This is a genomic window from Streptomyces sp. CB00316 (genome assembly GCF_001905595.1).
In the GTDB taxonomy this organism is placed as follows: domain Bacteria; phylum Actinomycetota; class Actinomycetes; order Streptomycetales; family Streptomycetaceae; genus Streptomyces.
This window is the reverse complement of the sequence record NZ_LIXI01000004.1, coordinates 1-223,760: the sequence shown is the minus strand read 5'-3', so window position 1 is coordinate 223,760 and position 223,760 is coordinate 1. Positions and strand designations below refer to the sequence as shown.

Annotated in this window: 211 protein-coding genes, 1 tRNA gene, 19 pseudogenes and 1 riboswitch (1 of these 232 running past the window's edge); of the genes and pseudogenes, 113 read left to right on the top strand and 118 right to left on the bottom strand. The window is 71.7% G+C overall.

Annotated features, from left to right (window positions below):
* From AMK21_RS12415 to AMK21_RS12405, 3 genes are all read left to right on the top strand, one after another.
* A protein-coding gene (locus tag AMK21_RS12415) for an AMP-binding protein (protein WP_073877171.1) crosses the window boundary here: on the top strand, positions 1-769 show its final stretch. 902 nt of this gene lie to the left of the window's left edge; 769 of the gene's 1,671 nt are visible here — the last part of the coding sequence; its start codon lies off the left edge, out of view; its stop codon occupies positions 767-769.
* Between the two features lie 136 nt (positions 770-905).
* Entirely contained in the window at positions 906-2,117 is a 1,212-nt protein-coding gene (locus AMK21_RS12410) for an acyltransferase family protein (RefSeq protein ID WP_079181145.1), read from the top strand.
* A 445-nt stretch (positions 2,118-2,562) separates the two neighbouring features.
* Positions 2,563-2,874 carry an NUDIX hydrolase gene (locus AMK21_RS12405; protein WP_079181144.1) on the top strand — a complete coding sequence of 104 codons (312 nt, stop codon included), beginning with the start codon at positions 2,563-2,565 and terminating at the stop codon, positions 2,872-2,874.
* An 80-nt stretch (positions 2,875-2,954) separates the two neighbouring features.
* Here the strand turns inward: AMK21_RS12405 and AMK21_RS12400 are convergent.
* Together AMK21_RS12400 and AMK21_RS12395 are read right to left on the bottom strand one after the other, a co-directional pair.
* Positions 2,955-3,125 (bottom strand): annotated as a pseudogene (locus AMK21_RS12400) (hypothetical protein); the annotation flags it as partial.
* Entirely contained in the window at positions 3,119-3,919 is an 801-nt protein-coding gene (locus AMK21_RS12395) for a dienelactone hydrolase family protein (RefSeq protein WP_073877169.1), read from the bottom strand. The pseudogene AMK21_RS12400 and the gene AMK21_RS12395, both read right to left, overlap by 7 nt.
* Before the next feature lie 204 nt (positions 3,920-4,123).
* Between AMK21_RS12395 and AMK21_RS12390 the strand changes: the two genes are divergently transcribed.
* Positions 4,124-4,657 (top strand): GNAT family N-acetyltransferase, encoded by a 534-nt coding sequence (locus tag AMK21_RS12390; protein WP_073877167.1) that lies wholly within the window; start codon positions 4,124-4,126, stop codon positions 4,655-4,657.
* Between the two features lie 327 nt (positions 4,658-4,984).
* Here the strand turns inward: AMK21_RS12390 and AMK21_RS12385 are convergent, their stop codons facing one another.
* Positions 4,985-5,311: a nuclear transport factor 2 family protein gene (locus tag AMK21_RS12385; protein WP_073877165.1), complete on the bottom strand. Its 327-nt coding sequence runs from the start codon at positions 5,309-5,311 to the stop codon at positions 4,985-4,987.
* 206 nt (positions 5,312-5,517) lie between these two features.
* On the opposite strand from AMK21_RS12385, the gene AMK21_RS12380 reads away from it, so the two are divergent.
* Positions 5,518-5,991 (top strand): hypothetical protein, encoded by a 474-nt coding sequence (locus tag AMK21_RS12380; RefSeq protein WP_143194860.1) that lies wholly within the window; start codon positions 5,518-5,520, stop codon positions 5,989-5,991.
* Here the strand turns inward: AMK21_RS12380 and AMK21_RS35995 are convergent.
* Positions 5,991-6,074, bottom strand: a pseudogene (locus AMK21_RS35995) (short-chain dehydrogenase); the annotation flags it as partial. The gene AMK21_RS12380 and the pseudogene AMK21_RS35995 sit on opposite strands and share 1 nt — an antisense overlap.
* Before the next feature lie 68 nt (positions 6,075-6,142).
* On the opposite strand from AMK21_RS35995, the gene AMK21_RS12375 reads away from it, so the two are divergent.
* Positions 6,143-6,964, top strand: a complete 822-nt coding sequence (locus tag AMK21_RS12375) for an SDR family oxidoreductase (protein WP_073877161.1) — start codon at positions 6,143-6,145, stop codon at positions 6,962-6,964.
* A gap of 90 nt (positions 6,965-7,054) precedes the next feature.
* Positions 7,055-9,103, top strand: coding sequence for a serine/threonine-protein kinase (locus AMK21_RS12370; protein ID WP_073877159.1), 2,049 nt, complete (start codon positions 7,055-7,057; stop codon positions 9,101-9,103).
* A gap of 30 nt (positions 9,104-9,133) precedes the next feature.
* Here AMK21_RS12370 and AMK21_RS12365 read toward each other — a convergent pair whose 3' ends face one another.
* Positions 9,134-9,622, bottom strand: a complete 489-nt coding sequence (locus tag AMK21_RS12365) for a hypothetical protein (protein WP_073877157.1) — start codon at positions 9,620-9,622, stop codon at positions 9,134-9,136.
* Positions 9,623-9,661: 39 nt separating this feature from the next.
* Between AMK21_RS12365 and AMK21_RS12360 the strand changes: the two are divergent.
* A pseudogene (locus AMK21_RS12360) lies at positions 9,662-10,231 on the top strand (prolyl aminopeptidase); the annotation flags it as partial.
* A 97-nt stretch (positions 10,232-10,328) separates the two neighbouring features.
* Here the strand turns inward: AMK21_RS12360 and AMK21_RS12355 are convergent.
* Entirely contained in the window at positions 10,329-11,318 is a 990-nt protein-coding gene (locus AMK21_RS12355; protein ID WP_073877154.1) for an aldo/keto reductase, read from the bottom strand.
* A gap of 94 nt (positions 11,319-11,412) precedes the next feature.
* Positions 11,413-11,901, bottom strand: coding sequence for a MarR family winged helix-turn-helix transcriptional regulator (locus AMK21_RS12350; RefSeq protein WP_073877152.1), 489 nt, complete (start codon positions 11,899-11,901; stop codon positions 11,413-11,415).
* A gap of 155 nt (positions 11,902-12,056) precedes the next feature.
* Between AMK21_RS12350 and AMK21_RS12345 the strand changes: the two genes are divergently transcribed.
* Entirely contained in the window at positions 12,057-13,130 is a 1,074-nt protein-coding gene (locus AMK21_RS12345; protein ID WP_073877150.1) for an EamA family transporter, read from the top strand.
* Positions 13,131-13,414: 284 nt separating this feature from the next.
* On the opposite strand, the gene AMK21_RS12340 is transcribed toward AMK21_RS12345, so the two are convergent.
* Both AMK21_RS12340 and AMK21_RS12335 read right to left on the bottom strand, forming a co-directional pair.
* On the bottom strand, positions 13,415-14,749 hold the full coding sequence (locus tag AMK21_RS12340) for an MFS transporter (protein ID WP_073877148.1): 1,335 nt from the start codon (positions 14,747-14,749) through the stop codon (positions 13,415-13,417).
* Positions 14,750-14,921: 172 nt separating this feature from the next.
* Positions 14,922-15,362: a MarR family winged helix-turn-helix transcriptional regulator gene (locus tag AMK21_RS12335; protein ID WP_030566996.1), complete on the bottom strand. Its 441-nt coding sequence runs from the start codon at positions 15,360-15,362 to the stop codon at positions 14,922-14,924.
* Between the two features lie 132 nt (positions 15,363-15,494).
* Between AMK21_RS12335 and AMK21_RS12330 the strand changes: the two genes are divergently transcribed.
* On the top strand, positions 15,495-15,764 hold the full coding sequence (locus AMK21_RS12330) for a hypothetical protein (RefSeq protein ID WP_073877146.1): 270 nt from the start codon (positions 15,495-15,497) through the stop codon (positions 15,762-15,764).
* Here AMK21_RS12330 and AMK21_RS12325 read toward each other — a convergent pair.
* Complete coding sequence (locus tag AMK21_RS12325) at positions 15,757-17,211, bottom strand: NCS2 family permease (protein ID WP_073877143.1); 1,455 nt, start codon at positions 17,209-17,211, stop codon at positions 15,757-15,759. The two genes, AMK21_RS12330 and AMK21_RS12325, sit on opposite strands and share 8 nt — an antisense overlap.
* Positions 17,212-17,421: 210 nt before the next feature.
* On the opposite strand from AMK21_RS12325, the gene AMK21_RS12320 reads away from it, so the two are divergent.
* Both AMK21_RS12320 and AMK21_RS12315 read left to right on the top strand, forming a co-directional pair.
* The gene (locus AMK21_RS12320) at positions 17,422-17,739 is read left to right on the top strand and encodes a DUF2530 domain-containing protein (protein ID WP_073877141.1); all 318 of its coding nucleotides are present in this window, start codon (positions 17,422-17,424) and stop codon (positions 17,737-17,739) included.
* Between the two features lie 151 nt (positions 17,740-17,890).
* Positions 17,891-20,359, top strand: coding sequence for an HAD-IC family P-type ATPase (locus tag AMK21_RS12315; RefSeq protein ID WP_073877139.1), 2,469 nt, complete (start codon positions 17,891-17,893; stop codon positions 20,357-20,359).
* Positions 20,360-20,551: 192 nt separating this feature from the next.
* Here AMK21_RS12315 and AMK21_RS12310 read toward each other — a convergent pair whose 3' ends face one another.
* Positions 20,552-23,776, bottom strand: a complete 3,225-nt coding sequence (locus tag AMK21_RS12310) for a sacsin N-terminal ATP-binding-like domain-containing protein (protein ID WP_073877137.1) — start codon at positions 23,774-23,776, stop codon at positions 20,552-20,554.
* 256 nt (positions 23,777-24,032) lie between these two features.
* Positions 24,033-24,959 carry a DUF3027 domain-containing protein gene (locus AMK21_RS12305; protein ID WP_199863183.1) on the bottom strand — a complete coding sequence of 309 codons (927 nt, stop codon included), beginning with the start codon at positions 24,957-24,959 and terminating at the stop codon, positions 24,033-24,035.
* Positions 24,960-25,387: 428 nt separating this feature from the next.
* Here AMK21_RS12305 and AMK21_RS12295 point away from each other — a divergent pair, with 428 nt between their 5' ends.
* The 4 genes from AMK21_RS12295 to AMK21_RS12280 are packed head-to-tail and all read left to right on the top strand — an operon-like array spanning position 25,388 to position 28,958.
* Positions 25,388-26,839, top strand: a complete 1,452-nt coding sequence (locus AMK21_RS12295; RefSeq protein WP_073877133.1) for an MFS transporter — start codon at positions 25,388-25,390, stop codon at positions 26,837-26,839.
* 27 nt (positions 26,840-26,866) lie between these two features.
* Positions 26,867-27,346, top strand: coding sequence for a DUF2771 domain-containing protein (locus AMK21_RS12290; RefSeq protein WP_073877131.1), 480 nt, complete (start codon positions 26,867-26,869; stop codon positions 27,344-27,346).
* A 42-nt stretch (positions 27,347-27,388) separates the two neighbouring features.
* Entirely contained in the window at positions 27,389-28,090 is a 702-nt protein-coding gene (locus AMK21_RS12285; RefSeq protein ID WP_073877129.1) for a futalosine hydrolase, read from the top strand.
* The gene (locus tag AMK21_RS12280) at positions 28,080-28,958 is read left to right on the top strand and encodes a 1,4-dihydroxy-6-naphthoate synthase (RefSeq protein WP_073877126.1); all 879 of its coding nucleotides are present in this window, start codon (positions 28,080-28,082) and stop codon (positions 28,956-28,958) included. The genes AMK21_RS12285 and AMK21_RS12280 overlap by 11 nt, the downstream gene beginning before the upstream one ends.
* A 24-nt stretch (positions 28,959-28,982) precedes the next feature.
* Here AMK21_RS12280 and AMK21_RS36865 read toward each other — a convergent pair whose 3' ends face one another.
* Positions 28,983-29,366 (bottom strand): cold-shock protein, encoded by a 384-nt coding sequence (locus AMK21_RS36865; protein WP_006126557.1) that lies wholly within the window; start codon positions 29,364-29,366, stop codon positions 28,983-28,985.
* 180 nt (positions 29,367-29,546) lie between these two features.
* Here AMK21_RS36865 and AMK21_RS12270 point away from each other — a divergent pair, with 180 nt between their 5' ends.
* On the top strand, positions 29,547-29,786 hold the full coding sequence (locus tag AMK21_RS12270) for a hypothetical protein (protein WP_073877124.1): 240 nt from the start codon (positions 29,547-29,549) through the stop codon (positions 29,784-29,786).
* Between the two features lie 59 nt (positions 29,787-29,845).
* Positions 29,846-30,160, top strand: coding sequence for a hypothetical protein (locus AMK21_RS12265; RefSeq protein ID WP_073877121.1), 315 nt, complete (start codon positions 29,846-29,848; stop codon positions 30,158-30,160).
* A 9-nt stretch (positions 30,161-30,169) separates the two neighbouring features.
* Here the strand turns inward: AMK21_RS12265 and AMK21_RS12260 are convergent, their stop codons facing one another.
* The gene (locus AMK21_RS12260; protein ID WP_073877910.1) at positions 30,170-30,838 is read right to left on the bottom strand and encodes an HAD family hydrolase; all 669 of its coding nucleotides are present in this window, start codon (positions 30,836-30,838) and stop codon (positions 30,170-30,172) included.
* Between the two features lie 136 nt (positions 30,839-30,974).
* Between AMK21_RS12260 and AMK21_RS34290 the strand changes: the two are divergent.
* Positions 30,975-31,139, top strand: a pseudogene (locus AMK21_RS34290) (iron-siderophore ABC transporter substrate-binding protein); the annotation flags it as partial.
* Between the two features lie 13 nt (positions 31,140-31,152).
* On the opposite strand, the gene AMK21_RS12255 reads toward AMK21_RS34290, so the two are convergent.
* On the bottom strand, positions 31,153-32,364 hold the full coding sequence (locus AMK21_RS12255; RefSeq protein ID WP_079181143.1) for a hypothetical protein: 1,212 nt from the start codon (positions 32,362-32,364) through the stop codon (positions 31,153-31,155).
* Positions 32,365-32,418: 54 nt separating this feature from the next.
* Between AMK21_RS12255 and AMK21_RS12250 the strand changes: the two genes are divergently transcribed.
* From AMK21_RS12250 to AMK21_RS12240, 4 genes are all read left to right on the top strand, one after another.
* Positions 32,419-34,881: a helicase C-terminal domain-containing protein gene (locus tag AMK21_RS12250; protein ID WP_073877119.1), complete on the top strand. Its 2,463-nt coding sequence runs from the start codon at positions 32,419-32,421 to the stop codon at positions 34,879-34,881.
* 161 nt (positions 34,882-35,042) lie between these two features.
* Positions 35,043-35,168, top strand: a complete 126-nt coding sequence (locus tag AMK21_RS36655) for a hypothetical protein (protein ID WP_267893912.1) — start codon at positions 35,043-35,045, stop codon at positions 35,166-35,168.
* A 17-nt stretch (positions 35,169-35,185) separates the two neighbouring features.
* Positions 35,186-35,971 carry a YqjF family protein gene (locus AMK21_RS12245; protein WP_234421912.1) on the top strand — a complete coding sequence of 262 codons (786 nt, stop codon included), beginning with the start codon at positions 35,186-35,188 and terminating at the stop codon, positions 35,969-35,971.
* Positions 35,972-36,085: 114 nt separating this feature from the next.
* On the top strand, positions 36,086-37,729 hold the full coding sequence (locus tag AMK21_RS12240; RefSeq protein ID WP_073877117.1) for a DNA repair helicase XPB: 1,644 nt from the start codon (positions 36,086-36,088) through the stop codon (positions 37,727-37,729).
* A 30-nt stretch (positions 37,730-37,759) separates the two neighbouring features.
* Here the strand turns inward: AMK21_RS12240 and AMK21_RS12235 are convergent, their stop codons facing one another.
* The gene (locus tag AMK21_RS12235; RefSeq protein WP_073877115.1) at positions 37,760-37,948 is read right to left on the bottom strand and encodes a hypothetical protein; all 189 of its coding nucleotides are present in this window, start codon (positions 37,946-37,948) and stop codon (positions 37,760-37,762) included.
* A gap of 352 nt (positions 37,949-38,300) precedes the next feature.
* Between AMK21_RS12235 and AMK21_RS12230 the strand changes: the two genes are divergently transcribed.
* The gene (locus AMK21_RS12230) at positions 38,301-40,382 is read left to right on the top strand and encodes a HelD family protein (protein ID WP_073877113.1); all 2,082 of its coding nucleotides are present in this window, start codon (positions 38,301-38,303) and stop codon (positions 40,380-40,382) included.
* 57 nt (positions 40,383-40,439) lie between these two features.
* On the opposite strand, the gene AMK21_RS12225 is transcribed toward AMK21_RS12230, so the two are convergent.
* Positions 40,440-41,129 (bottom strand): copper homeostasis protein CutC, encoded by a 690-nt coding sequence (locus AMK21_RS12225; RefSeq protein WP_073877111.1) that lies wholly within the window; start codon positions 41,127-41,129, stop codon positions 40,440-40,442.
* 228 nt (positions 41,130-41,357) lie between these two features.
* Between AMK21_RS12225 and AMK21_RS12220 the strand changes: the two genes are divergently transcribed.
* Positions 41,358-43,661: a heavy metal translocating P-type ATPase gene (locus AMK21_RS12220; RefSeq protein ID WP_420712491.1), complete on the top strand. Its 2,304-nt coding sequence runs from the start codon at positions 41,358-41,360 to the stop codon at positions 43,659-43,661.
* Positions 43,662-43,707: 46 nt separating this feature from the next.
* Here AMK21_RS12220 and AMK21_RS12215 read toward each other — a convergent pair whose 3' ends face one another.
* From AMK21_RS12215 to AMK21_RS12200, 4 genes are all read right to left on the bottom strand, one after another.
* Entirely contained in the window at positions 43,708-44,580 is an 873-nt protein-coding gene (locus AMK21_RS12215; protein WP_107429924.1) for a biotin-dependent carboxyltransferase family protein, read from the bottom strand.
* Positions 44,577-45,305, bottom strand: coding sequence for a 5-oxoprolinase subunit B family protein (locus tag AMK21_RS12210; RefSeq protein WP_234421911.1), 729 nt, complete (start codon positions 45,303-45,305; stop codon positions 44,577-44,579). The genes AMK21_RS12215 and AMK21_RS12210 overlap by 4 nt, the downstream gene beginning before the upstream one ends.
* Positions 45,302-46,051, bottom strand: a complete 750-nt coding sequence (locus AMK21_RS12205; protein WP_073877902.1) for a LamB/YcsF family protein — start codon at positions 46,049-46,051, stop codon at positions 45,302-45,304. The genes AMK21_RS12210 and AMK21_RS12205 overlap by 4 nt, the downstream gene beginning before the upstream one ends.
* Before the next feature lie 87 nt (positions 46,052-46,138).
* Complete coding sequence (locus tag AMK21_RS12200; protein WP_073877107.1) at positions 46,139-46,849, bottom strand: maleylpyruvate isomerase family mycothiol-dependent enzyme; 711 nt, start codon at positions 46,847-46,849, stop codon at positions 46,139-46,141.
* Positions 46,850-46,978: 129 nt separating this feature from the next.
* Between AMK21_RS12200 and AMK21_RS12195 the strand changes: the two genes are divergently transcribed.
* The 3 genes from AMK21_RS12195 (at position 46,979) to AMK21_RS12185 (ending at position 50,426) form a co-directional block, all read left to right on the top strand.
* Positions 46,979-47,656, top strand: coding sequence for a hypothetical protein (locus AMK21_RS12195; protein WP_073877105.1), 678 nt, complete (start codon positions 46,979-46,981; stop codon positions 47,654-47,656).
* Positions 47,657-47,786: 130 nt separating this feature from the next.
* Positions 47,787-49,046, top strand: coding sequence for a PQQ-binding-like beta-propeller repeat protein (locus AMK21_RS12190; RefSeq protein WP_073877103.1), 1,260 nt, complete (start codon positions 47,787-47,789; stop codon positions 49,044-49,046).
* A gap of 93 nt (positions 49,047-49,139) precedes the next feature.
* Positions 49,140-50,426 carry a Cmx/CmrA family chloramphenicol efflux MFS transporter gene (locus AMK21_RS12185; protein WP_199863195.1) on the top strand — a complete coding sequence of 429 codons (1,287 nt, stop codon included), beginning with the start codon at positions 49,140-49,142 and terminating at the stop codon, positions 50,424-50,426.
* Positions 50,427-50,442: 16 nt separating this feature from the next.
* Here AMK21_RS12185 and AMK21_RS12180 read toward each other — a convergent pair whose 3' ends face one another.
* Together AMK21_RS12180 and AMK21_RS12175 are read right to left on the bottom strand one after the other, a co-directional pair.
* Positions 50,443-50,712, bottom strand: a complete 270-nt coding sequence (locus AMK21_RS12180; protein ID WP_073877099.1) for a DUF4031 domain-containing protein — start codon at positions 50,710-50,712, stop codon at positions 50,443-50,445.
* Entirely contained in the window at positions 50,709-51,077 is a 369-nt protein-coding gene (locus tag AMK21_RS12175; protein ID WP_073877097.1) for a hypothetical protein, read from the bottom strand. The genes AMK21_RS12180 and AMK21_RS12175 overlap by 4 nt, the downstream gene beginning before the upstream one ends.
* Before the next feature lie 94 nt (positions 51,078-51,171).
* Here AMK21_RS12175 and AMK21_RS12170 point away from each other — a divergent pair, with 94 nt between their 5' ends.
* The 5 genes from AMK21_RS12170 to AMK21_RS12150 all read left to right on the top strand — a co-directional run bounded on the left by AMK21_RS12170 (position 51,172) and on the right by AMK21_RS12150 (position 57,361).
* Positions 51,172-52,089 (top strand): MurR/RpiR family transcriptional regulator, encoded by a 918-nt coding sequence (locus tag AMK21_RS12170; protein WP_073877095.1) that lies wholly within the window; start codon positions 51,172-51,174, stop codon positions 52,087-52,089.
* A gap of 83 nt (positions 52,090-52,172) precedes the next feature.
* The gene (gene murQ, locus AMK21_RS12165; RefSeq protein ID WP_073877093.1) at positions 52,173-53,132 is read left to right on the top strand and encodes an N-acetylmuramic acid 6-phosphate etherase; all 960 of its coding nucleotides are present in this window, start codon (positions 52,173-52,175) and stop codon (positions 53,130-53,132) included.
* A 47-nt stretch (positions 53,133-53,179) separates the two neighbouring features.
* The gene (locus AMK21_RS12160) at positions 53,180-54,742 is read left to right on the top strand and encodes a PTS transporter subunit EIIC (protein WP_073877091.1); all 1,563 of its coding nucleotides are present in this window, start codon (positions 53,180-53,182) and stop codon (positions 54,740-54,742) included.
* 341 nt (positions 54,743-55,083) lie between these two features.
* A complete protein-coding gene (locus AMK21_RS12155; RefSeq protein WP_073877089.1) occupies positions 55,084-56,922 on the top strand; it encodes a PP2C family protein-serine/threonine phosphatase in 1,839 nt (612 codons plus the stop codon).
* Positions 56,923-56,953: 31 nt separating this feature from the next.
* Positions 56,954-57,361 (top strand): response regulator, encoded by a 408-nt coding sequence (locus AMK21_RS12150; RefSeq protein WP_073877087.1) that lies wholly within the window; start codon positions 56,954-56,956, stop codon positions 57,359-57,361.
* A 44-nt stretch (positions 57,362-57,405) separates the two neighbouring features.
* Here the strand turns inward: AMK21_RS12150 and AMK21_RS12145 are convergent, their stop codons facing one another.
* Positions 57,406-59,844: an ATP-binding protein gene (locus tag AMK21_RS12145; protein ID WP_234421910.1), complete on the bottom strand. Its 2,439-nt coding sequence runs from the start codon at positions 59,842-59,844 to the stop codon at positions 57,406-57,408.
* A gap of 339 nt (positions 59,845-60,183) precedes the next feature.
* Here AMK21_RS12145 and AMK21_RS12140 point away from each other — a divergent pair, with 339 nt between their 5' ends.
* Together AMK21_RS12140 and AMK21_RS12135 are read left to right on the top strand one after the other, a co-directional pair.
* Positions 60,184-60,354 (top strand): hydrophobic protein, encoded by a 171-nt coding sequence (locus AMK21_RS12140; protein ID WP_073877085.1) that lies wholly within the window; start codon positions 60,184-60,186, stop codon positions 60,352-60,354.
* 181 nt (positions 60,355-60,535) lie between these two features.
* A complete protein-coding gene (locus tag AMK21_RS12135; protein ID WP_073877084.1) occupies positions 60,536-60,889 on the top strand; it encodes a PRC-barrel domain containing protein in 354 nt (117 codons plus the stop codon).
* A 176-nt stretch (positions 60,890-61,065) separates the two neighbouring features.
* On the opposite strand, the gene AMK21_RS12130 is transcribed toward AMK21_RS12135, so the two are convergent.
* Together AMK21_RS12130 and AMK21_RS12125 are read right to left on the bottom strand one after the other, a co-directional pair.
* Positions 61,066-61,332 (bottom strand): hypothetical protein, encoded by a 267-nt coding sequence (locus AMK21_RS12130; protein WP_073877083.1) that lies wholly within the window; start codon positions 61,330-61,332, stop codon positions 61,066-61,068.
* On the bottom strand, positions 61,322-61,564 hold the full coding sequence (locus AMK21_RS12125) for a hypothetical protein (RefSeq protein ID WP_073877081.1): 243 nt from the start codon (positions 61,562-61,564) through the stop codon (positions 61,322-61,324). The genes AMK21_RS12130 and AMK21_RS12125 overlap by 11 nt, the downstream gene beginning before the upstream one ends.
* 229 nt (positions 61,565-61,793) lie before the next feature.
* On the opposite strand from AMK21_RS12125, the gene AMK21_RS12120 reads away from it, so the two are divergent.
* Positions 61,794-62,837 carry a LacI family DNA-binding transcriptional regulator gene (locus AMK21_RS12120; RefSeq protein ID WP_073877079.1) on the top strand — a complete coding sequence of 348 codons (1,044 nt, stop codon included), beginning with the start codon at positions 61,794-61,796 and terminating at the stop codon, positions 62,835-62,837.
* A 158-nt stretch (positions 62,838-62,995) separates the two neighbouring features.
* Here AMK21_RS12120 and AMK21_RS12115 read toward each other — a convergent pair whose 3' ends face one another.
* Positions 62,996-65,827, bottom strand: a complete 2,832-nt coding sequence (locus AMK21_RS12115) for a glycosyl hydrolase (RefSeq protein WP_073877896.1) — start codon at positions 65,825-65,827, stop codon at positions 62,996-62,998.
* A 246-nt stretch (positions 65,828-66,073) separates the two neighbouring features.
* Between AMK21_RS12115 and AMK21_RS12110 the strand changes: the two genes are divergently transcribed.
* The 4 genes from AMK21_RS12110 to AMK21_RS12095 all read left to right on the top strand — a co-directional run bounded on the left by AMK21_RS12110 (position 66,074) and on the right by AMK21_RS12095 (position 70,905).
* The gene (locus AMK21_RS12110; protein ID WP_073877077.1) at positions 66,074-67,384 is read left to right on the top strand and encodes an ABC transporter substrate-binding protein; all 1,311 of its coding nucleotides are present in this window, start codon (positions 66,074-66,076) and stop codon (positions 67,382-67,384) included.
* Positions 67,385-67,528: 144 nt separating this feature from the next.
* Positions 67,529-68,509 (top strand): carbohydrate ABC transporter permease, encoded by a 981-nt coding sequence (locus tag AMK21_RS12105; RefSeq protein WP_073877075.1) that lies wholly within the window; start codon positions 67,529-67,531, stop codon positions 68,507-68,509.
* The gene (locus AMK21_RS12100; RefSeq protein ID WP_073877073.1) at positions 68,506-69,417 is read left to right on the top strand and encodes a carbohydrate ABC transporter permease; all 912 of its coding nucleotides are present in this window, start codon (positions 68,506-68,508) and stop codon (positions 69,415-69,417) included. Before AMK21_RS12105 ends, AMK21_RS12100 begins: the two co-directional genes overlap by 4 nt.
* A 63-nt stretch (positions 69,418-69,480) precedes the next feature.
* Complete coding sequence (locus AMK21_RS12095; RefSeq protein WP_073877070.1) at positions 69,481-70,905, top strand: GH1 family beta-glucosidase; 1,425 nt, start codon at positions 69,481-69,483, stop codon at positions 70,903-70,905.
* A gap of 661 nt (positions 70,906-71,566) precedes the next feature.
* Here the strand turns inward: AMK21_RS12095 and AMK21_RS35985 are convergent.
* Positions 71,567-71,971 carry a hypothetical protein gene (locus AMK21_RS35985; protein ID WP_234421909.1) on the bottom strand — a complete coding sequence of 135 codons (405 nt, stop codon included), beginning with the start codon at positions 71,969-71,971 and terminating at the stop codon, positions 71,567-71,569.
* A gap of 170 nt (positions 71,972-72,141) precedes the next feature.
* On the opposite strand from AMK21_RS35985, the gene coaD reads away from it, so the two are divergent.
* Complete coding sequence (gene coaD / locus AMK21_RS12085) at positions 72,142-72,567, top strand: pantetheine-phosphate adenylyltransferase (RefSeq protein ID WP_073877894.1); 426 nt, start codon at positions 72,142-72,144, stop codon at positions 72,565-72,567.
* An 83-nt stretch (positions 72,568-72,650) separates the two neighbouring features.
* Here coaD and AMK21_RS12080 read toward each other — a convergent pair whose 3' ends face one another.
* The 3 genes from AMK21_RS12080 to AMK21_RS12070 all read right to left on the bottom strand — a co-directional run bounded on the left by AMK21_RS12080 (position 72,651) and on the right by AMK21_RS12070 (position 75,004).
* The gene (locus tag AMK21_RS12080; protein ID WP_199863182.1) at positions 72,651-73,943 is read right to left on the bottom strand and encodes a mannosyltransferase family protein; all 1,293 of its coding nucleotides are present in this window, start codon (positions 73,941-73,943) and stop codon (positions 72,651-72,653) included.
* 103 nt (positions 73,944-74,046) lie between these two features.
* Positions 74,047-74,511 (bottom strand): hypothetical protein, encoded by a 465-nt coding sequence (locus tag AMK21_RS35095; RefSeq protein ID WP_158070716.1) that lies wholly within the window; start codon positions 74,509-74,511, stop codon positions 74,047-74,049.
* On the bottom strand, positions 74,504-75,004 hold the full coding sequence (locus AMK21_RS12070) for a SigE family RNA polymerase sigma factor (protein ID WP_073877892.1): 501 nt from the start codon (positions 75,002-75,004) through the stop codon (positions 74,504-74,506). The genes AMK21_RS35095 and AMK21_RS12070 overlap by 8 nt, the downstream gene beginning before the upstream one ends.
* Before the next feature lie 710 nt (positions 75,005-75,714).
* Between AMK21_RS12070 and AMK21_RS12065 the strand changes: the two genes are divergently transcribed.
* The gene (locus tag AMK21_RS12065; protein ID WP_199863181.1) at positions 75,715-76,545 is read left to right on the top strand and encodes a hypothetical protein; all 831 of its coding nucleotides are present in this window, start codon (positions 75,715-75,717) and stop codon (positions 76,543-76,545) included.
* Positions 76,546-76,701: 156 nt separating this feature from the next.
* On the opposite strand, the gene AMK21_RS12060 is transcribed toward AMK21_RS12065, so the two are convergent.
* The 11 genes from AMK21_RS12060 to thrC form a co-directional block, all read right to left on the bottom strand.
* The gene (locus AMK21_RS12060) at positions 76,702-78,531 is read right to left on the bottom strand and encodes an ABC transporter ATP-binding protein (RefSeq protein ID WP_374194636.1); all 1,830 of its coding nucleotides are present in this window, start codon (positions 78,529-78,531) and stop codon (positions 76,702-76,704) included.
* Complete coding sequence (locus AMK21_RS12055; protein ID WP_073877061.1) at positions 78,485-78,955, bottom strand: lasso peptide biosynthesis B2 protein; 471 nt, start codon at positions 78,953-78,955, stop codon at positions 78,485-78,487. The genes AMK21_RS12060 and AMK21_RS12055 overlap by 47 nt, the downstream gene beginning before the upstream one ends.
* Complete coding sequence (locus AMK21_RS12050) at positions 78,952-79,203, bottom strand: lasso peptide biosynthesis PqqD family chaperone (protein WP_073877059.1); 252 nt, start codon at positions 79,201-79,203, stop codon at positions 78,952-78,954. Before AMK21_RS12050 ends, AMK21_RS12055 begins: the two co-directional genes overlap by 4 nt.
* Entirely contained in the window at positions 79,200-81,158 is a 1,959-nt protein-coding gene (locus tag AMK21_RS12045) for an asparagine synthase-related protein (RefSeq protein ID WP_073877057.1), read from the bottom strand. The genes AMK21_RS12050 and AMK21_RS12045 overlap by 4 nt, the downstream gene beginning before the upstream one ends.
* Before the next feature lie 50 nt (positions 81,159-81,208).
* Complete coding sequence (locus tag AMK21_RS34285) at positions 81,209-81,331, bottom strand: keywimysin-related RiPP (protein WP_018511015.1); 123 nt, start codon at positions 81,329-81,331, stop codon at positions 81,209-81,211.
* Between the two features lie 592 nt (positions 81,332-81,923).
* On the bottom strand, positions 81,924-83,399 hold the full coding sequence (locus AMK21_RS12040; protein ID WP_234421908.1) for a stealth family protein: 1,476 nt from the start codon (positions 83,397-83,399) through the stop codon (positions 81,924-81,926).
* Between the two features lie 242 nt (positions 83,400-83,641).
* Positions 83,642-85,285, bottom strand: coding sequence for a stealth family protein (locus AMK21_RS12035; protein WP_234421907.1), 1,644 nt, complete (start codon positions 85,283-85,285; stop codon positions 83,642-83,644).
* Positions 85,286-86,065: 780 nt separating this feature from the next.
* Entirely contained in the window at positions 86,066-87,688 is a 1,623-nt protein-coding gene (gene groL, locus AMK21_RS12030) for a chaperonin GroEL (protein ID WP_030566847.1), read from the bottom strand.
* 303 nt (positions 87,689-87,991) lie between these two features.
* Complete coding sequence (locus AMK21_RS12025; protein WP_003967346.1) at positions 87,992-88,198, bottom strand: cold-shock protein; 207 nt, start codon at positions 88,196-88,198, stop codon at positions 87,992-87,994.
* A 419-nt stretch (positions 88,199-88,617) separates the two neighbouring features.
* Positions 88,618-88,896 (bottom strand): MoaD/ThiS family protein, encoded by a 279-nt coding sequence (locus AMK21_RS12020; protein ID WP_073877051.1) that lies wholly within the window; start codon positions 88,894-88,896, stop codon positions 88,618-88,620.
* Positions 88,897-88,931: 35 nt separating this feature from the next.
* Positions 88,932-90,227 carry a threonine synthase gene (thrC, locus tag AMK21_RS12015; protein WP_073877049.1) on the bottom strand — a complete coding sequence of 432 codons (1,296 nt, stop codon included), beginning with the start codon at positions 90,225-90,227 and terminating at the stop codon, positions 88,932-88,934.
* An 18-nt stretch (positions 90,228-90,245) separates the two neighbouring features.
* Positions 90,246-90,373, bottom strand: a riboswitch (SAM riboswitch).
* 153 nt (positions 90,374-90,526) lie between these two features.
* Here thrC and AMK21_RS12010 point away from each other — a divergent pair.
* Both AMK21_RS12010 and AMK21_RS12005 read left to right on the top strand, forming a co-directional pair.
* A complete protein-coding gene (locus tag AMK21_RS12010) occupies positions 90,527-91,477 on the top strand; it encodes a glucosyl-3-phosphoglycerate synthase (RefSeq protein WP_073877047.1) in 951 nt (316 codons plus the stop codon).
* A 102-nt stretch (positions 91,478-91,579) separates the two neighbouring features.
* Positions 91,580-92,983, top strand: coding sequence for an alpha,alpha-trehalose-phosphate synthase (UDP-forming) (locus AMK21_RS12005; RefSeq protein ID WP_073877045.1), 1,404 nt, complete (start codon positions 91,580-91,582; stop codon positions 92,981-92,983).
* Between the two features lie 7 nt (positions 92,984-92,990).
* Here AMK21_RS12005 and otsB read toward each other — a convergent pair whose 3' ends face one another.
* The 3 genes from otsB to AMK21_RS11990 all read right to left on the bottom strand — a co-directional run bounded on the left by otsB (position 92,991) and on the right by AMK21_RS11990 (position 95,478).
* Complete coding sequence (otsB, locus tag AMK21_RS12000) at positions 92,991-93,848, bottom strand: trehalose-phosphatase (protein WP_073877043.1); 858 nt, start codon at positions 93,846-93,848, stop codon at positions 92,991-92,993.
* Positions 93,849-93,916: 68 nt separating this feature from the next.
* Positions 93,917-94,177 carry a DUF3263 domain-containing protein gene (locus AMK21_RS11995; RefSeq protein ID WP_073877041.1) on the bottom strand — a complete coding sequence of 87 codons (261 nt, stop codon included), beginning with the start codon at positions 94,175-94,177 and terminating at the stop codon, positions 93,917-93,919.
* Positions 94,178-94,200: 23 nt separating this feature from the next.
* Positions 94,201-95,478, bottom strand: a complete 1,278-nt coding sequence (locus tag AMK21_RS11990; RefSeq protein WP_073877039.1) for an ABC transporter substrate-binding protein — start codon at positions 95,476-95,478, stop codon at positions 94,201-94,203.
* A gap of 434 nt (positions 95,479-95,912) precedes the next feature.
* Here AMK21_RS11990 and AMK21_RS11985 point away from each other — a divergent pair, with 434 nt between their 5' ends.
* From AMK21_RS11985 to AMK21_RS11975, 3 genes are all read left to right on the top strand, one after another.
* Positions 95,913-96,806: an ROK family protein gene (locus AMK21_RS11985; RefSeq protein ID WP_234421939.1), complete on the top strand. Its 894-nt coding sequence runs from the start codon at positions 95,913-95,915 to the stop codon at positions 96,804-96,806.
* The gene (nagA, locus tag AMK21_RS11980; RefSeq protein WP_073877035.1) at positions 96,806-97,963 is read left to right on the top strand and encodes an N-acetylglucosamine-6-phosphate deacetylase; all 1,158 of its coding nucleotides are present in this window, start codon (positions 96,806-96,808) and stop codon (positions 97,961-97,963) included. The genes AMK21_RS11985 and nagA overlap by 1 nt, the downstream gene beginning before the upstream one ends.
* Positions 97,964-98,146: 183 nt before the next feature.
* Positions 98,147-99,073, top strand: a complete 927-nt coding sequence (locus AMK21_RS11975) for a 1-phosphofructokinase family hexose kinase (protein WP_073877890.1) — start codon at positions 98,147-98,149, stop codon at positions 99,071-99,073.
* A gap of 86 nt (positions 99,074-99,159) precedes the next feature.
* On the opposite strand, the gene AMK21_RS11970 is transcribed toward AMK21_RS11975, so the two are convergent.
* Both AMK21_RS11970 and cdgB read right to left on the bottom strand, forming a co-directional pair.
* Positions 99,160-100,164, bottom strand: a complete 1,005-nt coding sequence (locus AMK21_RS11970) for a carbohydrate-binding protein (protein ID WP_073877033.1) — start codon at positions 100,162-100,164, stop codon at positions 99,160-99,162.
* A gap of 142 nt (positions 100,165-100,306) precedes the next feature.
* Positions 100,307-101,962, bottom strand: a complete 1,656-nt coding sequence (gene cdgB / locus AMK21_RS11965) for a diguanylate cyclase CdgB (RefSeq protein ID WP_073877031.1) — start codon at positions 101,960-101,962, stop codon at positions 100,307-100,309.
* Positions 101,963-102,361: 399 nt separating this feature from the next.
* On the opposite strand from cdgB, the gene AMK21_RS11960 reads away from it, so the two are divergent.
* The gene (locus AMK21_RS11960) at positions 102,362-102,868 is read left to right on the top strand and encodes a flavin reductase family protein (RefSeq protein ID WP_073877029.1); all 507 of its coding nucleotides are present in this window, start codon (positions 102,362-102,364) and stop codon (positions 102,866-102,868) included.
* Between the two features lie 90 nt (positions 102,869-102,958).
* On the opposite strand, the gene arfB is transcribed toward AMK21_RS11960, so the two are convergent.
* Positions 102,959-103,393, bottom strand: a complete 435-nt coding sequence (arfB, locus tag AMK21_RS11955) for an alternative ribosome rescue aminoacyl-tRNA hydrolase ArfB (protein ID WP_073877027.1) — start codon at positions 103,391-103,393, stop codon at positions 102,959-102,961.
* A 182-nt stretch (positions 103,394-103,575) separates the two neighbouring features.
* Between arfB and AMK21_RS11950 the strand changes: the two genes are divergently transcribed.
* The gene (locus AMK21_RS11950) at positions 103,576-104,151 is read left to right on the top strand and encodes a TerD family protein (protein WP_073877025.1); all 576 of its coding nucleotides are present in this window, start codon (positions 103,576-103,578) and stop codon (positions 104,149-104,151) included.
* A 74-nt stretch (positions 104,152-104,225) separates the two neighbouring features.
* Complete coding sequence (locus tag AMK21_RS36650; protein WP_267893911.1) at positions 104,226-104,354, top strand: hypothetical protein; 129 nt, start codon at positions 104,226-104,228, stop codon at positions 104,352-104,354.
* Positions 104,355-104,381: 27 nt separating this feature from the next.
* On the opposite strand, the gene AMK21_RS11945 is transcribed toward AMK21_RS36650, so the two are convergent.
* Positions 104,382-105,779: a M1 family metallopeptidase gene (locus AMK21_RS11945; protein ID WP_073877023.1), complete on the bottom strand. Its 1,398-nt coding sequence runs from the start codon at positions 105,777-105,779 to the stop codon at positions 104,382-104,384.
* A gap of 216 nt (positions 105,780-105,995) precedes the next feature.
* A complete protein-coding gene (locus tag AMK21_RS11940; protein ID WP_073877021.1) occupies positions 105,996-106,544 on the bottom strand; it encodes a GlcG/HbpS family heme-binding protein in 549 nt (182 codons plus the stop codon).
* A gap of 255 nt (positions 106,545-106,799) precedes the next feature.
* On the opposite strand from AMK21_RS11940, the gene AMK21_RS11935 reads away from it, so the two are divergent.
* The 3 genes from AMK21_RS11935 to AMK21_RS11925 all read left to right on the top strand — a co-directional run bounded on the left by AMK21_RS11935 (position 106,800) and on the right by AMK21_RS11925 (position 109,383).
* A complete protein-coding gene (locus AMK21_RS11935; protein WP_073877019.1) occupies positions 106,800-108,077 on the top strand; it encodes a sensor histidine kinase in 1,278 nt (425 codons plus the stop codon).
* Positions 108,074-108,730 carry a response regulator gene (locus AMK21_RS11930; protein WP_073877017.1) on the top strand — a complete coding sequence of 219 codons (657 nt, stop codon included), beginning with the start codon at positions 108,074-108,076 and terminating at the stop codon, positions 108,728-108,730. The genes AMK21_RS11935 and AMK21_RS11930 overlap by 4 nt, the downstream gene beginning before the upstream one ends.
* Positions 108,731-108,885: 155 nt before the next feature.
* On the top strand, positions 108,886-109,383 hold the full coding sequence (locus AMK21_RS11925; protein WP_073877015.1) for a hypothetical protein: 498 nt from the start codon (positions 108,886-108,888) through the stop codon (positions 109,381-109,383).
* Between the two features lie 32 nt (positions 109,384-109,415).
* Here the strand turns inward: AMK21_RS11925 and AMK21_RS11920 are convergent, their stop codons facing one another.
* Entirely contained in the window at positions 109,416-110,117 is a 702-nt protein-coding gene (locus tag AMK21_RS11920; RefSeq protein ID WP_199863180.1) for a pentapeptide repeat-containing protein, read from the bottom strand.
* Between the two features lie 190 nt (positions 110,118-110,307).
* Here AMK21_RS11920 and AMK21_RS37085 point away from each other — a divergent pair.
* Positions 110,308-110,430: pseudogene (locus tag AMK21_RS37085) on the top strand (oxidoreductase); the annotation flags it as partial.
* A pseudogene (locus tag AMK21_RS36860) lies at positions 110,429-110,706 on the top strand (oxidoreductase); the annotation flags it as partial. The pseudogenes AMK21_RS37085 and AMK21_RS36860, both read left to right, overlap by 2 nt.
* 40 nt (positions 110,707-110,746) lie before the next feature.
* Here the strand turns inward: AMK21_RS36860 and AMK21_RS35970 are convergent.
* Together AMK21_RS35970 and AMK21_RS11905 are read right to left on the bottom strand one after the other, a co-directional pair.
* Positions 110,747-110,895: pseudogene (locus tag AMK21_RS35970) on the bottom strand (GNAT family N-acetyltransferase); the annotation flags it as partial.
* Between the two features lie 80 nt (positions 110,896-110,975).
* Positions 110,976-111,941, bottom strand: coding sequence for an aminoglycoside phosphotransferase family protein (locus tag AMK21_RS11905; RefSeq protein ID WP_079181142.1), 966 nt, complete (start codon positions 111,939-111,941; stop codon positions 110,976-110,978).
* A 147-nt stretch (positions 111,942-112,088) separates the two neighbouring features.
* Here AMK21_RS11905 and AMK21_RS11900 point away from each other — a divergent pair, with 147 nt between their 5' ends.
* Positions 112,089-113,489, top strand: coding sequence for an NAD(P)/FAD-dependent oxidoreductase (locus AMK21_RS11900; RefSeq protein ID WP_073877011.1), 1,401 nt, complete (start codon positions 112,089-112,091; stop codon positions 113,487-113,489).
* Between the two features lie 7 nt (positions 113,490-113,496).
* Here the strand turns inward: AMK21_RS11900 and AMK21_RS11895 are convergent, their stop codons facing one another.
* Positions 113,497-114,129: a class E sortase gene (locus AMK21_RS11895; protein ID WP_107429911.1), complete on the bottom strand. Its 633-nt coding sequence runs from the start codon at positions 114,127-114,129 to the stop codon at positions 113,497-113,499.
* 93 nt (positions 114,130-114,222) lie between these two features.
* On the opposite strand from AMK21_RS11895, the pseudogene AMK21_RS11890 reads away from it, so the two are divergent.
* Positions 114,223-114,660: pseudogene (locus AMK21_RS11890) on the top strand (MFS transporter); the annotation flags it as partial.
* A gap of 140 nt (positions 114,661-114,800) precedes the next feature.
* Here the strand turns inward: AMK21_RS11890 and AMK21_RS11885 are convergent.
* Positions 114,801-114,876, bottom strand: a tRNA-Thr gene (locus AMK21_RS11885).
* Positions 114,877-115,029: 153 nt separating this feature from the next.
* Between AMK21_RS11885 and AMK21_RS11880 the strand changes: the two genes are divergently transcribed.
* The 4 genes from AMK21_RS11880 to AMK21_RS11865 all read left to right on the top strand — a co-directional run bounded on the left by AMK21_RS11880 (position 115,030) and on the right by AMK21_RS11865 (position 119,383).
* A complete protein-coding gene (locus tag AMK21_RS11880) occupies positions 115,030-116,436 on the top strand; it encodes an RNA-guided endonuclease InsQ/TnpB family protein (RefSeq protein WP_073877009.1) in 1,407 nt (468 codons plus the stop codon).
* Between the two features lie 337 nt (positions 116,437-116,773).
* On the top strand, positions 116,774-117,910 hold the full coding sequence (locus AMK21_RS11875; protein WP_073877007.1) for an ABC transporter ATP-binding protein: 1,137 nt from the start codon (positions 116,774-116,776) through the stop codon (positions 117,908-117,910).
* A gap of 242 nt (positions 117,911-118,152) precedes the next feature.
* Positions 118,153-118,566, top strand: coding sequence for a hypothetical protein (locus tag AMK21_RS11870; protein WP_018511057.1), 414 nt, complete (start codon positions 118,153-118,155; stop codon positions 118,564-118,566).
* A gap of 97 nt (positions 118,567-118,663) precedes the next feature.
* Positions 118,664-119,383, top strand: coding sequence for a nucleotidyltransferase family protein (locus AMK21_RS11865; protein WP_073877005.1), 720 nt, complete (start codon positions 118,664-118,666; stop codon positions 119,381-119,383).
* Positions 119,384-119,469: 86 nt separating this feature from the next.
* On the opposite strand, the gene AMK21_RS11860 is transcribed toward AMK21_RS11865, so the two are convergent.
* The 11 genes from AMK21_RS11860 to AMK21_RS11810 form a co-directional block, all read right to left on the bottom strand.
* Positions 119,470-121,113, bottom strand: a complete 1,644-nt coding sequence (locus AMK21_RS11860) for a DoxX family membrane protein (protein WP_234421906.1) — start codon at positions 121,111-121,113, stop codon at positions 119,470-119,472.
* 187 nt (positions 121,114-121,300) lie between these two features.
* A complete protein-coding gene (rlmB, locus tag AMK21_RS11855) occupies positions 121,301-122,257 on the bottom strand; it encodes a 23S rRNA (guanosine(2251)-2'-O)-methyltransferase RlmB (protein WP_073877001.1) in 957 nt (318 codons plus the stop codon).
* 111 nt (positions 122,258-122,368) lie between these two features.
* Positions 122,369-123,769: a cysteine--tRNA ligase gene (gene cysS, locus AMK21_RS11850; protein WP_073876999.1), complete on the bottom strand. Its 1,401-nt coding sequence runs from the start codon at positions 123,767-123,769 to the stop codon at positions 122,369-122,371.
* 145 nt (positions 123,770-123,914) lie between these two features.
* Positions 123,915-124,319: a PPOX class F420-dependent oxidoreductase gene (locus AMK21_RS11845; protein ID WP_073876997.1), complete on the bottom strand. Its 405-nt coding sequence runs from the start codon at positions 124,317-124,319 to the stop codon at positions 123,915-123,917.
* A gap of 80 nt (positions 124,320-124,399) precedes the next feature.
* Entirely contained in the window at positions 124,400-125,692 is a 1,293-nt protein-coding gene (locus AMK21_RS11840; RefSeq protein WP_079181141.1) for an MFS transporter, read from the bottom strand.
* A gap of 8 nt (positions 125,693-125,700) precedes the next feature.
* Complete coding sequence (locus AMK21_RS11835; RefSeq protein WP_073876993.1) at positions 125,701-127,422, bottom strand: ABC transporter permease subunit; 1,722 nt, start codon at positions 127,420-127,422, stop codon at positions 125,701-125,703.
* A gap of 4 nt (positions 127,423-127,426) precedes the next feature.
* On the bottom strand, positions 127,427-128,953 hold the full coding sequence (locus AMK21_RS11830; RefSeq protein ID WP_073876991.1) for an ABC transporter substrate-binding protein: 1,527 nt from the start codon (positions 128,951-128,953) through the stop codon (positions 127,427-127,429).
* 31 nt (positions 128,954-128,984) lie between these two features.
* Positions 128,985-129,593, bottom strand: a complete 609-nt coding sequence (locus AMK21_RS11825) for a GNAT family N-acetyltransferase (protein WP_073876989.1) — start codon at positions 129,591-129,593, stop codon at positions 128,985-128,987.
* Positions 129,594-129,788: 195 nt separating this feature from the next.
* Positions 129,789-130,304 carry a 2-C-methyl-D-erythritol 2,4-cyclodiphosphate synthase gene (gene ispF, locus AMK21_RS11820; RefSeq protein WP_073876987.1) on the bottom strand — a complete coding sequence of 172 codons (516 nt, stop codon included), beginning with the start codon at positions 130,302-130,304 and terminating at the stop codon, positions 129,789-129,791.
* Positions 130,294-131,061, bottom strand: coding sequence for a 2-C-methyl-D-erythritol 4-phosphate cytidylyltransferase (ispD, locus tag AMK21_RS11815; protein ID WP_073876985.1), 768 nt, complete (start codon positions 131,059-131,061; stop codon positions 130,294-130,296). Before ispD ends, ispF begins: the two co-directional genes overlap by 11 nt.
* Before the next feature lie 360 nt (positions 131,062-131,421).
* Entirely contained in the window at positions 131,422-131,904 is a 483-nt protein-coding gene (locus tag AMK21_RS11810) for a CarD family transcriptional regulator (RefSeq protein ID WP_006380568.1), read from the bottom strand.
* Positions 131,905-132,606: 702 nt separating this feature from the next.
* Here AMK21_RS11810 and AMK21_RS11800 point away from each other — a divergent pair.
* Complete coding sequence (locus AMK21_RS11800) at positions 132,607-133,278, top strand: DUF461 domain-containing protein (RefSeq protein ID WP_073876983.1); 672 nt, start codon at positions 132,607-132,609, stop codon at positions 133,276-133,278.
* Between the two features lie 95 nt (positions 133,279-133,373).
* Here AMK21_RS11800 and AMK21_RS11795 read toward each other — a convergent pair whose 3' ends face one another.
* Together AMK21_RS11795 and AMK21_RS11790 are read right to left on the bottom strand one after the other, a co-directional pair.
* Positions 133,374-134,054: a response regulator transcription factor gene (locus AMK21_RS11795; RefSeq protein ID WP_003968183.1), complete on the bottom strand. Its 681-nt coding sequence runs from the start codon at positions 134,052-134,054 to the stop codon at positions 133,374-133,376.
* Positions 134,051-135,313 (bottom strand): sensor histidine kinase, encoded by a 1,263-nt coding sequence (locus AMK21_RS11790; RefSeq protein WP_073876981.1) that lies wholly within the window; start codon positions 135,311-135,313, stop codon positions 134,051-134,053. The genes AMK21_RS11795 and AMK21_RS11790 overlap by 4 nt, the downstream gene beginning before the upstream one ends.
* Before the next feature lie 198 nt (positions 135,314-135,511).
* On the opposite strand from AMK21_RS11790, the gene phoU reads away from it, so the two are divergent.
* Positions 135,512-136,195, top strand: coding sequence for a phosphate signaling complex protein PhoU (phoU, locus tag AMK21_RS11785; RefSeq protein ID WP_073876979.1), 684 nt, complete (start codon positions 135,512-135,514; stop codon positions 136,193-136,195).
* 220 nt (positions 136,196-136,415) lie between these two features.
* Positions 136,416-136,565: a hypothetical protein gene (locus tag AMK21_RS35390; RefSeq protein ID WP_199863179.1), complete on the top strand. Its 150-nt coding sequence runs from the start codon at positions 136,416-136,418 to the stop codon at positions 136,563-136,565.
* A gap of 115 nt (positions 136,566-136,680) precedes the next feature.
* Here the strand turns inward: AMK21_RS35390 and AMK21_RS11780 are convergent, their stop codons facing one another.
* The gene (locus tag AMK21_RS11780) at positions 136,681-138,006 is read right to left on the bottom strand and encodes an MDR family MFS transporter (RefSeq protein ID WP_073876977.1); all 1,326 of its coding nucleotides are present in this window, start codon (positions 138,004-138,006) and stop codon (positions 136,681-136,683) included.
* Positions 138,007-138,211: 205 nt separating this feature from the next.
* Between AMK21_RS11780 and AMK21_RS11775 the strand changes: the two genes are divergently transcribed.
* On the top strand, positions 138,212-138,973 hold the full coding sequence (locus tag AMK21_RS11775) for a phosphoglyceromutase (protein WP_073876975.1): 762 nt from the start codon (positions 138,212-138,214) through the stop codon (positions 138,971-138,973).
* 211 nt (positions 138,974-139,184) lie between these two features.
* Positions 139,185-139,265 (top strand): annotated as a pseudogene (locus AMK21_RS35965) (cold shock domain-containing protein); the annotation flags it as partial.
* 44 nt (positions 139,266-139,309) lie between these two features.
* Here the strand turns inward: AMK21_RS35965 and AMK21_RS11770 are convergent.
* Positions 139,310-139,741 (bottom strand): hypothetical protein, encoded by a 432-nt coding sequence (locus tag AMK21_RS11770; RefSeq protein ID WP_073876973.1) that lies wholly within the window; start codon positions 139,739-139,741, stop codon positions 139,310-139,312.
* A gap of 429 nt (positions 139,742-140,170) precedes the next feature.
* Between AMK21_RS11770 and AMK21_RS11760 the strand changes: the two genes are divergently transcribed.
* Together AMK21_RS11760 and AMK21_RS11755 are read left to right on the top strand one after the other, a co-directional pair.
* The gene (locus AMK21_RS11760; RefSeq protein WP_073876971.1) at positions 140,171-140,419 is read left to right on the top strand and encodes a hypothetical protein; all 249 of its coding nucleotides are present in this window, start codon (positions 140,171-140,173) and stop codon (positions 140,417-140,419) included.
* Positions 140,416-140,658 (top strand): hypothetical protein, encoded by a 243-nt coding sequence (locus AMK21_RS11755; protein WP_073876968.1) that lies wholly within the window; start codon positions 140,416-140,418, stop codon positions 140,656-140,658. The genes AMK21_RS11760 and AMK21_RS11755 overlap by 4 nt, the downstream gene beginning before the upstream one ends.
* A 78-nt stretch (positions 140,659-140,736) precedes the next feature.
* On the opposite strand, the gene AMK21_RS11750 is transcribed toward AMK21_RS11755, so the two are convergent.
* The 3 genes from AMK21_RS11750 to mshA form a co-directional block, all read right to left on the bottom strand.
* On the bottom strand, positions 140,737-141,570 hold the full coding sequence (locus tag AMK21_RS11750; protein ID WP_073876966.1) for a hypothetical protein: 834 nt from the start codon (positions 141,568-141,570) through the stop codon (positions 140,737-140,739).
* A 208-nt stretch (positions 141,571-141,778) separates the two neighbouring features.
* Positions 141,779-142,291, bottom strand: a complete 513-nt coding sequence (locus AMK21_RS11745) for a YbjN domain-containing protein (RefSeq protein ID WP_073876964.1) — start codon at positions 142,289-142,291, stop codon at positions 141,779-141,781.
* A gap of 43 nt (positions 142,292-142,334) precedes the next feature.
* Complete coding sequence (gene mshA, locus AMK21_RS11740; RefSeq protein ID WP_073876962.1) at positions 142,335-143,726, bottom strand: D-inositol-3-phosphate glycosyltransferase; 1,392 nt, start codon at positions 143,724-143,726, stop codon at positions 142,335-142,337.
* 211 nt (positions 143,727-143,937) lie between these two features.
* Between mshA and AMK21_RS11735 the strand changes: the two genes are divergently transcribed.
* From AMK21_RS11735 to AMK21_RS11725, 3 genes are all read left to right on the top strand, one after another.
* On the top strand, positions 143,938-144,723 hold the full coding sequence (locus AMK21_RS11735; protein ID WP_073876960.1) for an SAM-dependent methyltransferase: 786 nt from the start codon (positions 143,938-143,940) through the stop codon (positions 144,721-144,723).
* A 278-nt stretch (positions 144,724-145,001) separates the two neighbouring features.
* Positions 145,002-146,087 carry a C40 family peptidase gene (locus AMK21_RS11730; RefSeq protein ID WP_073877883.1) on the top strand — a complete coding sequence of 362 codons (1,086 nt, stop codon included), beginning with the start codon at positions 145,002-145,004 and terminating at the stop codon, positions 146,085-146,087.
* Positions 146,088-146,352: 265 nt separating this feature from the next.
* The gene (locus AMK21_RS11725; protein ID WP_073876958.1) at positions 146,353-147,741 is read left to right on the top strand and encodes a PP2C family protein-serine/threonine phosphatase; all 1,389 of its coding nucleotides are present in this window, start codon (positions 146,353-146,355) and stop codon (positions 147,739-147,741) included.
* Here AMK21_RS11725 and AMK21_RS11720 read toward each other — a convergent pair.
* The 3 genes from AMK21_RS11720 to AMK21_RS11710 all read right to left on the bottom strand — a co-directional run bounded on the left by AMK21_RS11720 (position 147,714) and on the right by AMK21_RS11710 (position 149,333).
* Positions 147,714-148,055, bottom strand: a complete 342-nt coding sequence (locus AMK21_RS11720; RefSeq protein ID WP_073876956.1) for a DUF2516 family protein — start codon at positions 148,053-148,055, stop codon at positions 147,714-147,716. The genes AMK21_RS11725 and AMK21_RS11720 overlap by 28 nt on opposite strands.
* Positions 148,056-148,185: 130 nt before the next feature.
* Positions 148,186-148,836 (bottom strand): hypothetical protein, encoded by a 651-nt coding sequence (locus AMK21_RS11715; protein WP_073876954.1) that lies wholly within the window; start codon positions 148,834-148,836, stop codon positions 148,186-148,188.
* Between the two features lie 44 nt (positions 148,837-148,880).
* A complete protein-coding gene (locus AMK21_RS11710) occupies positions 148,881-149,333 on the bottom strand; it encodes a helix-turn-helix domain-containing protein (RefSeq protein ID WP_073876952.1) in 453 nt (150 codons plus the stop codon).
* A 288-nt stretch (positions 149,334-149,621) separates the two neighbouring features.
* Between AMK21_RS11710 and AMK21_RS11705 the strand changes: the two genes are divergently transcribed.
* Positions 149,622-150,476, top strand: a complete 855-nt coding sequence (locus AMK21_RS11705; RefSeq protein WP_073876950.1) for an alpha/beta fold hydrolase — start codon at positions 149,622-149,624, stop codon at positions 150,474-150,476.
* Positions 150,477-150,529: 53 nt separating this feature from the next.
* On the opposite strand, the pseudogene AMK21_RS35960 reads toward AMK21_RS11705, so the two are convergent.
* Positions 150,530-151,050 (bottom strand): annotated as a pseudogene (locus AMK21_RS35960) (HAD domain-containing protein).
* A gap of 154 nt (positions 151,051-151,204) precedes the next feature.
* A complete protein-coding gene (locus AMK21_RS11695) occupies positions 151,205-151,555 on the bottom strand; it encodes a winged helix-turn-helix transcriptional regulator (protein ID WP_073876948.1) in 351 nt (116 codons plus the stop codon).
* A gap of 51 nt (positions 151,556-151,606) precedes the next feature.
* On the opposite strand from AMK21_RS11695, the gene AMK21_RS11690 reads away from it, so the two are divergent.
* On the top strand, positions 151,607-152,506 hold the full coding sequence (locus tag AMK21_RS11690) for an NAD(P)-dependent oxidoreductase (RefSeq protein WP_073876946.1): 900 nt from the start codon (positions 151,607-151,609) through the stop codon (positions 152,504-152,506).
* Between the two features lie 73 nt (positions 152,507-152,579).
* Positions 152,580-152,947 (top strand): annotated as a pseudogene (locus tag AMK21_RS11685) (LLM class F420-dependent oxidoreductase); the annotation flags it as partial.
* Positions 152,948-152,975: 28 nt separating this feature from the next.
* On the opposite strand, the gene AMK21_RS11680 reads toward AMK21_RS11685, so the two are convergent.
* Entirely contained in the window at positions 152,976-154,034 is a 1,059-nt protein-coding gene (locus AMK21_RS11680; RefSeq protein WP_073877882.1) for a helix-turn-helix transcriptional regulator, read from the bottom strand.
* A 113-nt stretch (positions 154,035-154,147) separates the two neighbouring features.
* On the opposite strand from AMK21_RS11680, the gene AMK21_RS11675 reads away from it, so the two are divergent.
* Entirely contained in the window at positions 154,148-154,738 is a 591-nt protein-coding gene (locus tag AMK21_RS11675; RefSeq protein WP_073876944.1) for a DinB family protein, read from the top strand.
* A gap of 48 nt (positions 154,739-154,786) precedes the next feature.
* Positions 154,787-155,436: pseudogene (locus AMK21_RS11670) on the top strand (DNA glycosylase AlkZ-like family protein); the annotation flags it as partial.
* 75 nt (positions 155,437-155,511) lie between these two features.
* On the opposite strand, the gene AMK21_RS11665 reads toward AMK21_RS11670, so the two are convergent.
* On the bottom strand, positions 155,512-155,991 hold the full coding sequence (locus tag AMK21_RS11665; protein WP_073876942.1) for a DUF6194 family protein: 480 nt from the start codon (positions 155,989-155,991) through the stop codon (positions 155,512-155,514).
* A 151-nt stretch (positions 155,992-156,142) separates the two neighbouring features.
* Between AMK21_RS11665 and AMK21_RS35955 the strand changes: the two are divergent.
* A pseudogene (locus tag AMK21_RS35955) lies at positions 156,143-156,389 on the top strand (winged helix DNA-binding domain-containing protein); the annotation flags it as partial.
* A 47-nt stretch (positions 156,390-156,436) separates the two neighbouring features.
* On the opposite strand, the gene AMK21_RS11660 reads toward AMK21_RS35955, so the two are convergent.
* On the bottom strand, positions 156,437-157,438 hold the full coding sequence (locus tag AMK21_RS11660; RefSeq protein ID WP_073876940.1) for a MarR family winged helix-turn-helix transcriptional regulator: 1,002 nt from the start codon (positions 157,436-157,438) through the stop codon (positions 156,437-156,439).
* Between the two features lie 107 nt (positions 157,439-157,545).
* Positions 157,546-158,007, bottom strand: coding sequence for a MarR family transcriptional regulator (locus AMK21_RS11655; RefSeq protein ID WP_073876938.1), 462 nt, complete (start codon positions 158,005-158,007; stop codon positions 157,546-157,548).
* Between the two features lie 71 nt (positions 158,008-158,078).
* Between AMK21_RS11655 and AMK21_RS11650 the strand changes: the two genes are divergently transcribed.
* Positions 158,079-158,771: an HAD-IA family hydrolase gene (locus AMK21_RS11650; RefSeq protein WP_073876936.1), complete on the top strand. Its 693-nt coding sequence runs from the start codon at positions 158,079-158,081 to the stop codon at positions 158,769-158,771.
* A gap of 65 nt (positions 158,772-158,836) precedes the next feature.
* On the opposite strand, the gene AMK21_RS11645 is transcribed toward AMK21_RS11650, so the two are convergent.
* Both AMK21_RS11645 and AMK21_RS11640 read right to left on the bottom strand, forming a co-directional pair.
* The gene (locus AMK21_RS11645; RefSeq protein WP_251073900.1) at positions 158,837-159,553 is read right to left on the bottom strand and encodes a TetR family transcriptional regulator; all 717 of its coding nucleotides are present in this window, start codon (positions 159,551-159,553) and stop codon (positions 158,837-158,839) included.
* 60 nt (positions 159,554-159,613) lie between these two features.
* On the bottom strand, positions 159,614-160,387 hold the full coding sequence (locus AMK21_RS11640; RefSeq protein WP_073877878.1) for a TetR/AcrR family transcriptional regulator: 774 nt from the start codon (positions 160,385-160,387) through the stop codon (positions 159,614-159,616).
* 130 nt (positions 160,388-160,517) lie between these two features.
* On the opposite strand from AMK21_RS11640, the gene AMK21_RS11635 reads away from it, so the two are divergent.
* Positions 160,518-161,492 (top strand): ATP-binding cassette domain-containing protein, encoded by a 975-nt coding sequence (locus AMK21_RS11635; protein ID WP_073876934.1) that lies wholly within the window; start codon positions 160,518-160,520, stop codon positions 161,490-161,492.
* A gap of 52 nt (positions 161,493-161,544) precedes the next feature.
* Complete coding sequence (locus tag AMK21_RS11630; protein WP_234421937.1) at positions 161,545-162,279, top strand: ABC transporter permease; 735 nt, start codon at positions 161,545-161,547, stop codon at positions 162,277-162,279.
* A 19-nt stretch (positions 162,280-162,298) separates the two neighbouring features.
* Here the strand turns inward: AMK21_RS11630 and AMK21_RS11625 are convergent, their stop codons facing one another.
* The 3 genes from AMK21_RS11625 to AMK21_RS11615 all read right to left on the bottom strand — a co-directional run bounded on the left by AMK21_RS11625 (position 162,299) and on the right by AMK21_RS11615 (position 165,155).
* Positions 162,299-163,549 (bottom strand): GNAT family N-acetyltransferase, encoded by a 1,251-nt coding sequence (locus AMK21_RS11625; protein WP_073876930.1) that lies wholly within the window; start codon positions 163,547-163,549, stop codon positions 162,299-162,301.
* Between the two features lie 24 nt (positions 163,550-163,573).
* The gene (locus tag AMK21_RS11620) at positions 163,574-164,548 is read right to left on the bottom strand and encodes an asparaginase (RefSeq protein WP_073876928.1); all 975 of its coding nucleotides are present in this window, start codon (positions 164,546-164,548) and stop codon (positions 163,574-163,576) included.
* Positions 164,549-164,642: 94 nt separating this feature from the next.
* Entirely contained in the window at positions 164,643-165,155 is a 513-nt protein-coding gene (locus AMK21_RS11615) for an ABC transporter substrate-binding protein (RefSeq protein ID WP_073876926.1), read from the bottom strand.
* A gap of 220 nt (positions 165,156-165,375) precedes the next feature.
* Between AMK21_RS11615 and dtd the strand changes: the two genes are divergently transcribed.
* On the top strand, positions 165,376-165,825 hold the full coding sequence (gene dtd, locus AMK21_RS11610) for a D-aminoacyl-tRNA deacylase (RefSeq protein WP_073876924.1): 450 nt from the start codon (positions 165,376-165,378) through the stop codon (positions 165,823-165,825).
* Between the two features lie 13 nt (positions 165,826-165,838).
* Here the strand turns inward: dtd and AMK21_RS11605 are convergent, their stop codons facing one another.
* The 6 genes from AMK21_RS11605 to AMK21_RS11580 form a co-directional block, all read right to left on the bottom strand.
* The gene (locus tag AMK21_RS11605) at positions 165,839-166,804 is read right to left on the bottom strand and encodes a YgfZ/GcvT domain-containing protein (RefSeq protein WP_073876922.1); all 966 of its coding nucleotides are present in this window, start codon (positions 166,802-166,804) and stop codon (positions 165,839-165,841) included.
* Positions 166,805-166,814: 10 nt separating this feature from the next.
* Positions 166,815-167,267: a Fur family transcriptional regulator gene (locus tag AMK21_RS11600; protein ID WP_073876920.1), complete on the bottom strand. Its 453-nt coding sequence runs from the start codon at positions 167,265-167,267 to the stop codon at positions 166,815-166,817.
* A gap of 68 nt (positions 167,268-167,335) precedes the next feature.
* Positions 167,336-167,908 carry an FABP family protein gene (locus tag AMK21_RS11595; protein WP_073876918.1) on the bottom strand — a complete coding sequence of 191 codons (573 nt, stop codon included), beginning with the start codon at positions 167,906-167,908 and terminating at the stop codon, positions 167,336-167,338.
* A 297-nt stretch (positions 167,909-168,205) separates the two neighbouring features.
* Positions 168,206-169,075 carry a hypothetical protein gene (locus AMK21_RS11590; RefSeq protein ID WP_073876916.1) on the bottom strand — a complete coding sequence of 290 codons (870 nt, stop codon included), beginning with the start codon at positions 169,073-169,075 and terminating at the stop codon, positions 168,206-168,208.
* Positions 169,072-169,902 carry a hypothetical protein gene (locus tag AMK21_RS11585; RefSeq protein WP_079181140.1) on the bottom strand — a complete coding sequence of 277 codons (831 nt, stop codon included), beginning with the start codon at positions 169,900-169,902 and terminating at the stop codon, positions 169,072-169,074. Before AMK21_RS11585 ends, AMK21_RS11590 begins: the two co-directional genes overlap by 4 nt.
* Positions 169,899-170,636 carry a hypothetical protein gene (locus tag AMK21_RS11580; protein ID WP_324613890.1) on the bottom strand — a complete coding sequence of 246 codons (738 nt, stop codon included), beginning with the start codon at positions 170,634-170,636 and terminating at the stop codon, positions 169,899-169,901. The genes AMK21_RS11585 and AMK21_RS11580 overlap by 4 nt, the downstream gene beginning before the upstream one ends.
* A gap of 141 nt (positions 170,637-170,777) precedes the next feature.
* Between AMK21_RS11580 and AMK21_RS11575 the strand changes: the two genes are divergently transcribed.
* A complete protein-coding gene (locus AMK21_RS11575) occupies positions 170,778-171,140 on the top strand; it encodes a DsrE family protein (RefSeq protein WP_073876912.1) in 363 nt (120 codons plus the stop codon).
* A gap of 13 nt (positions 171,141-171,153) precedes the next feature.
* On the opposite strand, the gene AMK21_RS11570 is transcribed toward AMK21_RS11575, so the two are convergent.
* The 8 genes from AMK21_RS11570 to AMK21_RS11540 all read right to left on the bottom strand — a co-directional run bounded on the left by AMK21_RS11570 (position 171,154) and on the right by AMK21_RS11540 (position 176,538).
* Positions 171,154-171,411 (bottom strand): DUF3099 domain-containing protein, encoded by a 258-nt coding sequence (locus tag AMK21_RS11570; RefSeq protein WP_073876910.1) that lies wholly within the window; start codon positions 171,409-171,411, stop codon positions 171,154-171,156.
* Between the two features lie 154 nt (positions 171,412-171,565).
* Positions 171,566-171,853: a DUF1416 domain-containing protein gene (locus AMK21_RS11565; protein ID WP_003968135.1), complete on the bottom strand. Its 288-nt coding sequence runs from the start codon at positions 171,851-171,853 to the stop codon at positions 171,566-171,568.
* A gap of 42 nt (positions 171,854-171,895) precedes the next feature.
* Positions 171,896-172,735, bottom strand: coding sequence for a sulfurtransferase (locus AMK21_RS11560; protein WP_073876908.1), 840 nt, complete (start codon positions 172,733-172,735; stop codon positions 171,896-171,898).
* Between the two features lie 168 nt (positions 172,736-172,903).
* On the bottom strand, positions 172,904-172,984 hold the full coding sequence (locus AMK21_RS37080) for a putative leader peptide (RefSeq protein ID WP_350240574.1): 81 nt from the start codon (positions 172,982-172,984) through the stop codon (positions 172,904-172,906).
* A 207-nt stretch (positions 172,985-173,191) separates the two neighbouring features.
* Positions 173,192-173,881, bottom strand: a complete 690-nt coding sequence (locus tag AMK21_RS11555; RefSeq protein ID WP_073876906.1) for a DUF2993 domain-containing protein — start codon at positions 173,879-173,881, stop codon at positions 173,192-173,194.
* Positions 173,882-174,052: 171 nt separating this feature from the next.
* Positions 174,053-175,348: a hypothetical protein gene (locus AMK21_RS11550; protein WP_073876904.1), complete on the bottom strand. Its 1,296-nt coding sequence runs from the start codon at positions 175,346-175,348 to the stop codon at positions 174,053-174,055.
* Between the two features lie 10 nt (positions 175,349-175,358).
* Positions 175,359-175,613: a MoaD/ThiS family protein gene (locus AMK21_RS11545; RefSeq protein WP_073876902.1), complete on the bottom strand. Its 255-nt coding sequence runs from the start codon at positions 175,611-175,613 to the stop codon at positions 175,359-175,361.
* Between the two features lie 67 nt (positions 175,614-175,680).
* Positions 175,681-176,538, bottom strand: a complete 858-nt coding sequence (locus AMK21_RS11540; RefSeq protein ID WP_073876900.1) for an alpha/beta hydrolase — start codon at positions 176,536-176,538, stop codon at positions 175,681-175,683.
* Between the two features lie 344 nt (positions 176,539-176,882).
* Between AMK21_RS11540 and AMK21_RS11535 the strand changes: the two genes are divergently transcribed.
* The 5 genes from AMK21_RS11535 (at position 176,883) to AMK21_RS11515 (ending at position 182,300) form a co-directional block, all read left to right on the top strand.
* Positions 176,883-177,689, top strand: coding sequence for a response regulator transcription factor (locus tag AMK21_RS11535; protein ID WP_073876898.1), 807 nt, complete (start codon positions 176,883-176,885; stop codon positions 177,687-177,689).
* Between the two features lie 24 nt (positions 177,690-177,713).
* Positions 177,714-178,754 carry a LacI family DNA-binding transcriptional regulator gene (locus AMK21_RS11530; RefSeq protein WP_073876896.1) on the top strand — a complete coding sequence of 347 codons (1,041 nt, stop codon included), beginning with the start codon at positions 177,714-177,716 and terminating at the stop codon, positions 178,752-178,754.
* A gap of 184 nt (positions 178,755-178,938) precedes the next feature.
* Complete coding sequence (locus AMK21_RS11525; protein WP_073876894.1) at positions 178,939-180,027, top strand: S1C family serine protease; 1,089 nt, start codon at positions 178,939-178,941, stop codon at positions 180,025-180,027.
* A 69-nt stretch (positions 180,028-180,096) separates the two neighbouring features.
* Positions 180,097-180,831, top strand: coding sequence for a response regulator transcription factor (locus tag AMK21_RS11520; protein ID WP_073876892.1), 735 nt, complete (start codon positions 180,097-180,099; stop codon positions 180,829-180,831).
* A complete protein-coding gene (locus AMK21_RS11515; protein ID WP_073876890.1) occupies positions 180,828-182,300 on the top strand; it encodes a HAMP domain-containing sensor histidine kinase in 1,473 nt (490 codons plus the stop codon). The genes AMK21_RS11520 and AMK21_RS11515 overlap by 4 nt, the downstream gene beginning before the upstream one ends.
* Before the next feature lie 24 nt (positions 182,301-182,324).
* Here the strand turns inward: AMK21_RS11515 and AMK21_RS11510 are convergent, their stop codons facing one another.
* The 3 genes and pseudogenes from AMK21_RS11510 to AMK21_RS11500 form a co-directional block, all read right to left on the bottom strand.
* On the bottom strand, positions 182,325-183,014 hold the full coding sequence (locus AMK21_RS11510; protein WP_234421936.1) for an endonuclease/exonuclease/phosphatase family protein: 690 nt from the start codon (positions 183,012-183,014) through the stop codon (positions 182,325-182,327).
* Between the two features lie 280 nt (positions 183,015-183,294).
* Positions 183,295-184,224 (bottom strand): phosphatidylinositol-specific phospholipase C, encoded by a 930-nt coding sequence (locus AMK21_RS11505; RefSeq protein WP_073876888.1) that lies wholly within the window; start codon positions 184,222-184,224, stop codon positions 183,295-183,297.
* A gap of 183 nt (positions 184,225-184,407) precedes the next feature.
* Positions 184,408-184,743, bottom strand: a pseudogene (locus AMK21_RS11500) (alkene reductase); the annotation flags it as partial.
* On the opposite strand from AMK21_RS11500, the pseudogene AMK21_RS37075 reads away from it, so the two are divergent.
* Together AMK21_RS37075 and AMK21_RS34270 are read left to right on the top strand one after the other, a co-directional pair.
* Positions 184,640-184,885: pseudogene (locus AMK21_RS37075) on the top strand (MerR family transcriptional regulator); the annotation flags it as partial. The pseudogenes AMK21_RS11500 and AMK21_RS37075 overlap by 104 nt on opposite strands.
* A 28-nt stretch (positions 184,886-184,913) precedes the next feature.
* A pseudogene (locus tag AMK21_RS34270) lies at positions 184,914-184,985 on the top strand (MerR family DNA-binding transcriptional regulator); the annotation flags it as partial.
* Here the strand turns inward: AMK21_RS34270 and AMK21_RS35950 are convergent.
* Positions 184,976-185,275, bottom strand: a complete 300-nt coding sequence (locus AMK21_RS35950) for a hypothetical protein (protein ID WP_234421935.1) — start codon at positions 185,273-185,275, stop codon at positions 184,976-184,978. The pseudogene AMK21_RS34270 and the gene AMK21_RS35950 sit on opposite strands and share 10 nt — an antisense overlap.
* Before the next feature lie 263 nt (positions 185,276-185,538).
* Between AMK21_RS35950 and AMK21_RS34260 the strand changes: the two are divergent.
* A pseudogene (locus tag AMK21_RS34260) lies at positions 185,539-185,802 on the top strand (winged helix-turn-helix transcriptional regulator); the annotation flags it as partial.
* A gap of 89 nt (positions 185,803-185,891) precedes the next feature.
* Here AMK21_RS34260 and AMK21_RS11475 read toward each other — a convergent pair.
* Positions 185,892-187,709 (bottom strand): bifunctional metallophosphatase/5'-nucleotidase, encoded by a 1,818-nt coding sequence (locus AMK21_RS11475; protein ID WP_073876883.1) that lies wholly within the window; start codon positions 187,707-187,709, stop codon positions 185,892-185,894.
* 437 nt (positions 187,710-188,146) lie between these two features.
* Here AMK21_RS11475 and mshD point away from each other — a divergent pair, with 437 nt between their 5' ends.
* From mshD to pstB, 12 genes are all read left to right on the top strand, one after another.
* Positions 188,147-189,070 carry a mycothiol synthase gene (mshD, locus tag AMK21_RS11470; RefSeq protein WP_073876881.1) on the top strand — a complete coding sequence of 308 codons (924 nt, stop codon included), beginning with the start codon at positions 188,147-188,149 and terminating at the stop codon, positions 189,068-189,070.
* Positions 189,071-189,559: 489 nt separating this feature from the next.
* Positions 189,560-189,883 (top strand): MerR family transcriptional regulator, encoded by a 324-nt coding sequence (locus AMK21_RS11465; protein ID WP_073876879.1) that lies wholly within the window; start codon positions 189,560-189,562, stop codon positions 189,881-189,883.
* A 96-nt stretch (positions 189,884-189,979) separates the two neighbouring features.
* Positions 189,980-190,432: a GntR family transcriptional regulator gene (locus AMK21_RS11460; RefSeq protein ID WP_073877874.1), complete on the top strand. Its 453-nt coding sequence runs from the start codon at positions 189,980-189,982 to the stop codon at positions 190,430-190,432.
* Positions 190,429-191,352, top strand: coding sequence for an ABC transporter ATP-binding protein (locus AMK21_RS11455; RefSeq protein WP_073876877.1), 924 nt, complete (start codon positions 190,429-190,431; stop codon positions 191,350-191,352). Before AMK21_RS11460 ends, AMK21_RS11455 begins: the two co-directional genes overlap by 4 nt.
* On the top strand, positions 191,349-192,356 hold the full coding sequence (locus tag AMK21_RS11450) for a hypothetical protein (protein ID WP_073876875.1): 1,008 nt from the start codon (positions 191,349-191,351) through the stop codon (positions 192,354-192,356). The genes AMK21_RS11455 and AMK21_RS11450 overlap by 4 nt, the downstream gene beginning before the upstream one ends.
* 334 nt (positions 192,357-192,690) lie before the next feature.
* Positions 192,691-194,943 carry an RNA degradosome polyphosphate kinase gene (locus tag AMK21_RS11445; protein ID WP_073876873.1) on the top strand — a complete coding sequence of 751 codons (2,253 nt, stop codon included), beginning with the start codon at positions 192,691-192,693 and terminating at the stop codon, positions 194,941-194,943.
* The gene (locus AMK21_RS11440) at positions 194,912-196,162 is read left to right on the top strand and encodes a CHAD domain-containing protein (protein WP_073876871.1); all 1,251 of its coding nucleotides are present in this window, start codon (positions 194,912-194,914) and stop codon (positions 196,160-196,162) included. The genes AMK21_RS11445 and AMK21_RS11440 overlap by 32 nt, the downstream gene beginning before the upstream one ends.
* Positions 196,159-196,587 (top strand): NUDIX hydrolase, encoded by a 429-nt coding sequence (locus AMK21_RS11435; protein ID WP_073876869.1) that lies wholly within the window; start codon positions 196,159-196,161, stop codon positions 196,585-196,587. The genes AMK21_RS11440 and AMK21_RS11435 overlap by 4 nt, the downstream gene beginning before the upstream one ends.
* A 203-nt stretch (positions 196,588-196,790) precedes the next feature.
* Positions 196,791-197,933 carry a phosphate ABC transporter substrate-binding protein PstS gene (pstS, locus tag AMK21_RS11430; RefSeq protein ID WP_073876867.1) on the top strand — a complete coding sequence of 381 codons (1,143 nt, stop codon included), beginning with the start codon at positions 196,791-196,793 and terminating at the stop codon, positions 197,931-197,933.
* A 95-nt stretch (positions 197,934-198,028) separates the two neighbouring features.
* A complete protein-coding gene (gene pstC / locus AMK21_RS11425) occupies positions 198,029-199,021 on the top strand; it encodes a phosphate ABC transporter permease subunit PstC (protein ID WP_073876865.1) in 993 nt (330 codons plus the stop codon).
* Entirely contained in the window at positions 199,018-200,091 is a 1,074-nt protein-coding gene (pstA, locus tag AMK21_RS11420) for a phosphate ABC transporter permease PstA (protein ID WP_073876863.1), read from the top strand. Before pstC ends, pstA begins: the two co-directional genes overlap by 4 nt.
* Before the next feature lie 25 nt (positions 200,092-200,116).
* Positions 200,117-200,893 carry a phosphate ABC transporter ATP-binding protein PstB gene (gene pstB / locus AMK21_RS11415; protein WP_073877872.1) on the top strand — a complete coding sequence of 259 codons (777 nt, stop codon included), beginning with the start codon at positions 200,117-200,119 and terminating at the stop codon, positions 200,891-200,893.
* Between the two features lie 143 nt (positions 200,894-201,036).
* Here the strand turns inward: pstB and AMK21_RS11410 are convergent, their stop codons facing one another.
* Both AMK21_RS11410 and AMK21_RS11405 read right to left on the bottom strand, forming a co-directional pair.
* Complete coding sequence (locus AMK21_RS11410) at positions 201,037-202,035, bottom strand: inorganic phosphate transporter (RefSeq protein WP_073876861.1); 999 nt, start codon at positions 202,033-202,035, stop codon at positions 201,037-201,039.
* A gap of 5 nt (positions 202,036-202,040) precedes the next feature.
* The gene (locus AMK21_RS11405; RefSeq protein ID WP_015610166.1) at positions 202,041-202,661 is read right to left on the bottom strand and encodes a DUF47 domain-containing protein; all 621 of its coding nucleotides are present in this window, start codon (positions 202,659-202,661) and stop codon (positions 202,041-202,043) included.
* A 290-nt stretch (positions 202,662-202,951) separates the two neighbouring features.
* Here AMK21_RS11405 and AMK21_RS11400 point away from each other — a divergent pair, with 290 nt between their 5' ends.
* Complete coding sequence (locus tag AMK21_RS11400; RefSeq protein ID WP_073876859.1) at positions 202,952-203,368, top strand: metal-sensitive transcriptional regulator; 417 nt, start codon at positions 202,952-202,954, stop codon at positions 203,366-203,368.
* Between the two features lie 75 nt (positions 203,369-203,443).
* On the opposite strand, the gene AMK21_RS11395 is transcribed toward AMK21_RS11400, so the two are convergent.
* Both AMK21_RS11395 and AMK21_RS11390 read right to left on the bottom strand, forming a co-directional pair.
* Positions 203,444-203,719, bottom strand: a complete 276-nt coding sequence (locus AMK21_RS11395; protein WP_199863176.1) for a hypothetical protein — start codon at positions 203,717-203,719, stop codon at positions 203,444-203,446.
* Positions 203,720-203,893: 174 nt separating this feature from the next.
* Positions 203,894-204,757: a hypothetical protein gene (locus tag AMK21_RS11390; RefSeq protein WP_073876857.1), complete on the bottom strand. Its 864-nt coding sequence runs from the start codon at positions 204,755-204,757 to the stop codon at positions 203,894-203,896.
* Positions 204,758-204,924: 167 nt separating this feature from the next.
* Here AMK21_RS11390 and AMK21_RS11385 point away from each other — a divergent pair, with 167 nt between their 5' ends.
* Positions 204,925-205,131 carry a hypothetical protein gene (locus AMK21_RS11385; protein ID WP_073876855.1) on the top strand — a complete coding sequence of 69 codons (207 nt, stop codon included), beginning with the start codon at positions 204,925-204,927 and terminating at the stop codon, positions 205,129-205,131.
* Between the two features lie 127 nt (positions 205,132-205,258).
* On the opposite strand, the gene AMK21_RS11380 is transcribed toward AMK21_RS11385, so the two are convergent.
* The 7 genes from AMK21_RS11380 to AMK21_RS11350 all read right to left on the bottom strand — a co-directional run bounded on the left by AMK21_RS11380 (position 205,259) and on the right by AMK21_RS11350 (position 213,447).
* On the bottom strand, positions 205,259-205,990 hold the full coding sequence (locus AMK21_RS11380; RefSeq protein ID WP_073876852.1) for a phosphatase PAP2 family protein: 732 nt from the start codon (positions 205,988-205,990) through the stop codon (positions 205,259-205,261).
* Positions 205,991-206,293: 303 nt separating this feature from the next.
* Positions 206,294-207,265 (bottom strand): bifunctional lytic transglycosylase/C40 family peptidase, encoded by a 972-nt coding sequence (locus AMK21_RS11375; protein WP_073877869.1) that lies wholly within the window; start codon positions 207,263-207,265, stop codon positions 206,294-206,296.
* Positions 207,266-207,440: 175 nt separating this feature from the next.
* Positions 207,441-208,040 (bottom strand): hypothetical protein, encoded by a 600-nt coding sequence (locus tag AMK21_RS11370; RefSeq protein ID WP_073876850.1) that lies wholly within the window; start codon positions 208,038-208,040, stop codon positions 207,441-207,443.
* Between the two features lie 11 nt (positions 208,041-208,051).
* Positions 208,052-210,370: an alpha/beta hydrolase gene (locus tag AMK21_RS11365; RefSeq protein ID WP_073876848.1), complete on the bottom strand. Its 2,319-nt coding sequence runs from the start codon at positions 210,368-210,370 to the stop codon at positions 208,052-208,054.
* 232 nt (positions 210,371-210,602) lie between these two features.
* Positions 210,603-210,947 carry a hypothetical protein gene (locus AMK21_RS11360; protein ID WP_324613889.1) on the bottom strand — a complete coding sequence of 115 codons (345 nt, stop codon included), beginning with the start codon at positions 210,945-210,947 and terminating at the stop codon, positions 210,603-210,605.
* A gap of 215 nt (positions 210,948-211,162) precedes the next feature.
* Positions 211,163-212,998 (bottom strand): alpha/beta hydrolase, encoded by a 1,836-nt coding sequence (locus AMK21_RS11355; RefSeq protein ID WP_420712487.1) that lies wholly within the window; start codon positions 212,996-212,998, stop codon positions 211,163-211,165.
* The gene (locus tag AMK21_RS11350; RefSeq protein ID WP_073876846.1) at positions 212,995-213,447 is read right to left on the bottom strand and encodes a hypothetical protein; all 453 of its coding nucleotides are present in this window, start codon (positions 213,445-213,447) and stop codon (positions 212,995-212,997) included. The genes AMK21_RS11355 and AMK21_RS11350 overlap by 4 nt, the downstream gene beginning before the upstream one ends.
* Before the next feature lie 527 nt (positions 213,448-213,974).
* On the opposite strand from AMK21_RS11350, the gene AMK21_RS11345 reads away from it, so the two are divergent.
* The 6 genes from AMK21_RS11345 to AMK21_RS11320 all read left to right on the top strand — a co-directional run bounded on the left by AMK21_RS11345 (position 213,975) and on the right by AMK21_RS11320 (position 221,298).
* Positions 213,975-214,283: a hypothetical protein gene (locus AMK21_RS11345; protein WP_015610155.1), complete on the top strand. Its 309-nt coding sequence runs from the start codon at positions 213,975-213,977 to the stop codon at positions 214,281-214,283.
* Positions 214,284-214,466: 183 nt separating this feature from the next.
* A complete protein-coding gene (locus tag AMK21_RS11340; RefSeq protein WP_073876844.1) occupies positions 214,467-215,339 on the top strand; it encodes a hypothetical protein in 873 nt (290 codons plus the stop codon).
* Positions 215,329-216,702: a hypothetical protein gene (locus AMK21_RS11335; protein WP_073876842.1), complete on the top strand. Its 1,374-nt coding sequence runs from the start codon at positions 215,329-215,331 to the stop codon at positions 216,700-216,702. The genes AMK21_RS11340 and AMK21_RS11335 overlap by 11 nt, the downstream gene beginning before the upstream one ends.
* On the top strand, positions 216,699-218,249 hold the full coding sequence (locus tag AMK21_RS11330; protein WP_073876840.1) for an SCO6880 family protein: 1,551 nt from the start codon (positions 216,699-216,701) through the stop codon (positions 218,247-218,249). The genes AMK21_RS11335 and AMK21_RS11330 overlap by 4 nt, the downstream gene beginning before the upstream one ends.
* A gap of 60 nt (positions 218,250-218,309) precedes the next feature.
* Positions 218,310-219,728 carry an ATP-binding protein gene (locus AMK21_RS11325; RefSeq protein ID WP_073876839.1) on the top strand — a complete coding sequence of 473 codons (1,419 nt, stop codon included), beginning with the start codon at positions 218,310-218,312 and terminating at the stop codon, positions 219,726-219,728.
* A gap of 1 nt (position 219,729) precedes the next feature.
* Positions 219,730-221,298: a type IV secretory system conjugative DNA transfer family protein gene (locus AMK21_RS11320; protein ID WP_199863174.1), complete on the top strand. Its 1,569-nt coding sequence runs from the start codon at positions 219,730-219,732 to the stop codon at positions 221,296-221,298.
* Positions 221,299-221,333: 35 nt separating this feature from the next.
* Here the strand turns inward: AMK21_RS11320 and AMK21_RS11315 are convergent, their stop codons facing one another.
* Positions 221,334-221,891, bottom strand: a complete 558-nt coding sequence (locus AMK21_RS11315; protein ID WP_073876838.1) for a GNAT family N-acetyltransferase — start codon at positions 221,889-221,891, stop codon at positions 221,334-221,336.
* 188 nt (positions 221,892-222,079) lie between these two features.
* Here AMK21_RS11315 and AMK21_RS36645 point away from each other — a divergent pair, with 188 nt between their 5' ends.
* From AMK21_RS36645 to AMK21_RS34250, 3 genes and pseudogenes are all read left to right on the top strand, one after another.
* Positions 222,080-222,205, top strand: coding sequence for a hypothetical protein (locus AMK21_RS36645; protein ID WP_267893910.1), 126 nt, complete (start codon positions 222,080-222,082; stop codon positions 222,203-222,205).
* A 99-nt stretch (positions 222,206-222,304) separates the two neighbouring features.
* Positions 222,305-223,248: pseudogene (locus tag AMK21_RS36855) on the top strand (histidine kinase).
* A gap of 20 nt (positions 223,249-223,268) precedes the next feature.
* Positions 223,269-223,678 (top strand): annotated as a pseudogene (locus AMK21_RS34250) (LuxR C-terminal-related transcriptional regulator); the annotation flags it as partial.
* Between the last annotated feature and the right edge of the window lie 82 nt (positions 223,679-223,760).

Sequence of the window (223,760 nt, the reverse complement as noted above, 5' to 3'; positions counted from 1 at the left end):
GGCCTTCGACTCCTTCGACCTGTCCTCCCTGCGCACCGGGATCATGGCGGGCGCGCCGTGCCCCGTCGAGGTGATGATGCGGGTGATCGACGAGATGGGCATGGCGGAGGTGACCATCTGCTACGGCATGACGGAGACCTCCCCGGTGTCCACCCAGACCCGTGCGCGCGACTCCCTGGAGCGCCGGGTGTCCACGGTGGGGCGCGTCGGCCCGCATCTGGAGGTCAAGGTCGTCGACCGGGAGACGGGCGCCCTGCTGCCCTGCGGCGAGCAGGGCGAGGTCTGCACCCGGGGCTACTCGGTGATGCAGGGCTATTGGGAGCAGCCGGACAAGACCGCCGAGGCCATCGACGCGGAGGGCTGGATGCACACCGGCGACCTCGGAGTCATGGACACCGACGGCTATCTGAGCATCACCGGACGGCTGAAGGACGTGGTCATCCGCGGCGGCGAGAACCTCTACCCCCGGGAGATCGAGGAGTTCCTCCACACCCACCCCGACGTCCTGGACGCACAGGTCATCGGCGTACCGGACCAGCACTACGGCGAGGAGTTGATGGCCTGGATACGGATGCGGGAGGGCACCGAGCCGCTCACCGCCGCGTCACTGCGGACGTTCTGCACCGGCAAGCTGGCGCACCACAAGATCCCCCGTTACCTACGTGTCATCGACGAGTACCCGATGACCGCCAGCGGCAAGGTGCGCAAGGTGGAGCTGCGCGAGCTCGCCGCCGAACTGCTGCGCGTCGGCCGGCTGGAGAGTGCCTGAGCGGCCGGGCAGTGGCCGCACACCGCTGAGGCCGGGCATCGCCGCCTGAGCGGACGGTAGTTCAGTCTCCCCCCCCCGCGTGCCGTTCCCCAGCGGCGCGCACCGCCCACACGCGCCACCACAGGAGGGTTTCGTCATGACCGCCGAACTCGCACCACAACCAAGCACACCGGACCTTCCGCCGACCGCCTCGGACACGCACACGGGACGGCGGGCGGTGGGAGGACGCCTGCAGTCCCTGACCGGTCTGCGGTTCATCGCCGCGTTCCTTGTGCTGATCGGCCACGCCGCCTACGTGCCCGTGTTCGCGGATGCCGCGGCGTACGAGTACTTCCACGCCCACGGGCTCAACCTGGGGTACCTCGGCGTCTCAGTGTTCTTCGTCCTCAGCGGGTTCGTGCTGACCTGGGTGGCCAGGGCGGGCGACCCCGCGAAGTCCTTCTGGCGACGACGAGCGGTCAAGATCCTCCCCACCCATGTCGTCGTCTTCGGATTCGGCGTCGTCTTCCTGCTCGCGCAGGGCCTGCCGGTCAAGCCGATCGAGGCGACCGCGACGCTGCTTCTGGTGCAGGCATGGCTGCCCGACAGCTCCTTCGTCATCCACTCCGTCAACGGCATCACCTGGTCGATCTCCGTCGAGCTGGCCTTCTACGCGGTCTTCCCCCTGCTCATCGTCTGGGTACGGCGCATCAGGCCCGAGCGCCTTGTTCACTGGTTCACGGCCGTCGCCGTCGCCGTGCTCGCCGTTCCCGTGTTCTCGTCCCTCTTCCTGGCGGGCCCGGACAGCCCCGTGCTGCCGGGCCTTTCCTGGGCGCAGCTGTGGGTCGGCTACTTCAGCCCGCCCGTCCGCGGCCTCGAGCTGGTCGCGGGCATGCTGACCGCCCGGCTGATCAGCGAAGGCAGGTGGACGCTGGGTGTGGGCGTGCTGCCGGCGTCTCTCGCCGTGGCCGGGGCGTATGTGCTCACCCTGTTCCTGCCGGTGGTGTACGGCTTCGGCGCGTTCTTCACCGTGCCGGTCGCCGTGCTGGTCGCCGCTTTGGTCACCCGCGACATACAGGGCCGCGGCAGCTGGCTCGGGCGAAGGCCGATGGTGTGGCTCGGCGAGGCCGCGTACGGGTTCTGCCTGATCAACCTGATCGTCCTGTTCACGATTCACATGGTGCTCGGGAGGCCGGTCATGGGCACCGCGGCCGCGGTCCTGTACCACCTGGGGACGGGCCTGGTCTGCGTCGTCGTCGCGCGGTTGTTGTACGTGCTCATCGAGATGCCGGCGACGCGCCGATGGGGGCGGAAGTCGGACGCCGGACAGCGCAAACCGAAAGATCCGGCGGTCTCCGGTCGGGTGTGACCTCCTAGACTCCAGCAGGACTTCGCTGGAGTCTAGGGAGTACCCACCTCCGTATCCGTATCCGGTACGGCTCCGTCCGCCGCAACGGCCGCGAACCGCTCCCGCCAAGGCGGAGGCTCGGGGGCCGCGTCGGCCCGGGCCTGCGCGTCGGCCCAGAAGGCGCGTTGCTCCTCCCGGTGACAGGGACCACAGGTGGTGGCCCACGGGACATGGGGCCGGAACATGTGCTCCTCGCCCGGCCCGGTGATTGACCACCGACCACCCGGTCACTCGGAGCGCCGACCGTCGGAAAGTGCGCACTCGGAGCGGGAGCAGTACCCACCAGCTCGTACCCGTCGGCCGGAACCCCGGCCCGCAGCCGCGCGGCCTGGTCGTCCGTCAGCGGGGCGTTGGAGAACACCTGCACGGTCCGCCACCGCCCGCCGGCGACGGACTCCCGCTTCTCATGGACGTGCCCGCTCGCCACCAACTCGGCGAGCTGCCCAGTGGCGGAGTGGAGCCCGGCGAGCGGCTCGTGGACGCCCTGTGCCGGGAGATTCTGGAGGAGACCGGCCTCACCGTCACCCGGGTCGCCGGGCATGTCGGCAGCTTCGACTACGCCTCCCGAAGTGGGCGCAGAACGCGGCAGTTCACCTTCGCGGTCACCGTACGGGCCATCGGGCCCATCACCCTCACCGAGCACGACGACGCCGCCTGGGCCGACCCGGGTGACCTGCCGGCCGTCAGCGACGAGACGCACGCCCTCCTGGTCGGCTGACCAGGCCGACAGGCCGTCGTTCGGGCCCGGGTGCAGCCGCCGTCGGCGAAGAGTTCTGCGCCGGTGACGAACGACGAGGCGTCCGCAGCCAGGAAGAGGGCGGCCTCGGCGAGCTCCTCGGGGTCGGCCAGCCGCTCAGGGGCACGCGGCCTCGGCGAACCGGTCGGCGTCCGCCCCCGCGACGCGCAGCAGGACAGGGGCCCGCGTGGGTCCCGGGCTGAGGACGTCGACCCGGAATCGGCGCTCAGCATCCGTCCGAATGCGGTTCCGCTGTGGGCAGGCACTCGGCGAGCAGGTCGACGACGTCGCGCCAGGCTCGCTGCGCGTGCTCTGGGTGGTAGCCGACGCCGGGGACCGTGGGGTGGTCGACCGGCGGGTGGTGGAAGGCGTGCAAGGCGCCGCCGTAGACCGTGAGGCGCCAGTCGACGCCCGCGGCCTGCATCTCGGCGGTGAACGCGTCCCGTCGCGCGGGCGGCAAGATCGGGTCCTCCGACCCGACCCCGGCCCACACCGGGCAGCGGATGCGCGCCGCCTCGCCCGGTCGGCCCGTGATCAGTCCGTTGACCGTCCCGATCGCGCGCAGGCTGACGCCGGCGCGCCCGAGTTCCAGCCCGACGGCGCCCCCGGTGCCGTAGCCGACGGCGGCGATCCGGTCGGGGTCGGTCCGCGGTTCGGCGCGCAGCACTTCGAGCGCCGCGTGGCCGACACCCCGCATCCGGTCGCAGTCGGCGAGCAGCGGCAGGCAACGGGCCAGCATCTTCTCGGGGTCGCCCAGATAGCGCCCGCCGTGAAGATCGAAGGCCAGTGCTACGTATCCCAGTTCAGCGAGAGCGTCGGCCCGGCGGCGCTCGACGTCGCTGAGCCCCGTGCCCTCCGGTCCGAGCAGCACCGCAGGCCGGCGGTCCACACCGGCGGGGAGCGCGAGGTACCCGACCATCGTCAAACCGTCGGCCGGATACTCGACCGTACGCGTCGCAATCGTCGTCGTGCTCGTCGTGCTCGTCGTGCTCGTCGTCTTCGTTGTCTTCGTCGTCTTCGTTGTCATAAGACTGGACCGTAGTGATCGTCCAGCCCGATCCGGCTGCTGTTCTGCCGCTGGCAGAGCCCCGCAACCGGGCACAGCCCGGCCGGCGACGACCGACCTGGTGCCATCACGGCCCCATGATGTGCCGGACAGTGCCTAGGCTGGGTGGCCACGGGGCGCTCTGCCCCGCGCCCCTGCCGCCGCGTCCCGCTGGAGGGTTTCCCGATGATCACCTGGCGTCGGCTCACCGAGGACGACTTCCCGTTGCTGATGTCCTGGCTGGAGCGTCCGCACGTGGCCCGGTGGTGGAACCACGAGACCTCGGCCGAGGCCGTGCGACGGGACTTCGGGCCCGCCGTCAGGGGTGATGAGCCCTCTGAGGAACTGCTCGCCCACCTCGACGGCACTCCGTTCGGCCTGATGCAGCGGTGCCGGCTGGCCGACTACCCCGAGTATCTGGTGGAGGTCGCCACGTTGATCGACGTCCCTTCCGGGGCCATGACCATCGACTATCTGATCGGCGAGCCGCAGCTCGTCGGCCGGGGGCTCGGGCCGCGGATGATCCGGTCGGCCGTCCAGGCGATCTGGGACGAGCATCCCGAGGCCTCGTGTGTCCTGGTGCCCGTGTCGGCCGCCAACCGTGCCTCCTGGCGGGCGCTGGAGAAGGCCGGGATGCGGCGGGTCGCCGAGGGCGAACTCGAGCCGGACAACCCCGTCGACGGGCGGGCCCACTACCTCTACCGGGTGGATCGGCCCTGACCCTGATGTCCGACGGAGCCTGCCGCGCCAGGGCCGGCACGCTCAGGCCGAACACCATCACCCCCAGGGGGACATGGACCGACGCCATGTGCGCGAGGCCCACCGCTACCGGGGCCGGGGCGAGGGCCGGGAAGCCGGTCGCGTACCAGATGTGCCGGGGTGAGCCGCCTCCCGGCTCCCAGGGCCCCCGCCAAGGGGAGCAGTAGATCGACAAGGTCTCACCAGCCCGACGCCATGGCGTGCGAAAGGTAAGGCGGGGGCGGTCGGGGCATGAAGGAGGGAGCAAGGACGTCGCGGTTCTCGTCGGCCTCCTCGACCCGGCCGCTGTCAGGCCGGTGCCTGGCCCGTCTCGAAGCGGCTGATGCGGTCGCCGCTGACCGTGAAGGACCAGCGCGTCCGCATCGTGCCCCACGTGTCGTTCGTGTAGTCGACGACGAGGGTGCGGCCGTCGTCCGAGGCCTGCACGACGTCCATGCGGCCGTTCGCCTTCGGGGAGAAGATCTCCTTCTCCGTCCAGGCGGCCAGGTCCCGTTCGCTGCCGTCGTCGGACATCGTGGCGTCCTCGGTGAGGACGGCGGTGAAGGCGCTCTCGTCACCCGCGTTGACGGCGGCGACGAACTTCTTGACCACCGGGTCGCTGATCGATGTGGTCATGGTTCCTCCTCGGTACGGAAAACGGCCGGGCCACAGGGCTCACGGGGGGGTGCTGTCGAGGCCGAGTCTCTGTCGGCGGGCCCTTCACCGCATGTCGAGCCGGGCTGTCTCGCGCAACGCCTGCCGTCCACTACTCCGTTCGGGGAGGATGAAGGGGCGCGAGTACGTACGACAAAATCGGGGTGGAACGCGGTGGTACGGGCCGGATGAACCAATGGTTGGCCGCACGCGGCGTTCACTACCTGTTCCTGCTCTTCTCGGCAGTGCTCGGCGTGTCCGTGGCCGTGGTCTCGGTGTGGGCGGACGGTTCGGAGGGAACCGAGAAACTCGGCCTGGCGTTCTTCGCCGACGCCTCGGCCTTCGGGGTGGTCGTGATCACTCACCTGGAGAAGGGGCTCGTCGAGAAGAGCCGGAAGCGGGCCGAGGAGCGGGCCATTCGCGCGGAGGCGGACATGGCCCAGCTGTATTCGACGACGCTGCTCCCGCTGAGCAGGGCGGTCAAGGAACTGACCACCCTCTACACAGCGGCGGCCCCGCTGCCCGCGTCCCCGCCCGCCCAGACCGTTGCCGACCTCGATCTGCGGCGCGAGGATGTGCTCACGCGCGTACTCACAAGCGCGGTCGACCTCACTGCTCCCCCCACCGGCCCGGCGTTCATCCCGCGCGCTCGGTGCACCTAGTACGCCGCCTTGGAGTTGATCGCGAACATGCGGTCGTACTCCTCCTCGGTCGTCTCGCCGATCGGCTTACGGAGGGCCATGCCGCGACGGGGTCGTAGCCCTGGCCGGGGAAGTCGTTGACGTACGCGTACGGTTCACGAAGGATCGGCCCGTGACGCTCAACGAACAGCCCTCGACGTCGCCGGCACAGGCCTCGGAACCGGCCACCGCACCGGCCCGCCCCGTCGCCCTCATCACCGGGGTCGGGCGCTCCATCGGGATCGGCGCGGGCATCGCCCGGCAGCTCGCGGCCTCCGGCTGGGACATCGCCTTCACCTACTGGACGCCGTACGACCGGCGCATGGAGTGGGGTGCCGAGGAGGGGGCCGCCGCGTCCATCGCGCGGGAGCTGGAGAACGCCGGAGCCCGCACGGCGGCGATCGAGGCGGACCTGACCGGCCCCGACGCCCCCACCCGCATCTTCGACGAGGCGGAGCAGCGCCTCGGCCCGGTCACCGCGCTCGTCCTCTCGCACGCGGAGTCGGTGGACTCGGGGATCCTGGACACCACCGTGGAGGCCTTCGACCGGCACTTCGCCGTGAACACGCGGGCCAGTTGGCTGCTGATCCGCGAGTACGGGCTGCGCTTCCGCGGCGAGCCGGGCACGGGCGCCGGCCGCATCGTCGCGCTCACCAGCGACCACACCGTGGGCAACCTGCCCTACGGCGCGAGCAAGGGCGCCCTGGACCGCATCACCCTGGCCGCCGCCCACGAACTGGCCCACCTCGGGGTGACCGCCAACGTCGTCAACCCCGGCCCGGTGGACACCGGTTGGATGAACGACGAGCTGCGGGACGCCCTGGTCCAGGGCACCCCGCTCGGCCGCCTCGGCACCCCGCGGGACACCGCACACCTGGTGGACTTCCTGTGCTCGCCACAAGGCCAGTGGGTCAACGGGCAGTTGCTGAAGAGCAACGGCGGCGCCGCCCCCTGAGGCCTCCGCGAAATCCCTTCCCTTCGCGCCCTGTCGAGAGCTGACGGAACGTCTACTGTTGGCTGGTCCATGTAGTGCACAGGGGGTCGCATGCAAGGCGAAGACAGGTCCGGAGCCGGGGGCGGGGACGGGTTCGGAGGCGGGGGCGGGCTCGGAGGCGGGTCCGGGGGCGGCGCGGCGGACGACGGGGCCTTCCCGGGACGCGGCCACGGCCGCCCGCAGGTGGTGATCGAGGGCCGCTACGAGCTGCTGGAACCGATCGGCAGCGGCGGCATGGGCGAGGTGTGGAAGGCCCATGACCGGCGGCTGCGCCGCTTCGTCGCCGTAAAGGGTCTGCTCGACCGGAGCGCGATGACCGCCGGAACCCAGGCCGCCGCGATGCAGCGCGCCCGCCGGGAGGCGGAGGCGATCGCCAAGATCGAGCACCCGAACGTGGTGACCGTCCACGACCAGGTCGAGACCGACAACCAGGTCTGGATCGTGATGAAGCTCCTCGAAGCCAGGTCCCTGGCGGACCTGCTGCGCGCCGAGCGGGTGCTCGCCGTACCGAGGGCGGCGGACATCGGCCTCCAGATCCTCCAGGGCCTGCGGGCGGTGCACGCGGCGTCGGTCGTCCACCGCGACGTGAAGCCGGGCAACGTGCTGGTGCGGGACGACGGGCTGGCGATCCTCGTGGACTTCGGGATCGCCACGTTCGAGGGCGCCACCCAGGTGACCCGGTCCGGCAGTGTCATCGGCACGCCTCCGTACCTGGCACCCGAACTCTTCGCGCCCGGCTCCCCCGGCCCCGCCCCCGCCTCCGACCTGTGGGCCCTGGGCATCACGCTGTACGAGATGGTCGAAGGCAGGGCCCCCTTCGCCGGCGGCGAGGTGTGGGAGGTCCAGGAGAACATCCGGCAGACCCCCGACCCGGCCCTCCGGTACGCCGGACCGCTCGCCCCGGTGATCCAGGGCCTCCTCTTCCCGGACCCGCACGAGCGCCTGGACGCGGCCACGGCGGAGGCGATGCTGCGGGAGGTGCTGGGCGCCCCGCTCGCACGGAACGCCACCGCGGCCGGAGCGGCGACGCACCCGCTGACGGCGGATGCGGAACCCGCGCCCGGCCCCGTACGCGGCGCTGCGCCCGGTCCCGCTCCGCAACCTCCCGGGCCGCCCGTCCCCGCACCTCGGCCACCGCACGGCCGCCGGAGACGGCCGTGGCTGAAGGCGGCGACGGCAACACTGTGCGTGGCCCTGCTGGGCACGGCGGGCTGGCTGGTCGCGAAGGGCATCGGGGACGGCCAGGGGGGTACGAGCGGCAGCACCACGGCCGGGGCGGGGGGCCGGGGCGGTGGCAGCTCCGTCACGGAGAAGTGGAGGGCCACGAACCGCACCCTCAAGATCGGCGTCAAGGACGATCAGCCGGGCCTGAGCAAGTACGACCGGAAGACGAAGACGTACGCCGGTTACGACATCGACCTGGCCTACGCGATCGCCGGCCACATGGGGTACAGCCGGGACGAGGTCGCCTTCACCACGGTCCCGACCGACTACCGCAGCACCGCGCTCAAGAGGAAGGGGGTGGATCTCGTCATCGCCTCGTACAGCATCACGCCCGAACGCAAGAGCGCGTCGCCCGGCGGGTACAGCGTCGACTTCGCGGGCCCGTACTACGAGGCGAGCCGGGGGTTCCTGGTCCGCGAGAAGTCCAGCAAGTACACGATCAACGACTCCAGCGACCTGCGCCGGCTGCGCGTCGAGGTGTGCACGGCACGGGATTCGACGTACGAGACGGAGCTGCCCAAACGCGGCTTCACGATGACGGAGTCCCAGCCCAACACCTACCAGGACTGCCTGGACCAGCTGCTGGACGTGACGTCGGACGTCTACGCGGTGGCCTCGGACGACATCATCCTCGCGGGCTATGAGAAGGCGAACCCGGGCAAGGTGCGGCGGCTGGAGAACATCCAGGGCGCGGAGGGGTACGGCGTCGCGATGCGCCCCGGGTCACCGGGCCTGAAAGGCGAGGTGTGCTCGGCGCTGCGGAAGATCCTGAAGGGCAAGGTCTGGGACGAGATGTACGCGAGGAACCTGTCCGCCCTGATGGACGGCGAGAACCCCCCGGGCCGACCGGACCTGACGGAGTGCGAGGGGTACTGAGCACCCGGTCCTCACCGCTCCCGGCGCGGCTCACCGCTCCGGAAACCGCTCCCCGCACCGGCTGCAGAAGACCGGCGCGGGGTCCTCGGACAGCCGCCCGCACTGCGGGCAGACCCGGTCCAGCATGCAGGGCCCTTCGCCACCCTCGTACGTCCCGCCGCTCGGCGCCTTGATGGCGAGCCCGGGGCGGCGGCGGTGGACGGTGAGATAGGTGAGCCCGTCCGGACCGGCGACCAGGGCACGGCGCGAAGTCCGGGGCAGCCAGACGACGGTGGAGGGCCCCAGCTCCAGGCCCCCGCCCCCCGTACGGACCCGACCCCCGCCCTCCAGCACGACCAGGAGCACATCGAGCACGTCCTCCTGATGCTCCCCGACCTCCGCACCGCCCGGCAGCCGCACGAGGTTGGCGTCCAACTCCCGCCCCACCTCGGCCAGGTGCCACAACGCGCCGCGCCCGTCGGGGGCGGCGGAGGCGAGGATGTCGTCCAGTACGGCAAGGACCCGGGGAGTCGCGTTCACGGCGCCCAGGCTACGCCCGGCCTGACGCCGGAACGGCCGCGGGTCACGGAGGCCGTCATCGCCTCGGTCACCACGACCCGGCGCAGCGAGATCGACTGGCTCTACCGGGGCGCGGGCCAGATCTTCCCCGAGGCCTGGCACACCTTCCGCGAGGCCGTCCCCGAAGCCACGGACCCGACCGAGGTGGTCGCCGCCTACGCCCGCCGCATGGAGAGCCAGGACCCTGCCGTACGGGAGCGGGCCACGGCCGCCTGGTGCGCATGGGAGGACGCGGTCCTGTCCCTGGAGGCGAACCCGGGCCCGGCCCCCTACAGCAGCCGCCCGGACCGTGCCCAGCAGGCGCTCGTCCGGATCTGCTCCCACTACTTCTCCCACGCCGCCTGGCTGCGGGAGAACCAGCTCATCGACGAGGCCCACCGACTGGCCGGCATCCCCGCCGCCCTGATCCACGGCCGCTTCGACCTGGGCGCCCCTCTGGCCACCGCCTGGGAACTCGACCGCTCCTGGCCGGAGGCCGAGCTGACGGTCATCGACGACGCGGGCCACCTGGGCGGGCCCGCGACCCGGCGGGCGGTGCTGGCGGCGCTGGACCGGTCCGCGGGGGCGTGAGTTCACAAGGGCGTGAACCCCTCGCCTCCCGTGCCGCCGCAGCCGTGCGGCCGCCACCCCGTCCAGGGCGGCGGCCGCAGGGTCAGCTCCGGTCAGATCACCAGGCGAAGGCCTCCGGCGAGGGGCCCGGGCCCGGGAAGATCTCGTCCAGGCCGGTGAGCACGGCCTCCGGGAGTTCCAGTTCCAGGGCGCGCAGGGCTCCCTCCAGCTGCTCGGCGGTGCGCGGGCCGACGATCGGGCCCGTGACGCCGGGGCGGGTCAGCAGCCAGGCCAGAGCCGCTTCACCGGGCTCCAGACCGTGCTTCTCCAGCAGGTCCTCGTACGCCTCGATCTGGGCGCGGACCGTGCTGTTGGCCAGGGCGTCCGCCGAGCGGCCCGAGGCGCGGCGGCCGTCCTCGGCCTCCCTCTTGATGACGCCGCCCAGCAGGCCGCCCTGCAGCGGCGACCACGGGATGACCCCGACGCCGTACTCCTGCGCGGCCGGGATGACCTCCATCTCGGCGCGGCGCTCGGCGAGGTTGTAGAGGCACTGCTCGCTGACCAGGCCGAGCGAACCGCGCCGGGCCGCCTGCTCGTTGGCCTGGGCGATCTTGTAGCCGGGGAAGTTCGAGGAGCCCGCGTACAGGATCTTGCCCTGCTGGACCAGGACGTCGATCGCCTGCCAGATCTCCTCGAACGGGGTGCTCCGGTCGACGTGGTGGAACTGGTAGACGTCGATGTGGTCCGTCTGGAGCCGCTTGAGCGAGGCGTCGACCGCCCGCCGGATGTTCACGGCGGAGAGCTTGTCGTGGTTGGGCCAGGCATCGCCCTCGGGGGCCATGTTCCCGTACATCTTGGTGGCCAGGACCACCTTGTCGCGCCGTCCGCCGCCCTGGGCGAACCAGGTGCCGAGGATCTCCTCGGTGCGCCCCTTGTTCTCACCCCAGCCGTAGACGTTGGCGGTGTCGAAGAAGTTCAGACCCGCGCCGAGCGCGGCGTCCATGATCGCGTGGCTGTCCGACTCGTTGGTCTGCGGGCCGAAGTTCATCGTCCCGAGCACGAGTCGGCTGACCTTGAGTCCGGTGCGTCCGAGCTGTGTGTACTTCATGACGCCCCAGCCAACTCCTTCGAGTCCACTCCAGGCAAGCAACCGTCCCGGACGGCACGTCGGCCGAGCGCGCCGGGAGGGACCGCCTCCGCCGTCAGCGGCCACCCTCCAGCGTGACCACCAGCGTGCGCAGCAGCCGGTTCAGCTCCTGGCAGTCCTGCGCGTCCAGATCGGCGAGCATCCTGCGCTCGTTGCGCACATGGCCCTCCACGGTGCTGTCGACGAGCGTCCGTCCGGCACCGGTGAGCGTGACGTGCAGGCTGCGCCGGTCGCCGGGCACGGCTTCCCGGGCCACCAGGCCGCGGGCGGCCAGCCGGTCGATCCGGTTGGTCAGCGCGGCCGAGCTGACCATGACGTTCGCGGCGAGCTCCTTGGGGGTGAGCGGGCGGTCGCTGCGGCGGAGGGTGGCGAGGACGTCGAACTCCCAGCGCTCCATGCCGTGTTCGGCGAAGTAGCGGCTGACCTCCTTCTCCGCCAGCCGGGTCAGCCGCAGGAGCCTGCCCACCGCGCCCATGGCCTCCAGATCCAGATCGGACCGCAGGGCGGCCCACTGGTCCAGGAAGTCGTCGACCGAGTCGCGCATACGCGCCCCACCTTGTCCATCGCCCGGCCACGCCCGCACCGGTCACTTCCACGTCGAACTGTTTGACGTAAGCCTACTCCCTGCCCTATTTTTCCGTTCCACGGGAGATATTTCGACGTCGAATGATTCTCCGCCCCGCGCCCCAGGAGCCCACCGTGACCGACCGACGCCTGGTCAGGATCTCCCTCCTCACCGCCCTCGCCCCCGCCGTCTGGGGCTCCACCTACCTGGTCACCACCGAGTTCCTGCCGCCCGACCGGCCCCTGCTCGCCTCCACCCTGCGCGCCCTGCCCGCCGGGCTGATCCTGCTCCTGCTGACCCGCGTCCTGCCCCGGGGCATCTGGTGGGTGCGGGCGACCGTGCTCGGCGTCCTGAACATCGGCGCCTTCTTCTACTTCCTCTTCCTCGCCGCCTACCACCTGCCGGGCGGGGTCGCCGCCCTCGTGATGACCGTCCAGCCGATGATCGTGCTGCTCCTCGGCTCTCTTCTGCTCGGCGCCCGCATACGCCTCCTGCACATCGGCGCCTGCGCACTCGCCGCCGCCGGGGTCGCGCTGCTGGTCCTCCAGCCGCAGGCAGACCTGGACGGCGTCGGCGTGCTCGCGGGGCTCCTGGGGGCCGCGTGCATGGCGACGGGCATCGTGCTGACCAAGCGCTGGGGACGCCCCGAAGGGGTCTCGCTGCTGGCCTTCACCGGCTGGCAGCTCACCGTCGGCGGCCTGGTCCTGCTTCCCGTCACCCTGCTCGGCGAACCGCTCCCGGAACGCCTGACCTGGACCAACGTCGGCGGCTTCGCCTACCTGGGCATCATCGGGGCGCTGCTCGCGTACGTCGTGTGGTTCAACGGCATAGCGCGGCTGCCGGCCCTCGCCGCCTCGTTCCTGTCGTTCGCCTCGCCCCTGTGCGCCACGGTCCTGGGCTACCTCTTCATGGGGCAGACCCTGGGGCCGCTCCAGCTCCTGGGCGCGGCGGGGGTGGTCGGCGCGGTGGTGCTGGCTCAGCGCGGCGAGGGGGCGCCGCCCACCACGCCGGGCACGCCCACGGCACCCGGCGCGCCGCCCGCCTCAGCCGCCGAAGGCGGCCGCCACGGCGACGACGAGGAACATGAGCACGAGCACGGCCGCCATGATGCGGTTTCGGGTCTTGGGATCCACCCTTCGAGCCTAACCGCACCACCCACCGGGCCCGCGCCCAGGCCCGTACCACCTCCCGGGCCCGGGCCGGCGTAGGCAAGTCCGGGCGTGTCCGGATGGCCGGGCCTATCGTTGTCCTAAGCGGCTGCCCGCACAGGACCGGTTGCTCTCGGACGTACGCGTCGACTTCGGCGAAGGCAACGGCTGGACGGCGGTTACCACAAGAAGCTGGTCGTCGACTTCGGCCTCGACGTCGATCTCACCGACGCCTCCATCGACCTGGTCCTGAAGACCGACGCCTTCCCCCGCGACTGACCCCGCACAACGCGAGAACCGCCCTCCTCCCGATCTCTCCGGGAGGAGGGCGGTTCCGCGTGCCTCTACGCCGCCGTCGCCAGCTGCTCGCGCGGTACGAAGCGGACGTGCGGGCGGCCCGGGCGGAGGTCGACCTTCAGGCGGAGGCCGCCGACGCGGGCGAGGGCGAAGCCGACGGCCAGGGCGGCGATCACCGAGATCGCGCCGCCGGACGCGAAGCCGACGCGGGCGCCGTACGTGTCGCTGATCCAGCCGACGATCGGGGCGCCCACCGGCGTACCCCCGGCGAAGACCATCATGTACAGGCTCATCACGCGGCCCCGCATCTCGGGGTCGGCGGCCATCTGGACGCTCGTGTTCGCGGTGATGTTCGTCGTCAGGCCGAGCATGCCGATCGGGACCAGCAGGATCGAGAACAGCCAGACGTTCGGGGAGAGCGAGGCGGCGATCTCCAGCAGCCCGAACGCCGTGCCCGCCGCCACCAGCATCCGCAGCCGCGTGGAGCGGCGGCGGGCCGAGAGCAGCGCGCCGGCCAGCGAACCGGCGGCCATCAGGATGTTGAAGAACGAGTACATCCCCGCGCCGCCGTCGAAGACGCCGTCGGCGAAGGCGGTGAGCCAGATCGGGAAGTTGAAGCCGAACGTGCCGACGAAGCCGACCAGGACGATCGGCCAGATCAGCTCGGGGCGGCCACGGACGTACGTCAGTCCCTCGCGCAGCTGGCCCTTGGCGCGGCGGACCCGCACCGAGGCGTGGAGTTCGCTCGTCCGCATCATCAGCAGGCCGATGAGCGGGGCCAGGAAGGAGAGGCCGTTGAGCAGGAACGCCCAGCCGCTGCCGACCGTGGTGATCAGGACACCCGCGACGGCGGGGCCGATGAGCCGGGCGGACTGGAAGTTCGCCGAGTTCAGGCTGACGGCGTTGCGCAGCTGCGCGGGGCCGACCATCTCGGAGACGAACGACTGGCGGGCCGGGTTGTCGACGACGGTCACCATGCCGAGGAGGAAGGCGACCAGATAGACGTGCCAGACCTCGACGACGCCGGAGAGGGTCAGGACGGCCAGCGCGATACCGCACAGGCCGAGCATGGCCTGACTGACGAGCAGGATCTGGCGCTTCGGGAGGCGGTCGGCGATGACGCCGCCGTACAGGCCGAAGAGCAGCATGGGAAGGAACTGGAGGGCCGTGGTGATGCCTACGGCCGTCGCGGAACCCGTCAGGCTCAGGACGAGCCAGTCCTGCGTGATGCGGGACATCCAGGTACCGGTGTTGGAGATCACGGCGCCCGTGGCGAACAGGCGGTAGTTACGGATCTTCAGCGACGAGAAGGTCCCGCCGGTCTTGCTCTCGTGGGTGGAAGTCGGTGCGGGGGCGGAGTCTGCTCCGGATCCCGTACTCAAAAGGGTTCATCTCCTCATACGTCTGCGGCGTGCGGTCCGACGAGGACGTGACGACGGGCGCTCCGGCGTTGATCGTCCGGGCCGGCGGAGTGCCGGGCCCGGCTGATCGTCTGCCCCGGACCGGTTGTCCCATCCGGTACGGGGCAGGCGTCACGCCGTGGCGCCCGCGGGGTCACAGGTGGGCGAGCTTCTCCAGCACGGGCGCGGCGGCCCGCAGCGTCTCCCACTCGTCCTCGTCCAGACCCTCGGCGAGCTGGGCCAGCCAGGCGTTCCGCTTGGTGCGGCTCTCCGCGAGCATGGCCTCGGCCTGCTCGGTCTGGCTGACCATCTTCTGCCGACGGTCATCGGGGTGCGGTTCCAGCCTGACGAGTCCCTTCGCTTCCAGCAGCGCGACGATGCGGGTCATCGACGGGGGCTGCACGTGCTCCTTGCGGGCCAGCTCGCCGGGGGTGGCCGAGCCGCAGCGGGCAAGGGTGCCGAGCACCGACATCTCGGTCGGGCTCAGCGATTCGTCGACGCGCTGGTGCTTCAGGCGCCGGCCCAGCAGCATCACGGCTGAGCGGAGGGAGCTCACGGCGGCGGCACTGTCGCCGTCGTGGATCAGGTCAGGCATGTTTGTTAGCGTAACTCATTACCCAGACTAAATACCACTCGATGGTACGCGCGAGAAACGGATCACCCGAACGAGTGAGGCGGAAGCGGAAAGTGACGCGAAAAGCGCCCCCGGGCGGCGACCCTGCTCGGTATGGGATCGACAGTGCTCAGCCTGCGGATAGACGGTGAGCTGCTCGACCGGCTCCGGCAGCACGCCGCCAAACGCGGAATGAGCGTCCAGGACTATGTGGTCCGGACGCTCATTCGCGACGACTTCGACGAGCGCTTCAAGGCGGCCGTCGACGAGACGGAGAAGTTCTACGGCGACTCCGGGGAAGGCGTGACGCCCCCGATCGACGTCAGGGGAGGCGTGACGCCTCCGGTCGACCCCAGGAGGAGCGTGACGCCTCCGGTCACGTGAGGCCGAGCGCCGGCATCGCGTAGTAGAAGACGAAGACCGCCGACACGACGTACATCGCGATCGGGACCTCACGGCCCCGGCCCGCCGCCAGACGCAGCACGGAGAAGGCGATGAAGCCGATGCCGATGCCGTTGGTGATCGAGTACGTGAAGGGCATCATCACCATCGCCAGGAACGCCGGGACCGCGAGCGTGTAGTCGCTCCAGTCGATGTCCTGTACGGACCCCGCGATGATCAGGAAGCCGACCGCCAGCAGGGCGGGCGTGGCCGCCTGCGACGGGACCATGGTCGCCAGCGGTGTGAGGAACAGCGCCACCGAGAAGAGCAGACCGGTCACCACGCTCGCCAGTCCGGTGCGGGCGCCCTCTCCGACGCCCGCGGTGGACTCCACGAAGCAGGTCGTGGCGGAGGAGGAGCTCGCACCGCCCGCGGCGACCGCGATGCCGTCCACGAACAGCACCTTGTTGATGCCGGGGAAGTTGCCGTTCTCGTCCATCAGCTCGGCCTCGTCGCCGACGCCCAGGATGGTGCCCATCGCGTCGAAGAAGCAGGACAGCAGCACGGTGAAGACGAAGAGGACGCCGGTCAGATAACCGACCTTGCCGAAGCCGCCGAAGAGGCTGACCTCACCCAGCAGCCCGAAGTCCGGCGCCGAGACCGGATTGCCCGGCCACGACGGCGTCGTCAGGCCCCAGGCACCCTCGGGCAGGCCGGCCACCGCGTCGATGACCAGGGCCAGGGCCGTCATGGCGATGATCGAGATCAGGATCGCGCCGGGCACCTTGCGCACGATCAGCGCGAGCGTGAGCAACGCGCCGAGCGCGAAGACGAGGATCGGCCAGCCGGTGAGGTGGCCGTCGCCGCCGAGCTGGAGCGGGACGGTGGTGAGGGCGGCGTCCGGTATGCGCGAGACGAAGCCGGAGTCGACCAGGCCGATCAGCAGGATGAAGAGGCCGATGCCGATCGCGATGCCCTTGCGGAGCGAGCGCGGTACGGCGCTCATCACGCGTTCCCGCAGCCCGGTCGCGACCAGCAGCATGACCACGATGCCCGCGAGGACGACCATGCCCATCGCGTCCGGCCAGCTCATCCGGGGGGCGAGCTGGAGGGCCACGACCGTGTTGACGCCCAGCCCGGCGGCGAGCGCGATCGGCACGTTGCCGATGACGCCCATCAGGAGCGTGGAGAAGGCGGCGGAGAGCACGGTGGCGGTCACCAGCTGACCGTTGTCGAGCTGGTTGCCGTACATGTCCTTCGCGCTGCCCAGGATGATCGGGTTGAGCACGATGATGTACGCCATCGCGAAGAACGTGGCGAACCCGCCGCGGAGTTCGCGCCCGACGGTCGATCCCCGCTCGGAGATCTTGAAGAACCGGTCCACGCCGCCGGTGGGCTGCGGTGCCGAGGGCTGCGGGGAGTCGACCGGAGCGGTGGCCGAGGGGGGCATGGGTGACCTCAGTCGTACGTAGAGGAGTGGGGGCAAAAGGGCGAGAGGCGATCGAAACTGGATGTTCAGACGAACAAATCGAGCCAGCCCAAAGCAGATTCAGTATGAATACATAAGGCGAAGATCGCTATCTCCGCGCGTAGACCCGCGCGGCGCCTCGGCTCCACCGGCCGGCGCACCCCCGTTCGGGTGGGCCCATACACTGAACTCATGGAGAAGTGGACACCGAAGCACGAGGCGCCCGAGGCCCTGGAGGGCCCCGTCGTCTCCACCGTCGTCGGCGGCACGATCCTCTGGTTCGTCCTCTTCCTCGCCCAGCTCCCCTTCTACGGCTGGTTCGCCGACCGCGGGCACACCTGGTGGGTGTGGACCCCGCTGGCCGGAGCCGGACTCGGGCTGATCGGCATCTGGTACGTCCGCGGGCGTGACGCCGCCCTCAAACGGCATGCGGCCCAGGCGGAGGCCGAGGACGCCGCCGCGGCCGGGGCGGCGGACGTCAGTCCGCACGTACGGGGACGAGAGAGCTGACGTCCTCCCGTACCGGCGCCAGATACCCGAGCCCTTCCGTACGGGGACCTCGCCGCCCCGGTACGACCACGGGGCCGACTTGCTCCTCCCCAGGTCGGATCTTCGACCCCCCGGCGGGTGATCCGTACCTCACGCCCGTACCGTCTAACCCATGACGCAGCGGGCACTCGATTCCTCCGGGGAGCAGACCCCCGGACCCTCCCGGCCGGCCATGATCGACGCGGGGGCGGAACTCGACCCCGTGCATCCCGTGGACCTGCCACCCTCGGCTCACGACGCCACCGGCCTCACCACCGCCGAGGTCGCCGAGCGGGTGGCGCGGGGCGAGGTCAACGACGTGCCCGTGCGGTCCTCGCGCTCGGTCACCGAGATCGTCCGCGCCAACGTCTTCACCCGGTTCAACCTGATCATCGGCGTGCTCTGGGTGATCATGCTGTTCGTGGCGCCGATCCAGGACAGCCTCTTCGGCTTCGTGATCGTCGCCAACACGGGGATCGGCATCATCCAGGAGTGGCGGGCCAAGAAGACCCTGGACAGCCTCGCGGTGATCGGCGAGGCGAAGCCGACCGTACGGCGTGACGGGGTCGCCGCCGAGATCTCCACCCACGAGATCGTCCTCGGGGACGTGGTGGAGCTGGGCCCGGGCGACAAGGTGGTCGTGGACGGCACGGTCGCCGAGACCGACGGCCTGGAGGTCGACGAGTCCCTGCTGACCGGCGAGGCCGACCCGGTCCTCAAGAAGCCGGGCGACCCGGTGATGTCCGGCAGCTTCGTCGTCGCGGGTGGCGGGGCGTTCACCGCGACCAAGGTGGGGCGTGAGGCGTACGCCGCCCAGCTCGCCGAGGAGGCGTCGCGCTTCACGCTCGTCCACTCGGAGCTGCGCAGCGGCATCAGCACGATCCTGAAGTACGTCACCTGGATGATGGTCCCGACGGCGATCGGGCTGATCATCAGCCAGCTCGTCGTGAAGGACAACAACTTCAAGGACTCCGTCGCCCGGACCGTCGGCGGCATCGTCCCGATGATCCCCGAGGGCCTGGTCCTGCTGACCTCGGTGGCCTTCGCCATCGGCGTCGTACGCCTGGGCCGCAAGCAGTGCCTGGTCCAGGAGCTGCCCGCCATCGAGGGGCTCGCCCGGGTCGACGTGGTCTGCCTGGACAAGACCGGCACCCTCACCGAGGGCGGCATGGACATCACGGAGGTCCGGCCGCTCAACGGGAGCGACGAGGCCTACGTCCACCAGGTGCTGCGCTCCCTCGGCTCCTCCGACCCCCGCCCCAACGCCAGCCTCCAGGCCATCATCGACGCGTACCCGGCGGGCGACGAGGACGGCTGGGCGGTCACCGACGCGATGCCGTTCTCCTCGGCCCGCAAGTACAGCGGCGCGGCGTTCACCGAGACCGACGGGACCCGCTCCGCCTGGCTGCTCGGCGCCCCCGACGTCCTGCTCCCCGACGGCGACGCGACCCTCACCGAGATCGAGCACCTCAACGAGCAGGGCCTGCGGGTGCTGCTGCTGGCCCGCGTACGGGGCGGACTCGAAGCCCCGGACGCGGCCGAGGGTGCCACACCCACCGCCCTGGTCGTCCTGGAGCAGCGGCTGCGACCGGACGCGGCGGAGACCCTGAAGTACTTCGCCCAGCAGAACGTGGCCACCAAGGTCATCTCCGGCGACAACGCGGTCTCCGTCGGCGCGGTCGCCGGGAAGCTGGGCCTCGCGGGCGCCGAGAACACCCTCGACGCCCGCAAGATGCCCGCCGACCCGGACGACATGGCCACGGCCATGGAACAGAACGCGGTCTTCGGCCGGGTCACCCCGCAGCAGAAGCGGGACATGGTGGCGGCCCTCCAGTCGCGCGGCCACACGGTCGCGATGACGGGCGACGGCGTCAACGACGTCCTGGCGCTCAAGGACGCCGACATCGGGGTCTCGATGGGCTCCGGCTCCGAGGCGACGCGGGCCGTGGCGCAGATCGTGCTGCTGAACAACAGCTTCGCGACGCTGCCGTCGGTCGTCGCCGAGGGCCGCCGGGTGATCGGCAACATCACCCGCGTCGCGACCCTCTTCCTCACCAAGACGGTCTACTCGGTGCTGCTGGCGATCCTGGTGGTCTGCACCCAGGTGGAGTACCCGTTCCTGCCGAGGCACCTGACGCTGCTGTCCACGCTGACCATCGGCGTCCCCGCGTTCTTCCTGGCCCTCGCGCCGAACAAGGAGCGCGCCCAGCCCCACTTCGTACGCCGGGTCATGCGGTACGCGATCCCCTCGGGCGTCATCGCGGCCACGGCCACCTTCACCACCTACCTGGTGGCCCGCCACCACTACTCCGGGCCGGGCGCCCTGGAGGCCGAGACGAGCGCGGCGACGCTGACGCTGTTCCTGACCTCGATGTGGGTCCTGGCGATCATCGCCCGCCCGTACACCTGGTGGCGCATCGGCCTGGTGGCGGCGATGGGGCTCGGCTTCCTCATCGTGCTCGTGGTGCCGTGGCTCCAGGACTTCTTCGCCCTGAAGCTGGTGGGCACGACGATGCCGTGGACGGCGGTCGGCATCGCGGCGGCGGCGGCCGCGCTACTGGAGTGCAGCTGGCGTCTGGTGGGCCGGCGCTTCGGAGCCTGAGGGCCGGACGGACGGAGAAGCCCCGGGAGGCCGAGACCTCCCGGGGCTTCTCCTGTGCCGGTCGCTACCTCCGCGTACCCACGAGGCGGTCCGGTCTGTCAGTTGATCACTCGACAGAACAGACCCCCGCCTCAGGTGAAGGGTCGTACACCATCACGAAGATTCCATGAAGGCGTTCTCCGTCGATGCCCCTCAGTCGAACCAGCGGTCCCGCGCCAGCTCCTCCGTGCGCGACGGGTCCTCCAGCAGGGCCGCGACCTCGAAGCGGCGGGGCCACTGGCCCGCCGCCCAGGCCAGCCCGGCCGCGACGCCCTCCAGGGTGGACGCGTGGACGACCCCGTCCCGGGTGCGGCGCCAGTCCAGCTCCACGCCGCCCGCGCGGAGTTCGGGGTGCTCGATGTACGTGTCCGGAGTGACGGGGCCGAGCAGGGCCCGGACGGACCCCGGTACGCGGTGCTCCTCGCCCTCACTCGTCACGCCCGCCTCGATCGTCTCGCCGAGCCGCCGCACCTGGAGCAGCTCGGCCAACTCGGCGGCCCGGGAAGGGGCTACGGGGAGCAGCGGCAGCCCCTCCGTCAGCGGCAGCACGTCCGGGGCGTCCGCGATCACGGCGTCCGCCGCGTCGACCACCGCCACGTCCCCGTCGACCACCGCCCGCAGCTCGTCCGGCAGCGTCACCTGGTCCGGGTCGAGTTCGGCGAGCGCCGTGTAGAGGGCGTGCAGCTGTACGGGGGTGACGGGCCGGTCCTCGTCGGCGAGCCGGCCCAGCAGCTCGGCCGCACCGCCCGGCTCGTCCAGGAGGGCGGCGACCGAGGTGCGCACCCCGAGGGCCCGCAGCACCTGGGCGTCGTCGAAGCCGGTGGCGTCCACCGCGTCGTACAGCCCGGCCAGGACCGGGTCGCCGCCGGCCGAGCGCAGTCCGGCGGGGCGGCGGCCGTCCAGTACGGGGTGGTCGCGCAGCCACCACGCGGTGTACGGGCGCACGGACCGCGTCGTCCCGTCCGGGAGCAGCACCCGCACCGGCTGCGTCAGCGCGTCGCGCAGCGGCGGCTGCGCCAGCATCGCGAGCGCCTGCGGCCAGGCGTCGTCGTCCACCAGGTCCAGATCCCGTACGGCGACGATCTCGGTGGCGACAGGCGGCACCGGGGTCTGAGGCAGCTGGTCGAGGAGGTCCTCGCACCACACGTCGACGGCGTCCAGCAGCCCGGCGTCGTCGGGTTCGGCGAAGTCACTGTCGCGGGGCTCCAGTTCGTCCGGGTCCAGGACGACGTCGGTGGCCCGGACGAGGGCGAAGGTGGCGAGCACCCCGCAGGCGGTGAGGGGCGCCTCACCCCAGCGGTCGGCCAGCTCCTCGTCCACGAGAGCCAGTTCCCCCTCGCGCATGATCTGGGCGAACGGGCTTCCGGGGAGGACGAGTTCACCCGCGGGGGCGGGCTCACCCTCTTCGTCGGGGAGGGACAGCACGCCGAGCCAGGGCTCGTCGCCGGGGGCCAGTTCGGCGTCGCGCACGAGGGTGAGGACGGTCTCGGCCAGCTCGTCGCCGTCGAGCGCGTCCTCGTCCCAGATCTCGCCCGCCTCCAGCGATCCGGCGACCGCCGCCCGCACTTGAGGGGTCGTCAGCACAGCGCGGGGCGTGGCGGGCAGGGCGCCGAGCTTCTCCAGCAGCGGGTGGACGGCGTCCGGGTGGGCGACCTTGAGGCCGAGCCGGGCCAGACGGGCCAGCACGGGGCCGGTGAGGGCGTCCGGGAGGGGCAGCAGGACCTGGCGGGGGCCGATGGTGGTGCGCGGCGGGCGGCCCGCCTGCTCGTCCTCCGGGCCGCCGGCGAGCGGGACGGGGAGGCCGGTGAGGCGGTCGGGATCGATGCCCGCGAGGCTGTCGTAGAGGCGGTGCCACCAGGCGGGGTCGCGCTCAAGCCCGGCGAGGCGATCGACGGCCTCGGTCAGGGGGACGCGGGCGACGCCGAGGGAACGGAGCTCGGGGCGGCGCTCCAGGCCTGCGGGCAGCAGACAGGGCAGCACCTCGGCGAGGACCCGTACGGTCTCGGCTCCGACGCCTTCGACGACCTCGGCCTCGACGGGGCGGAGGGCGGTGGTGCCGGGGGCGGTGGTGCCGGCCGTACGGTCCTGGCCCTGGTCCCGGTCCCAGTCGTCGGCCCAGCTCTGATCGGCCTCGGGGTCCCGGGGCGCGGCGGGCTCCAGGAACGCGACCCGGGGCAGCCGGGCCAGGATCGCGCCGCGCAGGGCGCCGTCGAGGCCGCCCTTGCCGAGCGGCCCGGGGACCAGGTCGATGGTGCCGGTCGACACGGGCCGCCAGGCGCCCAGCAGCTCCGCGTACGCGTCGGCCGCCCGCTCCACCAGGAAGTCCGTGAGCGGCCCGGGCGCGGGATGCCTGCGGGCGGTGTCCAGGGGGAGGGAGGCGATGAGCAGGGCGGGGATGCCGAGGGGCTCGTCGGTGGGGGTCGGGGCGTGGACGACCGGGGCCGTACGGGGGCGGAGCGGTGCGCCCACCTCGTCGACGGGGACCGCCCAGGTGACCGACCAGTGCGGGCGCAGCCGCTCCTCGACCGGGCGGTCGGCGAGGAGGGCGGGCTCCACCGGGCCGTGGTGGAGGACGGTGCGCCAGCGGTTCAGGCCGTGCGCGGAGTCGTCGATGTGCGTGTACGGGCCGTCAGCCGAGCGGCTCAGGGTCCGCACCCCGTCCGGGGTCTCGATGACGACCTCGGCCAGGCCGGGCAGCGTGAGGAGCAGCGCGTCGTCCACGGCGGCCAGCAGCCGGGCGGCCAGGTCCTCGGCGGTGCCGTCGCGGAGCGGCAGCACGACGACGGTGTCGTACCCCTCGGGGGCGGTGCCCTCGGCGGGCAGCGGGAGGCGCAGGAGGGGTACGTGGCCGTCGCGGCGGCGCAGCTCTTCGCCGAGGCCGGGAGAGCCGACGGCCGCGTTCCGGGCCATCTCGCGCGCCTCGGCCAGGGACCAGCGGACGCCTCCGTGGCGGCCGAGCACGGCGGGCTCGTCGCTGACCGCGAGGACGGCGGCGAACCCGACGCCGAACCGGCCCACGGCGGACTCGTGGCCCTCACGCTTGGCGGAGGCCCGGAGGGTGGAGAGGGACTCGACGCCGGTGGCGTCCAGGGGGGCGCCGGTGTTGGCGGCGGCGAGAACGCAGCGTCCGTCGGGGTCGCCGGGGGCGGCGGGGTGCAGGGTGAGGCGGAGCTTGCCGGGGACGTTCGCCCGGGCGGCGGCGTCGGCGGCGTTCTGGGCTAGCTCGACGACGAGGCGGTCGCGGTAGCCGCCGAGGGCGAGGTCCTCCTCGGCGTTGGCGTCCTCCCGGAAGCGGGCGGGGCCCGCGCCCCAGGCGTCGAGCACGCCGCGCCGCAGCCGCGCCGTCCCGAACGGATCGGCCCCCTCGGTCGCATTCATGCTCACGCTGTCGACTCCGTCCGCCGTGGTGTGGGTGGCGTCCCTGTGCCGCCCAGTGTGCGCCCGAAGGTACCGTGCACGCGGACCCGGCCCCCAGCCAACCCGAGCCCGTCCGGCGTATGAGGACGGAACCCTCGGCCGGGTGGGCGCTCGCGAGACAAGGAACCTCGGGCACAGCACCCCGCGTGGGCGACCCGCATCCACGTCGCCACGTCGACGGGTCCGTCCTCGAACCGGACGGGCTTGAACGCGGCCCCTACGAGTGGCCCAGGTCCTCCGACGCGCCGTCGGGCTCCGGCGGGACCGAGCCGCCGTCGCGCTCGGAGCGGAACGCGTACTCGTCCACCCGCATCGTGTCCAGCGCATGCGCCGCCGGCTTCGGCGGCGTCGGCATCACCGCCGCCTCCGAGTGCCCCCCGCACCCGTACGCCAGCGACACCACATGCCCGTCGGCAGGGCTGATCTCGTTCGCACACACCCCGAAGGCCTGCTTCAGCGAACCCGCCATCGGGATCAGGAACGCGCAGCTCACACACGTCGCCGGCGCCGCCTGCGCCATCGGCGTCTTCGGGCCGAACGCCTCGTCCCAGCGGTCGGCCGCCTCGTACAGCCCGTACCTCGACAGCACCCGCGCCCGCCGCGTACCCAGCTCGTCGGCGACCGCGGCGATGGAGCCGCGGCTGATCGCCACCGGCCGGTCCGTCAGCTCGGCGTCCTCCGCGTCGACGAGCTCGGCCAGCTCCTCGGAGACGATCGAGTTCGGCGGCGGCTCGTCCTCGCCCGTCCAGCCGGGCTCCAGGCGCGGGTCCTCCGCCTCCGTGGGCAGCAGGTCGCCGGGGCCCAGGTCTCCGGGGCGCAGCCGCTCGCTCCACGGCACCCACTGCGGCGCCAGGAGCGCGTCGGCCCCCGGCAGCAGCACCGTTTCGTCCAGGGTGACGTTCTTCGCGCGGGAGGCCCGCGCGACGGTCACGGCCCAGCGCCAGCCCCGGTAGCCGGGCTCCTTGGACTCGAAGTAATGCGTGACGACGCGGTCCCCCTCGGAGACCACACCGGCATGCTCACCGACCACGCCGGGGGCGGCGGCTTCCTCCGCCGCCGCGCGCGCGAGGTCTACCGCCTCGGCGCACAGGCGGTCGGGGACGGGGGTACGGGCCGTACGGCTTCGCGTCGTCGCAGCACTCACAGGTCTCGCTTCTCTCCATACGCCAGTCTCACGAGCGCGCCAGCTGCTGCACGATTGCCGTTTTCGGCCAGACAGTTGCGGGCGGAGCGGACCTGGGGGCCGCGTCGACGTCCACACCCGTTGTGCCTGCCTCGGGCGCGCCTTCTGCCACCCATTCTGCGGGATCGCGGAGAGGCGCGCGGCCAAGAACAACCGCCGGTGGCGCGTTACGCACGCTACCCTCTCCGCCGCTCCGCGCCCACCTGCCCGTCCCAAACGTGCCGTATCCGTCTCTCCGAATCCGGCCACCGCCGCCCCCGGGAGCCTTGCGCGGCCCCGTCCCGCCCCGGCGTTCCGGCCGCCCGGCCCCACTGGTCCGACAGGGCGTCACGCGCGCGTCCGCAGCCGATCACCGTTCATACCGGCCAGGGTTGGGGCACTATGACGGGGTGACTGCCGCCAGGTCGCACGACGGTCCCGGCCCGCTCCGCAGGGCGGGACGGGCGACGGGTCGTGCCCTGCGCACCCCGTTCACCGGCACGGCGCGCGGTATCCGCAAGGCGACGCACGCCCATGGAGCCGGGGAATCCGGCCTCGGCAGACTCATCGAGCTGCACGCGGTGAACGGCGCGGGTGACGTCATGATCACCGTCGCCCTCGCCTCCACGGTCTTCTTCTCCGTCCCGACCGACGAGGCGCGCGGGCGGGTCGCGCTCTACCTCGCCATCACCATGGCCCCCTTCACCCTGCTCGCCCCGGTGATCGGCCCGCTGCTGGACCGGCTGCCGCACGGCCGCCGGGCCGCGATGGCGGGCGCGATGCTGGCCCGCGCCCTGCTGGCGCTCACCATGTCGGGGGCGGTCGCCACCGGCGGCCTGGAGCTGTACCCGGCGGCGCTGGGGGTGCTGGTCTCCTCGAAGGCGTACGGGGTGGTGCGCAGCGCCGTCGTGCCCCGGCTGCTGCCACCGAAGTTCTCCCTGGTCAAAGCCAACTCCCGGGTCACCCTGGCGGGGCTCCTGGCCACGGGGGTGGCGGCCCCGATCGGGGCCGGCCTCCAGACCATCGGCTCCGCCTGGCCGCTCTACGGCGCCTGCGCGATCTTCATCGTGGGCACCTTCCTCGCCTTCACGATGCCGCCCAAGGTGGACTCCGCCAAGGGAGAGCGCCGGGCCCGCCTGATCGACCCGCAGGACCACCCCCACCTCCCCCACCGTGCGGAGCCCGAACGGCGCCCCGAACCTAAGCCGAAGCGCGGCAGGAACGGCGGCAGCGGCAACGGGGAGAAGCCCGCCAAGGAGCGGCCGCCCGGCCTCCGGTCCGTCGGCGGGTCGGTGTTCCACGGCCTCCAGGCCAACGCGGCGCACCGGGCCCTCTCGGGCTTCCTGATCTTCTTCCTGGCGTTCCTGCTGCGCGATCACCCGATGGCCGGCCAGAGCGCGGCCGTCTCGCTCGCCATCGTCGGCGTGTCGGCGGGGGTCGGCAACGCCTGCGGTACGGCGGTGGGCGCCTGGCTCCGGGCGCGCGGGCCCGAGGTGATCATCGCGACGGTGCTGGGGCTCGCCCTGGGCACGGCGGTCCTCGCCGCGATCTTCTTCTCCACCGCGGCGGTCGCCGCGCTCGGCGCGGTCGCCGGGTTCGCCCAGGCCCTCTCCAAGCTGTCGCTGGACGCGATGATCCAGCGGGACGTCCCCGAGGAGGTCCGCACCTCCGCCTTCGCCCGGTCCGAGACCCTGCTCCAGATGGCGTGGGTGGTCGGCGGCGGCATCGGGATCGCGCTGCCGCTCAACGCGGCGCTCGGCATGTCCGTCGCCGCGGGCATCCTCGCCCTCGGCGCGGCCACGTCCGTACGGGGCCTCCTGGGGTCCGAGCGGCGCGGCTCGCCGCACCCCCGCGTGGCGTGAGCGGACGGGACCGATAGCCTTCGGCCCATGACCGTTGCGTTCTTCTCCGGTAAGGGCCGTCGAATCGGCGTCGCTCTTGGTGCCGTGTCCGCGGGACTCCTTGTCCTGTCCGCCTGCGACAAGCCGACGCCGCTCGCCACCGTGACGGTCGGCACGACGTCGGTGAACTCCGAGGCGGCCTGCTACAACGACGGTGAGGCGATCAAGGAATCGCTGATCCAGGGCTGCCTCAACAAGAAGGCTGAGAAGACCATCGAGGTCGCGATGGACGACAAGGTCCGTTTCGGCGTCGACCCCGAGATCGCCGAGCGGGGCTGGACCCTCTTCATCAACGGCCAGCAGGCCGAGCAGGAGCCGTTCGAGAAGACCTACCGGACGATCCCCGGCAGCGCCTTCTTCGCCAGCCAGACGGGCGAGCCCGCCAGCAAGACGAACGTCTCCATCGTGGAGACCAACGGCAAGAAGCTCACCGGCATCTGGCAGTTCGAGCTCAAGAAGACGTCCTGACCTTCCCCGCCCCCTGTTCTCCGAGGCCCTGAGGCTCTCCCTGTGCGTGTGCTCGTCGTGACCGCTGTCCCGGTGGAACGGGACGCGGTCACGCGTGCGTTCGGGGGCACGCCGGATGCCCTCGCCGTCCCGGGGGCCGAGCTGCACCGCAGCGGTGCGTTCGACGTCCTGGCGGGCGGTGCGGGGCCGTCGGCGGCCGCTGCGGCGGCGGCCTTCGCCCTGGCTTCGGCGTCGGCTTCGCAGCCGTACGGGCTCGTCGTCTCCGCCGGGATCGGTGGCGGGTTCGCCCCCGCCGCCCCCCTCGGCTCGCTCGTCGTGGCGAGCGACATCGTCGCGGCCGACCTGGGTGCGGAGACTCCGGACGGGTTCCTGCCCGTCACCTCGCTCGGCTTCGGCCGGGACCGCTTCGTGCCCCCGCCCGCACTCGTACGGGAGGTCGCGACGGCCACCGGCGCCGCCGCCGGCCCCGTCCTCACCGTCTCCACCGTGACCGGCACCGCCGCCCGCACCGCCGCCCTGCTCGCCGCGCACCCGGGTGCGCTGGCCGAGGCGATGGAGGGGTTCGGGGTCGGCGAGGCGGCCGAGCGGGCCGGGGTGCCCGTCCTGGAGCTGCGGGCCGTCTCGAACGCCGTCGGCCCCCGCGACCGGGACGCCTGGCGCATCGGCGACGCGCTGGCCGCGCTCACGGAGGCGTTCGGGAAGAGCGGACCCGTACTGGAAGGTTGGAACCGGCATGACCACTGACGCGAACACGGCCCCCGCCACGGCCGGGGCCCCGATCGAGATCGCCTTCTCGCCCTGCCCCAACGACACCTTCGTCTTCGACGCCTGGGCCCACGGCCGCGTCCCCGGCGCGCCCGCGCTGGACGTGACCTTCGCGGACATCGACATCACCAACGGCATGGCCGAGCGCGGCGAGCTGGACGTCCTGAAGGTGTCGTACGCGGTCCTGCCCTGGGTCCTGGACGAGTACGCGCTCCTGCCGTGCGGCGGGGCGCTGGGCCGGGGCTGCGGCCCGCTCGTCCTCACCAAGGAGCTGGGCCTCGACCTGACGGGCCGGACGATCGCGGTGCCGAGCGAGCGCTCGACGGCTTACCTGCTGTTCCGGCTCTGGGCGGCGGAGATGGTCCCGGGCGGGGTCGGCGAGGTCGTCGTCATGCCGTTCGACGAGATCATGCCGGCGGTGCGGGACGGCAAGGTGGACGCCGGTCTCGTCATCCACGAGGCCCGTTTCACGTACCGGAACTTCGGGCTCCACAACCTGGCCGACATGGGACGCCACTGGGAGGACACCACCGGCCTGCCGATCCCGCTCGGCGCGATCATCGCCAAGCGCTCCCTCGGCGAGGAGACCCTGCGCCGCCTGGCCGACTCGGTCCGCAGCTCGGTCCGGCTGGCCTGGGACAACCCGGAGGTCTCCCGGCCGTACGTCCAGGAGCACGCCCAGGAGATGGACCCGGCCGTCGCGGACCAGCACATCGGGCTGTACGTGAACGAGTTCACAGCCGACCTCGGCGAGGACGGCTACGCGGCGATCCGGGGGCTGCTCACCCGCGCCGCGGCCGAGGGGCTCGTACCGCCCCTCGGCCCGGACGCGCTGGCGTTCCCCTGACCCTGTCCCTGTTCCGGTCTCCGGCTACACGTCCAGCTGGTCCGCGACCGCCCGCAGCAGGCCCGCGATCTTCGCGCCGGCGGCCTTGTCCGGGTAGCGGCCGCGCTCCAGCTGCGGCGTGATGTTCTCCAGGACCGTCGTCAGGTCCTGCACGATCGACGCCAGCTCGTCCGGCTTGCGGCGCTGGGCGGCCGCGACGGACGGGGTGGGGTCGAGGACCACCACGGACAGGGCCTGGTCACCGCGCTGGCCCGCGACCACGCCGAACTCCACACGCTGGCCGGGCTTGAGTGCGTCGACCCCGGCAGGGAGTACCGACGAGTGCACGAAGACGTCGCCGCCGTCGTCGCGGGAGAGAAAGCCGAAGCCCTTCTCGCTGTTGAACCACTTCACCTTGCCGGTGGGCACGTCTGTCCCCGTCCTCGTACTCGTCAATGTGCGGAAAGAGCCGTGCTCGCCAACGGGCAACGGCTCCGGATAGCAGTACAGCGGGTCACCGTGACCCGCCTGGTCCAAGGCTAATGGCCCTGCGTCCGGTGACAAGACGTCGCCGGAGTGATCCTCCGGGCAGGGAACTACCCTGGTGGGGTGACCACTACTCCTTCAGGCGCCGGCGACCGGCTCGTTCAGGTCGGCGCGATCGTCTTCTTCGTCGGCGCACTGGCCACTCTGGTGACGGTCGCCCCGCTCTTCCTCGGCACGGAGCCGTTCCCTCCGATCGCGTACGGGGTCTGCATGTTCATGGGCGTCGGCTTCCTGATCGCCGGAGCGGGCGTCGTGCGCTCGGTCTGGCTGAGCTCGCCCGAGCGGGCCGCCGGCCGCGGCTAGCCCCGTTCGATCTTTCGTCCGGATCACGCCGGTCGCGCGGGATGGCTAAGCTCGGTCGGGTGAAGCACGCAGGGCACGCCCTTCCGGTCCATCCCGCGGCCTGTGACGTTCCGGGCCGGGCGACGGCGCACGTCGACGACCTCCTCGTACAGATCGCCCATGGCGGCCGGGACGCGCTCGGTCAGCTCTACGATCTGCTCGCCCCGCTCCTGCTGGAGCTGCTGCGGTCCCGGCTGCCGGAGGGTGCGGACGCCCGGTCCGCCCTCGTCGCGGGGTTCAGCGAGGTCTGGCGGCAGGCACCCTCGTACGCGCCGGGGCCGCACGGCCTCGACTGGGTGATCGACCGGGTGACCCAGGCCGGGCAGGAGCGGTAGCGGGGGTTCTCAGGCCGCCTGCCGGTCCGCCTCGAACGCCCGCAGCCAGGCCGGGAACCGTGTCAGGTCCGCCAGCACCACGTCCGCGCCCGCCGCCCGCAACTCCCGCTCGTCGCACGGGCCCGTCGTCACGGCGACCGACAGCGCCCCGGCGACGCGCGCCCCGCGGACGTCCCCCACGTGGTCGCCCACGTACACCTGCGCCCCGTGCTCCAGCAGTGCCTCGCCCTTGGCCTCCGCCCAGAGCCAGCCGATCACCGAGTCCGGCTCGATGCCGAGGTGGGCCAGGTGCAGCTTGGCGTTCGGCTCGTACTTCGCCGTCACGACGATCGCCCGGCCGCCGAGCGCCCGTACCTCGGCGATCGACTCCCGCGCCCCGGCGAGGGCCGTGCTCGGCGCTATCGCGTGGTCGGGGTAGAGCTCCCGGTAGCGGTCACCGGCGGCGGCCACCTCGCCGGCCGGGAACCAGTGCGCCAGCTCCTCCTCCAGCGGCGGGCCGATCCGGCTCACCACCAGGGCGTCGTCGATGGGGACCCCCGTCTCGGCGGAGAGGGCCCGGTAGGTGGCGGCGATACCGGCCCGGGAGTCGATGAGGGTCATGTCGAGGTCGAAGCCGACCGTGAGGGGGCCGGAGGCCGGGACGGGGACCGGGTGAGGGCTCGAAGCCGTGGAAGCCATGGGGACCATTGTGCCGACGGGCCCGGCGGACCGGCCCACCGCCGTCCTCGGTGAAACCCCCGCCGCCTGGACTGAGCCGGTACTTAGCCAGCCTTAGTAATCCTCCCGAAGTCCGTTCCGAAGTCCGTTCCGAACGAAGTCCAAGGAGACGCAGACCACCGGCCGCGGCCGGTGGAAGAACATGGACGCCGTGAAGAACGGCAAGGTCTTCGCGGTCGACGACCAGCTGTGGGTCCAGGGCATCGGCTACACGGCGGCCGACAAGATCCTCGAAGAGCTCAAGGCCGACCTGACGAGGTAGCTCCCGGGGCTTCTCACCCCCGCCTCCGCGCCCGCCACACCAGGTAGAGCGCGGAGGCGACGGCCGCGATGCGGACGACCACGGGCCAGGCGCCGGCCAGCACCTCGCGGAGCGCCCCGTCCTCGATGGGCTCGCCCCAGCGCCCGTCCAGCCGCCCCCACACCCAGACGAGCGCCCCGGCGACGACCACGCCCGGGAGCCCCAGGGCCGCCCACTTCGCCTCCGTACGGGAGAGGGTCCGGGAGCCGTACGCGATGAGCCAGCCGCCCGCGAGCGGGATCCAGGACCCGGTGACAACCCCGGCGATCAGCAGCACGGCGGCCAGGAGCAGCAGGGGGTGGGCGAACCCGCCACGGGGGGCCGGGGCCGCGACGACGGGTTCGGCCACGACGACGGGCTTGCGGCGGCGCGGCCTCGGGATGCGGAGGGCGCGGCGGCGGGGGCCCGCTGCGGTGTCGGCCTCGCCGTCCTCCGTGGCCTCTTCCTCTTCCTCTTCTTGCTCCTCCGCCTCCTTGTCCGCGGCGGTGGGCTTCGCCGGCCGCCTGCCGAGGAGCTCCGGGGCCTCGATGCCGCCGTGGAACCCGGGGATGGCGGTCCCCGCGTCGAAGGGCCCGGGCTCCAGGCGCCACCAGTCCTCCTCGCCGGTGCCCTGCTGGTCGGGGCCGAGGATGTGCGGCGCGGAGGGGTGGGGCCAGGGGGTGGTGGGGGCGCTGTCGGCGTCCGGGGCCGGGGCAGGGGCGTCAGGGGCGTCGTCGGGGCCGGGGGGCTTCGTGAGATCCGTTCGGGGACGGTCGGCGGCGGGCCGCGACGCGCCCCGCCAGGAACCGGCTTTCGGGGCGGGATCGGAGGCGGGATCAGGCGCGGGGCCGGAGGCCGCCCCCGGCTCGTCCGCCTCCTTCGGGCCCTTGCGGAGGAACCCGCTCCGGGGCTTGGGGACCGCCGCGCCGCCGCCCGTACGCGCCGACGGCAGCGGCACCGTCCCGTCGCCCGACTCCGCCGCCGCGCCGACCAGTTCGGCCGGGCTCCCGAGCCTGCCGATGATCCGCCGCACGGCCGCCGGGGAGTCCGCGCCCTCGCTCGCGCGGCGGCGGTCGATCTCGCCCCGCAGCGTCGAGACGAGCCGCATCCGGGCGCCCGACGACAGCTGTTGCTGCTGGGCCAGGTCGCCGACCCGGCTCAGGTAGTCGTAGACGAGCTGGTCGCTCTCGATCCCCACGCGGTGCATCCCCTCTTGCCGCCCTGCCCCGACGGTAGCGTTTCAGCGGCTAACGTGGGACGGATGGGGACGACCACACCACCGCGCACGCTCGCCGAAGCCCTGCGCGCCCGGGGCGACGAATCGCTGGCCGGGCTGCTGCGTGCCCGCCCCGACCTCCTCAACCCGGTGCCGAACGACATCACCCAGCTCGCCACCAGGGCCAGCACCCGGGCCTCGGTGGTCCGCGCCGTGGAACACCTGGACCGGTTCGCGCTGCAGACCGCCGAGGCGCTGGCGGTGGCCCCGGACCCGGCCCCTTACGACACGCTGCTCTCGCTGCTCACCGGCGACGGGCTCGACGACGGCGAGCAGTGCGACGACGTGGGGGCAGCGGTCACCGCCGCGCTGCCGGGCGCGCTGGCCACGCTGCGCGAACAGGCCCTGGTCTGGGGCGAGGACGAACGGCTGCGGCTCGTGCGTACGGCCCGCGAGCTGCTCGCCCCGTCCCCGCAGCACCCCTCCCCCACCGGCCTCGGCCCGACGGTCGCCGAGGCGACGGCCGGGATGTCGCCGGGCCGGCTCCAGGAGATCCTGGTGGCGTCCGGGCTTCCCGCCACACACGACCCGGTCTCGGCGGTGGCCGCGCTGTCCGCCCTGTTCACGGACCGGACGCGGATGGCGCAGCTGCTGGACACGGCCCCGGTGGAGGCGCTGTCGGTCCTGGACCGGCTGGTATGGGGGCCGCCGTACGGTGAGGTCACCCCGAACCCGACCCCGCCGGTGAAGTGGCTGCGCGACCGGGGCCTGCTGCTGCCGGTCTCGACGCGCACGGTGGTCCTGCCGCGCGAGGCGGCCCTCCATCTGCGCGCCGGACGCGCACACCGCGTACCGGAACCGGTCCCCCCGGTCGTCGCGGCGGCAGCCGAACGCGATCCACAGGCTGTGGACAGGGCGGCGGCCGGCCAGGCGTTCACCGCGCTGTCCACGGTCGAGGAGCTGCTGAAGCTCTGGAACGGCGGCGGCCCGGCGATCCTGCGCGCGGGCGGCCTGAGCGTGCGGGAGCTGAAACGGGCGGCGGCCGCGCTGGAGGTGGCGGAGCCGATCGCCGCGTTCTGGGTCGAACTCGCCTACGCGGCGGGGCTGCTGGCCACCGACGGCGAGAGCGACGAGCGGTACGCGCCGACGCCCGCGTACGACGAGTGGCTCGACCTCTCCGCCCAGGACCGCTGGACCCACCTCGCCACCGCCTGGCTCCCGGCCACCCGGGTCCCCGGCCTGGTCGGCGGCCAGGACGCGAAGGGGCGGGCCCTGTCCGCGCTCGGCCCCGAGCTGGACCGCTCGGCCGCCCCCGAGGTACGCCGCCGGGTGCTGGCCCTCTTCGCCGAACTGCCGCCGGGCACCGCGCCGGACCCGGAGACGCTGCTGCGACGGCTGCGCTGGGAACGCCCGCTGCGTGGTTCCTCGCCCTCCGGAGAGAGCACCGACCTCCGCTCCCGGCTCGCCCTGTGGACGCTCAACGAGGCGGAGTTGCTGGGCATCACGGGCCGCGGCGCGCTCTCCTCGCAGGCCCGCGCCCTGCTGGACGAGGGCGAGGACGCGGCCGCCGCCCTCCTGGCCCCGCTCCTGCCCGAACCCCTGGACCACGTCCTGCTCCAGGCGGACCTGACGGCGGTGGCGCCGGGGCCCCTGGAACGCCCGCTGGCGGAGGCCCTGTCGGTCCTCGCGGACGTCGAGTCGAAGGGCGGGGCGACGGTCTACCGCTTCACGCCCGGCTCCGTGCGCCGCGCGCTGGACGCCGGGCAGGCGGCGGCCGACCTGCACGCGTTCCTGGCCGCGCACAGCCGTACGCCGGTGCCGCAGCCGCTGAGCTACCTGATCGACGACGTGGCCCGCCGCCACGGCCACCTGCGGATCGGGGCGGCCTCCGCGTACGTACGCTGCGACGACGAGGCAGTCCTCAACGAGATCCTGGCCGACCGCCGCTCCACCGGACTCCGGCTCCGCCGCCTGGCCCCCACGGTCCTGGCCTCCCAGGCCGACCCCGGCTACCTCCTCGAAGCGCTGCGCGAGATGGGGTACGCCCCCGCCGCCGAATCGGCCGAGGGCGATGTCCTGATCACCCGCGCCGGCGCCCGCCGCACCCCGCCCCGTACCCCTCCCACCCCGGTCCCCGAAGGCCCCCCGGTCCCGGACACCACCCTGCTCGGCGCGGCGGTACGGGCCATCCGCGCCGGCGACACGGCCGCCACGGTGGTCCGCAAAAAATCCCCCGAGGGCGCTGCGGGGGCGCGCACCTCCGACGCCCTCCCCCGCACCACCTCGGCGGAGACCCTGGCCACGGTCCAGGCGGCCGCGATGACGGGCTCCGCGGTCTGGATCGGCTACGTCAACGCGGAGGGTGCGGCCAGCCAGCGCGTGATCGCCCCGGTCCGCGTGGAGGGCGGCTTCGTCACGGCGTACGACCACACGGCCGACGAGGTCCGCACGTTCGCGCTGCACCGGATCACGGGGGTGGCGGAGCTGGCGGAGGACGAGCAGGGGTAGGGGCGGCCGCCTTGGCGCTCGATTCCGGTGTGCTCAAGGGAGGCTCAGAAGATCACCTTCATGGTTGTCGCGGGTCGCGCCGCATGACATGTTCGCCGTACGCACTCGGCCGATGCACGACCACCGATCCACCGATCCACCGATCCACCGAGGAGACGACGATGATCGGAACCCTGACCGCCGGTGAGCAGATCATGATGGCGATCGTCGTGGCGGCCGTCCTCTGTCTCGCCGTGCCCGGCGTCGGGCGGAGCAAGCGCTCCGGGCAGCCCGGCGAAGCCGAGTAGCGGGGCCGCGTACGGAGATGGCCTCCGCCGACCGGGTCCCCGAGCCGAAGCGCGTGCCGCCCCGCCCTGTGACGCCCGAACCGGTGTCGCCCGGACCGCCCGCCGCGCCGATGCCTCCGCTGCTCACGCAGTCCTGGCTGGATCTGGCGTTCCTGCACTGGGCGGTCGATCCGGCTCACGTGGCGCCGCTGTTGCCGGCGGGGACCGTGCCGGACACCTTCGACGGGACGGCCCACGTGGGGCTCGTGGCGTTCCGGATGCACCGGGTGGGGTGGCTCGGGCTGCCGGGCATCCCCTACCTGGGGACCTTTCCCGAGACCAATGTGCGGCTGTACTCGGTCGACGAGCGCGGGCGGCGCGGTGTCGTCTTCCGGTCCCTCGACGCCTCGCGGCTGATCCCCGTCCTCGTGGCGCGGGCCGCGGTGCGGCTGCCGTACGTGTGGTCCCGGATGGACATCGAACGGTCCGGCGACACCCTCACGTACACGAGCACCCGGCGCTGGCCCGGCCCACGCGGCGCGCGGAGCCGGATCGTGCTGCGGGCGGGGGATCCGATCGACGAACCCACGCCCCTGGAGCACTTCCTCACGGCCCGTTGGGCCCTGCACAGCTCGTTCTTCGGGCGGACCGCGTACCTGCCCAACGTCCATCCCCGCTGGCCCCTGCACCGGGCGGAGCTCCTCGCGTGCGACGAGGACCTGGTGGCGGCCGGAGGGCTGCCCGCACCGGCCGGCGATCCGGTGAGCGTGCTGTACTCCCCCGGCGTCCCCGTGCGCTTCGGGCCGCAGCGGCGCGGGGCCTGAGGCCGGGGCCGCCGCCCGGGCTCCGCACGCACTCACCCCGCCCCGCCCCACGATGCGGCACACTGGACGTTTGGCCGCATCCGCGGCCGCACCCCGCAGAAAGGGCCGAAGCGCGTGACCGGACCCCTCATCGTCCAGAGCGACAAGACGCTGCTCCTCGAGGTCGACCACGAGCTGGCGGACGCCTGCCGCCGGGTCATCGCGCCCTTCGCGGAGCTGGAGCGTGCGCCCGAGCACATCCACACGTACCGGGTCACCCCGCTCGGGCTGTGGAACGCCCGCGCCGCCGGGCACGACGCCGAGCAGGTCGTCGACGCCCTGGTGGAGTACTCCCGCTACCCCGTGCCGCACGCGCTCCTGGTCGACATCGCCGAGACGATGGCGCGGTACGGGCGGCTCACCCTCTCCAAGCACCCGGTGCACGGGCTCGTGCTCACCAGCACCGACCGGCCCGTGCTGGAGGAGATCCTGCGGTCGAAGAAGGTGCAGCCGCTCGTCGGCGCCCGGCTCGACCCGGACACCGTGGCCGTGCACCCCTCCGAGCGCGGGCAGATCAAGCAGACCCTGCTGAAGCTGGGCTGGCCCGCCGAGGACCTCGCGGGTTACGTCGACGGCGAGGCGCACCCCATCGAGCTGGCCGAGGACGGCTGGGCCCTGCGGCCGTACCAGAAGCAGGCGGTGGAAGGGTTCTGGCACGGCGGGTCCGGGGTGGTCGTCCTGCCCTGCGGGGCCGGGAAGACCCTCGTGGGCGCCGGTGCCATGGCCCAGGCCAAGGCGACCACGCTGATCCTCGTCACCAACACCGTCTCCGCCCGCCAGTGGAAGCACGAGCTGGTGAAGCGGACGTCGCTGACCGAGGAGGAGATCGGCGAGTACAGCGGTACGAAGAAGGAGATCCGGCCGGTCACCATCGCCACCTACCAGGTGCTGACGACCCGCCGTAAGGGCGTCTACCCGCACCTGGAGCTCTTCGACTCCCGCGACTGGGGCCTGGTCGTCTACGACGAGGTGCACCTGCTGCCCGCGCCCGTCTTCAAGTTCACCGCCGACCTCCAGGCCCGGCGGCGGCTGGGTCTCACGGCGACGCTCGTCCGGGAGGACGGCCGCGAGTCGGACGTGTTCTCGCTGATCGGGCCCAAGCGGTTCGACGCCCCGTGGAAGGAGATCGAGGCGCAGGGCTACATCGCGCCCGCCGACTGCGTGGAGGTACGGGTCAACCTCACCGACTCCGAGCGGCTCGCGTACGCGACGGCCGAGGCGGAGGAGAAGTACCGGTTCTGCGCGACCACCGCCACCAAGCGGAAGGTCACCGAGGCGCTCGTACGCAAGCACCAGGGCGAGCAGACCCTCGTCATCGGGCAGTACATCGACCAGCTCGACGAGCTCGGCGAGCACCTGGACGCCCCCGTCATCAAGGGCGAGACCAGCAACGCCCAGCGGGAGAAGCTCTTCGGCGCGTTCCGGAACGGGGAGATCAGCGTCCTCGTCGTCTCCAAGGTCGCCAACTTCTCCATCGACCTGCCCGAGGCCACCGTCGCCATCCAGGTCTCCGGGACCTTCGGGTCGCGCCAGGAGGAGGCGCAGCGGCTGGGGCGCGTCCTGCGGCCGAAGGCCGACGGGCACGAGGCGCGGTTCTACTCGGTCGTCGCCCGCGACACCATCGACCAGGACTTCGCGGCGCACCGCCAGCGGTTCCTGGCCGAGCAGGGGTACGCGTACCGGATCGTCGACGCGGACGAGCTGCTCGCCGGTGACTGAGACGGGGAGAGCGGGAGTGCGGCGGGTGCCTCAGCGGGCCCGCCGGACCCCTGCCTCCTCGGCGAACTCCCCCAGGAGGACGACCCCGAAGGCGGTCGTCACGAAGACCTTGACGGCACGAACGGCGTCTCCGACGCGGTGGGGGCGGTGGTGACCGGTGACCGGGGTCGCGCCGTGCGCGGACCGGGTCCTGCGTGGGTTCAGGGTGGCTGTGCTCATGTATCCATGGTGCTCCCGTCACCCGTATGGGCGCGTCGGCCCGCAGAGGGAACCCGCGCGCCGGGCGCGTAGCTCTCCGGTACCGCCCGGGCCGTACGCATCCCCTACGGGTACCCCTGGTCCCTCCGCCTCCGGGAGAGGCGTATTCCGTTTCGCTCGGGCCCCGCCCGGTGGCTACAATCGCCGGTCTGCCCGCCTCCCGCGCCGTATCGACGGCCCCGGGAGCGCCGCCGACCGGACGGAAACCGGCCGACACACGCGAACGAACCTTCCGAGCGGACCGTCCTGCTCCGGCTCCGCCGGTACCGACGAGCGGTCCGCCGTCCTGCGTTGAAGAGCCGGAGGCAACACCGTGCCCGCGCACGTAGCAGAAAGCGATTCCACCACCGACCCCGCCGACCCCCTGGCGCACGAACGCGCCCATCTCGCCGCGTCCCGCGCCGCCCTGCGCGCGATGCGCGAGGACGTCCAGGCCCTCGACATCCGCGATGTCACCGCGAACTGGGTCAACGCCGCCGTGCTCCAGTCCCAGATCGACGACCGCGTCAAGGCGCTCGCCGACCTCTCCCACACCCCCCTGTTCTTCGGCCGCCTCGACTACCTCCACGCCGTCGGCGGCGACCTGGCCGAGGGCGCGGAGGGCGAGCGGTTCTACATCGGGCGCCGCCACGTCCACGACGCCGCCGGGGACCCGATGGTCATCGACTGGCGGGCCCCGGTCTCCCAGCCGTACTACCAGGCGTCCCCCAGGAACCCCCAGGACGTGGGGCTCCGCCGCCGCTTCGGGTACACGGCCGGCGAGCTCACCGCGTACGAGGACGAGCACCTCACCGACCCCGCCGAGATCGCGCACACCAGCCGCCTCCTCCAGGCGGAGATCGAGCGGCCGCGCGTCGGCCCGATGCGCGACATCGTCGCCACCATCCAGCCCGAGCAGGACGAGATCGTGCGGAGCGGCCTCGGCGGCACCGTCTGCGTCCAGGGCGGTCCCGGCACCGGGAAGACCGCCGTCGGCCTCCACCGGGTGGCGTTCCTGCTGTACGCGCACCGGGACCGCCTCGCCCGCACCGGCACCCTCGTCATCGGGCCCAACCGGTCCTTCCTCCACTACATCGAGCAGGTCCTGCCCGCCCTCGGTGAGCTGGAGGTCAGGCAGGCCACCGTCGACGACCTGGTGACGGCTGACGTGGAGGTGCGGGGCACGGACGACGCGGCCGCCGCCGTCATCAAGGGTGACGCCCGGATGGCCGAGGTGCTGCGCCGGGCCATCCGCTCGCACGTGACCACCCCCACCGAGCCCGTCGTCGTGGTGCGCGGGTCGCGGCGCTGGCGGGTGCCCGCGTACGAGATCGAGGAGATGGTCGACGAGCTGCTCGCCCGGGACATGCGGTACGGCTCCGCCCACGAGGCCCTGCCGCAGCGGATCGCGCACGCCGTCCTCGTACGGATGGAGGAGGCGGGCGAGGCCCCCGACGACCGGGTGCAGAACACGGTGGCCCGCAACCCCGCGGTGAAGGCGGCCGTGAAGGCGGTCTGGCCCGCCGTCGACCCGGCGAAGCTCGTGCTGCGGCTGCTGGCCGACCCGGAGTTCCTGGCCGTCCACGCGGAGGGGCTGCTCAGCGAGGACGAGCAGAAGCTGATCCTCTGGGCGAAGCCCGCCCGCGGCGTGAAGTCGGCCAGGTGGTCGGCGGCGGACGCGGTGCTCATCGACGAGGCCCGTGACCTGGTGGCCCGTACGCACTCGCTCGGCCATGTCGTGCTCGACGAGGCGCAGGACCTCTCCCCCATGCAGTACCGGGCGGTGGGGCGGCGCTGCTCCACGGGTTCGGCGACCGTGCTCGGGGACCTCGCGCAGGGGACGACGCCGTGGTCCACGGAGAGCTGGGACGAGGCGCTGTTCCACCTGGGCAAGTCGGACGCGGTGGTGGAGGAGCTGACGGCCGGCTTCCGCGTGCCGCGCGAGGTGATCGCGTACGCCTCCCGGCTGCTGCCCGCGATCTCGCCGGGGCTGACGGCGGTGGAGTCGGTGCGTGAGTCGCCGGGTTCGCTGGTCGTACAAGCCGTTCCCGGCACGGAGCTGCTGGACTCCGCCGTCGTCTCCGCCTGCGAGGAGTCGCTGCGCCACGAGGGGTCCATCGGGCTGATCGCCGCCGACGCCCGGATTCCGGCGCTGGGTGCGGCGCTGGAGGCGGCGGGTCACGCGTACCTCTCGCCCGGTGAGGAGACCACCGCCGCGTCGCGGCTGACGCTGGTGCCCGCGTCGCTGGCGAAGGGCCTGGAGTACGACTACGTGGTGCTGGACGAGCCGGCGGCCGTGGTGGACGGCGAGCCGGACGAGCGGACCGGGCTGCGGCGGCTGTACGTCGCGCTGACCCGTGCGGTGTCGGGGCTGACGGTGGTGCACGCGGCGGCGTTGCCGGAGGCGCTGGGGTAAGAGATACGGCGAGGGTGGGACCGTGCCGGTCCCACCCTTTCCGGGAACCCGGCCGCCTCAGGCGTCGAGCGCCTCGCGCCACTCCCGTACCGCCGCCGCGTCCACCGGCGCCGACCAGCCGGCCGGACGGGCCGCGCCGCCGATGTGGAAGGCGTCGATGCCCGCCGACCGCAGCCGCGGCAGGTGGTGGAGCTGGAGGCCGCCGCCCACCAGGATCTGCGGCTCGTACCCCGGCTGCCCGGTGCGGGCGGCCTCGGCGAGGAGCGTCGGAATGCCGTCGTCGACCCCGGTCGGCGAACCCGCCGTGAGGTAGGTGTCCAGGCCGGGCAGGTCCGCGAGCTGCTTGCGCAGGGCGTCGCGGTCGGCGGCCCGGTCGATCGCGCGGTGGAACGTCCACCGGGCGCCGTCCAGCTCGGCGACGATCCGTTCGACGGCCACGAGGTCGGCGTGGCCGTCCTCGTCGAGGAAGCCGAGGACGTACTCGTCGGCGCCGACCCTCCGCATCTCGCGGGCCTTGCCGACCAGCACATCGATGTCACCGGCGGCGAACCCGTCCGCCACTCTGAGCATCACGCGCAGCGGGATGTCCACGGCAGACCGGATCGCCGTGAAGGTCTCCCGTGACGGCGTCAGGCCGTCCGCGGCCATGTCGGTGACCAGTTCGAGGCGGTCTGCACCACCTGCCTGGGCAGCGACCGCGTCCTCCGCGTCGAGAGCGATCACCTCCAGGACTGCACGGTTGCTCATGGGTCCCATTCCTCCGATACGCAGTTATAGGTCTAGTCCAATGACCAGCCTACGGGGCGGCCGAGCGGCCGCGCAGCCCTCCATCTGAACGCATGATCGCGGAGATGTGCGACCCCGCACGGCAGGTGCCCCCCGGCGCGCCTTGCACTTCATAGGGGTGGGGGGTATACATGGGAGGAGAAAGGGATACCCCCTAGGGGTATCTGAGACCGTCGCCAGGAGGACCCCGTGCCCACTCACTCCGCCACCACCGGCACCGGCATGGACACCGCCCCCGCCACCGGCACCGTCGAGCTCACCATCGGCGGGATGACCTGCGCCTCCTGCGCGGCCCGCATCGAGAAGAAGCTCAACCGGATGGACGGCGTGGAGGCGACCGTCAACTACGCCACCGAGAAGGCGAAGGTGACGTACCGGGGCGAGGACGTCTCCGTACAGGACCTGATCTCCACCGTCGAAGCCACCGGCTACACCGCCCAGGAACCGCCACCGCCGGAGACGGGAGGGGGGAAGGGCGGGACGGCGGCGGAGTCCGAACCCGACGACGGGCTCACCGCACTCCGCCAGCGCCTGATCACCTCGCTCGTCCTCGCCGTCCCGGTCATCGCGATGGCGATGATCCCGGCCCTCCAGTTCGACAACTGGCAGTGGCTCTCCCTGACCCTCGCCGCCCCCGTCGTCACCTACGCCGGCTGGCCCTTCCACCGCGCCGCCTGGACCAACCTCCGGCACGGCGCGGCGACCATGGACACGCTGATCTCCGTCGGTACGACGGCGGCGTTCCTGTGGTCGGTGTGGGCGCTGTTCTTCGGTACGGCGGGCATGACCGGGATGACGCACCCGTTCGAGCTGACCATCGCGCGCAGCGACGGCGCCGGGAACATCTACCTCGAAGCCGCCGCCGGGGTGACCGCCTTCATCCTCGCCGGGCGCTGGTTCGAGGCGCGCTCCAAGCGGAAGGCCGGGGCCGCGCTCCGGGCGCTCATGGAGCTGGGCGCGAAGGAGGTCACCGTCCTGCGCGGGGGCCGCGAGGTGACCGTGCCGACCGCCGAACTCCAGGTCGGGGACCGCTTCGTGGTCCGGCCCGGGGAGAAGATCGCCACGGACGGCAGGGTCGTCGAGGGCAGCTCGGCCGTCGACGCCTCCATGCTGACCGGCGAGTCCGTCCCCGTGGAGGTCACCACCGGAGACTCCGTCACCGGAGCCACGATCAACGCCGGCGGCCGCCTCGTCGTCGAAGCCACCCGCATCGGCACCGACACCCAGCTCGCCCGCATGGCCCGCCTCGTCGAGGACGCCCAGAACGGCAAGGCAGCAGCCCAACGCCTCGCCGACCGCGTCTCCGCCGTCTTCGTCCCCATCGTCATCGCCCTGTCACTCGGCACCCTGGGCTTCTGGCTCGGCACCGGCGCCGGGCCCACCGCCGCCTTCACCGCCGCCGTCGCCGTCCTGATCATCGCCTGCCCCTGCGCCCTCGGCCTCGCCACCCCCACCGCCCTCATGGTCGGCACCGGCCGCGGCGCCCAGCTCGGCATCCTCATCAAAGGCCCCGAAGTCCTCGAAACCACCCGCCGCGTCGACACCATCGTCCTCGACAAGACCGGCACCGTCACCACCGGAAAGATGACCCTCCTCGCCCTCCACACCGCCCACGGCACCACCGAGAACGACGTCCTGCGCCTGGCAGGCGCACTGGAACACTCCTCCGAACACCCCATCGCCCAGGCCGTGGCCGCGGGCGCAACCGAACGCCTCGGCGACAGATCCCCCCTCCCCACCCCCCAGGACTTCACCAACATCCCCGGCCTCGGCGTCCAAGGCGTCATCGAGGGCCACGCCGTCCTCGTCGGCCGGGAGCAGCTCCTGGCCGAGTGGGAGATCCGGCTGCCGGACGGTCTGGCCCGTGCCAAGGCCGAGGCCGAGCGCGCCGGGCGCACGGCGATCGCGGTCGCGTGGGACGGGGAGGCGCGGGCGGTCCTGGAGGTCGCGGACGCGGTGAAGGACACCAGCGCCGAGGCCGTCGAGCGGCTCCGCGCCCTGGGGCTCACCCCGATCCTCCTCACCGGCGACAACCGGGCCGTCGCGGAGGCGGTGGCGGCCGAGGTCGGCATCGACGCCGGGCAGGTGTACGCGGAGGTCATGCCCGAGGACAAGGTGGGCGTCGTCAAGCGCCTCCAGTCGGAGGGCCGGAGCGTCGCGATGGTCGGCGACGGGGTCAACGACGCCGCCGCCCTCGCCCAGGCCGACCTGGGGCTGGCCATGGGTACGGGGACGGATGCCGCGATCGAGGCCGGTGACCTCACCCTCGTACGGGGAGACCTGCGGGTCGCCGCGGACGCCATCCGGCTCTCGCGCCGCACGCTCTCCACGATCCGGACGAACCTGTTCTGGGCCTTCGCCTACAACGTCGGCGCACTGCCGCTGGCCGCGGCTGGGCTGCTCAGCCCGATGATCGCCGGGGCCGCGATGGCGTTCTCGTCGGTGTTCGTGGTCGGCAACTCGCTGCGGCTGCGCGGCTTCAAGGGCGCCTGAGCCGCTGGGAGTCGCTTCCGGGTGCCGTACGGGCCCTTTCCACGCCCTACGCCCGTACGAACCGGACCCGCGTTCCCGGAACCGCCTGCGCCGCCCCGGCGAGGGCGGTTTCCGGTACGACGCCGACGACCGGGTAGCCGCCGGTCGTCGGGTGGTCGTTGAGGAAGACGACGGGTCGGCCGTCCGGGGGCACCTGGACCGCACCCAGCACCATGCCCTCGCTGGGCAGTTCGCCGTCACGGGCCCGCGCCAGGGCGGGGCCTTCGGTGCGGAGGCCGATGCGGTTGCTGTGCGGGGAGACCCGGTAGGCGGCGGTGGTGAGCGTGCGCAGGGCTGCGGCCGTGAACCACGCGTGGCGCGGGCCGAGGTGGAGGGGCAGCACCAGCTCGGCGGGGGCGCCGGGCCAGGGGGTGGGGCCTTCGCCTTCCGGTGGCTCCCCGGCCGGTTCGCCCAGCGGCAGCGTGTCGCCCTCCGCCAGGGGGGCCGGGCCCAGCCCCGAGAGGAGGTCGGCGGAGCGGCTGCCCAGCACCGGTTCCGGCTCCAGGCCGCCCGCGAACGCCAGGTAGCCGCGTACACCGTTGAGCGCGGGACCCACGTCCAGCACCGCGCCCGCCGGGACCCGCACGGCCGCGCCCCACGCCACGGGCCGCCCGTCGACGGTCACCCGGCTCCCCGCACCGCCGACGACGGCGACCACGGTCCGGCCGGGGCGGACGGCGCACCCGGTGACGGTGGTCTCCAGGACGGCGGCGCCCGGCGGGTTGCCCAGGAGCCGGTTGGCCAGCCGGGCGGCGGGCGCGTCCAGGGCCCCGGCCCGCCCGACGCCGAGGTGCGCCCAGCCGGGCCGGCCGGCGTCCTGGACGGTGGTGAGGGCGCCGGCCCGGACGATGTGGAGGAGCCCGTCCCGTACGGCGGTCACCGGCACGACTCCGTACGAGGAAGGGATACGGGTACGGGCTCCGCAGCCACGAACCGCACCCGGGTCCCGGGCCCCAGCAGCGCCGCCGGTTCCCTGCCCGGGTCCCACAGCGCCGCCGGGTCCACCATCCGCCCGATGAGCTGCCAGCCGCCGGGCGAGGGGCGCGGGTAGACCCCGGTGTACGGCCCGGCTAGGGCCAGCGCCCCGGCCGGAACCCTCGTACGCGGGCTCGCGCGCCGGGGCACATGCAGCCGCTCGGGCAGCCCGGTGAGGTACCCGAACCCGGGCGCGAACCCGCAGAAGGCCACCCGGAACGCGGTACGGGAATGGAGTGCGGGCACCTCGTCGACGCCGACGCCCCAGAGCGCGGCGACCTCGGCCAGATCGGGGCCGTCGTACACGACGGGGATCTCGACCGCGTCGCGCACCTCACGGCGCAGCGGCGGCAGGGTCCAGGAGACGAGTTCGCGCGCAAGCCGGTCGCGGGCGGTGGGCACCCGGCCACCACGGCACCGATGGTCCTCGATCCCGTCGAGCAGAACGGTCCGGGCGCCGGGGACGATCTCGCGTACGCCGGGGAGCGCGCCCCGGTCGCGCCGGCGGAGGAGCTCGGCGTGGAAGGCCTCGGCATGCTGACCGTCGGCCAGTTCGACGAGGAGGGCGTGCGCCCCGGCAGGCAGGACGCGCACCTCGCGCACCTCCGTACCGTCGTCCCCCCGGCTCACGTGAACGCCTCCACGAGCACGCCCGCGTCCTCCAGCGCCGCCCGCACCCGGCGCGCGAGGGCGGCAGCGCCCGGGGTGTCGCCGTGGACGCAGAGCGAGCGCGCCTCGACGGATATCCGGCCGCCGTCCGCCGCGGTGACCGCCCGGTCGAGCGCCATGCCGACACCGCGGCGTACGACGTCGTCGGCGTCGTGCACGACCGCCCCCGGTTCGCCGCGGGGGACCAGGGTGCCCCGCGCCGTGTAGGCCCGGTCGGCGAAGGCCTCCGCCACGGCGGGCAGCCCGACGGCGGAGGCGTTGGCGAGCAGATGGGAGCCGGGCAGCCCGAGGACGGCGAGGCCCCCGCCCGCGAGCCGGACGCCCGCGACGACGGCCGCGGCCTGCTCCTCGTCGTGGACGGTCCGGTTGTAGAGGGCGCCGTGCGGTTTGACGTAGGAGACGGTGGAGCCGGCCGCTTCGGCGAACACCCGCAGGGCGCCTATCTGGTAGGCGACCTCGGCGGCCAGCTCGTCGGGCGGCACGTCCATCGACCGCCGCCCGAACCCGGCCAGATCCCGGTAGGAGACCTGGGCCCCGATCCGTACACCGTTCACCGCCGCCGCATCGCAGACCCGCCGCATGACGGAGGCGTCACCCGCGTGGAAGCCGCAGGCCACGTTGGCGCTGGTGACACAGGCGAGGAGCGCCTCGTCATCGGTCAGGGTCCAGCGGCCGAAGCCCTCGCCGAGATCCGCGTTCAGGTCCATCTTCACGAGCGCACGCTATTGACTGCGCTCCGGGGCGACAAGGGCCGGTCCGAGGGGCGGAAGGGCCGGACCTTTCCCCTCGGCCCCTCAGCCGTCCAGCTTCGGCGGCCGGTCGAAGAGGTGCAGGTCGCCCTCCTGTACGCCGTGCAGCTCGTACCGCGTGCCGACCAGCGGCCGGTTCGCGTAGAGGCGGATCAGCGTGGGCCCGTCGCCGCGGTACCGGCCCACGGGTCGGCCGTCGGACGACGGGAGCCCGATCGGGCGCGGCCCTCCCCAGCCCTGCGACTCCACGTCCGCAACGATCTGCGGCATCTCCTTCCGGTACGCCACGCCCTCCAGCAGGCCCAGGGCGTACGCCAGTCCGCGCCCCGCGTACGCCCCGTCGAGGCCCCACGCCTCGCGTACGTCCCCCGCGTGCACCCACTCGCCGAGCGCGACCCCGTCCAGCTTCCCGCCCGCGGCGGCGATCACCGGACCGGCCTCGGTCATCCCGCGCTCCAGCTCGTCGAGGAGTGCGGGCAGGGGCAGCTCGGCCCGCTCGTCGATGTCCCGCTCGTTGGACTCGGGCGAGAACACCCCTTTCTCCAGCCGGCCTTCGACCACCCTGGTCAGGGCGGCGGCGCAGTGCGCGAGGACATGGCGGACGGTCCAACCGGGGCACGCGGTGCGCAGGGCGAAGGCGGACTCGGGGGTGGCGCGCAGGAGAGGGAGGAGGACATCGCGCTCGGTCCGCAGGAGGAGGCCGGGGAGTTCGGGATCGCGTACGGGAGCGGCGGGGGTGGAGGCCGTGGTCGTCATGGATCCCAGCCAACCCCAGGGACGCCGGTGGCCGGGGCGGGATGCCTGAATCCGTGCGGGGGCTCAGGCTCTCATCCGTGCGGGGCTCGGCCTCGCATCCGTACGGGACCCAGCCTCTAGGGTCGTCCCATGACGGACAGCCCACGCCCCCGCGACACCCGTGCCCTGCCCGACCGCTGGCGGGACACGCTCCTCGCCGCCCGCTCGGGAGCGCCCGGCCCCGATCCGCTGCCGTACGCCGAGAACCTCCTGGCCCGCTGGGCCGAGCCGCAGCGGCGCTACCACACCACCGCCCACCTGACGGCGGTCCTGGACCGGATCGACACCCTCGCCGGGTACGCCACCGATGTGCACGCGGTGCGGCTGGCCGCCTGGTTCCACGACGCGGTGTACCGGCCCGACCGTACGGAGAACGAGGAGCGCAGCGCCGCCCTCGCCGAACGGGCGCTGCCCGAGGCGGGGGTGGGGGAGGCGGTGACGGCGGAGGTCGCGCGGTTGGTCCGGCTCACCGTGACGCACGACCCGGCCGACGGGGACCGTAACGGCGAGGTGCTGTGCGACGCGGACCTGGCGATCCTGGCGGGCAGCCCGCAGGAGTACGCGGCCTACGCGGCTCGGGTGCGGGAGGAGTACGGGTTCGTGCCCGACGAGGCGTTCCGGGCCGGGCGGGAGGCGGTGCTGCGGCAACTCCTCGCGCTGCCGAGGCTGTTCCGTACGCCGCACGGGGCGGCCGAGTGGGAGGCGCGGGCCCGGCACAACCTGGCGACGGAGCTGGAGTTGCTGGGGTCGTCGTCCGATCCGCGGTGATCGGCAAATGTTCCGGTTCCTTCACGGAGTTGTTCCGGTCACGCCCTGCCCCGGCCCGGGGCACCTGACGGCAGCTAATGTCTGGCATCGCAGTTGCACACAATCTGACGACTCCACGGGGGGCGGCACCATGTCCAAGGGATTCACGGGATACGGCACGACGGCCGGCAGATCTTCACGGCGGCGAATACTGCGACTGGCAGGGGCCGGGCTCACGACGGCGGCGCTCGGAGCCGGGCTGACCGGCTGTGAGGACGAGCCCGCGACCGGCGGCGCAGGCAGCACGCCGCCGCCGCGCACCGTCTCTCCCGAGTCCGACGGCAAGGCCCCGGAGGGCGGCAGGACCCCCGCCCCCCTGTGGACGAAGTCCACCTCCGCCGAGACCTACGGGGACAACGACGAGCTCGTGGCCGTGGGCGGCGTCGTGATCGCGAGCGGCGACCCGCTGGCCGCCCTCGACGGGGCGACCGGCGCCGAGCGGTGGTCGCTGCCGGGCGGCGCGGTCCCCGGAGCCCCGCTGCTGCTCGGCGACGGCGACAACGACGGGACCCTGTACCTGGCCAGCGGCAAGTACGACGGCAGCGTCATCGGGTACGCCCCGGCCTCCGGCAAGGAGACCTGGCGCAGCCACCTGGGCAAGGAGTACCGGCAGCCGAGGCCGGTCGCGGTGGACGGGTCGCAGGTGTACGTCATCGCCGAGATCCTGGAGGCCGACGGCTCGTCCCGTACCAACGTGATCGCCGCGCTGAACAGCAGCACGGGCAAGCTCGTCTGGAAGGAGCAGCGCGACCTCGGCACCCAGCAGAACGGTGTCCACGCCGCCGTCCGGGGCCGCTACCTCGTCTACACCGACTTCAAGAAGAACCTCACGGTGCGCGACACCGCCACCGGCCGGCAGGTGTGGACGCAGAAGACGACGAAGACGAGCTACGGCCCCTTCGCCGTCCACCAGGACCTGGTGATCGTCCCGCAGGGGCAGAAGCTCCAGGCCTTCGCCCTGTCCGACGGGTCCGAGAAGTGGTCCGTGGAGGCCGAGCAGTTCACCTCCTTCCGGGAGCCGACCGTCCTGGACGACGTGCTGTACATCGCGGACAGCGGCCGGACGCTGTGGGCCCTCGACCCGCGGACCGGCAAGAAGGTCTGGCAGTCCACGTCCCTCAAGGACGCGGGCGCGCAGGTGCCCCGGCAGTTCGTCCGGGTCGGCTCCACCCTCTACGGGGCCACCGACCTCGACGAGCGGGGCGGCATCCACGCCCTCGACGCGAAGACCGGCGCCCTGCGCTGGACGTTCAACGACAAGTCCGGCGACTACCACGCCTGGCTGGTCGCCACCGACGGCAAGCACGTGTTCGCCCTGCACGGCAAGAAGCTGCACGCCCTGCCCGCGTAACGGCTGTCCACCTGCTGAGAGCCGGGAATGCGGATACGTTCTCCGGTGTTGGGACGAGTCATGCCCGACTCCACCTCACGCCGCCGCACACCCATGCCGCCGGCCGTATACATCCTCGGCCTCTCGGTCTTCGCTCTCGGCACCAGTGAGTTCATGCTGTCGGGTCTGCTGCCGCCGATCGCCGACGACATGAACGTCTCGATCCCGCAGGCCGGACTTCTCATATCCGCCTTCGCGATCGGCATGGTGGTCGGCGCCCCGCTGCTCGCCGTGGCCACGCTGCGGCTGCCGCGCCGCACGACCCTGATCGCGCTGATCTCGGTCTTCGGCCTCGGGCAGGTGGCGGGCGCGCTGGCGCCGACGTACGAGGTGCTCTTCGCCTCCCGGGTGGTGAGCGCGCTCGCCTGCGCGGGCTTCTGGGCGGTCGGGGCGGCGGTGGCCATCGCGATGGTCCCGGTGAACCAGCGGGCCCGGGCGATGGCCGTGATGATCGGCGGGCTGTCGATCGCCAACGTGCTGGGCGTGCCGATGGGGGCCTTCCTCGGCGAGCACCTCGGCTGGCGGTCGGCGTTCTGGGCGGTGGGTGTGGCGTCGGCGGTGGCGCTGGTGGGGGTCGTCACCCGCATCCCCTACATCCCGCTGCCGGAGAAGAAGCCGCAGCTCCGGCAGGAGCTGGCGATCTACCGGGACCGGCAGGTCTGGCTGGCGATCGTGATCACCGCACTCGCGGCGGGCGGGGTGTTCTGCGCGTTCAGCTACCTGGCGCCGCTGCTGACCGATGTGGCCGGCCTGGACTCGGGCTGGGTGCCGTGGATCCTGGGCCTGTTCGGGGTCGGCGCGCTGATCGGTACGACGATCGGCGGCCGGGTCGCGGACGCGCACCTCTTCGGGGTGCTGCTCAGCGGGATCACGGCGTCCACGGTGTTCCTGGCGGCGCTGGCCCTGTTCGCCTCCAGCCAGGTCGCGGTCGTCGCGCTGGCGTTCCTGCTGGGTCTGTCGGCGTTCTTCACGGCCCCCGCGCTCAACGCCCGGATGTTCAACGTGGCGGGGGCTGCCCCGACGCTGGCCGGGGCCACCACGACGGCCGCGTTCAACCTGGGCAACACGAGCGGCCCGTGGCTGGGCGGCGCGGTGATCGACGCGGACTTCGGCTTCGCCTCCACGGCGTGGGCGGGCGCGGCGATGACGGTCCTGGCCCTGGCGGCCGTGGCGGTGTCACTGCGGCTCCAGCGCGGCGGGGGCGGCGTCTCGCGCTCGCGCCTGATCGCGAAGAGCGCGGCCCGGGAGGAACGGGCGGCGCGTCCGGGGCGTACGGCACCGGTCGGGACGACGGCTGCATGCTCGGCGGGGACACAGGGCCCCTCCCCCACCCGGCCCTGAGCGCCGCCGGCCGTCCCTAAGCCGTCGCCCGCCCCTTGGGGCGCCGGAGCCCGGCGGCGGTGAGGCGGCGCACCAGCTCCTTCGAGCCGATCTCCCGCGCCCCGGCCCGTACCGCGTCCGCGTAATACGCCTCCGGTACGTCGTAGTGGTCGCGCTCGAAGGCGCGCGGCGGGCAGCCGATCGCGGCGGCGAACGCGTGCAGCTCCTCGAACGACACGTCGCTGACCAGGTGCGACCAGAGGCGGCCGTGTCCGGGCCAGGTGGGCGGGTCGATGTAGAGGGTCACCGCCGCGCTACCTCGCCCAGCGCCCCCACCGGCGCGACGGCCACGGCCGCCTTCGTGCACACCCAGTGCGGGTCGGGCCCGAGCTCCGGTTCGACGTCCAGCGCGTGCGGCTCGTCCTCGGCGCACGCGGGGCACAGCGGCCACCGCCCGTACTTCTCCAGCAGGGCGTCCTGCACGTCCTGGGCGACCAGCCCGGCGACGAACTCCGCGCCCTCGGGCCACTGCTCGACCCACCACCGGCGGTGCGTCACGGCGTCCTCGACGAGGGATACGACGTCGGCCTCGGCGACACCGCCCGCGACGAGATCGGCCATGACCAGCGCGCGGGCGGTGTGCAGTGCCTGCTCCAGGGGGTTCAGCTCCATGCCCCCCATTGTGCGCCGGGCGCGTGCGGGGCGGCGCCAGAGGCGGAGACCACAGGGGGTTGACGGGCCCCCGGGTTGAAAATATCTTTCAGATGTGACCCAAGACGTGAAGGAAATTTTCAGCGGCGACTCCCCGCCCGCCCCCGCGGCCCTCGCCGCCAAGGTGCGGACGCTCGCGCCCTCCATGACCCGCTCCATGCAGCTGGTCGCCGAAGCCGTCGCGGGCGACCCGGCCGGATGTGCCGCCCTCACCGTCACCGGTCTCGCCGAGCTCACCGGCACCAGTGAGGCGACCGTCGTCCGCACCGCCCGCCTTCTCGGCTACCCCGGCTACCGGGACCTGCGCCTCGCCCTGGCCGGGCTCGCCGCGCACCAGGAGTCGGGGCGGTCGCCCGCCGTCACGGCGGACATCGCGGTGGACGACCCGATCGCCGAGGTGGTCGCCAAGCTGGCCTTCGACGAGCAGCAGACCCTCGCGGACACCGCGGCCGGGCTGGACACCGTACAGCTGGGCGCCGCCGTGGCCGCCGCGTCGACCGCCCGCCGCATCGACATCTACGGTGTGGGCGCCTCCTCCCTCGTCGGCCAGGACCTGGCGCAGAAGCTGCTCCGGATCGGCCTGATAGCCCACGCACACACCGACCCGCACCTAGCGGTGACCAACGCCGTGCAGCTGCGCGCCGGCGACGTGGCGATAGCGATCACGCACTCCGGTTCGACCGGTGACGTCATCGAGCCGCTGCGGGTCGCGTTCGACCGGGGGGCGACGACCGTCGCGATCACCGGGCGGCCCGACGGACCCGTCTCGCAGTACGCGGACCACGTGCTCACCACGTCCACCGCACGCGAGAGCGAGCTGCGCCCCGCCGCCATGTCGAGCCGGACGAGCCAGCTGCTCGTCGTGGACTGCCTGTTCATAGGCGTGGCCCAGCGGACGTACGAGACGGCCGCACCCGCCCTCGCCGCCTCCTACGAGGCGCTGGCCCACCGCCACAGCCCGCGCACCCGCTGAGCCGCCCGGCCCAGGAACGGGCCACGAACCACGCGTACGCGTACGAGCACGAGCACGAGCACGAGAAAGCAGAGCCGCCCTCCATGACCTCCACCACCGACACTCCCGCCTCCCCCGAGGGCTACGGCGAGCTCCGCGCCCAGTTGGCCACGCTCACCACCGAGGCCTTCCGCCCCGAGTTCGCCGAGATCGACCGGCTGCCCACGGCGGAGATCGCGCGGATCATGAACGGCGAGGACGCCACCGTCCCCACCGCCGTCGCCGAGCGGCTGCCGCAGATCACCGCCGCGATCGACGCCGCCGCCGAGCGCATGGCCCGCGGCGGCCGGCTGATCTACGCGGGCGCGGGCACGGCGGGCCGCCTCGGGGTGCTGGACGCCAGCGAGTGCCCGCCCACCTTCAACACCGACCCGTCCGAGGTCGTCGGCCTGATCGCGGGTGGCCCGTCCGCGATGGTGAAGGCGGTCGAGGGGGCCGAGGACAGCAAGGAGCTGGCCGCCGCCGACCTGGACGCGCTGAAGCTGACGGCGGACGACACGGTGGTCGGCATCTCCGCCTCCGGCCGTACGCCGTACGCGATCGGCGCTGTCGAGCACGCCCGCGCGCAGGGCGCCCTGACCATCGGCCTCTCCTGCAACGCGGGCTCGGCGCTCGCCGCCGCCGCCGAGCACGGCCTGGAGATCGTCACCGGCCCCGAGCTGCTCACCGGCTCGACCCGGCTGAAGGCGGGCACGGCACAGAAGCTCGTCCTCAACATGATCTCGACGATCACCATGATCCGGCTCGGCAAGACGTACGGGAATCTCATGGTCGACGTCCGCGCTTCCAACGAGAAGCTCCGGGCCCGCTCCCGGCACATCGTCTCCCTCGCCACCGGCGCGTCCGACGCCGAGATCGAGGCCGCGCTCGCCGCCACCGACGGCGAGGTCAAGAACGCGATCCTGGTCGTCCTCGGCCAGGTCGACGGCCCCACCGCCGCCCGGCTCCTGACCGAGTCGGACGGGCACCTCCGCGCCGCCCTCACGGCCGTACGCGCCACCTGACCCACCCCTGGGCCCCCCACGCCCCGCACAGCAAGGCACCTCGCACCATGGCCACAGAAGACAAGAACCGCGCCACCGCCGCCGCCATCCTCCCGCTCGTCGGCGGCGCCGCGAACGTCAGCTCCACCGCCCACTGCATGACCCGGCTCCGCCTCGGGCTGCACGACCGGTCACTCGTCGACGACGAGGCGCTGAAGGCCCTGCCCGCCGTGATGGGCGTGGTCGAGGACGACACGTACCAGATCGTGCTGGGTCCGGGCACGGTCGCCCGGGTCACCCCGGAGTTCGAGCGCCTGGTGGAGGAGGGCCGCGAGGCCGCACCGGCACCGGGTGAGCCGGCCCCGGCCGTATCGGCCGAGGAGCTGGCGGCGCAGGGCGCGGCGATCAAGGCGCAGCAGAAGGCGAGGAACGCGACCCCGTTCAAGCTGTTCCTGCGCAGGATCGCCAACATCTTCGTGCCGCTGATCCCGGCCCTCATCGGCTGCGGCATCATCGCGGGCCTCAACGGGCTGCTGGTCAACCTGGGCTGGCTGCCGGCCGTGACGCCCGCGCTGGCGGCGATGGCGTCCGGTTTCATGGCGCTGATCGCGGTGTTCGTGGGCTACAACACGGCGAAGGAGTTCGGCGGTACGCCGATCCTGGGCGGTGCGGTCGCGGCGATCATCGTCTTCCCGGGCGTCGCGAACATCGACGCCTTCGGCCAGACCCTCTCGCCCGGCCAGGGCGGTGTGCTCGGCGCGCTGGGGGCGGCGGTGCTGGCGGTGTACGTGGAGAAGTGGTGCCGCCGCTGGGTGCCGGAGGCGCTGGACGTCCTGGTCACCCCGACCCTGACGGTGCTGGTCTCCGGCCTGGCGACGATCTTCGGCCTGATGTACGTGGCGGGCGAGGTGTCCTCGGCGATCGGCACGTTCGCGGACTGGCTGCTCTCCAACGGTGGCGCGGGCGCGGGCTTCGTCCTCGGCGGCCTGTTCCTGCCCCTGGTGATGCTCGGCCTGCACCAGGCGCTGATCCCGATCCACACCACGCTGATCGAGCAGCAGGGCTTCACGGTCCTGCTCCCGATCCTGGCGATGGCGGGCGCGGGCCAGGTCGGCGCGGCGATGGCCGTGTACTTCCGCCTCCCCCGCAACGAGTCGATCCGCCGCACCATCAGGTCCGCGCTCCCGGCGGGCCTGCTGGGCGTCGGCGAACCCCTGATCTACGGCGTCTCGCTCCCCCTCGGCCGCCCTTTCATCACGGCGTGCGTGGGCGGCGCGTTCGGCGGCGGCTTCGTCGGCCTGTTCAACCAGCTCGGCGACACGGTCGGCTCGACGGCCATCGGCCCCTCCGGCTGGGCCCTGTTCCCGCTCCTGGACGGCAACCACGGCCTGGGCTCGACGATCGCGATCTACGGGGCCGGCCTGCTGGTCGGCTACGTGGCGGGCTTCCTGGCCACGTACTTCTTCGGCTTCAGCAAGGACCTGCTGACCGAGTTCAACGTCTCCCAGGACCCGGCCCCCTCCACGGTCGCGGCGACGGGCGGCCCGCACCCGGCCCCGGACGCGGACCGGGCGGGCGACCCGGGCTCCCCGGACCCCGGCTCCCCGGAGAAGGCACCGGCGAGGGTCTGACCGCCCGGAGGGAAAACAGGGTCAAGCTGAAAGACGCCGCTCACTCGAACAGCTGGAACGCGTCCCACGGCTCCTATTGATCAGGGTCGTGACACGCCCGGCCGACCCTTGGGGGAGGAGGCGGCCGGGATGCGCGGGTCTTTTCCTCCGGGGCCTTGCCGAGAGGCTGGATCGGAGGTTTCGCGGCTGTACGCCGCTTCTCCCAGCGTCCCACGATCGAGTGCCGCGCCCAGGACAGCTCGCCCGCCCCGTGATCCCTCCCACGACATGAGTTCCGGCCCTCCGGTCATACTGGCCGAAGACGGAGCACAAGGCCTCATACGGAAACCGGAGGGCGGGGCATGGCCGACGACACCTGGTCCAGTGCGCTGCACCGGCTCTGGCAGGCCGCTTCGCGGGCCGAGGAGGTCGCGGCGCTGGCGGACGACGTGTACACGTCGCTCCTCGCCACCCCGGGGGTCCACCTCGTGGTGGGCACGCGGTGGGACGAGAAGCAGGTCCTGCGGTACATGCGTGCCCTGAGCGCCGGGAGCGACACCCCGGTGACCGTCGCGACCACGCGGTCGATGCCCCGGGCGGCCGTACGGGAGCCGGGCGGCGAACCCGTGGTGACCCGGTCCGCCGTGGAAGGTCTCGACGACTCGGTGTGGCCGGAGGCGGAGTTCCTGCGGCAGGCACCCGGGGCCTCCGTCGTGGCCTGCACCTTCCGGCTGGACCAGCGTGGCTGGGCGGCGCTGGCCCTCGCCGTGGACGGCTCGGCTGACCTGGCGGTCGTCGAGAGCCGTCTGACGCAGGCCGTCGACGTCATCGTCGCCTGCCACACCGGCATCCTCCAGCGCGGCCGCGAGACCCGCCGGGCCTCAGACGACGCGCTGCTCGCCGAGGCCTCGCTCCAGATGGACTCGTCCCTGGACGTGGAGGACACCCTGCGCCGGGTGGCCCGGATCGCCGTACCGGCCGTCGCCGACGGCGCTCTCGTCCATCTGCTGCGCAGCGAAGGGCCGGAGTTCGTCGCCGCCACACACGTCGCCGTCCAGCAGCAGCGCGCCCTGGAGGAGGCCGGCCGCCACGACCCGTGGCTGGCGGCGCTGCTCGCGCGCCGGGGCGAGGACGAGGACACGGTGTTCCTGAGCGGCGCCGCACTCGACGGCTCGCCGTTCACCGAGGCCGTCAGCACAGCCGACGCGGATGGCACCGTCGCCGACGCGAGACCGGCCGGGGACGGCCCCCACCCCGCCGTCGTCAGCATCAGCACCCTCCGCGCCCGGGGCCGCGTCGTCGGCAGCATCATCTTCGTCTACGAGCGGCCCGAGGCCCGGCTGCCGGACAGCGCCTTCCTCCGCAGCCTCGCCACCCGGGCCGCGCTCGCCATCGACAACGCACTCCTCTACGAGCTCCGCCGGCACGCCGTCCTCTCGCTCCAGGAGCACCTGCTCCCCTCGCAGCTCCCGGTGACCGACCAGTGGGACCTGTCGGCGAGCTACGCGGTCGGCGACCCCATGCTGGACGTGGGCGGCGACTTCTACGACGCCGTGCCCCGGCCCGACGGGTCCATCGCCCTGCTCATCGGCGACGTCTGCGGTCGCGGCGCGGAGGCGGCGGCCCTCACCGGCCTGGCCCGCCACACCCTGCGCACCCTGCTGGAGGAGGGCACCGACCCGGGCACCGCCCTCAGCCGGCTCAACCGGGCCCTGCTCCAGGAGCGGGCGAGCCGCTTCCTCACCGCGGTCGTCGCCACGCTGGCGCCCCAGGCCGACGGCACCGCCGTGCTCAGCACGTGCAGCGCGGGACACCCCCCGCCCCTGGTGCTCCGCAGCGACGGCACGGTCTCCGAAGTGCTCTCCGGCGGCCTCCTCCTCGGCGTCCTGGACGACGTCTCGTACGAGAGCCACGAGGAACAGATCGCCCCGGACGACACCCTGGTGCTGTTCACCGACGGGCTCACCGAGTCACGTGAGGCGGGCGGTGCCTTCTTCGAGAGCGTCCTGCCCGCGCGGCTCTCCGCCCTGCGCGGTTCCGGCGCCGCACACATCGCGGAGAGCCTGGCGCAGCAGGCCGAGGCGTTCCGCGCCTCCGGGCAGGACGACATCGCCCTGCTCGTGGCCCGCTGGACCGGTGTTCCGCCGGACGCGGGCCTGCTCCCCCGTGACCCCCGGATCGAAGAGGCGGCCGTGCGATGACCATCCGAACCGGCGGACAGGCGGCACCCCGATGAACAGCGACGGGCTGATCCTCGTGGTGGAGGACTCCGAGGAGGACACCGAGGCCATCCAGCGCGCCCTGTCCCGCTCCCACCCCTCCCTGCACGTGGAATTCGCCCCGCGCGGCGATGCCGTGGTACCCCGCCTGCTCGACCCGGCCGCCCCCACGCCGGACCTGGTGCTGCTCGACCTCAACATGCCGGGCACGAACGGTCTGACGCTCCTGTCGAACCTGCGCGCGCAGCCCGCGTGCGCGTCGCTGACCGTGGTGGTCTTCACCTCGTCCACCTCCTCCGCGGAGGAGGACGCGTGCTACGCGGCGGGCGCCGACAGCTACATCTACAAGCCCGTCAACTTCGAGCTGTTCCAGACGGTTCTGCGGGGCGCGGTCGACTTCTGGATGTCGCAGAAGGCCTAGCGGAAGGCCTGGCGGAAGGCCTGAGGGCCCAGGGCTCCAGGGGTCTAAGGGGTGTCCGTGGCGCCCAGCGTGAACCACACCGCCGTCCCCGGCCCGCCACCACCCGGCCCCCGGCCGCTCTCCGGTGCCACGGCCGGGCTCTCCAGCCACAGCCGGCCCCCGTGGCGCTCCACGATCCGCTTGACCACGGCGAGGCCCACGCCCGAGCCGCCGCCCCGCTCCTCGCGCCGGTGCAGCCGACGGAACAGCTGGAGGACGTCCTCGTGCTGACCGGGCGGGATGCCGATGCCGTTGTCCCGTACGACGACGGCCGTCACCTCCCGCCCGCCCTCGCCGTCCGGCTCCGCCACCGGCACCGCCTCCACCCACACGCGCCGCTCCCCGGTCCCCTCGTCCGCCGCGTACTTGGCCGCGTTGACGAACAGGTTCTCCAGCACCTCCCGCAACCGCTCCCGATCCGCCCTCACCCGGGGCAGCGGGGCCGGGCGCACCACCGTCACGCCCTGCTCCGACAGCCGGTCCCCGGCCACGAGCAGCGCGTCGTCGACCACCTCGTCCAGCGACAACTCCTGCCGCTCCAGTCCGACTTGACCCAGGAGCGAGAAGTGCAGCAAGGAGTCCAGCAGCCCGTCCATGCGCTCCGCGAGCCGGCGCACGGTGGTCAGGCGGCGCAGTGAGGTGGTGTCCAGTACGGCACCGGCGTCCTCGACGATGAAGGCGGCGGCGTTCGAGATCCCCCGCAACGGCTCCTTCAGGTCGTGGGCCGCCGCGTGGGCGAAGGAGTCCAGGTCCTCGTTGGTCCGGGCGAGCACGGTGTTCCGTGCCTCCAGCTCCGCCATCTGACGGCTCAGCAGGCCCGCCATCTCCCGCCACAGCTCTCCGGCCACGACGCGCTGCGCGGGGCTCCACGGCGTGCTCCGCCCGCGTACGGTCGCCCGGTGGACGGCGGCGGAACCGCGCGGGGTAAGCCGCTCGCCGCCCGGCCCCGTCCGCACAGGGCGCGCCGGGTCGGCCGCCCACTCCCGGGGCGCGGGCTGTTCACGGCGCCACCACGCCAGCAGGTCGCCGTCCCGGTCGAAGGGGAGGAAGAGCAGGCCCGCGGGCACCCCCTGCGCCTCCGCCTCCGCCGGGTCGAGCCCCAGCACCTCCGGCACCCGGTCGCTGCTCCACACCTCGCCCACAGGCCCCGTACCCGCCAGCCGCTCCAGCAGCCCCGGGAGCGCGGCGGGGACCGGGTCACCCGTCGCCGACACCTCCGCACCCCGTACGAGCAACGCGCCGTCCGCGCCCAGAAGTCCGGCCAGTCCGGAGCCGGGTCCCAGCAATGCGTCCGGCGCCTGCGAGCTGAGCCGGGCCAGCAGCGTGGCGAGCGCCCGCCGGTAGCCGGACAGCTCGTCCGCCTGCTCGCGCTCAGCGATGGCCGCCAGTTGCAGGGACAGCGCGATCCCGAAGAACTCGCAGGCCGCCCGCACTTCGGGGGTCAGCAGCCGCGGCTCGTCGCCATGGCAGGCGATCAGCCCCCACAACTCGCCGTCGTGCAACAGGGATACGGACATGGACGAGGCCACGCCGATGTTGCGCAGGTACTCCAGGTGGTAGCCGGAGACGGTACGGAGTATCGAGCCCGAAAGATCCAGCGGCTCCCCGGTCCCCTCCCGCAGCTCCGGCAGCAGCCCCACCGTCGCGTCGTCCACGTCCCCGATGACCCGGATCCAGTTGCGGGCGTAGAGGCGGCGGGCCTGCGGCGGGATGTCGCTGGCCGGGAACCACAGCCCCAGCCACGGCTCCCGCCCCTCGTTGAGCGCCTCCGCGATGACCTGGCCGGGCCCTTCCGCGCCGTCGAACCGGTACGCCACCACCCGGTCGTACCCGGTGAGCGCCTGGACCTCACGGACTGCGGTCGCACAGCACTCGGTGACACCGGCGGCACCCTGGAGCCGGTGCAGGGCGCGCCGCACCCGGGGATAGAAGTTCTGGAACACGAACGGACCGTCCGCGGCCCGTGGTTCGAACTCCAGCACCAGCAGCTCGGCGACCCGGTGGACGGTCACGTCGAAGGGCCGCGCCCGCCCGTCGCCCGACTCCAGCGAGAGGGACAGCACACCGGAGGCCGCGGACCCGTCCGAAGACCCCGCCGCCCCCTCGCCGGGGCCCGCCACCTCCGTACTCTCCCGCGCCAGCGCCCACTGCTCGTCCCCGATGAGCTCCGTGACCGGCTCCCCCACCAGCTCGTCGGCCGCCCGGCCCAACACCTCGCCCGCGTTCCGGCTCACCGTGTCCATGACGGCGTCGCACAGCCGGACGGCGACCAGGGCCCCGTACGACTGGACGCCGCCGAGCAGGTGGATCGGCTCCCTCACGCACTGGGAGAGGTCGAACTCCTGGCTCACACCGGCCTCGGCCGCCACCGCTTTCGGGGAGAGCCACCCCCGGACGTCGCCGGATCCCCGTACGTCGCCGGGTCCTCGCACCTCGTCGGACACTGCCTTCCCTCCGTCCCGTCGCCCATCCCCCCTCACCCCGCTCGCGTCTTCCCACCACTCGGCGCCTCAGGTCCCGCAGTGGGCGAGCACCGCGCGCGGCATCGGCGCGACACGCGACGACCCGGTCCAGCGGGCACGCGACGGTCAACGAACGCCTGCCGTCGACCACGATGACTCCTCATACAGATCACACGGATCACTCCGTCGGCCCCCTCCCATCCTCACGCACACCCTTCCGCCAGGCACTTTCTGCGTGTGAAGAAAAAATAAGATCCATGGGTGCAGATGGCGTGTAAGGAAAGCAATGCCGGGAACCTGAATTTCCGGAGGTTGATAACCATGGTCCCCCTGATTCTCGTTCTTCTGCTCATCCTGCTTCTCTTCGGTGCCGGATTCGCGCTCAAAGCCCTCTGGTGGATAGCCGTGATCCTCCTGGCCGTGTGGGTCGTGGGCTTCTTCGTCCGGCCCGCCGCAGGAGGCGGGCGCCGGGGTCGGTGGTACCGCTGGTAAGCGGTTCTGAACAGCGATAACGGGGTGGGGGCCGGGCGTCAGCCCGGCCCCCACCCCGTTGCTCCACCCCTTGCCGCCGGCCATGTGTACACCGGCTTCCACCGGGCACACGAACAACCGGCGAACCCATCAATCAATTCATCGACGATGGGCTGCATCGACCTTCGCGAAAGGGGCCACAATGAGCGAATCCCTGTGGGGCTACCAGCCGTCGAGCGGTCACACCGCGGGCGCCGATCTCTCCGGATATGCGGTGGAGGCGACCGACGGCGGTATCGGAAAGGTCGACAAGCACTCCGACGAGGCCGGCTCCGCCTACCTGCTCGTCGACACCGGGGTCTGGATCTTCGGCAGGGACGTCCTGCTCCCGGCGGGCACGGTCCGGCGCATCGACACGGAGGACCGCAAGGTCTACGTGGACCTCACCAAGGAGCAGGTCAAGGACTCGCCGGAGTTCGACCGCCACCGACAGGCCGATGACCCGGGCTACCACGCACAGATCTCCGCGTACTACATGGCCTTCCGCATCATGTGATCCGCACCCGCATGGCTTTCCGCATCATGTGGCGCGCGTTCGCATGGCTTTCCGCATCATGTGACCCACGTCCGCGGACGCCCGGCCCCTGCCGGCTCGGCGTACGCCCCTGAACGGCGGCGGGCCCGACCCCGAGGAGGGGTCGGCTCCGCCGCCTCCATGTGCGTCCACCACCCTCAACGCGGCAGCTGCCCCTCCCGGTTGATCTCCGTCACCCGGGCCCGCAACGCCACACCCGGCGGGGCCGGCCGTAGGGCGTCCGGGGGGCAGGACCACTCCGGCCCGCCGCCCGGCGGCCGCAACCGCACGTCCTCCCCGGCCCGGCCCGTCACCCGGCCGACGCGCCCGTCCCGGCCGTCCACCGCGAGTGTCCCCGTCTCGGGCCGATACGGCTCACGCCCGGCACCCGCCAGCGCCTCCCCCGTCAGCCCCTCACTCGCCATGACCGCTCTCCTTCTCCGCCAGCACCTCGCACAGCCGCAACGCGGTGTCGATGTTGCAGCGGCCCAGGTCGACCAGCGGCGTCGGTTCGTTGCCCGCGCACGAGACGGGGTCGACCCGCAGCGAAGGCAGCGTCACGCCCCGCCCGGCGAGCCCTTCCTTCAGCTGTTCCACCGCGTCCTCCGCCGCCCGCACCCTCTTCGCCGCCACCCTGCGCCGCTCCGTCGCTTCCATGCCGCACACCTTCCACTCCGGGTAAGCGCAATGCCTACCCAGCGTGTCCAACGCGCAGCGGGCCCTGAGGAGTCGCCCAAGAGTGAACCGGAGCCCGTACCACCGCTTGGAAGCGCTCTCAGCCGTCCGTCCGCCCCAGCGCTAGGCTGTAGACGATCCGGCGACGGCACAGGCCCCTGGCCAGCACCACTGCGCGTGCCGCCGCCCCCGCCGACGAGGAGCGACCGTCTTGCCCGAGCAGTCCCCCGGGTCCCGGCCCACCCTGGAAGCCGTCGCGGCGCGTGCGGGGGTCTCCCGGGCCACCGCCTCGCGGGTCGTCAACGGGGGCGACGGGGTGCGCAAACCGCTGGTCGACAAGGTGCTCCAGGCGGTCGACGAGCTCGGCTACATCCCCAACCACGCGGCCCGGACCCTGGTCACCCGGCGGACGGGCGCGGTGGCCGTCGTCATCGCCGAGCCGGAGATACGGATCTTCTCGGACCCCTTCTTCTCCCAGCAGATCCGGGGCATCAGCAAGGAGCTGACCGCCCACGACACCCAGCTCGTCCTGCTGCTGGTGGAGGGCCCCGGCGACTTCGACCGCATCGCGCGCTACCTCTCCGGCGGCCACGTGGACGGCGCGCTCGCCTTCTCCCTCCACACCGACGACCCGCTGCCCGCGATCACCCGGCGGGCGGGGATCCCGACGGTGTACGGAGGCCGGCCCAGCTGGACCGCCGACCCCGGCGACCAGGCCGTTCCGTATGTGGACGCCGACAACCGGGGCGGGGCGCGGGTCGCCGTGCAGTATCTGCGGGACCTGGAGCGGGAGCGGATCGCGCACATCGGCGGGCCGCCCGACCAGACCTCCGCGATGGACCGCCTCGACGGCTACCGGGACGTCCTGATCGACGTGGACCCGACGCTCGTCGCCGAGGGTGGGTTCACCGTGGAGAGCGGGGCCCGGGCGATGGCCGAGCTGCTGGAGCGGCGGCCCGACCTCGACGCGGTGTTCGTCGCCAACGACCTGATGGCCTCGGGCGCGCTGCGGGTCCTGCGGGAGCGCGGGATCGCGGTGCCGGAGCAGGTGGCGATCGTCGGGTTCGACGACATGGACGGGGTGGCCGAGGAGACCGACCCGCCGCTGACCACGGTGAACCAGGACATCGAGGGCCAGGGGCGGCTGATGGCCCGGCTGCTGCTGCGCGGCCTGGACCGGGACCGTACGGGGAGCGGCTCGGCGCCCGACTCGGTGATCACCCCGACGACGCTGGTACGGCGCGCCTCGGCGTAACACCCGGGAGACGGGTGCGAGTACGGCGGGCCTCCGCCCTGAGGAGCCGGAGACCCGCCGCACCGATCGTGCCCGCACATCAACGTCCTACACGTACGGGATCACGCGCCCTGCGCGCCCCACGTACGGGATGCCTGGCCCGTACGTGGTCGCGCGTCCTACACGTACGGGATCCGCAGCACCGCCGCGTCCGTGCCCGTCTGCACCTGCGACGTGCCGTTGCCCAGCGCGTTCCAGATCTCCAGGCGGACCGTGCCGTTCCTCAGCTCGCCCAGGCTGCCGGTGGTCGCCTGCGCGCCGACCGCCTGCGTGTACTCCTCCCACCCGTTGACCGGGTCGGTGGCGAAGTAGCGGAAGGTCTCGGTGCGGTCGAAGGTGCCGTCGCCGGTCAGGTCGTAGCTGACCCGGACCTGCGGGGCGAGCCCGACCTTGGTTCCCGCGTCCACCCGGAGGCGGAACGCGGTGGCGGCCCCGGCGGAGACCTTGCCGTTGACCTTCTTGACCTCGTAGACGGTCGGGCGGTACGGGGTTCCGTCCCGGTTCACACCGTCGGCGGAGGCGATGGTGTCGGCGCCCGCCGGGTCGGTGGTGGCGGTGGTGAGGACGCCGCCGGTCTTCAGGCGGAAGGTGTTGCCGGTGGAGGGGTTGCCGGGCTCCTCCGGGTCGGGGTCGGGGTTCCCGCCGCCGGGTCCCGTGCTGACCGCCGTCGAACGGGCCGGTACGGACAGGGTCTTGCCGTCGGAGAAGGTCACCGTACGGGTGGCGGAGCTGTGGTTGTGGGCGGTGTAGGTGCGGGTGCCGTTCTTGGAGAAGACGGCGGAGGTCGGCAGGTCGCCACTGACCGTCATGTCCGGTGCGCCGAGTGTGTCGAGGGTGTTGATCCAGTGGTAGGTGTGCGCCTTGGACTCACCCTCCTCCGGGGTGTAGTTCCCGTTCACACCATTCCACTTGGCCTTCGCCGACGCCGGGTCGGAGAGGGCCTCGAACTCCCAGAGCAGGTCGCGCCACTCCTGGGCCGGGCCCCCGTTCTCGCGCTCCATCTCGGCGATGTTCCGCTTGATCGCCGCCTTCTCACGGGCCAGGTGAAGCGAACCGCCGGTCACCGGAAGGACGTTGATGCCGTGGATCTCCTCCGGGTTCGCCGTCCACCAGGTGGAGTAGGAGGCGCCGCTGCCCCAGACCATGCCGACCGTGCCGTACCTGTACGAGGCGGGGAAGACCGTGTCGTTGGCGTCGAACCAGTACTGGGTGATCGCCTCGGACTCGGTCGTCAGCAGGTAACTACCGAGGTCGCGGAGGGAGTTGTCCCCGGTGGCCGCACCCCACAGCACCAGTCCGGCGCTGAGGTTGATGGACTCCGAGGAGGACTCCTGGTTGTTGCCCGCCGCGAAGCCCTGGTGGCCGGAGGCCCAGCTGTGGCCCGCGTAGACGTCGAAGCCGCGCAGGAAGGGGTACGCCGAGTCGGTGCGGCTCGGGTTGGCGGTGTCGCGGATGAGGTGCTTGATCATCGTGCCCCAGGCCGAGTCGGCCGCCCAGGCCTGGTCGTACTGGGCGATGATCGCCGCCGCGTACACGTAGTAGCTGTAGTGGAAGTGGTGGTCGTTGAGCTCGGTGTCGCTGCCGTACGAGGCCGGGTACCCGGTGAGGGTCTTCCAGTCCTTGTCGTAGCTGAACTCACTGGCGCCGCCCGCCGTGAACCACTCCTGCATCCGGCCCTTCATCAGGCCGAGGAGCTTGTCGCGGGTGGCGGTCTGGCCGATCTGGTCGGCGACGGGCACCAGCTGGGCGAGCTTGCCGAGCGCCTTGCCGGTCCAGTAGGTGTCCCTGGCCCCGGAGAACGGGTCGGAGGCGCCTGCGACCTCGTTGAGGTAGCCGGTCAGCCGGGCCCGGTCGACACCGCTGGAGACGGGCAGCGCGGGCACCACGCCGTTGTTCCTCTGGCTGGTGGTGAAGGAGGCGGCCTCGCGCACCTTCATCGTGCCGCGCGGCGAGACGTACGTGTACGGGGTCAGCGCGTCGGTCGTATGCAGCCACTGGTGGCGGTAGAGCGCCTGGAGCGTGCCCCGCTCGGTGCCCTCCCGGGCCTCCGTGGTCAGGGAGTAGGTCGCCCGTACGTTGCCGCCGGTGGTCTGCCAGGCCACCTGGGAGCCGGTGACGAAGCTGAAGGCGTACTTGCGGTAGGTCGCGAGCGCGTCCGTGGAAGGCAGGACGGCGAGCGAGAAGTAGTCCTTGGAGCCGAGCCCGGCGGTGATCGTGGTGCCGGAGATGTTCCAGTCGGCGCCGGTCGGGGCGAACAGGGCGTAGTGGTGCCCGGCGACCGTGATGCCGACGACGTTGCCCTGGTCGGAGAAGACCGTGGGCGTGGAGGCGGTCGTGATGCGGGCGTCGCCGCCGGACCCCTTGGCGTACACGAACGGCATGCCGTGGCCGATGGTGGCCCGGAAGGTGCGGGAGCCGTCCGCCCAGTACGGGGTGACCGTCCAGTCGGACCAGGCGTCGGCCTTGGTGTCGGGGGAGTTCAGGCCGGTCAGGCCGACGGTGAGATCGGCTTTGTGGGCGTACTCGTACTGCCGGCCGTCGCCGACGATCGCGGGCGTGGTCGGGTAGCCGACCTCCAGGCCGGAGGCCTTGGCCTGGTAGGTGAGCGGGTGCCCGTACATGGGGGTGGAGTACGGGTTGTCGCCGTAGCGCTGGAAGGCGAGCGAGGACCACCAGTCGTTGGTCGGGACCGGCTTGTCCCGGGCGGCGGTCGTCAGCTTGGGGGTGACGGGTGCGCCGGTGTTGGTGGTCGGGCCCTGGGTGCCGGCGGGGCGGGAGTCGGTGTAGCTGCCGGCGCCTGCGGGGACGGTGGCGGCGGCCGCGGGGGAGGCGGCGGGGCCCAGGGTGACGGCGGCCAGGGCGACGGCGAGGAGCGTGGCCGCGGCGGGTCTGACCCCGGCCCGGGAGGCGAGTCTGGAGAGGGAGGCTTGCACGAGCAGCACCTCGATCATGGTCATCATGGGGGGGGAGAGAGCGCCTTCGAGAGCGCTCTCAAGTGCCAAGGAACGTAAAACTCCTGAAACCTAGGTGTCAAGAGAACGCACACAGAAGGCAGTTGGGCGACGGCCGAACGTAACGCCAAGCTGTTATGCGTTCGAGTCTTGACGGGGTGGAGGTGGTGGGAGACGCTCCAGACGCAGGATTTGAGAGCGCTCTCAGAGGCGCTCGGTTCATCCCGAAGCCAAGGGAGGCTTCCCATGCCCATCGCCCGAGCCGCCAAGAGAGCCACCGTCCGCCTCGGCGCGGTCGTCCTCGCCGGGGCGCTCCTCGCCGCCTGTGGATCCGGATCCGGCGACTCGTCGGACACCTCCGACAGCGCGGGCGGGAAGGTCACGCTCACGGTCGACCTCTTCGGATCGTTCGGCTTCAAGGAGGCCGGGCTCTACGACGAGTACCAGAAGCTCCACCCGAACGTGACGATCAAGCAGAGCGACACCCAGGACGAGGCGGACTACTGGAAGTCGCTCCAGACCCGCCTCGCGGGTGGCGGCGGTCTCGCGGACGTTCAGGGCGTGGAGGTGGGCCGCATCGCGTCGGTCACCCAGCAGCAGTCCGACAAGTTCCAGGACCTGAGGGAGTTCGGGGCCGACAAGCTCAAGGGCGAGTTCGCCGAGGCCAAGTGGTCGGCGGCGACCACGAAGGACGGCAAGGTCCTCGGCCTCGGCACGGACGTCGGCCCCGAGGCGATGTGCTACCGCACCGACCTCTTCAAGAAGGCCGGCCTCCCCACCGACCGCGAGGAGCTCGCGAAGAAGTGGTCCACGTGGGACGGCTACCTGGAGCTCGGCAAGGAGTACAAGAAGAAGGCCCCCGCCAAGAGCGCCTGGCTGGACAGCATCGGCTCGCTCTACGGCATCATGATCGGCCAGGAGGAGGAGCGGTACTACGACACCTCCGGTGAGCTGATCTACGAGAAGAACCCGGCGGTGAAGACCGCCTGGGACACCTCCGTGAAGGCGGCCGAGGCGGACCTGAGCGCCAAGCTCGACCAGTGGTCCCCGCAGTGGAACCAGGCGTTCGCCGCCGGTTCGTTCGCCACGATCCCCTGCCCGGCCTGGATGCTCGGTTACATCAAGGGCCAGGCCGGTGACGGCGGCCAGGGCAAGTGGGACATCGCCAAGCTGCCCGGCGGGGCCGGCAACTGGGGCGGCTCGTACCTCTCCATCCCGCGTGCGGCCAAGCACAAGAAGGAGGCGTACGAGCTGATCGAGTGGCTGACCGCCCCCGAGCAGCAGGCGAAGGTCTTCCAGAAGCAGGGCAACTTCCCGTCCTCGACGGGCGCCATCGAGAAGATCGCGGACGCCGAGGACGACTACTTCTCCGGCGCCCCGATCGGTCAGATCTTCGGTGACGCGGCCAAGGAGTCCCCGGTGCAGGTGCTGGGTGTGCACGACCAGAACGTGATGCAGCAGCTGACGAACGCGCTGAGCGAGGTCGAGCGCAAGGGCGTCTCGTCGGACAAGGCGTGGGAGACGGCGAAGAAGGGCGTGGCCAACGTGATCGGCTGACGCCGGACGCGCCCGTCCTCTCCCCCTCCCTGGGGCCGGTCCACCGGTGCGCACCACGGTGGCCCGGCCCCACCCCCGTAGCCCGTCGCCTTCACCGCACGGCCCCCGTAACTCACCGCTCCCCCGACCCCGAAGGGCCGCATCGTGTCCCTCACCGCCACCGCGAAGGCCGGGCCCCGCAGCCCCGCCGGCACCGGACCCGGGCCCGACGACGGTCGGGCAGCCACGCTCCGGCGTACCTGGCGCAAGGCGTCCCCGTACGCCTACATCGCCCCCTTCTTCACCCTCTTCCTCGCCTTCGGCCTCTTCCCGCTCCTCTACACGGCGTTCGTCTCCCTCTACCGGGTCGAGCTCCAGACGAGCGGCGAGATGGAGTGGCGGGGCATCGCCAACTACACGGCGCTCTTCACCGACGAGTACTTCTGGATCTCGCTGCGCAACACGTTCACGATCGGCGTGTTGTCCACGGTCCCGCAGCTGGCGATGGCCCTCGGCCTCGCCCACCTGCTCAACTACAAGCTTCGCGGCCGGACTTTCATCCGGACGGCGATCCTGCTGCCGTACGCGACGTCCGTCGCCGCCGCCACGCTCGTCTTCGCGCAGCTCTTCGGCCGCGACTTCGGGCTGATCAACTACGTCATCGGACTGGCCGGCTTCGACCCCGTGGACTGGCAGACGGGCACGGTCGCCTCGCAGATCGCGGTGTCGACGATCGTGATCTGGCGGTGGACGGGGTACAACGCGCTGATCTACCTGGCGGGCATGCAGTCGATCCCGCACGAGCTGTACGAGGCGGCGGAGATGGACGGGGCTTCGCGCTGGCGCCAGTTCATCCACGTGACACTGCCCGGCCTGCGCCCGACGATCATCTTCACGGTCATCATCTCGACCATCGGGGCGACCCAACTCTTCGGTGAGCCGCTGCTGTTCGAGGGTTCGATCTCGGGTGGCATCTCGCACCAGTACCAGACCCTCGGCCTGTACATGTACGAGCAGGGCTGGGGCTTCTTCCACCTGGGCCGGGCCGCGGCCATCGCCTGGGTGATGTTCGTCCTGATCGTGGTGCTCGTCGGGGTCAACGCCCTGATCGCGCGCCGCCGTTCACGCAAGGAGGCCGGCCGATGACCGCGCTCGCCGCACCACCGACGGTCCCGGAGACGGGCCGCCCGCCGCAGGACCCGCCGGGAAGGCGGGTACGCAGGGGGGGCGCGGGCCGGACGATGAAGGGCGGCTGGCTCTCGTACGTCATCCTCGGCTTCGCCCTGCTCATCTCGGCGTTCCCCTTCTACTGGACGATCGTCGCGGCCAGCCGGTCCAACGCGGACCTGGCGCAGGTGCCGCCGAGCCTGCTGCCCGGCCCGAACCTGATCGACAACTTCGAGCAGGTCCTCGAAGAGGCTGACATCGGCAAGGCGCTGCTGAACTCGCTGATCGTGTCGTCGTCGATCACGCTCGGCACGGTGCTGTGCTGCACACTCGCCGGATTCGCCTTCGCCAAGCTGAAGTTCCGGGGCCGGGGCGCGCTGCTGACGCTGACGATCGGGACGATGATGATCCCGCCGCAGCTCGGCGTGATCCCGCTCTTCATGCTGATCGCCGAACTCCAGTGGGTGAACCAGCTCCAAGCGGTCATCCTGCCCGGCCTGGTGTCGGCCTTCGGCGTCTTCTTCATGCGCCAGTACCTGGTGCAGTCGCTGCCGGACGAGCTGATCGAGGCGGCCCGCGTGGACGGGGCGTCGACGGCCCGGATCTTCTGGTCGATCGTGATCCCGATCGCGCGGCCGGGGATGGCGGTGCTGGGAATGCTGACGTTCATGACGGCGTGGAACGACTTCTTCTGGCCGATCATCGCGCTGTCCTCGCAGGAGCCGACCGTGCAGGTCGCGCTGCGGCAGCTCGGCGGCGGATACGTCAACGACCAGTCGGTGATCATGGCCGGCACGCTGCTCGGCACGCTGCCGGTGCTGCTGGTCTTCGGCCTGCTGGGCCGGCAGATCGTCGGCGGCATCATGCAGGGCGCGGTGAAGGGCTGACCCGCGCCCCCGCCCCGCCTCCGTCCTCCCCCCTCCTCCCCTCACTTCTGGAGTGTCCGTCTCATGACCGCTGTCGATGCCCGCCCGGCGACCTCCACAGGCGCCCGTCCCGAGACCCGGACGGAACTCCGCTTCCCCGCCGGATTCCGGTGGGGCACGGCCACCGCCGCCTACCAGATCGAGGGGGCCGCCACCGAGGACGGCCGTACGCCCTCCATCTGGGACACCTTCAGCCGCATCCCCGGCAAGGTTCGCAACGGCGACACCGGTGACATCGCCGCCGACCACCTGCACCGGATGCCGGACGACGTGAAGCTGATGCGGGAACTCGGCGTCACGGACTACCGGTTCTCCGTCTCCTGGCCCCGGGTCCAGCCGACGGGCCGGGGCCCGGCGGTGGAGCGCGGCCTGGACTTCTACCGCCGCCTGGTGGACGAGCTGCTGGGCGCCGGCATCAGACCGGTCGCGACGCTCTACCACTGGGACCTGCCGCAGGAGCTGGAGGACGCGGGCGGCTGGCCGGAGCGGGACACCGCGCACCGGTTCGCGGAGTACGCGGGCCTGGTGGCCGGGGCGCTGGGTGACCGGGTGTCCACGTGGACGACGCTCAACGAGCCCTGGTGCGGGGCGTTTCTGGGGTACGGGAACGGGGTCCACGCCCCCGGCCGCACCAGCGACCTCGCCGCACTGCGCGCCGCGCACCACTTCAACCTGGCGCACGGCGGCGCGGCCCGGGTCCTGCGCGACCGCCTCCCGCCCACGGCCGAGGTCTCCCTGACCCTGAACCTGCACGCCCTGCGCCCGCTGACCGACACCCCGGCGGACCGGGACGCGGTGCGCCGGATCGACGCGGTGGCGAACAGGATCTTCCTGGACCCGGTCTTCCACGGGCGGCTGCCACAGGACCTGGTGGCGGACACGGTGGCGGTGACGGACTGGTCGTTCGTGCGGGACGGCGACCTGGAGGTCACGTCCACCCCGATCGACTCGCTGGGCATCAACTACTACTCCCCCAGCGTGGTCTCGGCGGGCCGGTCCGAGTCCCCCGCCCCCTGGGCGGGCGCCGAGCAGCACGTGGCGTTCACCCCGGCGGAGGGCCCGCGCACGGCGATGGACTGGCCGGTGGACGCGAACGGCCTGTACGAACTGCTGACCCGCCTGCGTGACGAACTCCCGGGCCTGCCACTGCTGGTGACCGAGAACGGGGCGGCGTACGACGACTACGCGGACCCGGAGGGCCAGGTGCACGACCCGGAGCGGGTGGCGTACCTGGACGCGCACCTGGGCGCCGTACACCGGGCGATCGAGGAGGGGGTGGACGTGCGCGGGTACTTCCTGTGGTCACTGCTGGACAACTTCGAGTGGGCGTACGGCTACAGCAAGCGCTTCGGCATCGTCCACGTGGACTTCGCGTCCCAGCGCCGCACGGTGAAGGACAGTGCCCGGTGGTACGCGGGCGTGATCGCGCGGGGCGGACTGGAGCGGTGACGGCTTGAGCGGCTGGGGCGGGGAAGCGGGGGCCGGAGGCGACTGACCTCAGGCTGACGACCGTTGCCCACCGTTCCACAGGCTTCAGGGGCTCGGGGCACACGCTCCGGGCCCCGCGGCATGCCTGGGGTCGGGGTCGGGGTCGGGCGCGGCGACGGAGGCACCAGCGGTCGATGGCCGGTCCATCCCGGAATGGACCAGCGTGCTTTCGGCCGTCTGAACCACCGGGGTCGCCCGCCCGACCGGCGGGTGGCGGCCACTGTGGGCGACAGGGCACCCCGGATGGTTGGAAGAAGACGGAGAGTTCGAGCCGGTGCACGGGCCGGCGGTCGCGAGCGGTCCGGCCTCGGCGTAACAGGGCTGCCCAGCGGCGGACCGGCCAGGAGCCCACCGGACCTGCGGGCCGGAGATCGGGCCCCGCACCTTCCCCGTACGAAGACCCCGCCCACCGTACGATCCGCACGCCCGCACCTCCGCCCGCAGCCCCGATGCAACATGGCGCGAATGTGCCGGCTCCCGTGGGCGCTGAGGGACAGGACCCTTGACGACCTCCCGACCCTCGTCCGTATGGTCTAGACCAAGCAGCGAGGCGGGCGGCCGACCACGTCGATCACGTACAGGCCCCGCCTCGTCCCGCATCCGGCCAGGACACCGGGCCCGGTCACCGGCCGACCTCCGACGACCTTCCGGGCCTGGTCCCCGTGCGCGACTCGAAGCGGCCGGTGGGGCCGGTGGGGCCGGAGGGGCCGGAGGGGCCGGAGGGGCCGGAGGGGCCGGAGGGGCCGGTGGGGCCGGTGGGGCCGGAGGGGCCGGAGGGGCCGGAGGGGCCGGAGGGGCCGGAGGGGCCGGAGGGGCCGGAGGGGCCGGAGGGGCCGGAGGGGCCGGCCGTCATCTTCGGGTCCTCCGCCTGGTCGGCGTTCGTCAGCGACGTGCGCTGAGCTCTGGGGCCCCTGAAGGCCTCGGGGAGACCTGAGTTCCGTGATCCCAGCACCGGGTTGTCCCCCGAGGCCGCGAAGTTCAACGCGAAGTTCTCCATCTGCCCTCGCGCGTGCGGGGTTGTTCCCATCCGGTTCCTGCGCAAGATGCTGGAGCTGATGTGGTCCCCGCGCGTGCAGGGATGGCCCCATCGCGTCGATCTCGCCGAGTCGCCGACTGGCTGACTGGCTGGCTGACTGGCTGAGGGACAGCCACCCCGGCACTCACCACCGGGGCAGCCGCTTGCTACTCTTCCTGGCCGTGCGAGCCCTCTTCCCAGGATCTTTCGACCCGGTCACTCAAGGGCACCAGGACATACTCCGCCGCGCCGCCCTCCTGTTCGACGAGGTCGTCGTGTGCGTGATGTTCAATGCGAACAAGGCCGGCCGCTTCCCCGTCCCGGAACGGCTGGACCGGCTCCGCGCGGCAGCGACCGACCTGAGCAACGTCACGGTCGACTCCCACACCGGCGGCCTGCTGGTCGACTACTGCGGCCGAGCCGGAATCGACGTCGTCATCCGCGGAGTCCGTGGCGTTCCCGACCTGGACTACGAAATGCCGATGGCCCGGATGAACCACGAACTGGCCGGAGTCGAAACCTTCTTCATCGCCGCAGACCCCGACCTGGCCCATATCTCCTCCACCCTCGTCACGGCGACGAGTCAACTGGGCCGTGCCCCCGGATGATGAGGCGAGCGAGCCTCTTCAAGCAGCTGGGGCGGCAGCGGCGGACCGGCCGTTTGTAGCGGCGGGTGGCTGCGGCGAGGCCGTCACCCCGCCCACCGCCCGGTCAGAAACGCCAGGGCCACCAGCGCGCTCACCGGCCCCGCCACGCACAAGTACACCGTCCTGAACCGCGGGCGGCGCAGGCTCAGGGCCGCCAGGCCGATCCACAGCGGCCACCACAGCAGCGTGGCGCGCGGGATGGACACGTACCAGTACGACGTCCCCAGCGCCCAGAGGCTCAGCGCGACATACACCGCCTCGGGCCAGCGGCGGTGGCGTGCCAGCAGCGCGACCAGGGCCAGTCCCACCACCATCGCCGCCAACTCCGCCTGGAACATCGCCGCGTAGCCGGTCGTGTGTACGCCGTCGAAGGCCGCGTTCCACGTGTTCGTCCACGCCTCCCACGGCGTGTGGAAGTCCCGGTACCAGCCCCGCTCCTGTGCGTGCTTCCACGCCATCCAGTCGCCTGTGTGCGCGTGCAGGTACCAGCTGTACGCCAACGGCGGCAGTGCGGGCAGTGCCGGCCAGGCCGCTCCGCGCCAGTCGCGCCGGGTCCTCACCGAGAGCACGAACAGCACCACGATCGCGGCCGCCAGGAACAGGCCGCTGACCCGTACCGTCGTCGCCAGCGCGGTCAGCGTGCACGCCAGCGCCCAACGGTGGCGCTGGGCGGCCAGCCAGGCCGGAAGCGCGAACGCCAGGAACAGCGCCTCCGTGTAGCCGACCGCCAGGAAGACCGCGCACGGGGAGAGCAGGAAGAACAGGGCCGTGCGTCGGCCGTCGGCGTCCTCGGGGACGTACGCGCGGGCTATTCGGGACAGCGCCACCACGGCCACGGCTCCCGCGACGAGCGAGATCAGCAGGCCCGCCGCCGTCCAGCTCGGGACGACGACGTGAACGGCCCGCAGGAGCAGCGGGAATCCGGGGAAGAACGCCTCCCTGTTGTCCCAACCATCCATCCATGGGCCCGCGTCGGCCGGGAAGTAGCCGTCGCGCGCTATGCCGAGGTAGTGGTTCGCGTCCCACTGCTGGAACGGCGCGAGGACCGCCCCCGCCTCCCGCACATCGGAGCCCCGGGGGAAGAGCCACCGAGCGCCGTGGGCCGTGATCCACACGGATATGCGGGTCAGCAGGTAGATCCAGAGCACCCTGCGGTCGGCGGGACTCAGCCAGGCGACCGCCCGGTCGAACCCTGCCGCCCGAAGCGCGCGTGACGCGGGCCGGGGCTGGTGCGGTACGGGCTTCCCGGCCGGCCGGAACTCACGTGCTACGGGCCGGGGCTCAGGGCTCCTCGGCCGTAGCGGGGCAGGCCTGAGCTCAGGGGGCAGCGTAGACACTCAAGCACCTTTCGGACACGTCCGGGCGTGTGAGATCGCCCGGTGGAGACGCCGGGGCGTGGGAGGAGGGCGAGGGCGAGGGCGCGGAGTCAGCCGCCCGCCGTCAGGGCGTCGGCGTCGCCCCGAGCGTCGATGCAGACGTTGATGTCGACGAAGCAATCGTCGGCGCCTCCGTCGTCGGCGGGCCCTGCGGAGCGGTCGACCCCGTGGCGGGCCCCTCCGACCCCGGCACCGTGTTGCTGGGCGTGGGCGGTTCCGTCGGCGTCCCCGCGGGCGGCGGCGGTGCCGGGGACGGGTAGCTGGGCGACGGGCTCGTCGCCGGAGGTGCGGGCTTCGGTGTGACCGGGAGCAGGCCGATCGCCGCCGCGCCGCCCCCGCCGATGACCAGGCACACCCCCACCGCGACCGCGGCCATCCGGCGCCGCTGGGCCCGCATACCGCGTTCGGTGATGCTGGCCGCCGGGTCCGCCACGGAGCGGCCCTGCCCGAAGTCCCCGGCCTGCCGGAACAGGGACCGCAACGGATCCTGCGAGCCCTCCGGCCCCAAGGGGTCCCGTGGTTCAGACATCAGGAGCCTCCTCCATGCGGGGGTCCTGCAGACGGTGGGCGAGCGCCGCCCGTCCGCGGACCAGATGCGTCTTGATCGTGCTGGCGGAAAGCCCGGTCTCCCTGGCGATCTGCTCCACCGTGAGATCGCACAGGTAGTGCAGGGTCAACGTCCGCCTCTGCTGGGCGGGCAGCTCCCGGAGCGCGTCGACCAGCATCACGTGGTCCGGGTCAGGCGGCGCGACGTGTTCCGCCGCACCGCTCCCCCGGCCCCACGCGTCCGCCGAACGCCGCCGGAAGCGCCAACGGCTCACCGCCAGACGCCACGCGACTGTACGGATCCACGCCTCGGGCTGCCCGTCCCGCTCCAGCCGGCCGCGCCGGACCCACGCCTTGACGAAGGCCTCCTGCACGACGTCCTGCGCCTCCTGGAGGTCCCCCGTCATCACGTACAGCTGGCCTGTGAGACGCGCGACCGCCTGGGCGTAGAACTCTTCGAACTCCTCGACGGTCAAAAGTTGCTCCCGGATCTTTCGCTTCACCGGCTATACGCCTGCCGCCGGGCATCCGGTCTACAGCGCCGACGAGGCATCGGAGTGATCGTCGTCACGGAACCCGCAAGGGTGCCCGGCTGGGTGGACGTGGGCGACGCAGCGGAAACCCAACTTTCCTAGGCCGCGAAAGCTGGGAGAAGAGGAAACCGTGCATTCGGGCCCTCGCACCCGCCTCTGTCAGCCGCTTGCGACAGCGCCCGGAGGAAATCTGGATCGGCGACTGTTGACGGCCGCCCCTGCCGCCGGGGCGGCCGTCACACCCCCAGCCGCTTCTCCGGCAGCGTGACCCGAGCGAAGGGCGCAAAGGAGCTGTTGTTCGCCATGCCGCGATCCTGCCGCACAGCCGTTCCCACCAGCGTCGGCCCCTGCTCCTCCCGGAGCTCAAGCGGCGAGATCCGAGCGCTCTTAACAGTGATGGGGTGGATGGGTCAGCTTTCCCACCCACCCTCCCTGCGACCGGTGTTGACCGCTTGTGACCGAGTTGCGACGCGCAGTCGCCAGGCTTTAGCGTTCGGGAGGACAAGAGAAGAAAAGGACGACCCCCGCCGGTGATGGAACACCGACAGGGGTCTGACCAACAAAGATCGGAATCAGCGATCCTCATGGCTGACAGCCAGCTTAGTGCTGCCCCCTTCACCCCGCACGCGACCCCGCCCGCAACCCCGCACCCCATGGCCAAGCCCGGGTACGGCAAGCGCTCCGCGCCCGGCGAACGACCGCGTGGTGAGCGCGACTTCGCCCACCTGCTCCCCCGTGACGCGGCCGTCGCCGCGTACATCGACCAGCTGCCCGACGGCTCCGACATCTCCGTGAAGACGCTGGCCAAGCACCTCCCGTACGGGCAGTGCGCCCTGAGCACCACCCTCAACCGGCTCCAGGCCGCCGGGCATCTGCGGCGCGGCAGCGAGTGCGTCATCACCGACGAGGTGATGCTCTGGGTGACCCGCACCTTCTTCTCGCGCACCGCACGCGAGGACGAGTGGTGGAACGCCTACATCCGGGGCGACGTCCCGCCGGACCGGCCCCAACGACCCACCCGCTCACGGGCGTTCATCCTGCTCGCCGCCCTGGGGCGGAAGGCCCCGGCACTGTCCCTGTCCCACACCGCCTGCGTGAACCTGGAACCGCAGGTCAGCGAGTGGTTCGCGCGGGGCGCGACGGAGGCGGAGCTGCTGCACGCGCTCACCGCCGGCCTGCCGCGCGTCGTCCACTGCGCCGCGAGCTTCGTCGAGCGGCGCCTGCTCGACAAGCTCCCGCCGGAACGGGTCCTCCCGGGCCCCCGGACCGTCCTGCGCACCCTGGAGTGCGGCGAGTGCGGAGCCCCCGGCGCCCCGGAGGCGCTCCTCGGGGGCCTCTGCCGCCCGTGCCGGGGGCCGTCCCCGGAGCCGCCGATGGGGCCGCCGGTAGGGCCGCCTGGGGCCGTACAGCCGCCTGGTGTGCGTGAGCGGATGAAGGTGGTCCGAGCGGGGCTGGTTCCCCGGTCGGAGAGGACATACCGATGACTGTGCAGCTCACCCGCGTAAACGGCAGGGCACGATGGAGGGGAGGAGGCGACGCCATGACCCCCAGCACCGCCGATCACGCACCGCACGCCCAGATGTCCGTCGAGGAATTCGAGCAGCTGGCCCCCTCGGCCCCCGAGACCGTGACGCTTGAGCTCATCCCGCCGCCAGCTGCGTGGTCGCCAGTTCGCGGTAGAGGTCGTCCGACGTGATCAGTTCCTCGTGCGTGCCCGCCGTGCGCACGCGGCCCTCCTCCAGGACCACGATGCGGTCGGCGTGGCGGACGGTGGACAGGCGGTGCGCGATGACCAACACCGTCGTCTGCTGAGCCAGTTCGAGGATGACGTCGCGCAGCGCCTGCTCGTTGACCGCGTCCAGTTGCGAGGTCACCTCGTCCAGGAGGAGCAGGCGCGGGCGGCGCAGCAGGGCACGGGCGATGGCGATCCGCTGGCGTTCGCCGCCGGAGAGGGTGACGCCACGGTGGCCGACCGCCGTGTCCAGGCCGTCGGGCAGGCGGGCGACCAGGGTGTCCAGGCGGGTACGGGCGACCGCCTCCGTCAGCCGGTCCGCCGGGGCGTCGGGGGCCGCGAAGAGCAGGTTCTCGCGCAGGGTTCCGGCCAGGACCGGGGCGTCCTGTTCCACGTACGCGAGCGAGGCGCGCAGCTCCGTCAGCGGCCAGCCCCGGATGTCCCGGCCGTCCACGGTGATCGTGCCGCCGTCGTGGTCGTAGAACCGTTCCAGCAGGCTGAACACCGTGGACTTCCCCGCCCCCGACGGGCCCACCAGCGCCACCAGCCCGCCCGCCGGCACGTCGAACGTGACGCCCTTGTGGGCGGGGGCGCGCTCGTCCCCGTACCCGAAGGTCACGTCCTGGAAGGTGACCCGCAGCGGGCCGCCACCCTCCTTCAACTCGCCCAAGCCCTCCGAGGGTTCGCCCGGCAGCGACTCCACCTCGTCGATCCTGCGTACGGCGGCGAGGCCGCTCTGCAGGCCCGTCCAGCCCTCGACCAGGCCGCCGATCGGGCCCATCAGGTAGAAGAGGTAGAGCAGGAACGCGATCAGGGACGAGACCTCCAGGGAGCCAGACGCCACCCTCGCCCCGCCCACTCCCAGCACGGCCAGGAAGGCCAGTTGGATCGACATCATCATCGTGACGTCGGAGACCGAGGACCACTTCGCCACCGAGACGCCCCGGTCGTGCGCATGCCGTGCCGCCTCGGCCACGGCCGCCGTCTCCCGCTCCTCCGCGCCGCTCGCCTTGACCGTCCGGAACGCCTGGAGCACCCGGTCCAGCGCCGCCCCCATCGCGCCCACGGACTCCTGCGCGCGTAGCTGCGCGCGCTGGATTCGCGGCATGAGCAAGGCAGTCACGGCTCCGATACCGACGATCACCACCAGTGTCACGCCCAGCAGCGTGACGTCCATGTACGCCATGAACGCGACTGTTCCCAGCAGCATCAGCACGCTGTTGAACGACTCGACCAGACCGCTGGAGAGGACCGTTCGGAGCAGGGTGGTGTCGCTGGTCACCCTCGATTGCAGGTCGCCAGGGGTCAGACGGTCCACCGCCGGGACCTTCAACCGCATGATGCGGCCCACCAGTTGGTCGCGGGCTCGCAGGACCACGCCTTCCCCCGTCCGGGCCATGAGGTAGCGCCCGTACGCGGAGAGGCAGGCGCCGGCGAGGACGAGTGCGGTGAGCGCTACGAGCGGGGCGACCGGCGAGCGGTCCGCGGCGAACGCGTCGACCGCGTACTTCGCCATCAGCGGCATCGCGAGCCCGGCCGCGGACCCGGTGAGGGAGAGGGAGCCCGCACGGATGAGTACGCCGCGGTGGGGGCGGACCCGGGTCAGGAGGAGGCGGAGGGGGGTGGGGCCGGTCGCGCCCGCTTCGGAGGGTGATGCACTCTCCGCAGGCACCCCATGCCTTTCAGGCTCCTCAGGAAGCCCGTCCGCCCCCGTCGTCGTTCCCGCCACCGCGCTCACCCGGAACCCCCTCGCGTACCGTCACCACCATCAAAGGACGCAGATCGGCCGCTTCCGCCTGCTCGCCGACCGTGCGGCCCCCCGCCTCCACCCAAGCATGCGGCGAGAACGGCGGTGCCGTCCGGACCCCCGCGCACCAGTCCGGCCAGCTCCCCGACATCCGGCACACCAGCGCGATGGCCACCGAACGGGGCAGGCAGCCGTAACGGCCCGCGCAGCGGCGGCTGGTGGCGGTGACCGCCTCGTACGCCTCCAGCGTCTCCTCGTACGTCGCCGGGCTCGCGCCCCGGCTGCAGCGGGCCAGCACCCGGCGCAGGCGGCCCGGCTTGAAGCGGGCCAGGACGAACGCGGCGGCGATCGCGGCGCGCAGCCGCAGGCCGCCCGGGCCCGCGCCTCGGCGGGGCATCGTCATCTCGGTGGTCATGGGCGCAGGATCTTCGCCTCGACGAGCTGACGGGTCAGCTGGGCGACGTCCGACTCCGCCTCCGCGCGTTCGACGTCGAACTCGGCGACGATCCGCTCCACGGCCACCTCCGGGGCCTGGCCGGCGGCAAGAGTCTCCACGACGATGATGCTGGTGTCGTTCAACTGCCAGTAACTGCCGTCCTTTTCGTCGAGCAGGACGCCTCCGTACTCGGTCGTCGTGACGGCTATGCCTTTTCTGAGCTTCACAGTCTTGCCTCGCTGGTCGTGGGGGTCGACGGAGAGGTGGGCCAAGCGTTCTCGGCCGTGCGCAGCCAGGTCTCCCCGGCCACCGTGGAGCTGATGGAGTGCTCCACCAAAACCGGCGAGAAGGGTTCGGCCGCCAGTCGGAGCAGGTGGCGGGCGTCCACCAGGCCGTGGTCGGCGAGGCGCGATCCCGTCCACAAGTCAGCCAGTTCCGGGGCGTGTTCGCGTAGGCCCTGGTGTTCGTCGGAGGACATGTGGTCCTTCGTCGTACGGGCCGGCAGCTCGTCCGGCACCACCCCGCGCATCGCCTCGACGAGCAGCGGCTTGTAGCGCCAGGGGCTGATGCGCTCCGCCAGGCGGACGGCGAGGGTCGCCTCCAGGACCCGGTCGTCGTAGAAAGGCGCGGCGACCGGCAGCCCGATCGTCATGCCGATGTCCTCCATCGCCTGGAAGTGGCGCGCCCCCATCCGTACCGCGTCGATGTCCACATGCCGCCCCCGCCACGGGTCGATCGGTTCGGCCTGCTCGGCGGCGGCCGCCCGGAACTCCTCGGTGATCAGGGCGTTCGCGTGGTCCGTGAACCACGGGCGCAGGGATTGCCGTACGCCCCAGGAGAGCAGCGGGGTACGGGTGACGGGCTGGGGTTCGGTGGTGACCGCGCCCGCGAGCCAGCGGGGGAAGGTGGAGCGGTTCAGCAGGGCCTTCAGCGTCGGGAGGAGGGGCCAGCCGAGCTGGTGACGCAGGCCGCTGAGGTGGGTCCAGGCGGTGAGCGGGTTGCCGTGGAAGAGGTCCTGGTAGGCGTGGGGCAGGCCCAGGAAGAGCTCGTCGCCGCCGTAGCCGGTGAGGTGGTAGCGGGAGCCCGTGGCGTGGGCGCGGCTGAGGAGCAGATGCGCGCGGGCCCGGCCGGGGGCTACGGGGAGCGGTTCGTCGTTGAGCTCGGCGGCGGTGGAGGCCAGGTCGGCGTAGAAGTAGGGGGCGTGGTCGGCGGGGATGATGTGGTGGGCCAGGGTGGGGGCGTCCGTATGGCCGTGTGCCGCCTCCACCGCCCGCCGCGCCCACGTCTCGTCCTCGCTGTAGCGGTCGCGGGCCGCCACGGTGAGCAGGGAGAGCTCCGCCGGGCCGGTCGCGCGGGCGGCGAAGGTGAGGGCCGTGGAGTCCATGCCGCCGGAGAGCTCGCAGCTGATCCGGTCCAGGCCGCCGACATGGGCCCGTACGGAGGCGGCGACGGCGTCCCCGAGCCTTCGGGCGCCGTCCGCCAGGGAGAGTTCCGGCGGCGGGGGCTCCCACCAGCGGTACTCACGAGGGCCGGGGGCGGCGGCCGTGCCCGGTGCTGCGACGGGCAGGGCCAGTCCGTACCCGGCCCCGGTCTCGTGCACGCCCTGCCACAGGACGCGCCGGCTCAAGGGGTGCGGCAGGAAGTCGAGCATGCGCAGGGCGAGCGCGCCGTCGTCCAGGGTCGCACCGGTCAGGCGGGCGAGGACGGCCGGGCGGTCGGAGGCGATGGTGCCGGCCTCGGCGTGCCGGGCGTGGTAGATCCGGCGCAGCCCGGAGGCCGTACCGCGGATCCACGTCTCGCCGGAGAGACGGGCGATCACATGGTGGAGGCCGGGCAGCCGGGCGAGGCGGCGTTCCAGGGCGGCCCGGTCGCGGGCGCCCTCCAGGAGGCCGGCCAACACGGCCTCGGGGACCCGGTCGGGGCCGATGAGCACGAGGGCGTCGTCGCCCCGGTGGAGGTGGCTGACCTTGCGGACCAGGGCGCGGGCGACGACCCAGGGGCGGCCCGAGGGGTGGGCGACGGTCAGGACGTCACCCACCACCGCCGTCGTCACCGGTGCGGTCGCGTCCGCCGCAGTCCCGTTCGGCGCTGTCGCTTCCGGGGCGGGAAGCTGCCCGGCCACCGCGTGGCCCGCCACGCTGTCCGGCAGGACGACGAAGTAGTCACGCAGCAGGCCGGGCATCTTCACCTTTCGGACGTTCTCACACCGTGCACAGGGAACCGGTCGGCGGATCAGATGATGCGCCGGACCCAGTACTCCTTGTACGAGCCGTAGAAGTAACCGGCGGTCTTCTTCGAGAAGTCGCCCTGCTTGAACAGCGACGGCTTCACGTAAGCCTTCTTCTGCTGCTTCATGACACCTTCCCTCCTGTGCGGTTGACGACCGTTATGCCCGACTGGCGGCTGCATAACTGGAGTTATTCATGCGACTGGTGTTCACCGGGTGAACACCAGGGCCATCATGTCCCGCTGCCGGGCCGGTACGCGTGATTCCGACTTACCGTGCGAAGTTGGCTGGATAGCGCGAGTGGGAAGGGCGCGTCCGCGACCGCCGGCCGCCCTATGGAGGTACCGGTCGGTCAGCATGGGTAGTCGCGCACCGACGCCGCAGCCCGGCTCAGTGCACTGGACCAATGCCTGCCCGTGTCCCTCGTACAAGGCAGTGAGCTGCCAGGAAATCGAACCGGCGGCGACAGGACGAAGGAACCAGGGCCGCACGCCCTCCCACGGCTCCCGCAGCGGCCGTATCCCACCGGGCCCGTGCGCTCCACCGGAAACCGGCATGCACGCGAGAGAGCACTGCCGTACAGGAATGAACGTTATAAGTAATCATTCGGCCAAGCCCTACTGCCGATCGACGGCAGCCGGGCTTGCTAACCGAGGCCGGACGCCCTGAGGCGTCGGGCGTGCTCAAGGCGTAAGGCGTTCTCAAGCGTCGGCGGAGACGTCACGATCGCTCGAAGCGGCTCGGGAAGGGGAACTTCCACTCCAGGAAGCCGTCCACGGCCCGCCGGATCGAGTCCCGGGCTGCGACAGCCGTGTCTACATCGTTGAGGCAGAAGAAGTCGACATCGTTGCGCTTCCTCAGTCGCGCGAGCCTCTCGTGCAGGTCCGGCCTGCCGACGTCGACGTACCGGAAGGAGTAGTCGCCGGGAACGGCCCGCCCGGTGAGGATCGCCCAGTGGTGGTGGAATGTCGCGGCCACCGCGACGTCCGCCGTCGAGCGGAACCGCGAGTGCATCGTGCGTTCGAGCTCAGGGAAGCCCGCTTCCACCATCTCCCGCATGACCGCGCGCGACTGAGGGTGCGGAGTGTGCAGGAACTTGTTCGTGATGAACCTGTCGTGTTGTTTCTGGATGACCCGACGCACGTTCTTGCCCGCGGAGTTCGGGGCCGGCTCAGTACTGTGCGGGAGGCCGAGACCCAGCTTGTACGGGGAGAACGGAATACGGGCGATGCCGTTGCCGTGGAAGAAGTGCTCGGCGCGCACGGGCCGGCCGAAGAACACGTCGTCGTTGAGATACAGATAGTCCTCGGAGAGCCCGTCTATCCGGTACAAACAGGTCTCGATGGCATGCGAGTTGAACACCGGGAGCGCCGACGCCGGGAGTATGTCCCGGTGGTCGACGACCGTGAGACCGGGGGCGTTCACATCGAGCCAGGACGGCGTCTGACCGTCCGTCACCAGATACACGTGACGAATGAAGCTGGCGTTCATCTCGAGCGACCGAAGGGAGTACCGCAACTCGTCGCTGTCGGTGTAGCGGGACATCCCGACTTCGCGGCCGGCGATGGCGGACGAGCCTTCCCGGTAGGCCTCCCGCTTGGCGGCCAGCTCCGGCTCGTTGCCGTCGACCCAGGTGTAGACCGCGTCTACGGCGAAGGAGACCTCTTCCACGGTCCGCTGGGCGAACGGCTGGAACGTCGGTATCTGCAAGCCGCCCACGGTGGCCGTCGCCGGCTTCTGAGCCTCCGACGGGACCACCTCTGATATGCGGTTGAGGCGAGGCGCGACCAACGACTCCGGAAACGTGTCCGTGAGCTCGCTGCCCGGGACGCTGAACCACAGCTTCCCGTCGTCGCCGGGGGAGCCGCCGGCTTCCTCGCCCTGCTGCCAGAACTCGATGTCGCAGCCGTCCGCGAACCCGCCCAGCACCTGGCCTTGCGGGCCGAGGTGGATCACGCCCATACGGAGCACCTCGGCCTCCCGGACAGCCTGGGGCAGCCGGCCGTCCGCACAGTGTCCGGCAACGGACAGGCTGTCACCCTGGTCCACGGCTCCGAGGTAGACAGGCGTCCCGGACAGCTCCCGGGTCGCTGCGTCCAGGAAGGCCGACCGGTACTTCCTCTCCACACCGACCACGTGCCGCAGCCAGTCGCGGCCCGGCACCAGGAAGTAGGGAATGCCGGCTGCCTCCAGCACGTCCGAGACGAGCTTCAGCGACTGAGCCGCAGCATCGGTGGAGACATAGCTTCTCGCCGGCGCGCCGAGAACATGGAGTCGCCCCACGACGACGGGGACCACGTCGGGACGAACCCGTCGCAGCGCGGCTCGCCGCCGGGAGACCCGAATGCGCCAGATCGGCGCGAGCGCCCCCCTCTCAACCTTGCGGGCAGCCCGTGTGCCTACGCGCCAGGCGCGTGAGGCCGTACTGCGTATGAGACTCATTCCCGCGTTCCATCAGGTCGCCTTTCGAATGAACTGGGAAACGGGAAATACTGCTCGAGGAAACTGTCCATGCGCATGCTGACTTCTTCGCGCTGGTCCGGAGAGACATCGACGTCGTTGAGGCAGAAGAAGTTGAACCGACGCGTCGCGAGAAGGCCGGCCAGCCTCTTGTCCGCGTCCTCTCGGCTGATGTTCACGTACCGGAAGCTGAACTTGCCGGGAATGCCCTTCCCGGTGATCAGCGCGTACTGGTACAGGAGGGGCGCGGTGAGCGCCACGTCCTGGGGCGAGCGGAAGCGCGACGCGGTCGTCCGGGCGATGTCCTCGGAGAACATCTCCTCCAGTTCCAGCAGCGTCTTGCGCTGCTGGGGAAGAGGCGTGTGCATGAAGTTGTTCGTGGTGAGCGCTCCGAACTTCTCCATCAGCAGTCGGCGCACGTTCTTGCTCGCGGAGTTCGTCGCCGTCTCTTCGGCGTGCGGCTTGCCGACACCGATCTTCAGCGGCGACACCGGAACCCTCATCACACCACTGGGGTGGAAGAAGGCCTCGGGCGTGACGGGGCGACCCACGAACACGTCGTCGTTGAAGTAGAGATAGTGGTCGGAGATGCCCGGGATGTGGTGCAGCCTGGTCTCGATGGCGTGGGAGTTGAACACCGGGAGGACGTCTTCGGGGAAGATGTCCCGGTGATCGACGACGGTGATGCCATCCGCGTCCGGGTCGAGCCAACTCGGCGTCTGCCCGTCGGTGACGATGTAGACGTTGCGCACGAAGGGCGCGTACATCTGCAACGAGCGCAGTGAGTACTTGAGCTCGTCGTGGCTGGTGTAGCGGGAAGCGTTGACTTCCTTGTCCAGGATCTCGGCGGTGCCTTGGCCCTTGTACCTTGCCCGCTTCTCGCGCATGGTCGGCTCTTCACCGTCCACCCAGGTGTACACGACGTCGACGGGGAACGTCACGTCGCCGATCGTGGGGACGGCGAACGGCGCGAACGTCGGTATGTCCCGGTCGCCGACCCGACGGCTCGCCAGTTCCTGCTCGGAGTTGGGAAGCACCTCCGCGACCCGGTTGCGTCGCGGCGCGACCAGCGACTGGCTGAAGATGTCCGCGGAGGCCTGCGGCTGGATCTTGGCCAGCTCTTGCTCCCCGTTCGGCCCGGCGATGAGGTCGGCCCCGCTCTTCCAGAACTCGACGTCGCACCCGATCTCGGGTCCACCGAGCACCTGGCCCGAAGGCCCGAGGTGGATCTCGCCCACCCGCAGCACCGAGACCGCCCGGAGGACCGACGGCAGCCTGCCGTCGAGATACAGAGCGGGCCGCTTCAGGAGGCGCCCCACCGTCGGCTGCCCGATGAAGACCGCCTTCCCGGCGTACTCCTCCTCCATCGCGTCGTGGAAGCGACCGCGGTCCGCTTCGTTGACGCCGATGGTGTAGCGGACCTTGGAGATGCCGGGGACGAGGAAGTAGGAGACACCCGCCCGCTCAAGCGCGCGGGTGGCGATCGCCAGGTTCTGCGCAGCCGCGTCGGCGGCCGAGAATCCCTGCACGACGCGCCCGTACAGCTCCTGGCCGTTCACCAGGACTCTGCGGACATCGGGCTGGTCGCTGACGGCCCTCCGCCGGTTGCGCGCCGAACGCATCCGCCATGACTGTTCCGCGGCCTTGCGTTGTACTCGCGGGCCCATTCTGCGTGCGAATGAACGAACAGTCACATTCTTTCCTCTCTACCGTCGGGAAGCCAGGGGGAGCCAGTCGTGACCTGAGTGCAATACCTCTGCCCGGTCAGGGACATCCGCCGCTTCCCACCCACCGCCCACTCGCCTGGCCGGCGTGCTTCAGCACGCCGAAGGATAGCCCGAAGCCGTCCTTCTACCGAACGGCAGTTTAACGACCGGCAGACAGTTCCAGTACCGTGCGCCCCGGCCTCCGAGGGGCGTCGCCACCGCGATGCCCCTGCCGCCCCGCGGCTGCCCTGGTCAGTGCACCGGCATCGGAGCGTCGCGGAGCACGCCGCACAGCCCTGACCGCCGTCCGCTTGCACCCGGGACAGTGACCTTTGTCGCACGTCGTTACCGCCGCAGGGCCGCCGGTCCGGCGCCCAGCAGGAACGGGATCATGTCGTAGCCGACGACCGTCCCCGAGTGCGCGTACCAGCGTCCGCCGTAGAACACCTGGGGCGCGGTGATCGCCTCGGGGTCGGTCCTTCCGTCGTGGGCTCAACCGCCGCCCGCGCCCCCGCGCGCCGCCCGGTGTCCGCCCCTGTGCCTGCCCCACCCCATCGCCGCCCCCGTTCGCGTACGCCCTGCCCCCGCACCCGTTGTTCCGGTTTGCTTCAGCGCCGACGCCACAGGGGCGGCACCTCCGGTGAGGGAGGTACCGCCCCTGTGGGACGTACGTGGAGCTTCGATCGGCAGGGCCGGTCAGAAGTCCATGTCACCGCCCGGCATGCCGCCCGGGGCGGCCGCGCCGGCCTTCTCGGGCTTGTCGGCGATGACGGCCTCGGTGGTGAGGAACAGCGCGGCGATGGAGGCGGCGTTCTGCAGAGCGGAGCGCGTGACCTTCGCCGGGTCGATGATGCCCTCGGCGATCATGTCCACGTACTCGCCGGTCGCGGCGTTGAGGCCGTGACCGATCGGCAGGTTGCGGACCTTCTCGACGACGACGCCACCCTCGAGACCACCGTTGACGGCGATCTGCTTGAGCGGGGCCTCCAGGGCGAGCTTCACGGCGTTGGCGCCGGTCGCCTCGTCGCCCGTGAGGTCGAGCTTGTCGAAGACGGCCGAGGCCTGGAGCAGAGCCACGCCACCACCGGCGACGATGCCCTCCTCGACGGCGGCCTTGGCGTTGCGCACCGCGTCCTCGATGCGGTGCTTGCGCTCCTTGAGCTCCACCTCGGTGGCGGCGCCGGCCTTGATGACGGCCACGCCGCCGGCCAGCTTCGCGAGGCGCTCCTGGAGCTTCTCGCGGTCGTAGTCCGAGTCGGAGTTCTCGATCTCGGCGCGGATCTGCTTGACGCGACCCTGCACCTGCTCGCTGTCACCGGCACCGTCGACGATCGTGGTCTCGTCCTTGGTGATGACGACCTTGCGGGCACGGCCGAGCAGGTCCAGGCCGGCGTTCTCCAGCTTGAGACCGACCTCCTCGGAGATCACGGTGCCACCGGTGAGGATGGCGATGTCCGCGAGCATGGCCTTGCGGCGGTCACCGAAGCCCGGAGCCTTGACGGCGACGGACTTGAACGTGCCCTTGATCTTGTTGACGACCAGGGTGGAGAGCGCCTCGCCCTCGACGTCCTCGGCGATGATCAGCAGCGGCTTGCCCGACTGCATGACCTTCTCCAGCAGCGGGATCAGGTCCTTGACGCTGGCGATCTTCGAGTTGACGATCAGGATGTACGGGTCGTCGAGCGACGCCTCCATACGTTCCATGTCGGTCGCGAAGTAGGCCGAGATGTAGCCCTTGTCGAAGCGCATACCCTCCGTGAGCTCGAGCTCCAGACCGAAGGTCTGGGACTCCTCGACGGTGATGACGCCTTCCTTGCCGACCTTGTCCATCGCCTCGGCGATCTTGGCGCCGATCTCGGTGTCGGCGGCGGAGATGGAGGCGGTCGAAGCGATCTGCTCCTTGGTCTCCACGTCCTTGGCCTGCTCCAGCAGAGCGGCGGAGACGGCCTCGACGGCCTTCTCGATGCCCCGCTTGAGGGCCATCGGGTTGGCGCCTGCGGCGACGTTGCGCAGACCCTCGCGGACGAGAGCCTGGGCGAGAACGGTGGCGGTGGTCGTACCGTCACCGGCGACGTCGTCCGTCTTCTTGGCGACCTCCTTGACCAGCTCCGCACCGATCTTCTCGTACGGGTCCTCGAGCTCGATCTCCTTGGCGATGGAAACACCATCGTTGGTGATCGTGGGCGCGCCCCACTTCTTCTCGAGGACGACGTTACGGCCCTTGGGGCCGAGGGTGACCTTGACGGCGTCGGCGAGCTGGTTCATCCCGCGCTCGAGACCGCGCCGTGCCTCCTCGTCGAACGCGATGATCTTGGCCATGTGAAGTGGTCCTCCCGGACAGGGGTGGATTCTCCGGACCGAGAGGCGCCCGCGACGGACGGCCTGCCTGCGTGGTGGTTCCTTGCCCCACCGCGCCTGCGGGCCTCACCGGCCCGGTCCAAGTTTCTGTCACTCTCACCTGGAGAGTGCTAACGCCAATGATTAGCACTCGACCCCCGAGAGTGCAAGCGCCTCAGGCCAGGGCCCGCCATACGGTCCCGGGACGCGCGTAGGGCCCGACCCCCTGATCCGGGGTCGGGCCCTACGCGCGTGAGTAGTGGTGTCGGACGGCAGCGCCGAGCTTCAGCCGACGGCGAGCTTGACCATGTCGGCCTGGGGCCCCTTCTGGCCCTGCGAGATCTCGAATTCAACTCGCTGACCCTCTTCGAGGGTGCGGTACCCGTCCATCTGGATCGCGCTGTAGTGGACGAAAACATCCGCACCACCGTCGACCGCGATGAAGCCGTACCCCTTCTCCGCGTTGAACCACTTGACGGTGCCCTGAGCCATGCCTAACTCCCCTATAACTGGCCCTTGCACGGGACCGCACTTCGCGGACCCGGGTCGGAACTCACCCTCCGACAGGAGAGGGTGCGCGGCGCCGCAGCGCGTCGACCGCGGCCGAATGTATCCGCCCAACTGCCCTCTGCAACAGGTCAATCGGACGAGAATTCTGGGCACAGGTGAACGCCCGAATATGCGGGATTGCTGAAATTTGCGGGCAAGTCGGGCCAGGCAAAGGCCACTTATGCCTCAAGAGGTTCACGCACTTTGGCTGCTTCTCATCGGGGCCGGGCGCATTCTCATATGCGGGCGGCACGCGCAGCGAAGGGGGCTTCCCCAACTCTACCGTGCTCAACCATGCAGAATTGCCCCCTCCGCTTTGTGTCGCGGAGAGGGCAACCGTTGTTCAGCCGAGGGCCGTCGGATCAGCAGCCGCCGGCCACGGCCGGGATGATCGAGATGCCGGCGCCGTCGGGCGTGGCCGCGTCCAGGCCGCCCTCGAAGCGCACGTCGTCGTCGTCGACGTACACGTTGACGAAGCGGCGCAGCTTGCCCTGGTCGTCCAGGACACGGGCGGCGATGCCCGGGTGGTCCTTCTCCAGCGACTCGATGACCTCGGAGAGCTTCGCGCCCTCCGCGGTGACCTCGGCCTGGCCGCCCGTGTACGTGCGGAGGATGGTGGGGATGCGGACCTTGACGCTCATGGCGGACGCCTTTCTGGCTGCTGCGGTCGGGGGGGTCAGTCGGAGGCGAGGCCCGCGGCGCGGAACGCGTCCAGGCTCGGCTTGATGGTGGCCGTCGCCTGCGAGGTCGCGGAGACCGCGTCGAGCGTCTTGAGCCCGTCACCGGTGTTCAGGACGACGGTGGTGAGCGACGGGTCGATGACGCCGGCCTCGATCAGCTTCCTCGTCACGCCGACCGTCACGCCGCCCGCCGTCTCGCCGAAGATGCCCTCGGTGCGGGCCAGCAGCTTGATCGCGTCGACGACCTGCTCGTCGTTCACGTCCTCCACCGCACCGCCCGTGCGGCGGGCGATGTCGAGGACGTACGGGCCGTCCGCCGGGTTGCCGATGGCCAGGGACTTGGCGATGGTGTTCGGCTTCTGGGGGCGGACCACGTCGTGCCCGGCCTTGAAGGCGGCGGAGACCGGGGAGCAGCCCTCGGCCTGGGCGCCGAAGATCCTGTACGGCCGGTCCTCGACCAGGCCGAGCTTGATCAGCTCCTGGAACCCCTTGTCGATCTTCGTCAGCTGGGAACCGGACGCGATCGGGATGACGATCTGGTCGGGCAGCCGCCAGCCGAGCTGCTCGCAGATCTCGTACGCCAGGGTCTTGGAGCCCTCGCCGTAGTACGGGCGCAGGTTGACGTTGACGAAGCCCCAGCCCTCGCCGAGCGGGTCGCCGATGAGCTCGGAGCAGAAGCGGTTGACGTCGTCGTAGTTGCCCTCGATGCCGACCAGCTCACCGCCGTACACAGCGGCCATGACGACCTTGCCCTGCTCCAGGTCGTGCGGGATGAAGACGCAGGAGCGCAGTCCGGCGCGGGCGGCGGCGGCGCCGACGGCACCGGCCAGGTTGCCCGTGGAGGAGCAGGAGAGGGTGGTGAAACCGAAGGCGCGGGCGGCCTCGACGGCGATCGCGACGACGCGGTCCTTGAAGGAGTGCGTCGGATTGCCGGAGTCGTCCTTCACGTACAGACCGCCGGTGACGCCCAGCTCACGGGCGAGGTTGTCGGCCTTGACCAGCTTGGTGAAACCGGGGTTGATATTGGGCTTCTCCGCGACATCGGCGGGAACCGGCAGCAGCGGGGCATAGCGCCAGATGTTGTCCGGTCCGGCCTCGATGCGCTTGCGCAGTTCCTCGGGGGAGCCGGTGGGCAGGTCGTACGCGACTTCCAGGGGTCCGAAACAGGACGCGCAGGCGAAAAGGGGGCCGAGCTCGAAACGCTCACCGCATTCGCGGCAGGAAAGCGCCACGGCGGGACCGAGGTCCACGGAAGCGGTGGTGGCATTACCTGCGATGGTCTGAACAGCCATGATGGCGGAGGCCCTCTCTCCTCATCTTCCTTGCAGCGCATTTCGCCACAAGACGGAATTGGCACCTTCCCCACCGTGACCTCGCGGTCGGTAGGAGGGTTGCCGGGACTTCAACGGGCCGTTCCCTCAGTCCCTCTGGATGAGCTCTATGGCACTGGATCTTCGATCCAGGCGTTTGTGTGCGGACGGACCCCGACATGCGACGGTCATCCGCGTTGTTCAAGACTGTAACCGAAGGACCGGACTGCTGAGATAGTCGTCCGAACGGCGAGATGGATCACATGCGAGGAGTGCCGACCGTGCTCGAAGAGGTGGAACGCTGGCTGGCCAGGCGTTCCTGGTCGTCCGCCGACCGCCCGTTGAACCGGCTCACCGACGCACGGGCCGCCGATCCTCACCGTACGTCGGTGAGCGTGGTGCTGCCCGCGCTGAACGAGGAGGCCACGGTCGGGGCGATCGTGGCGACGATCCGGCGCGAGCTGATGGAGAAGGTCCGGCTGGTCGACGAGTTGGTCGTGATCGACTCCGGTTCCACCGACGCCACCGCCGCCGTCGCCCGCGCGGCGGGCGCCCGGGTGGTCCACCGGGACGCGATCCTGCCCCGGATCCCGGCCCTGCCCGGCAAGGGCGAGGTGCTCTGGCGGTCGCTCCTGGTGACCAGCGGCGAGATCGTCTGCTTCGTCGACGCCGACCTCAAGGACTTCTCCGCGGACTTCGTCTCTGGCACGGTCGGGCCGCTGCTCACCGACCCCGCCGTGCAGTTCGTCAAGGCGATGTACGACCGCCCGCTCGGCGACACCGCAGGTCAGGGCGGCCGCGTCACCGAACTGGTGGCACGTCCCCTGCTCAATCTGCACTGGCCGCAGCTGGCCGGATTCGTGCAGCCGCTGGGCGGCGAGTACGCGGTCCGGCGGTCCCTGCTGGAGCGGCTGCCGTTCCCGGTCGGTTACGGGGTGGAGCTGGGGCTCCTCGTCGACGCGCTGCACACCGTGGGCCTGGACGCGCTGGGCCAGGTCGACGTCGGGGTGCGGCGCCACCGCCACCAGGACGGGCAGGCGCTGGGCCGGATGGCGGCGGCGATCTACCGCACGGCGCAGCTGCGGCTCTCCCGGGGCCATCTGGTGCGGCCGGCGCTGACGCAGTTCGAGCGGGGCGAGGAGGGGTTCGTGCCGCGCACCCATGCGGTGGACACGGAGGAGCGGCCGCCGATGCGGGAGGTCGAGGAGTACGCGCAACGGTGGGCGGCGTGAGGCGCGGGGGGGCTCCGGCGGCTCCGAGGCGCACGCGGGCGTCGTGGGCGCGTGAGGCTCCGAGGCGTTTGGGGGCTTCCCGAACGGGCTAGGTTCCGCTACATGGTCTCCGAGCACGCAACACCCTCCCCCGCCCCGTCCACCGCCCAGGTCCTCGTCGCGTCCAACCGCGGCCCGATCACGTACACGCTCGGCGAGGACGGGACGCTCGACGCCAAGCGCGGCGGGGGCGGGCTCGTCTCCGGGCTGAGCGCAGTGGACGACAAGCTGTGGGTCTGCGCGGCCCTCGGCGACGGTGACCGGGAGGCGGTGCGGCGCGGGGTCGGTGAGCCGGGCGTACGGATGCTCGACATCGACGCCGAGGTCCACGCCGACGCGTACAACGGCATCGCGAACTCCGTGCTGTGGTTCGTCCACCACCTGCTCTACCAGACGCCCGTGGAGCCGGTCTTCGACGCGGAGTTCCGGCGCCGGTGGGCCTCGTACGAGACGTACAACCGGGCCTTCGCCCAGGCGCTCGCCGAGGAGGCGGGGACCGGGGCGGCGGTGCTGGTTCAGGACTACCACCTGGCCCTGGTCCCCGGCATGCTCCGCGAGCTGCGCCCGGACCTGAGGATCGGCCACTTCTCGCACACCCCGTGGGCCCCCGTGGACTACTTCCGGCTGCTCCCCGACGACATCGGCGAGCAGCTGCTGCGCGGCATCCTCGGTGCGGACCGGGCCGCGTTCCTGACCCGGCGCTGGGCGGACGCGTTCATCAGCTGCTGTACGGAGATCCTCGGCGGGACGGGCCGGACCAGGATCGGGGTGCACGGGCTCGGGGCGGACGCGGACTTCCTGCGGCGGCGCTCGCAGGAGGCGGACGTCGACGAGCGCATGGAGGCGCTGCGGGAGCAGGTGGGCGAGGGCAGGAAGACGATCGTGCGGGTGGACCGCACCGAGCTGTCCAAGAACATCGTGCGCGGCCTGCACGCGTACCGGGCCCTGCTGGACGCCCACCCCGAGTGGCGCGAGCGCGTGGTCCACGTCGCCTTCGCCTACCCCTCCCGCCAGGACCTCGCGGTCTACCGGGACTACACGGCGGCGGTGCAGTCCCTGGCGACCGAGATCAACGGGGCCTACGGCACGGAGAGTTGGACGCCGGTGGTCCTCCACGTGAAGGACGACTTCGCCCGCTCGCTCGCCGCGTACCGGCTGGCGGACGTGGCGCTGGTCAACCCGATCCGCGACGGCATGAACCTGGTCGCCAAGGAGGTCCCCGTCGTCTCCGACCACGGCTGCGCGCTGGTGCTGTCGCGGGAGGCGGGGGCGTACGAGGAGCTGGGCGAGGACGCGATCGTGGTGAACCCGTACGACGTGGTGGGCACGGCGGAGGCGCTGCACGAGGCCCTGTCGATGAGCGCCGAGGAGCGGACCGGCCGCACGAAGCGGCTGGCGGAGGCGGCGACGGCGCTCCCGCCGCAGCAGTGGTTCCTGGACCAGCTGGAGGCGCTGCGGCAGGAGTGAGGGGCTTTCAGAGACGGTGCGCCAGGGCCGCCAGGAAGTCGACCACGGCGGCCGGACCCGGGACCAACAGGTCGGCGCGCTCGGCCAGTTCGGGCACCTCGGCGCTGCCGCTGCACACCAGCAGCCCCGGGATGCCGTCCGGGCCGGCGCCGCGCAGCTTCTCCACGGTGGCGAAGGCGGCGAGGTCCCCGAGGTCGTCGCCCGCGTACAGGACGGACTCCGCGTCGACCTCGGCGACGTACGTGGCCAGGGCGACGCCCTTGTCCATGCCCGGCGGGCGCAACTCCAGGACCTGGCGGCCTGGTTCGAGGATCAGCCCGTGACGGGCGGCCAGCTCGCCGAGGGGGCCGCGCAGGGTCTCGAAGGCCGCCTGCGGGTCGTCGGCGCGGCGGGTGTGGACGGCGACGGCCTGCCCCTTCTCCTCGATCCAGGTGCCGTGCCCGGAGCCGGACTCGTGCAGTACGCCGGGGAGTTCGGCCCGCGCCGCGGCCACTCCGGGGTGCGGGGCCGGGGCGTTCACGGTGCCGGTGACGGCGTCCCAGCGCTCGGCGCCGTAGTGGCCGAGGACCACGAGGTGGTCGAGGCCGGGGACGCCCGCGAAGCCGCCGTAGCGGACGGCGACGCCTGCGGGGCGCCCGGTGATCACGGCGACCGAGGCGACCTTGGGCGCGAGTGCGGCGAGCGCGTCCACGGCGCCGGGGTGGGCGCGGGCGCGTTCGGGGTCGGGGACGATGTCGGCGAGCGTGCCGTCGAAGTCGAGGGCGATGACCGCGCGGTCGGGGCGGGCGAGGACGGCGTCCAGGCCCTCGCGGCCGGCCGGGGTGGTCGGTGTCGGGATCGGCGGCTGTACGGAGTGGCTGCCCATGGGGTTGAGCCTAGCGGGGTACGGCCGAACACGCGGCCCAGGCCCACCCGGGGCTCCGCCCCGGTAGCTCAGCGCCGCTCACGCCTCGCCGCCCGCAGCCGGCGCAGGCGGTTCACCGTCACCGGGTCCTCCCGCAGCGCCCGCTCGTCCTCGATCAGCGCGTTCAGGAGCTGGAAGTAGCGGACCGGGGAGATGCCCAGCTCCTCCCGGATCGCCCGCTCCTTCGCCCCGGGCCCCGCCCAGGACCTCCGCTCCAGCGCGAGCAGAGCACGGTCACGGTCGGACAGCCCCGGGGCGGCAGGCTCGGGCTCGGCGTCGGAAGCGGTCATACGACCAACCTAACCGCGCCCGCCTACTCCGCGCTCTCCGCCTTCGCCGCCGCCGCGGCTATCGCCCCGAGCACCCGCTCCGGGCTGCCGCCGGGCGCGACCGCCTCGCCGATGTTCGTCTTGATCGACTCGCTCACCGTCGCCCAGGACGTCTTGCCGAAGGGGGGCAGCTGGGAGTTGGGCAGCGCCGCCAGGAACTCGCGGAGCTTGGCGTGCTTGGCGTCGGTCTCCATCTCGGCGGACGCGCTGCCGGTCACCGGGAGCAGGTCGTACTCGTCGGCGAAGGCGAGCACGTTCTCGTCGGAGTAGGCGTAGTCGAAGAACTCGCCGATCGCCTTGCGGTTGCCGTTCTGCTTGAAGCCCATCATCCAGTCGGCGACGCCCATCGAGCCCTTGGTCGGCCCCTCGGCGCCGGGCAGCGGCACCATGCCGACCTTGACGCCCTTGGCCTCGGCCTCCTCCATCAGCGTGGGGTGGCCGTTCAGCATGCCGACCTCGCCCTTGGTGAACGCCTCGAAGGCCTTCGCCCGGTCCAGCTTGCCCGGCTCGACGGGGCCGGTGAGGCCCTTGCCGACGAGGTTGTCCCTCAGCCAGCTGAACGTGGCGATGTTCTGGGCCGAGTCGATGTCGTACAGGCCGACGTCGTCGACGTAACCGCCGCTGTTGCTGAGCAGCCACATCAGGGTCTCCGCCTGGGACTCCTCCTGGCCGAGCGGCAGGGCGAAGGGGTACTTGACGCCCTTCGCCTTGAGCGCGGTGGCGTCCTTCTGGATGTCGTCCCAGGTCTCGGGGGCGTCCAGGCCCGCCTGGCCGAAGAGCTTCTCGTTGTAGAAGAGCAGCCGGGTACTGGCGACGAACGGGAGCCCGTACAGCGTGCCGTCGACCTTGCCCGCGTCGGTGAGGGTGGGCAGGAAGTTCGCCTGGGTACGGATGGAGAGCATCTGGTCGGCGCTGTAGAGCTTGCCGTCCTTGGCGAAGTCGGCGTAGGCGCCGATCTGGGCGATGTCGGGGGCCTTGCCCGCCTTCACCATCTCGGCGACCTTGCGGTCGACGTCCTTCCAGGAGTAGACGTTGACGTCGACCTTGATGCCGGGGTGCTCCTTCTCGAAGCCCGCCGCGACACCGCTCCAGTACTTCTCGGAGCTGTTGGCCGCACTGTTGCCGTAGTCGGCGGCGACCAGCGTGAGGGTGACGTCGCCCGAGCCGCTGTCACCCCCGCAGCCCGACAACGTTGCCGTCATACCCAGCGCGGCCACCACCGCGGTCAGAACCGTAAAGCGCCGCTGCACAGCCTCGCCCATCCTCGTTGATCCACCTGGTCACGGACGGTGGCGCAGCGTCGCTGTGCGGACCTCTCGTCGGTCGGCCACGGCGCCGCCACCCGTCCTGCCACCGTCCGGATGAACTGCGATTTTCCCCCACGACGGAGGGGAGGTCTACACCACCGGCGTATCGCTTCGGCAACGTATACGGACCCCGGGGGCCACAACTGGCTTACGTCGCCTGGCAGTCGGGGCGCCGAACCCGTATCTTGGTCCAGACCATTGGTCGAACAGGCCTCTGTTACGCATGACCATTTCGTCGCTTTCCGGCAGAAAACGTTCCGGCCTCACTCGCCCATCATTTTGTATGGGTGCGCAACAAACCACGCTAGTGGACTAGACCTTTTAGGGGTCGGCGGGCGAAACTGTCTCTCGTGAGACATGTCATCGCCCTCGATGTGGGCGGCACCGGAATGAAGGCCGCGCTGGTCGGAACCGACGGCACGCTGCTCCATGAGGCGCGGCGGGCCACCGGCCGGAAGCGCGGCGCCGACGCGGTCGTCGAGACGATCCTCGCGTTCGCCGCGGATCTGCGCGCCCACGGCGAGGAGCACTTCGGCGAGAGCGCCGTCGCGGCGGGGGTCGCCGTGCCCGGCATCGTCGACGCCGAGAAGGGGATCGCGGTCTACGCCGCCAACCTGGGCTGGCGCGACGTGCCGATGCGCGCCCTGCTCGGCCAACGCCTCGGCGGGATCCCGGTCGCCCTCGGACACGACGTCCGCACCGGAGGGCTCGCCGAGGGCCGCATCGGGGCGGGCCGGGGCGCGGACCGCTTCCTGTTCGTGCCGCTGGGCACCGGGATCGCCGGGGCCATCGGCATCTCGGGCCGGATCGAGGCGGGCGCCCACGGGTGCGCGGGCGAGATCGGCCACATCGTGGTCCGCCCCGACGGGCCGGACTGCGGCTGCGGCCAACGCGGCTGTCTGGAGACCCTGGCCTCCGCCTCCGCGGTGACCCGGGCCTGGGCCGCCGCCTCGGGCGACCCCGAGGCGGACGCCGCGGACTGCGCCAAGGCCGTCGAGTCGGGCGACCCGGCGGCGGTCGCGGTCTGGCAGGACGCGGTCGACGCGCTCGCCGCCGGGCTCGTCACCGCGCTCACCCTGCTGGACCCCAGCACGCTCATCATCGGTGGCGGTCTCGCCGAGGCCGGGGAAACCTTGTTCACACCACTGCGTGCGGCCGTCGAGGAACGCGTCACGTTCCAGAAGCTGCCCCACATCGTCCCGGCGGCCCTCGGGGACACCGCCGGATGCCTGGGCGCGGGGCTGCTCGCCTGGGATCTACTCTCCACGGAGGTTTCCGCCTGATGGCCGGACGCGCAGCAGACAGCACGGTCCTCGCGGGCGCCCGGGTGGTCCTTCCCACCGGGACCGTGGAGGACGGCCGGGTGACCGTCGAGTCCACCCGGATCTCGGACTCCGCCCCGAAGGACGCCCGGGTCATCGACCTGACCGGCCACTGGGTGGTCCCCGGCTTCGTGGACATGCACAACCACGGCGGCGGCGGGGCCTCCTTCACCTCCGGCACCGTGGACGAGGTACTCCACGGCATCCGGACGCACCGCGAGCACGGCACCACGACCCTGGTCGCCTCCACGGTCACCGGCGAGATGGACTTCCTCGCCCGGCGCGCCGGCGTCCTCTCCGAGCTCGTCGAGCAGGGCGATCTGGCCGGCATCCACTTCGAGGGCCCCTTCATCTCGCCCTGCCGCAAGGGCGCCCACAGCGAGGACCTGCTGCGCGACCCGGACCCGGCCGAGGTCCGCAAGCTGATGGACGCGGCCCGCGGCACCGCCCGGATGTTCACCCTCGCCACCGAGCTGCCCGGCGGCATCGACTCCGTACGGCTGCTCGCCGAGCACGGGGTGATCGCCGCGATCGGCCACACGGACGCGACGTACCAGCAGACCGTCGAGGCGATCGACGCGGGCGCCACCGTCGCCACGCACCTGTTCAACGCGATGCCCCCGCTGGCCCACCGCGAGCCCGGTCCGATCGCCGCCCTCCTGGAGGACGACCGGATCACCGTCGAGCTGATCAACGACGGTACGCATCTGCACCCGGCGACCCTGGAGCTGGCCTACCGCCACAAGGGCGCCGGCCGGGTCGCGCTGATCACCGACGCGATGGACGCGGCCGGCTTCGGCGACGGCGAGTACCAGCTCGGCCCGCTCGCCGTCGAGGTCAGGGACGGGGTGGCCCGGCTGGTGGAGGGCGGCTCCATCGCGGGCTCCACCCTCACCCTGGACACCGCGTTCCGCCGGGCCGTCACCATCGACAGGATCCCCGTCGAGGACGTCGTACGGTCCATCTCCGCCAACCCCGCCCGCCTCCTGGGCGTGGACGACCGGGTCGGTTCCTTGGAGCCGGGCAAGGACGCGGACCTGGTGGTGCTCGACGAGGACTTCGTCCTGGCGGGCGTCATGCGCAAGGGCGATTGGATCATCGAGCCCAAGACGGCCTGAGGCCCTGGCCCGGACCGGTGAGCACGTAACGAAGAGATGGCGGCCGGGCCCGAGGACTGGGCCCGACCGCCATCCCTTTGACATGATCACCAGGCCCGCAAGCACGACCGCGGCATGCACCCGCAAGCACGCGCACGGGCCATGGACCGACGGACCGACGGATCGAGGGAGGTGCCGGACCAGGTGATCCTGACCGTCACTCTGAACAGCGCGCTCGACGTGACGTACACCGTCGACGCGCTCGTCCCGCACACCAGCCACCGCGTCTGCGACGTCACCGAACGCCCCGGCGGCAAGGGACTGAACGTCGCCCGGGTGCTGGGCGCGCTGGGCCACGACACCGTGGTCACCGGCTTCGCCGGCGGCGCGACCGGAGACGTCCTGCGCGGCCTCCTCGGCCCGCTCCCGCCCCGCGACGCCCTGGTCCCCGTCGCCGGGAACACCCGCCGCACCCTCGCGATCACCGACCGCTCGACCCGCGACACCACCCAGCTCAACGAGCCGGGACCGCAGGTGAGCGCCGCCGAATGGGCCACCTTCCTGCGGACGTACGAGGAGCTCGTCGGCACCGCCGACGCGGTGGCGCTCTGCGGCTCCCTGCCGCCCGGCGTCCACGTCGGCGCCTACGCGGAGCTGGTCCGGATCGCCCGCGCCGCCTCCGTACCCGTGCTCCTGGACACCAGCGGCGAACCCCTGCGCCGGGGCGTCGCCGCCCGCCCCGACCTGGTCAAGCCGAACGCGGACGAGCTGGCCCAGCTCACCGGCTTCCGCGAACCGCTGCGCGCCGCCCGGGACGCCCGCCGGCGCGGGGCCCACGCGGTGATCGCCTCCCTGGGGCCCGAGGGCGTCCTCGCCGACACCCCGGAGGGCACCTGGCGCGCCGCCCCGCCCGCCGCCCTACGCGGCAACCCGACCGGAGCGGGCGACTCCGCGGTGGCCGGCCTGCTGTCCGCCCTGGTCGAGGGGCTCGACTGGCCGCAGCGGCTGGCACGGGCGGTGGCCCTGTCGACGGCGACGGTCCTGGCCCCGGCGGCCGGCGAGTTCGACGCGGCGGCCTACGCGGAGCTGCTGCCGCGGGTGAAGGTGGAGCCGCACACCACGGCCCCCTGACCTGACCACCCACCCGCACACGCCGACGCCCTGACCACCTTCGAGCGGCGGTCAGGGCGTACGTACGTGCGTGCAGAGGCTCGCGATCAGCCGTTCGGCTTGATGTGACCCGACTTCAGCTCCAGCTGGTCGAGGTTGGCGTCGCACTCGTCGCCCGTCTCGCACGACAGCCTGAGGGTGTTGGAGCCCTTGTCGAGCTGGACGTAGGCGTACGTGTTCGTCCAGCCCTTCTCCAGGTCGCCCTCGGGAGCGCGAGCGAAGTTCTTCATGTTGATGCCACGGGGCTCCTGCGCGTTGACCGTCAGGGTCGTCTTCGCGTCCTTGCCGGGCACGCCGTAGGTCACGTACAGGGTGTACGGACCGGCCGCCGGCACATCGACCGTCCAGGTGGCCGACCGGCCGACCTCGTTCAGGTTGATGTAGTTGCCGTTGGCACCCTTGGCGCCCTTGACCGTGCTGTCCAGGGAGGCCGAGCCGCCCAGCGTCAGCGTCGCCGCGTCCTGCTTCGGGAGCTCGACGGGCTTCGGCGTCTCCTCGGGCTTCTTCTCCGGCTTGCCGGACTCCTCGACCTTGTCGGCGGGGCCCTCCGAGGACACGGCCTCGTTCTTCTTGTCCTTGTCGCCGTCGTTGCCCGAGAGCAGCGCGGCGCCGATGCCGATGAGGACGACCGCGACCACGGCGACCGCCGCGATCAGCAGCGCCTTGGTGTTCGGGCCGCCCCGGCCGCCGGAACCGCCGCCGCCCGGCACCGAGCCGTGCTGCGCGGTGGTCGCGCCGCCCGGGTAGGTCTCGGGGGCCGCGTACTGCGGGTTCGGCGCGTTGTACTGCTGCGCGGGCTGGCCGTAAGCCTGCTGGGGCGGGTAGCCGTACCCCTGCTGCGGCGGGACCTGGTGCTGCCCGTACTGGCGCTCACCGACCGTCCGCACCTGGTTGTACGACGTCCTGGGCACGCCCGGCTGCGCGGCCGGACCCGGGTAGCCGTAGCCGCCCTGACCGGGCGGCTGGGCGCCTGCCGCTTGTCCGTCCGCGTACAGGTAGCCGAACGGATCGTCGTCCTCGGGCTTGCTCGCGCCGTTGTTTCCGGCCGTCATCCCTGGGTCACTCCTCACCATCTCGCCAGCCGTCGCCGACCGGCCGAGCCTACCTCGAACGGAGCACAGCCCGAATTGCGGTCACCGGCCGGGCGGGCTCGCGGGAACGGGTACGGGGTAGGGGGGACACGTGTTCATGACGTCAGCCGGCCCGGCGGTGAACCTTCGCCCGCGACCGCTTCTCGACGTACATCCGCTGGTCGGCGGAGCGCAGGACCTCTTCCACGCTCATCCCGCACTCGGCCCAGCCGATGCCGAAGCTCGCCCCGACCCGGACGGCGCGCCCGTCGACCCTTATGGGCGGAATGATGGCATTGCGCAGACGTACGGCCAGGTCAGCGGCGTCCGCCGCCCCAAGGCCGTCCGCGAGAACGACGAATTCGTCACCTCCGAGCCGCGCGACCGTGTCGCCGTCCCGGACACAGGCGGACAGCCGCCGCGCGACCTCTATGAGCACCGCGTCACCCGTGTGGTGGCCGAAGCGGTCGTTGATGGACTTGAAGCCGTCGAGGTCGCAGAAGAGGACCGCGAGCCCCTTCGTGCCGTCGTCGTGCTCCGCGTCGGGGGCGAGCGTGTGCACATGGTGGTCGTAGAGCCCGCCGCCGGGCGAGACCTCCCCCTCGTACCCGTCGGCCTGGTAGCCGTGGGTGAGGGACGACTCGACGTCCCCGTACGCCGCGTCCAGAGCCTCGATCGCGGTGGCGGCCGGGGAGTTCGGCCGCTCGCAGATACGGGCGCTGAGGCGGGACTTCAGCTCGGCGCTGTTGGGCAGCCCGGTCAGGGCGTCGTGCGAGGCGCGGTGGGCGAGGTTCAGCTCGTGGCGCTTGCGCTCCTCTATGTCCTCGACGTGGGTGAGGAGGAAGCGCGGCCCGTCGGTGGTGTCGGCGACCACCGAGTTGCGCAGGGAGACCCAGAGGTAGGTCCCGTCCCGCCGTGCGAGCCGCAGCTCGGCCCGGCCGCCCTCGGCCGAGGTCCGCAGCAGGGTGCCGATGTCCTCGGGGTGGACCAGGTCGGCGAAGGAGTACCGGCGCAGGACGGAGGCGGGGCGGCCGAGCAGCCGGCAAAGGGCGTCGTTGGTGCGCAGCAGCCGGCCGTGCTGGTCGCCGCCCATCTCGGCGATGGCCATGCCGCTGGGCGCGTACTCGAAGGCCTGGCGGAAGGACTCCTCACTGGCCCGCAGCGCCTGCTGTTCGCGCTCCAGCCGGACCAGTGCGCGTTGCATGTTTGCTCGCAGGCGAGCGTTGCTGATCGCAATGGCGGCCTGGGAGGCGTACATCTGGAGCGCCTCGCGCCCCCATGCGCCGGGGCGGCGCCCGTTGCGCGGCCGGTCGACGGATATGACCCCGAGGAGGTCCCGTCCGCCCCCGGAGGCGTACATCGGGGCGTAGAGCCGGTCCAGCGGGTGCCACTCGTCCTCGAACCGGGGCTCGGGGCCCTCGGTGTGCCACTGCGGTACGTCGTCGTCGAGCAGGACCCAGCCCTCGGTGTGCGGGATGAACCGCAGCTGGTCCCAGGCCTCGCCCATGGTCAGTCGGCGGTCCCAGGAGGCGCGGGAGCCGACGCGACCGGTGATCAGGGCCTCGGCGGCGGCGTTGCCCGCGAAGGCGGCGATGACGAGATCACCGTCGGGCCGGACCAGATTGACGCAGCCCAGCTCGTATCCGAGACCGGTGACGATGCCGTCCGCCACGGTCTGCAGCGTGTCCGCCAGGCTCCGCGCCGTGTTGAGATCAGCGACGGCCTGGTGCAGCTGCCGCATGGTCGCAAGGCGGACGTAGGGTTCCGACTCGGCCTCCATCGCTCGCACTCCCCGAGACCTCGACAGCAACTCCAGGTTTCATATCGACGTACTTGTTGCAGTGTCACGGCCACTGAATCACAGCGAGCTGTGCACCCGGTACACAGGGTCAGCAGAAAATGGACTCTGTGACTCAAGTCACAACAGATGGTCCCGTAATAGAGGGTGACTCTTCGGGCGTTCTGTCGTTTTCCTGGCGCAAATCCGGCCGTGCGTAGCCGTGCGCATCCGGCCATGCTCCGGTGTCCGGACACGCCGGGGGCCCGTCGGGCTCAAGTCCTAGGTCCCGGCTGGTCCCCTGGCCCGATGCCGTGGCCGACCGCGCGCGGCTAGCGTTCCGGTGTGCTGCAGACGACTCCCGCCACCCCGCGCCCCGAGCCCATCCCCCATGCTGAGGGGGTGAGCAACGACGAGTTCCGCGCAGCACTCGCACGGCTGGCCGCCGGAGTGGTGCTGGTCACCGCCCAGGAGCCGCCGCTCGACGAGGAGGGCCGCGGCGAGGACGTCGGGATGACGGCCACCGCCTTCATGTCCGTTTCCCTGGACCCGCCCCTGGTGATGGTGAGCCTGCGCAACGGCTCCCGGATGGACGACCTGCTCGACGAGCAGCCACTGTGGGCCGTCTCCGTCCTGGCGGCGAGCCAGCGGCAGGTCGCGGGACGGTTCGCCATGAAGGGCCGGATCAGCGACCGGCTGCTCTTCCAGGACCTGGCGTACGTACGGGGCGAGGTGAGCCACGCGCCGCTGATCGGCGGGGCGCTGGCGACACTGGAGTGCCGTACGGAACAGCGCGTGGTGGCCGGCGACCACACCCTGGTGATCGGGCGCGTGCTGACGGCGGAACTGCCGAGCCCGGACGGGGCCCCGCTGACGTACTTCAAGGGGCGCTACCGGCAGCTGGGGTGACGTGCTCCAAGGGGCGCCACCCGCAGTCGGGGTGACGGACCGCAAGGGACGCCACCGGCAGCCGGGGCGACGGGACGTGGAGTGGCGCCGTCACCAGTCCCGGCCCGAGCGGCCGCGCTTGGTGTCGCCGCGCTGCTTCTTCTCGCGCAGCCTGCGCTCGTTGATCCCGCGCGGGATCTTGCGCTTGATCCGCGGCTTGGGCGGCGGCGCCGTGGCCTCGGCCAGGAGCGCGGCGAGCCGGACGGCGGCCGTCTCGCGGTTGCGCCACTGGGAGCGGTGCTCGGAAGCCCGTACGGAGATCACCCCGCCCACCAGCCTGCCCGCCAGCCGCTCCAGCGCCCGCGCCTTCCACACCTCGGGGAACGCGTCGGTCGCCGCGAGGTCGAAGCGCAGCTCCACCTGGGAGTCGCTGGTGTTGACGTGCTGGCCGCCGGGCCCGGAGGAGCGCGAGAAACGCCACATGAGCTCGGCCTCCGGCAGGGAGACCGAGCCGCGGATGACATAGGGCCCGGACATGACACCCATGTTCCCTGCCCCGCACCCGGTTCGTCACCTTCTTTCGCGCGCCCGGGGCCTCTTCAGGAGGAAGTTCGGCAAAGAAAGTAAAGAGAACAGGAACCTCATGGTCTGCTGACTGCGTTAGGACGGGTGACGGTAGCTTTCGTGATGGCATGAAGGCCCGCACACGACAAGGAAAGGGACTTCCCATGGCTGTAAGCCTGTCCAAGGGCGGCAACGTCTCGCTCACCAAGGAGGCCCCGGGCCTGACCGCCGTCACGGTCGGCCTCGGCTGGGACGTCCGCACCACCACCGGCACCGACTTCGACCTCGACGCCTCGGCGATCGCGGTCAACGCGGCCGGCAAGGTCGTCTCCGACGGCCACTTCGTCTTCTTCAACAACAAGTCGACGCCGGACCAGACCATCGTGCACACCGGTGACAACGTCACCGGTGAGGGCGAGGGCGACGACGAGCAGATCAACGTCAACCTGGCAGGCCTCCCGGCCGACGTGGACAAGATCGTCTTCCCGGTCTCCATCTACGACGCCGAGACCCGCAGCCAGAACTTCGGCCAGGTCCGCAACGCATACATCCGCATCCTCAACCAGGCAGGCGGCGCCGAGATCGCTCGCTACGACCTGAGCGAGGACGCCGCCACCGAGACCGCCATGGTCTTCGGCGAGCTCTACCGCAACGGTGCCGAGTGGAAGTTCCGCGCGGTCGGCCAGGGTTACGCCTCCGGCCTCAGCGGCATCGCCCGCGACTTCGGCGTCAACCTCTGACCCGACGCACGACACCTCCACGGGAGCCCCCGGCCGCACACGCGGCCGGGGGCTCCCGTGCGTGCGCGTGCGTGATGGTCCGTCAACTCACCTGCACCACCCCGTGTGGAGCACAGCGAGAGAAGGCGGCGACCGACCTGTTGGGCGCGGACAGCGAGGAGCTGAAGGCGGTCTCGGGCTGGACCGGGGTCAACGTCACGTAGCGCTCACGCTCGGGTACGGGAAGCCGGTCAGTCCTCCACGGACGGCCGGCTTTCCCCGTACAGCCAGGCGTCCCACAGCCCGGTGAGATCCTGGCCGGTCTCCTCCTCCACGTGCGCGGTGAAGTCCTCGGTGGAGGCGTTCCGGTGCCGGTGGGCCTTCGTCCACCCCTTGACCAGCGCGAAGAACGCCGCGTCGTCGTCGATCGCCAGCCGGATCCGGTGGACGACCATCGCGCCCCGCGCGTACACCGGCGGTTCGAACAGATCGGCGGCGCCCGGCGGATCCGCGGGCGGGAAAGCCCAGTTGGCGTCGTCCTCGTACGCCTCGTCGAAGCTCTCCTGGACCGGTACGTCGTCGTGGTCGGCGGCCCAGAGCCACTCCGCGTACGTGGCGAACCCCTCGTTGAGCCACAGGTCCCGCCAGGTCGCGGGGGTGACGGAGTTCCCGAACCACTGGTGGGCCAGCTCGTGGACGAGTAGCGCGGTGTCGGGCGGGCCGGGGAAGACGGGCCGGTTCTGGGTCTCCAGTGCGTACGTGGAGTCGCCCTTGCGCTCCACGATCGCCCCGGCCGAGGTGAAGGGGTAGGGGCCGAACTTCTGCGCCGACCACTTCAGTACGGCCGGGATCTCGTCCAGCACGTCCTGGCTCGCGGTCGCCGACTCCGGGTCCACGGCGGTGAACAGCCGGATGCCCTCGGGCGTGACCGACTCCTGCGTGGCGAACCGGCCGACGGCGACGGTCGCCAGATAGCTCGCCATCGGTTCGCGGGCGCGCCAGCGGTAGGCGGTACGGCCGTCCGCCGTGCGCCGGGACACCAGCTCCCCGTTGGAGAGCGCCGCGAGCTCTTCCGGAACGGTGACCTCGATGTCGTACGCGGCCTTGTCGCTCGGGTGGTGGTTGCCGGGGAACCAGGCCATCGAACCGGACGGCTCACCGAGGGCGACCGCGCCGTCCGCCGTCCGCAGCCAGCCCTCCTTCCCGCCGTCCGCGTCGGTGAGGGTCTGCGGGGAGCCGGAGTAGCGCACGACGGTGGTGAACGTGCGCCCCTTGCGCAGCCGGCCCTCCACCGCGGCGCCCGGACGGATCGTCAGCTCCTTGCCCGCCCGGTTCACGGACGCCCGGCGCCCCTCCACGGTGGCGCCCTCGACATCGAGCCCGGCCAGGTCGAGGTGGAAGGCGCTCAGGTCCTGGGTGGCGCGCGCGGTGATCGTGGCCGTGCCGCGCAGCCGGTTCGCGGCCGGGTCGACGTCGAGCTCCAGGCCGTAGTGGGTGACGTCGTAGCCCCCGTTGCCGAGCCCCGGGAAGTACGGGTCGCGCAGCCCGACCGCGCCCGGGGTGCCCTCGACCCCGCCGGTGCAGCCCGCGCCGAGGAGGGCGAGGGCGAGGAGGAGGGGGACGGCGGGGGCCGGGGGGCGGAGGTTCACCGGTTGATCCTAGGGGCCGGGGACGGGGTCGGTGCCGGGGGCCTGGGGAGGAGCCGCCCGCCCCGGGGGACGGGCGGACGGCCCACGCCTCAGAGGATGGCGATACCGAGGGGGCGGTTGCCTGCTTCCAGCCGGACCGGTTCGCGCTTCGCGTCGTGGAGGTCCACGGCGGTGATCCCGTTCATGGGCCTCTCCGTTCCGTGCGTACGTACGTGACTACCGGGCGAGCGAGGCGACGCCCGCCTGGGCGAACTTCTCGTCGAGGTCGCCGCTGGGCGCGCCCGCCACGCCGATGCCCGCCACCGGGGCACCCTTGACCTGCACCGGGGCGCCGCCCGCGAGGAACAGGGTGCCAGGGATGTCCTTCAGGTTCGGGGCCTTCTCCAGGCGCCCCGCCAGCTCGGAGGTGGGGGCGTTCCAGGAGACGGCGGTGAACGCCTTCTTCACGGCGGACTCGGGGGACTGCGGGCCCGCGCCGTCGCCGCGCAGGGTCACGATGGTGTTGCCGTTGCGGTCGACGACGGCGACCGAGACGCGCTGGTTCTCCTTCAGCGCCGCGTCCAGCGTGGCCTGCGCGGCCTTGGTGGCGGCGGCCACGGTGAGGTGGGTGCTCTGCTGGAGGTTGCGGTTGTCCGTGTCGGCCTTGACCGCGGCGGCGGCAGGGGCGGAGGCGCTCGCGGAGACGGCGCCCAAGGTACCGGCCCCGAGGGCGGCGACGGCGACGGTACCGGTGAGGACGCGGGCACGCAGCGACAGCTTCTTCATGGTGGCTCCTGGTGGTTTCCGGGGCGGCCCGACGACTCGGGCAGCCGGCCCGTTCGGTGGTCCGGGCGTTTCGCTCTCCGCCATCGATCCTCCCGGCGGATCCGGCCCCCTACGGTCGACGTACCGGCTGCAACGGGCGCGCGGGACGGCTGACGCCCCTGTCGGCCGATCGGTTGATGCGGGGGTGGCCGGACCGGGCCACCATGGAGGGATCTGCGCAGGTCAGCGAGGAAACGCGAGGACGTGAGGTACAGGGTGGAGCACCGGAACGGTGCACGCGACGCGGAGAGGGACGGTACGGCCACCGGCCCCGACCCCGACGCGCGCTGGCTCGCGCTCCTCATGCACGCCGCGTTCTTCCTGCTGCTGGGCGCCTCGCTGACCCGCTTCCTGATGCGGCACCCCGGCGAGGCCCGTACGCCGTGGATCATCGCCCTGTCGATCACCCTGGCGGTGCTCTACCTCCTGGGCCCCGTCCTCGGCTCGCGCCCCACCCCGCGCCGGCTCACCTGGCTCGGGGGGCTCGTCGCCGTCTGGATGGTGCTGGTCGTGCTCGCGCCTAGCTTCGCGTGGTGTGCGGTGCCGCTGTTCTACACCGGGCTGCGCATCCTGCCGCCGCGCGCGGCGCTCGCCCTGGTCGCACTGCTGACCGCGTTCGTGGTGGCCGCCCAGCTTCGCCTGGCCACCGGGTTCGACCCGAACCTGGTGCTGGCCCCGCCCGCCGTGGCGGCCGTCGCCACCGCCGTATTCGTCCATATGCAACGCCAGGCCGTACGCCAACGGGAACTGGCGGCCCGCCAGCGCGAGCTGATCGACGACCTGCTGCGCACCCGGCGCGAACTGGCCGCCACCGAGCGGCGCGAGGGGACCCTCGCCGAGCGCCAGCGGCTCTCCATGGAGATCCACGACACCCTCGCGCAGGGCCTGTCCAGCCAGCAGATGCTGCTCCAGGCCGCCGACCGCACCTGGACCGCCGACCCCAACGCCGCCCGCCGCCACGTCCGTACGGCCACCGGCATCGCGGAACGCAACCTCGCCGAGGCCCGCCGCTTCGTCCACGACCTGGCCCCGGCCGACCTGGCGGAGGGCGGCGGCCTGGAGGCGGCCCTGCATGCACTGGCGGCCCGCGAGACGGCCCAGGCGCAGGGGGCACTCACCGTCCGCTGCCATGTGGAGGGCACCCCGCACGCCCCCCTGCCGGACCGGGTGCAGTCCGCCCTGCTGCGCATCGCCCAGGGGGCCGTCGCCAACGTACGGGAACACTCGGGAGCCACCGCCGCCGGGCTGACCCTGACCCACCTGGGCGACCGGGTGGTCCTGGACATCGGCGACAACGGCCGCGGCTTCACCGCGGAGCCGACCGGCGCGCGCGACGAACACGCCGTACGCGGCCACGGGCTCCCCGCGATCCGGGCCCGCGTGCACCAGCTCGGCGGCACGCTGACGATCGAGTCGGCCCCGGGCGAGGGGACGGTGCTCTCGGCCGAGATCCCGCTCACCACCATGGAGAACCCCACAGAGGACCCCACATGACCGACGAGGCAACCCCGTCCGCCCCCTCCCCCGCCCCCGTACGCATCCTGCTCTGCGACGACCACGTGGTCGTCCGCGCCGGCCTGCTGGCCCTCCTCGGCAGCGAACCGGACATCGAGGTCGTCGGCGAGGCGGGCAGCGGCGAGGAGGCGGTGGCGCTCGCCGCCCGCCTCACCCCGGACGTCGTCCTCATGGACCTCCAGCTCGGCGAGGGCATCGACGGCGTCGAGGCGACCCGCCGCATCGCCCTCGGCGGCACGGCCCACGTCCTGGTGCTGACCACGTACGACACCGACGCCGACATCACCCGCGCCATCGAGGCGGGCGCCACCGGCTACCTGCTGAAGGCGGAACGCCCCGAGGAACTCTTCGCCGCCATCCGCTCCGCCGCCCATGGCCGCACCACGCTCTCGGCCCCCGTCGCCACCCGGGTCATGGCCCGCATGCGCAGCCCCCGCCCCACCCTCACCGACCGCGAACGCGACATCCTGGCCCAGCTCTCCCAGGGCCTCGGCAACCGCGACATCGCCCGCGCCCTGTTCATCAGCGAGGCCACGGTCAAGACCCACCTGGGCCGCATCTACGACAAGCTCGGCGTCGACACCCGCGCGGGCGCGGTCTCGGTCGCGAAGGAGCAGCGCCTGCTGCCGTGACCGGTGCCCGGGCCTGCCCCTCGCGGTCAGATTTCGTCGAACACCGCGTCGGCGGTGGGCGCGGTGATGGCCCGCTTCGTCGCGGAAGCTCTCGGCGACGAAGCCGCCTCACCCGATCGTGTCAGCCCCACCCCCGGGCATGACACCATCGATCCGTGCTCGACATCGGCTACTCCCTCTCCCGCCGCTTCCCCGACCCCCCGCAGACCGACTACCGCCGCGCGGACGTCCGCGCGCTGCGGCACGATCTGTTCTCCGGGGACGTCTACCTCGCGGACACCAAGGCGGACCGCGAGGTGTCCACAGCCTGGGGATGGGTTCCGGTGCTCGACTTCGCGTGGGCGCTGTGCGACATCGTCGAGCAGATCGACCAGGACCCCCGCGGCAACCGCTCGCACCGGCGGCAGTACGCGGAGCTGGACTTCACCGAGTCCTCGGACGTCATGATCTTCGAGCGGCGCTTCGGCTGGGTCGACGTCGAGGCGGACTGGATGCCCGGCGACGAGCCCCCGCTCACCTTCAGCCACTCCCTGTTGCGCCGCGAGGCCCGTGACTTCCTGCACGACCTGATCGCCGACCTGTCCGACATGCACGACGGTCTCGCCGACAACGCGGTGATCTGGGACCTCCAGGCCCGCTTCCCCCGTCTCTGACCGCGCCCCTCAGACGCGTCTGCCCTCGGACGTCACCCCTCCACCCGCATCCCGATCTGCGCCGCGAACGCCGGGGCCAGCTCCATCAGCTGCGCCGGGCTGATCACCGCACCCGCCAGCCGCTCCACACCCCGCGCGATGTCCAGCTCGGCCACCGTCCGCAGGTCCACGGACTCCATCCGCACCGCGCTGAAGTCGGCCCGCTTCAGCACACAGTCCCGGAACTCCACCCGCACCAGGTGCGCGTCACCGAAATCGGGCTCGGAGAGCACGCAGCCCTCGAAGACCACGTCCTTCAGCCGGGCCTTGCGCAGATTCAGGTAGTCGATCTTCCCGCCGCGCACCACCACCCGCTCCAGCACCGCCCCGTGCAGCCGCACCCCGCCCAGCCGCGCGTCCACCACCTCCACGTCCCGCAGCGACGCCTCCACGAGGTCGGTGCCCACACCCCGTACTCCCGTCAGCACCGAGTCCATGAAGCGGGCCCGCGTCAGCTGCGTACGGTCCAGGGCGCAGCCCTCCAGCGCGCAGTCCATGAACCGCGCGCCGGGCCCCGACGCGTCCGCCAGGTCCGTCCCGTCGAACCGCACCCCGTCGTAGTCGCCGTCCGGCTCCAGACCCTCGCCGTCGTACGGAACGAGCGGCGGGAGCCGCACGTCCGGGCGGCGCGCCGCCGCGATGGTGTCCTTCTTGGTCCTGGTCGGACTGGTCGTCCTGCCCGCGCTCGATGCCATGCCCCCATCGTGACGCACCCCACTGACAACGCCCCCGGGCCGCATGTCACGCGCCACCGCTCCCGGTCCGTCGCATCATCAAAGAGGCGAAGGAGTGCCAGCCATGGAGCGGGGACTGACCTCGACCGAGCCTGCGGTACGAGGCTGAGGGCACAGCCCGCCCCGCGACACCGCCCCGAGGGAGCCCTCCATGCGCACCGTCCGCCTCCACACCTTCGGCCCCGCCGAGAACCTCACGTACGAACGGACCGAGGACCCCCTACCCGGCCCCGGCCAGGTCCGCATCGCCGTCGAGGCGGCCGGCGTACACCTCGACCGGCCGGTGGGCCACCACCGTCTACGACTCCGTCGGCGCGACCACCGCCCGCAGCGCCGTCGGCCTGCTCGGCAAAAGCGGGCAACACGTCGTCTACGGCTGGTCCGGTGAGGGCTCCACGACAAGAAGCCCCTCACCTTCACCCCGGAGGAGCTGGCCGAACGCGCCATCACCTCCGCCTCCGTCCTCGGGCCCCGGATGGTCGAGCGGGGCGGCGGCCCGCGCCCCCTGGAGACACGCGGCACGATCGGCAAGGTGGTGCTGGAGCCGTGACGCCGTACGCCGCCGGACCCCAGGTCCCCACCCGGTCGCCCGCCGCCCCCAGCCGCGCTGGCGCCCCCTCCGCCAGCCGGTACACCGTCCACTCGTCCTGCGTCCGCGCGCCCAGGGACTCGTAGAACGCCATGAACGGGCGCTCCAGCTCAGCAACGACCACTCCAGCCGCTCGTAGCCGCGCTCCACGGCGCATGGCCGAAGTGCCCGGTGACCACGCCCCGGTACTGCCCGGCGGTACCGGTGACAACGCCCCTACCGCCCCGCGGTCACCGCACCGCCAGCAGCCGCCGCGCGATCTCCGCATGGACCGGAACCAGTCCACGCTGCCCGTCCCCGACCACCCACACCGCGTTCTGGAGCACCCGCCCCAGCGTCCAGGCCCGCGCCCGCCCCCGGTCCCGCTCCATGCCCAGCGCCTCCGTCAACGCGTCGAACCGCCACACCACCTCCCCGGCGTCGAACAGGTTGTCCAGCGCCGGGAACAGCTCGAACCCCGGGTCCCCCGACAGCGGCTTGGGGTCCAGCGCCACCCAATCTCCCGCCCGCCCCGCGTCCGCCCGCCCCGCCAGGATGTTGTCGTAGTGCAGGTCCCAGTGGAGCAACCGGTCCCCCGGCTCGCCCGCCACCTCCCGCACCGCCGCCGCGCAGTCCGCGAGCAGCCGCCGCTCCGCCCCGTCGGCCAGCCGCCCCACCGCCTCCGGAGCCGCCGCCAGCATCCGCTCCACCGCATCGCCCAACGTGCGCAGCCCCTCCGGCGCCGGCACCGCCGCCAGCCGGGCCAGCACCCCACCGAGCACCGTCACCGCGCGCCGGGCGTCGGCCACCTCCCCCACGAGACGGCTCCCCCCGGGAACCCCACCGCCCCCGGCCATCCCCGACAACGGCCTCCCCTCGTCCAGCCGCTCCAGCAGCAGCGCCCCCGTCCCCGGGTCGTGGCCGAGCACTTCCACAGACCCGGCCCCCGCCGCACCCCAGACCCGCAGCGCGACCGGCTCGCCCACCGTCTCCTCGTCCACCAACTGGAGCTTCAGCGCGGCCGGCACCCCGTCCGCTTCCCGCACCACCGGCAGGACCAGCGCGCACATGCCGTACATCGCGGCCCCGTCCCGCCGCAGCCCCCACTCCTCCAGGAACCGGCCGGCGAGGCCGGGCAGCGCGGCGACGAAGGCCCGCCCGGCCGCCCCGTTGTATGCGTACTGAGTGGCGATCAGCTCGTCCGGGATGTCCATCACGCCCTGGATCCTAGGGGCGCGCGTCAATCGGACCAGGCCCCGAGAACAGCCGGGCCCCCGCCGCGCAGTAACGTCCCGCCACACATACGCTCGGCATCACACCGGGCACGGGGCACCGGCACACCGGACAGGGACACCAGGGGCATCATGAGCACCGTCAGTACCGTCAACGGCGGCATATCGTTCTGGTACGCGCAGGAGGGCACACCGACCCCCCGCGAACCCCTCCCCGGCGACGCGAGCGCCGACGTCTGCATCGTCGGCGGCGGCTACACCGGGCTCTGGACGGCGTACTACCTCAAGAAGGCCGTCCCCTTCCTCAACATCACCGTGCTGGAGGCCAAGTTCTGCGGTTACGGGGCCTCCGGCCGCAACGGCGGCTGGCTGTACAACGGCATCGCGGGCCGCGAACGGTACGCCAAGCTGCACGGCCACGACGCCGCCGTACGGCTCCAGAAGGCGATGAACGAGACGGTCGGCGAGGTCGTCCGGGTGGCCGCCGAGGAGAAGATCGACGCCGACATCCACCAGGGTGGCGTCCTGGAGATCGCCCACACCCCGGCGCAGCTCGCCCGCCTCAAGGACTTCCACAGCGTCGAGATCGCCTTCGGGGAGACCGACCGGGTCCTGCGCGGCGCCCGCGAGACCGCCGAGCGCGTCCACGTCACCGGGGCCGTCGGCTCCACCTGGACCCCGCACGGCGCCCGCCTCCACCCCGCCAAGCTGGTCAAGGGCCTCGCGGACGCCGTCGAGGCGCTCGGCGTCACCATCCACGAGTCGACCCCGGTCACCGAGATCAAGCCCAAGCACGCCGTCACCCCGTACGGCACGGTCCGCGCCCCCTACATCCTGCGCTGCACCGAGGGCTTCACAGCCGGCCTCAAGGGGCTCAAGCGGACCTGGCTCCCGATGAACTCCTCCATGATCGCCACCGAACCCCTCCCCGCCCGCATCTGGGACACCATCGGCTGGGAGGGCCGCGAGACCCTCGGCGACATGGCCCACGCCTATCTCTACGCCCAGCGCACCGCCGACGACCGCATCGCCATCGGCGGCCGCGGCTACCCCTACCGCTACGGCTCCGCCACCGACAACGACGGCCGCACCCAGCCCGCCACCATCACCGCCCTCCGCGACCTGCTGGTCCGCCTCTTCCCCACCACCGCGGGCGTCCGCATCGACCACGCCTGGTCCGGCGTCCTCGGTGTCCCCCGCGACTGGTGCGCCACCGTCACCCTGGACCGCTCCACCGGGCTCGGCTGGGCGGGCGGGTACGTCGGCTCGGGCGTCGCCACCGCCAACCTCGCCGCCCGCACCCTGCGCGACCTGATCCAGCAGGACTCCGGCCAGGCGGGCACCACCGACCTGACGACGCTCCCCTGGGTCAACCACAAGGTCCGCCGATGGGAACCGGAACCCTTCCGCTGGCTCGGCGTCCACGGCCTGTACGCGGCCTACCGGGGCGCCGACCGCCGCGAGACGACCTCACCGCGCCCCGGCACCGACCCCATCGCGAAGGCGGCGGACCGCATCTCGGGCCGCCACTGAGGCCGGACTACGGCACAGGGCTCTCGGCCACCAGCACACCCACCTTGTCGATCCGGTGCTCGGGGTTGCCGAGACCGTCCCGCCAGAAGTTCCCGGCCGCGTCGTCCTCGGGCGTCGCACAGGTGGAGATCGTGATCATCGCCCGGGTCGGCTCCTCACCGGGCCTGCCCGGCACCTCGGCCCGCTGCTCGGCGAGCGAACGCTCACTGCGGAAGGAGGTCTGCCGGGTCGCGGTGATCTCGTACGTGTACCGGGTGCCCTCCTCCTCCACGTACACGGGATCGCCCTTGCCCAGATCCGGCAGATCCCGCAGCACACCTCCCGCGCTCAGCCGGTGCGCGGTGACGAGGTAGTTGCCGACATCTCCCGGCCCGACCCCGCCCTCCTCCCCGTACGGACTGGAGGCGACGCCCCGGTCCTGGATCCGGCTGCCGGGGACGTCGTCGGTGGTCCCCTCGTACGGCACGACGTCCAGATCCGCGACGCCGATGGCGGGGATCGCGAGGACGGCGGTCCCGGTACGGGGTTCGGTGCGGTCGGCGGGGGCGGCGGAGACGAAGGCGGTCGTCAGCAGGACGGCGGCACCTCCGCAGGCCAGAGCCTTGGGAAGCGTACGAAGACGGCGGCGGCTCATGAACATCCATCCCCATCCCTGTCCGGATCGACCAGGCCCCGTACCTCCAGTACACCAGGACAGGGTCAAGAGCGCCGGGTGGGTCAGTCGCGCGGCCACATCACCGCCACCCTGCTGGCCGCCGCGGTCTCCACGCCCGTCGCCGGACGGCTCGGCGACGTGTACGGCAAGCGGCGGATACCGCTCGCCTCCCTCGTACCGCTGATCCTCGGTTCGGCGGTCTGCGCCCTGTCCTCCTCCGTGATCCCGATGATCGCCGGACGCGGGCTCCAGGGCCTCGGCATGGGCGTGGTGCCGCTCGGCATCAGCCTGCTGCGGGACGTCGTCCCGGCGAAGAAGCTCGGCCCGTCCATCGCGATCATGAGCGCGTCGCTGGGCGTGGGCGGCTCACTCGGCCTGCCCTTAGCCGCCGCCAGCGCGCAGAACACCAGCTGGCGCGTGCTGTTCTGGGTCGTCGCCGTACCCGCCCTCGCGGTCGGCGCACTGATCCTGGCCCTGGTCCCCGCCTCGACGGTCCCGGTCGTCCGGCCCTCCGCACCCCCCGCGATGGCCCGGTCGATATCGGCCAGCGTCCCGGCGAAGTTCCGCATGGAGCAGGAGGGCCGCAGGACCGCCCACTCGTCGAAGAAAGACAAGAAAACCCAGGTCAGAGAGCATCTGACCTGGGTTTCGCACTGAGCCCCCTGTCGGATTCGAACCGACGACCTGTTGTTTACAAGACAACCGCTCTGGGCCGGACTGAGCTAAGGAGGCGACGACGCACGCTGAAGGCAAGCGTCGAGACGTCACAACTCTACACAGCCCCGCCCCCACACGGACAGGCATATCGGAGGACCGTAACCACTCACTCAGCTGTTCGTTGAACGCACTGGAGTGCCATCCGCATATCGGACCAGGGGAGGGGTCGTGGTCAAGGCCACAGAGGAGGACGGGCGGAACCGCGTCACCGGTGCGGAGGCCAAGCGCGTCAAGCGCGAGGCATTGGGCGTTCCCGACCGGGTCAAACACCAGCAGCGGGTGGCCCTGCCGATGCAGCGGCGGACACCGGAAGCCGACACCCGCCAGCGTGTCTACCGGTACCGCTGCTATCCCACCCCCACCCAGGCCGAGCAGCTGGTCAAGACCTTCGGCGCCTGCCGCTGGACCTACAACGAGGGCCTCGCCCTGCGGGACAGGGCCTGGCGCGAGCACCGGGTGTCGCTCGGGTTCGCCGAGTCCTGCCGGGCCCTCACAGGCTGGCGGAACGCCGAGGGGACGCGATGGCTGCAGGATGTGTCGTCGACCGTTCTCCAGCAGGCGCTTCGTCATCTTGATGCCGCGTTCGGGCGGTTCCTCAAAGGGACGACCAAGCACCCGAGGCGTAAGAAGAAGAACCGTTCCCGTGACTCCGCGACCTATGTCCGTACGGGCTTCCGTTGGGCGGAGGACCCGGAACGGCCGGGGACGGGGCTGATCTCGTTGGCCAAGCAGTCCGGGCCGCTGCACATCCGGTGGTCCCGACCGCTACCGGCAAGGACGCGGCCGGTGAAGCTGACCGTGAGTCGTGACCGGGCAGGGCGCTTCTTCGTCTCGGTGCTGGTGGAGGAGCGGATCGAACCGTTGCCGCCGGTGTTCCTGCGGGACGGTGGTGCGCCGACGGCGGTCGGTCTGGATCTCGGGCTGGCCGCGCTGGTCACGCTGGACGACGGGGAGAAGGTCGACCACCCCCGGCTGCTCAAGAAGTACGGGGCGAAGCTCGCACAACTTCAGCGAAGCCTGCACCGCAAGCAGAAGGGATCGAAGAACAGGGAGAAGGCACGGCAGGAGATCGCCCGGCTGTACGCCCTGATCGGTGATGTCCGCAGGGACGCGTTGGACCAACTCACCACCCGCCTCGTGCGCGAGAACCAAGTGCTCGTGGTGGAGGACCTGGCCATCGCCTCTCTCGTACGGTCACCGAAGGGGAAGGGCCGTCGGCGAAAGGCCGGGCTGAACCGGGCCATCCTGGATGCCTCGTGGGGCGCGTTGCTCAAGCAGCTGCTGTACAAGTGCGCGTGGTACGGCCGGACGCTGATCATCGTGGACCGGTTCTTTCCCTCGACCCGGCGGTGCTCGGCGTGCGGGGTGACGGGGCCGAAGCTGGATCTGGCCGTCCGCAGCTGGTCGTGCGGCGGGTGTGGTGCGGTGCACGACCGCGATGTGAACGCGGCGCGGAACCTACGGGAGGAAGGCATGCGCGTGTACGCGCTGGTGGCGTCGACGCTGCCACCGGGGCGGGCCGTGCCATCAATGATCAGGGCATCCGAGATGCCCGACGTGGTACTGACGTCGTAGTCGGCTTAGGAAGACGAAAAGAAGTGCGTGCCGGACCGACGGGCCGTCGGCCGTGATGCCTGTGGAGTCCGCGTGAGACCGGCGAGGCGTCACCTTCAGGGTGGCGTCCGGTCGGCGGCGGACGCTGAAGCAGGAAGGACCCCAGCGGGGGCCGGGTCAAAAGTACGTCGCTCTGGCATCCCCTCCCCGTTCACCCGGCGGGCTTTTCGTGACCCACGAGGTACTGACAGGACACACGAGCGCCAGGTAACGTCACCGCAGGTTCACTCAAGTGGACCAGACCACTCCCTACTCGGATCGTCCGGCACGTTCCTGCCGGTGGAGGAGAAGATTCAGCATGGCCAGTGTCACGTTCGACAAGGCGTCCCGCGTCTACCCCGGCTCCACGAAGCCGGCTGTGGACCAGCTCGAGATCGACATCGCGGACGGTGAGTTCCTCGTCCTCGTCGGTCCTTCCGGTTGTGGCAAGTCGACCTCCCTGCGCATGCTCGCGGGTCTCGAGGACGTCAACGGTGGTGCCATCCGCATCGGTGACCGCGATGTCACGCACCTGCCGCCGAAGGACCGGGACATCGCCATGGTGTTCCAGAACTACGCGCTCTACCCGCACATGTCCGTCGCGGACAACATGGGCTTCGCGCTGAAGATCGCCGGTGTGAACAAGACCGACATCCGGGCGAAGGTCGAAGAGGCCGCCAAGATGCTGGACCTCACCGACTACCTGGACCGTAAGCCGAAGGCGCTCTCCGGTGGTCAGCGTCAGCGTGTGGCGATGGGCCGGGCCATCGTGCGGGAGCCGCAGGTCTTCCTCATGGACGAGCCGCTGTCGAACCTCGACGCCAAGCTCCGTGTCTCCACGCGTACGCAGATCGCCTCGCTGCAGCGCCGCCTCGGCATCACCACCGTGTACGTCACCCACGACCAGGTCGAAGCCCTCACCATGGGCGACCGGGTCGCGGTGCTGAAGGACGGGCTGCTCCAGCAGGTCGACTCGCCGCGCAACATGTACGACCGCCCGGCGAACCTCTTCGTCGCCGGCTTCATCGGCTCCCCCGCGATGAACCTGGTCGAGGTCCCGATCACCGACGGTGGCGTGAAGTTCGGCAACAGCGTCGTCCCGGTCTCGCGTGAGGCGCTGTCCGCCGCCGCGGACCGCGGGGACACGACCGTCACGGTCGGCATCCGCCCCGAGCACTTCGACATCGTCGAGCACGGTGGCGCCGCCGCGAAGGCCCTGAGCAAGGACGCCTCGGACGAGCCGGCCGGTCTCGCGGTCTCCGTGAACGTCGTCGAGGAGCTCGGCGCCGACGGGTTCGTCTACGGTTCCGCGCAGGTCGCCGGTGAGCACAAGGACCTGGTCGTCCGCGTCGGTGGCCGTGCCGTGCCGGAGAAGGGCACCGAGTTGCACGTCGTCCCGCGCCCGGACGAGCTGCACGTCTTCGCGACGTCGACCGGTGAGCGTCTCACCAACTGACGCCGTCACCCGGCTGACACCGTCACCTACGCTTGGCCCCGTGCCCCCTTCGAGGGAGGCACGGGGCCGTTTGCATGGTCCGGGGCGGGTTCGGGTTTCGGTGGCGGGCGACGTCAAATACCCCGGCACACAGGGCATTTCCCCCCGGCTCGTCAACCTGGCATTCGAAAGGGCGCGTCGAACCATCCCCCGGGGGAGTGACGAAAGGTCACCAAGTCGCCACCGAACGCTACGCTCGCTGCGTGACCCACACCGCTCGGCGCATCGGCCGATCCTTCGCCCTCGTCCTGCCCGTCGTCATGGTGCTCTCCGGGACCCTCGCGGTCACCAGCGTTCCGTGGGCGGCAACGGACAAAGACTCCACGCTGCTGGCCGCCTCCTCGGAGACCGTGTCCAAGCCCGCCAAGCCCCGCGCCGCCCAGGACATCCTGCGCGACAAGCTGCTCGTCGAGCTCCAGGAGAAGGACCCGGGCACCGCGCTCACGGGCCTCCAGCGTGCCGTCGAGCAGCGCCCGTCGCTGGCGCGGCACTGCATGTCGATCGCGCGGGCGCTCGGCAAGGCCGCGGTCGAGCAGTACGGCCCGACGCGCGCGCAGCGCTTCTCCCGTCCCGTCTGCGACACCTCGTTCGCCTCGGGGGTGGCTCAGTTCAGCTGAGCCGAGCCGTTCGGAGCCGTGCGGAGCTGCCGTCGCCCTTCAGCTGTCGGGCGACGGCAGCCACTGCTGTGTGCGGGCACGGCATATCGTGCGTGCCATGCATACGTATCCGACGCAGGCCGTGATCCTCGCCGGTGGCCAGGGGTCGCGGCTGCGGCCGTACACCGATGACCGTCCGAAGCCGATGGTCGAGATCCCGGGTACCGGGACCCCGATCATCGGCCATCAGCTTTCCTGGCTGGCCGCCGAGGGCGTGACCGATGCCGTGGTCTCCTGCGGGCATCTCGCCGAGGTGCTCCAGGAGTGGTTGGAGTCCGCCGTGCTGCCGCTGCGGGTCACGACCGTGGTGGAGAGGGAGCCGTTGGGCCGTGGCGGCGGGCTGAAGTACGCGGCGCGGGGGCTGCCCGCTCCGGAGCAGCCCTGGTATGCCACCAACGGGGACATCTGGACGCGTTTCTCGTTGCGGGAGATGGCCGCGTTCCACGCGGAGCGCGACGCCACGGCCACGCTGGCTCTCGCCCGGCCCCGGATTCCGTGGGGTGCGGTGGAGACGGACGCGTTCGGGCACATCACGGACTTCATCGAGTCGCCGCCTTCGCCGTATCTGATCAATGCGGGGGTGTACGTGTTCTCCCCGGCTTTCACGGGGATGCTGCCGGATCAGGGTGACCATGAGCGGACGACGTTCCCGCGGCTGGCGCGGGAGCGGCGGCTGGCGGGGTATCCGCTGCCTCATGGGGCGTACTGGCGGGCGATCGACACGGCGAAGGACCTGACCGAGGCGGCGCGTGAGCTGGGCGCCCAGGGCGGCAGCTGACCCGTACGGCACGCGACAGGGGCACGAGGGGCGGCTCTCACCTGACCGTAGGTGGGGGCCGCCCCTTTGCGTTGCTGTGCCGTGCGTCAGCCGAGGAGGCCGCCGATGGGGTTGCGGCCGCCGCCGGTGGAGCCGCCGCCCGATGTGGTGCCTTCGCCGCCGCCGGTGGTGGTGGCGGGCGGGGCTTCGGGTTCCGAGCCGCCGCCGGTGGAGCCGTCTCCGCTGGTGGAGCCGGAGGAGGTGGGGCCGGCGCTGGTGGCGGCGGGGGGCTGCTGGGGGGTGGTCTGCTGCGGGGGTTCCTGACCGGTGCCCTGCGTCTGGCTGGGCTGGGCGTCGGTTCCGGTGCTCTGGCCGCCGCCGGAGTCGCGGGTGGCGCCGGGGGTGGTGGCCTGGCCGCCGGTGGCGGGGGTGGTGGCCTCGCCGGAGCGGGTGGGCTCGGGGCGGCGCTCCTGCTCCTGGGGGGTGCGGGAGGCCTGGCGTTCGCCGGTGGACTCCTGGGGGAGCGGCATGCCGGGGAGGCGGTTGGTGGGGTTGTCGTTGCGGCCGGGGACGGTGACGACCTCGGTGGAGCGGACGGCGCCGCCGAGGATGGAGCCGATGAGGAGGGTGAGGCCGATGACGACGCTGGCGATGACGGTTCCGCGGCGCAGGACGCGGCGGCGCAGGTCCCAGATCTCGGAGCGGGGGCCGAGCCTGCGCCAGGCTTCTCCGGCGAGGCGTCCGTCGACGGAGTAGACGGGGGCGCCCGCGATGATCAGGGGGCTCCAGGCGGCCAGGAGGATGATGTCGGGCGCGTCGTACACGGCGACGGTGCGCCAGCTGACGGTCACCAGGAGGGCGGCGGAGAGCAGGGCGCCGACGGAGGCGGCGACGCGCTGCCAGAGGCCGAGGACGGTGAGGACGCCGACGACGACCTGGAGGAAGGCGACGGTGAGTCCGGCGCCGACCGGGTGGGAGAGGGCGAAGTCGCGCAGGGGTTCGGCCAGGGCCCAGGGGTGGAGCGAGGTCAGCCACTTGACCATGGAGCCGCGTTCGCCGCCGTCGAAGTAGACGGGGTCGCAGAGCTTGCCCATGCCGGCGTAGATGGAGATGAAGCCGAGGAGTACCCGCATGGGGAACAGGACGACGCCGAGGTTCATCCGGTGGCCGGGGTAGTAGGCGTGCCGGACGGGGTCGTTGCCGTGGCGTCGGGCGCGGGCCTCGGAGGTCTCCTCGTCGTCGCGGTCGTCGCCGGTGCCGGGGGTGTCCGGTTCGAGGTCGACGGAGTCGTACGCGCCGACGGCCTGGCGCATGGGCGGCAGGAGGGGGCCGGTTCGGCCGGGCTGGTGCGGGGCGGTCAGTACGGGGTTGGGCTGCGTCTCCTCCAGGAGCGGGATGACCTGGGTCGCGCCCGCCGCGTGACTGTCCGCGGCCCCGGCGGTGAGCGCGGTGTCGAGGTGGCCCGCGGTGGAGTTGCGTACGGCCTGGAGGAGGCCGGTGGCGCCGGGGTCGCCCGGGGCCGATCTGCCGCTCCAGACGACCGGTGCCCGCCTGCGGCCGCCGCCGGCACCGCTCATGGCGGGGATGCGGGCCGTGTCCGCGAGACCGCGCAGCCGTGCGCGCTGGCCCGGGGCGAGCTGCACCCGGAAGCTGGCGTGGTTGACGATGACCTGCGCGGGGTCGCTGTCCACCTTGGTCATGCTCAGGGCGGGTTGCTCGTCGAACCGAGGCGTTCTGGTGTCCACACTCATCTAACCGAGTGATGGGTGGTTAGGACACTGCCTTGACGGGCCCGATGTGTCCGAGACCCGTCAAGATCCGGCCAAACTCGGGCATCCTGGAACCCTGTTCGGCGTTCGCGCGTCAACTCGGTGAGCGGGCCGCCCCGTTGCCGAGGTGGTCACCGCGCGAACGCCGTACGGGCTCGCCGGTACGCGGCTATGCGCGGCGGCGCGCCACCTCGTAGAGCACGATGCCCGCCGCGACGCCGGCGTTGAGCGATTCGGCGCCGCCCGGCATGGAGATCCGGACGCGGTAGTCGCAGGTCTCGCCGACGAGGCGGCCCAGGCCCTTGCCCTCACTGCCGATGACGATGACGACCGGACCGGCCAGCTGCTCCAGGTCCTCCACCGTGTGCTCGCCGTCGGCGGCGAGGCCGACGACCGTGAGGCCCGCCTTCTGGTAGCCCTCCAGGGCGCGGGTCAGGTTGGTGACCCGGGAGACCGGGGTGCGGGCCGCCGTACCGGCCGAGGACTTCCACGCTCCGGCGGTCATGCCGGCCGCGCGGCGCTCGGGGACGACCACGCCGTGGCCGCCGAACGCGGAGACCGAGCGGACGATCGCGCCGAGGTTGCGGGGGTCCGTGACGCCGTCGAGGGCGACGATCAGCGGGTCCTCGTTGTTGTCGTACGCGGCGGCGGTGAGGTCCTCCGGGTGCGCGTACTCGTACGGCGGGACCTGGAGGACGAGGCCCTGGTGGTTCAGGCCGTTCGTCATCCGGTCCAGCTCGGGGCGCGGGGCCTCCATCAGGTTGATGTTGCCGCGCTCGCCCGCGAGCTTGAGGGCGTCGCGGACGCGCTCGTCGTTGTCGATGTACTGCTGGACGTAGAGGGTGGTGGCGGGCACACCGTCGCGCAGGGCCTCGTAGACCGGGTTGCGGCCCACGACCATCTCGGAGGTGCCCTTCACGCCGCCGCGTCGGGGCGCGGGGCGGCGGGCCGCGGCCTGCTTGGCCTGGGCGCCGGCGATCCGGTTCTTCTTGTGTCCCTTGCGGGCGGAGGCGGGCGGCGTGGGTCCCTTGCCTTCGAGACCACGGCGTCGCTGACCACCGCTGCCGACCTGCATGCCCTTCTTGTTGGACGTGCGGCGGTTCCTGCGCTGGCTGTTCCCGGCCATGACCTACCTGTTCCTGTAAATCTGCGATCTACATGCGTATGCGGATCGTCTACGTCTCAGTGTGCCGCCCGGATCGCCGGGCGGCACCATTGCCCTGCTCAGAGGGTGCGCTCAGCGCGGTGCGAGCGTCCACCGCGGACCGTCGGCGCTGTCCTCGATGACGAGTCCGGACTGGTTGAGCTGGTCGCGGATGGCGTCGGCGGCGGCCCAGTCCTTGCGTTCGCGGGCCGACTGCCGCTGGTCGAGGACCAGGCGTACGAGGGTGTCGACGACGCCGTGGAGGTCCTCGCCCCGGTCGCCCTCGCCCGCCCAGTGCTCACCCAGCGGGTCGAGTCCGAGGACACCGAGCATGGCCCGGACCTCGGCGAGGCGGGTGACGGCGGCTTCCTTGTCGTCGGCGGCGAGCGCGCTGTTGCCCTGGCGGACCGTGGTGTGGACGATCGCGAGGGCCTGCGGCACGCCCAGGTCCTCGTCCATCGCCTCGGCGAAGGCGGGCGGCACCTCGGCGGCGGGGGCGACGACCTCCCCCGCCTTCTCGGTGACGCGCTGGACGAAGCCCTCGATCCGCGCGAACGCGGACTCGGCCTCGCGCAGGGACTCCTCGCTGTACTCGATCATCGAGCGGTAGTGGGGGGTGCCCAGGTAGTAGCGCAGGACGATCGGGCGCCAGTGCTTGACCATCTCGCCGACGAGGACGGAGTTGCCGAGCGACTTCGACATCTTCTCGCCGGACATGGTGACCCAGGCGTTGTGCACCCAGTAGTTGGCGAACGCGTCGCCGTACGCCGTGGCCTGGGCGATCTCGTTCTCGTGGTGCGGGAAGATCAGGTCGAGTCCGCCGCCGTGGATGTCGAACGCGGAGCCCAGGTACTTGTGCGCCATCGCCGAGCACTCCAGGTGCCAGCCGGGCCGGCCGCGACCCCAGGGGGTCTCCCAGCTGGGCTCGCCCGGCTTGGCCGCCTTCCACATGGCGAAGTCCCGCTGGTCGCGCTTGCCGGTCTCGCCCTCGCCGGAGGGCTGGCGCAGGTCGTCCAGCTCCTGGTTGGAGAGCTCCAGGTAGCTGGGGAGGGACCGGACGTCGAAGTAGACGTTGCCGTCCGCCTCGTAGGCGTGGCCGCGCTCGATGAGGCCGCGCATCATCTCGATCATCTCGGTGATGTGGCCGGTGGCACGGGGCTCGTAGGTGGGCGGCAGGCAGCCCAGCGCGTCGTAGCCGTCGTTGAACGCGCGCTCGTTCTCGTAACCGATCGACCACCAGGGGCGGCCCTGTTCGGCGGACTTCTTGATGATCTTGTCGTCGATGTCGGTGACGTTCCGGACGAACGTCACGTCGTAGCCGCGGTAGGTGAACCAGCGGCGCATGATGTCGAAGTTCAGCCCGGAACGGATGTGCCCGATGTGCGGTGCGGCCTGGACGGTAGCGCCACAGAGGTAGATCGAGACACAGCCCGCCGTGAGCGGGACGAAGTCACGGATCTGCCGGGCGCTGGTGTCGTGCAGGCGAATAGTCACGCCTCAAGGGTAGTAGGCCGACACCAGTGCCCCGCGACCCTTGGGCGATCGCGGGGGCAACTTTCTGATACCGGCCTGGTCGGGGAAGCCCCGCCGAGGGCTCTCGGGGGCTCTGTGGGGCTCTCGGGGGGCTCTCGTGGGCTCCTCAGATGCGGCCGACGACCTTGCGCGGGGTGATCCGGACCACGACCCGGGGGTCGTCCTGGGCGGAGTTCGGGTTGAACTCCGCGTACGGCTTGCCGGTGTACTTCAGCGACAGCTCGTCGATCAGCTCCTGGCCGCCCTCCGTGGTCAGCTCCGCCCGGCCGCGGATCTCGGCGTAGGTGTACGGGTTGTCGGCCGGCTGGACGACGACGGTGACGCGCGGGTCGCGGCGGAGGTTCGTCTCCTTGCGGCGGCCGACCGTGGTGGAGATCAGGAGGTCGTCGCCGTCGCGCTTCACCCACACCGGGGAGACCTGGGGGCTGCCGTCCGGCTGGATGGTGGCGATGTTGACGAAGACCGGGGTGTCGAGAAGGTTCTTGAGTTCGGTGGAGAGTGCGGCGGTCATGACGTACGTCCTCCTGAGTGGCCGGGTGGTCCGGTGTCGGTTGCCCTGCGGTCCTACCCCCCAACCTCGCGCCCCCTCTGTTACTTCCCGCGTCGCCCGTACTTCCCTCCGTGTCCCGCCGGAAGGGTGAACGCGAGGGCGGCTCCGGCCAACGGTACGGCGGCCAGCACGGCCCACAGGACCGGGGCGGGGGCGCCGAGGAGGGCCCCGGTGGCCGCGCTGCCGCCGAGGACCGCGAGGCCGGAGACGGAGGAGAGTGCTCCGGTGGCCAGCCCGAGCCGCCGGTCGACGACCAGGTCCGGCACCATGCCCCGGGCCGCGGGGACCAGCAGCATCTGGCCGAGGGTGAGCAGGACGACGAGGACCGCGCCGGGCAGCAGGCCGCCGGGCCCGCCGGGGGTGAGCGGTACGACGGCGAATCCGGCGGCGACGACGGTGAGGCCGGTGACCAGGGCGGTGCGCGGGGCCATCCGGTGCGCGGACCGGCGGGTCAGCGGCAGCTGGAGGGTGACGACGAGCAGCGAGGAGAGCGCGAAGAGCCAGCCGAGCGCGGCCTGCGAGCCGGTGGCGCGCTCCACCTCTGCGGGGAGGGAGAGGTAGAGCTGGTTGTAGGCGACGAGGTAGGTGCTGTACGCGAGGCAGAGGACGAGGAAGGGCCGGTTGGTGAGGACCGCCCGCCAGGAGGATGCCGCCGAGCAGGTCGTGGCGCTTTGGGCCGTACGGGTGAGGGCCCCGTTCTCTGCCTCCTCCCGGCGCGGCATCAGGCGGGCGTGTCCGGCGAGTACGGCGACGAAGACGAGGGCCCCGGCGAGGCAGGCGGCCCGGAAGCCGCCGCCGAGCAGCAGGAGCAGGGAGCCCAGCAGCGGCCCGAGGAACGCCCCGGCCTGTCCGGCGGCGGAGAACAGGGCGAGCACCTGGGCGCGCGGGGTGCCGGTGGTCTGCTCGTGGCGGACGGCCTCGCGGGCGGTCTCGGACTCGACGGCGGGCGAGAACAGGGCGGCGGCGAAGCCTATGAGGAGGACGGCCGCGATGACGGTGGCGGTGGAACCGGCGTACGCGAGCCAGCCGAAGCCGGCGATCCGCAGCGCGCAGCCCGCCAGGACGACCGGCCGGGGTCCGTAGCGGTCGGTGAGGGCGCCGCCGACGACGAAGAGGCCCTGCTGGCTGAAGGTGCGCAGGCCGAGGACGAGCCCGACGAGCCACCCCGCCATGGAGAGGCCGCTGCCGAGGTGGGCGGCGAGGTAGGGCAGGACGGCGAAGAAGCCGATGTTGAAGGCGAACTGGGTGGTGGTCAGGAGGCGGAGGTAGGGGGTGGCGGAGCTCGCGGTGCGGGGGCGTGCGCGGGTGCTCGTCCGGGGCTGCGCCCTCTCCACGCGCGCGCTCACTTCGCACCCGCCGGGGTGCGCCCGCGCGCGGCGGCCGAGGTGAGGACCGCCAGCGTGCCGAGGACGACGAGCGCGGCGGCGGGCGCGAGGACGGCCCAGGGGGCGCGTTCGGCGTACGGCATGTTCTCGGAGAGCATCCGGCCCCACTCCGGCGCGGGCGCCTGCGTGCCGAGCCCGAGGAAGCCGAGGGAGGCCAGGGCCAGCGCGAGGGCCGGGACGCGGAGCAGGGCGTGGCGGGCGACGGGCGGGAGGACGCCGGGGAGTACGTGGTGGCGGACCAGGCGGGCCCGGTCCGCGCCGAGGGCGACGGCGGCGGTGAGGTGGGGTGCGGCCTTCTCCTGGGCGTACAGGGCGGCGGTGTGGGCGGCGAGCGGCGCCCAGGCGACGGCGGCCACGGCGGCTGCGGCGCCCCAGGGGCCGGGTCCGGCGAGTCCCGCGACGACGAGGCCGGCGAGGACGGCGGGGAGCGCGTTGGCGGTCTCGGTGAGCGCTCCGGCGCGCACGGCTCCGAGGGCGAGGCCGAGGAGGAGGGTGACGGCTCCGACGGCGACGGCTGCCAGGGCGGTCCTGGCGGCCCCGTGGCCGAGGCGGGCGAGGACGTCGCGGCCGAGGTTGTCGGTACCGAAGGGGTGTGCGGCGGAGGGGCCGGCGAGGCGGGCGGCGGTGTCGACGTGGAGGGGGTCGCGCAGGAGGCCCGCGACGGTGACGGCGAGGAGGAGGGTGCCGAGGAGGACGGCGACGATCGTGAGCGCGCGGCGGCCGGGGAGCTCGGGGGTGACGAGGGTGGGCAGGGCGCGTTCGGTGAGGGCCGGGCCGAGGAGGGCGCGGGCGGCGAGGCGGGTGGCGAGCCCGGCGGCGATGCCGAGGAGGAGCAGGACGAGGACGCACGCCTGGAGGACGGGCAGGTCCTGGGCGAGGGCGGCGGCGAGCGCGGTACTCCCGAGCCCGGGGACGGCGAACAGCGTCTCGACGGCCACCGCTCCCCCGGTCAGCCCGACCGTGACCAGGCCCACCTGGGGCAGCAGCCCCGGCAGCGTACGGCGCAGGGCGTGGGCGGCGATCCGGCGGCGCGGCAGGCCGTGCGCGGTGGCGGCGCGGGCCCACGGTTCGGCGAAGGCGCCGGGCAGGGCGTCGTCCAGGAGGCGGCCGAGGAGGGCCCCGGCGGGGACGCCCATGGCGAGCGCGGGCAGCACGAGCTGGCCGGGCGCGCCCCAGCCGAGGGCCGGGAACCACCCCAGGTGCACGGCGAACACCGTCGCCAGTACGGCCGCGAGCAGGAATTCCGGCAGCGCGGCGAGCACCGCCGCCCCCACTCCGGCGCGCACCCGCACGACCCGGCGCGCGGCCCCGTGCCGGAGGGTCGGGGCGCTCAGTGCGAGGGCGAGGAGGAGGGCGACGGACAGCGAGACGCCCATCAGGGTCAGGGAGTTGCCGAGCGCGGCTGTGACGTCGGGGGCGACGGGCAGTCCGGAGACCCAGGACTCCCCCAGGTCACCCCGGAGCAGCCCGCCGAGCCAGGAGCCGAGGACGTGCAGGGGCCCGCCGTCGAGTCCGGTCTCGGCGCGGATGGCGTCGAGGGTCTCCGGGGTGGGCTCCCGGTCGGCGTACCGGGCGTGCAGGATCGTGCGGGCCGGGTCGGTGCGGGTGAGCCGGGGCAGCAGCCCGATCACCGCGACGACGGCGAGCAGCGTGACCAGCCGCCCGGCGAGGTACTTCACGCGCTCATCCGATGTGCGTGTCGGCGGTGATCAGGGTGCGCTCCATCGGGTCGAGGGCGACGCCTTCGACCCGGGCGTCGTCGTACCCCTGGATGAACCGCTCGTGGACGAGCGGGACGAGTGCGTCGGCGCCGAGGATCGCCGCCTCGGCGGTCATCTCGGCGCGGTGGCGGGCGTCGTTGTCGGCGAGGGAGGTGGCCTTCGAGACGGCCGTGTCGACGGGCTTCGCACAGAGCTGGCTGATGTTGAAGCTGCCGTCGCAGGTGAAGTCGGAGGCGAGGTAGGAGAGCGGGTCGGCGGTGTCGAGAAGGGTGTTGCGTGCCTGGAGGAAGGCGTCGAATCTCCCGCCGAGCGCGTCGGCCTCCATCTGCGCGTAGTCGCGGACGACCTGCTTCACCGTGAAGCCGCGTTTCTCCAGCTGCTGCTGGACGACGGTGGCGGCCTCGGGGAGTTCGGGCCGGTTGGTGTACGTGGCGAGGACGATCTCCTTCGTCTTCGCGACCTCGGCCGGGGCGGCGGCCTTCGCCCGTCCGGTCGGGGCGGTGCGCAGCTCGGCGGCCCAGCGGACGCCGGGGCCGAGGAGCCCCTGCGCGGTGTCGGCGCGGCCTTCGTACACGCCGTCGGCCAGGGTCTTGGAGTCGATGGCCTCGCGGGCGGCGGCGCGCATCGCCGGGTCGGCGAAGACGCCGCGCTCGGTGTTGAGGGAGAGGCCGCTGGTGCGGGCGGTGGGGAACTCGTGGACCAGGTTGTCGCCGAGGAGGGCGGCCTGCGAGATCGGTACGTACTCCGCGATGTCGACGTCCTTGGTGCGCAGCGCGTTGGCGCGGGCGGTGCCGTCGGCGACGAACTTCACGTCGATGCCGGGGGCCTCGGCCTTGGTGCCCCAGTAGGTGTCGTTGCGCTCCAGGGTGGCGCTGACCGCGCCGTTCACCTTGGCCAGGGTGAAGGGGCCGGTGGCGTGCCCGGCGGGGTCGACCTTGCCGTTGCCCTTGTAGGCGGCGGCGGAGAGGACGGCGAGCGAGGGGTTGGCGAGCCGCTGGGGCAGCAGCGGGTCGGCGGTCTTCGTCGTGACCCGTACGGTGTCGGCTCCCTCGGCCGTCGCGGTGAGCGTGGAGTCGGAGAGCACCCGAGGCTTGGGTGAGGCCTTCTGGGCGGCGGCCAGCGAGCGGACCACGGCGGCCGCGTCGACCTGCGTTCCGTCCTGGAAGGCCGCCTTCCGCAGGGTGAACTCCCAGGCCAGGTCGCCGTCGCGCTTCCAGGCGGTGGCGAGGGCGGGCTTGGCGTCGCCGTTCTTGTCCAGGCTGGTCAGGCCTTCGACGACGGCGAGGCGGCCGAGGGTGACGGCGTCGTCCCCGTACGGCGACATGGCCTGGGCGGGCGGGAAGGCCATGGCGACCTTCAGCCGCTGGTCCCCGCCGGACGCGCCGGAGCCGCCTGCCCCGCCGGAGGAGCAGGCAGTGGCGGCTGGGACGAGGAGTGCGGCGGCGGCGAGCGGCAGGGCGACGCGGCGGCGGGGGGAGGTGCTGGGCATGCGGGCGACCCTACATGAAAACGATTGTCATCTAACCGGCGGGGTGGGTGCCCGCGCGACGGCCCAGCAGCGGCACCGGCAGCTCGAAGTGGACGATCCCCTGCCCACCGCCCGGCAGCCCGCGCTCGTCGCACACCTCGCGGGCGAGCGAGCGCCAGAACGGCTCGGCGCCGGAAACGGCCGGGTCGGTGTGCAGGTACAGGGCGTCGTAGCCACCCACCCGCGCCGCGAACTCCCCTAGCTCACGCACCAGTTGACGGGCCAGCCCGTGCCTGCGGTGTTCGGGGCGCACATAGATCCGGCAGAGCTGCGCGGTGGTCCCGGAGGGGAAGCGGTCGGCCACCCACCACGGATTGGGCGGGGCCTGCGGCCCCCGGTCGCGTACGGCACCGGTGGCGACGATCTCCCCGCCGTGCTCGACGACGAGCAGCGTGCAGCGCTCCGGGCGGAGGTAGGCGCTCGCGGGGTCGATGATGTCGGCGTGCCAGCGGGGTACGTAGCCGGAATTCAGGTCGCGGTAGACGGTGTCGAGCATCACGGCCCGGGCGCCGCCGAGGTCGTCGGTGGTGGCGGTGCGCAGGACGTACCCGGACGCTTCGCCCCTGGGGCCGGCTTCCGCCCCGGCCACCGCCGTGGCCATGCTCGCAGCGCTCGCCCCAGCCGTCGCGGCCGCCACACCCGTCGCGCTCGTCACCGGGGATCACTCCTGCCTCGTACGGCACATCGCTTGCGGTATCAGCGTACGTGCAAGCGATGTGCAGTAAGGCGCGGGGGCGGCCCCCGGCGCGCGGGCCTGCGAACGGCCTTATGGCGGGCCCCCACGGACCCGGCCAGGTCAGCTCGCCCGGTAGACCAGCGCCGTCGCGATCCCGGCGAGGCCCTCGCCGCGGCCGGTGAAGCCGAGGCCGTCCGAGGTGGCGGCGGAGAGCGAGACCGGGGCGCCGACGGCGGCGGACAGCACTTTCTGCGCCTCGTCGCGGCGCTTGCCGATCTTGGGGCGTACGCCGACGACCTGGACGGCGATGTTCCCGATCTCGTACCCCTCGGCGCGGACGATCCGGGCGGCCTCGGTGAGCAGGGTCACGCCGGCGGCGCCGGACCACTCGGGGCGGCCGGTGCCGAAGTGCCGCCCGAGGTCGCCGAGGCCGGCTGCGGAGAAGAGGGCGTTGCAGGCGGCGTGCGCGACGACGTCGGCGTCCGAGTGGCCGGCCAGACCGGGGCCCTCGCCCTCCCACTTCAGGCCCGCGCACCACAGCTCGCGGCCCTCCTCGAAGGCGTGGATGTCGGTGCCGATCCCGACGAGCGGGATGACGGGGGCGCCGGGGGCTGCGGCGGGGGTCTCAGAAGCCATCGTGGGCCCTCCTGCGGGCGAGTACCGCTTCGGCCAGCACCAGGTCGAGCGGCCGGGTCACCTTGAACGCCTCCTCGTGGCCGGGGACGACGACGACCGGCGTGCCGAGGCGTTCGACCATGCCCGCGTCGTCCGTGGCACCCTCGCCGTCGAGCGCGACCTCGGCGTGGGCCCGTACCAGCGTGTCCCGGTCGAAGCCCTGCGGGGTCTGCACCGCGCGCAGCCTGGCCCGTACGGGGGTGGAGAGCACCGGCTCGGGCTCCCCGGCCACCTCGGCGGGTTCGACCTCCTTGACGGTGTCGGTGAGCGGCAGGGCGGGAACGACGGCGGCCGCCCCGTTCCGTACGGCTTCGACGACCGCGTCCACCGTGTCGACCGGCACCAGCGGGCGGGCGGCGTCGTGGACCAGGACGACGGCGATGTCCTCGGGCAGCGCGTCGAGGCCGAGGCCCACCGACTCCTGCCGGGTGTCACCACCGGGAACGACCAGGTAGTCGGTGCGCTCGGGCAGGGCGTGCTCGTCGAGGAGGTGCTTCACCTCGGGCGCGCCGTCCGGCGGGGCGACGACCACGACGAGGGAGACGGCCCGGGAGGCCGCCATGGCGCGTACCGCGTGGATGAGCATGGGCGTGCCGCCGAGCGCCCGGAGGGCCTTGGGCGCGCCCGGTCCGAGCCGTATGCCCCGCCCGGCCGCGGGGATCACCGCCGCGGTACGCGGGGGGCGCGGCCGGTCGGGCGTGGGTGGCGTCGAGGTCATCGATTGCACTCCGAAGGTCCGGGGGGTTCGGCAGGTTTGTTTCGACGGGCGACGTGGGTAGGGGCCCAGCAAGCCGGGCGCGACGCCCTGACTTGAACCGGGCCCCTTCCGTGACCCCCGGTCGAGCGGAGTCGCAGCGGCGATCAACGGTACGGCCGGTGACGATACGGCGGGTGGAGGTGCGTTCGGCGCATCGCCGTCGCCGCGTACGCACGAACGAGAGCCGTCGCCGGGTGAGGGAATCGCCGGAAGTCGGGCTCGCGATCCGGATCCGGACATGCCGCAGGGCCCGACGACACACCGTACAAACGGCTGGTCAGCGGGCACCGCGGCACATTCTTACGACCGGTGCGATCCGGCTCAGGACGCGAGGACCTCGTCGAGAAGGGCCTCTGCTTTGTCCTCGTTCGTGTTCTCCGCGAGAGCGAGCTCGCTCACCAGGATCTGGCGGGCCTTGGCGAGCATGCGCTTCTCTCCGGCGGAGAGACCGCGCTCGCGCTCACGACGCCACAGGTCACGCACGACTTCCGCGACCTTGATGACATCGCCCGAGGCGAGCTTTTCCAGATTTGCCTTGTAACGCCGGGACCAGTTGGTCGGCTCTTCGGCATACGGTGCGCGAAGCACCTCGAAGACCCGGTCCAGCCCCTCCTGCCCGACCACGTCGCGCACGCCCACGAACTCCGCATTGTCCGCCGGCACACGAACCGTCAAGTCGCCCTGGGCGACCTTGAGCACCAAGTAGGTCTTGTCCACGCCTTTGATCTGGCGAGTTTCGATAGCCTCGATCAGCGCGGCCCCGTGATGGGGATAGACCACGGTGTCGCCAACCTTGAACGTCATGTGACAGGTACCCCTTCCGTGGCTATCCAGAGTAACACGAGAATCGCCTCTCCTGAATGGCGTTTTCGCAGGTCAGGGCATATCTCAGGGCTTGACAACAGCAACATGGACGTGCTGCGGAAGGCTTCCGGAAGACGGTATTCGCAGGTCGGAGCGGCTGCGCGACCGAGGGGAAACACTCGCGTCACACAGCCCGGAAGCCCCACAGAAGAGGGCGAAAGTCCCGTTTTGTCGGTTCCAGATGGTGAACTTTACCTACTCCGTTCGGTCACCGACCACCCGTACGGATGTAAGTGCGGGTGCCCAATGAAATTGATCAAGACCCGCACCTCATGACGTCCTCATGACGTCTCTCACCGCGCCACTCATGGCCCCTCTCGCGACGCCTTTCGCGGGGAATGCGCCCGGCCGGAGGAATTGATCACCGCGATTATGTGAACGGCACGTGGCACGTCGGCACCGTTGCGGCCATACCTCCCGCCCCGCCTCACGCCGGGTTCCCGGGAAGCGCTCCCCGGGAAGAGCCACGCCCGTTAGAGGCGGGTCGGGTGTGGGGCGGGAGTGGTGGCTCGGTAGCCTAAGGCCGCTGACACACCCTTAGGGCGGCTTTACCTCACCCCTTCCCGTCCGTCCGCGGGGCGCTCAGCCCAACGCCCGACGTCCGAAGTCCGCAGTCCGATCGTTCAAGGAGTTGCCGCCGCCGTGAGCCGCAGCCTTCGACACGGCGCCCTCGCCGCCACTGCCATCGCGTTCTCGATCGTCTCCCTGTCCGCCTGCGCGGCGGGCAACAACGCCGAGACGCTCAAGGTCAGGCCGGACAACGCGGCCACCTCGGTGGGCACCATCAAGATCCAGAACGCGAACGTGATCACGCAGGCCGAGCCCGAGGCCGAGGGCCCCGCCGCCGTCGCCGCGACGCTGTTCAACGACGGCACCGAGGACGAGATCCTGGAGAGCATCACGCTGCCCGGCACCGACGTCCCGGTGAAGCTCCAGCCCGCGAAGGGCACGGGCCCCGTCGAGATCCCGGCCGGCGGCCGCGTCGTCCTCGGCGGCAAGGGCAACGCCTCCGCCGTGATCGAGGGAGGCCGCGAGGCCGCCCAGGACGGCAACGTCCAGCAGGTCGTCTTCAAGCTGAGCCGCACCGGCGACGTCGGCCTCGGCGCCGCCGTCGTCCCGGCCACCGGCTACTACAAGGACTTCGGTCCCAGCGCGCTGCCCGAGGCCCCGGCGGCCACGCCGAGCGGGACGCCGGAGGCCGGTGGCTCCGAGACGCCGGGCGCGCCGTCCGGCGAGACCCCGGAGTCCCCGGCGGCCGGTACGGAGCAGCAGGACGGCACCGAGGGCTCCACGGAGACCGGGACGACCGGCTGACGCCACCCGCGTACGTACGGAAGACGCGCAGACACGCGAAGGGGCGCTTCCCGGCCGGGAAGCGCCCCTTCGCGTAGGAGCCGCCGTCCTACGGTTTACGGCTCGAACTTGTACCCGAGGCCCCGCACCGTGACGAGGTAGCGCGGCGCTCCCGGGTCGGGCTCGATCTTGGCGCGCAGGCGCTTGACGTGGACGTCGAGGGTCTTGGTGTCGCCGACGTAGTCCGCGCCCCAGACCCGGTCGATGAGCTGCATACGGGTGAGCACGCGGCCCGCGTTGCGCAGGAGCATCTCCAGGAGGTCGAACTCCTTGAGCGGGAGGTCGACCTTGCCGCCGGAGACCGTCACCACGTGCCGGTCGACGTCCATCCGGACCGGCCCCGCCTCCAGGGCGGCCGGGGTGACCTCCTCCGGCTCCCCGCGGCGGCGCAGGACGGCGCGGATGCGGGCGACGAGCTCACGCGAGGAGAACGGCTTGGTGACGTAGTCGTCGGCTCCTATTTCGAGACCGACGACCTTGTCGATCTCGCTGTCCTTGGCGGTGACCATGATCACCGGAACGTTGGACCGGCTGCGGAGCTGGCGGCACACCTCGGTGCCGGGCAGCCCGGGCAGCATCAGGTCGAGCAGGACGAGGTCGGCGCCGTTGCGCTCGAACTCGTCCAGGCCGTCGGGGCCGGTCGCGGCGATCGCGACCTCGAAGCCTTCCTTGCGCAGCATGTAGGACAGGGCGTCGCTGAAGGATTCCTCATCCTCGACGACAAGCACTCGGGTCACGGAAGAGCCTCCGGGGCAGGGAAGGGGTCATAGGAGTCGGTCTCGAACGGTCCCTTGTCGTCGCCCTCGACGATAAGGGGTCCGCCGGTGGTGCGCTCCCTCACGGCGCCCGATTCGGGCAGCCGGAGGGTGAAGGTGGAGCCCTGTCCCTCGGAGCTCCAGACGGTGACCTCCCCGCCGTGCGAGGCGGCCACGTGTTTGACGATGGCGAGGCCGAGACCGGTGCCACCGGTGGCCCGTGAGCGGGCCGGGTCGACGCGGTAGAACCGCTCGAAGACCCGCTCGCGGTCCTTCTCCGAGATGCCGATGCCCTGGTCGGTCACGGCGATCTCGATCAGGTTTCCGCCCGGCCCGGCGGTGCGGCGGGCCGCGATACCGACCCGGGTGCGGGCGGGACTGTAGTTGACGGCGTTCTCGACGAGGTTGCCGAGCGCTCCGACGAGCTGACCCCGGTTGCCCCAGACCGTGAGGCCCTCGGTGCCGCCGGAGGCCATGGTGATCTGCTTGGAGCCGGCCTGCTGGCGGCAGCGGTCGATCGCCTCGGCGACGAGCACCTCCACCTTGACCGGCTCAGCGTCCTCCAGCGGGTCGTCGTTCTGCACCCGGGAGAGGTCGATGAGCTCCTGGACGAGGTTGGTGAGCCGGGTCGCCTCGATCTGCATGCGTCCGGCGAACCGCTCCACCGCCTCCGGATCGTCGGAGGCGTCCATGACCGCTTCGGAGAGCAGGGAGAGCGCTCCCGTGGGGGTCTTGAGCTCATGGCTCACGTTGGCGACGAAGTCGCGCCGTACCGCTTCGATCCGGCGGGCCTCGGTGAGGTCCTCGACCAGCAGCAGCACCAGCCGCGAGCCCAGCGGGGCGACCCGGGCGGAGACCGCGAGGGTGTCCCCCCGGCCGGTGCCGCGCCGGGGGAGGTCCAGCTCGCCCTGGCGTATCTCGCCGTCGCGGCGGGTGTCGCGGGCCATGTTGAGCATCGGCTCGACGGCCAGGCGGCCGCCTCTGATCAGGCCCAGCGCATACGCGGCGGAGCTGGCCTTGACCACGCTGTCGCTCTCGTCGAGCACGACGGCGGAGGAGCTGAGCACGGAGAGGACGGTGTCCACTCCCGGCGGGAGGGCGGCGTTGCTGTCCGGCCGCAGGGACGTACGCGTGGGCCGTTTCAGGTCGCGCTCGCTCCAGCGGAACGCCAGCATGGCGATCACGCCGGTACAGAGCCCGGCGATCGCTGCAGCTGCGGCGACCGCCGCGTTCACGTCCATGCTTCAAGGTTATGCGGGTGCGCCGACACTCTCCCAGCCGTCCGAGTGCCATCTCGAACACTCGTCGCCCAGAGTTCACCGAGGGGATGGAGCCGGTTCACTTAGGGGGCCGGATACGGACGCGTTGCGGCCGCACCGTGTAACCGTGGGGGTCGGTCCGAGACCCCGGCCTCAGTCTGGAACTAAAGAGGGACTTCCATGCGCGACGCTTACCACGAGGAACTCGACTCGATCGGAGAAGGCCTGGTCGAGATGGCCCGGCTGGTCGGATCGGCGATCGGACGGGCGACCACGTCCATGCTCGACGCCGACCTGAAGCTCGCGGAGAGCGTGATCGCCGGCGACCAGAAGGTCGACGACCTCCAGCACGACCTGGAGGCGCGCGCGATCGCCCTCCTCGCCCGTCAGCAGCCGGTGGCGACCGATCTGCGGATCGTGGTCACCTCCCTGCGGATGAGCGCCGACCTGGAGCGCTCCGGCGACCTCGCCCAGCACGTGGCGAAGCTGGCCCGGCTGCGTTTCCCGCAGTCGGCGGTCCCGCACGACCTGCACGCCACCATCCTGGAGATGGGCCAGCTCGCCCAGCGGCTGATGGCGAAGGCGGCCGAGGTCATCATCACCAAGGACGTCGATCTGGCGCTCCAGTTGGAGCAGGACGACGACGAGATGGACCTGCTGCACCGCACGCTCTTCCAGCACCTGATGGACGACCGCTGGAAGCACGGCATCGAGACGGCCGTCGACGTGACGCTGCTGGGCCGCTACTACGAGCGCTTCGCGGACCACGCGGTGTCGGTGGCCAAGCGCGTCGTCTACCTGGTGACGGGGGAGCACGCGGACGAGATCCAGGCGGCGGCGGCGACGCCGCCGGAGGGCTCGTAGCCGTTACGCGGAGGTGTGCGGGACGTCCGTACGCTCCCGGCGCACGCGCGTCGCACATGTGTTCCCGTCTGTGTGCGCCGTTGATGCGCCGGGCGGGATGGGCATGCAATGGGGCGGGGACGGCGCCAGGGCCGTACGCGGTACGTACGGCCCTGCCGTCACGTCCCCGGCGGCGGCGCAGCGGCGTCCACCGCCCAGCCGTACGCCCTGAGGAGGGACCATGGCCGATTCCCCCACGACCCAACCCCAGCTGGAGACCCCGACCGAAGTGGTGCACCTGACCGTGCTCGGCGCCTGCGGCTGCGGCTCGGGCTGCGGGTGCGGCTGCCAGTCCGGTGCTCCGTGCCAGTGCGGCGGCTGCTCGGGCTGACGCGCGCCGCGCGTCTCGTACAGCGTTCGCCGCGCGTCTCGTACAGCGTTCACGGACGGCGCCCGCCCGGAGAGTGGTCCGGGCGGGCGCCGTCGTCGTTCTCCCGGTGCCGGGCTCAGCCCGCGCGCTCGATCGCCGGCGCCGGGTCGGGCTCGGCCTGGTCCGGCCGGGCCTGGGCGGGTACGGGGGCGGGCTCGAGGACGGCCTCGTCCGCGAGGGTCTCCTCACGGGGCAGGTTGCGCATCAGCAGCCAGTAGCCGAGACCGGCGACCGTACCGATCACCGCGCAGGCGCCCCAGAGCCAGGCGGCGCCGTAGTGGTCGATCACGAAACCGGACATCAGGGGCGCGACGAGGGCCGCCACCGACCAGGACATCGTGTACATGCCCTGGTAGCGGCCCCGGCCCTGAGCCGGCGACAGCTGCACGACCAGACCCGTCTGGGTGGGTGCGTTGACGATCTCGGCGAGGGTCCAGACGCAGACCGTCAGGGCGTACACGGCGACGGACCCGGCGAAGGCGGTCAGCCCGAAGCCGTACCCGGCGAGCAGCGAGGAGATGATCAGCAGCCGGCGCGGGTCGCGGTGCTGGATGAAGCGGGTGACCGGGATCTGGAGGGCCACGATCAGGACGCCGTTGACGGCGATGGCGGTACCGAAGTCGGAGCTGGAGAGCCCGTCCGCCCCCATCGCCACCGGGAGCCCCACGTACCCCTGCTGGAAGATCAGTGACACCAGGAACGACAGCCCCACGACCCCCATGAAGCGCCCGTCGCGCAGAACAGTGGTGATCCGCACCTCGTCCTTGGCCCGCTTGCCGCCGGCGGTCTTCACCGGGGCGGCCTGCGCGGGCCGCGACTCCGGCACCTTCAGGAAGACGACGACGGCGCACGCGAGCATCATCAGGGCCTCGCCGAGGAAGCCGGCGAGATAGCTGTACTCGGCGATGAACCCGGCGCCGGCGGAGGAGATGGCGAACCCGAGGTTGATGGCCCAGTAGTTGAGGGAGAAGGCCCGCACACGGTCCTTCGGGGGCACGATGTCGGCCATCATCGCCTGGACGGCGGGCCGCGAGGCGCTGCTCGCCATGCCGACGAAGAACGCGACGGCTGCGATGGCGACCGGGTGCTCCATGAACCCGAGCACCGCCACGGAGACGGCCATCGACAGCTGCGCGATCAGCATGGTGGGCCGCCGCCCCAGCCGGTCGGTCATCACTCCGGCGCCGAGCGAGGAGATGACCCCGCCGAGCCCGTGGAGGGCGGCGACGAGACCGGCGTACGAGGCCGAGTAGCCCCGGTCCAGGGTCAGATACAGCGCCATGAACGTGGCGACGAAGCCGCCGAGCCGGTTGACCAGCGTGCTGAGCCAGAGCCACCAGAACTCCCGGGGCAGGCCGGAGACGGTCTCACGGGCGGCGGTTCTGAGACCGGCGACGGACATGCGGTTCCCCCCACAGGACGTACGGACAAGGCGCACCGGGTAAGAGTCCCGATGGCAGTCCGAACATTACGAATCCGGGGTTCCCGTCCGCCACCCGATTGACGCCGACCGTCAATCGTCACCTCGTCGGGCGCTTCCGCGGGTGCCCTGTCCGCTACGCGGGCGGGCGCGCGGAGGGCGTGCGGGTTCGATTACGCTCGGACTCATGGCCGACGCACCGTACAAGCTGATCCTCCTCCGCCACGGCGAGAGCGAATGGAACGCGAAGAACCTGTTCACCGGTTGGGTGGACGTCAACCTCACCGAAAAGGGCGAGAAGGAAGCAGTCCGCGGCGGTGAGCTGCTCAAGGACGCCGGTCTGCTCCCCGACGTCCTGCACACCTCCCTCCAGCGCCGCGCGATCCGCACCGCGCAGCTGGCCCTGGAGTCCGCCGACCGCCTCTGGATCCCGGTCCGGCGCTCCTGGCGCCTGAACGAGCGCCACTACGGCGCCCTCCAGGGCAAGGACAAGGCGCAGACGCTGGCCGAGTTCGGCGAGGAGCAGTTCATGCTCTGGCGCCGCTCGTACGACACCCCGCCGCCGCCGCTGGACCGCGACTCCGAGTACAGCCAGTTCGACGACCCGCGCTACGCGACCCTCCCGCCGGAGCTTCGCCCGGACACGGAGTGCCTGAAGGACGTCGTCGTCCGGATGCTCCCGTACTGGTTCGACAGCATCGTCCCCGACCTCCTCACCGGCCGCACGGTCCTGGTGGCCGCCCACGGCAACAGCCTCCGCGGCCTGGTGAAGCACCTGGACGGTATCTCGGACGAGGACATCTCGGGCCTCAACATCCCGACGGGCATCCCGCTCTCCTACGAGCTGGACGCCGACTTCAAGCCGCTGAAGCCGGGCGGCACGTACCTCGACCCGGACGCGGCGAAGGCGGCCATCGAGGCCGTGAAGAACCAGGGCAAGAAGAAGTAGGTTTCGCGATCATGCCCCCGACCTGCGCATACGGCGCGGGGCGGGGGCATTCTCACGGCTGAGCCCACTGTGGGACCTCGACGCTGCGGATCCTGCGGCGGCCGGAGTGCCTGTCCGCGGGCCAGGGCGATGCCGGAGGCGTCAGTGGATGAGGACAGGGCGCATAGGGTTCGGGCATGGTGACTGCGACGGTTCGTGAGTGGACTGACGCGACCTCACCTGGGAAGCCCCCGGGTTCCAGCAGGACGGGTACGGCTACCGGGCCCTGAGCATCGTGCCCCGGGCTGCGTGACCTCCCTCGGCGTCCGGAGAGCAGGTGGGGCGGGCGGGCCGTGGTCAGTTCGGGACCCTGGCGACCACGAAGCCCTCGCCGTCCTGGAACTCGATCAGTACCTGGCCGTCGGTGAAGTAGAGCCAGCACTCGTAGCAGCTGTCCACCACCATCTCCGCGTGAGCCGCAGCGACGTCGGTCTCCAGCGCGACCGTAGGCACTGCGTGGTTGCCCCAGAACATGACGACGAGCTCCCCCTCGCCCCCATGTCGACGCACCAACTCGCGCAGCCCGGCCCCGTCGAACTCGTCGGACCGTTCCAGGACTTCGACACCCTGCCAGTCCAGGCGCGTCGAGTTCACCGAGGCGAAGCGGTCGAGGCTGACGCCGGCGAAGGCCCGGTCCTCGTCGTACGTCAGCACGATGGCGGCCTCCCCCGAGGCGGCCAGCAACGCGGCGATGTGCTCGGGGTGCATCCCGTATCCGGTCGTCTTCACCGGCCGCCTCCCTCCAGACCGGGCCCGGAGTTCGGCACGAAGGGGCTCGGGCGGTACGTCGTCGGCTGCTTCAGGCGGCCGCAGAGTGTCCATCCGCACGGCGGACCAGTCGATCCGGGATCCCTCCGTCCTCAAGCGCCGGACGCAGGAAAGGCGTTCCGACTCGTCCTGTGCCTCGAAGAGCACGCTCCCGTGGCCCGCCCCGGGTGCGAAGCGCTCGGCGGACGGCCGTCTTCTCTTTCGCTGACCTGGCATCGGACAAGCATCGTCACTTCGGGCCGGGGAGCCAAGCTCCGCCGGCACGTCGGGAGGACCCACCGCGATCCGGTTGTGCACCCCCGGGCCGAACTCCGCGCCTCACGCACTACGGTGGCCCCAAGCTGCCCGGCAGCACCGGCATCAAGGGCAAGGAGATCGGGGAGAGCGATCATGGGCGAGTCTCTGAGGACCTTCGTCGGCGGCACCGAGGTGGAGGTGCCCAACAGCATCCCGGACATCCGCGCCGCCCTGCCCGAGGAAAGACGCGAGGAGTTCGACCTCGCCATCAACGAGGCCGGGGTGCACGAGATCCAGGCCGTCATGCGGCACTGGATGCTGGAGGCCGTTCCCGATCCCGAGGCCGAACGGATCCTGGACCGGTTGGCGCAGGACGAGGCCGAGAGGCGGAGCGTCGCTTGAGCTTCCGCATCTCCTACGCGCCGCCCGCCGACGACACCCTCGCCAAGATGCGCGACGGGCAGTCCTTCCGGGACGAAATGGCCCGCACCCTGGGCCGGGATCCGTACGGGCACGCCTCGTCCGCCGTCAAGAGTGAGCGGGACCGGCGTGAGGCCACCGTCTCCGGGGCCATCGTCCTCTACTACGTCTCCCGGTCCGTGCTGACCGTCACCGTCGTCCGGCTCGTCCCCCTGCCCTGACGCTGCCGGAGCCGCCGGAGCAGGGGCACGTTCGGCCCTGGCCCGGAGCCGCCGGGCAGGGTGCGCGCCATGGGCGGCTCAGCCGAGCTTCTTCGCCTGCGCCGCCACGACCTCCGTCGGCCCGGTGAGCTTCACGCTGCGGCCCGTCACCGCCGCCACGTTGACCGAGTAGAACGTCGCCACGGTGCCCTCCTTGCGCAGCGCCACCAGACTGATCGGGAACTGGTCGCCGCCGTCGCCCGCGGCGGTCAGCGTCCACGCCGCGGACTCGTCGCCACCGGTGGCCTTCTCCTCGGTGACCGAGACGACCTTCTGCGGTTCACCGCCGACCGTGGCGGTGAAGCCGCCCGCGCAGTCCGCCGCGGCCTTCCTCAGCGCGACGAACGTGTCCGGACCCGCCGTCCCCTCGTACGCGTGCAGCGCGATGAACGTGGAGGTCACGTCGAAGGCGGCCCTCAGCACGTCCTCGACGTCGCCGTCCGTCAGGTCCCCCGCCGGCTTCTTGGTGTCGGCCTTCTTCGGCTCGCTGAGGACCTTGCGCTTCGCCGTGGCGGCCGAGCCCTTCTGCGCGACGCCGTACATGGCGTGGGCGACCGGCAGGCAGGCCGCCTTGTCGACCGTGACGCCGCCTTCCGGGATCTCGTCGTCCGGGCCCGTCTTGGTGATCTTGTGGCCCGCGACGTCGCCCTGCTTCAGCGACGCGGTCTCCAGCTCGGCGGCGGTCAGGGCCTTGGCCGAGGTCGTCGGGGCCGAGGTCGTCGGGGCCGAGCTGCTCCCGCTCGTGGCACCGCCCTGGTCGGCCTTCCCGCCCTCGGCCTCCGTGTCTGACGAGCCGCCGCAGGCCGTGGCCAGCAGGGTCAGGGAGACCGCGCAGGCGGCGAGGGCGGTACGGCGTACGGCAGTGGCGCGCATGGTTCTTCTCTCCGGTCGGGGGAGCAACCGTCCTTCCCCCGTGCGGCACTTCGAACCGTCTGGGACGGACCGTCACAGTGACCCACACTTTATGGTCGAACCCGCGAGCGATGATCGGTCCGGCGACCCCCCTTCCAAGATCGTGATTCCGCTGTGATCATCTGTGAACGCACGGTGCGGTGCCGGGCGGAGGATGAAGGCCCGCCGGTCAGTCGTCGGACGAGCGCTTGATCAGGTGGCTGAACGCGTCGAGGTTGCGCGTGGACTCGCCGCGCGAGACCCGCCAGGCGTACTCCTTGCGGATCGAGCTCGCGAAGCCCAGTTCGAGGAGGGTGTTGAACGAGTCGTCAGCCGCCTCCAGGACCGTGCCGAGCAGCCGGTCCAGCTCCTCGGGGGTGACCACGGCGAGCGGCAGTTTGCCGGCCAGGTAGACGTCACCGAGGGAGTCGATCGCGTAACTCACCCCGAAGAGGCGGAGGTTGCGCTCCAGGAGCCAGCGGTGCACCTCGGCCTCGTTCTCGTCCGGGTGGCGGACGACGAAGGCGTTGAGGGAGAGGGAGTGCCTGCCGACGATGAGCGAACAGGTCGTCGACAGCTTGCGGGTGCCGGGCAGGGTCACCACGTAGGTGCCGGGTGCGGGGCTCTCCCATGCGAGACCGGCCTCGTTCAGCGTCGCCTCGATGACCTGGGCCGCTGCTGTTTCGTCGGGTACGTCAGCCATGCAGCGAGCGTACGACAGCGGCGCCGGGAGGCAGGGGACGGGCTCAGCCGTGGTGCGTACGCGCCCGGCGGCGGTGGTCGGCGAGCGCCGCCGTGTACACGTCGGCCGTGCCGGAGGCCGCTGTGTCCCAGCCGAAGGACTGCGCGTGCGCCGCGGCCGCCGCCCCCATCCGCTCGACCAGCTCCGGCGCGTCCGCGAACCGCTCCAGCACGCGGGCGTACGCCTCCGGGTCGTGGCCGGGTACGAGGAAGCCGCTGACCTCGTCGCGCACCGCCACCGGCAGCCCGCCCACCGCCGCCGCGACCACCGGCGTACCGGCCGCCTGGGCCTCGATGGCGACCAGGCCGAAGGACTCGCTGTACGACGGCATGACCAGCACGGACGCGGCCCGGAACCAGTCCGCCAGCCGGTCCTGGCCCACCGGCGGGTGGAACCGTACGACGTCGGCGATGCCGAGGCGCGCGGCCAGCTTCTGGAGCCCCTCGGGCTTCGCGAGGCCGCTGCCGCTCGGGCCGCCGACGACGGGGACCACGATGCGGGAGCGCAGGGAGGGGTCCCGGTCCAGGAGTACGGCGACCGCGCGCAGCAGCACGTCCGGGGCCTTCAGCGGCTGGATGCGGCCCGCGAAGAGCGGGATCAGGGCGTCCTGCGGCAGGCCCAGGCGGGCCCGGGCGGCGGCGCGGGCGGATGGGGCATCCCCTGGACGGAGCTTGTCGGAGTCCTTGGGGAAGGGGCGGAAGCGGTCCAGGTTGACGCCCGGGTGCACGACGGCGACGGAGGACGGGTCGGCGTCGTAGAAGCGGACCAGCTCGTCGGCTTCCTCGGCCGTGTTGGCGATCAGCCGGTCCGAGGCGTGGACGATCTGGGTCTCCCCGATGACACGGGCGGCCGGCTCGGGGGTGTCGCCCTCGGCGAGCGCGGCGTTCTTGACCTTGGCCATGGTGTGCATGGCGTGGACGAGCGGGACGCCCCAGCGCTGGGCGGCGAGCCAGCCGACCTGGCCGGAGAGCCAGTAGTGGGAGTGGACCAGGTCGTAGTAGCCGGGGCGCTGGCCGGCCCAGGCCTGCATCACGCCGTGCGTGAAGGCGCAGAGCTGGGCGGGCAGGTCCTCCTTGGCGAGCCCCTCGTACGGCCCGGCGTCGACGTGCCGGACCAGCACGCCGGGGGCCAGTTCGACCTCGGGGAGCAGCGAGCCGGTGGTGGCCCGGGTGAAGATCTCGACCTCGATGTTGATCGCGGCTAGGCGCTTGGCCAGCTCGACGATGTAGACGTTCATCCCGCCCGCGTCGCCCGTGCCGGGCTGGTGCAGGGGCGAGGTGTGTACGGAGAGCATCGCGATGCGACGCGGCTTGCGGGAGGAGCCGGGGAAGCCGCCGGGGAACCTGATGCGGGGGCCGGTCCGGGTGGAGCCGAGCCGGGAGACGTACTGGCTCACGTCGTCGGTCCTCTCACTCAGGCTCACTCAGGGCATACCGCACGGGGGCGCGAAGCCCTCTGAAGGGCGAGAACAGCGGAATCCTGCCTTTCATTTCCGCTTTGCCAAATCATTACGGAACGGACCTGGGAGGCGGCGGCATCCCACCCGGGCCCCTCGCACCCGTGGGCACCCGGGCACCCGCCCCTGCCCCGTCGCATACGCTCACCGCATGCGCCAGCGCCCCATCGGCACCGCCACCCGCGGGACCACCAACCCGAACCGGCTGCGCCGCATGGACCGCTGGATCGCCGCCGTGCACGGCCCGGTCCTGCGCCGCGCCGAGGCCCCCGTGGCCGTCGATCTCGGGTACGGGGCGGCGCCCTGGACCGCCGTGGAGCTCCTGACCCGGCTGCGTACCGCCGCCCCCCGCACCGCCGTGGCGGGCATCGAGATCGACCCGGATCGGGTCGCCGCGGCGAAGCCGTACGAGCGCGAGGGGCTCACCTTCGTCCACGGCGGCTTCGAGATCCCGCTGTCGGCGCGGCCCGTGCTCATCCGGGCGGCGAACGTGCTGCGCCAGTACGACGAGGGCCAGGTCGCCGAGGTGTGGACGCGGCTCTGCTCGCGGCTCGCCCCGGACGGGCTCCTGGTGGAGGGGACCTGCGACGAGATCGGGCGCCGGCACGTGTGGGTGGCTCTGGGGCCCGAGGGGCCGCGCACGGTCACCTTCGCGACCCGGCTCGGCTCGCTGGAGCGCCCCTCCGACCTCGCCGAGCGCCTGCCGAAGGCGCTGATCCACCGCAACGTTCCGGGCGAGCCGGTCCACTCGTTCCTGCGCGACTTCGACCGGGCCTGGGCGGCGGCCTCCCCGTACGCGTCGCTCGGCGCCCGGCAGCGCTGGATCGCGGCGGTACGGGCGCTGTCGGCGGACTGGCCGGTGACGGACGGCGTACGGCGGTGGCGGCAGGGCGAGGTCACGGTGGCGGGGGACGCCCTGCGGCCCGACGGCCGCTGAACGACGGCAGCTGGACGACCGCCTCTGGACGACCGCCGCTGAACGATCACCCGACCGGGCGAAAGTATGCTCTTCCGGGGAACGACGGGAACGCCGACCGCGTGCCGTTCGTCCTGGGGGTGGGGATCGCGAGGCACTGGACACCGACTGCCTCTGTTGCTTTACGGGACGACATGGCACGATCGCGACGTCGCCTGAACGTTACTGACGGTAAGCCAGATGCACGCTATCCGGCTTTTGTTGCTTTTGTCTTGATTTCGTTCTTGCTGGGGGAGCTCGTGAACCGACGCCACTGCGCCGCCGCGGCCATCACGCTGGTCTGCGCGCTGGGCCTTCTGACCGTCCCGGTCCAGGCGACGGCCGCGCCGACGCCGGACTCGTCGCCGTCTTCCTCCGCCTCCTCGCCCGCCGCGCCTTCGTCCGAGAAGGACCTCGAAAAGATCCGCGAGCAGATCGAGACGCTCTACCGGCAGGCCGGAGCGGCGACGGACGCGTACAACCTCGCCGAGGAACAGACCAAGAAGCAGTCCGGCGAGATCGTGAAGCTGGCCAAGGCGATCGTCGACGGCCAGGCCCGGATAGCCGAGCTGAAGGACCGCGCCGGCGCCCAGGCGCGCGAGCAGTACCGCAACGGCGGCCTGCCGCCCGGCGCCCAACTGGCCCTCAGCGACGACCCGCAGCTCTTCCTGGACGGCGTCAACAAGGTCCGTACGAGCCAGCAGGCGAGCAAGACGGTCCTGGCCGAGCTGAACCGGACCCAGGAGGACCTGGAGACGTACACCCAGGACGCCAGCAGCAACTGGCACAAGCTGGAGACGAACCGGGTCAAGCAGGCCGAGGCCAAGAAGAAGATAAACGCGCAGATAGCCGCGGCGGAGAAGCTCGAATCGCGGCTGGAGAAGAAGGAGCGGGCCCGGCTCCGCCAGTTGGAGCAGGACGCCGCGAACCGGGCGCAGTCCGCCTGGCTCGCCACCCGGCCCACGCCGAACGTCGACGTCAGCGGCGCGACGACCGCGGCCGGCAAGGCGGCGGTGGCCTTCGCGACCGCCCAGATCGGCAAGCCGTACGTATGGGGGGCCACGGGCCCCGGCTCGTACGACTGCTCGGGGCTGACCTCGAAGGCCTGGGCCGCGGCCGGCCGGCCGATCCCGCGCACCTCGCAGGAGCAGTGGCGGCTGCTCCCGCGCATCGACATCCAGGACATGCGCCCCGGCGACCTGATCATCTACCACGCCGACGCCAGCCACGTCGGGATGTACGTCGGGGACGGCGCGATCGTCCACTCCCCGCGCCCCGGACGCCACGTCACCCTGGCGGGCGCGGGCTCCATGAAGATCCTCGGCGTGGTCCGGCCGGACAGGTAGGAGCCCCTCCGGGGGCGTGAGCGGCGCCACGTGGCCGGTGCGGGCACGGGCGTGCGCGGGTGATGTTTGTCATGGCCTCTGAGCCGCCCCCCTCGCGCCCCATCGCGCCGGTTCCGTGCCGGGAAGCGGCTTATGACGGCGCATAGGACAGGGGCTGGTCCGCGCGCGCCATTCCGTTCCCCCGCCGGGGACCGCTATCGTCCCCGACTGGCGTTCGTCGATCGGCGTACCGCCGTGCCCTCGGGGGAGGGGAGGACCCGAACCGATGCCCGTACCCGTACCGCAGCAACGTGACGTAACCGCTGCGGAGACCCACCATGGCGCCGACCTCACCGTCCTGGTGATCGAGGACGACCCGGCGGGCAGCATCACGGGACCCGAGCTCTCGGCAGCGGCCGGCACCCGGGTCCGTATCCGTACCGCCCGCAACCTCACCGAGGCCGGGCGGCTGCTCACCGACGACGTCGACTGCATCCTGCTGGACCTCGCGCTGCCCGTGCCGGCCACCACCACAGCGGCCGCCGCCGCCCCCGACCACCGGCCCGAGCCCACCCCCGGCCGGGCCGACGAACTGGCGGTCCTCACCCACGTACTGCGGATCGCCCCGCTCCACGCGGTCCTCGTGCTCACCGCGCAGGACGACACGGAGCTGGCGGCCGAGGCGGTGCGCGTCGGGGCGCAGGACTACCTCTTCCGGGGCGAGCTGGACGCCCGGGTGTTGAGCCGCGCGATCCGGTACGCCGTCGAGCGCAAGCGCGCCGACATCGCCCAGCACCAACTGACCGAGTCCGGGCTGCGCGCCCAGGAGAACGCCCGCCTGGAGCGCGGCCTGCTGCCCACCCCGCTCCTGGAGGGCTCCGACCTGAGCTTCGCCGCCCGCTACCGGCCGGGCCGCAGCCGCGCCCTCCTCGGCGGCGACTTCTACGACACCGTGCGCACCCCGGACGGCACGGTCCACGCGATGATCGGCGACGTCTGCGGGCACGGTCCGGACGAGGCGGCGCTCGGCGTGGAGCTGCGGATCGCCTGGCGGGCGCTGACCCTGGCCGGGCTCTGCGGCGACCAGCTGCTCTCCACCCTCCAGCAGGTGCTGGAGCACGAGCGGCAGAGCGAGGAGATCTTCGCGACGCTCTGCACCGTCGACATCGCTGCCGACGGCCGCCGCGCCGGACTCTGCCTGGCCGGCCACCCCGCACCGCTGCTGGCCCGCCACGGCCGGCCGGCCCGGCTGCTCCCGTACGAGGACGGCGGCCCGGCGCTCGGACTGCTGCCGCGCGCCCGGTGGCCGCGCCGCCAGGTGGAGCTGGGCGCGGAGTGGAGCCTGATGATGTACACGGACGGGCTGATCGAGGGCCGCGTCGGGGCGGGCAGCAGTCAGCGGCTCGGCCAGGACGGCATGGTCGCGATGGTCAACAGCCGGCTGGAGCAGGGGCTGGCGGGCGAGGAGCTGCTGGAGGCCGCGGTCGCCGAGGTGCGGGAGCTGAACGGCGGCGAGCTGACGGACGACGTGGCGGTGCTGCTGCTGGGCCGCGACCCGGAGCGGGTACGGCGACGGGGCCGGAGCGCCTCGCGCCCCGGCCCCGTATCGACCGCTCCTACGGCTACCGCTCCCGCCGCCGCGAGCGCTCAGCGCCCGCCGTTGTACGGCCCGTAGGGCCCGTCACTGCTGGAACCGCCCCGGCGGCCACCGCCGCTGCCACCCGAGACCTCCTTGAGCGCGGGCCGTACGTCGACCATGAACACGATCGACGCGACCACACCCGCGAGCTGGAGGAAGAGGAACGGGATGAGCAGGTTCACGGCGACGGCGACGCCGAGAATGATCAGCCAGAAGGACTTCTTCTTCTTGTCGGCGGCCCGGTAGGCGTCCTCCCGGGCGATCGCCGCGAAGACGAAGGCGACCACGGCCAGCACCAGCATGCCCAGATAGAGCAGCTGGAGGAGTGAGCCGAATGCGGAGAGCAACATGATGTGAACCGCCTAGTGAGTGGATGAGCGCCCTGCGGCCAAGGTACCGGGACAACGAACCGGCCACCGGTAAAGGTGCCCGCCCCGCGCCCCGGTCACTCTTCGTCCGTACGGGACGGAGCCGTCGGGGTTACTTCCCGGCGGGCGGGGTGTCCTTCCGGGCTGCGGGCTTGCGCGGGGCGGGAGCCTTCTTGGCGGGCGCGGCCTTGGCCTCGGCGGGGGTGGCGCCCTCCGCGGCGGGCACGGTCTTCACGGCAGCCGGCTTGGGCGCGCTCTTGGTCGTCGCGGCGGCGGGCTTGGTCTCACTCTTCGTCGCGGCCATCGGCTCGCCCTCCACGACGGCGGCGATCTCGACGATCTCGTCGGCCGTCTCGCCGCGCCAGGTCCGCACGGCCTGCTCGCCGTGGACGGCGACCTTCTCGTACGTCTCCCGGGCCCGCACCGCGTACTCGGCGGCGATGCCCACGCCGCGCAGCGCCATGTCCTGAGCGCTCTCGCCCAGCTTCTTCAGGTCGGCGGCGTCGAGCGCCCCGAACACCTCGGTGACCTTCGCCTGCACGGTGGCCTGGGCCTCCTTGGCCTGCGTGGTCACCTTCTCCTGCACGGCCTTGGGGTCGGTGTTGCGTACGGCCTCGAACCGCTCGGGCGCCTCGGCCCGCAGCTGCTCGATCAGCGCCGGGACCTTGAGCGCCTGCTGCACGGCCAGGTCGGCCGTGCCGGCGGCGAAGTAGAGGGGGGTGCGGTCGGTGAGGGTCTTGCGCAGGTCATCGGTGATGGCCATGACTGTGGTCCTCCCGGATCATCAGAAGCAGCTGGTGACTACGGCTAGCTGTGAGGGTTGTCGTCTTTTGCGGCATCGGCCTTGAGCGCGTCGTCCGCCCCGGGCGTCTCGTCCGCCCGAGACGTCTCGTCCGTCTCGTCCGTCTCGGGCACGAACCCGTTCTCGCGGCGGAAGGAGTCGTAGATCTGCAGCAGGACGTTCTTCTGCCGCTCGTTGATCGACGGATCGGCCAGAATGACCGCCCGCGTCTCCAGCTCCTCCCGCTCCCGCTCGTCGAGGATTCCCGCCCGTACGTAAAGGGTCTCGGCCGAGATCCGCAGCGCCTTGGCCACCTGCTGCAGCACTTCCGCACTGGGCTTGCGCAGGCCACGCTCGATCTGGCTGAGATACGGGTTCGACACCCCGGCGGCATCGGCGAGCTGCCGCAACGAGAGCTGCGCGGCACGGCGCTGCTCCCGGAGGTACTCACCGAGATTGCCGACGTTGAGTGATGCCATGACTGGAGTCTGCAACACCCATGCTAACTATTGCAAGCGGGTGCTTGCAAAAGTGTCGCACGCCACGCGTGACTGCACATGACCGTGCATGGCTGAGCGTGTTCGTTCCCGTACCTGTGCAGGGTTCCCGGTACGCGGCCGCTACCGGAGCATGCGCGATCCACGGCGAACCTGCTTCGCCGACTACGGCCTCGCCATCTCCTTGGGTTCGATCCGTCACCGGACACAGGTCACGTCGCGGTTGGGCAGATACCTTGCTCCGAAGATCATTCTGTTGGACGCTGGAGTATGCAGAATCTGCCGACCTTCGTTCTTGTTCATGGAGCTTTCGCGAATTCGTTCTCGTTCGCGCCGCTGCAGGCCGAACTCGCCCTGCTCGGGCACCGCTCGGTCGCGGTCGACCTTCCGGGGCACGGGTTCGAGGCGACCTTCCCGGCGGCCTACCAGGCTCCCCAGGACCTGGCCGCCCTCGCCGCGGAACCGGGGAGCATCAAGGGAGTCACGCTCGCCGACACCGCCGCCCGCGTGATCGAGGTCCTCGAACGGGCCAAGCGGAACGGGCCCACCGTCCTCGTCGCACACAGCAGGGGCGGCGCCACGGCCACCGCCGTCGCCAATGCCCGGCCCGACCTGATCGACCGGATCGTCTACGTCTCCGCCTGGTGCCCCGTCGACCTGAACGTGGGCGACTACTACGCCGAGCCGGAGATGGCGGACGTCGACCCGGGGGCCTTCGTCGCCACGCTCGTCGGGAACCCGGCCGAACTCGGCCTGCTCCGGACCAACTTCCGCACCGCCGACCCGACAGCGCTCAGCGCGTTCAAACAGGCGTTCGCCGCCGACCTCACCGATGACGAGTTCCGGACCTTCCTCAACACCTTCCAGCCCGATGAGAACCTCGACGTCGGTACGTCCGCCGACCGGGCGCAGGCCGCGACCTGGGGCCGGATTCCCAGGACCTACGTGCGCCTGGCCGCCGATGCCAGCCTTCCGCTCGCGGTGCAGGACCGCATGATCCGCGAGGCGGACGCGCTCACCCCCGAGAACCCCTTCGACATCCGGACCCTTGAGGGAAGCCACCTGCGCTGGCTCGTCCACCCGAAGCCCGCCGCCGAGGTGCTCGCGAGCCTCGCGGGGAGTTGACCGCGACTGACCTTCGGCGGTGCCGCAGGGGGGGGAAGGGTCCGGACGGCCGGTCAGCACCTGTCCAGCCAGTCCGTGAGAGCGGCGAAGACCGCGTCCGTGAGGCCGTGGCGGGGATCGACCCGGTGGAGAAGCGCTCGCCCCCGTGGTGCCTCTCCACCCAAGCCCGGTCGGTATCGGTGATCTCGTCGTCCACCCAGGCGAAGGCACGGCCGGCCGGCCGGTCGACGAGGGCACGGATCTTCCAGTGGAGGCCGTCCCGCTCGGCCTCGGCGGGCTCCTCCGGCCAGGACACCACGGGCAGGGGCGGCAGCCCCAGCCAGGGCGCGATGCACTCGTTGGCGCCGGCCAGCCACGTCGTCGCCCACACCAACTCGTAGGCCAGTGCGGCCAGTCGCAGCCCATGCGCCGGATTGATCCTGGTCAGCGGGGAGTTCGCCGCTGCGGCCCGAGGCCCTGAGGGCGAGCGGTACCTGGGCTATCCCTGCGGGTACCGCTGCGGCGTTCCTCCGAACGGGATGAGGGGGCCGTCGACGTCGAGGAAGAGAAGCGGACGTTGCCCGGTACTTGGCACGGCCGCACGATAGCGGCCGAGGAGCGGACAGCCCTGGCCGTAGCCACCTATTTGTGGGTACTGGGCAACGGTCGACGGACGGCCGATCCTGGTGGGGAGCGGTCGGAGGGGCGCCGGAACCCGGAGGGTGGAGGAGGGGAGGGGATGTGGTGCGTCAAAAGACCGACTGGAGCTCGGTGAGTCTCGCCAGGCGGCGTCGGCCCCAGTCGGAGAGGGTGTCGAGGAGTTCGGCGAGTTCTTGGCCGTCCTCGGTCAGCGAGTACGTCGTCTTCAACGGCCGGACGTCGTGCACCTCCCGGCGCCCCAGCCCATCGGCCTCCATCTCGCGGAGCGCCTGAGTCAGCACCTTTTCGCTGAGGCCGGGCAGTTGACGGCGTAGCCCGCCCGGACGGCGGGGGCCGGATTCCAGGAGCCAGATCAGGCCCGACTTCCACTTTCCGTCGACCACGGCGATCGCGGCGGTAACCCCGCAGACGTTCGGGTCCTGGGCACGGCTGCGCGTCATCTCATCGCTCCGTTCGTCGAGAGAGCGTCCATTATTTCAGGGAGTTGAGCCATGTCTCCGCAGAGTGAGCCACGTGAACAGTCCGCCGTCACCGTGATCGGGCTGGGGCCGATGGGGCGGGCCCTGGCCGGTGCCTTCCTCGATGCCGGGCTGCGGACCACGGTCTGGAACCGGACTCCGGGCCGGGACCGGGAGCTGGTCGAGCGAGGTGCGGTGAGCGCCCCTTCGGCCGAGGAGGCCGTCGCCGCGAGCCCGTTGACCGTGGTCTGCGTCGTGAACTACGACGCGGTGGACGCGGTCCTGCGGCGCGACGCGGTCGCCGGTGCGCTCAAGGGGCGCACCGTGGTCAACCTGACGGCCGACACCCCGGGCCGGGCCCGGGACGCGGCGGTGTGGGCGGTCGAGCACGGCGTCCGGTACCTGGACGGGGCGATCATGACGCCCACCGTGACCATCGGGACCCCGGACGCCGTTCTCATCTACAGCGGGCCCGGGGACCTCTACCGCGAACACCGTCCCGTACTCGATACGTTGGGCGGCACCCACACCCACCTCGGCGAGAAGATCTGCCGGGCGGCGGCCTACGACATCGCGCTGCTCGACATCTTCTGGACCGCGATGGCCGGCTTCAACCACGCCTTGGCCGTGGCGCGGGCGGAAGGCATCACGGCCCGGAAGCTTGCGCCCTTCGCCGCCGGGATCGGCGCCATCCTCCCGGCCATCTTCACGGAGGTCGCGGAGGAGGTCGACCGGGGGACGTTCTCCGCCGAGGGCACCCCCCTCACCTCGACGGCGTCGACCATGGCCCACGTCATCCACACCTCCGAGGCCCACAGCGTAGACGCGGGCGTCATGCGCGCCGCCGAGGGCCTCGCCCGGCAGGCCATCGGGCTCGGGCACGGGGAGGAGGGGTTCCACCGGGTCGCCGAGCTGCTGGGGCGGCGGAGTTGAGCAAGTTCCCCGCAGGGGTCAGCCGGGTTGGTGGTGCTGCGAGGCGCGAGCCGCTCACCGCCACCACCCCGATCCCCGCGCCCTGGCCGAGCACATCGTCCCGGCCGTCAACGCGGCGGCCGAGGCGGCCGGGTGCCCCGCGCCCCGGATCGTCGCGCCGGTGAACGGCATGGTGACCGACGACGTTGACGCCGTACGGAAGCGGGACGCCGAGCAGTTCGCTTCTACGAGAAGATCCCGTCCTGCATCCGCGTCTTCGAGCTCTCCGGCGGCAGGCAGGACGTCGATGTGGCGGTGATCGGCGATGAGAAGGCGGTCGCCGCCGAGGTGCGGCGCCATCGGGACGCCGGGGCGATGGAGGTGGTCTTCGCGGGGACGGAGATCGCCGGGGATGCCGACGGGCGCCGCATCTGGGCGCTCCTCGGGGAGCCGGCCGGCTGAATCCTCCCGCGCTCAGGGGATCGGCACCTCAGGAGTACGGCGCCTCAGGGGCGTCCGTCGCCGCTGCCGCGTACCGGGCCGCCAACCGCGCGAAGGCCGACCTGAGTTCAGGAGGGCCGATCACCTCGATGTCGGCGTCGAACCTGCCGACCGCGGCGACCAGGCCGGGCCACGACCACGAACCCAGCACGAGGCGGCAGCGGTCCGGGCCGAGCTCCTCGACGATCCCCTCGCGGGTGTGGCGCAGGACCTCGGCCGCGGGGAGACCGAGGATCACCTCTCCTCGGCAGGGCCATCCGCCGACGCCGTCCCCGGTGGCGTCGGTGGTGCCCCGGAACCGGGCGGTGACGAAGGCCGCCACGCTCCCGCCGGGCAGTTCGCGCGGGGTGAAGCGGGGGCCGGTCGGGGTGCGCGGGGCGAGCCGGTCGGCCCGGAAGGTCCGCCAGTCGCCGCGGTCGAGGTCCCAGGCGACGAGATACCAGCGCCGACCCCAGGTGACGAGGTGGTGCGGCTCCACCCGGCGGGGCGGGGGCGGCAGAACACCACGGCCGCCCTCCCTCTCCCCCTCGGCCTCCGCCCGTACGGGCCCGGGTGCGGTCACCGGGCTGTAGTCGAAGCGCAGCACCTCGCGCGCGTGCACCGCGGCCCCGATCGCCATCAGCACACCGCTGTCCACCTGAGGTCCCGGCCGGGTCTCCGGGCGGTCCACAGCGGTGACCCGGAGCGTGTCGACGCGGTGGCGCAGGCGGGCGGGCAGGACCTGGCGGACCGTGTTCAGCGCGCGGGCCGCCGCCTCCTCGATGCCCGCACCGGAGGCGGTCGCGATCTGCAGGGCGACCGCCAGGGCCACGGCCTGCTCGTCGTCGAAGAGGAGCGGCGGCAGCTCCGTACCCGCGTCGAGGCGGTAGCCGCCGTCCGGGCCCTTCATGGCCACGACCGGGTAGCCGAGCTCCCGCAGCCGGTCCACATCGCGGCGTACGGTACGCGAGCTGACGTCCAGCCGTTCGGCCAGCAACGCCCCGGGCCAGTCCCGGCGCGCCTGGAGCAGGGAGAGCAGCGACAGCAGCCGCGCTGAGGTTTTCGGCATGACATCCATGGTGCACGGAGTAGCGGACACAACCTGGCCGCTTCTCTTGGGAGGGTGGATCCGTGCCCGAGAACGCGGGAACGCGTACGCAGCGATACGAAGCGAAAGGCCCGATGACCATGACCTCCTCCCCGCCGACCTCACCCTCCCCCGCCCTCGACGGCGAGCGCGCCGACCTCCTCGCCGAGCTGGCCGACGCACGAGCCGCACTGATCCGTACGGTGCAGGGGCTCGGCGACGAGCAGATCGCCGAGCGGCCGACCGTCAGCGCGCTCTGTCTGGGCGGGCTGATCAAGCACGTCACCTCCACCGAGCAGGGCTGGCTGGACTTCGTGGTCGAGGGCCCCTCCGCGATGGCCTTCGACCTGCCGGAGGGCGTGACCTGGGAGGACTTCGCGGCCGGGACCGCGAGCACGTACCCGCAGTGGGCCATCGACCGCCAGAACGACTTCCGGGTGCTGCCCGGTGAGACCCTGGCCGGCATCCTCGCGCGGTACGAGGAGGTAGCCGCCCGGACCGAGAAGGTCGTCGCCGACCTCCCCGACCTGTCCGTCACGCACCCGCTGCCCGACGTGCCCTGGAACGAACCCGGAGCCGTACGCAGCATCCGCCGCGTGCTGATCCACGTCATCGCCGAGACCACCCAGCACGCCGGGCACGCGGACATCCTGCGCGAGGCGATCGACGGGCAGACCTCGACGTGACCCGTACGCCCGCCAGCCGTACGCCCGTTCTCGACGTCCGCGCGCTCAACCGGGCGGCACGTCGTACGCACCCATCTCATGCGCCGCACCGTGCACCTCGTCACCGCCGAGGACGTCCTGGCCTGGCGGGGCCAGCAACGCCATGCTGCGGCAGCGCGCGCTCGGCGTCTACCGCCGCGAGCTCGCCGGGGTCGACCTCGACGAACTCGCGGCGGCGGGGCGGGCGGTACTGGCCGACGGCGAACCCCGCTTTATGGACCAGCTCGCCCGCGCGGTCGCCGGCCGCTGGCCGGATCCGGGGACGCAGCCGCTCGGCGAGATGCTCGTCGCCGCAGTCCTGCCGATGGTGCAAACTGCCGCCGCGCGGGGTGTGGCGGACGAAGGCGGGGGTGCGCAACGCGCTGGTCTCCTCCTGGCTGGGGCGCGAGATCGACCCGCTGCCCACGGACGACGGCTCGGACCCGGTGGGGCAGGATCTCGTACGCCGCTACCTCGCCGCGTACGGGCCCGCCGCCACCGCCGACGTACGCGCCTGGTCCGGCCTCGCCGGGCTGCCGGGCGCCGTCGCCGCCCTCCGCGGGGAGCTGATCACCTTCCGCGACCAGCGCGGCCGGGAGCTGCTGGACCTGCCCGACGCGCCGCGCCCGACCCCCGGGACCCCGGCACCCGTACGGTTCCTGCCCGCGTTCGACAAGGCAGAAATCCCTAGAGAACAGTCTCTAGTGCCGCATCAGGCGACGTTAGCCCTCAAGTCCACCTGATCTGGAACCGTTTCAGTCATCCTCCAGCGACCTTCCCGGTTCGTGTCGCCGCGCGAACCTGGCACGAGCGGCGTCGTGGGCGCTGCGCAGAAGCTGCACGACCGTGTCCGTTGCCCTCTCACCAGGATTGACGACACAGATCCAGCCGAGCGCCCCGTACACCGGGTGCGGCATTACGCTGTCGGCGGCTGTGTAGTCACGAGGTCGGGTGAGGCTGCGCGGTTCCTCCCCCGTGAGTTCCCGGAACGTCTCACGGTCGGCGTGGATGTTCACGCGCCAGCGGCCCGGGGGGTCAAGGTCACAAGCGGCGTCGTCGGGGTAGTTCTTGGTGACGATCGTTCCGTAAGGCTGGACGTTCTGAGGCATCTGGCCGTCGGGGGCGTAGTAGAAGAACGCATCCCCCCACACGATCTCGGGGAAGTCGCCGCCCGGCTCCGGGACAACCACGAGCGCCCCGGCGAAGCCTCGCACGGTCGCGATGATCTGTTCCATACTCATGGTTCAAGCATCGCCTTAAAGTGCTATGTGGGGTTGGCCGATGGGCGAGGCGGTGAGCGGTTCGCAACGGGTACCGCTCCGAACCGCCGATGTCGCCAAGGAGTCGGGGTACTGGCTTTGTTCACGAGTCGTGAAGTCAGTTGTTCACGACGACCGCACCCGGATCATCGACGACGCCGACCGGGGCCTCTCGGTCGCCGGTGCCCGGGTCGTCCTGGTCGACGGCCGGGTCTCCGCGACAGGGACGTGGCGGCGGAGACGGGCACCGTGGCGGTCGCACCGATACGGGCGTTCTCCCGGGCCGAGCGGGCCGAAGTCGGCGACGAGAGACGGAAGTTTGCGGGCCCTCCGAGGGGGAGAGCCGCCGGGTACGGGTCGCCTCATCGCCGTGAGGGGACGGGAGTTGGCGCGAGTTGGCGCGAGTGAAGCGGCCCGGTCCTCAGTCACGCCGCGCGGTCGCCTCGGCGGCCCCCGGGTGGGCCGGTTCGAGGAGCCGGCCGAGCAGGGCGCGCAGGTCGTCCTCGCCGCCGGGGCCGAGCAGCTCCGCGGTCTCCGCGGCCAGCAGGCCCACGGCCTCCGCGACCCTCTTCAGCTGGGTGTGCCCGAGCTCGGTGAGCTCCAGGGCGTGCCGGCGCCGGTCGTGCGGGTCGCGCCCCCGGTGGACCATCCCGCCCGCGACGAGCTCGTCCACCAGCTGGGAGGCCGCGGGGCCGGAGACGGCCAGTTCCTGGGCGAGGCGTTGCTGCGGGCAGGGGCCGGAGGTGGCGAGGAGGGAGAGCGGCCCGTAGTGACGGACCCGCAGGCCGGTCCCGGCCAGCTTCTCGTCGCCCAGCCTGCGCAGCCGGTGGTGGGCCTGCGCCACCAGGTGTCCGGTGCCCCGCACGAGGTCCTGGGTGCCGGGGGGGAGCAGCCGCGCGAGCAGGGTATCGAGGCGGGAGGCCTGCTCGGGGGTGAGGGCGGCGGTGAGCCGCGCGTCCCGCTCGGCGACCGCGCGGCGGCCGGCCTCCACGGCGGAACGGCCCTCGTCGGTCAGGGAGAGGACGTACTGGCGGCGGTTGTCCGGGTTGCGGGTGCGGAGCACCTGGCCGCGACCCTCCAGGCGGTCGACGACGCCGACCATCAGGGTCCGGTTGATGCCGAGCCGTTCGGCCAGGTCCAGCTGGGAGGCCCAGTCGCCCCCCGTGAGGGCGTCGAGGACGAGGAAGTCCCGGGAGCCGCCCTCCGGGCCGTCCGAGCAGGCGGCGAAATGGGCGGACACCCGGCGCAGGAGGTAGCCGACGAAACCGGTGAGCGCTTCCGGGAGGGCGCCGGGGACCTCGGCCGTCTCCTCGGTCTCGGTCTCGGTCGCGGTCTCGGTCGCGGTCTCGGTCGCGGTCTCGGTCTCGGTCTCCGCGTCGGGGCCCCGCGTCCCGCCGCCGGGTTCGACTCGCACGATCGTCATCTCCCCTTCGGAACCGGGAGGCCGATTGTACGGCGGGCGGTTCCGGCGGCCTGCGCCCGGATCCACCGGGCGGACCGGACCCACCGGACCACCGGACCGCCGTCGGGTCAGGCGGTCAGTGCCGCCAGCTCCGCGTCGGCACGCTCGGTGACCAGCGCGAGGACGCGGCCGGCGGCGGCCAGGTCCTCGGCCGGAATCCCGCCCCAGATGCGGGCGGAGATGGGGGCGGTCTCCGCGGCGACGGCTGCGAAGAGCGCGCGCCCCGCGTCCGTGGGGCGAAGGTGCGCACCGTCGGCGACGAGCAGCCCCTTGGCCCGGAGCTCGTCGAGTACGGCGCGGATGCCGGCCGGATCCGCCTTGAGGGAGTCGTGGACCCGGGCGACGAGATCGTCCGGCGTCTGCGGGGTGTCGGCGGTGATGGCGGCGCGCAGGGCGATCTGCTGCGGGAACGTGGCACCGTACCGGGCCAGGACGTTCTCCAGGACGCCACGGGCGGCGTGATGGGCCAGGCCGAGCTCACGGGCGGTGGCCGTGGGTGCGGGTGCGGTCGTGGGTGCGGTGGCGGTCATGGTTGTCTCCCTCTCCCAGCACACGTCCGGCCGTCGGCACGCGACCGGCTCAAGAGAAAGCTATCGTCAACTTGCTTAACCATCAAGAACATAACCATCAACATCCCAAGCAGTCACCGGGGCCGGGTGCCGTGCTCTGCGACCTCGACAACGTGATCCGCTTCTACGACACCGCACCCCTCGCCGCACAGGAGCGGGCGGCCGGGCTGCCGGTGGGCGTGACCACGGAGGTCGCGTACGCCCCCGAGATCGACCTCCCCCTCCTCCTCGGCCGGATCACCCCCGACGCCTGGGTCGAGGCCATCGCCGCCGGGCTCGCCGAGCGGACGGGCGGGGACACGGAGCTGGCCCGCACGCTCGGGCGCGCGCTCGCCGGGGCGCCCTTTCGGGCCGACGCGGAGGTGGTCGCCCTGCTGCGGCGGGCGCGCGCCCACGTACCGGTGGTACTCGTCACCAACGCGACCCTTCAACTGGATGACGACCTGGCCCTGTTGGGGCTGACGGACCTGGCCGACGCCGTGGTGAGCAGCGCGGTGGAGCAGGTGGCCAAGCCGGACCCGGCCATCTACCGGATCGCCGCCGAGCGGGCCGGCGTACCGGCGGACCGGTGCCTGTTCGTGGACGACCGGCAGGAGAACGTCGACGCGGCCACCGCCCTCGGCATGTCGGGCGTGCTGTACCGCGAGCCGGCGGATCTGCGGCGGGCGCTGGGGCCGTACGCGCGGGAGGCTCCCGAGCGACAGCGGTCGTCCATCGACGGATGATCCATCACGGATCGAACTGTCACGCCGGCCACCATGATCAGGCACGACGTGACCCAGCCCCTCCCTCAGCCCCGACCCTCCGGCTCCAGCCCCCTCCGCAGCTGGACGAACGCCTCCTCGGCCGCCTGCACCGCGCCCGCGTACACCGCGTCCGCGCTCTCCCCCGTGTCGATCCGGCGCCAGTTCTCCTCGGCCAGGATGCGCAGGACGGCGACGACCTGCCCGGCCGCCAGCCGCGCGGTCACCCCGCCACCGAGGGCGCGGGCGAGGGCGGCCTCGGAGCGGCCCTGGTACGCGTAGAGGCGGGCCACCAGCGACGGAGTCCCGTACAACAGGCGGTGGAACGCCAGCACTTGAGGTGCGTCGGAGAGGCCGGTCACCGGGTCGCGACGATCCAGGCCGGCCAGGAAGTGGCGGCGCAGCGCGTCCAGCGGGCTCTCGCCGCGTTCCCGGCCGCCGACCACCCGGGCCGCCTCGTCCTCGTGGTCGGCGAACCGGTGCAGCGCCAGGTCCTCCTTGGCGGGGAAGTACCGGAACAGCGTCGGCTTGGAGATGTCCGCCGCGGCCGCCACCTCCGCGACGGAGACCCTGTCGAAGCCGCGCTCCAGGAACATCGCGATCGCGGCGTCGGAGATCGCCCGGTACGTCAGCTGCTTCTTCCGCTCCCGCAGGCTGACCCGGGGAGGGGCCGCCGGATCCGCCTGTCCCCGGCCCTGCTCCACCGCCCCGGCGACGCTTCCGTTTCCGTTCCCGCCGCCGGCCTTCTCTCCGCTCATGACCATGAAGCGTACGCCCTTGACCTCGACCGGACTTGATGTCGCGAGCACGACAGCGCGGCCCCGTCAGCCGTCTGCGGCCGTGCTCCGGATCAGCGCCTCGACCCCGTCCAGCAGGGTCGCCAGGCCGAAGGTGAACTCGTAGTCGGGGTCGCCCGGTTCGCTCATCACCCCGGAAGCCAGCAGCCGGTGGATCGCCGGGTGGCGCACCGGGTCGACCAGCCGCCGCAGGGTGCGCTCGTGGCCCGCGACCACCTCCTCGGGGGAGACGCCGCGCACGGCGACGGCGGCGGCGAGGTCGCTCATCAGCAGCGCCTCGCTGCGCACGAAGTTGGAGATCAGCAGGATCACCGAGATCTTGTCGCCCTCACCGAGCCCGCTGCCCTCCAGCGCCTGGAGCCCCTGCTCCCACCAGGCGAGCGAGTTCGGGGTGGCGGGTGGGCCGCCGATCGGGACGCGGAGCACCCAGAGGTTGGCGAGGAACCGCTCGCGCTGCCCGGTCGCCCACTCGGTGAGCGCCTCTCGCCAGCCCGCCCCGGCCTCCAGGGCGGCCAGCGGGGCGGGCGGGCCGAAGGCCGCCTCCTGCATCAGGACGTACAGCTCGTCCTTGGCGGAGACGTACCGGTAGAGCGACATCGTGGAGGCGCCGACCTCCTGCGCGACCCGGCCCATCGACACGGCGGCGATCCCCTCGGACGCGGCCACCGACACCGCCGCCGCCACGATCCGCTCCAGGCTCAGGCCGGGCTTCGGGCCCTTGGCCGGGCGCTCCCGCAGCCCCCAGGCGGCCTCGATGGAGGGCGGGAGGTCACCACCGCCGGAGCTGTTCCTCGCCGTCACCGCATCCCCCTTGCCCACGTCCGCCGCCTTCCGTGCGCCCCGTGCCCCCGTGCGCCTTGACCCCATCCTAAGGATGCGTAATGCTTACGCAGTAACGCGTATGCCATACGCAGAAGGGGGTCGCACAGCCATGCCCAGTCCGATCACACAGGGGACACCTCCGTACGCCATCGAGGCGTACGGCATCACCAAGTCCTACGGAAGACGCGGGAAGCCCGCCGTACGGGTGCTGGACCACCTCGACCTCCGCGTCGGGCACGGCAGCGTCTTCGCCCTGCTCGGCCCCAACGGTGCGGGCAAGACCACCGCCGTACGCATCCTCGCCACGCTCACCACCGCCGACTCGGGCACCGCCCGCGTCGCCGGGTACGACGTCGTCGCCGACCGGAGCGCGGTGCGCCGGGCGATCAGCCTCACCGGCCAGTTCGCCGCCGTCGACGAGACCCAGACCGGCGAGGAGAACCTGCGGATGATGGCCCGGCTCACCGGGCTCTCCCGTCCCGCCGCCCGCCGCCGGGCCGAGGAGCTGCTGGAGCGCTTCGGGCTCACCGGCGCGGCCCGGCGGCCCGCCCGTACCTACTCCGGGGGCATGCGCCGCCGCCTGGACCTGGCCGCCGGGCTCGTCGGGTCACCGGAGCCCGGCGTCTTCTTCCTGGACGAGCCGACGACCGGCCTCGACCCGCGCAGCCGCCAGGAGCTGTGGGAGGTGGTCCGGGGGCTGGCCGAGCACGGGGCGAGCGTCCTGCTCACCACGCAGTACCTGGAGGAGGCCGACCGCCTCGCCGACCGGATCGCCCTGCTGGACAGGGGGCGCGTCGCCGCCGAGGGCAGCGCCGCCGACCTCAAGGGCCGGGTCGCCGGACACCGCCTCGACCTGGTCCTCACCAGCCGCGACGCCTATCTCCGGCTGACCGGGCGGGCCGTCCACCACTCCCCCGAGACGCTGACGCTCGGGGTGCCCACGGACGGCAGCGCCGCCCACGTACGCGCGCTGCTCGACGAGATCGACCCGGCGGGCACCGAGGTCGACCGCTTCACCCTGCACAGCGCGACCCTCGACGACGTCTTCCTGGCCCTCACCTCGGAGGTACCCGCCCGTGTCTGAGACCGCCGCCCCCCTGGGAAGAGCACCGGGCCCCCTCACCCGCGCGGCCGTCATGGCGGGCCGCAGCCTGCGCGTCAGCCTCCGCAACTCCGACGCCCTGATCATGTCGCTGGCCCTGCCGATCATGCTGATGCTGATCTTCGTCTACTTCTTCGGCGGCGCGATCGAGACGGGGGCGACCTACGACTCGTACGTCATGTACGTCGTCCCGGGCGTCCTGCTCCTGTGCGCCGGGTTCGGGGCCGCGACCACGGCCACCGCCGTCAGCGAGGACATGAAGGGGGGCATCATCGACCGCTTCCGCTCGCTGGACGTGGGCGGTACGCCGGTCCTCGCCGGCCATGTGGCGGCGAGCACCGTCCGCAACCTCTGCGCCACCGTCCTGGTCTTCGGGGTCGCCCTGCTGATCGGCTTCCGCCCCGCGGCCTCCTGGAGCGGCTGGCTCCTGGTCGCCACCGTGCTGATCGCCTACATCGTGGCGCTGTCCTGGATCTCGGCGGCGATCGGCCTGCTGGCCCGCTCCCCGGAGGCGGCGAGCGGGTTCACGTTCTTCATGTCGTTCCTCCCCTACCCGAGCAGCGCGTTCGCCCCGATCGAGAAGATGCCCGACTGGCTGCACGGCTTCGCCCGCAACCAGCCGATCACCCCGGCCATCGAGTCCCTGCGGGGGCTGCTGCTGGGCGAGCCGGTGGGCAACACGCCCTGGATCGCGCTCGCCTGGGCCGGAGGGATGCTGGCGGTGGCGATCGGCGCGTCGGGCGTGCTGTTCCGGATCAGGACTCGCTGACCACCACGGCAGCCGGCCGTCAGAAGATGTCCGGGCACCAAGGGCGCCGCCCCGTACGGAAGACGGCGTCCGCCGTGCCCGCCGCCCCGGTCCGCAGCTCTTCGGCCCGCCCCAGGTCCACCAGCCGCCGCGCCGACTCGTCGCCCAGGTAGAGAGCCGCCAACTCCCCTGCCCCCAACGCCAGATCGGCGCTCCGGGTGGTCGGGGTGCAGCGCGCCCCGTCGGGCGAGACATCCAGCAGGAAGCGCCCCTCGGCCACTCCCCCGCCGTCCCGGACGTCCAGGACGAGCGACGCCTCACGCTCGTACGCACGGGCCTCCAGCGCGCGCTCCACGTCCAGCAGCCGCAGCCAGAGGTAGTCCGCGTACGTGACCGTCCTGGCGGCCCGGGGGTCCGGGAGCAGCTGGGGGAGCAGGTCGTCGGGGGCGCGGTAGCCGGAGCGGACGGTGGTGATCCAGTCGACCGAGCAGAGGAAGTGCCAGAGCGCCCGCTCGGCCGCCGGGGTGAGGGCGATCAGGTCCCGTACGGTCGCGGTGTTCAGGGGCTGCTTGGCGTCGCCCCACTTGTCGTCGGTGCCGTAGACCATGAGGCCGTCGACCTCGCCGTCCGCGTCGCGGTGGATGACGTAGAACGGTTCGGTCCACTTCTCGTGGGCCGGGACGGCGGCCGCGCCCGTCTGCCGCTTCCACCAGCGCTCGCTGCGGCTGACGACCCCGGGCCGCAGCGCCGCCAGCCGGGCGTGCAGGTCGGGGCCGTACTTACGGACGTCGACGCCCTCCACCATCTCGATCCGGCCGCCGCCCTCCGGCTGTCCCGACCGGCGCGGGTCGAGGCCGGCGCGGTGGACGGAGACCTCCCACTCGGCGGTCCAGGTGGCCGGGCCGAAACCGAACCGCCCGTAGATCGGGTACTCGGCGGCGATCAGTGTGGCGACCACTTCGCCGCGCTCCCTGGCCGCCGCCAGGTCCGTGGCCATCATCCGGCTCAGCAGCCCGCGCCGGCGGTGCGTCGGCGCCACCGTCACCCCGCTGATCGCGTCGGCCGGGACGGTGGCACCGCCCACCACGGTCAGCCGCTGGGCGAACGTGCGGAACGTCGCCACGCACCGCCCCGCGTCGAACGCCCCTTGGAGACGGGAGAGATCGGTGTCGGCCAGCCGCTCGGCGACATCCTCCTCGGACGGTGAACCGGCCGTCAGGAAACCGTTCTGCAGCGCCCGCAGCCAGTCGGGATAGTCGGACGCGGTGACGGTGCGGACATCGAGGCTCATCCCCCCACGCTAGGCAGCCCCGCCTCAGAATGTCGCGCGAATTTCCCCGACCTCCGCCGTTCCGCCGAGCAGCGGCGCGCGCCCGATCCGGGAGACCACCGGGGCGTCCACGCCGAGCAGTTCCAGGGCGCGGGCCAGGATCGGGCCGAGCGCGCGGACCGCCCCGTCGTCGATCTTGAAGGCGAGGGCCCGCCCGTCCGCCAGCGCGACCGCCTGCACGGCCTCGGCGCCCATCTTGGAGAGCGTCCCCGGGACCTCGCTCATCAGCCAGGTGTCGGGGCGGCGGGTGCCCGCCACGTACTCCGGGTGGGCGCGCATGGCGTCCGCGACCCGGCGCTCGGCGCTGCCCGGCTCCGCCAGCACGAAGGACCGGAACGCGCGGGCCAGACCGGTCAGCCCGATCGCCATCAGCGGGGCCCCGCAGCCGTCGGTGCCGAGCGAGGCGACCGGCTCGCCCGCCGCCTCGGCCACGACCTGGCCGACGAGGAGCTGGAGGGGGTGGGCGGGGTCGAGGTAGCTCGCGGTGTCCCAGCCGTTGCGGACGCAGACGGCGAGCATGGCGGCGTGCTTGCCGGAGCAGTTCATGGTGATCCGCTCGCGTACGTTCCCGGCGGCGAGGTAGGCCTCGGCGGCGACCGGGTCCAGCGGCAGGTCGGGCGGGGTCTGGAGGTCGTCGGCGCTCAGCCCGTGCTCGGCGAGCATCGTCGCCACGAGCTCCAGGTGGAAGGGCTCCCCCGAGTGGCTCGCGGCGGCCAGTGCCAACCGCTCCCCCGACAGCTCCAGGCCCGCCCGGAGGATCGCGGCGGCCTGCATCGGCTTGTTGGAGGACCGGGGGAAGACCGGGGCGGCGGGGTCGCCGAGCGCGTACTCCACGCTCCCGTCGGCGGCGAGCAGTACCAGCGAACCGCGGTGGTGGCCCTCGGTGAACCCGGACCGCACGACCTCGGCCAGCACGGGCGGGGCGGGGGCTATCGCGGCAGGGGCGTCGATCGACGTCATGGTGGCCTTCCGGAGAGGGTCGGTACGGACCCGGCGCCCGGAGGCAAGAACCGGGGCGGCCGGGGTGCGGGACCCGCCGCCCGGAAGGGTCGCTTCAGGCGAGCAGGTCGTCCACTTGGGCTTCCCCGTCACGGTACCTGCGGGCGATCTCCGCGCTGCAATCGTCGGTCGTGCGCTGGAGCTCGTGGCGGCGCCGGGAGACCTGCTGCTCGTAGCGGACGAGGCGGCCCATCGCGTCGTGCAGCTCCTCGTCCGTCCGGGCGGCCAGGTCCGAGAGCTCGACCTCCGCCAGGTTCTCGGCGGCGAGCCGCCGGAACTCGTCCCCGCGCGGCGTCGTCAGCGTGACGTGCCGGGCGGAGGTGCGGTGCCGGGACGGGGCGTCGGCCAGGATCTCCGAGAGCCGGTCCACCACCGGGGTCTCCGGAACGGGCGCCTGGGGGTCCCGCCTGCGGGCCAGCTCGGCGCGGAGGATGTCGATCCGGCCCTGGACCAGTCGGCGTACGTAACTGAGATCGGCCTCGTCCCGCTGCGCGTCCCGGCGCAGCGTCCGCAGCTCCGGCAGCCGCAGCCCGCCGAACCCGCCCTCGCCGCCGCCCTGCTCCGGCACGGACGCGAGCCCGGGCAGCAGAGGCCGTACAGGTGGTGAGCTCAGGGTGCTGGTGGGTGCGCCCGGTACGGGCCCGGGAGATTGTCCGGCTCCATAGGTACTCATGCTGTTCCGTCCCCTCGACCGGTGCGTCGGCACACCGACATCGTGCATCGTGCCACCCTGCGAGGTGCCCCCGCTGACACTCTGTACCCGTTCAGCCCAAGATAGGTTGGTCTGTATGCGTGCAGTGGTACAGAGAGTGGACGGCGCCACCGTCTCGGTGGCCGGGACGGGCGACGACCTGTCAGCGACCGGCGTGGTCGGCGAGATCATCGGCGAAGGCCTGTGTGTACTGGTCGGAGTCACCCATGGGGACACCCCGGAGAAGGCGGCGCAGCTGGCCCGCAAGCTCTGGTCCGTCCGCATCCTGGAGGGCGAGAAGTCCTGTTCGGATGTGAATGCCCCCCTCCTGGTGATTTCGCAGTTCACTCTCTACGGGGACGCCCGCAAGGGCCGCCGCCCCACCTGGAACGCCGCGGCACCGGGCGAGGTCGCCGAGCCGCTGGTGGCCGAGGTGGTGGCCCAGCTGCGGGCGCTGGGCGCAGAGGTGGCGACGGGCCGGTTCGGAGCGGACATGCGGGTCTCGCTCACGAATCACGGCCCGTTCACGGTGATCATCGAGGTGTGAGATACGCAGGCCCCTACGGCTCGACGACCGTCTCCTGAGCCGCCGCCGTGTCCCCGGCCATCAGCTCCGCGTCCACCGCCACGTTCCGCTTGACCAGCGCCAGGGCGATCGGGCCCAGCTCGTGGTGGCGGGCCGAGGTGGTGATGAAGCCGAGCTGACGGCCCTCCTCGCCGTCGGCGGCCAGCCGTACGGGCGTCCCGTGACCGGGCAGGTGCACCTCGCTGCCGTCCAGGTGCAGGAAGACCAGCCGGCGCGGCGGCTTCCCCAGGTTGTGGACGCGGGCGACGGTCTCCTGGCCCCGGTAGCACCCCTTCTGGAGGTGGACGGCGGTGCCGATCCAGCCCAGCTCGTGCGGGATGGTGCGGTGGTCGGTCTCGAAGCCGACGCGCGGCCGGTGCGCCTCGATGCGCAGCGCCTCGTACGCCAGGATCCCGACGGCCGGGCCGTTGGCGGCCGCGTACGTCTCCAGGTCGGCCCGGGGCAGGAACAGGTCCCGGCCCTGCGCGGTCTCCCGTACGGCGACCCCGTCCGGGACCTCCGCGATGGAACCGGCCGGGAGGTGGACGACCGCGGTGTCCTCGGTACGGTCGGCGACCTCGACCCGGTAGAAGAACTTCATCGACTCCAGGTAGGCGATGAGATCGCCCTGGGTGCCGGGTTCGACGTGCATCCACACCGTCGCCCCGTCGTCGACGAGGTACATGGCGTGCTCGATGTGGCCGTTGGCGGAGAGGATCAGGGCCTCGGTGGCCTGGCCGGGGGCGAGATCGCTGACGTGCTGGGTGAGCAGCAGGTGCAGCCAGCTCAGCCGGTCGTCACCGGTGACGACGACGACACCGCGGTGGGAGAGGTCGACGAGGCCGTTGCCGTCGGCGAGGGCGCGTTGCTCGCGGAACAGGTCGCCGTAATGTCCGGCGACTCCTTCGTCGCGGCCCTCGGCGGCGACGGCGCCGGGCAGGGACAGCAGGGGGCTCTTCATGCCGCCCAGCCTACGACTTGGGCTCGCCGGTGCCTGCGCCGTCCCTCGCGGCCGTGCACGCCTCGCACCGGCCGAAGATCGCGAAGTGCTTCATATCGGTCGCGAAGCCGAAGTCGGCGCGGAGCTTCTCGGTGAACTCGGCGACGACGGAGAGGTCCGCCTCGATGACGCCCTGGCAGTCCCGGCAGACCAGGTGGATGTGGTGATGCCGGTCGGCCAGGTGGTACGTCGGAGCGCCGTGGCCCAGATGGGCGTGGCTCACCAGCCCGAGCTCCTCCAGGAGCTCCAGGGTCCGGTACACCGTGGAGATGTTCACCCCGGACGCGGTCTTGCGGACCTCGCACAGGATGTCGTCCGGGGTCGCGTGCTCCAGGGCGTCCACGGCCTCCAGCACGAGCTGGCGCTGGGGCGTCAGCCGATAGCCACGCTGCCGAAGATCGGTCTTCCAGTCGGTGCTCACCACAGGCCCAGTGTAGGGCGGGGCGAGCACCGACCGGCAGGGCTCGTCGTCGAGGGGCGCTCGGGGGCGGTCTACTTGAAGAACGCGATGCCGTCGTCGGGCATGTCCTCAAGGTTCCGCGCCATCTCGGCGACCTCTTCCGGGGTGACGACCTTCTTCAGGTGCGCCGACATGTAGGGGCGCAGCTCCACCTCGGGGGTCGCCTTCTCGCCGACCCACATGAGGTCGCTCTTCACATACCCGTAGAGGCGCTTTCCGCCGGTGTACGGGCCGGAGGCGGCGGTGCGGGCCACGGCGTCGGTGACCAGGTCGATCTGCGGCTTCTGGTGGGCGAGCTCGCCGTACCAGATCTCGACGACGCCCTGGTCGCGGACCATGACGGCCTCGACCTTGCGGTCCTTGTCGATGCGCCAGTAGCCGGACTCCGACTCCAGCGGGCGGACCTGGTTGCCGTCGGCGTCCAGGACCCAGGTGCGGGAGACGTACTCCAGGAAGTCACGGCCGTCGTGGCTGAACGTGACCTCCTGGCCGAAGTTGCACTTCTCCGCGTCTGGGAAGTCGGAAACGCCCGCGCCCGCCCACTTGCCGATGAGGAAGGCCAGCGGGACGAGGTCCGGGTGGAGGTCGGACGGAATCTCGATCATGAGCGGCTCAGACGATCTGTGAGGGTACGAAGGGTGGGCGGGCCGGATACGGCGAGGTTCAGCGCTGGCCCTGGTACAGCTTCTTCACGGCGACGACCGTGAAGGCGAGCACGCCGACGCAGACCAGGATGAGCAGGGCGGAGAAGAATGCCTCAAGCACGGGGGCTCCTCGGAATGAGCGGTATGGCGGCAGTACAGGGCCGGGTCCCAGCCTAATGGGTGGGACCCCGGCCTTCTCGTCCAGGTAGGGGCCGAACGGCGTCACCACCGCCCGGCCCACCACCCCGGCCGCCCGGCTCAGCCGAGCAGCTGGTTCTGCAGGATCACGGTCTGGTGGAACGGGATCCGCGCCGCTTCCTTCTTGCCCGGCCGCTCGTGCACGATCAGGGCGAGGGTGTCACCGGCGCCGCTGTACGCCTGCCGGGTGTGCGCGGCGCCGTGCGGGGCCTTCTCGGTGAGGCTGTACGACGCGACCCCCTCGACCGCACGCGAGAACGTCCAGGTCGTCTCGAACGCCGTCTCCTCCACCCCGGCCAGCGTGGGGTGCGTCGAGTGGCCGATGCGCAGTTCGTCCCGTACGTGGGTGGCGAAGGCGGTCGAGTTGAACCGCAGCAGGTAGATCCGGGCCCGGGTTCCGTCCGGCATCGTCCAGCCCCGGGCCGCGATGTGCCGGGGCGGTGTGTCCACGAGGAGCTGGGCCAGCTCGTCCCGGTGCTCGGCCCCGTACTCGGCGAGGAACCGTTCCTGCTTCACCCAGCCGCCGTCGAGCGCCTTGTCCGGGGTGGCCCCGGCGGGAGCGGGCAGCAACAGCTTCCGCAGGTCCGCGTGGTGGATCTCCGCGGTGTTGGCGTCGGTGAACGGGCGGGGCGCACCGGCCGGCAGCGCGGGCAGGGACAGCTTCGGGTAGTCCCAGCGCCCGTCGCCCTCGGTGGCGAGCCCGGGGACGTCGGTCCGCTCGGCCGAGGTGATCGCCAGCGCCGTACCCGTACCGAGCCCGCCGAACACCAGCAGGGCCACCGTCCACCGGGCCACGGCCCGCAGAGCGCGGCGGGGCGGGCGGGGGGCCTCCGGCACGGCCGGGGAGGGGGTGGGCGCGGCGGGGAGCGCCGGCTCGACGGGGGCCGTCGGTTCGGCAGGGGCGGGTACCGCGGTCTGCTGCTCGTTCATATGGACTCCCCCGGGGACGTGATGTGGTCGAGCTGCTCCTTGACCAGGCCGGCGACCGTGGACGCGCTGAACGGCTTCGGCCCTTCCGCCTCGACGGTCACCGACATCCCGCCCTCGTACGCGGAGCAGGCGATGCTGTCGAGCGGGTCCTTGCCGTCCTTGGGCATCCGGTAGCAGGTGGCGTCCTTGTGGCCCTCGATCTTCGGCCCCTTGCGCAGCACACCGAACGAGTTCAGCAGGGCGATCTGCCGCTCGTGCATGGTGCGGACCGCCCGCTCGTCCTCCATCTTGACCACCCGGACGGAGAGCACCAGATCGTCGGAGCCGCCGGTGTACGAGCGGTGGGCGACGCCCTTGACCCGGAGCTTGTCGAAGAACGCGTCGAGCTCACGGCGCTGCTTGCCCGCCAGCCCGCGCCCGGTCTCCTTCAGGGCGGCGGTGGCCTCCGCGCCGCTCGTCTCGCCGTCGTTGCCGAGCTCGCCGATGTCCGGGCCGAGCCGGTAGCCCTCGGGCACGGGCATCAGCAGCCTGCTCAGCTCGGTGTCCGTCCGGCCGCGGTCCGCCTTCGCGGCGGGATCGAGGCCCGGCTTGGGGCCGCTGCCGTCCCAGACGACCGTGGTGACGGTCCGGTCGGCACGGTTCGCGGTCTGCACGGTGTAGGCGGCGGCACCGCCCACCGCGGCGAGCACCAGCACGAAGGGCAGCACGGTGAGCACCACCCGGCGCCGCTTCCGGGCGGGAGCCTGCGGAGCGGCGGAGGCCTCGGGCTCTACGGCCTCCACGGCCTCCACGGCCTCTACGGGAGTCGTCTCGACGTCGTCGCTCACAGGCGCTCCAGCTGTCGTTCGGCCAGGGAGCGGATGTCCTTCTTGCTGACCGGTTTCGTGTCGATGATGTCGATGTCGATCATGATGTCGCCGCGCACGGCCAGCGCCCTGGCGCGGTAGAAGGGCAGGTAGCCGGGCTCCCGGTCGACGGCGTACAGAAAGTAGCGGCCGGAGCCGGTGCCTTCGAGCGGGTCACCGGCGTTGCCGGCCCCCTCCGCCGCCTCCGGCATGTACGAGAGCTGTCCCCCGAAGTGGTCGGCGGCGCCCATGACCGCGTTCGACCGGAACTGGACCAGGGTGACGACGGACTCCCGGTACGTGCCCTGCGCCCATCCGGTCACCGCGACCCGGCGCAGGTCGTTCCCGGCGAGGGACAGGAACATGTCCCGCTCGTGCTTGAAGTCACGGACGTAGTCCGGGAGCGGCAGCCACTCACCCCCCTTCCGGGGGTACGACGAAGAGCCCTTCGCCCCCTTGGGGCGCTCCACCAGCAGCTTGCGCAGATCGCCGTCTGTCCTGACCTGCCGGTCCTCGGAGGCCGGCAGCGGGGCAGGTGCCTTGTCGGCGGGGAGCGGCTTCGCCGGATAGCCGAGGCCGGGCTGGGCGAGGACGGGCAGCGGGGTGGGCGGCCGCTGCGCCTGGATGCCGTAGCCGACGGCGGCGCCGCCGGAGATCCCGAGCAGGGCCGCGGCGGCGATGATCAGCGCCGTACGGCCGCGGGGTCTCTTCCGCACGGGCGGCACGGGCGAAACCGGTGTCGTTCGGTTCCAAAAGGGTCCCCTGGAAGGAGCTGAGGCACACGTCGCGTACGTGCGCCAATAGGTGACTCGCAGGTCAGGGGAGAGGTTGTCTGACGGAGGATTACAGTTCGGCGTATGTCGAAGAAGCTTGTGATCAAGGTGACCGCCGGGCCCGAATCCGCCGAGCGCTGCTCGCAGGCCTTCACCGTGGCGGCGGTGGCCGTGGCCAGTGGCGTGGAGGTCTCGCTCTGGCTGACCGGGGAGTCCTCGTGGTTCGCGCTGCCGGGCCGGGCCGCCGAGTTCGAGCTGCCGCACGCCGCCCCGCTGCCCGATCTGCTCGACTCGATCCTGGCCGGCGGCCGGGTCACCCTCTGCACGCAGTGCGCGGCCCGGCGCGAGATCACGGAGAAGGACGTGCTGGAGGGCGTACGGATCGCGGGGGCGCAGGTCTTCGTGCAGGAGTCCATGGCGGACGGCGCGCAGGCGCTCGTCTACTGACCTTCGCCGCGCGTCAGTACCGCTTCCTGCCGTCCAGCTCGTCCCACCACTCGTCGGACTCCGGGTCGCCGGAGGGGTCGTCCCACCACCGGTCCTCCGGCCCCCGCCGGTTGGCGAGCACCGCGGCGACGGGCGGGATCACCATGGCGACCAGGCACATCGCGACGGCGGCCGGCATCGACCACAGGCGCACGACGGCCCAGGCGGAGACGAAGAGGGCGACGCATCCGCCCATCATCCAGATGTAGCCGCGCCGGCGTCGGGCGTACATGTCTCCAGCGTAGGACCGTAGGACCGTTTCCGGGCCTCCGTGACAGCACGGCACAGGACGGCGCGAAGGGCCGCACCCCGCGTCAGGTGGCGTCCAACCCCCTGGGGTGCGGCCCTCCGGCCGTTCTGTGCCGTCGACCGGCCGTGCCGGGGGATCAGACGGCGATCGCGACCTCGGAGAGTCCACCGGTCTGCGCGACGACCGTGCGGTCGGCGCTGCCGCCCGGGACCAGGGCGCGGAGCGTCCAGGTGCCCTCGGCCGCGTAGAAGCGGAACTGTCCGGTCGCCGAGGTCGGGACCTCGGCGGTGAACTCGCCGGTCGAGTCCAGCAGACGCACGTAACCGGTGACGGGCTCGCCGTCGCGGGTCACGCTGCCCTGGATGGTGGTCTCACCGGGCTTGATCGTCGAAGCGTCGGGGCCGCCGGCCTGTGCTCCACACATGGGGTTCTGTCCTTCTGGTCGAAGTGGTGCTGGTCGGTCGGTTTACTTGTTGGCGCCGAGCTCGATCGGCACGCCGACGAGGGAGCCGTACTCGGTCCAGGAACCGTCGTAGTTCTTGACGTTCTCCTGGCCGAGCAGCTCGTGCAGGACGAACCAGGTGAGCGCGGAGCGCTCACCGATGCGGCAGTAGGCGATGGTGTCCTTCGCCAGGTCGACCTGCTCGTCCTCGTAGAGGGCCTTGAGCTCGTCGTCCGACTTGAAGGTGCCGTCGTCGTTGGCGTTCTTCGACCACGGGATGTTCCGGGCGCTCGGCACGTGGCCGGGGCGCTGCGACTGCTCCTGCGGGAGGTGCGCCGGGGCGAGCAGCTTGCCGCTGAACTCGTCGGGCGAGCGCACGTCGACCAGATTCTGGCTGCCGATGGCCTTCACGACGTCGTCGCGGTAGGCGCGGATCGACTCGTCCTGGGGCTTGGCCTTGTACTCGGTGGCCGGGCGCGTCGGGACGACGTCGGTCAGGTCGCGGGAGTCCAGCTCCCACTTCTTGCGGCCGCCGTCGAGGAGCTTGACGTTCTCGTGGCCGTACAGCTTGAAGTACCAGTAGGCGTAGGAGGCGAACCAGTTGTTGTTGCCGCCGTAGAGGACGACCAGCGTGTCGTTGCCGATGCCCTTCTCGCTGAGCAGCTTCTCGAAGCCGGCCTGGTCCACGAAGTCACGGCGGACCGGGTCCTGGAGGTCCTTCGTCCAGTCGATCCGGATCGCGTTCTTGATGTGGTTCTTCTCGTACGCCGAGGTGTCCTCGTCGACCTCGACGATGGCGACCTGCGGGTCATCGATGTGGGCCTCGACCCAGTCGGCGTCTACCAGGACGTCGCTGCGGCTCATGTTGTTCTCCTCCGGGGCAGTCTGCGGCGGGTGGTGCGAGATGCGGAGTGATCGTGCGGGGGTGCGGGTGTACACGCGGACGGGCGGAGCGCGGCGCGTACGGAGCACGGGGCCGGCCCTGACAGTGGTCGAAGGGCCGAGGGAGGCGGGACGGAACGGACGCCCCGCTCAGGAGGTGCGACAGAGCATGGCGGCGACGCGGCACAGGTCTACTGCCCGCCGCTTCGTGAGATCCGCCTGTCGCTTCATGGGTCCGATCGTAGGGAAGTACGGGCGGAGATGTCACCGTCGTGTCGCATGATGAGACGCGATCATCCATGATGCGAGACGCGAGATGGCCAGGCGCGCCCCGGGGCCGGATTCCCGCCGCGCCTCGTCCGCCGCACATCTAAGGACCGGACACCGGCGTCTCACTATCCGGATCGGAGGGTGGCGGGTGCGGAGAGGGGCGGGGAGTCAGCCCGTCAGCGAGACGTCCGAGCCGTTCAGCGCGATCTCCAGGCCGCTCTCGGTCACCTGGATCTTCTGGAGTTCGAGGCCCTTCGGCAGGCCGTCGACGTCCCCCTCGAAGTCCGTCCTCGTCCGCACCAGCCGCTCCACCCCCGGGATGCCCTCCCCCGGCACCTCGTCCGCCCGCACCTTGATCGTGTGGGCGTCGACGCGGGTCACGGTGGAGACCACGCTGCGGGAGATCGGGCGGCCGAGGATCTCGACCGTGCCGGTGACCTTGACCTTGCCGTCGCCGCCGTACGCGAGGGTGACGCCGTCCTCCGCCGCCGCCGTCAGGTCCGCGTACGAGACGACGGCCGTGCCGTTGGCGCGGGCGGCCGTGGCGCTGGAGTAGCCGGAGCCGAGCTTCACGTCGTGCAGCCGCGCCCGCACCTCGCCGACGCGTATCGCGCGGCCCGCGGCCTCGGTCTTCATGTCCTTGAGGGTGACGTCGACCCGGTCGAGCTCCGAGGCGGCGAGCTGGGTCAGGAAGGGGAAGCCCTTGATCGAGATCTCGGTCGTCCCCGCGCTGCCCCCGCTGACGCTGACCCGGTCCTCGGCCTCCGACTCAACGAAGTGGAGGGCCAGCCGGTCGGCGGCGACGAAGAGGCCGCCGAGCACCACCAGCAGGACCAGCAGTATTCGCAGTGCGCGCATGTGTGTCGTTCCCCACCTCGGCCGTACGGTCGGTCCCCCCGGCATCCGTGAGCCTACTGCGACAGCAGGGGACGCCCCGGGTGATCGACGAGTGGCACCACCTCATCGGTTCCCGGGGCGTGTACCCCCGTTGAGTGGGCGTCAGGCCTGTGGACGCCTGGTAAGGCCGCGTCAGGCGAGCGCGCGGCCGATCAGATAGACCGCCGGGGCCGCCGCGGTGAGCGGCAGCGCCACCCCCGCCGTCATGTGGACGAAGCGCGACGGGTAGTCGTAGCTCGCCACCCGCAGACCGATCAGGGCGCAGACGCCCGCCGCGAGGCCGAGGAGCGCCCCCTGGCCGCCGTACTCCGTGAAGCCGCCCACCGCGATGCCGGCGCCCGCGCTCGCGAGCAGCGCCACCACGACCGACGCGGCACCCGGCAGCGGCAGGGCCCGGGCGAGCACGGCGGCCGCTACCGCCACCCCGCCGACCGTCACCGCGTCCCCGGCCGCCGCGAGGTGTGCGGCGGCGAGGACCGCGAGGGCCGCCGAGACGACCGTGGCCATCAGCCCGTACATCCGCTCCTCGCCGGTCGCGGGGGAGCGGAGCTGGAGGACGACGGTGAGCAGCACCCAGGCCCCCAGGGTGCCCAGGAGTGCGGTGGGCCCGTGCTCCCGGCCCGCCGCGAGGAGCGCGGCATCGGCGACGAGGCCGCCGGCGAAGGCGAGCGCGATGCCCTGGCGGGCCGGCCACATGCCGTTGAGCCGGAACCATCCGGCGGCGGTCACCGCCTGGAGGAGGACGAGCGGGACGAGCAGGGCGTACGCGCCGACGGCCGCGCCCCCCGCGAGGAGCAGGCCGAGCCCGGCGGTGATCGCGGCGGGCTGCATCCCGGGCGCGATGATCGGCGAGCGCCCCTCGGCCCGGGCCCGCTGGGCGTCGGTGATCCGGGCGTTGCCGAGGGTGTTGGGGGCGCTGTAGCCGGAGGTGTCGGTGGCGTGGGGCACGGCCGGGGGTACGGGGTCGGGGGCGGCCGGAGAGGCGGCCGGGGCCTCGGGCGGCAGCGGGAAGGAGCCGGAGGCGCCCTGCGGGGGCAGGTAGCCGGTATCGCCGGCGGGCCGGTACGGCTGCTGGGGCTCCTGGTACGGCTGGTGGTGCTGGGGCTCCTGGTACCGCGGCCGCGGTGTCCCGTACGGGTCGGGCTGCCCGGTTCCGTACGCGTCCGGCTGCTGCTGCCCGTAGGCCTGCGCGGGCCCCGGCTGCTGGTCAGGCCTCTGAGCGGGGTCCCGCCGGATCGTCGGCTGGTACTGCGTGTCCCAGGTCGGCGCCTGCCACGTCTGCGTCCCGCCCTGGTCGTAGCCGCCCGGCTCCTGGGGCAGCGCCGACTGCCCGGCCGTCCCGTCGGGCCAGTGCTGCGGCGCCTGGGGATGGTGGGGCTGGTGTTGCGGGTCGTACGGGTAGGGGTACTGCTGATCGCTGCTGCTCATGGCCTGCGGTTCACCCTCCTGCGAACGGCGGGAGCACCTCGACCGTGCCGCCCTCGGCAAGGCGTACGGTCTCATGCCCACGGGTACCGACGGGGTTGCCGTCGATGAGGAACGAGCACCTCTGGAGCACCCTGCTCAGCTCGCCGGGGTGCCGTTCGCGTACGGCGTCGAGCGCCTCGGCGAGGGTCGCCGCCGCGTACGGCTCCTCGGCGATGCCCGCGGCGGCCTTGGCCGCAGCCCAGTAGCGGATCGTCCCCGCTGCCATGGCGCCACTCCTTAGGTTCGGTAGGTCCGGTCGACCCACGCCTCGTGCGTCAGCTCTCCATGATGGGTCACGCGGACAGCGCGGCCGTCGCCCAGTCGGCGATCCGGCCGAGGAGGGCGTCGTCCGCCGCGTTCTCCGCGTGCCCCATCCCCCGCTCCAGCCACAGGTCCGCACCGCCCTCCCCCGCCGCCTCGGCCAGCATGCGCGGGTGGTCCAGCGGGAAGTAAGGGTCCCGGTCGCCGTGCACGAGCAGCAGCGGGGCCGGGGCGATGAGCGGGACCGCGGCGACCGGGGAGAGCGGGACGGGGTCCCAGTCGTCGGTGGCGATCCGGGTACGGAATCCGTACCGCCCGACGAGGCGCCCCGAGGGGCGGGTGACCACCCAGTGCAGACGGCGCATCGGGGCCGTACCCCGGTAGTACCAGCGCGCGGGGGCACTGACCGCGACCACCGCGTCGGCGTGAGCGCCGAAGTGCGCCCCTGAGTGCTCCCCCGTGCTCCGTTCGCGCACCGGTACACGAACGGCCGCATCGCGTGCCTCGGGTCCGTCCGTATACAGAGCGCCGTGGCGGAGCGCCACCGAACCGCCCATGGAGAACCCGACCGTAACCACCCGGCCGTGCCCCAGGGTCCGCGCCCACGCCACCGCGGCGGCCAGATCCAGCACCTCGCGGTCACCCACCGTGGAGCGCCCGCCGGACCGCCCGTGGCCCCGGAACGAGAACGTGATCACGGCCGCACGCTGGGAGAACACCCGCGCGGCCCGGCGTACGGCGGGGCGGGCGACCGAACCGGTGAACCCGTGCGCCACCACGATCACAGGGGTGTCGGCGGCCGGTTCCGCGCGAGCCCCGGCAGATGCGCCGGAACCCGCCGTACACGGTTCGTACACCGCCTCGACCGGGACCCCGTCATCGGTCAGCAATGTGGCGAATCGTGGGACCCGCGTGAGCAAGGGAACAGAAGAACTCAGGAATCGACCCTCGGACGCGGAACTCATGTGGGCTATTCTGCTGCGAAGAGGATCCGGGCAATGCAGCCCCCGGGTCCTTTTGTGCTTCCCGGGCGTTGTTACGGAGACGTTTCGACAAGCTCAGCGGTCCCAGGGCGCGGGACCGCGACGTAAAAACCGCATGACGTACGAAGCAGTGCCGCATACTCCCCCGGGTCCGACCCGGGAGTGCCCCTCTCGCAGGGAACGAGGAGGACCGACGTAATGGGCGAGCGAACCGTGCAACACGATCGACCGAACCAGGCAGGTGGGCGGCGATGAGTTCACTGCTGCTGTTGACGAACGCACTCCAGCCCTCGACGGAGGTGCTCCCCGCCCTCGGCCTCCTGCTGCACAGCGTGCGGGTCGCCCCCGCCGAGGGCCCGGCCCTGGTGGACACCCCGGGCGCCGATGTGATCCTCATCGACGGGCGCCGCGACCTGCCCCAGGTCCGCTCGCTCTGTCAGCTGCTGCGGTCCACCGGACCCGGCTGCCCGCTGATCCTCGTCGTCACCGAGGGCGGCCTCGCGGCCGTCACCGCCGACTGGGGCATCGACGACGTCCTGCTGGACACCGCGGGGCCGGCCGAGGTGGAGGCGCGGCTGCGGCTGGCCACCGGCCGGCAGCAGATCACCTCCGACGACTCCCCGATGGAGATCCGCAACGGCGATCTCTCCGTCGACGAGGCCACGTACAGCGCGAAACTCAAGGGCCGGGTCCTGGACCTGACCTTCAAGGAATTCGAACTGCTGAAATACCTGGCCCAGCACCCGGGCCGGGTGTTCACCCGCGCCCAGCTCCTCCAGGAGGTCTGGGGCTACGACTACTTCGGCGGTACGCGGACGGTCGACGTCCACGTCCGGCGGCTGCGCGCCAAGCTCGGCCCCGAGCACGAGTCGCTGATCGGGACCGTCCGTAACGTCGGCTACCGCTTCGTCACCCCGGAGAAGGTCGAGCGTGCCGCCGAGGAGGCGAAGGAGCGGCAGACCGCCCCGCAGAAGGCCGCCGAGCCCGTCGCCCGTTCGGAGCAGTCCTCTTCGGCCTCGGCTGCGGAAGAAGCCCCGGTAGAGGCTGCCAAGAGGTAGGTCCATCCGCGTAGACTGCCGCGCGTGGCCAAGGTGACGCGGGACGATGTGGCGAGACTGGCGGGGACGTCGACCGCGGTCGTCAGTTACGTCATCAACAACGGACCCCGGCCGGTCGCCCCGGCCACGCGCGAGCGGGTGCTCGCCGCGATCAAGCAGCTGGGCTACCGGCCCGACCGGGTCGCCCAGGCCATGGCCTCGCGGCGGACCGACCTCATAGGGATGATCGTCCCCGACGCCCGGCAGCCCTTCTTCGCGGAGATGGCGCACGCGGTCGAACAGGCCGCCGCCGAGCGCGGGAAGATGGTGCTCGTCGGCAACTCCGACTACCGCGACGAGCGCGAGGTCCACTACCTGCGGGCCTTCCTCGGCATGCGCGTCTCCGGGCTGATCCTCGTCAGCCAGGGCCCCAGCGAGCGGGCGGCGGCGGAGATAGAGGCGTGGGACGCCCGGGTCGTGCTGCTGCACGAACGCCCCGAGGCGATCGACGACGTCGCCGTCGTCACGGACGACGTCGGAGGCGCCCAGCTCGCCACCCGCCACCTCCTGGAGCACGGCCACGCGTACGTGGCCTGCCTCGGCGGCGTCGAGTCGACCCCGGTGGTCGGTGACCCGGTCGCCGACCACGTCGAGGGATGGCGCCGGGCGATGCACGAGTCCGGCCGCTCGACGGAGGGCCGGCTCTTCCAGGCCCCGTACAACCGGTACGACGCCTACCAGGTGGCCCTCGGGCTGCTCGCCGGACCGGACCGGCCCCCGGCGATCTTCTGCGCCACGGACGACCAGGCCATCGGGGTGCTGCGGGCGGCGCGCGAGCTGCGCATCGACGTGCCGGGCGAGCTGGCGGTCGCGGGCTTCGACGACGTGAAGGAGGCCGGGCTCACCGATCCGCCGCTGACCACGGTCTTCTCCGACCGGCCGGCGATGGCGCGGGCCGCCGTGGACCTGGTGCTCGACGACTCGCTCCGGGTCGTCGGCTCGCGGCGGGAGCGGCTGAAGCAGTTCCCCTCGGCGCTGGTGATCCGGCGCTCGTGCGGCTGCGGGGAGCCGAACGCGTCGGCGTAGCCGCTGCCGATCCGCCCGGGGCGGTGTCAGTGGCCCGCTGCACCTGGGCGGTGTTCCTCTGGGCGGTGTTCCTCACGCAGAGCCGAGGCAGGCGGTGGGCAGCCGCCTTTACAGCGGGCATACGCGGTTCTTCCGGGCTTCTCAGGACGTACTCAGGCTGCTCTCATCTTGGCTCGCGAGGCTGATGCACATGACGGAGAGCCCCCGCCCCAGCGGCGCGTACACGACGGACCAGGACGCAACCCCGAACCCGCACACGTCCCCGTACGACACCTCGTACAGCACGGCGTACGACGGCGCGGCAGGCGGCTACCCGCCGCCGCCCCCGTACGCCCCCGATCCCTCCGCGTACGCCACCGAGCCCCCGGCCCACGGGCGCCGGGCGAAGCGGCCGGTGGCGCTGCTGGCTGCGGTCGCCCTCGCGGCAGCGGTGATCGGCGGCGGTACGGCGACCCTCGTCGGGCAGCTCACCGACGGCGGGGCCACCGCCAGCGGCTCCACCGGCGTGGTCAAGGGCACCACCGTCGCCCAGAGCAGCAAGGGGACGGTCTCGGGCGTCGCGGAAGCGGTCTCCCCGGCCATCGTCGAGATCGGCGCGGCCTCCTCGGCGGGCAAGTCCACCGGCTCCGGGGTCGTGATCACCGAGGACGGCGAGATCGTCACGAACAACCACGTCATCTCGGGCGCCCAGCAGATCGAGGTCACGCTCTCCACCGGCAAGACCTACACCGCCGACGTCGTGGGCACCGACCCCGACAAGGACCTCGCGCTCATCAAGCTGCGCGGCGCGAGCGGGCTGAAGACGGCCGCGCTCGGTGACTCCTCGCAGGTCGAGGTGGGCGACCAGGTCGTGGCGATCGGCTCGCCGGAGGGCCTGACGGGCACGGTCACCAGCGGGATCATCTCCGCGCTGGACCGGGACGTCACGGTGGCCAAGGACGACTCCGGCAGCGGCTCCGGGCAGGGCCAGGGCGGCGGAAGTGATCAGTGGCCGTTCGAGTTCGGCGGCCGGCAGTTCAACGGCGACACGGGCGAGAAGACGACCACGTACAAGGCGCTCCAGACCGACGCCTCCCTCAACCCCGGCAACTCCGGAGGCGCGCTGATCAACATGGACGGCGAGATCATCGGCATCAACTCCGCGATGTACGCGCCCAGTTCCTCGGCGGCGAGCGGCGGTTCATCGGCGGGCAGCGTGGGCCTCGGCTTCGCGATCCCGGTGAACACGCTCAAGGCCGACCTGGACGCCCTGCGCGCGGGCGACGGCTCCTGACCGTGCGAGGCTGAGCCCACCCCGCGGACCGGACGGGACCGGGTCGACACGAGAAGAGGACCAGCAGCGATGAGCCCCGCCGAAGACGATCCCCAACGCATCCTGATCGTCGACGACGAACCGGCCGTACGGGAGGCGCTCCAGCGCAGCCTCGCCTTCGAGGGATACGGCACGCAGGTCGCGGCCGACGGGTACGAGGCCCTGGCGATGGCAGAGGCGTACGCCCCCGACCTCATCGTCCTGGACATCCAGATGCCCCGCATGGACGGCCTCACCGCCGCCCGCCGCATCCGCGCCACCGGCTCCACCACGCCCATCCTCATGCTCACCGCCCGCGACACCGTCGGCGACCGGGTCACCGGCCTGGACGCGGGCGCGGACGACTACCTGGTCAAGCCGTTCGAGCTGGACGAGCTGTTCGCCCGCATCCGGGCCCTGCTGCGCCGCAGCTCGTACGCGTCGGCGGCGGGCGCGGATGTGTCCGACGACGACATCCTCTCCTTCGCCGACCTGCGGATGGACCTGACCACCCGCGAGGTCACCCGGAGCGAGCGCCGGGTCGAGCTGACCCGTACCGAGTTCACGCTGCTGGAGATGTTCCTGGCCCACCCGCGCCAGGTGCTGACCCGGGAGCAGATCCTCAAGGCGGTCTGGGGCTTCGACTTCGAGCCGAGCTCCAACTCCCTGGACGTGTACGTGATGTACCTGCGCCGCAAGACGGAGGCGGGCGGCGAGCCGCGCCTGGTCCACACCGTGCGCGGGGTCGGCTACGCGCTCCGTACGGGCGGGAGCGGCGAGGCGTGAGCGAGGCGGAGCCCACCGCGACCAAGGCGAGCCCCTCCACGAGGGGTCTCGTACGCCGCTTCCGCGCGCTGCCGCTGCGGTCCCGGCTCGCGCTCCTCGTGGCGACGGCGGTCGCGGTGGCGGTCGCGGCGGTGGCGGTGGCGTGCTGGTTCGTGACCCGGATCCAGCTGGAGGACCAGCTCGACGACTCGCTGCGCAACGCGAAGATGGACAACGAGCCGATGCGCGACCTGCTGAGCTCGTGCCTGAGCGGCGGGCAGCTGCCGGCCCAGGAGTTCCCCGGCCAGTACACCGTGCAGATCGTCGCGGCGAACGGCAGCTACTGCACGGCCCCGAACACCACGCCCGTAGCCGCTCAGCCGAGTGACGTCGCCGTGGCGGCCGGCCGCAGGACCGACGCCCTGCACACGACGGAGAACGACGACGGGAAGGACATGCGGGTCTACACCCGCAAGCTGCCGCCGGTGGTCAGCTCCGGCCAGGCCAACAACCAGCTGGCCGTCTCGGTGGCCCGCCCGCTCAGCGAGATCGACGCACCGCTCTCCACCCTCGCCTGGGTCCTCGCCCTGGTCGGCGGCATCGGTGTCGTCGGCGCGGGCGCGGCCGGGCTCTGGGTGGCGAGGGCGGGCCTGCGCCCGGTGGACGAACTCACGGAAGCCGTGGAGCACGTGGCGCGTACGGAGGACCTGACCGTACGGATCCCGGTCGACGGCGAGGACGAGATCGCCCGCCTGTCGAGCTCCTTCAACTCCATGGCGGCCCAGCTCGCCTCCTCCCGCGACCGCCAGGCCCAGCTGATCGCGGACGCCGGCCATGAGCTGCGCACGCCGCTCACCTCGCTGCGGACCAACGTGGAGCTGCTGGCGCGCAGCGACGAGACGGGCCGGGTGATCCCGCCGGAGGACCGCAAGGCGCTGATGGCCTCGGTGAAGGCGCAGATGACGGAGCTGGCCGCACTCATCGGCGACCTCCAGGAACTGGCCCGCCCGGACGCCGCCCAGCCCGGCCCGCTCCAGGTGGTGGCCCTCCACGACATCACCCGTACCGCCCTGCGCCGCGCCCGCCTGCGCGGCCCCGAGCTGACGATCACGGACGACCTGGCCCCCTGGTACGTACGGGCCGAGCCGGCCGCCCTGGAGCGGGCCATCGTCAACGTCCTGGACAATGCGGTGAAGTTCAGCCCGCCCCGCGCCACGATCGATGTCCACCTGCACCGGGGCGAGCTGACGGTACGGGACCGGGGCCCCGGCATCCCCCCCGAGGAGCTCCCGCACGTCTTCGAACGCTTCTGGCGCTCCCCCTCCGCCCGCCAGCTCCCCGGCTCGGGCCTGGGCCTGTCCATCGTGGCCCGCACGGTCCAGCAGGCGGGCGGCGAGATCGCGCTGAAGCCTGCCCCGGAGGGCAGCGGCCCGGGCACGGTGGCGACGATCAGGCTGCCGGGGGCGCCTACGCCTCCGCCGGGGATGTGAGCATCCCCGGCGGAGGCGTCCGGGTCAGCCGACGGCCACGCTCTCGATCATCACGTGGTGGTCCGAGTAGACCGAGTCCGCGACGGCGCACCAGCGGCGGGTCTCGGTGCTGAAGATGTAGTCGGTCTTCACCCCGGAACCGTGCGTCGGGCGGCCGGTGCGGGAAGTCCCCGTCTGGTCGCACTCCTGGTACCCGTCGGTGCCCGGGCCCTGGGAGTAGAGGCCCTGGGGCCACACCCGGGCGTGGGCGTTGTTCGGCACGTCCGGCGACCGGGCGTTGAAGTCACCGCCGAAGACCGTACGGGGGAACAGGTCGACGACCGCCTTGATCTCCGCGAACTGGTCGTCGCGGTAGTCCCAGGTGGGGTGGTCCGGGTTGATGCCCAGCCAGGAGGCGTGGACGTTGCAGAGCCGGATGTCGTCCCGGTAGGGGGCCGTCGCGCAGTGGAACGGTGCCTGGAGCCCCGTCCACGGCTGGGTGGTCGGGTAGGTGCGCGCGTCCTGGATCCCGCCCTTGACGATGATCGCGGTTCCCGCCCGCTCGGGCTTCCCCTCCACGCAGGGGCTGTCGTGCTTCACGCCGTTCTGCGACCAGCGGTACGGGTGGAACGCCTTGCCCCACCCCGGTCCCAGCTCCGTCATCAAGGTGGCGAGGGTGTTCTCGCAGACCTCCTGGAGCAGGACGGCGTGCACCCAGGTGTTGTCGACGTGCATCTTGACCACGCCTCGCCCGCCTTGTGGGCGCTCGTGCCCGTGTCCGTGCAGCCCCAGCGCGGGATGTCGCACATGTTCCACGACATGACCTGGAGGTTCTTCGGCTCCGCCGGGACCGGGGCGGCCGCCGTGGCCGGCTGCGCGACGGTCGCCGCACCGATCAGCAGCGCCAGAACGCCCAGCGCCGCGGCGGGTCTCCTCAGTGTTCCGAACAGGCTCATGGCATCCCCACCCCTTGGGAAAAGATCACGCAAGGGGTGAGCCTACGTTCCGCCCGCCGTCACCCCACCGGGTTGTGCCGAATCAGCGACTCCACCAGCCCGCCGCGCTGGTTCGGGTAGTCCAGCGGGACGATGCCCAGCCCCGTCCAGCCGGCTGTCTCGGAGCGCTCCAGGAACGAGTGCACCTGCGGGTTGAGGCGGTCGGCGTTCCAGCGCGGCGGCATCAGGGCCGCGGTGGAGACGTAGTTCATGTAGAACTTGCCGGGCTGCTGCGCGGCCTTGCGGAACTGGGCTTCGATCTTGGGGTACTTGGCGAACGGCTCCGCCATGTAGTCGTCCTGGATGTCGAAGACGGCCGGATCGCCGTAACGCACGCCAGGAAGCCCGCCGTTGTCGGCCAGCAGCACCACCTTGCCGCGCGCCCCGCCGAGCGAGGGCAGCGTGGAGTCCAGCCGGAACAGCGACCGCCATCCCCGTACGTCGAGGTAGTCGTCGAAGATCGCCCGGAACGCGGCGTCGCTCCCGGAGGAGTACTCCTGCTTGACCCGCATCAGCACGGTCTCGCTCGGCCGCGCGGCCAGGAAGTCCCGGCAGGCGACGAGGACATCGCCGAACATCATGTTCTGGAAGGCGGCCCCGTGGTGGATCGCGAACGACCCCCCGGTGATCCGGCATCGTACGTCGAGGAAGCGCACCCCGCTCTGCAACTGCTGCGCGATCGTGGTGTTCTGGCACTCCGCCCACGGCCCGCCGAACCGCGCGCCCGAGTCGTGCGTACCAGGGATCGTGAGCCGCTGGAGCGCGGTGGCGTCGGGCAGCCCGCCCATCCAGTCCTGGGTACCGCGCACCGCCTTCCGTGTCGCGGCGACGGCCGGCGCGGCTCCGATGGCCGCGGTGGCGGAGACGGCGAGGGCACCGGCCAGGAAGGCTCTGCGCGTACTCAAGTAGCGCGACTGCGCATGCGACTTGGGGGTGGGGGTGACGGACATGGAGGCGCCTCCGAGGGCCGTGGGGGGGCAGGCCCTTGGATTCTGACGGGTGCACGTCACAGCGGGAAGAGGGCCGGGACCCTCAGCCCGGGGTTGATACGAGTGATCCTCTCCGTCATGCGCACGAGTCCGGCAAGCCCGCTCCCGGCACGCATCGCCTTTCCCCCGGTCCTCCGGTCGGGCTCACCCGGCGTGCTGGTACGCCGGGTACGTGACGTACCCCGCGTCACCCCCCTCGAAGTACGTCGCCGCGTCCTCCGCGGCGAGCGGCAGCCCCGCGCGCAGCCGTTCGACCAGGTCAAAATTGGCGATGAAGGCCCGGCCGAAGCTGATGAGGTCCGCCCCCAGGCCGAGCCACCGGCCGGCGTCCGCGCGCTCGGCCCGCCGCGCCCCCATCGGCAGCACCGGGTTCATGATCAGGGCGCCGGGCCACGCGCGGCGCAGGGCCACCAGAATCTCGTCCTCGGCAGTCGCCTCCAGGTGCACGTACGCCGGCTGCAGAAGCGCCAACTCCCCCAGCGTCCGGTCCCTGCGCTACTACGAGGAACAGGGTCTGCTCACCAGCGCGCGCAGCCCCAGCGGGCAGCGGCACTTCCGGGAAGCCGACATCGACCGGGTCGGCTTCATCCAGCGGCTCTACGCGGCCGGCCTGTCCAGCCGAGGAAGGCATGGGGGAGAGGGGAGCGGTCGTGGACTGGCCGATCGCGGAAGTCGCCCGGATGTCGGGCGTCACCGCCCGCACCCTGCGGCACTACGACGACTCCAGCTCGGCGATCGTGCGGAAGACGGTGGAGGCCAGGGCATCGAGCCGGTCCCGCTCGGCGACCAGCCGCCGGTGGTGCCCGCGCAAGGCTTCCACCCGGGCGGCAGCAGACCGATCTACGAAGTACCTTTCTTCGGTGGGGTGTTGGTCGACCTCGGGCCACTCGGTACCGGCGGCGAAGTCGATCAGCCAGCCCCGGGCGTAGTCGGTGGCGGGCAGCTTGCGGCGCAGGATTTGCTCATGGCCCCACCCTGTCGCGGAACGGATGCCCGGGCGAGCGACCCGCACGACATCCACGGGTATGTCCGGTCCGAGCCACCCTCCCGGGCGCTCCCCGACCGCGTACGCCGCCAACACCCCTGTGCGCAGGACGCGCACACCCTGCACGGTTAGGTGGGCGCGGACAGGGCGGACAGCAGCGCCTCGGGGCCCACGGAGAAGACGTAACAGGAGCGCACGACCCACTCGCTGCACCCGCCCCCGGCCCCGGGCACGCGGCCGACGGCCCCCCTACCGCCTGACGTCACACCGACGACCTCGTAACCCGCAGCGTCATCCGTGACGCGATGGACGGCGCGGCCTCGTTCACCGAATTCCAGCGGCGGACCGGCATCGCGCGCAACATCCTCACCGACCGCCTCCGCATGCTGCTCGCCCGCGGGCTCCTCGTCCAGCGCCCCGCACCATCGGGGCGGCGCCAGGAGTACGTCCTCACCGACTCCGGCCGCGCTCTCTTCCCCGTCATCCTCACGCTGCGGCAGTGGGGCGAACGGCACGCCTTCGCGCCCGGCGAGAGCCACTCCGTCCTCCTCGAGGCGAGGGCACTGAAGGCGGGTGGCCCTGGCCGGAGAAGCGGTGAGGGGCGGCAGGCCCACCGGCCCACCGCCCCTCACCGACTGAAGAGTTACTGCACGACCGTGATCCTGCCCGTCGCCGGCGGGGCCAGCGGGGCGGCGGCCGTGGAATGGGCCGCCAGGTAGGCGTTGAACAGGTCCAGGTCCGAGGCGCCGACCAGCTTGTTCGTGCCCTGACCGAGGGCCGGGAAGCCGTCGCCGCCGCCCGCGAGGAACTCGTTCATCGCGACGCGGTAGGTGCGCGCCGGGTCGATCGCCGCGCCGTTCAGCTTGATGGAGTCGGTGACCACGCGGGCCGCGCCGGTCTTCGTCAGGTCCAGGGTGTAGGTGAGGCCCTTGGAGACCTGGAGGATCTTCGGTGCGGCCTCGTTGGCGCCGCTGACCTGCTGCTGGAGCGCGGTGACCAGCTGGGCGCCGGTCAGGTCGACGACGTTCATCATGTTGGTGAACGGCTGCACGGTGAACGCCTCGCCGTACGTGACGACCCCGTCGCCCTCACTGCCGGACGCCTTGTACACCAGGTCCGCGCGGATGCCGCCCGGGTTCATGAAAGCGACTTCCGCGCCGCCCTTGTCCGCCGGGGCGAGGCCTTCGAGCTGGGCGTCGGCGATGACGTTGCCGAGCGGCTTCTCGGGGGCCGCGGAGCCGCGGCCGTTGATGTCGGCGCTGATCCAACCCTGCGGCCGGTTGGCGATCGGGGCGGCCAGCTTGTTCCAGCGGTCGATCAGGCTCGTCATGTCGGCGGCCTTGGGCTGATCCCGGGTCACGACGTGGTTCGCCGACTTCACCGACGTACGGACGATGTCCTTCGTCCGCAGGTCGTAGGTGAGCGTGGTGTCCGTGTAGAGCTTGCCGAACGACGCGGCCGAGGTGACCATGCGCGGCTTGCCCGCCGGGTCCGGGACCGTGCAGACGTACGCCTGGTGGGTGTGGCCCGTGACCAGGGCGTCCACCTTCGGCGTGATGCCCTTGGCGATGTCGACGATCGGGCCGGAGATGCCGTCGCCCGCGCCGGGGCTGTCGCAGTCGTAGTTGTACGAGGTGGAGGCCGGGGCCCCGCCCTCGTGGATCAGGGCCACGATGGACTTGACGCCCTTGCGGTCCAGCTCACGCGCGTACTTGTTGATCGTCTCGACCTCGTCGTGGAACTTGAGGCCCTTGACCCCGTTCGCGGTGACGATGTCCGGGGTGCCCTCCAGGGTCACGCCGATGAAGCCGATCTTGACGCCGTTCTTCTTCCAGATCGTGTACGGCTTCAGTAGCGGTTTGCCGGTCATCTCCTTGGTGACGTTGGCCGCCAGGTAGGGGAAGTCCGCGCCCTTGAACTTCTTGCCCTTCTCGTAACAGCCCTCGACCGGGTGACAGCCGCCGTTCTGGAGGCGGGCCAGCTCGGTCGCGCCCTCGTCGAACTCGTGGTTGCCGACCGCCGAGACGTCCAGCTTCAGCTTGTTGAGCGCCTCGATCGTCGGCTCGTCGTGGAAGAGGCCCGACAGCAGCGGGCTCGCGCCGACCATGTCGCCGCCGGCCGCCGTGACGGAGTACGGGCTGCCCTTGCGCGCGGTGCGCAGCGAGGTCGCCAGGTACTCGACGCCCCCGGCCGGGATCGCCTCGACCGTGCCGTCGGGGTGGATCTTGTTGACGTTGCCCGCGGAGCCGGCCGGCGGCTCCAGGTTGCCGTGCAGGTCGTTGAAGGACAGCAACTGGACATCGACGGTACGGGGCTTGTGGCCGTGCCCGTCGCCCTGACCGTGGCCCCGGTCATGGGCACCGGCCGGCATCGCGGCGACGAGCGCGCCCACGGTGGCCAGACCGGCCGCGGCGGCGAGCACCCGCCGGGACGCACGGTTCTTCTGCGGAGTCGCTGACATCGGTCCCCTTGTGTGTCAGTCAGTGGTGTCACTTCTGGAATCCTGCGTGCCGCAGCCTAGAGTCAACGCGCGTAGCGCAACAGGTGTTCGGGGTTACGGACTGGTTGCCATCCGGCCAAATGGCTCGTCAGAGTCGTTTCACATGCACCCTTATCATCCGTATGAATTACATATGGGGTAGAAGCGTCACAGCTCAAGGCCACACCGGTATGCGGCGGACGGCCCGGACCTGGCCCGACCCAATGCGCCCGACAGCCTGTTGGACACATTGCCCCGCGATGACCGGCGGCGGTCGCCCCCGGTCCACCGGTCCGCACCCGCGCGCCCCCGGCCCCGCCGGCCCGCACCGCACACCCCGTACGCCTTCCCCGCGCACGCCCCGTACGCCTCCCTCACGCACCCCCGTCCGCGCCCCCGATCCCCGTACGCTCGTCCCCATGACCACTGACGCACCCCTCCCCTCCCCCGGACGCGAGATTCAGACCCTCGACGCGCTCGACCCCGCCCAGGCCGACGCCGTCCTCGAACTCCTCGGCGAGGCGGCCCGGTTCGACGGCAGGCAGGCGGTCTCCGAGCAGGGGAGGCTCCGGATCCGGGGCGGTCACCGCGACGGTGTACGCCACTTCCTGCTCACCAGCGACGGCACCCTCGCCGGGTACGCGCAGCTGGAGGACACCGACCCCGTCGAGGCCCCGGCGGCCGAGCTCGTCGTCCACCCCGAGCGGCGCGGCACCGGCCACGGCCGGGCCCTGGGCGCGGCCCTTCTCGCCGCGACCGGCAAGCGGCTGCGGGTCTGGGCGCACGGCGGCAGCTCGGCCGCCCGGCACCTGGCCCAGGTCCTCGGCCTCTCCCTCTTCCGCGAGCTGCGCCAGCTCCGCCGGAGCCTGGTCCCGCTCGACCTCGCGGAGCCCGTCCTGCCCGAAGGCGTCACCGTACGCACCTTCGAGCCCGGCCGTGACGACGCCGCCTGGCTCGCCGTGAACCGCGCCGCCTTCGCCCACCACCCCGAGCAGGGCTCCCTGACCCAGCAGGACCTGGACGACCGCAAGGCGGAGCCCTGGTTCGACCCGAAGGGGTTCTTCCTGGCCGAGCGGGACGGTGGGATCGTCGGCTTCCACTGGACGAAGGTGCACGCCGAGGAGCAGCTGGGCGAGGTGTACGTCGTCGGCGTGCTGCCCGACGCCCAGGGCGGCGGCCTCGGCAAGGCCCTGACCTCGATCGGCCTGCACCACCTGGCCGCCGAGGCGCTGCCCACCGCGATGCTCTACGTCGACGCGGACAACAAGGCGGCCGTGACGGTGTACGAGCGGATCGGCTTCACCACCCACGAGGTGGACCTGATGTACCGCACCGAGTCCTGAACCCCGCACCTCCGCTCGAAAGAAAATCTGTCGTGGCGGCAGTAGACATCTCTCGTTGGGTGGGTCTAGTGTTTCTCTCGTAGCCGGACAGCGAGGACGGCACGGCAGTGGAGTGGTGGAGCCGGAAACGGTGGGTTCCTCCGCTGATTGCCGGGCCGGGCGACCCCCAGGGGACGCGCAGCGGTACTCCGACCTGTCCGTCCGTATGAACGGAACACCGAACGAGGTAAGGAGCAGACGCCATCAGGATCGCCCGGGCGAGGCACACACCGCTCGGGTACCGCAGGCCCCAGATCGGAAGGTGGTCCCCGGTCACGCATCCGCGATCCCCGCTCTCCCGCTTTCACCGGCGGGCCGGCGGAAAAAGAATGCCGACGTAAGTCAGTCGGCAGATGGTGTTGAAGCTCGGGGCCCGAGTGCCGGATGGCACTCGGGCCCCCCGACGTGTCCCCGCGCCGAAGACGACGTGCCCCCGAAAGAAGAGGTGCTATGCCCCCTAGCAGTACCCGCCCCACCGACAACCTGGACGACGACGACTACCCCGCCTTCACCATGGGCCGGGCCGCCGAGATGCTCTCCACCACGCCCGTCTTCCTCCGCGCACTCGGCGAGAACCGCCTGATCACACCCCTGCGCTCCGAAGGCGGCCACCGCCGCTACTCCCGCTACCAGCTGCGCATTGCCGCACGCGCCCGGGAGCTCGTGGACCAGGGCACCAAGATCGAGGACGCCTGCCGCATCGTCATCCTCGAGGACCAGCTCGAAGAGGCTCAGCGCATCAACGAGGAACTGCGCGGCACACGGACGCGGTAGACCGCCCCCTTCCGTATGCGCAGGGGCGGCGTCAGTTGACGCCGCCCCCTCTTTGGGTCACCCTTTCACTAATCAATTAGTGAAAGGGTGATGCCCATGGCAGAATCCGCAGCGGTCGAGTTCCGTATCGACCGGCGCAGCGGCGTCGCCACCTACCTCCAGATCGTCCAGCAGACGAAGCAGGCCCTGCGCCTGGGCGTTCTGGAGCCGGGGGACCGGCTGCCCACCGCCCGCGAGGTCGTGGAGGCCACCGCCATCAACCCGAACACCGTCCTCAAGGCGTACCGGGAACTGGAGCGCGAGGGCCTCGTCGAGGCGCGGCGCGGGCTCGGCACCTTCGTCCGCAGGACGCTCGGCGGTGCGGCCGAGGCATCCGCCTCCGACTCGCCGCTGCGCACCGAACTCGCCGACTGGGCCCGCCGGGCACGGTCGGCCGGGCTGGAGAAGGACGACGTCAGCGCGCTTTTCACCGCCGTACTGGAGAGCACGTACCGGCCTGACGGCACGCACAAGCCTGACAGCACGTACAAGGGGGACCAGGAACGATGACAGGTGCTGTGATCGAGGCTCGCGGCCTCGCCATGACCTACGGGCGGAGAGGGGGCGCGCGCACGGCCCTGGACGGCTGCTCCTTCCGCCTCCCCGCAGGGCGCGTCTGCGCCCTCGTCGGTCCCAACGGGGCGGGGAAGTCCACCCTGTTGAACCTGGCGGCGGGACTGGCCCGGCCGAGCGCCGGGACCCTCGCCGTCCTCGGCTCGGCCGACCCATCCGCCGTACGCGACCGCATCGCCTATGTGCCCCAGGACAAACCGCTGTACCCGCAGCTCACCGTGGCCGACACGCTGTGGGCCGGCGGTGAGCTGAACCCCGGGCGCTGGGACCACGCCACCGCCGACCGGATCGCCGGGAAGCTGGAGCGGAAGGCCCGCGTCCGTACGCTCTCCGGCGGGCAGCGGACCCGGCTCGCGCTGGCCCTCGCGCTCGGCAAGCGGCCCGAGCTGATGCTGCTGGACGAGCCGATGGCCGACCTCGACCCCCTCGCCCGGCACGAGCTGATGGGCGTGCTGATGGCGGAGACCGCCGAGCACGGCACCACCATCGTGATGTCCTCGCACATCCTCACGGAGCTGGAGGGAGCCTGCGACTTCCTGCTGTTCGTCGACGGCGGCCGCGTCCGGCTCGGCGGCGAGGCCGAGGACATCGTCTCCGCCCACGCCCTGGTCACCGGCCAGGCCGGCCGCGACCTGGCCCCGCACACCGTCGTCGAGTCCCGTACGACGGGACGTCAACTCACCGCTCTCGTACGGAAGGAGGGCCCCGTGGACGAGTCCCTCTGGGCCACCACGGAACCCTCGCTGGAGGAGCTCCTGCTGGCCCACCTCCGCTCGCCGGAGGCGCCGCCGCTGCTCACGCCGAGCGCCGCGCCGGGTGCGGCCACCGGGACCCGTGAGGCGGTGGCTTCCGCATGAGTACGAGCACCCTGACGACGACGGCCCGGACGGCAACGGTCGGTACGCTGCGGGGCCCGTCCCTGGTCCTCCTGCGCATACACAGGCGGACCCTGTGGGGCGTGGGCGCGGCAGCCGTCGCCGCGGTCGCGTGCATGATCGCCGTGGCACTCCTGGCGGACCGGGCCGTCGCGGACTTCGCGAGCACCGGCTGCACTCTGAGCAGCGACACGGAGGCCTGCTTCCAGCCGGCTCGCAACCACACCGACCGGATGCTCGAACTCAGCCGGCTGCTCACCTACGCGGGCCTCGCCCTCACCACGCTGCCCGCGGTCGTCGCGGCCTTCGTCGCGGGCCCGATGATCGCCAGGGAGTGGGAGACCGGCAGCATCAGGCTGTCCTGGACCCAGTCGGCCTCGCCCGCCGCCTGGCTGACCGCGCGGCTCGCCACCCTCGCCGTGCCAGTGGTCGGTGGGATCGTGGTGCTGTCCGCCGTCTTCTCCTGGTCCCGCAGCCGGCTCACGTATCCGTTCCCGGCCACCTGGGAGGACGCCACGGCCTTCGCCGCGACGGGAACGGTCCCGGTCGCCGGTGCGCTGCTGGCGCTCGCGCTGGGCGCCCTCGCCGGTCTGCTGCTGCGTCGCACGGTTTTGGCGATGGCGGCGGCCCTGCTCGCCTCCGGGCTGGTGACGGTGGTGCTCGGCGCGGTTCGCGACCACTTGTGGCCGACGGTGAAGGCCACCTACCCCCTGGAGGGCAAGTACCCCGCCCCCCATTGGTCCCACATCGTCGAGCAGGGCTTCGTGACGGCCAAGGGGGAGCTGCTCCCCATCGACACCTGCCTCGGCGCCCACCTCGAATTCGAGGAGTGCCTGGCCAGATATGACGGGGTGCAGAACTACCTGCACTACCACCCCGCCTCCCACTTCTGGCCCCTCCAGCTCGTCGAGACCGGCATCCTGCTCGCTCTCGCCGCCCTCGCCGTGTTCGCCGCCTTCCGGGTCCTGCGCCGCCTCCACGGCTGACCCCGGGCCGCACCGGCCGCCCGAACCTCGCCGTCCGGGCCCTACGAGGGGTGGGCCCGGACGGCGATCACGTACAGTCACCGAGCGACCGACCCGCAGGCACACCGCTTCCTGTACGTCATGTTGCCGTTACCGGCCATTCAGACGCCCTTGCGACCCTCACGGGATGCAGCCAGCTCTGCCAGCCCCCCGCCGCACCGGGAGCGGCCGGGGTAACGCCCCGACCCGTTCCCCCGGCCGAGATCCCGGCCATGACCCCGGGTTTCCCGGGCCTTCCGCGATCTTTCCCGGCTCCGACGCGCCTGCTTCGCCCTCCACGCGGAACAATGGGTTCATGAGCCAGCAGCCCAGCTCCGAGGTCCCGGTCCAGCCCGCCCAGCCGTCCGTCGGCTCTCTCGCCGCGCACCGGCCGCACGCCGTCGCGCACCCCTCCTCCAGCAACGCCGGCTTCTCCACCGCCGCCCACCTGGACCCCGATCTCGACGGCGACGCGGACGCGTACGAGCCCGACCGGGACGGCGACGAGCTGCCCCAGGGCCGTTTCCTGGACCGCGAGCGCTCCTGGCTCGCGTTCAACGAGCGCGTACTGGAGCTGGCCGAGGACCCGGCGACGCCGATCCTGGAGCGGGCCAACTTCCTCGCGATCTTCGCCTCTAACCTGGACGAGTTCTTCATGGTCCGGGTGGCCGGCCTCAAGCGCCGCATCGCCACCGGCGTCGCCACCCGCTCCGCCTCCGGCCTCCAGCCCCGCGAGGTCCTCGACCTGATCTGGACCCGTTCGCGCGAGCTCATGGCCCGGCACGCCGCCTGCTTCCAGCAGGACATCTGCCCGGCCCTGTCCGACGAGGGCATCCAGTTGCTCCGTTGGCCGGATCTGACCGAGAAGGAGCAGGCCCGCCTGTTCACCTTCTTCCGGCAGCGCGTGTTCCCCGTGCTGACCCCGCTGGCCGTCGACCCCGCGCACCCCTTCCCGTACATCTCCGGGCTCTCCCTCAACCTCGCCGTCGTCGTCCGCAACCCGGTCAGCGGCCACCGCCACTTCGCCCGGGTCAAGGTCCCGCCGCTGCTGACCCGCTTCCTGGAGGCGTCCCCGCAGCGGTACGTGCCCATCGAGGACGTCATCGCGGCCCACCTGGAGGAGCTGTTCCCGGGGATGGAGGTGCTGGCGCACCACATGTTCCGGGTCACCAGGAACGAGGACCTGGAGGTCGAGGAGGACGACACGGAGAACCTGCTCCAGGCGTTGGAGAAGGAGCTCATGCGGCGCCGCTTCGGTCCGCCGGTGCGGCTGGAGGTCGAGGAGTCCATCGACCCGTACGTCCTCGATCTGCTGGTCCGCGAGCTGAAGGTGTCCGACGCGGAGGTCTACCCGCTGCCCGGTCCCCTGGACCTGACCGGCCTCTTCGCGATCGCCTCGCTGGACCGGCCGGAGCTGAAGTTCCCGAAGTTCATCGCGGGTACGCACCGGGACCTGGCCGAGGTGGAGTCCGCCTCCGCGCCCGACATCTTCGCCGCCCTGCGCGAGCGGGACGTCCTGCTCCACCACCCGTACGACTCGTTCTCCACCTCCGTCCAGGCCTTCCTGGAGCAGGCGGCGGGCGACCCGGACGTGCTGGCCATCAAGCAGACGCTCTACCGCACCTCCGGCGACTCCCCGATAGTGGACGCCCTCATCGACGCGGCCGAGTCCGGCAAGCAGGTCCTCGTCCTCGTCGAGATCAAGGCCCGCTTCGACGAGCAGGCCAACATCAAGTGGGCCCGCAAGCTGGAGGAGGCCGGCTGCCATGTCGTGTACGGCCTCGTCGGGCTGAAGACCCACTGCAAGCTCTCGCTCGTCGTCCGCGAGGAGGGCGACACCCTGCGCCGCTACTCCCACGTCGGCACCGGCAACTACCACCCCAAGACCGCCAGGCTGTACGAGGACCTCGGCCTGCTCACGGCGGACCCGCAGGTCGGGGCGGACCTCTCCGACCTGTTCAACCGGCTCTCCGGCTACTCCCGCCGCGAGACCTACCGCCGCCTCCTGGTCGCGCCGAAGTCCCTGCGCGACGGGCTGATCGCCCGCATCAACAAGGAGGTCGCCCACCACCGCGCCGGGCGCCCCGCCTACGTACGGATCAAGGTCAACTCGATGGTCGACGAAGCGATCATCGACGCCTGCTACCGGGCGGCCCAGGCGGGCGTGCCCGTCGACATCTGGGTGCGCGGGATCTGCGCGATCCGGCCCGGGGTCGCCGGGCTCTCGGAGAACATCCGGGTCCGCTCCATACTCGGCCGCTTCCTCGAACACTCCCGGGTCTTCTCCTTCGGCAACGGCGGCGAGCCCGAGGTGTGGTTCGGCAGCGCCGACATGATGCACCGCAACCTCGACCGCCGGATCGAAGCCCTCGTCCGGGTCACCGACCCCGCCCACCGCGCCGCACTCAGCCGACTCCTGGAGACCGGTATGGCCGACACCACCGCTTCCTGGCACCTGGGCCCCGACGGCAACTGGACCCGGCACGCCACGGACGCGGAGGGTCAGCCGCTGCGGCACGTCCAGGAGATGCTCATCGATGCCCGGAGGCGCAGGCGTGCGACGCCCTGACCACCAGACGACGACCCGTCCCGCCGCGGGGCCCGCTGCGGACGGGGGACCGGAGAAGACCGACGGGGACCCGGAGACGACCCGGAACCCGGCGAACGAGGTCCGGGAGACCGGGTCCCCTGAGGCCGGGAACCTCCCAACGGGGAACCTTCAGCCCAAGAACCTCCAGGGCGCGAACCCTCGGCCCGGGAGCCTTCCCCCCGACGGCGTGAGCGCCGATGCCGTCCTCGCGCCCTACCTCCAGGGGCAGGCCGCGGACTTCCTGCGCAGCCTGCGCCTGCACCGCGAGCACAGCGCCCCCTCCGACGCCAACGGCCAGGGCGCCGAGGCCGCGGCCCGCGCCCTGCGCCGCTCGGCCCGGCGCATCAGCGGCTCGCTCCACACCTTCCGCACCGTCCTGGACCCGGTCTGGGCCGACCACCTCCGTACGGAACTGGCCTGGCTCTCCGGCACTCTCGCCCGGGAACACGCCTACGCGGGCCGGCTCACCCGCCTGCTCGACGCCCTGCACCAGCTCTCCGGGGCCACCCTCCCCGCGGCCCGCGGCGCGAAGCCCGCCTCCAAGAAGTCCGCGGGCGCCGGGCCCTCCCCCGGAGTCGGGGCCGCCGGGCCCGCCCCGGACGCCCAGGGCCGGGCCACCCTCGGCGTCGGAGCGGCGCGGGCCGGGGCGCTGCTGGAGCGCCAGCTCACCCTCGCGCGGACCCGGGCCCACTCCGCCGCGCTCCAGGCCCTCGGCTCCTCCCGCTTCCACGCGGTCGCCGACGCCGTGGCGCTGCTCGCCTCCGAGGTCCCGCTGGCCCCGGGCACCACGGGCCGGGGGGCCGAGGCGCTCCTGGAGCCCGCCGAACGCGCCGAGCAACGGCTGATCGGCGCGGTGGCGGCCCTCCCGCCCGACGCGTCGGCGGAGCCGTACAACGAGGCGCAGGACGCGCCGTGGCACCAGACCCGCCTGCTGCTGCGGCTGCACCGGTACGCCCACGAGGTCGTCCTCGGCGCCGCCGACCCGGTCCTCACCGGCGCCGGGCACGCCCTGGACCTGCACCGGGACGCGGCGGAGGCGGCCGGGGCGGCGGCAGCGGCGGCCCGCACCCCCCGCATCGCCCCGGCGACCGCGTACGCGCTCGGAGTGCTCCACGCGGACCAGCGCCACGAGGTGGAGGCCGCGCGGGCGGTGTTCCGGGAGACCTGGCCGTACGCGGCGGCCATGACGACCCCATGAGCGGCACCCCGAACCCGGCCTCGACCGTCCGGGCCGCGGGCTGCGTCCTGTGGCGCCGCGCCTCGGACGGCGACGGTGTGGAGGTGTGCCTCGTCCACCGGCCCCGCTACGACGACTGGTCCTTCCCGAAGGGCAAGCTGAAGCGCGACGAGGAGCCGCTGGCCGCCGCCGTACGGGAGATCCTGGAGGAGACCGGCCACCACTGCGTCCCGGGCGCCCCGCTCCCCACCGCCCGGTATCTCGTCGACGGGCGCCCCAAGGAGGTCGCCTACTGGGCCGCCGAGGCGACGGGCGGCGCCTTCGAGGCCAACGACGAGGTGGACCGGCTGGTGTGGCTGGCCCCTGAGGCCGCCCGCGTACGCCTCACCCAGCCGCGCGACCGCGAACAGCTCACCGCGCTGCTCGCCGCGCTCCCCCGCACCTGAGGTGTGGATCACCGGCGGGAGCCGCCCGCACCCGCCTGCCCGACACGGTTCACCTTCCGTTCACTCTCTCCCGTAGGCGGCTTCACCTGTTCTGCCTAATTTCGGACGTGCACGGTGCGCGGCGCCAAGCCACAGCACCCTCCTCATCGCACGCCGTCGTAGAACGAACAGACCACGGCGGCTCCTGGAAGGAACACCCGAAAGTGAAGCTTCAGCGCAAGAACCGGCTTCGTGCCACCGCGCTCGGTGCCCTCGCCGTCTCCGGCGCCCTGGTCCTCACGGCGTGCGGTTCGGACGACAACACGGGCAGCGACACGGCCAGCACCGGCAAGAAGCCGGCCGCCGCCTCGGACATCACGTGCGACGACGCCAAGGGCCAGATCCTGGCCGCCGGCTCCAGCGCGCAGAAGAACGCCATGGACGTCTGGGTCAAGGACTTCCAGGCCGCCTGCCCCGGCGTGGAGATCAACTACCAGCCCATCGGCTCGGGCGGCGGCATCACCAAGTTCACCCAGGGCCAGGTCGCCTTCGCGGGCTCCGACTCCGCCCTGAAGCCCGAAGAGGTCACCGCCTCCCAGAAGATCTGCACGGGCGGCGGCAAGGGCATCAACCTGCCGATGGTCGGCGGTCCGGTGGCCATCGGCTTCAAGCTGGACGGTGTCGACGAGCTCGTCCTCGACGCCCCGACCCTCGCCAAGATCTTCGACACGAAGATCACCAAGTGGAACGACCCGGCGATCGCCAAGCTCAACCCGGACGCGAAGCTGCCGGGCACCGCGATCCAGGCCTTCCACCGCTCCGACGAGTCGGGCACCACCCAGAACCTCAACAAGTACCTCAGCGTCGCCGCCCCCGACGACTGGAAGTTCGACGCCTCCTCGAAGTCCTGGGAGGCCAAGGGCGGCCAGGCTGCCAGCGGTTCGGCCGGTGTGGCCTCCGGTGTCAAGGACACCAACGGCGCCATCGGCTACTTCGAGCTCTCCTACGCCGCCGCCAGCGACATGACCACCGTCAAGATCGACACCGGCTCCGGCGCACCGGTCGAGGCCACCACGGAGAACGCCTCCAAGGCCATCGCCGCCGCCAAGATCAAGGGCACCGGCAACGACATGGCCCTGGAGCTCGACTACGCGACCAAGGCCGAGGGTGCCTACCCGATCGTCCTGGTGACGTACGAGATCGCCTGCGACAAGGGCAACAAGGCCGAGACCCTGCCCGCGGTCAAGGCGTTCCTGAACTACGCGATCAGCGACGAGGGCCAGAAGGTCCTCACCGACGCGCACTACGCGCCGATGCCCGCCGAGCTCGCGGCCAAGGTCCGCGAGATCGTCCCCACCCTGTCCTGACCCGGCCGCGGCCGGCCCCCTCAACCGGGGGGCCGGCCGCGCCTTCCGGTGCACCGCCGCCAGGAGCCGTACGGTTCCGCAGACCGGAGAATCAGATGGAAACAGCCACCGCACCCACGCAAGCGCCGCCACCGGAGCAGCCGACAGGCACTCCCCGCGGCAAGGCCCGCCCCGGCGACCGGATCTTCCTCGGTCTGGCCAAGGGTTCCGGCATCACCCTCCTGGTGATCATGGCCGCCATCGCGGCCTTCCTCAGCTACCGCGCCGTCCTGGCGATCTCGAAGGACGAAGCGAACTTCCTCACGACCTTCGAGTGGAACCCGGCGGGCGACCCGCCCGTCTTCGGCATCGCCGTACTCGCCTTCGGCACCGTCGTGAGCTCGATCATCGCCATGGTCCTGGCCGTGCCGGTCGCCATCGGCATCGCGCTCTTCATCTCACACTTCGCGCCGCGCCGGCTGGCCGGCCCGATAGCCTACGTGGTGGACCTGCTCGCCGCGGTCCCCAGCATCATCTACGGCCTCTGGGGCGCGGTCTTCCTCGTGCCCTACCTCGACGGTCTGAACAAGTGGCTGAACGAGTACCTGGGCTGGACGTACATCTTCGAGCGGACCAGCGAGGGCCTCGCCCGCAACCTCTTCACCGTCGGCATCCTGCTGGCGATCATGATCCTGCCGATCATCACCAACGTCACCCGCGAGGTCTTCCTCCAGTCGCCGAAGATGCACGAGGAAGCCGCACTGGCCCTCGGTGCCACCCGCTGGGAAGTCATCCGGATAGCGGTTCTCCCCTTCGGCCGTTCCGGCATCATCAGCGCCTCGATGCTGGGCCTTGGCCGTGCGCTCGGCGAGACGATGGCCGTCGCCGTCGTCCTCTCCCCGAGCTTCGTGCTCTCCGGCCGCCTGCTGGACCCGGGCGGCGGCACGTTCGCCCAGAACATCGCCGCGAAGTTCAACGAGGCGGACGAATTCGGCCGTGACGCCCTGATCGCCTCCGGCCTGGTCCTCTTCGTCATCACCCTGCTGGTCAACGGTGCGGCCCGCGCGATCATCGCCCGCCGCAAGGAGTACTCGGGGGCCAACGCATGAGCCACACCGTCCAGGAAAAGCGCCCCGTCGCCGTCTTGTCGCACGGCACACTCGCCCACGCACGGATGCCCCGCTGGGCCCCGGCGGCCATCGCCGTCGGTTCGGTGGCCACCGGCTGCCTGATCGGATTCGTGGCCGGGCTGGAGAGCCGAATCCAGTGGGGCCTGATCTCCGCGCTGCTGTTCGTGGCCGGCACCTACTTCATCACCGCGAAGGTGGAGGGCAGCCGACAGGGCAAGAACCGTGTCGCCACCAGCCTGGTCTGGGTCTGCTTCGCCCTGGCCATCGTGCCGCTGCTCTCCCTGGCGTGGATCACTCTCAACAAGGGCATCACCGTCCTCGACGGCTACTTCCTCACGCACTCGATGAGCGGTCTCCTCGACGCCGAAGAAGGCGGCGGCGTCTACCACGCCCTGCTCGGCACCATCGAGCAGGTGGCCATCGCGGCGGTCATCGCGACCCCGATCGGCCTGCTGACCGCCGTCTACCTGGTCGAGTACGGGCGCGGGAGGCTCGCCCGAGCCGTCACCTTCTTCGTCGACGTCATGACGGGCATCCCATCGATCGTGGCCGGACTCTTCGTCCTCGCGACCTGGAATCTCATGCTCGGCTTCGGCCCGTCCGGCTTCGCCGGCGCCCTGGCCCTCGCGATCCTGATGATGCCGGTGATCGTCCGCTCCACGGAGGAGATGCTCAAGCTCGTCCCGAACGAGCTCCGCGAGGCGTCCCTCGCCCTGGGCGTCCCTCAGTGGCGCACTATCCTGAAGGTGGTCCTGCCGACCTCGATCGGCGGCATCACGACGGGTGTGATGCTGGCAGTGGCCCGCATCACCGGCGAGACCGCCCCCGTCCTGCTGCTCGTCTTCGGCACGAAGCTGATCAATCCGAATCCCTTCGAGGGAGCGCAGTCGTCACTGCCGCTGTACGTGTACGAGCAGTACTCCGTCGGCACCGCGGCATCGGTCGACCGCGCCTGGGCGGGCGCCCTGGTCCTGATCGCCTTCGTCATGATCCTCAACCTGGTGGCTCGCGGCATCGCCCGCTGGAAGGCCCCGCAGACCGGCCGCTGAGGCCACCGAAAGTGAAGTGATCACCATGGCCAAGCGCATTGATGTCAGCGGGCTGACCGCCTTCTACGGCACACACCGTGCGATCGACGACATCTCGATGACCGTCGAGCCCCGCTCCGTGACGGCCTTCATCGGCCCGTCCGGCTGCGGGAAGTCCACCTTCCTGCGCACCCTGAACCGCATGCACGAGGTGACCCCCGGCGGTCGCGTCGAGGGCAAGGTGCTGCTGGACGACGAGGACCTCTATGCCTCGAACGTCGATCCGGTCGCCGTGCGCCGTACGGTCGGCATGGTCTTCCAGCGCCCGAACCCCTTCCCCACCATGTCGATCTTCGACAACGTCGCGGCGGGTCTGCGCCTGAACGGCAACTACAAGAAGAGCGAGCTCGCGGACGTCGTGGAGAAGTCCCTCAAGGGCGCCAACCTCTGGAACGAGGTCAAGGACCGGCTCAACAAGCCCGGCTCCGGCCTCTCCGGCGGTCAGCAGCAGCGGCTGTGCATCGCCCGCGCCATCGCGGTCGAGCCGGACGTCCTGCTGATGGACGAGCCCTGCTCGGCGCTCGACCCGATCTCGACCCTCGCCATCGAGGACCTGATCGGCGAGCTGAAGGAGCGCTTCACGATCGTCATCGTGACGCACAACATGCAGCAGGCGGCCCGCGTCTCGGACCGTACGGCGTTCTTCAACCTGGCGGCCGTGGGCCAGCCCGGCAAGCTCATCGAGATAGACGAGACGGAGCGCATCTTCGCCAACCCGTCGGTCCAGGCCACGGAGGACTACATCTCGGGCCGCTTCGGCTGAGCCGTACGCCCCTCCCCGATACGGCCTTGCGGTGCTGCATGGCGGTGCCACCACAAGGCGAAAGGGTCCGCCCCCGCTCTCCTCGGAGAACGGGGGCGGACCCATGTACGTGCGGTCGTAGGGCATACGCGGCCGGCTCGGGCTCAGCCGAAGAGCAGCAGCACCGCGCCGTAACTCAGCGCCGCGACCAGCGCCGCGGCCGGCATGGTGATGAACCAGCCGAGGATGATGTTCTTCGCGACACCCCAGCGCACGGCGTTCACGCGCTTGGTGGCGCCGACGCCCATGATCGCGGAGGTGATGACGTGCGTCGTGGAGATCGGGGCGTGGAACAGGAACGCCGAACCGAACATGATCGACGCGCCGGTCGTCTCGGCGGCGAAGCCCTGCGGCGGGTCCAGCTCGATGATCTTCCGGCCGAGGGTCCGCATGATGCGCCAGCCGCCCGCGTACGTACCGAGGGAGAGCATCACCGCACACGCGATCTTGACCCAGATCGGGATCTCGTCGTTGGGGCCCTCGATGTCGGCGATGACCAGGGCCATCACCACGATGCCCATCGTCTTCTGCGCGTCCTGGAGACCGTGGCCGAGCGCCATGCCCGCCGCCGAGACCGTCTGCGCGATCCGGAAGCCGCGCTTGGCCTTGTGCGGGTTGGCGTTCCGGAACATCCACATGATGCCGACCATCACCAGATAGCCGGCGATCAGGCCGACGAACGGGGAGATGAACATCGGGATGACGACCTTCTCCAGCACGCCGGACCAGATCACATCCGTCCCGCCGGCCAGCGCCGCCCCGACCATGCCGCCGAACAGAGCGTGCGAGGACGAGGAGGGGAGGCCGAAGTACCAGGTGATGAGGTTCCAGATGATCGCGCCGACCAGCGCCGCGAACAGGATGCCCATCCCCTTCTGCCCCACGGGCGTGGCGATCAGGCCTTCGCTGACGGTCTTGGCGACCCCCTGGCCCAGGAAGGCACCGGCGAGGTTCATCACCGCGGCCATCGCCAGAGCCGCCCGCGGGGTCAGCGCCCGGGTGGAGACCGAGGTGGCGATGGCGTTCGCGGAGTCGTGGAAGCCGTTCGTATACGTGAAGCCGAGCGCGACACCGATGGTCACGATCAGCGCAAAGGTGTCCACGAGGTTCAGGACTCCTTGACCGCGATGGTCTCCACGGTGTTGGCCACGTGCTCGAACGCGTCAGCCGCCTCTTCGAGCACATCCACGATCTGCTTGAGCTTCAGCACCTCCATGGCGTCGTACTTGCCGTTGAAGAGCTGGGCCAGCAGCTTGCGGTGGACCTGATCGGCCTGGTTCTCCAGGCGGTTGATCTCGATCCAGTACTCGGTGAGGTTGGCCATGGTCCGCAGCCCCGGCATGGCCTCGGCGGTCAGTTCCGCCGCCCGGGCCAGCACCTCGATCTGCTGCTCGACGCCCTTGGGGAGCTCCTGGACCTGGTAGAGGACGACCAGGTCGACGGCCTCCTCCATGAAGTCCATGATGTCGTCGAGCGAGGACGCCAGCTTGTAGATGTCCTCGCGGTCGAACGGCGTGATGAAGGAGGAGTTCAGCTGGTGGAAGATCGCGTGGGTTGCGTCGTCCCCCGCGTGCTCCGCTGCCCGCATACGCTCCGCGATCTCGACTCGGGAGGCAGAATCCGCCCCGAGCAGTTCCATCAGGAGTTTCGAGCCCGTGACAATGTTGTCCGCAGACGCGGAGAACATGTCGTAGAAGCTCGTCTCCCTGGGGGTCAGACGAAAGCGCACGTGGGGTCCTCGGGATGCTTTGGATTCGGTCAGGCTGATGCTAGGCGCATCATCCGGCCACGGCTAACCGGCGTTCTTCAGTGTCGCCCATAGTGAACGGGGATCAGCACCGGCCCCCGGTCACGTTTCCGCCGGATTCGTTACGATATACCCGGCAGGGGTATGTAGAGATCAGGTGTGTGGAACCGCGGCGTCAAACGGCCGACGGGGGAGCACCACCGGCCACATCAAGCCAGAGCACGTCGCAAGCAGGCTGTAACAGGTCGCACGAGGACAACGGGAGGACGCAGATGACCACCACCGAGACGACGGGCGCGGGAGCGGGAGCGGAACCGGCGGAGGCCCCGGCGGCGAGCGCTGCGACCGCGGCCGGCGCCGCGGCTCCTGTCGGTGCCGAGGAGATCGTGACCGACCATGACCTCGGCATCCACGGCTACCACCACCAGAAGGACGAGCACCTCAAACGGCTGCGCCGGATCGAGGGCCAGATCCGCGGCCTCCAGCGCATGGTCGACGAGGACGTCTACTGCATCGACATACTCACCCAGGTCTCGGCCTCCACCAAGGCCCTGCAGTCCTTCGCCCTCCAGCTGCTGGAGGAGCACCTGCGCCACTGCGTCGCCGACGCGGCGGTCAAGGGCGGCGAGGAGATCGACGCGAAGGTCGAGGAGGCCACGAAGGCGATCGCCCGGCTACTGCGGACATGAGACCGGGCGGGCCGGGGCGCGTCGGCCCCGGGCGAGTCGGCCGGGGGCGCCCGGAGCGTCATCGCCGGTGGGGCGTCATCGCCGGTGAGCAGCCTGCCGGGGAACGGTCGTCCACGCCTCCGCGCCTCTGACGGCGAGGGCGACGTCCATGGCCCCTTCTCCGGCACCGGCGTCTCCTTCAGCACCGGGCGCCTCGCCCCCGACGTTGAGCACTTCGTCGATACGGTCGGGACTGAGGCGCTCCTCACGCGCCGCCGAGGCCGCGATCATCAGCTCGCCACACAGCTCGATCTCGGCGAGGGCCACGTAGTCCTGAGCGTTCGGAGCGCTGAGCGTCACCACCTGCGTCACCTCTCTCTGCCGTCGCCGACCCGTCGCCGACCCTTTGGCGCACCGGCTTCCTAGCGTAGGGATCGCGATACGCACCGCGCATGGCACGGACGGACCATTTGGTCCCCCTCCCAACCGGCCCCTCCCGCCCCGCCCTTCCCGTAGGGGACGCGGCGGCGTACGGCGGCCGACCGCTCAGCCCTGCCGGATCTCCCCCGTGAAGATGTCGTCCTCGTCCGGCAGCTTCACCGTGACCGGCGCCCCGAACCCGTACAGCAGCAGCGTCGAGACCACCGTGACCTCCGCTGCCTCCCGGCCCCCGGAGGCGAAGCTGAAGCGGTGGCGGACCTTCCGCAGCCGGCCCTCCTCGTCGAGGTAGGCGTCGAACGGGACGGTGTCCTTGCTGAACCCTTTCGCCGCCGCGCTCAGCGCCCCCCGCGACTGCGGCGACGCGGCCCGTGCCGCCCGGTTCAGGTCGGCGACACCCCGGTAGTGATGGACCGTGACCCCGGCCAGCTCGGACTTCCCCGCGTACGTCACATCACCGGCCCCGCGCAGCAGTTCGGCGGCGGCCATCGGATCGGTGACCCCGCCGGTGACGAGGTTGCCGTCCTCCAGGGCGGTCGTGTCGATCCTGACCCACTTGTCGTCGGGGACCCCGGCGCCGCGGTTCTTCATGTAGAGCGCGCCCGGCGCCAGCAGCTCGGTGATCGGCCGGCGGTCGTCCGCGCCAGCCGCGTCCGTGGGCAGCACCACCTTGAGCCGCCCCATCTGCTTGCGGAAGTCGTACGCGCCCTCCCCGCGGATCGTCACCCGCGTCCCGCCGGCCGCCGTCTCCATCGACGTACGGGCTTCCGCGCCGCCCGCTTCGGCCAGTACGGCGGCGGCCCGGCCGAGCACATCGAACGGGCGCTCCGCGACCACGGCGCGCTGCCCGGAACCGTCGCTCCCGCCGCCTCCCCCGCCGACGCACCCGGCCATGAGCGCGATCACCCCGGCCACGGCGAGGGCGCGGGCAGCACGGGCCCCGCCTCCGTCCCTGTACTGCTGCACCACCATCGCCTGCCAACCCCCAACGAATGCCGCCCGGCCGAGCCCTCACCCGCCCCGCATAACGACCACCGGCGCCCCCCGTCACGCCGCCCCGGCGCGCACGCCGTGCGGGCGGGGGGGTTGTACGGCGCACGCACCCCCCGTTCGGAGGCCGTCCCCAGTACCGTGGTCGGGTGCACGAGGAACTCTCCGCCCCAGCCCGCACCACGGCCCCGCACCCCTCTTCGTGCCCCGCGCCGCCCCCGGCGGGGCACAGCGCCACGACGACCGAGCGCGGCTCGTTCTGCCTGACCCGCTGCACCTGCGGCTGGACGGGCCCCGCGCGCAGATCGCGGGACCGGGCCCGCACGGACGCCGCCGAACACCTCGCGGCGTCCTGACCGGCCTGCCCAGGACATGACCGGAAACAGCGCGATCCCCCAGGTGCTCCGAGCACCTGGGGGATCGTGGTGGACGTCCGGCCGACCTGGAGACTCCGAAGTCAGTCGGCGAGGTGGGGCGGCAAGGTCAGGCGGCGAGGTCCCTCTCGCCCGGGTGGCCCCGCCCGGAGCCCGGCCGGGGCTCGGGGATGCCGCGCGTGTCCCCGCGCTCCTCGGCGTATGCCGCGTCCGCCTTCTTCGACCGGACGATCCAGCTGACCCGGTCGGAGCGGGAGACCGCCGCCATCAGCGGGGTCAGCAGGGCCATCGCGAGCGGCGCCAGCAGCAGGGCCACGGCCGTGCCGAGGGCGAACCCGCCGATCACGTCGGTGGGGTAGTGGACGCCCATGTAGACGCGGCTGACGCCCGCGAAGAGCGCGAGGCCCAGCGCGACGAAGCCGAACTTCCGGTTGGCGACGAAGATGCCGACGGCGAGGGCCATGGCGAGGGTGGAGTGGTCGCTGACGAACGAGTAGTCCGTCTTGCCGTGGATCAGGACCTCCAGCCCCTCGTGGTCGTTGAACGGGCGTGGCCGTTCGACGAAACCGCGGATGGGGATGTTGATCACGACCGCGAGGGCGGCGGCGAGGGGCGCCCAGACGAGCGCGGCGACCGTGGCCACCGAATCCTCGGCGCTCCCGCGCTTGCGCATGCTCCACCAGCACCAGAGACCCACCAGGACGAGGCCGAACATGGTCCCGTACTCACCGACGAACTCCATGACCCGGTCGAGCCAGGTCGGAGCGGCCTTCGCCAGCCCGTTGATGCCGTAGAGCACACTGACGTCCGGGTTCGACCCTTCGAGTTCGAGTCCAGCCATCTGCTGCGGCCCCTTGCCTTGTCTGCTTCTTCTGTGGCGACGCGCGTCCGTGCGCGCCACCGTGGTCGAACCCCCGTGGTCGGTGTGGTCTCGTTCCTGCGCACGCATGGTCAGTGCGCATGCCGACCCTGTCCAGGGAACGGCTCGGTGCCCGCCCGCGTTCCACTCTCCACCGAATGATCACCATGACGTTATCGAAGAGTGACTGGTCGTCGCAGCTCAGGGCCCAGGCTTCACGGAGAGTTCCGGCCACGGCCGACTCCCCGTCAGCCACACCGGCCCCCGCCCGCACGGAGAGATCCGTCACGCCGTCGGCAGATCCGTCGGCAGGGCCGCGGCGCCGTCCTTGGTGACGCGGGTCGCACCGAAGTAGTCCGGCGTATCGATCTTGTCGAACCGGATGACCGCTCCTGTGAAGGGGGCGTTGATCATGTACCCGCCCCCGACGTACAGCCCGACATGCCGAATGGCCCGCGAATTGGTCAGATCGTCGGAGAAGAACACCAGGTCCCCCGGGAGCAGTTCGTCCCGCGAGGGGTGCGGCCCGGCGTTGTACTGGTCGTTGGCGACCCGCGGCAGCTCGATGCCCACGGTCCGGTACGCGGCCTGGGTCAGCCCGGAACAGTCGAACCGTCCCTGCTGCTCCGGCGTCCCGTTGCCGCCCCACAGATACGGCGTACCGAGCTTCTTCTGCGCGAAGTAGATGGCCCCGGCCGCCTGCCGGGAGGGCGCGACGCGGCCGACGGGCCGGGCGAAGCTCTTCTCCAGCGAACGGATGATCTTTACGTAGTTCTGCGTCTCCTTGTAGGGCGGCACGCCGCCGTACTTGATCACCGCGTAGGCACCGGCGTTGTACGCGGCCAGCATGTTGCTCGTCGGGTCGCCCGGCACCTTCTTCACGTACCCGGCGAGCTCGCAGTCGTACGAGGCGGCCGAGGGGATCGCGTCGGCCGGGTCCCACACGTCCCGCTTGCCGTCGCCGTTGCCGTCGATGCCGTGCGTGGCCCAGGTGCCGGGGATGAACTGGGCGATGCCCTGCGCGGCGGCGTGGCTCTGCGCCCTCGGGTTCCAGCCGCTCTCCTGGTACAACTGCGCGGCCAGCAGGGCCGGGTTGATGGCGGGACAGAGGTTGCCCCACTTCTGGACCAGCGGCTGGAACCGCGCCGGCACCGCCCCCTTGGCGAGCGCGACGGCCCCACCACCGCCCGCCCCGGCGAGACCGGCGGCGGCCGAGTACGTACCGACGAGGAGCAGCGCCATGAAGGCCGCCGCCATGCCCACGCCGATGCCACCGAAGACCCAGAATTTGCGCACCCCTCAACCATCCCTCATCGGGCAACGGTTCAGGGGTGCTTTCGGCGGTGTGTACGAGTCATCCGCGGCACACCACCGGCGCACCCGGAGCGCAGGGGGGCGGTGACGACTCAGGGGCAACGCGCGTGACGGCCGTTCAGCTGGTGCGTCGCGACCAGAAGTCGGACCGGACGTTGGGCCGGGGCAACGGATAGACCCCTTCGTACGCGGGCCCGTTCGGCTCGGCGGTGGGAGGGGCCACCTTCGACTCCTTCACGCAGGGGCTGTCCGCCTCCAGAAAGGCCTGCCCCTTCCCCCGGAAGGAGACGCTCACACCGAACCCCGCCTCCGTGACGGCGTAGACGGCGGGGAACACCTTGTCCTTGTTGACGGCCTTGATCCGGTAGTCGTTCTTCCGCCAGAAGGCCTCCGCCCGGTCCAGGAAGGTCTGGCGCCGGTCGGCGGAGACGACGGTCATGACGGCCCGCCGGCGGGTCACGCCACAGGCCCGGGTGGTGGTGGGCCCGTGGGCCCACTGCACATCGGGGTCAACGGCTTTCAGCACGGCGTCCAGCATGGCGTCGGACCGCTCGGCGGCTTCCTGCATGTCCATGCGCTCGCTCTCCCGTACGCTTCCGCTTCCACTTCCGCTCCCCCGGCTGCTTCCGCTCGTGGTGTCCTCGTCCCCGCAACCGGAGAGGGCGAGCACGAAGGCCAGAACCAGGGCCGCCGGAACGACCGCTGCCGTTCGCCTCACTTCGGTTCCTCTCACTTCGGTTCCTCCATCTTGAGCCGGTCGGCGTTCCCCGACACGATCAGCGCGATGCTGTCCGCGGAGACGGCGTCGCGTTCGGGGCTGAAGTAGTTGGAGTGCGAGTCCAGGTTCACTCCGCCCCCGCCGACCAGAGGCGGCCCGTCGGCCACCGGGAAGCGACGCGCGCCGAACGCCTTGCTCCCCGGATCCTTCCCGAACCAGAGGTCGTCGTCGCCCGGATCGGCGAGATCCCCCGCGAGATAGGCCCCACCGGGCCCGCCCACGACGAGCCCCACCCCGCCCACCACGACCTGGGTCTTCGACGGCAGCTTGGTCACCGGGTCGTTGGCGGCGGCCCCGACGAAGACGTGCCCGCTGCCGACGCCGAGGTCCACGGCATGGTCGACCCCGACCCCCGGGCTACCGACGAGGATGATGTCGACGACGCCGGGTATCCCGCCCGGCACGGCGGCCGCGGCACCAACCGTCCTGGACCCGTAGGAGTGCCCGATGGCGGTCAGATGGGGGTCCTTGTTCTGGTTGGTCACGGCGATCCCACCCATGAAGTCGCGGTAGGCGAGGCCGCCCTTCTCGGCCCGGGCCGTCCCCATGACGGCGAAGTACCCGGCGACCCCGTCACCGTCCGGCAGCTGCGGGGCGTCGTAGCCGAGCCAGACGATGGAGGCGGTGGACTCGTCGTACCCCTGGGCGCCGATGGCGGTGTCACGGGCACGCCCGAGGTCGTTCTTGGCGAACTCCTCGTCGAGGGAGGTGTTGAGCCCCGGAACGTACGCCGACACGTGCCGGGACGCGTCCGGATTCCCGAACGACACGATGGCGCGCCCGTTCCCCTCGTCACCGATCCCGATGAGATACATGGGCGGCTGCCCGTTCTCCCTGAGCTGCCGGCCGATCTCCCGGAGCCCGGCGAGCTGCTTGCGGGCCTTGTCGGTGTCGACGCCCTCCAGCTTCCGGATGAGCTCGGGAAGGTGCTTCCGGTTGGCGGCGTCGCGGGCGGCGACGGGGATGCCGTCGAGGTTCCCGATCCGCTCGGGGGTGAGCTCGATGTACCGCTCGCGCTGCTCGGGGGTGAGCCCGTCCCACCAGGCCTTGCGCTGGTGGGGGGTGGCGTCCTGCGGGATCCGGGCGTCGAGATACCGCCGCTCGTCCTCCCGCACCTGTTGGTCGACCCGCGCCCCGGACCCGGGGAGTCCGAGCCCGGTACCGCCACCACCGACGGCCCTGTTCCACTCCCAGGCGGCACCGACGTGGTCGCCGCGCCCCCACTTGTCACGCGCGCCCCGGGAATCCCGCTCCCACTGGTCGACGATGCGGCGCCCGCTCTCGCCGGGGTGGAGAACGGCGTCGGCGATGCCTTGGAGGTCCTGGCCGAGCCCATCGCCGAGGAAGCCGTCGAGGAAGGTTGGGGTGGTTCCGGGGGCGGCGGGCCCGCTGGAGCCCTCGCCTCCGCCGGATCTACCCGCGTCGGCGTCAGGGGAAGTGGGGGTCTCCCTTCCGGCAGATCCACCCGCGGCCGTGAAGGCACCCTCCCCACCGGCCGCACCACCCCCGGCCGTCACGCCGCCGCCTGAGCCCCCACCGGCACCGCCCGTACGACTGACCTCTCCCCCGGACTCAGCACCGGAGCGGGTCTCTCCACCGGAGACTCCCCCGGACTCAGCACCGGAGCCCTGGTCACCGGAGTCGTCGTCACCGGAGCCGCGGCCTCCCCCCGGCCCGGCGATGACGTCACTGCCGGGCGCAGAGCACGAGCTGCCGGTCAGAGAGCAGATGGCGGCACGCATCTCCGCGGTGAGCTGCTGCCCGATCCCGGTGGCCATCATCGCGCCGACGAGGGCGACGACCACCAGCACCAGCCCGAGGTACTCCAGGGCGCTCTGCCCACCGTCGCGGCGCAGCCTCACCATCCGGACCAGGCTGAACGGCCGCTGCGCGGCCCGTTCCCCCACCCCGAGCCGGAACCACCGCCGGCTCCCCGGCCGCGCAAGCAGCACGGCGACCGCCAGCGGCAACGCCACCCGCGCGACCCCTTGCGCCCCGGCCCCACCGCTCAGCTCAGCGACCGCACCGAGGACGAGCCACACCTGTACGGCGAAGAGCCCGCGCCAGACGCCGACGCAGCCGGTACGGACGTACAAGGACAGCACGAAGGCACTGATGCCTGGTAAGGAGGCGTAAAGCAGTAAGCCGAACAGATGCCCGTCCACGGCATCCACCGAGGACGCCGTGGAGAGTGCACTGATCGCACCCACGAGCGTGGCGACGAAGAGCAACTGAACGAGGATCAGGGCCGCCTGCAACGCCCGGGGCATGGACCGCCCGCCCGACCCGACGGTGGCAGCGCTTACATCGACGCCAGCAGAAACCGCACTTCCTTGCATGCCGGACAAGGGCAGTCCCCTACCTCGCGAGTGGGCGGCACAGCGACAGGTCAGTCACTCCGCGTATGCGACCACACGGGCAGGGGGCGCGACATGGGCCCGTAGACCCAATGCTGGGCTCAAAGCCCGCACCCAGAAAGCGAGTTGAGCCGACTTGCCCCAGTCAGCGGCCGGGCGTCACTCCGACTTCCGGCGTCTCCGCCGACCAGAAGTCGGAGTGGATGTTGGGGCGGGGGATGAACTCCGCCTCCGGGTCGAGGAATGCAGTGGCGGCACTTGCGGAATGGGAGACCTCTGACCGACGGACGCAAGGGCTATCCACATCGAAATGCACCTGTCCCTCATCGGCAACAGTCAGGCTTACTTGAAATCCATCCTGTGTCTTCACATAGATTGCAGGGGCGTCGACATGGCTATTGATCGCCGTCACGCGATAGCCACTCTTCCGCCAGAACCGGTCCACCACACCCAGAAAGCTTCCTCGCCGCTGGACTGAGACAACGGTCATGACCGTCCGCCGTCGAGTAACCGTGCACCTACCTGTCGTCGTCGGTCCGTGCACCCATCGCACACGCGGCTCGATCTCCGCCAGAACTCTATCTAGCATCCCATCAGCACGTTCAGCGGCATCCTGCATATCCATATTTTCACCCCTCACTCCAGCACACCCTGCCAACAAGACCCCCGCGAGAAGAGCTACAAGCATCGAACGAACCCGGACCATCAGCGCGGCTCTTCCCTTTGAATTCGGTTCGCATGCCCTGCGGCGATCAACGCCATATTCTCGACCGATGTCCTATCAATTTCAGGATCGAAGTATTCCGAATGCGCATCGGTCGTGACCCTGCCCCCCGCGACCAAAGTCGGACCATCCCCCACCGCGAACCGCCTTGCCCCGAACGCTTCGCTGGCCGGATCCTTACCGAACCAGACGTCATCGTCACCTCGATCGGCCAGATCGCCAAAGGCATAGGCGGCGGATGGCCCCCCGAACAGCATCTCAGCTGACCCCACAACCAACTGGCTCTTCGACGGGAGCTTGGTCACGACATCATTGGCAGCCGCTCCAACGAACACATGATCCCGTCCCACCCCCAAGTCGTCGGCACTATCGACTCCCACCCCTGGACTTCCGACGAATACGATATCGTCGACACTGAGAATTCCGCCTGACTCCTGTGTGGCGGCCCCCACTGTCCGTGAGCCGTAGGAGTGGCCGATAGCCGTGAGGTGCGGATCCTCGTTACCATTGGTGGCCTCGATTCCGCTCATGAATTCACGGAAGACCCGCCCCCCATCCTCCGCTCGACCACCAGTCGCAACCGAAAGACTTCCCAGCCCATCCGGTGACTGCGGCGCATCATATCCGAGCCAGGCAATAGCTGCAGCAGGCGCCCCATGGCGGTTCGAAACGATGGAAAGATCACGCGCCCGCTTGAGATCTTCCGTGGCGAAATTTTCGTCCAACGACGTATTCAACCCCGGAACATACGCCGCCACATTCCGCGACGTATCCGGGTTCCCGTACGAAACGATCGCCCGCCCATTGCCCTGATCCCCGATGCCGAGCAGATACATCGGCGGCTCACCCGGCTCCCGCACCGCCCGCAACTGCCGGTCGATCTCCCGCAGCGCCGCCAGCTTCGTCACCGCGTCCTCGTCGTCCCGACCCGCCAGCTTCCCCATCAGAAGCTGTAGGTTGTCCCGGTTCGCCGCGTCCCGGACCAGCGCGGGGATCCCGTCCAGGTTGCCGATCTGGTCCGGGTACACCGCGAGGTACTCCTCGCGCTGTTCGTCCGTCAGCCCCGCCCACCACGCCTTGCGCTCGGCCGGAGACGCGTCGTGCGGGATCCCCTGCGCCAGGTACCCGCTCGCCGCCTGCCGCACCGCCGCCGCATCGCCCGCGGCGTCCGTCCAAGTCGCGGCGGGAACACTCAGGCCGTCCTCCGCCTTCAGCGCCCGCAGGATCTTCGCGTACCGCCAGTCCACGTCGGCCGCCGTCCGCACAGCCTGGGCGACCCGGTCCGCGATGTCCTGGGCCTTCGCGGCGTTCGGGTTGGGCGCGACAAGTCCGGAGGGGGCGGCCAGCGCCGGGTTCGGGACTCCCGACGCCCGCCCGCCCGCCAACGGCTTCCCGTCGACCAGGCCCTCGCCCGCCGCCGGGTACGTCACCGATCCGTCCGGGTGCACCGTGAAATTCAGGGCCGCCGCATCGTCGAGCGCCCCCTGAAGGACGCACTGCTGGGCCTTCATCTCATGGGCCAGGCTGTTCAGCGTGGTCCGCAGCAGCCCGCACTCCGTATAGATGTACTGGAAGTTCATCGACAGCCGGCGCAACCGCCTTACCGCGGCCCGGGCCGCCTCGCCCTTCTGCGTCCGGCGCAGGTCGTCGACGAGCTGGGTGTCGATACGGTCCCGGGCAGCGTCGGCACGGTTGCCGGCCCGGCCCCACCCGTCGGCCGCCTCCTCCAGCTCGGCGCACTTCACCTCACGTAACTTCGCCCACGTCAGCGTCGCCCCCAGCACGCTCAGCCCACCCGGCCCGCCCGCCCCGCTCACGGCTTCGCACCCGAGGTTGCGCCTGCCCCCGACCCCGCCACCCTCACCCGATCAAAAGACCCCTTCACGGCTTCGTTCACCTCGGACTGGGTGGCGGTCACCGCCCGCAGCTTCCCGGCCAGGCTCCGGCACTCGTCGCGGGCGGTCTCGATCCGCCGCTCCCACGAGGCCCGTACGGTGCCCAGCTCGGCCAGCGCCGACAGCTCCCCGGCCCCGGCCGCCAGGCCCTGGTGCGCACGCCCCAACTCGGCCTTCACCGGACCGAGGAGCGCGACCAGACCCTCGGCCCCGCCGGCAGCCCGCATCCACGGCCCGTCGCTGTGCTTGAGGTCACCGTCGCCAGCAGCGCCCCCACCACCGCCATCCGTCCCACCGCGCGGCTCGACCCACCACCACGGCCGGTCACCACCCGGCTGCGCCAGCACACCCACTCCGCTCACACCGCTCACCCCGTTCCTCGATCGTGGAGCGGCACTGTGCCAAAAGCGGCATGGCCGACATGCCGTCCACCCGCACCGCCGGGCGGCACGGCCGGGGCAGGTGCCCCGCGATCACAGGGCTTCTCGCCGCACCGGGCGAACACGGGATTCACCCGGACGATGGACGCGGGGCGTCCTCCTCCCCTACGGCCGCCCCCGCCCTGACGGCGCATCGCCCCGGCTCACCGGCGCACCACCGGCCCTCGAACGGCGCATACGAACACGCCGTGCCCCACGAACGCTGCAACCGCATCAGGAACCCATGGCCACCGTCGTTGCTCGCGGTCACACCGCGTGATACACAGAGTAACCAGGCATATGCATGTGGATACCGGGACGAGCCGCAGGTCAGGGCGGCCGTGTCGGTCGAACGTGCGAGATCCGGGTAAAGAGACCGGGAAGGCGTCGTGCGAGCGCGGTTTCATCAGCGAAGATAGAAGGCGACCCGTGCCACACGGGCGCGGATAGCTAACTACCCAACAGGGGCGGTGACTTACATGATCCTGGCAGCAGAGAAGGGCGACATCACCACCATCATCGGCGGAATCGCCCCCAACTGGGGGCCGTTCGGCACGCTGGGCAACGAGGCGCGCATCATGATCGAGGTGGTGATGGCGATCGCCATCCTGCTCTGCCTCGGCATCGCGATCTGGGGCGCGGCTAAGCAGCGCATCGGGGCGACGGCGCTGCGCGACACGTTCAGCGCGGAACAGGGCAAGGGCCTGATCGTGGCAGGCCTGACCGGGGTCTTCATCATCGGGTCCCTGGGCACTCTCTTCACCATCGTGTACGGAATGGCTGTCTGACCGACCGTCGGCCAGCCCGCACCCGGGCCGTCCCCCGCCCGCTCCCCACCATCCGTCCGTCGTGCCCACCGGCTGAGGTTGCGTCTCCCTGATGTCGAGTCACTCCACCGCGCTCACGCGGCAACCAGCACAGCTACCGTCGCCATGCGCGGAACCGCACACGACCGAGGGAGCGAACGCGGCATGAGCCCCGGCGACGAGCACGACTACCGCGGCATGGACCAAGGCGGGCGCGCGGACGACCCGTACAGCACCCTCGGCGGCACCCGCCAGACCCGTACCCGCCTTCCGGACGGCGACGCGGGCCATCCCCACGCCCGCCGACCCGTCCGGAACTCACGCTCCCTCATCACGATCACCGGCGTGGTAGTCCTCCTCATCGCCGCGATCGCCTTCGCCAACCGGGGCGGCACAGGTAGCGACGACAACGCCTCCGCGGGCACGAAGAACCCGGGGGCGGCGGGCTCGGCGCCCACCGCCGCAACCGGCACCAAGCCGGTCCAGGGCAAGAACGGAACGATCGCCTCCGGCTTCGCTCATGACGAGCAGGGGGCGCAGAGCGCGGCGGCGAACTACGCGGTGGCGCTGGGGTCGGCAGAGATGTTCGACAAATCCAAGCGGAACAGCATCCTTGATGCTGTCATCGCACCCTCCTCTGTGGACCGATTCCGCGACACTCTCGACAAGGCCTACTCCGCTGATTTCTACGCGAATGTCGGCCTCAATGAAAACGGTTCCACTCCAGACGGCTTCACATTCGTCTCCCGCACTGCCCCGCTCGGCACCAAAGTGACTGTGGCAACCGCAGATCAGGTCACTGTCGAGGTCTGGTGCACAGGGTTGATCGGGCTTGCAGGCGAGGGCTCCACCAAGCCGGTGACGGATGGCTGGTTCACCATCACCATGGAGCTGGCGTGGATCAACGGCGACTGGAAGGCCGTCACTCACTCGCAGAAGGATGGCCCAGCACCAGTGGGCGGCGACGCACGGGCCTCCAGCGCTGAGGAGATCGCTGACGCGGTCAATGGGTTCGGAGGCTTCACCTATGCCCGTTAGTCCACGACTCCGCATTGCCGCCTTTGCCGCCACGCTGTCGGCGGCGGGGCCAGCTTCCCTGGTCGTTGTCTCCGCCCCAGCGGTAGCCGCCCCGACGCCGGCTCCCACCCCGAGTCCGAGTTCTGGCAACGACCCCTGCGACTTGATCCACGGCCCCGCCAAGGACTACTGCGAAGGCGGCGAAGGCGCCGGGGCCCGCACCCAGGACGTCACCCCCGACGCCCTCGACCCCCTCACCTCCCTCGCCCAAGGCTGTGCCGACGCCGCAGCCTGGATCGTCGGCAAACTCAGCGAGGCCGTCGAGTCCACGGCCAACGTCGACTTCACCAACCCCAAGTTCCTCCAGCAGTACGCCGTCATCTTCGCGGCCTCCACCATCCTCACCCTCGTCCTCTGGCTCCTCGCCGTGACCAAGCGGGCCATCCGCGGCGTCCCCCTCACCACCGCGATCTCCGAGGCCGTCGGCTTCCTCTGGCTCACCGTCCTCGCCTCGGCCTTCACACCGCTGATCCTCTACACGATCGTCTCCGCCACCGACGGCGTCACCGAGGTCATCGCCTCCTCCACCGGCGGCCAGACCGACGTCTTCTTCGGGTCGTTCGCCGAGGCCCTCAAGAAGGGGACCGACATCGGCGGCGGGCCGATCATGCTGATCGTGGTCTCGCTCGTCTCGATCCTCGCGGCCGGCGTCCTGTGGCTGGAGCTCGTCATCCGCGCCGCCCTGCTCTACGTCGGCGCCCTGCTCGGCATCGTCGTCTACACCGGTCTCGTCGACAAGAACATGTGGGGCCACGTCCGCCGCTGGGCCGGCATCATGATCGCGGTGATCATGGTCAAGCCGGTCATCGTCATCGTCCTCGGCCTCGCCGGAGCGCTCTCCGCCGGCGACGGGCCCGACGCGTTCTCCGCCGTCGTCTCCGGCCTCGCCATCATCCTGCTGGCCATCTTCGCCTCCGCCATGATCTACCGCTTCGTCCCCGGCTTCGGCGACGAGATCCAGGGCGCCCGCACCAACCGCAAGCAGGCCACCGACGGCGCCCAGGCGGCCGCCCTCATCAGCTCCCCGGCCGCCCTCGTCTCCCAGGGCATCAAGACCCACAGCGGCCGCAACGACCAGAACAGCGGAGGGGGAGGTGGCGGCGCCCGCCCCTCCAACCCGGCCAGCGGCGGCGTCGCCGCACACGGCTCCCGCACCTCCGGTGGCGGGGTCGGCGGCGGATCTGTCCCCTCCGCCGCACCCTCGCCCCGCAGCGGCGGCTCCGGCCCCACCTCCGGCACCCCCCACGGCAGCCGCTCCTCCCGAGGCGGAGGCGGCGGCTTCGGCACCACAGGTAACTCGAGCACAGGAGGTGGAGGGCGTTGACGACTCAGTCCCACACGATGACGCCCCGCCGTACGTATCTGATCGGCCGCGCCCGGCCGAACGCGATCGTCGGCAAGAACCGCGAGACCGGCGAGATCGCCCTGATCATCGTCGGCGCGTTCCTCGGCATGATGAGCGGACTCCTCGTCCCCGTCCTCTCCCTCCGCATCGTCTGCCTCGTGGGCTTCCCCCTGCTGGCCCTCGCCATCGTGTACGTCCCGTACAAGGGCCGCACGTTCTACAAGTGGTTCGAGATCAACCGCAGCTTCAAGCGCTCCCTGCGCCGCGGCACCGCCTACCGCTCCGGCGCCATGGAGGCGGGCGTCAGCGCCGACGGCCGCGAGGTCGAGATCGGCCCGCCCCCCGGCATCGGCCGGATCAGCTGGCTCGCCGCCCCCTTCGGCCCCGACGAGATCGCCGTACTCCTCCACGCCGACCGACGCACCGTCACCGCCGCCATCGAGATCGAGGGCCCCGGCGTCGGCCTCCGCGACAGCGAGGACCAGGAGGCCCTGGTCGACCGGTTCGGCACCCTCCTCAAGCACGTGGCCAACGGCGACGGGTTCGTCACCCGCCTCCAGATGCTCGCCCGCACCCTCCCCGCCGACCCCGACGCCCACGCCAAGGACGTCGCCCAGCGCGGCGACAAGGCGTCCCCCGGCTGGCTCCAGGACTCCTACGACCAGCTCCAGTCCATGGTCTCCACCTCCAGCGAGCAGCACCGCGCCTACCTCATCGCCTGCATGCACTACAGCCGCGAGCTGGCCGCCGAGGCCAACGCCATCGCCCGCGCCGCCCGCCCCCACGGCGGCCGCAAGCTCGACCGCGACGCCGGGCTCGCCATCGTCATGGCCCGCGAGCTCACCGACATCTGCGCCCGCCTCGCCGAGGCCGACATCCGGGTACGCCAGCCGCTCGGCCAGAGCCGCCTGGCCTCCCTCGTGCACTCCATGTACGACCCCGACCACCCCATCGACCACATCCAGGCGATGACCAAGCGCAACGCCTGGCCCGCCGAACTGGACGCGGTCGAGCCGACGTTCCTCCAGGCCAAGACCCGCGAGTCCAGCACCCGCGCGCCCTGGTGCCATGCCACGGCCTGGGTGAAGGAGTGGCCGATGACCCCCGTCGGCGTCAACTTCCTCGCCCCGCTCCTCGTGCACACCCCCGACGTCATCCGTACGGTCGCCGTCTGCATGGACCTCGAACCCACCGAGGTCGCCATCGAACGCATGCTGACCGAGAAGACCAACGACGACGCCGAGGCCAGCCGCCAGGCCAAGATGAACCGCACCGTCGACCCCCGCGACATCGCCGCCCACGGCCGGCTCGACCAGCGGGGTGAGGATCTCGCCAGCGGCGCGGCCGGGGTGAACCTGGTGGGGTACATCACGGTGTCGTCCCGTTCACCCGAGGCCCTCGCCCGCGACAAGCGCACGATCCGCGCCTCGGCCGGCAAGTCGTACCTCAAGCTGGAGTGGTGCGACCGCGAACACCACCGCGCCTTCGTGAACACGCTCCCGTTCGCCACCGGCATCCGCCGCTGACACGGGCACCACCCTCAAGATCAAACACAACCATCCGCGACAAGAGAGGGCACCCACGCCATGCGAGACCCCCTGTCCGCATTGTCGGATGCCTTCACCTCCTTCCTCTTCGGCAAGGTGGAGACGACCCGCCTCCCGGTCCGTACGTCGACGGGCCAGGCCCAGGCCGTCTACCTCCCCACCGCCGCCCCCGGCCTCGGCGACTCCGGCGTGATCATCGGCCGCGAGGTCTACAGCGGCAAGGGCTACATCTACGACCCCTTCCAGCTGTACGGGCAGCAGCTCCCCGCCCCCCACTGGCTCGTCCTCGGCGAGTCCGGCAACGGCAAGTCCGCGCTGGAGAAGACCTACGTCCTGCGCCAGCTCCGCTTCCGCGACCGCCAGGTCGTCGTCCTGGACGCCCAGGGCGAGGACGGCGTCGGCGAATGGAACCTCATCGCCCAGGAGCTGGGCATAACCCCCATCCGCCTGGACCCGACCGCAGCCCTCAACGGCGGCATCCGCCTCAACCCTCTCGACCCCTCCATCACCACCACCGGCCAGCTCGCCCTCCTCCGCACGATCATCGAAGTCGCCATGGGCCACGGGCTCGACGAGCGTTCCGGCTTCGCGCTGAAGGTCGCCCACGCCTATGTGACCGCGACCATCACCGACCGCCAGCCGGTCCTGATGGACATCGTCGAGCAGCTCCGCCACCCCAAGCCCGAGTCCGCCGAGGCGATGAACGTCGACATAGACGATGTACGGGCCTGGGGCCTGGACGTCGCCCTCGTCCTGGACCGGCTCGTCGACGGTGACCTGCGCGGCATGTTCGACGGCCCCACCACCGTCGGCATCGACCTCGACGCGCCCCTCATCGTCTTCGACCTCTCGCACATCGACCGCAACTCGATCGCGATGCCGATCCTGATGGCGATCGTCGGCGTCTGGCTCGAACACACCTGGATCCGGCCCGACCGCAAGAAGCGCATCTTCCTGGTCGAGGAGGCATGGCACATCATCAACTCACCCTTCGTGGCCCAGCTCTTCCAGCGCCTGCTGAAGTTCGGACGCCGGCTCGGTCTCTCATTCGTCGCCGTCGTCCACCACCTCAGCGACGTCGTGGACGGAGCCGCGGCGAAGGAGGCGGCGGCCATTCTCAAGATGGCCTCCACCCGCACGATCTACGCCCAGAAGTCCGACGAGGCACGCGCGACCGGACGGGTCATCGGCCTGCCCCGCTGGGCGGTCGAGATCATCCCGACCCTCACCCCGGGCATCGCGGTCTGGGACGTCAACGGCAACGTACAGGTGGTCAAACACCTGATCACCGAAGCCGAACGCCCCCTCGTCTTCACCGACCGCGCCATGACCGAGGGCTCGTCGGACGACCTGCTCCCGGAGGACATCCGCGCCGCGGAGCTGGAGGCGGAGCAACGGGCGGCCCGGATCGAGAACCAGCAGCGCATCGACGACGCGTCCCGGTCCACGGTGGCCTGACATGGCACGCAAGGCAGCACACGGACCGGCACCGGAGCGAGGCCGAGGACACACCCCCCGGCCCCGATCCCACCCGCGCCACGAGGAGTCCCGCACCGGCGGCATCCCGGACGGCCTTCTGGTCGGCCTGATCGGCTTCCTGTTCGCGGCGACCCTGCTCGCCTGGACGGCCACCGGCCTGGCCGGCCTCCTCGCGCACGGCTCCTGGCCGGACGGCGTGACGTTCACCCAGACCCCCCTCGCCCTGCGCGAACTGGCCACCGCCCCACAGGACCTCCCCGGCGCCTGGCCCACCACACCCGCCTCCCAACTCTCCGGCTACGGCCTGTTCTGGGGCCTGTTCATCGGCGAACTGATGGTGCTGGTGGTCCTGACCGTGTTCGTCCTCGGGTCCGTGGTCCGATGGCGGGCCGTACGGGAACGGCGCCGCGAGGAACGCCTGTACGGGACACCCCACGAGGCGCACGAGACGCACGAGACGTCCTACCCCCAAGAGGCGCACCAGCCCAACCAACCCCACGAGATCCCCGCCCCCGCACAAGCCCACGAGGCCCCCGCCCAGCGCCCGGCCCCGGCGTCAACACCGGCCGCACCCCCACCGACCAAGCCCCTCTCCCTCCCCTCCCCCCGCACCCCCCTCCTCGTCTACGCCTCCGCCCACGACCGGCGCCCCACCGTCGTCCAGGCCATCCAGGACGCCGAAGGCCCCACCCTCGTCGTCACCTCGGACCCCACGGTCTGGGCCGAGACGAAGGACGCCCGCGCCAAGCTCGGCCCGGTCCTCGTCTACGACCCCGGCCACCTCTGCGAGACCCCCGCCCGCCTCCACTGGCCGCCCACCGCCGGCTGCGAGCACCCCGACACCGCCGCCGTACGAGCCGCCGCCCTCCTCGCCCCGGTCCGCCCGCAGGCCAGGATCGACGCGGCGGTGGCCGACACCGCGCAGACGCTCCTCCAGTGCTGGCTGCACGCCGCGGCGGTGGACGGGCGACCGTTCCGCCAGGTCGCCCGCTGGGCCTCGGGCGCATCCGCCCACGAACCCGTACGCCTCCTCCGTACGCACCCCAAGGCCGCCTCCGGCCTCGCCGGGCTGCTGGAGTCCGCGCTCACGGGGCACCCGGAACGACGGCACGTCGCGCAGGAGTTGAACGTACGGGCCTTCTCGGCCCTCTCCTCGGTGCACATCCGCGAGGCCTGCACGGCCAACCGATCGGATACGGCCGCGCTGGAATCTTTTGCCCGCGAGGGGGGAACGCTCTATGTGGTCGGTGAACCCATCGAGGATCCCCGCACCCGCCCCGGCGCGATGCCCCTCCTCACCGCGCTCGCCTCACACGTGGTCGAGCACGGCCGCCGCATGGCCGCACGGTCATCCGACGGTCGGCTCGACCCACCAATGACACTGGTCCTGGACGACGTGGCCGCCGTGGCCCCGCTCCCCCAGCTCCCCGAACTGCTGGCGAAGGGCCAGGACCTGGGCCTGCCTGCCATCGTCCTGCTCCGCTCCCGCGAACAGGGCCGGGCCCGCTGGCAGCGGCATCTGCACGCCCCGGCACCGGGCGCCGTCTGATCGAACAGGGACGGCCCCACCCCGACCGACCACCTCTATCCCCGCTCGATCACGTACTCCAGCTCCCACTCACGCCGCTCACCCGGCCCCGGGACCGGCATCCGCTGCCCCGACGGTACGAACCCGAACCGCCGGTAGAACGCCGCGGCCCGCGGGTTGTTCTCGTGCACATACAGGCGCACCCGCTCCAGCCGGGGCTCGGACAGCGACCAGGCCCAGTCGACGGCCACCCGGAACAACGCGTCCGCCACCCCGGCCCCCCGCGCCTCCGGCCGGACGAAGACACCGACCAGATGCCCCTGGTTCACCGCGGCGGGCTCCCCGAAACGCACGTCGTCCTCCGGACGCTCGATCAGCACGGTGACCGTGCCCACCCACTCCCCCTCGGGCGACTCCGCGACGAACTGCCGTACGTCCCTGCCCTCGGCGGCCGCAGCCGTACGGTCCTGCCAGAAGGCACCCGGCCGCACCACCGCCGCCTCGTACGAGTCCAGGAACGCCACGGGGGCCGCGGGATCCTGGAGGGCATCCAGCCGCAGCTGCCTGGCCAGCGGCCATTCCTCGACCCGTACGCAACGCATCACATAGTCCATGGCCCGATCCTCGCCCGCCGCCCGCACGCCGCTCAACCGACCAACCCCCCTCACACATCCCCCGGTCCGGCCCGCCCCACGGCTCAGGGCGGTCGTCGAGGGTCATCGGGAGCCGGCAACGCCGCACCGGACCAGGCCCGGACCGTGGCACGGATCTCCTGACCCGGATTCCAGCGTTCGGTCGTGGGGTGGCGCAGGTACAGATGGCGGTTGAGCTGGACGGGGGCGTACGCGTCGACGAGGCCTGGTGGTCGACCGGCAGCCGGATACCGAGTTCCGCGTGGAGCCGGTCCCAGGCCGCCGGATCCGCGTAGCTACCGCTTCCCCCCGTCGTGCCCCGGTACTACGCCCCCGCCCACATCCCACCCCCGGTCGGACGACCACCCCCGGGGCGCCTCCGTAGCGTCGACCGCATGATCAAGGCATACGGACTCACCAAGCGGGCCGGCGACCGAACCGTCGTCCAAGACCTCGACTTCACGGTCCACCCCGGTACGGTCACCGGCTTCCTCGGCCCCAACGGCGCCGGGAAGTCCACCACGATGCGCATGCTGCTCGGCCTCGATACACCGACGTGCGGCCGGTCCACGATCGGCGGACGCGCCTACGCCGCCCACCGGGGCAGTCTTCACCGCCACCGTCCTCACCGTGATGTCCGCGACCGCCCCGCCGTACGCACCCGCCGCGACTACACGGAGGCCCTCGTCGAACGTGCCCACCGGCTGGAACACGAACGGGACCAGCAGGCCCGCCTCGCCGCAGCCGCCGAACGCACCCGTATCGCACGGGAGATGCGCGACATCATCGGCCACAACCTGTCCGTCATCACGGGCCTGGCGGACGGCGGGGCGTACGCGGCCGCCAAGAGCCCGGAGCGCGCAGCCCAGGCCATGGAGGCGATCGGCACCACCAGCAGGCAGGCGCTGAACGAACTCCGCCGCCTCCTCGGCGTCCTGCGCGACGACCACCCCGACCCGGACCGCGCCCCGCAGCCGACCCTCGACGACCTGACACCCCTCATCGAACGCGTCCGCCGCGCAGGCCTCCCCGTACACCTGGAGCCCCACGACGAACCCGGCCGACCCACCCCCCTCACCCCGGGCCGCCAACTGACCGTCTACCGCGTGGTCCAGGAGGCATTGACCAACACCCTCAAACACGCATCCCCGCCCTCCGACGCACCCCTCTCCGCAACAGTGACCCTCACCTACACACACCTACGCACCTCGCCCAAGGAATCATGGGCATGCGCGAGCGCTCGGCGCTGTACAAAGGGACGATCGAAGCCGGGCCCCTACCGGCCCACGGCGGATGGCACATACACCTCCGCCTCCCCCTGGAGGACCACCCCCAGTGACCACGGTACTCATCGCGGACGACGCGCACGTGTACGACGGCCTCCGCGCCGGAGCCAGCGGCTTCCTGGTCAAGGACGCCCTGCCGGAGGAGCTCCTCTCCGGCAGCCGGGCGGTCGCCGCCGGCGATGCCGTGGTCGCCCCCTCCCTGACCCGCCACCTCCTGGACGCCTACGCCCGCCATCTGCCGACCGCACCCGGCGGCGGCGCCCCGACGGTTCCGTCGGACCCCCGCATCGCCGCTCTGCCGACCGGGAACGGGAAATCCTGACGGTGATCGGCCAGGGCTGGTCCACCACCGAGATCGCCGCCCGCTTCCACCTCGCCGAGTCCACCGTGAAGACGCACGTCACGCGCATCCTCGCCAAAACGGGATCCCGAGACCGGGTACAGGCGGTCATCTTGGCCTACGACGGCCGACTGGTGTCGCCCGTCCGAGAGATTGAGCGCTTCGGGCCCCGGCACGCCGGTGCCCGGAACCGGGAACGCAGAAAAGCCCCGCACCATAAGGTGC

Coding starts and splice junctions, on each gene's coding strand:
- AMK21_RS12410 (WP_079181145.1), top strand. CDS start 906: ATGACCGCCGAACTCGCACCACAACCAAGCACACCGGACCTTCCGCCG.
- AMK21_RS12405 (WP_079181144.1), top strand. CDS start 2,563: ATGGACGTGCCCGCTCGCCACCAACTCGGCGAGCTGCCCAGTGGCGGA.
- AMK21_RS12395 (WP_073877169.1), bottom strand. CDS start 3,919: ATGACAACGAAGACGACGAAGACAACGAAGACGACGAGCACGACGAGC.
- AMK21_RS12390 (WP_073877167.1), top strand. CDS start 4,124: ATGATCACCTGGCGTCGGCTCACCGAGGACGACTTCCCGTTGCTGATG.
- AMK21_RS12385 (WP_073877165.1), bottom strand. CDS start 5,311: ATGACCACATCGATCAGCGACCCGGTGGTCAAGAAGTTCGTCGCCGCC.
- AMK21_RS12380 (WP_143194860.1), top strand. CDS start 5,518: ATGAACCAATGGTTGGCCGCACGCGGCGTTCACTACCTGTTCCTGCTC.
- AMK21_RS12370 (WP_073877159.1), top strand. CDS start 7,055: ATGCAAGGCGAAGACAGGTCCGGAGCCGGGGGCGGGGACGGGTTCGGA.
- AMK21_RS12355 (WP_073877154.1), bottom strand. CDS start 11,318: ATGAAGTACACACAGCTCGGACGCACCGGACTCAAGGTCAGCCGACTC.
- AMK21_RS12350 (WP_073877152.1), bottom strand. CDS start 11,901: ATGCGCGACTCGGTCGACGACTTCCTGGACCAGTGGGCCGCCCTGCGG.
- AMK21_RS12335 (WP_030566996.1), bottom strand. CDS start 15,362: ATGCCTGACCTGATCCACGACGGCGACAGTGCCGCCGCCGTGAGCTCC.
- AMK21_RS12330 (WP_073877146.1), top strand. CDS start 15,495: ATGGGATCGACAGTGCTCAGCCTGCGGATAGACGGTGAGCTGCTCGAC.
- AMK21_RS12325 (WP_073877143.1), bottom strand. CDS start 17,211: ATGCCCCCCTCGGCCACCGCTCCGGTCGACTCCCCGCAGCCCTCGGCA.
- AMK21_RS12320 (WP_073877141.1), top strand. CDS start 17,422: ATGGAGAAGTGGACACCGAAGCACGAGGCGCCCGAGGCCCTGGAGGGC.
- AMK21_RS12315 (WP_073877139.1), top strand. CDS start 17,891: ATGACGCAGCGGGCACTCGATTCCTCCGGGGAGCAGACCCCCGGACCC.
- AMK21_RS12310 (WP_073877137.1), bottom strand. CDS start 23,776: ATGAATGCGACCGAGGGGGCCGATCCGTTCGGGACGGCGCGGCTGCGG.
- AMK21_RS12290 (WP_073877131.1), top strand. CDS start 26,867: ATGACCGTTGCGTTCTTCTCCGGTAAGGGCCGTCGAATCGGCGTCGCT.
- AMK21_RS12280 (WP_073877126.1), top strand. CDS start 28,080: ATGACCACTGACGCGAACACGGCCCCCGCCACGGCCGGGGCCCCGATC.
- AMK21_RS12260 (WP_073877910.1), bottom strand. CDS start 30,838: ATGGCTTCCACGGCTTCGAGCCCTCACCCGGTCCCCGTCCCGGCCTCC.
- AMK21_RS12255 (WP_079181143.1), bottom strand. CDS start 32,364: ATGCACCGCGTGGGGATCGAGAGCGACCAGCTCGTCTACGACTACCTG.
- AMK21_RS12250 (WP_073877119.1), top strand. CDS start 32,419: ATGGGGACGACCACACCACCGCGCACGCTCGCCGAAGCCCTGCGCGCC.
- AMK21_RS36655 (WP_267893912.1), top strand. CDS start 35,043: ATGATCGGAACCCTGACCGCCGGTGAGCAGATCATGATGGCGATCGTC.
- AMK21_RS12245 (WP_234421912.1), top strand. CDS start 35,186: ATGGCCTCCGCCGACCGGGTCCCCGAGCCGAAGCGCGTGCCGCCCCGC.
- AMK21_RS12235 (WP_073877115.1), bottom strand. CDS start 37,948: ATGAGCACAGCCACCCTGAACCCACGCAGGACCCGGTCCGCGCACGGC.
- AMK21_RS12225 (WP_073877111.1), bottom strand. CDS start 41,129: ATGAGCAACCGTGCAGTCCTGGAGGTGATCGCTCTCGACGCGGAGGAC.
- AMK21_RS12205 (WP_073877902.1), bottom strand. CDS start 46,051: ATGGACCTGAACGCGGATCTCGGCGAGGGCTTCGGCCGCTGGACCCTG.
- AMK21_RS12200 (WP_073877107.1), bottom strand. CDS start 46,849: ATGACGACCACGGCCTCCACCCCCGCCGCTCCCGTACGCGATCCCGAA.
- AMK21_RS12195 (WP_073877105.1), top strand. CDS start 46,979: ATGACGGACAGCCCACGCCCCCGCGACACCCGTGCCCTGCCCGACCGC.
- AMK21_RS12190 (WP_073877103.1), top strand. CDS start 47,787: ATGTCCAAGGGATTCACGGGATACGGCACGACGGCCGGCAGATCTTCA.
- AMK21_RS12185 (WP_199863195.1), top strand. CDS start 49,140: ATGCCGCCGGCCGTATACATCCTCGGCCTCTCGGTCTTCGCTCTCGGC.
- AMK21_RS12175 (WP_073877097.1), bottom strand. CDS start 51,077: ATGGAGCTGAACCCCCTGGAGCAGGCACTGCACACCGCCCGCGCGCTG.
- murQ (WP_073877093.1), top strand. CDS start 52,173: ATGACCTCCACCACCGACACTCCCGCCTCCCCCGAGGGCTACGGCGAG.
- AMK21_RS12160 (WP_073877091.1), top strand. CDS start 53,180: ATGGCCACAGAAGACAAGAACCGCGCCACCGCCGCCGCCATCCTCCCG.
- AMK21_RS12155 (WP_073877089.1), top strand. CDS start 55,084: ATGGCCGACGACACCTGGTCCAGTGCGCTGCACCGGCTCTGGCAGGCC.
- AMK21_RS12150 (WP_073877087.1), top strand. CDS start 56,954: ATGAACAGCGACGGGCTGATCCTCGTGGTGGAGGACTCCGAGGAGGAC.
- AMK21_RS12140 (WP_073877085.1), top strand. CDS start 60,184: ATGGTCCCCCTGATTCTCGTTCTTCTGCTCATCCTGCTTCTCTTCGGT.
- AMK21_RS12135 (WP_073877084.1), top strand. CDS start 60,536: ATGAGCGAATCCCTGTGGGGCTACCAGCCGTCGAGCGGTCACACCGCG.
- AMK21_RS12130 (WP_073877083.1), bottom strand. CDS start 61,332: ATGGCGAGTGAGGGGCTGACGGGGGAGGCGCTGGCGGGTGCCGGGCGT.
- AMK21_RS12125 (WP_073877081.1), bottom strand. CDS start 61,564: ATGGAAGCGACGGAGCGGCGCAGGGTGGCGGCGAAGAGGGTGCGGGCG.
- AMK21_RS12115 (WP_073877896.1), bottom strand. CDS start 65,827: ATGATCGAGGTGCTGCTCGTGCAAGCCTCCCTCTCCAGACTCGCCTCC.
- AMK21_RS12110 (WP_073877077.1), top strand. CDS start 66,074: ATGCCCATCGCCCGAGCCGCCAAGAGAGCCACCGTCCGCCTCGGCGCG.
- AMK21_RS12100 (WP_073877073.1), top strand. CDS start 68,506: ATGACCGCGCTCGCCGCACCACCGACGGTCCCGGAGACGGGCCGCCCG.
- AMK21_RS12095 (WP_073877070.1), top strand. CDS start 69,481: ATGACCGCTGTCGATGCCCGCCCGGCGACCTCCACAGGCGCCCGTCCC.
- AMK21_RS35985 (WP_234421909.1), bottom strand. CDS start 71,971: ATGGGAACAACCCCGCACGCGCGAGGGCAGATGGAGAACTTCGCGTTG.
- AMK21_RS35095 (WP_158070716.1), bottom strand. CDS start 74,511: ATGTCTGAACCACGGGACCCCTTGGGGCCGGAGGGCTCGCAGGATCCG.
- AMK21_RS12065 (WP_199863181.1), top strand. CDS start 75,715: ATGGCCAAGCCCGGGTACGGCAAGCGCTCCGCGCCCGGCGAACGACCG.
- AMK21_RS12055 (WP_073877061.1), bottom strand. CDS start 78,955: ATGACCACCGAGATGACGATGCCCCGCCGAGGCGCGGGCCCGGGCGGC.
- AMK21_RS12045 (WP_073877057.1), bottom strand. CDS start 81,158: ATGCCCGGCCTGCTGCGTGACTACTTCGTCGTCCTGCCGGACAGCGTG.
- AMK21_RS34285 (WP_018511015.1), bottom strand. CDS start 81,331: ATGAAGCAGCAGAAGAAGGCTTACGTGAAGCCGTCGCTGTTCAAGCAG.
- AMK21_RS12035 (WP_234421907.1), bottom strand. CDS start 85,285: ATGCGTTCGGCGCGCAACCGGCGGAGGGCCGTCAGCGACCAGCCCGAT.
- groL (WP_030566847.1), bottom strand. CDS start 87,688: ATGGCCAAGATCATCGCGTTCGACGAGGAGGCACGGCGCGGTCTCGAG.
- AMK21_RS12025 (WP_003967346.1), bottom strand. CDS start 88,198: ATGGCTCAGGGCACCGTCAAGTGGTTCAACGCGGAGAAGGGGTACGGC.
- AMK21_RS12020 (WP_073877051.1), bottom strand. CDS start 88,896: ATGAGCGTCAAGGTCCGCATCCCCACCATCCTCCGCACGTACACGGGC.
- thrC (WP_073877049.1), bottom strand. CDS start 90,227: ATGGCTGTTCAGACCATCGCAGGTAATGCCACCACCGCTTCCGTGGAC.
- AMK21_RS12005 (WP_073877045.1), top strand. CDS start 91,580: ATGGTCTCCGAGCACGCAACACCCTCCCCCGCCCCGTCCACCGCCCAG.
- otsB (WP_073877043.1), bottom strand. CDS start 93,848: ATGGGCAGCCACTCCGTACAGCCGCCGATCCCGACACCGACCACCCCG.
- AMK21_RS11995 (WP_073877041.1), bottom strand. CDS start 94,177: ATGACCGCTTCCGACGCCGAGCCCGAGCCTGCCGCCCCGGGGCTGTCC.
- AMK21_RS11990 (WP_073877039.1), bottom strand. CDS start 95,478: ATGGGCGAGGCTGTGCAGCGGCGCTTTACGGTTCTGACCGCGGTGGTG.
- AMK21_RS11985 (WP_234421939.1), top strand. CDS start 95,913: ATGAAGGCCGCGCTGGTCGGAACCGACGGCACGCTGCTCCATGAGGCG.
- nagA (WP_073877035.1), top strand. CDS start 96,806: ATGGCCGGACGCGCAGCAGACAGCACGGTCCTCGCGGGCGCCCGGGTG.
- AMK21_RS11970 (WP_073877033.1), bottom strand. CDS start 100,164: ATGACGGCCGGAAACAACGGCGCGAGCAAGCCCGAGGACGACGATCCG.
- cdgB (WP_073877031.1), bottom strand. CDS start 101,962: ATGGAGGCCGAGTCGGAACCCTACGTCCGCCTTGCGACCATGCGGCAG.
- arfB (WP_073877027.1), bottom strand. CDS start 103,393: ATGGGTGTCATGTCCGGGCCCTATGTCATCCGCGGCTCGGTCTCCCTG.
- AMK21_RS11950 (WP_073877025.1), top strand. CDS start 103,576: ATGGCTGTAAGCCTGTCCAAGGGCGGCAACGTCTCGCTCACCAAGGAG.
- AMK21_RS36650 (WP_267893911.1), top strand. CDS start 104,226: ATGGTCCGTCAACTCACCTGCACCACCCCGTGTGGAGCACAGCGAGAG.
- AMK21_RS11940 (WP_073877021.1), bottom strand. CDS start 106,544: ATGAAGAAGCTGTCGCTGCGTGCCCGCGTCCTCACCGGTACCGTCGCC.
- AMK21_RS11930 (WP_073877017.1), top strand. CDS start 108,074: ATGACCGACGAGGCAACCCCGTCCGCCCCCTCCCCCGCCCCCGTACGC.
- AMK21_RS11920 (WP_199863180.1), bottom strand. CDS start 110,117: ATGGCATCGAGCGCGGGCAGGACGACCAGTCCGACCAGGACCAAGAAG.
- AMK21_RS11900 (WP_073877011.1), top strand. CDS start 112,089: ATGAGCACCGTCAGTACCGTCAACGGCGGCATATCGTTCTGGTACGCG.
- AMK21_RS11895 (WP_107429911.1), bottom strand. CDS start 114,129: ATGTTCATGAGCCGCCGCCGTCTTCGTACGCTTCCCAAGGCTCTGGCC.
- AMK21_RS11875 (WP_073877007.1), top strand. CDS start 116,774: ATGGCCAGTGTCACGTTCGACAAGGCGTCCCGCGTCTACCCCGGCTCC.
- AMK21_RS11865 (WP_073877005.1), top strand. CDS start 118,664: ATGCATACGTATCCGACGCAGGCCGTGATCCTCGCCGGTGGCCAGGGG.
- AMK21_RS11860 (WP_234421906.1), bottom strand. CDS start 121,113: ATGAGTGTGGACACCAGAACGCCTCGGTTCGACGAGCAACCCGCCCTG.
- rlmB (WP_073877001.1), bottom strand. CDS start 122,257: ATGGCCGGGAACAGCCAGCGCAGGAACCGCCGCACGTCCAACAAGAAG.
- AMK21_RS11845 (WP_073876997.1), bottom strand. CDS start 124,319: ATGACCGCCGCACTCTCCACCGAACTCAAGAACCTTCTCGACACCCCG.
- AMK21_RS11830 (WP_073876991.1), bottom strand. CDS start 128,953: ATGCCCAGCACCTCCCCCCGCCGCCGCGTCGCCCTGCCGCTCGCCGCC.
- AMK21_RS11825 (WP_073876989.1), bottom strand. CDS start 129,593: ATGGCCACGGCGGTGGCCGGGGCGGAAGCCGGCCCCAGGGGCGAAGCG.
- ispF (WP_073876987.1), bottom strand. CDS start 130,304: ATGGCTTCTGAGACCCCCGCCGCAGCCCCCGGCGCCCCCGTCATCCCG.
- ispD (WP_073876985.1), bottom strand. CDS start 131,061: ATGACCTCGACGCCACCCACGCCCGACCGGCCGCGCCCCCCGCGTACC.
- AMK21_RS11810 (WP_006380568.1), bottom strand. CDS start 131,904: ATGACGTTCAAGGTTGGCGACACCGTGGTCTATCCCCATCACGGGGCC.
- AMK21_RS11790 (WP_073876981.1), bottom strand. CDS start 135,313: ATGGACGTGAACGCGGCGGTCGCCGCAGCTGCAGCGATCGCCGGGCTC.
- phoU (WP_073876979.1), top strand. CDS start 135,512: ATGCGCGACGCTTACCACGAGGAACTCGACTCGATCGGAGAAGGCCTG.
- AMK21_RS35390 (WP_199863179.1), top strand. CDS start 136,416: ATGGCCGATTCCCCCACGACCCAACCCCAGCTGGAGACCCCGACCGAA.
- AMK21_RS11780 (WP_073876977.1), bottom strand. CDS start 138,006: ATGTCCGTCGCCGGTCTCAGAACCGCCGCCCGTGAGACCGTCTCCGGC.
- AMK21_RS11775 (WP_073876975.1), top strand. CDS start 138,212: ATGGCCGACGCACCGTACAAGCTGATCCTCCTCCGCCACGGCGAGAGC.
- AMK21_RS11760 (WP_073876971.1), top strand. CDS start 140,171: ATGGGCGAGTCTCTGAGGACCTTCGTCGGCGGCACCGAGGTGGAGGTG.
- AMK21_RS11750 (WP_073876966.1), bottom strand. CDS start 141,570: ATGCGCGCCACTGCCGTACGCCGTACCGCCCTCGCCGCCTGCGCGGTC.
- AMK21_RS11745 (WP_073876964.1), bottom strand. CDS start 142,291: ATGGCTGACGTACCCGACGAAACAGCAGCGGCCCAGGTCATCGAGGCG.
- AMK21_RS11735 (WP_073876960.1), top strand. CDS start 143,938: ATGCGCCAGCGCCCCATCGGCACCGCCACCCGCGGGACCACCAACCCG.
- AMK21_RS11725 (WP_073876958.1), top strand. CDS start 146,353: ATGCCCGTACCCGTACCGCAGCAACGTGACGTAACCGCTGCGGAGACC.
- AMK21_RS11720 (WP_073876956.1), bottom strand. CDS start 148,055: ATGTTGCTCTCCGCATTCGGCTCACTCCTCCAGCTGCTCTATCTGGGC.
- AMK21_RS11715 (WP_073876954.1), bottom strand. CDS start 148,836: ATGGCCATCACCGATGACCTGCGCAAGACCCTCACCGACCGCACCCCC.
- AMK21_RS11710 (WP_073876952.1), bottom strand. CDS start 149,333: ATGGCATCACTCAACGTCGGCAATCTCGGTGAGTACCTCCGGGAGCAG.
- AMK21_RS11705 (WP_073876950.1), top strand. CDS start 149,622: ATGCAGAATCTGCCGACCTTCGTTCTTGTTCATGGAGCTTTCGCGAAT.
- AMK21_RS11695 (WP_073876948.1), bottom strand. CDS start 151,555: ATGACGCGCAGCCGTGCCCAGGACCCGAACGTCTGCGGGGTTACCGCC.
- AMK21_RS11690 (WP_073876946.1), top strand. CDS start 151,607: ATGTCTCCGCAGAGTGAGCCACGTGAACAGTCCGCCGTCACCGTGATC.
- AMK21_RS11680 (WP_073877882.1), bottom strand. CDS start 154,034: ATGCCGAAAACCTCAGCGCGGCTGCTGTCGCTGCTCTCCCTGCTCCAG.
- AMK21_RS11675 (WP_073876944.1), top strand. CDS start 154,148: ATGACCATGACCTCCTCCCCGCCGACCTCACCCTCCCCCGCCCTCGAC.
- AMK21_RS11665 (WP_073876942.1), bottom strand. CDS start 155,991: ATGGAACAGATCATCGCGACCGTGCGAGGCTTCGCCGGGGCGCTCGTG.
- AMK21_RS11660 (WP_073876940.1), bottom strand. CDS start 157,438: ATGACGATCGTGCGAGTCGAACCCGGCGGCGGGACGCGGGGCCCCGAC.
- AMK21_RS11655 (WP_073876938.1), bottom strand. CDS start 158,007: ATGACCGCCACCGCACCCACGACCGCACCCGCACCCACGGCCACCGCC.
- AMK21_RS11645 (WP_251073900.1), bottom strand. CDS start 159,553: ATGGTCATGAGCGGAGAGAAGGCCGGCGGCGGGAACGGAAACGGAAGC.
- AMK21_RS11635 (WP_073876934.1), top strand. CDS start 160,518: ATGCCCAGTCCGATCACACAGGGGACACCTCCGTACGCCATCGAGGCG.
- AMK21_RS11630 (WP_234421937.1), top strand. CDS start 161,545: ATGGCGGGCCGCAGCCTGCGCGTCAGCCTCCGCAACTCCGACGCCCTG.
- AMK21_RS11625 (WP_073876930.1), bottom strand. CDS start 163,549: ATGAGCCTCGATGTCCGCACCGTCACCGCGTCCGACTATCCCGACTGG.
- AMK21_RS11620 (WP_073876928.1), bottom strand. CDS start 164,548: ATGACGTCGATCGACGCCCCTGCCGCGATAGCCCCCGCCCCGCCCGTG.
- dtd (WP_073876924.1), top strand. CDS start 165,376: ATGCGTGCAGTGGTACAGAGAGTGGACGGCGCCACCGTCTCGGTGGCC.
- AMK21_RS11605 (WP_073876922.1), bottom strand. CDS start 166,804: ATGAAGAGCCCCCTGCTGTCCCTGCCCGGCGCCGTCGCCGCCGAGGGC.
- AMK21_RS11595 (WP_073876918.1), bottom strand. CDS start 167,908: ATGATCGAGATTCCGTCCGACCTCCACCCGGACCTCGTCCCGCTGGCC.
- AMK21_RS11590 (WP_073876916.1), bottom strand. CDS start 169,075: ATGAACGAGCAGCAGACCGCGGTACCCGCCCCTGCCGAACCGACGGCC.
- AMK21_RS11575 (WP_073876912.1), top strand. CDS start 170,778: ATGTCGAAGAAGCTTGTGATCAAGGTGACCGCCGGGCCCGAATCCGCC.
- AMK21_RS11570 (WP_073876910.1), bottom strand. CDS start 171,411: ATGTACGCCCGACGCCGGCGCGGCTACATCTGGATGATGGGCGGATGC.
- AMK21_RS11565 (WP_003968135.1), bottom strand. CDS start 171,853: ATGTGTGGAGCACAGGCCGGCGGCCCCGACGCTTCGACGATCAAGCCC.
- AMK21_RS11560 (WP_073876908.1), bottom strand. CDS start 172,735: ATGAGCCGCAGCGACGTCCTGGTAGACGCCGACTGGGTCGAGGCCCAC.
- AMK21_RS37080 (WP_350240574.1), bottom strand. CDS start 172,984: ATGAAGCGACAGGCGGATCTCACGAAGCGGCGGGCAGTAGACCTGTGC.
- AMK21_RS11555 (WP_073876906.1), bottom strand. CDS start 173,881: ATGCGCGCACTGCGAATACTGCTGGTCCTGCTGGTGGTGCTCGGCGGC.
- AMK21_RS11550 (WP_073876904.1), bottom strand. CDS start 175,348: ATGAGCAGCAGCGATCAGCAGTACCCCTACCCGTACGACCCGCAACAC.
- AMK21_RS11545 (WP_073876902.1), bottom strand. CDS start 175,613: ATGGCAGCGGGGACGATCCGCTACTGGGCTGCGGCCAAGGCCGCCGCG.
- AMK21_RS11535 (WP_073876898.1), top strand. CDS start 176,883: ATGAGTTCACTGCTGCTGTTGACGAACGCACTCCAGCCCTCGACGGAG.
- AMK21_RS11525 (WP_073876894.1), top strand. CDS start 178,939: ATGCACATGACGGAGAGCCCCCGCCCCAGCGGCGCGTACACGACGGAC.
- AMK21_RS11520 (WP_073876892.1), top strand. CDS start 180,097: ATGAGCCCCGCCGAAGACGATCCCCAACGCATCCTGATCGTCGACGAC.
- AMK21_RS11510 (WP_234421936.1), bottom strand. CDS start 183,014: ATGCACGTCGACAACACCTGGGTGCACGCCGTCCTGCTCCAGGAGGTC.
- AMK21_RS11505 (WP_073876888.1), bottom strand. CDS start 184,224: ATGTCCGTCACCCCCACCCCCAAGTCGCATGCGCAGTCGCGCTACTTG.
- AMK21_RS11475 (WP_073876883.1), bottom strand. CDS start 187,709: ATGTCAGCGACTCCGCAGAAGAACCGTGCGTCCCGGCGGGTGCTCGCC.
- mshD (WP_073876881.1), top strand. CDS start 188,147: ATGACCACTGACGCACCCCTCCCCTCCCCCGGACGCGAGATTCAGACC.
- AMK21_RS11465 (WP_073876879.1), top strand. CDS start 189,560: ATGCCCCCTAGCAGTACCCGCCCCACCGACAACCTGGACGACGACGAC.
- AMK21_RS11460 (WP_073877874.1), top strand. CDS start 189,980: ATGGCAGAATCCGCAGCGGTCGAGTTCCGTATCGACCGGCGCAGCGGC.
- AMK21_RS11455 (WP_073876877.1), top strand. CDS start 190,429: ATGACAGGTGCTGTGATCGAGGCTCGCGGCCTCGCCATGACCTACGGG.
- AMK21_RS11450 (WP_073876875.1), top strand. CDS start 191,349: ATGAGTACGAGCACCCTGACGACGACGGCCCGGACGGCAACGGTCGGT.
- AMK21_RS11445 (WP_073876873.1), top strand. CDS start 192,691: ATGAGCCAGCAGCCCAGCTCCGAGGTCCCGGTCCAGCCCGCCCAGCCG.
- AMK21_RS11440 (WP_073876871.1), top strand. CDS start 194,912: ATGCCCGGAGGCGCAGGCGTGCGACGCCCTGACCACCAGACGACGACC.
- AMK21_RS11435 (WP_073876869.1), top strand. CDS start 196,159: ATGAGCGGCACCCCGAACCCGGCCTCGACCGTCCGGGCCGCGGGCTGC.
- pstC (WP_073876865.1), top strand. CDS start 198,029: ATGGAAACAGCCACCGCACCCACGCAAGCGCCGCCACCGGAGCAGCCG.
- pstA (WP_073876863.1), top strand. CDS start 199,018: ATGAGCCACACCGTCCAGGAAAAGCGCCCCGTCGCCGTCTTGTCGCAC.
- pstB (WP_073877872.1), top strand. CDS start 200,117: ATGGCCAAGCGCATTGATGTCAGCGGGCTGACCGCCTTCTACGGCACA.
- AMK21_RS11400 (WP_073876859.1), top strand. CDS start 202,952: ATGACCACCACCGAGACGACGGGCGCGGGAGCGGGAGCGGAACCGGCG.
- AMK21_RS11390 (WP_073876857.1), bottom strand. CDS start 204,757: ATGGTGGTGCAGCAGTACAGGGACGGAGGCGGGGCCCGTGCTGCCCGC.
- AMK21_RS11380 (WP_073876852.1), bottom strand. CDS start 205,990: ATGGCTGGACTCGAACTCGAAGGGTCGAACCCGGACGTCAGTGTGCTC.
- AMK21_RS11375 (WP_073877869.1), bottom strand. CDS start 207,265: ATGGCGGCGGCCTTCATGGCGCTGCTCCTCGTCGGTACGTACTCGGCC.
- AMK21_RS11365 (WP_073876848.1), bottom strand. CDS start 210,370: ATGCCCCGGGCGTTGCAGGCGGCCCTGATCCTCGTTCAGTTGCTCTTC.
- AMK21_RS11360 (WP_324613889.1), bottom strand. CDS start 210,947: ATGACCGTTGTCTCAGTCCAGCGGCGAGGAAGCTTTCTGGGTGTGGTG.
- AMK21_RS11345 (WP_015610155.1), top strand. CDS start 213,975: ATGATCCTGGCAGCAGAGAAGGGCGACATCACCACCATCATCGGCGGA.
- AMK21_RS11340 (WP_073876844.1), top strand. CDS start 214,467: ATGAGCCCCGGCGACGAGCACGACTACCGCGGCATGGACCAAGGCGGG.
- AMK21_RS11335 (WP_073876842.1), top strand. CDS start 215,329: ATGCCCGTTAGTCCACGACTCCGCATTGCCGCCTTTGCCGCCACGCTG.
- AMK21_RS11325 (WP_073876839.1), top strand. CDS start 218,310: ATGCGAGACCCCCTGTCCGCATTGTCGGATGCCTTCACCTCCTTCCTC.
- AMK21_RS11320 (WP_199863174.1), top strand. CDS start 219,730: ATGGCACGCAAGGCAGCACACGGACCGGCACCGGAGCGAGGCCGAGGA.
- AMK21_RS11315 (WP_073876838.1), bottom strand. CDS start 221,891: ATGGACTATGTGATGCGTTGCGTACGGGTCGAGGAATGGCCGCTGGCC.